This window comes from Chryseobacterium pennae, assembly GCF_003385515.1.
GTDB lineage: Bacteria > Bacteroidota > Bacteroidia > Flavobacteriales > Weeksellaceae > Chryseobacterium > Chryseobacterium pennae.
The window spans coordinates 57,672-252,553 of record NZ_QNVT01000004.1 but is presented as its reverse complement, the minus strand read 5'-3'; the positions used below and the strand labels follow the sequence as shown (position 1 = coordinate 252,553).

Below are 194,882 nucleotides of genomic sequence, written 5' to 3'. Positions count from 1 at the left end.
TCAGTGGCGCTCCATATTTGCGAGTGCAAAAGTAAAACTTTATTTTGATTTGACCAAATGTTTTGAAAGAAAATTTTAAAGTTTTTTAACTAACCCTAAACTCTCTCCAAATCATCAATCTCCCTACTCCTGCGCTCCCGTTTTATTGGGACTGCAAAGATACAAACTTTATTTTAACCCGCAACTTTTTAAAGTAAAAAGTGAAAGTTTTTTTCCGTCTTTATCTTTCGGAGTATATAATGTTTCTGCTTATCTAAAAGCTCTTCTGCGCTTACTGAATCTCTCTCGTTTTTCAGTGGGGCAAAGATAGAAACTTCTCCATTACCACGCAAACTTATTTAACATAAAGTTTACATTAAAGTAATATATAACCCTTAAGGTTCTGATTAGTTGAGAGAAAAATTTTAAACAAATTTTAATTAATCCGCTATCTTAAATATAGGTAAAAGATACATTGATACTTTTAATGACAATTTTATGGAGTTTTTTCAGTATAAATAGCGCTTAAAAACTCCGCAAATGATTTTTCCAAACCAATAACATCTCCTGATTTCAGGTTTAAGCCTCCAACTCCAGAAGTGTCCGGCTTAATTTTTAAAGATGAGATCTGAAAATACAGATTGTCATCATTGGTTTTAGGCTGTACTTTCACCGTTGACCCTAAAAGTTTCCTGGTTGAGATGGTATAAACTTCTCCAGGAACAATTTTAAATTTTAAAAATGACCTTGGTGTTATGGTATAGTCCTTCTTATTAACATTGATCTTCTGATCTTTTTCAGAGGAAGCAAATATATAGAGAGAACCATCCAGAATTTTCAATTTTTCTTTCGGGGTATAATATAATGCTATCTTATAATTGGAAGGATTGAAAGCCTGAGGTGATCCGTCAATATTTTCAAAAGGTTTTATAACAAAAGTATTGGCACCAATTTCTTTTGCTTTTTTATATACTAATGAAAAAACTGTTGCATCATCTTTTGAGAACCCCTGTACTTCTGCTTCTCCTAAATAAATTGCTTCATTTTCTGCATTATCTTTTTTATAGAGAAACTTATCTGCATTATCACTGGTTTTCTCAACCTTACTCAGATAAACATTTTGTGCATTCCAAAGCTGAATACACAATACGGAAAAGATGATGGCTATATTTTTCATAAAATTATTGTTGTATAAGTAAGTCAACACATTCTTCAAGGCTATATTCCCAGTGTTTTGGCTCAATTTTATAAACCTCCTCTATTTTATCCAGAGACATTGTACTTCTTACAGGTCTTTTGGCTGGAGTCGGATATTGCTCGGTGGTTAATGGGTTCAACTGTACTGAAGATTTTGAAAACTCTGCAATTTTCTTTGCGAACTCAAACCAAGTAGTTTCCGGATAGTTTGAAAAGTGGAAAATTCCAAAGGTTTTATGAGGAGCTTCAATAATTTCCATGATGGCTGCTGCAAGGTCATTAGCATTTGTAGGCTGTCCAAACTGATTTGCTACGATTCCCAATTCGGTTTTCTGGGAAAAGAGATTCAACATTGTTTTCACAAAGTTCTTATTAAACTCAGAATACAACCATGAAGTTCTCAGAATAATTGTTTCAGGGTTAATTTCCAATGCAAGTTCTTCTCCTTGTCTCTTTGATTCCCCATACACTCCTATCGGATTGGTAAAATCATCTTCTGAGTAAGGCAGGTTTGTATCTCCATCAAAAACATAGTCTGTAGACACATGGATCAGAATGGTTTTATGCTCAATACATGCCTGAGCAAGGTTGGCTACACCATCTGCGTTTACAGCAAATGCTCTTTCTTTTTCTTTTTCCGCCAAATCTACAGCTGTATATGCGGAAGCATTGATACAGTAATCCGGTTTATTATCATAGAAAAAGTCATTAACCTGTTCTTCACTGGTCACATCTAAGGTTGCAGAATCTGTAAAAAGAAATTCATATTGATTTTCAAAATCGGGAGCTATTTTTCTGATACAGTTTCCTAATTGGCCATTACTACCTATTACTGCTATTTTTTTCATATATTATTAATTTAAACAATTAAAAAATTCTCAATAGAAATGCGACTAAGAATTTTTTGCATTCTGGGATCTTAAAAACTTAACTCTTGCCTGGAAATCTTTTTGTGGAAGGTCTACATAAAACTTATGGAAAGTTTCTTTTATATCTTCCGGATGAATTTCTGACTTTCTCGTTTTTATGTTGAAATAAATAACGGTTACCCAAAGAACGGCATGAACTGTCTTTTCGTCTAAGCTTTTCATCAGAATTTCAACTTTGGCTGTTCTATCCTGTATGTCGATGGTTTTGCTACTGATGACTACCTGGGTATTGTATCTTACTTCCTTCAGGTAAGCTATTTCGTTTTGAATGGCAATCCAGGTACAGCCTGTCTGTTTGGTATATTCTTCATAAGTAAATCCGTAAAATGTCTCTACATGATCTTCTCTGGCATTGAACATATAATCAAGATATTTTACATTATTCAAATGACCAATCGGGTCGCAATCACTAAACCTTACTTTTACGATAGTTGATACTTCTTTTTCCATTTCGCAAAAATAAACAAACCGCCTCTTTTGGAGGCGGTTTGTTTTATAAATCTTTGTTAATTTGCTTAAATTATTGAATTCCTAATTCTTTCTTTACAGCAGCCGTAGCATCAGCTCCAGCTTTATAAAGGAATGCAGGTGAATTTCCATCCATTACATACTCATAACCGTTAGCTTTAGATACTTTTTCTACAGCGTCGTTCAATTTTTTCTCAATTGGTCCGAAAGCTACTTCTTGCTTAGCCTGAAGATCTTTTTGAGCTTTATCCTGCATTTGAGCTATTTCTTCCTGAATTTTTTGTAATTCACCTTCTCTAGCTTTGTTTTCGTCTGCAGATTTCTTAGGAGCTTCTTCGCTATATTGCTTCAATTTAGCTTGCCCAGCATCGTATTTTTTCTTGATCTCAGCTTGTTTAGTATCGTAGAATGTTTTAAGGTCAGCATCTGCTTTTTTCTTTTCAGGCATTGCATTAAGAACTCCCAATACATCTAAAGTAGCCATTTTTTGAGCTTTTGCCATACCTACAGAAACAACCATCATTACTGCTGCAAATAATACACTTAATTTTTTCATAATTGGTAAATAAATAATTTAATTTGTTTTTAGATTTCAAATTTACGTAAAAGTTAATTTAAAATTTTACTTTTTACTTTTACTTGTAGTTTTCTCTTTTTTATCTGATCCTTTCAGTAAAATAGTTAATACTTTTTCTGTATAATCATATTTTCCCTGAAGAAAAATAACACTAATGTTATTGCTTTTATCAAGAACTATGCCCAACCCATTTTTTTCGGACATTGTTTTGATGGCTCCCCAGATCTGATCCTGGAATGGTAAAACGAGGTTTGTTCTCAGTTTTGTTATTTCCCCATTGGATCCGAAACGTAAACTTGTAGTGGTTTTGATATTTTTATCAAGATCTACAACTTCTTTTTCTCTAAGCTTTAGCTGGTCACCTATCAATAACACTTTTTCACTTTCAAAAGCCGCTTTTTTTCTTTCATACTCTGACTGCATATTCTGAAGTTCAGACTGCCAGGTATCGATCTGAGAATTCAATCTCGCTTCGGCTTCTTTATACTGAGGTAATTTATTTAAAATCTCATTAGTATCTACTACTCCTATTTTCTGGGCATTTCCTAACCCGAAAAGTAAGAGCAATACAAAAGTGATGGTTATTTTAAAGTTCTTCATATTTATAATTATAATGATTGGTTCATCAAGAAGTGCTGTTGCCATCCTGATGGGTTTCCTGACATTGTCTTATCAAATCCATAAGCAAAATCAAACCCGATCAATCCGAAGGCACCCATATACACTCTAACTCCGACCCCTACTGATCTCTTCAGCTGGAATGGGTTATAGTTACTCCATGAATTCCAAACGTTACCTCCTTCAGCAAATGTCAATGCATAAATTTTAGCTGTTTGATTCAATGAGATTGGATATCTTAATTCCAGTGTAAATCTGTTATAGATTGTTCCTCCTCCTCTTTGTGTAATATCATTCGGTTCACCACCGTTATTACTCTGTGTATCATATCCTCTTAAAGGAATCAGTTCTCGACCGTCATATCTACCTCCGAATAATCCTGTACCTCCTACATAGAATCTTTCAAATGGTGGAGCTCCAAGAGTTTTGTTATATCCATCCATGAATCCCATTTCAGCAGAAGATCTTAAAACCAGTTTACCAGCAACTTCATTATAGACGTCCGCTTTAAACTTGATTTTATAGAATTCCATCCAATTATATTTATCAGCAGCTTTCATTGTAGAGTAATCTTTATTACTGAATAATGAATATGGTGGTGTCAGTTTTGCAGAAAGTTCAATATTGGAACCCATTGTCGGGAAGATAGGATCTACCCCGGCAGAGTTTCTGCTTAAACCTAAGTTAATACTAAAGTTATTAGCTGATCCGTTGCTTTCTATTTCATTACCAAACAGGAATTGATAGTTATTAAAGTCATATCTCTGGAACTGTAATCCTGTATACAGAGAGAAATAGTCATCCGGCCAGTTCAGAAGTCTGTTCAGACCTACTGATGCCGAGAAGATATTAAGCTTCTGAGCAGCTCCGTATTGATCGCTATATTTTACTCTTGAGCTATTCAAACTCACAGAAAGTGCAGTAGGTCTTGTTCCGAACAACCAAGGCTCCACGAATGACACTCCATAGTTCTGGAAATACTGTCCTGCCTGTACCTGGATGGAGAAAGTCTGACCATCTCCCTGTGGCACCGGTTTAAAGTCTTTGAACTTAAGGAAGTTTCTTAAGGAGAAGTTATTAAACGTCAATCCAAGAGTACCAATAAAGCTATTTCCTCCATAACCTGCCTGTAGCTGAACCTGAGAAGATCCTTTTTCTACAAGTTTCCAGTTTACATCTACAGTATTATCTGCCTGGTTAGGCTGAATATCCTGTCCGATCTGTTGTGGATCAAAGAATGACATTCCTGCCAAGTCAAAATAGGTTCTTTTGATCTCAGTCTTTTTAAATAATTCTCCCGGTTTTGTTCTTAATGCTCTAAGAATTACGTGGTCATGGGTTGTAACATTTCCTTGCCATGTTACTTTATTCCATGTAGCCTGTTCTCCTTCATTAACCCTGATCTCAAGGTTCACGGCATCGCCATTCACCGATTTTTCAACAGGGGTTACATTTGAGAAAAGGTATCCGTTATTCATATAAACGGATTTAATATCTGAATCATCTTCTTTACCTCCGTCTTCTCCAACTTTTTTGTTGAATCCTACAGCATCGTAGATATCTCCTTTTTTATATCCTAATAATCTTTGTAAATATTCTGTAGAATAAACCGTATTCCCGGTGAAAGTAATGTCACCGATATAATACTTTTTACCTTCATTAAGCTTTACATTGATCTCATAGTTGTTTTTCTTATTTCTCCATACTGAATCAGAAACGATTTTAGCATCTCTATATCCTAAGGAGTTATAATAATTGACAAGGTTCTGTTTATCTTCCTGATATTTATCTTCAATGAATTTAGAAGACTTCAAAATTCCCCCAATACTGAAACGTTTCTGTTTTGTTTCTTTAAAGGCTTTATTTCTAAGTTTTCTGTCGGTCACACTTTGGTTTCCTTCAAATTCAATATGGTCGATTTTAATTTTTTTACCCTTATCTACGGTAATCGTCCAGTCTACCAAAGCAGGATCTCCAGCATTTACTCTATCCTCAATACTGATTTTAGCATCGGCAAAACCTTTTTTGATATAGTCTTTCGGGATGTTTGTCTTAAGACCTGACACCAGGTTTTGAGTAATCTTTGTACCTGGCTTCAGGTTGTTATCTTTAGCCAGTTTTTCACTTTTTGATTTCCCAATTCCTTTGCCCTTGAATTTCACTTCTCCAAGTTCTTTCAGATCCTGAAGATAGAATTTAAGAACTACAGTTTGTCCTTCAATACTTTGAACGTATACTTCCACTTCAGAAAAAGATTGGGTATCCCAAAGCTTTTTAACAGCATTACTGATTTTCTGTCCTGGAATATCTACGCTTTCTCCTTTGGATAAGCCTGTAAACCTCAGGATCTGAGCTGGCGTATATTTTTTTACCCCATCTACAACAATGTCTTTAAGTGTATAAGTACCTACCTCATTGTCTGCATGCACAGCATTGTTTACTTTTGTGCTGTCTTGTGGAGTTACTTGTCCATAAAAATGTGCAGAAGCAGCAAACATAATGATGGGTAATAGTCTAAACTTCATTTTATCGAGTCTTTCTTTTCTTTAAAATTATTGGCCTTGTATCTGCTCTCCGGTTAATCCGTATCTTCTTTCTTTGTTTTGATAATCAACAATACATTGAAAGAAAATATCTTTAGAGAAATCTGGCCACAGAACATTTAAAAACTGTAGTTCAGCATAAGCAATCTGCCAAAGAAGGAAGTTGCTTATTCTTATTTCACCGCTGGTTCTTATCAGCAGATCTACAGGAGGAAAATCTTTGGTATAGAGATAATTTTCGAATAATTTTTCATCTATATTCTCTACGTCTACTTTTCCTTCTTTTACGTCTGAACTGATATTTTTTACGGCATTCAGTATTTCATTTTGTGAGCCATAGCTAATAGCCAGTACAAGGTTACCTTTTGTGTTTTCTTTTGTAAGTTCTACCACACGTTCCAGTTGTTCTCTTACTAAGGCAGGCAGTTTTCCAAGATTCCCTATAACATGCATTCTCAATCCTTTGCTAAAGATCTCTTCTGCTTCCAGCAGTAAAGTTTCTACAAGCAAGTTCATGAGTGTATTTACTTCTTCACTGGGACGATTCCAGTTTTCTGAAGAAAATGTGTACAGTGTTAAATAGGGGATATTGATCTCATTACATGCATTAATGGCATTTCTTACTGCATTAATGGCATTTTTGTGACCGAAGGATCTTTCTTCGCCACGAGATTTCGCCCATCTTCCATTACCATCCATAATGATGGCTACGTGTTTTGGTAAATTCTCAGAATTTATTTTATCTTTAATCAACGACATATTAATTAATCACAATAACATGGAGGTCTTCCAAACGAAAACGTTAATCCTAAACTGAATGTATTGATCCAGTCATTAGATCTACTATCTCCAATATTTCTCTTTTTAATAAACTCTTCTTCTCTTTCTTTGGCAACAGCATAATAGTTACCAGACTGTAATAAAGAACCTCCTGTAACCGGATCAAGGATATCGGCATTAAAGGAACTTTTCACATCTTCAGAAAGAATTTTACTATGATCAAGCTGATCAGTTAAAGTATATCTAAAGGTTGCTTCTGCAAATATAGCCCAAGTATGGTTAAATTTGTATTTTAAACCTACTCCAAAAGGGATATGCATGGTAACTTTTTTTCCTAACGTATATTCGGTAGTAGTTTTAAAGTCCGTTTCATTGATAGGAGCTAATGCCACACCGTCAGGATCTCTTCTGAAATCATGTGAAAGATCAGCTTTAGGGGCATCAAACATCAGCGCACCCAGACCTCCAAAAATATATGGACTCACCATACTTATCTGTTCATTATTTACAGGGAAAAAATTATATTCAAACATTAAGCTTGCTTCATATACGTTATTTTTCCCGTATGCATTTCTATTTCTTCTATATTCTTCTTTCGCAGCTTTATCGCTAAACTGAATCTGGTTATACCCTAAATCCAATCTAACAGTCTGATGCGGGTTAAAATTAAATCTGTATAAAATTCCTCCATAAAACGGGATCCCCCAATCCGACATTCTATTTAAATCCAACGGCTTTTGTAAAATATAACTTGTGCTCCCTACATCACCCACTAGGCTACTCATACCTAGACGAACCCCCAATTCGTTTCTTTGTGCTTTAACACTTACCACTCCAAGGAAGGCAAGGAAGCTAAACAATAATTTTTTATTCATAAAAGAATATGGATTTATGGTTATTTTAAAATTTAATTTTTGCAAATATAAAACATTTTTATATTAATGATAATCTTAATGTTTAGTTAAAAATAAACAAAAAAACATAATTTGTTATAAAGTAAACGGCAAACTGGCAAAAATATTCTTTTTTTCATAGAATGAAAATTCACAAAGTATGAAAAAACCCCCATCAAATGAGGGTTTAGGGCTCTATTTTTTATTAAACATTGCCTGTACTTTGTTCCGTATTCTAATCAATAACGGTTCTTTATAATTTTTATCTTCATCAAAATAACCATAGCCATAGCCATATCCGTAGCCATAACCATATCCATAACCCTGTTTGGTATTATAGTCATTGTAAACAAGTCCTAAATGTTCAATTTCATTATTCTGATATTTCTCTGTAATAAGTTTCATCATATACTTCTCTGTATATTCATGACGTACTACATAGATATTGGCATCAGAATATTTCATCAGTTCATAGGAATCTGCTACAAGACCTACCGGTGGTGAATCTATAATAATGTAGTCATATTTTTCTTTCAGTTCCTCTATAAATTTCACATTCTTCTGGCTCATCAGTAATTCTGAAGGATTCGGAGGGATAGGTCCTGAAGTGGCAACGTCCAGATTAGGAATTTTTGTGGTATTAATAATCTGATCAATATTTACTTCTCCTGTAAGGTAATTTGAAATACCATATTTGTTATCAATCTTAAAGTCTCCGAATATTTTAGGTTTTCTAAGGTCCATTCCCAAAAGGATTGTTTTCTTATCACTTAATCCTAATACAGAGGCCAGATTAATGGAAACATAAGTCTTTCCTTCTCCACCTACGGAGGAGGTCACCAGGATTACTTTACCATTTTCCTGTTCATTATGCATCAGGAACCTCATATTGGCTCTAATACCCCTAAACGCCTCTGAAACAGATGATTTCGGCTGATCCAAAACAGTAAGCATATTTTCACTATTGTTATTCCCGATCACTCCAAGAAGCGGAATCTTCGTAGCACCAAGTAATTCTTTGATGTTTCTGATTTTATTATCCAGCAGTTCACCGATCAGGATAAATAGTATGGGAAGCAATAACATTCCTCCAATTATTCCTGCTTTTGCCATTTTAATATTTGGACTTACAGGTCCCTGCCCGATGTTCTTAGCTGGGTCGATCACACTGATATCAGACTGATTGGTTGCTACGTTCAGTCTCGCTTCATTCTGTCTGTTTAAAAGGCTACTGTAGGTAGCTTCAATCATATTATACCCTCTTTCAGCATCCAGATATTTTCTTTCTTTTTCAGGATAAGACTGTAAATCAGAATTAGCATCTGCAACCTGACGGTCAATTTTATTGATCTCATCATAATATTTGGTATAATAATTCTTAAGACTGTTAAAGGAACCTGTTTTAGCTTCACTAATCAACCTATTGACCTCTTTCATTGGTTCAGAAGTAGGTTTATAGATCAAAGCGAGTTCTGATCTTTTTGTATACAGCGCTTTAAGCTCAGTCACAGAAGCAGAGAAAAACCCGTCTTCAAATCCTGCTGCATTGGTAGCAATCATTTTATCAAAATTTTGTGACTGAAGGGTATTTCTAATATTATTCAGAGAAGTGATCTTGCTTACGATATCAGCTTTTTTGGCTTCAAGCTCTTTAATTTCTTCAAGGGACTTTTCATCTCTATTTTTAATGTTATAGAGTTTTTCCGATGTTTTCAGGTAGTTCAGAACTGTGGCGGCTGAATCCAGTTTTTTGCGCATTCCATCAAGGCTCCCCTGCAGATAAACCGTTGTATTTTTGTTGACGATATTTTTATCTTCAAGTCTTTTTTTCTGGAGTTCAGCTACGGATTTATTCAGGAAGCTAACTGTACTGTTAAGATTATAGCCTTTTTTACTGATAATCATAATCGTACTAATCTCTTTATCAAAGCCAACACCAATGGTAGATACAATATCATTAACGCCCTGGTTTATCGTCATTAAGTTGACGATAATATTATCAAGTTTGATATTAGGAGTAACCGGATTCTGAACCAACTTAAATCTCAGATTTGGAGAAGTATACCACTCATTGATTCTGATAATCTTATTGGCAGGTCTGTTATAGGTATTAATATTATGATAGCTTTCTGATTCATAACTATATAAACTGGTAGATTGCCCTTCTTCCGGTAATACTACTTCATAAGTACCATTTCCTTTGGGTAATAATGTAATAGCGTAGTTAATCTGCTGAAGATGCTTTTTATCAATTTCAATAAAAACCGGGGAGTCATACTTGTCCAGATAAGTAGATTTTACAAATCCTTTGGTAGAGTAATTTAAAAAAAGGCTTAATTCTTTAACTAAATACTCGTTATGAGATCTTGAAAAGAGCATTTTCTTTAAATAAACTCCATCCTGATTTCCGCTCTGTCCCCAAATGAAGTTAATAGACTGATTAGGACTAAAATAACTTGAAGTACTATTCGATATACTCAAAGACAGGTCTGAAGAATATACATTCTGTGCATAATATTTACTATATACCCAAGATATGGCATAGCCAATAAGGAACATAAAAGCAAACCAATACCAGTTTTTAAGTAATCTTCTTAAAAAATGTTCAAAATTAAACAACGCAAAAGTCCCATACTTCTCTTTTGGAGCTTCGCTTTTTCCTACTGCTGTATCTTTTCCTGGAATCATGGGATTAAAGTCTTTGTAGGATTGTATATAGGGTTAACGCTGTTGTAATTGCTGTAACACCGGTAAGCAGGGTCTGAATAGGATCTTTACCGAATCCGTTCAAGCTTTTTCTTCTGGTGTTAAGATAAATTTCATCTCCGTTCTGTAGATAGTAATAAGGAGAGTTCATCAGATCTTCACGGGTAAGATCAATTTTAGCAATTTTAATTCCTTCCGGGAGTTTTCTATGGATAACAATTTCTTTTTTATCAATTGTTCTGTTCAGTCCACCATTAATAGCCAGCGCTTCAGTAATGGTAAGGGTATTCTTATGGGCAACTTTTTCACCTGACATTCCTGTAGTTTCCACGTCACCAAGAATATAATAAGTAATTCCGTCTGTATTCAGTCTCACCTCGGATTTCCCTTCCTGGAAGTTTTCATTTACTTTGCCCTGAATTTCTTTTGCTACATCGTCAAGTGTTCTTCCTTCTGCTTTAATGTAGCCTATTCCGAAAATATTAATATCTCCGTTGTTATCCACTTTCAATCCATTAAAATAGAAATTGACATTTCCTCCGATCGTTGAACCTACTCCACCTGCTCTTCCACCACTTGCCGCTGAACTGTTTATAGCTCCGCCCCCCGTTCCGCCTGAAACGTTATAAGCAGAGTAAAACTGTGCTGCATCTCCTTTGGGAGTGGTCAAAATATTAAGGTTAAGCATATCATTTTTGGTAATCCTGTAGATAGGGATATTGTAGGGAACAAGACCTTCTTCATTAACTACAAGGCTCTCACTAGGCTGTAAGTATCTTACATCTTTTGTTGTGATACACGAGGTAACTAAAAAAGGCAATAATATTAAAAATAAATACTTAAAGTTCTTCATCATGTTTGAATATTGTTTACAAAAGTAATATTTAATTGTTAATTTTTCTTATTTCTTAATTTATATATCAGATCCGGCAAATATGCACCTATGAAACCTAATGATATAATAACCAACAGCAAGAGATTCACGTTGAAATGTCTCAGATAATAAGCAACTGCTACGATCATTAAATAGTATAGAATAATATAGAATGTGGATCTTCTATGAGTAAGATCTAGCTTCAGAAGTTTGTGATGTATATGATTCTTATCAGCGTCAAAAGGTGACTTTTTGTTATAAAGTCTTACAAAGATCACATTCAGGGTATCTACAATCGGAAGGATCAGAATGGCTACAGCCACTACCGGAGCAGACTGAAGATGATATTTTGGTACATCAACAAGCTTTTTATCAATAAAAATATCAATAAAACAAATGGACGTGAATGCCAGGAGAAAGCCCAACAGCATGGAACCTGTATCTCCCATGAATACTTTATTCGTTCTATAATTCGATAAATTATAGTATAAAAAGGCCAAAACAGTACCTATAATCACTACTGACAGAACAACCAGTGGATAGTTGTATTCTCCTAATCTATAATAGCTTATTCCGAACAATGCACTGCAGATCACAGAATATCCGCCTGCCAGTCCGTCAATCCCGTCAATCAGATTAAAGGCATTGATAAGAATAATAAAAGTTACAATACTGAATAGCACACTCACAAAATAACCCAGTTCATATACTCCGAATATTCCGAATAAGCTTCGGATTCTGATATCTGAACCAATGACAATTAATGAGGACACCAAGATCTGTGCAACGAGTTTTTTGTATGCTCTCATCACCACAATATCATCCATTACACCAATGTACAGTAGGATAATAAGTGAAGCAAAAAGGAATTTATACAGATCAAACAGCTCATAAGCAAAAATGGAAGCACATATCCCAATGGAATAAAAGATAGCAATCCCTCCAAGATTTGGAATTTTTCTAAGATGTGAACTCCTTATACCCGGTTCATCCATCAGGTTCTTCCTTCTGGAGATCTTCACAATGGTAGGTATGGAGAAAAAAGTAATTAAAAAGGAGAATACGAAACCTAATCCTATTTTTACATAGAAAATAGGTATCCCCGATCCGCTTAAGAACAATTCAAAGTTTTTCATTCTTTTCTTATCCTGTACACATTGTTTCTTCAATTAAAAAATTAATGATGCTGATATGCTTCATTATATTCTACTATTCGAAACAATAGTACGTCATTTGTGTTTATATCAATTTTCTTATCAATTTTTTCTGTCCGGCAAAAAATAACAGATAAAAAATCTTTTTTTTCACCGGCAAAGATAAAAGATAATTTGTACCAAAACGACTATAGTTCAATATATCTTGAATTTTTATTTGTCTCTCTCTTATGAAAACAGACAGCTTATCAGACATGCTGTAAAACGCCTGTTCTTCTTTTACAAAAGCCAGATAGGCCAGAAAAGAATACACTCCTTCAAAAATCTGAAAGTTTTTCAGCTCTTTTCTCTTATGAGCGTATTTTGATTTTCCAAAAACATTTTCCACATCCTGTACTGCCTTCAGTATATCAAGTCCTCTTTCCGTATGAGTCTTTGTAATAGAATCTGTACGTTCAAGGTATTGATAATGAAAGTTCTGAGTCTGGGCAATCGTTTCACTTTCCAGAAGCAGCTGCGGAATAAGCTGAATATCTTCAAAATGAACTCCTTTTTTAAATCTTTTCTGATTAAAAAGTTCTTTTTTAAACAATTTATTGCAGGCAAAATAGCTGATATCCGAAAAAACAGAAAAATGATCTTCCAGTTTTATTTTTTCCGGCATATGGGGAATCTGTGTCAGCTTTTGGGTTACCTGTCCGTTTTCATCTACTTTCTGAATATTGCAGATCACAATTTCCGACTGATGCTTTTCAGCCAGCAGGATCATTTCTTCAAACATTGTTTCTGCAACATAATCATCACTGTCCACAAAGCCGATATAATCTCCGGTCACCCTGTCCAAACCAAAATTTCTGGCATCACTTAATCCGCCGTTTTCCTTGGTAAAAGCTCTTATTTTGTTGGGATATTTTTCAGCATATTCTTTAATGATCTTCCCGGAATTGTCTTTACTTCCATCATCTATCACAAGAATTTCAATATTCTGATGACTCTGATTCACCAGGGAATTGAGACATTTTGTCAAATAACTTTCGACATTATAAACAGGTACAATGATGGAAATTCTTGAGGGAACGTTTGTCATACATTAAAATTTCGTCAGTCTTGCATTCAGCCAGCCTTTTTTAGCATCATCAAAATCCTTTCTTGAGCAGGGAATGCAGTTTTCTATATTTTCATCGTCACCAAAATACCACAAATTACTGAAAGTATCACGCTTAAATGCAAATTGCCTGTCATCTATCAGAACATAGAACATTTCATATTGCCTTTCTTTGGGATGTGAGTGCTGGATATTGATTCCTTCGATCAGATACCACAGCATCTGTGCCAGTAGCTGATGGTTCAGCTGATTTTCTGAATAAATATTATAATTAAAGATCCCTACCGTCTTCAGGTCTTCACTCAGACCGATTTCTTTCATATAGGCACAAATCTCTCTTCTGTTCAATCCATTTACTTGTGGATTCATAGAAAAAGGCTCACTAAAGCTTTCAATAGCATCACAATTTACTGTAACCAGATCTGCTTTTCTGAAGAAAGGTTCTGTTTTCTCTGTAGAATTCATCATTTCGGCTAAGCGGATGATATCAAACTCCACTTCTTTGATGAGTCGTACAGAATCCATTTCGTTCAAATGCTTCTGATACCCTAAATGATGATAATTTTTAATGGAAAAATTCTTAGCACCTAAAATTTTCCCTAAAAATGTATATTCATTGATCTCTTCTCCCTGTTTAAGGGAAATAATATTACTAATCTGGGTATAATTGATGCTTTTCTGGTGGAAATTCAAGGCTGAAAACAGTGAAAATGCAAAATCATTGGAACCTCCGATAATTACCGGAAGTGCTCTTTTATAATGACAGGCAGACAAAACTTCCTGTAAAATATAATGGGTATCCTGAACAGATTTTCCTGAAACCAGATCGCCAAGATCCACTATCGGAATTTCAAAATCCAATTGTGAAAGTTTATAAAATTCTTTTCTGACCGCCGTAAAATCCTGTACCTCTGCATCGCCGCCTGCTCCTCTATAATCTGAGACAAACAAAAGAACAATACTGTCTTCTCTTATATCTTTTGTGATCCTATTCCCGATCTGCCAGCTTTCTGTTTTAAAATTTCTTGGTGAAATGATAAAGTCTTCAAAATCCATATTTTAACCTGAAAATATAATAGTTTAATAATTGCTTGATCTAACAAACATACAAAAAAACACCGCAACTGAGAATCCTGCGGAGACTTTTATTCATAAAAAAAGCCGCTAACACTATTTGTTAACGGCTTTGTATTATATGATTAATATTACTTATTCTTAGCAGATATAATGCTTAGTTCATTCAATAAACCATTATCTTATTTTTTTGTTTTCTATTTTAAAATCCCTGTTGTTCTATATAATTTAAATTTCAAATAAAATATAATATTTTATCACACATTGGTGATAAAATATTATATTTACCAAATTAAAAAAACATCTATGAGAGGAAAAATTATTCTTCGGTTGGCCCTGTTATCAGTGCTGACGCTTTCTATCTATTCCTGCCGGACGGAAGATGAAGTACTTCCCCAAGAAGAGCAGGCTCAATTCAGGGCTCCTATTGAAATGTTCCTGAAATTTGAAGAGAAAGCTCAGGCTGATCCTGAATTCAGATCTCAGAACAGGCAGCAGGCATCCGGTCAAACTAACCAAAAGAATGCCTCTTACAATACCTCTCCAGTAAATATTCCTATTTCTCAGGTGAGCTATAAACTACCATTCAGAGAAACCATAGAATCATTTTTCCAAAACAATCCTGCCTTAGGGCTGGAGTTCTATAAAGATTTTGGAAATCCTTTTTATAATGTATCTACCTATACTTATGGAGATAGTTCCAAGGCTATTGCCTTTCCCATTCTCCAGGGAGATCGGGTAACGGCTTTTATTCATGGTATTATTACCCCCAACAGAGATTATGTACAGTTTACCATTGTCCAGAATAATGATCCTGTAACGCTGAGAGTATTAGCCATTCTTCAGGATGCGGTAGATAATCTATATCCCAAAAATCCTACTCCAATGGGGAAATTCGCTAAAGAGCAAAATATTAGGATTAATGATATCGAGGAAATCACCATCATTAAGTTCAATGTTTTTTCTGGTGGCGGAGGCGGTTTCGGATATATGTTCCCTGGAAGAGAGTGGTGGAAGGATACTCCATGGAAGGAAGCTAATGGAGCACATCTGGGCAGTGGAGGAGGAAAAGCAATGTCCGGAGATGGTTCTAAACATAAGTTTCCGGATTATCTGGATCCTGAGGATGATCCATGCGTCAAGTTAAAAAAACAAAATATAGATCCTAATTTCAAAGCCAAAACAGATTTCCTAAAGAAAAAAACAGGGGAAACCTCAGAAAGTGGATTCCGAGTAGGAAACCCTGTTTCGGGATCTGGCCAAACAGGTGCCCAATATCAGGAATTGAGCAACAAACCTGGAACAACTGATCTTGATTTTAAAATCTTTAATACAACTTACGGAATTATGCATTCTCATTATGATGGACTAATTCCAATTTTCTCACCAGGTGATATTAATCTATTTATACAATTACTTAAGAACGCTAAAGCTAATAATATCTCCTCAGGTGAGGTTTTTTTATCTGTAGTTACTAGTAACGGAGTATACCAATTACGAGGTGATGGTATTAATGCTGATAATCTAAATATGTATACTGATGCTCAATTTGGAACTTTAAATAAGGAATACTTAAAATTGATAGGTGATTCAAATATTTCTACAACAGATATTCAAAAAGGATTTTTAAATTTCATGAACAAAAATATGAAGATTGATGGGGCAAAACTTTATGAGGTAAACAATGACGGAAGCAGCACCCAACTACAACTCAACGGAAACAATTTAAAAACTTTAAATTGTCCTTAATTTTTTTAAAAAAAAATGAAAAAAATACTGATTACATTATTGATAGTAAGTATAAACTTAATATCTGCACAACAAATATTTCCATTAAATGCAAATAAGATGGATTATAAAAATGGAGATTATTTCAAAGATCTTGATGGAGAGCTTGATCCTTATACGGGAACATGGAAAGGAGTATGGGAAGGGAAAACTTTATATCTTGAATTAAGAAAAATAAGAGATAGATCAACTTCAAATGATGGAACATATTATGAATCTGATCAAATAATAGGTGAACGAAAAATAATCTCTTCAAATGGAACCGTTGAAATAGATCGGATAACTAATTTTGATGAAAGCTCCTCTGAGTTTTATGGCATTTTCGGACAATACAAGAATTTTTCTCAAAAATACTTATTATTTCAACCAAAAAATATGTGTAACAAAACAGCCAATATAAATATTACTTTTGTTAACAGTCAAAAAACACAGATGAATTTACATTTCCAATACAATCCACTAGGAATTAACGAGTCCTGTCCATATTATAATCGAATTATGGTAGAAGGAAAAGACTGGCCATTTAATTTTCCAAAGGATATCTTACTCACCAAGCAATAAAATATAAAATGTCTTTCCATTTGAAACAGCATTTTATTTTATTTACAACATACTATGAAAAATCAAATCAAAATCAATAATCCATGTCCTGAAAACTGGGATAATATGCAAGATCTTTCTTCAGGAAAATTCTGTGAGAAATGTTCCAAATGTATAATAGACTTTACAAATAAAACAGATGAACAGATTCAGGATATTCTAACAGCTGCTAGCGGAAGAGAAATTTGCGGAAGGACATCAACAAGGTCTTTGGCTTTGGCTGCTGCAGGAATTATTTTAGTAACTAATCTGAGTTTCGCTCAAGCACAAAGTAAAAATAATTTCAGAGATACTACTGAACAACAAACAACGGATATTACAAAGGTATCTGGTAGATTAATATTCAAAGAAACGCAAAAAGCTATTCCAAATGCAGAAATTTTCTTTATAACCCAGAACATTTTTTTGAAATCTACAACTAATGAGAATGGCTATTTTCAGTTAGATGTTCCAAACAATCTTATAGAAGAAGAAAATGTTTTATACTTCAATTTTGATAAATTAAATGAAAAAAGGAAAGAAAAAAATATAAAAGATACTATAAGTGACATCAATTATGGAGATCAAACAATAGTCTTTTCAAGAAAAGAGAAAGTTGAAAATAAGAAATTTCAAATTGATTATAAAGGATTTGAAATTGGAACTGTGGTAGTTGTCGAAAACCCTCCGCCAAATTATTACTATTTCGATGGAAAAAAAATCAGCAAGGAAAAATTTGAAAAATTAAGAAAAGAAAATCCTCAATATCAATATTTTTCTTTTGAAGGAAAAGAAGCTGATATCATTTCTCAAGATAACTTTATAGATACTTTATATCTATTATATTCAAACTAAAAAAGAGGCCATCTCACAACTCGTGAAAATGGCCTCTTTTCTTTATTCTTAGATTATATGAGAGGACTTTCGTTAATTATTCTCAACCTATATCGTTTAATAATTGTAATACACTCTCTTTGCTATTATTTTTTCTTGGCAGCCGGTTTTTTTACAGCTGTGGTTTTCTTAGCAGTGGTTGCCTTTTTCGCAGCTGGTTTTTTCTTTTCTGCAAAGGCATTTTTATCCTGATCGGTGATCCATTTTTTAACCTCATCCAGAGAAATTTCTTTCAATTCTTCTGCATCGTATTTGGTATCATCGTTTTTCTTCGGGATCTTGAACATGGCTTTTCCAAACTTGATAAATGGTCCCCATCTTCCGTTTTCAAGAGATATTTTTTCTTTTTCCCATTGCTGGATATATCTGTTGGCTTCTTTTTCCAGCTTAGCATCAATCAGTTCGTTGATGTCGCTTTGAGAAAGATTATCAAAGTTGTATTTCTTCGGAACGTTTATGAAAATATCTTTGTACTTGATAAATGGGCCGAATCTTCCGCTTCCTTTAGTTACAGGCTCTCCTTTATAAGTTGCAATAGGAGCATCAGCCTTTTTCTTTTCATTGATGATCTGTTCTGCACGGTTTTGATCTACAGAAAGAGGATCTTCTCCTTTTGGAATACTGATGAATGTTTCACCCCATTTCACATAAGGTCCGAATCTTCCTACTCCTACAGAAACGGCATTTCCTTCAAATTCATTCAGTTCGAAAGGTAATTTGAACAGTTCCAATGCTTCTTCAAAAGTAATGGTCGCAATATTCTGTCCGGTCATTAATGATGCAAAGATTGGTTTTTCTTCATCATCTGTCTCCCCGATCTGGATCATTGCTCCAAATCTACCAATTCTTGCATGGACATTTTTACCGGTCTTTGGATCCACTCCCAGAAGCCTGTCTCCTGTTGCACGGTCTGCATTTTCTTCTACATCTTCAATTCTCGGGTGAAATTTCGAGTAGAAATTCGTCATCATTTCCTTCCATTTCTGATCTCCACTGGCAATTTCGTCGAAACTTTCTTCTACTCTTGCAGTAAAGCCATAATCAAGGATTTCCTTGAAATTATCTGTTAAGAAGTCATTCACAACTTCTCCTATATCTGTAGGTAAGAATTTATTTTTATCACCACCGAATTTTTCATCCAGCACCACTTTTTTGATCTTATCTTTTACTAAAGACATTTTGATCACTTCACGGGTCTGTGGTTCGATTTCTCTTTTATCCACATATTCCCTGTTCTGAATGGTCTGAATGGTTGGAGCATAAGTAGATGGTCTACCAATCCCTAATTCTTCAAGTTTTCTCACCAATCCGGCTTCCGTATATCTTGCACTTGGTCTTGTGAATTTTTCTGTAGCTGTGATGGATTTATAGCTTAATACTTCACCAATTTTTACTTTTGGCAATAGTTTGTCATTGTTTTCATCATCATCATCTTCCGTTTTTACAATACCATAAGCTTTCAGGAAACCATCAAAGATGATCACTTCTCCCTGCGCTTCAAAATGATGTGGCAATGATGCATTTCCGATCTCGATAACAGTTTTTTCAATTTTAGCATTCGCCATCTGGGATGCTAATGTTCTTCTGTAAATCAATTGGTACAACTTACTCAACTGTGCATCTCCAATGCTTTTCACTCCGAAATCCGTAGGACGGATAGCTTCGTGAGCTTCCTGTGCAGAAGATGATTTTGTGGTATAATTTCTTGGAGAAGAATATTCTGCTCCATATTCTGAAATAATCTGTTTTTTTGCTCCTTCAATCGCTTCCTGAGATAGATTCACGGAGTCTGTTCTCATATAGGTAATGAATCCTTCTTCATATAACCTCTGAGCAAGACGCATGGTATTGGTCACATTGTATCCTAACCTTGATGAAGCTTCCTGCTGTAATGTAGAAGTAGTAAAGGGAGCGGATGCGGAACGTGTTCCCGGCTTTGTTTCAACATTCAGAACTTTAAATTCTGTAGTTTTTGCCTGCTCAAGGAATTTTTCGGCTTCGGCTTCTTTTTCGAAGTCTTTTTTGAGTTTGGCAGCGATTTCCTGCTCAGTATTGTTTAAGAAAATTCCGTCAAGTTTAAAGCTTGCTTTTGGTACGAATTCACGGATTTCTTTTTCTCTCTCAACAATCAGTCTTACGGCTACCGACTGTACTCTTCCCGCAGATAGTCCTGGTTTTACTTTCTTCCATAAAACCGGAGACATTTCGAAACCTACAATTCTGTCCAGCACTCTTCTTGCCTGCTGGGCATTCACCAGGTTCTGATCAATATCTCTTGGATTTTCAATTGCTTTTAGAATGGCATTTTTAGTAATCTCGTGGAAAACAATTCTTTTCCTGTTTTCGGGCTTCAGTTTCAATTCATCTGCTAAGTGCCATGCAATAGCTTCTCCCTCGCGGTCTTCATCGGAAGCAAGCCAAACCATATCAGCTTTCTTTACTGCAGCCTTTAATTCTGTCACCAATTTCTTCTTGTCTGCTGAAACTTCGTAATCAGGACTAAAGGTGGCAAGATCTATTCCCATCCCTTTTTTAGGCAGATCCCGGATATGCCCGAAACTGGATTTCACTTCAAAATCCTTACCTAAATATTTCTGAATAGTTTTTGCCTTTGCCGGGGACTCTACGATTACTAAATTTTTCGACATTCTAAAAAAAATTTTTTGCAAAAGTAAACCTTTTTTATTATATACTTTTTGAAATCACATTTTATTTAATAATTCAAGGGGAACAACAAAGAGTCTGTAGAGTATTCCCTCGAAAGTGAAACCTTTTCCGGACATTTCCACCCTGTACAGCAGAGACAGCAGGATAATAGCCATTATAATATAGAATTTCCTGTCGATAACGATTGGTTCATAGACATCAATTGAGTTCCCTTTTTTGAGCATCATCGCAAAAAGGATAATCATCAGCATCATATGAATATACATCCATCTCCCCCAGTCTATGGCCAGATAAAACAATGGAAGAGAGAAGATAAAGGTTCCAATCAATAAAATACATAAAATCTTTCGCCCATTTAGATATTTTAAATAATATCCGATATGAAATATACTTATTCCTAAACTGATAAAGTAGAGCAGATATTCATTAAGGTGTTCTTTAATGTATTGTCTTTCATCAATATTCCAGTAAAAAATCCCATAGGTAGGATGCACTCCTCTTCTGCTCAGAATTTCCAGTGACATTCCTTCATTTACATTTTTCCCGAATAACATAATGACAACAGCAGGAATAATCACAGCAAGGAAGAATTTAATATATCTTCCGATTTCCAGTTTTCCGTTTTTCACATATAAGGCAATCGCAAAATAAGGGATATAAAAGAGTGTAACTTCATGTAAAAGAGTGCTTATAAAAAGCAGAAAACAGAAAATATATTCTTTCTGTTTTGAAAGCTTATCATGATCTAAAAGGTATACGAAATAAGTAAACAGGAGAAATACAATAAATTCTTTCTTTCCTACATAAGTCACCGTATTCAAAAGCCCTACAAACCCTATAGATGACAATAGAAGAGACAAGTAAAGCAGATCTGTTATTTTATATCTGATAAGCTTTGTATAGCACCAGAAGAACAGTGAAATAATTATAAACTGAAAGAAGTAAACAATATAATTCAGGCTAAGCCCTGTTACATCCTGAATAATAAAAAAGAAACTTCCGGACAACCCTCTTCTTTTGAACCCTCCGTCTTCATAGTTAATGAGCCAGTCTGCAAGAATATAACCATCATCTTTAAGATTAAATGCGAGGGTAAATGCGAGGGTATAAATTGCCGTAACGGCGATAAGAAAATAAATAAAGATCTTAATATTAAAATGTTGTACAAATTTCTCTAACCTCATAGTGTATTTTTAAAATCTGTAAAAAAGAAAAGAGCAAACGGTACTAAGCTTTTCTCAATTTTTTACAAGTGCTAAAATTATGAATTTAGACTTATCCATAGGCATATATTTCTTTTTTTTAATATGATTAAGAGGTAACCCTTATTTTAAAGCTGGAAAACAAACAATAAAGCCGGCTCTGTAGTAAACCGGCTATCTTTAAGATTCAAACTATAAAGTTTACTTTTTACCTCAGCAGGCTATTTATTAACAGTGATCAGGTCTTTAGGGATTTCTTTTTCTATTGTGGGTAAAGCTGTAACCTGTTCTTTAGGAATGGGACCTGATTCATTTCCGTTAACATCAAACTTCATTTTTACACACCTGCAGTTCATTCCGAAATAAGGATCATTATTATCATGAAAGGCAATCATACGGTTGGCTGTAGAAGCAGCATCCCAAAGAATATTCACAGGTCTTCCTATATAGTTGGAAAGCAAGGCCCCCGTCCAGATTCCCGGATATTGAAAATTGATCATATTATAACTCCCCGCTGCACTTTGATTGGTTATAACACTTCGAAAGCCCCTTGAACCTGAGTTCGGATAAATTCCGACATGGTATGACTGATCATTAAAAGCATATCCGATGGTGGATGTTGTGCTTGGGTTTCTAACTCTTGCTCCCAAATAATCTACAATCACACTAAATACTGTTGCTACGTTTTTGTCTTTTTTATACCAGGGAGAAATCCCGAAATCAAGATTTGTCGTGATGGAAGTTCCTGTAAGATCTGGAATCCGCCATCCTTCCGGACATGGATCAAAAGGTGATTTTTTTGTTCCCCTTCCCCATCTGTCTGGTGCTAAATTGGGTTCATCAGCCAGCCAGTCTGTTCCGTTTGTAAAGTTAGGTGTAGCACTATTGTATGGTGCAAAAGTACTTGGAACCATATACACTAATGGATTTCTTACAGAATAGGTTAAAACTTTTGAAATTTTATCTGCTATTTTATCTGTGGGAGATATGTTCGCATTGGCTGCATTTATATAGGTATTGAAAGGTACAATATAATTTCCGGCCAGATTATTATAAGCAGCTACAGTCAAAGGAGTATAAGCCACTGTCCCGTCCGTTCCCACAGCTCCTAAAAACACGCTAAAGGAAGCTCTATTATCAGCGTATTGAAAAGTTGGGATCGGGTCTTTCCTTCCCCATTGATAATGCATACCTGTTGATGCCCTGATTTTTGCCAATTCCGCAGTAGTAGGTGTCAAAGGATTTGCAACCACAGGAAAAGCATCTGTAGCGCCCAAATTTCTATCCATAAATTCTGTCTGCAGTGGGGTTGATCCCTTATCAATATAATTTACATAATTTATTACAGCTGAATTGGGTAATTCTGTTGTATAGGAAGTGGAAGCAATGGGAGTATCTGTTACCCAGACATGCCAACTCCAGTATACAGGATTGGTAATACTTCCGTTATGTAAAGTAATCACTGCATTTCCGCTTTGGTTTGGATTAATCGTAACGGCAATTTTAGTATTTGAAATCCCTTCCAGGGAATTTGGTGACCCATTAGGAATGGTTACCTTGCTTATAAGGCCTGTATTTGTACTCCAGAGTACATTAGCTTTTAAATTATTGAAACCTGACGTGGAAAGAATGTCTTTATTATTCAACATTGTACTTTGAACAGAAAATGCTTTACTTACAGGAATTTCAAGGGTAGTTAATGTTGTACTTTTTACAGTCTGATAAGTGTTTGGATTATCAATTCCTTCTTTAAATTCAACAACAACAGGTAAATATTCTGTAGGGAATTCATATCTGTCTACTATATACAAAGGGTCTTTTATACATCTGCATGCATTCGCTCCCGAAGTTTCCCCAGCTGCCAGTGGCATATACCAATACCTTCCTTTGACACCAGGAAAAGAGGCATCCGGAATATCCGGCTGACCTTTATCAGGAACCATAAACAATGCCCGGGCCCCTACAACAGGAGTATTATCAAAATGTTTAGCCATAGTTGCCGTCCATAAAGCTGTATGATGCTGGTCTGTATATTGTCCTAAGTGAACTGTAAGCGCCAATTGTCCCGTTCCTGGAAAAATCCCCATATTAAAACCATTCACATTGGATAAGTCAAATCCTGTATTTGCATATAATTTAAACCCTTTCATATAGTCTGGAGTATTGATATCCGTTGGTTTTATCACATGGTATTTATTGCCTTCGAAAGTATTTTTACCCATATTCGTTCTTACTCCAAAGGGGGAAAAGTCTACCCTCACATCGTCTATATAAGTCTGAGAGGCTAAATTTGCAACCAACACAGAAGGAATTCGCCATCCATTCGGACAAGGGTCATAGGAAGATTTATCATGATAAGGTTTTGCACTGCTGTCATCATTGTAATTCGCACTCACTTTTCCCTGAGAATTGTCTGACCATAAATTTAATTCGGAAAGCTGTGCATCCGGAATGGAAGTGGATTTCCCGAACCAGTTTACCATTAAAGCAGCGTTGTTGTTGTAGTAAGCCGGTCCTGAATTATCATCCTTATTAACGTAGATAAGACTTAATGGATTTTTGACGGAAAGCTTAATATTGTTACTTACTTCAGCATTGGAAAGGAGAACGAATTTTCTAAGATCATCAATTTTCACTGCTCCCGTAAAGTTCTTGGCTCCTCTGTGCCTTACCCGCCCTATTGACCCTGAAACTTCATAAAAATCATCTCCTTTTAGCACCAATGGCGGAATAGGGTCTTTTCTTCCCCACTGATACAGCAGGCCACCGTTTTTATTCCATTCTGTTGCGGTGATTGAATTTCCAACTGCTCCCAGGTTTCTGTCCATCCATCTCCATTCTGAATCGGAGATCAGCTCTACAGTTCCATCGTTTTTCTGTCTTGAGACTCCTTTAAAACTTTTATAGGTAGAGCCATTTTCAGGAGTATCAGTCACCCAGATATGCCATGACCAGAAAATTTCACCATTAACCTTTAAAGCAACAACAGCATTTCCTTCTTTTGTTTTATTGATGGGAACTTTTATTTTAGCATTTTCACCTGATCCTACCATTTCAAGGAGATATCCTGCTCCTGATTTTATCAATCCAGGATTGTCTTCCCAAAGAACATCTGCCGTTATCTGCCCTGCAGGAATTCCTGAAGTACCCAAAATTTTATCCTGCTGCCACATCGCATAGGCCTTTTTTACAGGAACATATAAACCTTCATTATTCTGGCTTGGGTCAAATAGATAGCTATTTGGAGCCTTGGTCCAGTCTCTTACATCCTCATTATTGGCTTTCTTATCTGTATTTCGATTTTTGCCATTAGTTTTCTTTACTCCTCCTGAGGACTCAATAATAGTATCCTGATTACTTTTTTGAAATTTTTCTATCTGAACGATCCGCTTTTTTAGCATTACACCATTCATAGAACAGATACATATCAACACCAGGCAAATGATTGCCGTTATTTTTTTTAATACTGATTTTTCCATGTCACTGATTTTATATAAACATAAGTACACCCCTATACTTTTGATATAAAAAAGTCATATGATACATAAACAACAATCTAATAAATCAATTATTAAACAAATAATTCAACATAATTATTTTATTAATATAAAATAATCAATACAAAATCAGAGAATCAAAAAATACACCAAAAGTATAAAAAATGGTATGAACAATACTTTAATATTTTAGCAACAATTCCATAAAACAAACGTCATATCCTGCATTCAAAAAGAAACAGAGGCATAAAAAAACCGGGAGAAAAAATCTCCCGGCTGATATTTATGGAATAATTAAATTATTCCTTGATAATCTTAACGATACTGTCGGAATTATTAATCCTTATCAGGTATGCACCTGAAATTATACCAGAAAGATCCGTCTGTTCATTTTCAAATTTGCCTGATTTGATTAACTGTCCGGACATATTATAGATCTGATAATAATATTCTTTTACTTTATCATTTCCTTTGATATATAATATACTCTTTACCGGATTAGGGAATACTTCAAGTTTATTCTGAACAATCTTTTCTTCAACAGCTTTTTTCGCCAAAACATTTGTCGCTCTGGCTGCTGAAACTGTGGTTACCTGTAATCTTGGTATTGGTCCGGCTTCATTTGTTCCATCTGTTTTGACTTTTACACAACGACAACTTGCACCAAAGTAAGGGTCGTTATTATCATGAAATGCCTGAATAAAGTTCTGAGTAACATTGCTGTCATATTTTTTGAGAAGCAGGTTGATTGGTCTGCCATTGAAATTGGAGCTTAAACCCGATGTCCAGAAACCTGTATAAAGACTTCCATTGACATCTCCTTCAGAAGACGCAAAATTAGGAACTGTATTAGTGGTTACACTTCTGTACCCTCTCATTCCTGTAAATATTGCATAGTTACCAATGGTGTAATCACTATTTGGGAACATAAATCCTGCAGTTCTTCTCTTTCCAACTCTCACCTGAGTTCCAAAATTATCTGTTATAATCCTATAGGCACTTGCAGCTCTGTATGATTTTCTATACCACGGACTAAGACCGAAATCTTCCTGTGCTACAGGATTTGAAGGAACTGAGATAACGGATACCGTAGTTACGTCAGGGATTCTCCATCCTTCCGGGCAAGGATCAAAAGGGGATTTTTTATCACCTCTCCCCCAGCGATCAGCACCTAAATTAGGCTCTGAAGCCAACCAGTCTGAACCTTTTCCGGTAGCATCCAAAGTACTCGGCACCATAAAGGCCAATGGATTTTTCACCGAATACGACAATACTTTTGCTATTTTTTCAGAAGGTTTGTCTGTAGCAACAACATTGGCATTGGCAGAATTACTATAGGTTGCATACGGTCTGATATAATTAGTATTATAATTCGATTCAACTAAAGGTGCATAGGTAATTATTCCGTTTGCTGCAGTAGTTCCTGTCCAGTACTTTACAGCATCTGTTTTATAGCGATACTGGCCATAATCAATATCTGATGCCGTTCTATAGGTTGGAATTGGATCTTTCCTTCCCCATTGATAATGAAGACCACCAGAAAGCATAATCTGCTCCGGAGAGCCGGGTAATGCTGTTTCGGGGTTTAGGTTATCTCCATAAATGGTGGGGAATACTTCTACAGCTCCTAAATTCCTATCCATGATTTCAGTATCCAAAACTTCACTTCTTTTTGCAAAGTTTATATAGTTCACAGCATTGGCATCCGGCTGATCTGTTATATGACGATTGGATCCGATAGCCGTATTGGTTACCCAAATATGCCAACTCCAGTAAACCGGATTTGTGATACTTCCATTATGCAATGTAACAACTGCGTTACCACTTTTATTTGGATTGATGATAACTTTTATTTTTGAATTACTGATTGCTGATAAAGAACCCGGCTGATCTACAGAAACCTGTTTAATCAAACCTGTATCTGTTGTCCACAGAACATTTGTTTTTAAATTATCAAAACCTGAAGCATTTAATACATCAGGATTATTTAATAATTGACTCTGGGCAGAAAAAGCTTTACTGATTGGAATTTCAATGGTAGATTCTGCAGTAGATTTTACCATTGTATAGGTGTTTGGATTATCCAGTCCATCCATATACTGTCCTTCTGCAAAGTAATCTGTAGGAAAATCATAATCGTTAACCACATATAAAGGATCTTTGATACATCTGCAACCATTGGCCCCAGAAGTTTCCCCCATAGATAACGGCTGATAGAAATACCTTCCGTTAATATTCGGATAGTTTGGATCCGGAATATCAGGTTGTTCTTTATCAGGAACCAGAAACAGAGCTCTGGCTACGATGGATGGAGAGGCATCAAAATGTCTGGTCATCGTTGCAGTCCATAAAGCTGTGTGATGCTGGTCCGTATACTGCCCTTCATGTCTGTTAATAAGCAACTGTCCGGTACCCGGAAATTTACCCATATTAAATCCACCTATACTGGAAAGGTCATATCCTACATTCGTATACAGTTTAAATCCTTTCATAAAGTTAGGCGCCCCTGCATCTGTAGGCTTGATAATCTGATAAGAGTTTGCTTCAAAGGCATTCTTACCCATATTGGTTTTCACCCCAAGAGGAGAGAAATCAATTCTAATATCATCAATATAAGTCTTTGATCCTCCATTAGCTACTAAAACAGAAGGAACCCTCCAGCCATTAGGACACGGATCATAAGACGATTTATTTTTATAGGGCTGTGCATCATCATCTCCCAAGTAATTGTCTCTATATTTTCCTTCGGAATTATCAGACCATAAATTAAGCTCGGAAAGGCGATTGCTACCAAGATCAGGTGATTTTCCAAACCAATTTAACATAAGCGTCTTAGCACTGTCATAATATGCGATATCTGCACTATTATTCCCCACATAGATTAGGCTTAAAGGATTTTTAACGGCAAGTGACAGGTTATTTTTCACATTCGCACTGGCCAATGGAACAAATTTTCTAAGTGCGTCAATTTTAACTGAGTTTGCCGTATATTGGGCATTTCTATGTCTTATTCGTCCTATTGAACCTGACACTTCATAAGAATCATTTCCCTTAGCTGTTAAAGGAGGAATCGGATCTTTTCTACCCCACTGATAGAGCAATCCACCATTTTTATTCCAGTTTCCTGAAGTTAAAGAATTACTCATTGCCCCTAAGTTTCTATCCATCCATCCCCAATCTGAATCCGGAATCAACTCTACAGTTCCATCTTTCTTTTGTCTTTTTAGCCCTGCGAAACTCTTATAAGCAGAACCATTAGTAGGATCATCTGTAACCCAGATATGCCACGACCAATAAACCTCACCACCAACTTTTAATGCAATAACAGCATTTCCTTTTTTAGCCTTATTAACAGGAACTTTTATCATAGCATCCTCTCCAGAGCCAATCATTTCAAGGCTATAATTAATGCCTGATTTGATCAAACCATGGGCGTCCTCCCATAAAACATCGGCCGTAACCTGTCCTGCAGGAATATCAGACCCACCAATGTATTTATCCTTCTGCCACATAGCAAATGCCTTTTTAACCGGAATATAAAGACCGTCTGCACTATTTCCTGTCTTATCTTTTCCAGTAAAAATATAACTGTTAGGAGCTTTAGTCCAGTCTGCAACACTATAATCTGAAACAGCTCCTGTATTTACCGTAAAACAACCCAGTGAGCACTCCGAAGTATCATCATAAGCCGTAGTAGAGCCAAAAACACCAGTATATTTAATGAATTTGAATACTTCTTTTTCAACATCCTGCATAGTCCTTTTAGGCTGATATGATGTAGTAACATCATTTCTTAACGCTCCCACACCGTATAAAGTCATCTCTGAAGTATTAGAAATGATAAGGTTTTCAGATCCAGGGCCTCTTCTTGCCACATTGTTTGTATATCCGAAATAAGGAGCTCCATAATTGCTTGTACTGTTGGGAGTAAGATCTATATAAGTCCCATCATTTTTATAAATTCTTAATCCGGTTGTAATACTCGAAACAATCACAACAGGTTCCTGATCTGGAATAAATTCAGCCAAATTCTTCCACGTCCTGTTGTACATGTTAAAATACCTGCTTTCTATAAAGGTTGGACTTTTCCAGTTAAAATATCCCGGACCATTAGGTTCTCCTGGCCATTGGCTAAATTTCACAAAGAGTCCGTTAGCTGAGAATTTACCGGCAAACATATACACAGGATCATCATAACTATACAGATAAGGTATAGGATGCCCTGCAGCTTCATTGTATATAAATTCAGGAGTAGCCCCTAATGTATCACTAACCGCTCCTGTATTGACCAATTTTACAGCTTTACTGCCATTTGCATCTGCAATCAGATCTGATGGATGAGTGGGTGCAAATACAACATCGTTTTTTTTATTATCCATCAGGACATTACTCAGTTTATTCCAGGAATAAGCAGATGTTACCCTGTCTTTCACTCCAATCACTTTTCCACTGCTGTTTGTAATCAGTGACCCATCCTTCTTAGGCGTTAAAAGCATTGTATATTCATTTTCATCCAGATCACAGTTAGAAGCAACATAATCACTAAGCTTATAATGGCTTATACTTTTGTCCCATACAACACTATTGAAATTGCTAAGATTAGTATCCGAACTCAGTTCCACTTTTACCTTATAAGAACTTTGAGCAGAAGCAGGAAGTTCAAAACGCACAGTGAGAATTTCATTGTACTGGTTATAGGAATACAAAGTCTTACACCATCCGGTAACCCAATTGCCCTGTGCATCCTGATATCGGATCGACAGTTTTATATGATCACCGGTAAAGGGTTTTGTAAGCTTTCCGCTCATCACAACCAACCCTTTCTGATTGATATTCTGATTGATAACGATCAGCGGATCCAGATCATAAGTAAAAGGAGTAACAGGGGGGTAAAGCCTGGAATTTAAAGATTTCCCATACGTTTCCGGAGGCGAAAATTCCCGCGAAAAAGCATGAGTTGACACCACGCAGAATGCTGTTGCCAAAATTTTGGAAATAAATTTTGCTTTCATAACGTTGTTGTTTGAATAAATGTGTTAAAACTTGATTATTTTTTTCCGAAAAGATAGTATCGGATACAATAGGAAAAGTAAGTGTGAATAAATTCACTTGAATGGGTGTTCATCATGGTTTATTTGTGTTTTTAGTTTAAAAAATCTGTTCAGCTAGGGAAAGAATTTTCACAAATATATGAAAAAACAGATTCAGGTGACATAAATCGACAATAATCTATTAAACAACCGTTTAACATCCAAATAAGAATATTTTATCTGAGAAATAATCCAATAGTAAAACAAACCTTTCAGGAATATAAAATTTACTCTTTTTAAATCCAGAAGAAATAAAAAAAACGGTAATGATACCGTTTCTTATTTAATATTTTTAAGCATTGATTTTAATTTTTTCTGAATCGGAGGCTCAAGATATTCTGCAACCACATATGCTACAGGAATTACAAGTGAAAATGAAATAATAGGTAAAAGCCAGTAAGGGACCGTAATAAATCTATCTATTTTCAGCATCCATGAAATCATCATATTTTCATGCAATAAATAAACAGGATAACTCACAAACCCCACAAAAGTAAACAGCCTCATAGAAAAGTAACGCTCCATTCGCTTCCAGAATAACGCTCCTACAAAAACAAGAACCAAAATAATAAGATACACGTTTCTCGTCATATCCTGAAGCCTGTACATATAAAACATGGCACATATTGTGGCAATTACAAAAGCATACAGATATCTTTTATCTCTTTCTTTATAGTAAATATACATGAGTGCACCAGATACAAACCATCCGAAATAGACGAAGTTTCCAATATAGGCTTTACATTTCAACAATTCCGGAGGCAGCAAGTGATGGAATTCCAGGATCTGATATGACACAGCCACCAAATAAATGATAAAGATCCCTAACAATGCCAGGTTCCTTTTAAACATATAATAAAGCGCACCGAAAATCACATAAAACTTTACTTCAATATACAAGGACCAGAATGATGATTCCAGAACAGGAAAATCGGTTTTAAAAATACGCTCCAGCAATCCCTCATCTACGAATAGAATTCCGGGAAGCAAAGATTTAAGCTCAGGAATCCCCAAAGGTCTTTCATAAAAGAATCCAGCCGTAATATAGATAATTAAGGAGCATATCAGCATGCTGGGGAAAAGCCTCACCCATCTGTTTTTGATAAACTGAATAAAGCCTGTTGTTTTTTCCATAGACATCAGAATGACAAACCCGGATATCAGAAAGAACAACTGCACGCCCAGATCTCCATATTTTACCAGCAGATTGTCTTTGAACAAATCCCCGAAAGGATAATTTTTGCTCCAAATATAATATCCATGAAAAAGAAAAACCAACAAAATTGCAAGTCCTCTTAAACCGTCTAAAACTAATATTCTATTTTTCTGTTCAGCCATAAATCATAAAATATAAAACCTCTTACGGGAGAATATGGTTGTGATAGAGATCTATTGTAAATCTACCTGCTGTAATATTTTTAAAGCTGGAGAATACCACAAAGTTAAAAATGACCAAAGCTACAATGAAGCTGTGTATAGCGGCTCTCATCCCCTTAGAAACCACAAACATCGTATTGGGAATTAAAATATAGGAAAATGCAAGGAAAGTCCCCGTTAATCTGGACGAGAAAATCGGGTTATTTCTAAAAATAAAATAGAAACAGATTCCTATTACGGTATAATTCCGATGATACTCGTAGTAAGGATATTTTTCTTTCATTTTTGTATCAAAAATAAACAGGAAGGCGGTACAGATAGCCAGCATCGCCTCCGGAATTCCGAAACCTCCGTTCAGTCGCTCTACAGATTCATCCACATAACCATTGAACCCTTCCACCAGGGTACTTTCAGAGGCAAAATTCCCTAGTATATCCCCAAAGTACCGGTATACTTCAAACGGAGAAAGAAATACTGATATCAGAATAAAAAGAAGCATCCAGAACTTATTCAACGGAACTCTGGCGATCCAATACATTGGAAGCATCAGATAACAAACATTGTGAATACCTGCTGCAAGATAGATCCATAAAAGATACATCCATAAATTCCGTTCTTTAATATACCGTATTGCCCAATATGCCATGAAACACCCTAAGTTTTGTCTGATCTGTCCACTCTCTCCAATAAAGAAGCCCGGAATAAAGACAAAAACCAAAAAGGTAAAGGGATAATGGGTATTTTCTTCAACAAATTTTGTTTTAAAAAAAGTTACCAATGCTGCTATTACAAAGGTCAGCATGTAGAAAGGAGCATCAAAAATATTGATCAGAATCTTATTGATCAACACATAGAGCCACTCCTGCTCCATCACCTGTGGCCCCTTTATTGAAAGAGCTGCAAGAAAAATACTCAGATAATCTTTCGTATCAGAATATACATAGATTCCCACATAACTTCCATAATCCGGCCCCACATCATCACGAAATCCTGCAATAATGACAAGAAATACCGCCAAAATATAAAGCGCCTTTTTATTCGTTTTCCCGGAATACACTTCCTGAAAACTGAAAATCAGCATATAAATGACTGCAATGATATAATAAGGGTGTAATAAATTCATTAGGCGGTTATGGTGTTTTTAAATTGATACGAAGTAAATATAAACCCCGTGAGAATTAAAGGAATAAATAACCTTACTTCCCAGAAGAGTCCCACCATCGCAATCATTATCAGATAAGGCAGGGAAAAGAAAAGGTACTTTCTGATCAGTATTTTTCCTTCGTTATTACACAATATATAACTGAAATATACACTTATCATCCCAAATAAAAGCCCGCTTATATTAAAAGGACTGCTGAAGTTATCCAGAAAATAAATTCCTTCCACAAAAGATGCGTCCTGATGGATCATCATTCTAAGCCCGGCATAAGGAATGATAAAGGCAATCACCAAAAACACAAGTTCTCTGATGAATGTAAAATCCCGATTTTTAAGTTTTTTAAAATCAATGCAGACTGCAGCAAAAAAAGAAATATTCAGGCATGAAGTCTCTCTTGCCAATGTTGAAATACATACAACTGCACATAAAAGGATAAAGTCCGAAATATTCCTGTTCTGCAAATATTTCAGGGAAAGCAATGCTCCCCAGAGATAAAAGAAAATGGCAATAGAATCACAATTGGTAGGCACATACTGCACGATAACGATAAAGAATATGGCCAGCAAATGGATCAGTCTCCTGATATTCAAAGACAAAAGAGCTCCTACAGATTTTAGTTTAAAAATCATATGTAAAATGATCGAAGACAGCACAAAAAAGAAACTGTTGATCAGAAAAATGCTATGATAAAAGAGTGTTCCCTGCTTTAAAAGAAAACTCTTAAGAAAGGGAAGATAATTGTTTACAAAGAATGTTACTGCTTCTGTAACATATACACTCAGATAATTGGGTATTACTCTGTAAGCATATACCGAAGCAAACATAAAGTCTGGAGCCTTATCCATAGTCTTCAATCTTACATAGGAAGATTCAAAGCCATAGTAAGACATCGCAAACAGCAGAAACGGGAGTACTGCAACAAATAGGAATCCGTTTATTTTTTCATCATTTTTTGTCAACATATCAAAAACAGATTCTTATTTTTTGAATAATAATTGTGGTTTAAAATACATTTCATCAAAAGGGAACTTTTGCAAAAGTAGAATAATTTTTCATTCTGCCTAGAATATTTTATTGATTTTCAGACAAAACTTATCCCTAACTATTTTGATGTAACTCTTAAAAATTTAAATTTGCAGACTTGATCCAAATGCAATGCATCGCTTTTTTATATTTTTATATTATCTGATTTCCAGAAATAAAATCCTTTCTGTATTTACAGCCTTAGGAATTGCCGCTTTATGTCTTTTTTTTGCTTCAAAGATTAATTTTGAAGAGGACATCAATCAGATCATCCCTAAAAATGAAAAATCGGATCTTACAGCAAAAGTGCTTAAGCAGCTTAACTTTTCGGATAAGATCATCGTTATCATAGAAAATAAATCCAGCGAAGACAGCTTCCAGCTTTCTGAAACCGCTGATACTTTTTTACGGAAAATAGAGCCTTTACAAAGATACATAGGTACTGTTCAGGGGAAAGTAAATGATAATGAAATTTCAGAAACCTTTGACTTCGTCAGTCAGAATCTGCCTTTATTTCTCAATGAAAACGACTACAAAGAGATTCAGGAAAAGCTTGGGAAGGATAGTATTGCCAGGCGAATAGAAGATAATTATATTTCATTGGCTTCACCTACCAGCCTTGTCACTAAGGAATTTATCAAAAAAGACCCTCTTGGGCTGACCTTTTTAGGAATCAAAAAATTAAATGCCTTAAACATCAGCAAGGATTTTAAACTGGAAGACAGCTATATTGTAACCAAGGATGGAAAAAACCTTTTGCTGTTTATAGATCCTAAAAACAAAAGCAATGATACCAAGGCTAATGAAACCTTCGTTGATGAACTTGATACGATAAAAGATAATCTTAATAAACAGTTCAAAGGAAAAACAGAGATCAGCTATTTCGGATCTCCGGTGATTGCTGTAGCCAATGCCAAACAGATCAAAAAAGACATTCAGAATACAGTTGTCATTTCAATGACAGTACTTTTGGTCCTGCTGATTTATTATTTCAGGAACTTCTTTACCCCTATCATTGTATTCCTTCCGACAGTCTTCTCAGTTCTGCTGGCTTTAATGGTATTGTATTTTATTAAGGATAAAATCTCGGCCATTTCATTAAGTGTGGGAGCTATTCTTATCGGAATTACCATAGATTATGCCCTGCACATTCTTACCCATTACAAGCACAATAACAATATTGAAGAACTCTATAAGGAAATTACCCAACCCATAATATTGAGTAGTGCGACAACTGCGGTTTCTTTTTTGTGTCTGGTATTTGTACGGTCAGAAGCATTAAAGGATCTGGGACTTTTTGCAGCCATTACAGTTATTTTATCTTCTGTTACCGCATTAATTATTGTTCCCCAGCTTTATCAGCCTAAACATACTGAAGAAAATCATAACACCAATTTCATTGATAAGATCGGATCTTATCCGTACGAAAAAAATAAACCTTTGATTATAGGATGTTCTATAGTCATCTTAGCATGTTTATTTGGATTCAGGCATGTTGGGTTTAATGAAGATATTGGTGACCTGAATTATATTCCGAAAGAAATGAAGATCAGTGAGGCAAAACTGCAAAAGCTTTCGGATATTACTTCAAAATCTATCTATACGATCTCTTACGGAAATTCTGAAGAGCAGGCTTTAGCAAGAAATTCCCAGTTAAATACATTCCTTGAGCAAGAGAAAAAAGAAGGTAAAATATTAAGTTACAATTCAATTGGAGGTATTGTTCTGTCTGAAAAAGATCAGCAAAAGAAAATTACTGAATGGAAAAACTTCTGGAATGACAGCAAAAAGAGCCAGACAGTCTCTGAATTAGTCAGTAACGGAAATAAATTCGGGTTCAACAGTTCGGCTTTTGACAATTTCAATGAAATTTTAAATAAAAATTACTCTACGTTAACCATCAGGGACTATGAAAAGGTGAAGGCACTCCAGATTTCAGAGTTTATGAGCCATGAAAAAGATTTTTATACGGTTTCGAATGTGGTAAAGGTTGACGAGAATAAAAGAGATGCCTTTATCAAGGATATTGAAAAGAAGCATAATGCCCTGGCAATTGACCGTCAGCAGATGAATGAAAACTTTTTAGGTTTATTAAAAAGAGATTTCAATACACTGATCAATTATTCTCTTCTGGCTATTATTTTAACAATTATCGTTTTCTTCAGAAATTTTGAACTAACGGTTCTTACCATGTTCCCTATTGTTCTAACCGGGGTAGTGACAGCCGGGCTTCTATATTTTATGGGACTGGAACTGAATATCTTCAGTACCGTAGTATGTACATTGGTCTTTGGAGTTGGAGATGACTTCAGTATTTTCCTTACCCAGGCTATGCAAAAAGAGCATACAACAGGAAAAAATGAACTTCCAACGTATAGAACATCTATTATTCTGGCAGTATTTACAACCATTTTGTCCATCGGATCTCTGATTTTTGCCAAACACCCGGCTTTACATTCATTAGCTTTGGTAGCATTGATTGGAATGTTCTCTGTGATTATCATTACTTCTACTCTATATCCGTTCTGGTTCAGATTATTGATTACTAACAGGGCAAAAAAAGGACTTTCTCCAATTACATTCAGATTATTGATCGTGTCAGTCATCAGCTTTTTATATTATGGGCTTGGAGGAATGCTATTTTCTGCTGTGGGAAGTTTCTTTGTGAAAAACTCAAAAGGGAAAACTCTGGATATCATTAAACTTATTTTAGCTAAGTTTTTAACTTCCGTGCTATATTCGAATCCATTTGTAAAGAAGAAGGTCATTAAAAATCCCAATGAAGATTTTAGTAAACCAGCTGTTATTATTGCTAACCATACTTCTTTTTTAGATACACTGGCGATTGCAATGGCCACTCATAAAATCATTTATTTAGTGAATGACTGGGTGTACAAATCTCCGGTGTTTGGTAAACTGGTTAGGGCATTAGGCTTTTATCCGGTTTCTCAGGGCATTGAAAATGGGATGGATAAACTGAAGGAAAAAATTGCACAGGGCTATTCTCTTGTTGTTTTCCCTGAAGCGGAACGTTCCTACACCAATGATGTTAAAAGATTTCATAAAGGAGCCTTCTATCTTGCAGAACAGTTTGAATTGGATGTTCTTCCTTTATATATCCACGGAAATTCTGAAGTTCTCCCAAAAGGGGATTTCATTATCTACGATGGAAGCATCACTGTAAAAGTGGGCGACAGAATCAGTAAAGATGATGTAGCTTTTGGTAAAAACTATTCTGAAAGAACAAAAAAGATCAATGCTTATTACAGAGATGAATTTGCTAAACTGAGAGAAGAGATTGAGGATGAAAATTATTTTAAAAAGCAGTTGTTCCTAAGCAATTTATATAAGGATAATGAAGTGGTAACAGAAGTAAAGAAAGATTTTAAGACTAATAAATCGGTTTACTTTGAACTGAATAAACATATTGCCACAGATGCCAATATCCTGCATATTTCAGATGATTTTGGTCAAAAAGATGTATTACTTACTCTTTACCAGGCAAGCAGACGAGTTTTTTCCTGGATCAGGAATGATGAAAAAAGAGCAACAGCAGCCCATAATTATCTTGTAAAAAGAAGAAAGATACATTATATAAAAGATTTGTCTGAAGTGAATAAAAGCATTGATATCCTTCTGATTTCAGATGATAGTTTTGATCTTAATGAAATTCAGGTTCTTCCTGAAACCATCATTTTTATCAACAGCAAAAACTCGGGGATAGAAAGTGAAAATTATACATTAGAATTTAGTTCTGAATCATTAAAAGTATTTAAAACTAAATAATAAATATGAAAAACATATTTTTGTAAACGCTAAAAAGATTCCATGAAAAAAAATATACTTGTCATATATTATTCCCAAACCGGCCAGCTGGAAGATATCGTGAGAAATATAGCCAAGCCTTTTGAAGTTCAAAAGGAAGAATATGATATTACCTATTATAATATTCAGCTAAAGGAAGATTTTCCTTTTCCCTGGCCAGGTGATGTTTTTTTCAACACCTTTCCGGAATCTTATTTACAAATCCCTAAAGAAATTGTACCGCCTTCAGAAGAAGTACTGAACAAAAAGTATGACCTCATCCTGTTCGGATATCAGGTATGGTATCTCACACCCTCTATTCCGATCATTTCATTTTTGAAGAGTGGCTATGCAGAACGCATCCTTAAAGACACTCCTATAGTTACCATTTCCGGAACCCGGAATATGTGGATGCTTTCTCAGGAAAAACTAAAAGTATACCTCAGAGACCTGAAAGCCAAACTTGTAGGAAACATCGCATTGGTAGACAGACATGATAACTACACCAGTGTACTTACTATTCTCCGCTGGCTGACTACAGGACAAAAGGAAAAATCAGGAATGCTTCCGGCAGCAGGAGTTTCAGATGAAGAAATTACAGGATCAGTAAAATACGGAACGATCATTGAAAGACATTTCAAAAACAATGATTTCGAAAATCTACAACCTGATCTTGTAAAAAACGGAGCCATTGAAATCCGCCCGTTTTTAGTACGTGTAGAAAAGGTAGGAAACAAGATTTTCACGGTGTGGTCTAATCTGATTATCAAGAAAAAAGAGAAACGCCCATTGCTGATAAAATTCTTTAAGGTATATTTGATGGCTGCGATATGGATCATCTCACCTGTCGTTTTGGTGTTACACCTGCTTACAACCCCTATATTTTGGTTTAAAAGACAAAAACAAAAAAGATATTTACAAGGAATTAATTTAAAATAGAATGTACGACGTATTTATAACAAAAGCTTCAAAATATTTACCCAATGAACCGGTATCAAATGAGGAAATGGAAACATATCTTGGGCTTATCAATGACGCACCTTCTAAAGCCAGATCACTTATTTTAAGAAATAATAAAATTACTACAAGATATTACGCTTTAGATACAGAAGGAAACCCTACGCATTCCAATGCACAGCTTACCGCAAAAGCAATCGAAGGACTTTTTGATGAAAATTTCAAAAAAGAAGATATGAAGCTCTTATCCGTAGGAACTACGTCTCCGGATCAGATCCAGCCTTCACATGCTTCTATGGTTCATGGCGAGCTGAACATCGGAAAATCTATTGAGATCAACACAGCTACCGGACTTTGCAACTCAGGGATGAATGCCCTTAACTACGGATTCCTTTCGGTAAGAGCCGGAGTACAGGAAAGCGCAGTATGTGCAGGTTCTGAAAGAATGTCTGCATGGATGACGGCAGATAAATTCAATCATGAAGCTGAAAATTTAATATTATTAGAAGAAAGACCTATTATTGCTTTCAAAAGAGAATTCCTTAGATGGATGCTTTCTGACGGAGCAGGTGCTTTCTTACTGGAAAATAAACCCAGAGAAAACGGAATTTCTTTAAGAGTGGAATTTATCGATTTCTATTCTTACGCTCATGAGATTGAAGCATGTATGTATGCAGGATGTGACAAACAGGAAGACGGAAGCTTAAAATCATGGGCAGATTATCCATCTGACGAATGGCTGAAGCAATCTATTTTCGCTATCAAACAGGATACAAAGATTCTGGATAAATACATTCTTGTAAAAGGTGCTGAAAGCTTAAGGGCTTCTTTCGATAAACATAATCTGGATCCTGAAAAAATTGACCACGTATTGGCTCATATCTCTTCGGGGTATTTCAAAGACGGGTTAAAAGAAGAATTTGCTAAAAAAGGAATGGATTTCCCTGCTGAAAAATGGTTCTACAACCTTTCTGAAGTAGGAAATATCGGAGCCGGATCTATCTTTATCGCCTTAGAGCAACTGATGAACTCCGGAACATTGAAAAAAGGAGAAAAAATTCTTCTTTGCGTTCCTGAAAGCGGAAGATTTGCCTATTCTTGCTCTTTATTAACCGTTTGCTAATGGAAAACAGACTGCCAACATCCGATAAAAATTTTGTAGAAAGCCTTATTCCACAACGTGCCCCATTTGTCATGGTCCATGAGCTGTCGGAATATTCTGAAAACCATCTTATTTCCGGATTTGAAATTAAAGACGGTAATCTATTTGTTCAGGACGGATTTTTTCAGGCTTCCGGGCTGATTGAGCATCAGGCACAGAGTGTAGCACTTCATACAGGGTACAAGTATTATCTGCTTGGAAAAGACGCTCCTACAGGATACATTGGAGCCATCAAATCTTTTGAAGCTGAAATATTGCCTAAAGTTGGGGATCATCTGAAATCGGAGGTAACCATCCTCAATGAAGTAATGGGAGTAACTCTGGTAGACATCGTTACGAAATTAAATGGTGAAGTAATTGCAAAATCTCAAATGAAAACTGCTGTAAAATAACTTTTAATGGAAATCAGGGAAGAAAATATCATCAATATTCACAACTTTTTACCGCATCGTGAACCGATGCTTATGGCAGACTATATTCTGGAACTGACCAAGGAAAAAGTAGTGACTTCCTTTGAAATAAAAGAAAACAATATATTTGTTCATAATAATGAATTTGTAGAAGCAGGTTTAATTGAGAACCTGGCACAGACCTGTTCATCCATCCTTGGACAAAGCTTCTTTGAAAATCCTGAAGCCAATACCAAGGTGATAGGTTTTATCACTAATATCAAAAAGATTGAGGTTTTCGGGCTCCCCAAAGTAAATGACAAGATCATTTCAAAAGCATCACTGATTTCCCAGTTTGAAAATATCTGCCATATCTTCTGCGAAACGTTCAACAATGATGAATTGTTGATAAGAGCAGAGATTAACCTGTTTATTCAGGAGGTAAAATCATAAAAAGAAAGAAAAAGACTTTAAAAGCTGTACGTTTCGTGCAGCTTTTTGTTTTACAATGATTGATATTTTTTCTTTATGTTTTAACGCTACGGTCGCAAAGAAAGTGCTTATTTCTATTTTTTTAAGTTCGCAAGGGCGTTTCACCCAGCTAAGATTCCTGACTATTTTTGAGAGAGAGGGTATTGTGTCCCCAATAAATAGGTTTTGGTTAAAGCCAAAGTAATTTTATTTTTTATTTAGGAAAGCTTTTAGCCCTCCTCTATTGAATTAAAACCCAACAAACTGATCAAAGATATTTCTTTCTTCCCTTGCTAAGTGAAACGCCTTTGCGATCGAAAATATCGACAATGGATAATCCTTTTGCAAACTATTGGGTTAAAAACAATAACCCAACACCTTATAAATGATTGCACCTATTTGTGGAATTATTCGTAACATTTATGCTTAAACAGCATTATATTTCACGTGAAACATTCTACAATTCTGTGGAACATTCACTATCAGACAAATACCATATTCAAACAAAAAAGTGGAGCATTTCTGCTCCACTTCACCTATTATTAAAACTAAAATATTAGTATCCGAAAATCTCTTCAAGAGACAATTCCTGGAACTCTCCCATCTTGTTGATGGATTCCATATTCAGGTTTTCTTTTTTACCAATGATCGCCGTATTGTATTGTACAGGTTTCACCTCAGTGTTGTAGAATCCTGTAAGCTGAGGCAATGTCAGCCCCTGAATTTCAGCGTATGTATCTTTTCTGATATCATAATCAACACCTAGCTTTTTAAGTGTCAACTGACTAAAGAAAATATTCGTTCTGTTGATTCTGTTGGATGCAATCTGTTTCAATGCTGACCCTTTTGCATTTTCAAACTGTGTTGGAATCTGCGGTAATTCAGCCATTAGCTCACTCATTGCATTTACAGCTAAAGGAAGTTTATTGGACTGTGTTCCAATATAGTTGGTAATATAGTTAGCATGCCCTTTTTCTGAAGCGTTAGCATAAGAAACATAAGCAGAATAAGCTAAAGATTTACTTTCTCTGATCTCCTGGAAAACAATAGAAGATAAGCCTCTTCCGAAGTATTCATTGAACACATTTGCTTTTCCGAAATTGTTTAGGTTTACAGGGCTTGCTTTTGCTACTTTAGCCATTTCCATCTGTACCATATCATAGTTTGTGAAGTATACTTTTCCTGTTGTAGCAGGTTCTGCATATTCCTTAGCTTTTGCAGGCTGCAAACTTGTATTGGTGATATAAGGTTTTACAGCATTTTCCATACCTGCCTGATCTTTTCCGTAAAGCAGTATCTGGTAAGGATATTGGTTTAGCGTTTTTACCTTTTTCATTAATTCTGTAGCATCAATGCTCTCAAGGCGTGCTTTGGAGATAACATCTATCATTCTGGACTCCTTTCCATATTTTGCATAGTTGGAAAGTGCTCCCATAATTCTCACCTTATCTTTCTTACCTGCTTCTCTCGCCTCAAGAATTGTTTTTACCGTCTGGCTGTAAACAGCTTTATCTGCCTTTACATTTGATAACCAATGATTCATTAATTCTACGCCTTTCTTCATATTGCTTTCAAGCCCGGATAAAGTAATAGTCGTTTGGTCATTCGATGTTATGAATCTATAAGAAACCCCCAGCTTATAGAACTCTTCCTTCAGTTGCTCCGGAGTATATTTATCCGTTCCAAGGTATTCGAAAACAGTACCTGCCAGCGAAAGTTCTTTATCATTATCTGTTCCGAAAGGGAAAACATAACTTATCTGAGCAATTTCATTGTATTTATTCTTTACAAAATTTACCGTTTTGTCTTTTATATTTGAAGTCTGAATTGCAGTTTTATAATCGATGAATTCAGGCTTAATTTCAGTAACTTTAGTATTTAAAATATCTTTAAGGAAAGGCGATTGAGCTTCCCTGTTCAGTTTAATAGGTGTAATTCCCGGATTTTCTACACGAACAAGCTTATCATTCACACCCTTTTCTTTGTAAACAACCACATAGTTATCCTTAAAGAAATCATTGGCAAACTTTACAACATCAGCCTTAGTAATCTTTTCGTACTGATTGATCTCATCCAGCTCCTGCTCCCAGGTTCTCCCCTTAATATAAGAGTCGTAAAGCTCAGTAGCCAGGCCGTCAGCTGTTTCAAAACCTTTCATACGCTGAACTTTCTTATCATTTACAATAGCTTTAAGAAGCCAATCCGGGAATTGTCCTTTTTTAACCAGATCAAGCTGGTCCAATAACAATTTTTTAGCTTCATCAAAACTTTGCCCGTCCTTAGGTGTAACAGATAATGCAAACATTCCATACATTTTGAATGGAGATTCATAAGCACCTGCCCCTAAAGTTTTTTGCTTTTGATTGATATTAAGGTCGATCAACCCTGCATCTCCTCTGTTGCTTAGAATTTCAGCGACTACATCTGCAAGTCTAGCCTCCTGCGTTCCATAAGAATCCGTTCTCCATGCCATTGTCATTCTTGGAGTAGAGGGGCTTTTTACTGTTCTGGAAACAACCTGATTCATTGGAGCTTCCGTCACCATCTTTTTCATCGGAATATCCTTGTATTTGAAAGATCCGAAATATTGGTCAACTAACTTTATAGTTTTATCGAAATCTATATCTCCAACCAATACTACCGCCATATTATTAGGCACATAGTAGGTATCAAAATACTTGTGTATAGCAATCATTGAAGGGCTTTTCAGGTGTTCAGAAGTACCGATAGTGGTTTGCTGTCCGTTGGGATGCTTTGGAAAAAGGGCTTCCATCAAAGCATAGTTTACCAAACGTCCGTCATTATCCTGAGCTCTGTTGTACTCCTCGTACACGGCTTCCAATTCTGTATGGAAAAGACGAAGTACCAGTTCTGAAAAACGTTCCTTTTCAACCTTTAACCATTTTTCCAGCTCATTGGATGGAATATTGTTTTTGTAAACAGTTTCATCCAGCCAGGTATGTGCATTGGTTCCTGTGGCACCTAATGAAGAAATAGCTTTATCATATTCATTCGCAATGGCAAATTTTGAAGCTTCCTGAGATACCTCATCTATCTTTTTATAGAGCTCTTTTTTCTTTGCCGGATCCTTCTCTGCTTTATGCTGTTCATAAAGATCGGAAATCTGCTGTAATAAGGCTTTTTCTTTTGCCCAATCCTGGGTTCCAAGATGCGAAGTTCCTTTGAAGACCATATGCTCTAGGTAGTGAGCAAGTCCCGTATTATCACTTGGGTCATTATTAGATCCCGTTCTTACCGGAATATAAGTCTGGATTCTTGGAGCATCTTCATTTTTTGCCAGATAAACCTTCAATCCGTTTTTCAGAGTGTAGACTCTTACTCCTGCCTGGTCATTCTTTACTGTTTCATAAGTATAACCCTGAGCATCAGTTAATTTCTGAGTATCGAATTTCTGAGCCATAGCACTAAGCATGCAGAAAAGCGAAACAGAAATAAAAATTTTTTTCATAGTTAGTATTTAATCGTTATTTTTTTATCCAAATTTCAAATCCATTAGTCTTATAATATGGAGTACTTGTTACAGCTTCCATTATAAGTATTAACAGTATTTCTTAAGATTTCATTACATCCCGATAGTTAAACATCCTTGTTTTAAAAACTGAGAAAAACAGTTTTTTTTATACTATCTGAGCCTGAAGGATGAAGATAAAATTAATTCATGCCTTATATAAACGGGAAAATAAATTCATAAGTACTGAAGTGTAAGCCCTGACCAAAACACTGATATCACCTCTATTTCATAACAATATCATGATCAGGTTTGGCATAATTTTCATATTATGTATTTTCACTATTTTAGCCACCTGATTAAAAGAATCAAAACAGGTGAATCTCATTTCATCTGGAATCTAAAAAATTAAACATTCAGATGAAAAAACAAGACCTGCCTCAAGACGAAAGTAATCTGAAATCCGCTAACATGACAGAAGTTCTGTATGTAACGGATGAAAATGATAATTATACAACAGCCAACAGTACGGGCTGGGATGCCAAAAAAGCAGCTTTGGACGAGTCCATGGAATTGATACATGAGAGAATTGAAGAAGCCAAACAGAACGTTGCCAATAATATCGTAAGCCCTATCGTTTATTTTATGGAACATAATAAAATGGATCTGGGAGTATTGGCCTCTTATGTAGGAATGTGGCAATGGAGGGTAAAAAGACACTTCAAACCCAAAGTATTTAAAACACTTAGCGAAACTGCACTGAAAAAATATGCCGATGCATTTGGGATTTCAGTGAATGAACTAAAAAACTTCGACGGGAAATAAATAAGGTCATACACACCATTTTATTCACCTATGAAAAAGATATAAACTGCAAATGAAATTAAACTTTGAACACCATCAGACTGCGCATTGCGAAAACGGTGTTGCTTCTAATCTACTGCTTAACAGAGGACTGAAACTAAGCGAACCTATGATCTTCGGAATCGGTTCTGGACTGTTTTTTGTCTATCTTCCTTTTTTAAAAGTGAATTTTGCTCCGGGCTTCAGCTATCGTCCGATGCCGGGTGCTATTTTCAGTAAAGCAGCAAAAAGATTAGGAATTAAAATCAAAAGAGAAAAATTCTCGAATCCCCAGGATGCTCAAAAAGCACTGGAGAGAAACTTAGCACAAAATATCCCTACAGGACTTCAGGTAGGAGTTTTCAACCTTACCTATTTCCCTGAAGAATATAAATTCCACTTCAATGCCCACAACCTGGTTGTATATGGTAAAGAAGATGGAAAATTTCTTATCAGTGATCCGGTGATGGATTATACCACAACTCTTACCGAAGCAGAACTTGAAAAAGTAAGATATGCCAAAGGAGCACTTCCTCCAAAAGGACATATGTACTACCCTATTTATATTCCTGAAGATGTTCATTTGGAAGAAGCTATTAAAAAAGGGATTAAGGATACCTGTAAAAATATGCTGGCTCCGGTACCACTTATCGGAATAAAAGCTATGAGATGGGTTGCTAAAAGTATCCCGAAATGGGCAGAGAAGAAAGGAACAAAAGTAACCAACCATTACCTCGGCCAATTGATCAGAATGCAGGAAGAAATTGGAACCGGAGGCGGAGGTTTCAGGTTTATTTATGGAGCATTTCTTCAGGAAGCGGCTGTTATCCTTAAAAATGATGAACTAAAAGAACTTTCAAAAGAAATTACCTCTATCGGGGATCTTTGGAGAGATTTTGCAGTAGATATTGCCAGAGTGTACAAAAACAGAAATGCTAAGAGCGACATCTACAACACTTTATCAAAAACCATGCTTCATATTGCAGATTTAGAAGAAGCTTTCTATAAAAAACTGAGAAAAGCGATCTGATATGGCAGAAAATATGATTGAGATTAAAAATCTATATAAAAAATACAAAAATTCCGACGAGTTTTCTGTCAATGATATCTCCTTGAATATCGACAAAAATGATATCTACGGAATTCTTGGGCCCAACGGAGCAGGGAAAACTACTTTGATTTCTATGCTTTCAGGGTTAATAAAACCTACTTCAGGACAATTTACCATCAATGGAATGTCTCCACAAAAAGACAATTTCAAGATCAGACAGATTATGGGAATTGTTCCACAGGAATATGCACTCTATCCTACCCTTACCGCAAAAGAAAACCTGATGTTCTTTGGCAGCTTATACGGATTAAAGCATAAACAACTTACCAGAGCCATTGATGATTCCCTGGAAATCATGGGGCTTTCAAAATTTGCCAATAAGCAGGTAGGACAATTCTCAGGAGGAATGAAGCGTCGCTGCAACCTCATCGCCGGAACCCTTCACAATCCGAAAGTATTGTTTTTGGATGAACCTACAGTAGGAGTAGATGTACAATCTAAAAAAGTTATCATAGATTTCCTTTTAGAACTGAATAAAAGCGGAACGTGCATCATTTATACTTCCCACCATCTTTCTGAGGCCGAAGAATTCTGTACCAAGATTGCTATTATTGATAAAGGAAGAATTCACGCAGTAGGAACTCCCGAAGAGCTTGTTTCTCAGATTGCCCATGCAGAAAACCTTGAAGATGTTTTCATTTCATTAACCGGAAAAGAATTAAGAGATGTTGTTGTATAAACTGTGGAGAAGCTTTATTAAGGAAATTCTTCTGCTAAAAAGAGATATCGGAGGAATCGTCATTATTTTTGTAATGCCATTACTTTTGATTGTAACGATTACCCTGATCCAGGATTCTACCTTTAAAAATCTTGAAGGTTCAAAAATCCCGATCATTTTTATTGATAACGACAAATCTGAGGTTTCCAAAAATATAAAAGGGGAGCTGGAAAACAGTAAAACATTCCAGTTACTGACTAATTATAACGAAAAATCGGCTCAGGATGCTGTATTTGCAGGAGATTATCAGATGGCTATTGTCATTCCTGAAGATCTTACGAAGGATTTAAATTCTAATATCGACTCCAAAGTTCAGGCTATTGTAAGCTCATTTGGTTTAGAAGGTGATTCTGCAAAAACAAAAATAGAAGCTCCGAAAGCTAAAGAGATTCATTTATATTTTGATCCTGCCACTAATGCCGGATTCAAAAATTCGGTGATGAACTCAGTGAACAAAATGGTTTTTGAGATCGAAAATAAAAAGATCTATAAAGCATTCCAGGATCAGCTGGGAACAACTGAAAACCTTGAAGAGAATAAGAACCTCATCAGCTTCAAGGAAATCACCCCGAAAAAAGGAGAAATGGATATTATGCCGAATTCTGTTCAGCATAACGTTCCTGCCTGGACTCTTTTTGCAATCTTTTTCATCGTAGTTCCTCTATCCATCAACCTGGTAAAGGAAAAAAGCCAGGGTACAAGTGTAAGAGCAAGAATAAGCCCTACCCCTTATTTCGTTCATATTTTAGGAAAGACATTTACATATCTTATTATCTGTATCATTCAGTTTTTATTGATGGTAGCTGTAGGTATTTATCTTTTTCCCTATATGGATCTTCCGGCATTTGATGTATCCGGAAAAATGTTCCAGCTTATTACGGTAACTCTATTCTCCGGCCTTGCCGCCATTGGGTTTGGAGTATTATTGGGAACGATTGCTGATACACAGGAACAATCTGCACCTTTTGGAGCAACATCTGTAGTAGTATTGGCAGCAATCGGTGGAATCTGGGTTCCGGTATTCTTAATGCCTGAATTCATGCAGACGGTAGCCAAATTTTCACCTATGAACTGGGGATTGAATGCTTATTATGATATTATTCTAAGAAACAGCGGAATCGGAGGTATTGCCAAGGAACTGGTATTCCTGTTTTTATTTTATCTTGCCACCGTATCCATTTCTATTTTTTACGAAAGAAAGCTTCATAATATTTAATCGATTTTATTATTAATATTGTCTGGAATTTCCTGACAACTAAAAAACAACATGCAGTCTAACGAAAATATATTAACCTGTACCGAAGAAGTAAGAGTACGATTCAATGAAACAGACCCGCTGGGAATTGTCTGGCATGGGCATTACATTGTGTATTTTGAAGACGGAAGAGAAGCTTTTGGACGTCAGCATGGTCTTACCTATCTTGACATTCAGAACGCGGGCTATGTAACGCCTATTGTAAAGAGCACCTGTGAACATTTTCTTCCTTTAAAATATGGAGAAACATTCAGGATTGTAACGACTTTTATCAATTCTGTTTCCGCCAAGCTTATTTATAAGTATGAAATTTTCAACCAGGAAAATAAACTAGTATGCAGTGGAGAAACTATTCAGGTATTCCTGGACAGCAATGGAAGTTTATGTCTGTACAACCCAGAGTTTTTTCAAACCTGGAAAGATAAAATGGGATTATCATGAAGAAGGAAATTTATATCACAGACTACAACTGCGTAACTCCCCTTGGCTTCGATGTGGATTCTAATTGGGAAGCTCTTTTAGCAGGGCAATCAGGAGTTGCTTTACATCAGATTATAGAAAATCAGGACGCTTTTTATGCTTCCTGTATCAATTCTGAAAAACTGGATGAAGAGTTCGACAGAAACTTCACCGGAAATACTGCTCAAAACTTCACAAGACTGGAAAAAATGCTGCTTTTAAGCATGAAACCTCTTGTTGAAAAACATAACATTTCTGAAGAGACAGCTTTCATTCTATCTACAACAAAAGGGAATATCAGTCTATTAAAAAATCAGACTGAACTGCCTGAAGGCGTCTATTTATCGCAATTAGCCCAGAAAATTGCTGATTTTTTCGGATTTAAAACCAAGCCTATTGTAGTATCTAATGCCTGTGTTTCCGGGGTAATGGCTATTGCTGTTGCCAGGAATATGATTCAGGCAGGAAAATACAGAGATGCCTTTGTGATTGCAGGAGATGAAATTTCTGAATTTGTAATTTCCGGATTCAATTCATTTCAGGCTATTGGTTCAGAGCCTTGCAAACCGTATGATAAAAACAGAAATGGGATCAATATTGGTGAGGCAGCGGCCGCCGTTTATATCACAGTTGACCCTTCTGAAAATGAAAATTTCAGATTTAAAGTATTGGGAGATTCAGCCATCAATGATGCCAATCATATTTCCGGCCCTTCCAGAACAGGAGACGGCTTATACGGAAGCATCAGAAATGCTATGATGGAAGCTAATGTTTCCGCAGAACAGATCGATTTTATTTCTGCCCACGGAACGGCAACAGTATACAACGATGAGATGGAAAGCATGGCATTCAGCAGAATGAATCTTCAAAACGTCCCGCTTAACAGCATGAAAGGATTCTATGGCCATTGTTTAGGGGCTTCGGGATTATTGGAAAGCATCATTTCTATGGAAAGTGCTCTTCAAAACACTTTACTTCCTTCTAAGAATTTTGAAGAAATGGGGGTTTCCCAGCCGTTGAATATTATCAGAGAAAACCAGTCAGCAACAGTAAAGTATATTCTGAAAACGGCTTCTGGTTTTGGAGGCTGTAATGCGGCGATTGTGTTGGAAAAATGTTAATTCTATCTATCATATAAATGATAAAAACCACCCAATTCTGGTGGTTTTTATTATTGTTTAGTAAGTATCAAATCTTTTTTCCCGATAAAAGCTAACTTCTTTTTTGACAATATTGAGCTTAGCAATTCCACTCCGCATACCAATAAAAATATGTTCTTCATCGAATACAGCTACGGAATTTGGATATAGGCCTCTCCAAAACTGATTCCTAAAAATAAGTATTGCTTCTTGATTCACTACTTTATAAAAACTATGATGAGAAACAATATAAATAATATTATTAAATACAGTTAATGCTTCTAGGGCGTCTCCAAATGATTCTATTTTTTTATATGTAAAAACTGAATCTTTGTTTAATTCATACAAACTTCCCCAAATACCTGAACCTTCAGTGAAATAAATTTTGTTCTGAAATTTGAAGATATCAACAATATTTCCAAATTTTATTTTCACATTTTTTTCTTTGTCTTTTTTAGGCTCAAAATATAATTCCCCTCCCCATTCTCCTTTATTTTCTCCAATCAATTTTCCATCTTCGATTTCTAATTCAGAATTCTTTTTATAATAATTGGTCTTTTCTACTACCAATCTATTATTCTCTTTTTTTACAGCATAACAATCCTTAGAATTAATGAGATCATACCATTCTCTTTAGACTCTACTTTAGGAATTGGATACTCACTAAAATTATCTGGAATTTTTATTTCTTGTCCTGCACAATAAAAACAGAAATAGAGTATAAATAATATAAACGATTTTTTCTCCATTGTTAAATATATCGACCTTTTGAATTATTGAATTACTGTTTAGTGAAAATCAGATTTTTTGTTTCTGGCAGATAAGTTATATCAGGATTTCCTGGGCAATTTTTGGCTGTTAACACTGTATCATTAGGAAGATAAGTCCATGAAACCTCCGTATTACTTATTTTTTTAAGGTTTATACTACCCCAACCTGCGCCACAATTAGTTCTGGTATAATAAAAATTTACAATACCATTATTAACAAACATACTCGTTATTGCTTTCCTATCATACTCATACTGAACATTACTGTTATTTTGCACTTCCACTCCACTTGAGTTCTTTACAATATTGATATTCAATGCATCTTGATAATAAAAATCTGTTGTTTTAGGCATTTTAAATGTTTTATGCTCTTGTCTGGTAATCAAGAAAGTAATTGTTTTTCCACCAAAATTAGCAACCAAAGTTCCTAGTATTTTAAATATATCATTCATTATTGCTTGGTAAGTATTATATTTTGTGGCAAAGGATCAGGACGTTGGGATTGTGGCAACCCATGATAAAAACAATCATTATCTGTCCAATCACTATTTTGATAATACTTCCATTCCAATTTTGTTTTGACTGTATCTATAAAATTAATAGCAATATTTCCTGTTATATGACATAATTCTGGATCATTATAAATCAAAGAGTATTTATTGCCATATCTTCTAAAATTAATTCCCTGAATTTTAGCTTGATCATCTGAAGATTTAATATTATCAAATAAAGTATGCTCATTAGAATCTTTTACAATAAACCGCCCGACTAAATAATCTCTATAGCGTTTAACATCATTATCATATTTGTTAGTGATTTTTTTTAAAGTAATAATAAATATTTTATTGTTCCATTCTCCCCTCCAAATACCTTCATATGCTTGTAATTCATTATTAGTATCTTTTTCATAAGAATTATTCAAAAGGTTTATTTCGGTAGGTCTTAATGAATATATTGTTTGTGCTTCACAAAAACACACAACGAATATCCCCAATATTGTAAGTAAGTTATTCACTATTGCTTAGAAGTTATTTTATTTTGAAAAATTGACTCCCAAGTACCTAATTCATTATCTAGATCTTTAAAATATGAGTTTGTTGGTGAACTGTAATCAGAGGCATTTAATGGCAATACCTGTTGTGCCTTGCAAGAAAACACGACCAAAAAACCAAATATGATCCATCCATTTCTCATTACTGCTTTGTAAAGATCAGATTCTCTGTCTCTGGAAGATAAATTGTGTAGTCTTTATCAGGAGGACAAGTAATGTCATTTCTTGTTGTGGTTCCAGGATAATAGTTCCATGAAAATTGAGTAGAACTTAGTTTCTTGAAAATAATATCTCCAATTCCTACACTACAATTTCCACCAGCATATAGTAAATCAATTTGTCCATCAGCTTTTGTACCTAAACTTAATATTAGATTTTTAATGGCTGCATTAGGATGATATGTATTATTTAAAGTAGTTTGTAAAATATTCCCATTTGAATCTTTTATTTCATATTTTACAATAAGAACATCTGAAAAAAAACTTTTCCCCCACTCAGAATAAGGTCTTTTTATTTCTTTTGTAATATTTAGTATAATTGTTTTATTTTGAAAAATTGATTTCCAAGTACCAATGTATGGGCTCAATTCATTATCTAGGTCTTTAAAATATGAGTTTGTTGGTGAACTGTAATCAGAGGTATTTAATGGTAATACCTGCTGTGCCTTACAACTAATTAAACCTAAGCACAAAACTAGAAAAATATACACTTGCTTTTTTAAAAAAAATTTTAACTCCATAATCTATACTATATTATTTTTGGTTTGGACAAACAGTTGAACTTGTACTTCCATCTGAATTTAATTTAATTGTTGAAACATTATTAGTAATGTAGTCTATTTTTTGAAGATTTATTTTATTTTCTAATCCCATACTTTTTAATGTTGAGAAAAAAATTTGCTCCAACCCTCTACTATTCAATTCTTTATTCCCATTAACAACACTTATAAAACTCTCTACTTTCAATAATTTAAAGGATTGAATTTTTTGATTAACATTCCATGTATCTCTTTGTAATTCAGAATAAGAATTCGGGATGGGTAAATCCCCATGACTTCCATCAAAATACATTACATAATGTATGCCACCGGGAGCTACCACTCCCATATAGGCATCACCTGTATTTCCTATACTCTGGTATCTTGCAATTTCTATTAAAGTAGAAATATCATCTGAAGAAAATATATGTACTCCTGTTTCTGTATGATTATGATAACCTCCATTTATGGTAGAGGGATCTCCAAAATTTACACTATGCTCTCCATTTTCGGTGGTTTCTGTAGGTGCACTTCCATCTTTATTAAACTTCCAGCCTTTTTCTCCCTTCGCTCCCTTCTCTACATGCTCTTTCAAATCCTTTACTTTAAGCTGAACAGCAATATCATCCAAAAGCTTCTTTGTTTTCTCACAAGGATCATCCTCAGGATCCAGATAATCCGGAAACTTATGTTTAGAACCATCACCGGACATTGCTTTTCCTCCTCCACTGCCCAGATGTGCTCCATTAGCTTCCTTCCATGGAGAATCCTTCCACCACTCTCTTCCAGGGAACATATATCCGAAACCGCCACCGCCACCAGAAAAAACATTGAATTTAATGATGGTGATTTCCTCGATATCGTTAACCCTAATATTTTGCTCTTTAGCAAATTTCCCCATTGGAGTAGGATTTTTGGGATATAAGTTATCTACCGCATCCTGAAGAATGGCTAATACTCTCAGCGTTACAGGATCATTATTCTGGACAATAGTAAACTGTACATAATCTCTGTTGGGAGTAACAATACCATGAATAAAAGCCGTTACCCGATCTCCCTGAAGAATAGGAAAGGCAATAGCCTTGGAACTATCTCCATAAGTATAGGTAGATACATTATAAAAAGGATTTCCAAAATCTTTATAAAATTCCAGCCCTAAAGCAGGATTGTTTTGGAAAAATGATTCTATGGTTTCTCTGAATGGCAGTTTATAGCTCACCTGAGAGATAGGAATATTTACTGGGGAGGTATTGTAAGAGGCATTCTTTTGGTTAGTTTGACCGGATGCCTGCTGCCTGTTCTGAGATCTGAATTCCGGATCAGCCTGAGCCTTCTCTTCAAATTTCAGGAACATTTCAATAGGAGCCCTGAATTGGGCCTGCTCTTCTTTGGGAAGTACTTCATCTTCCGTCCGGCAGGAATAGATAAAAAGTGTCAGCACTGATAACAGGGCCAACCGAAGAATAATTTTTCCTCTCATAGATGTTTTTTAGTTTTCGAATATACTATTTTTTTCACCAATAAGGGATAAAAAAAATAAATATTTAAAAATTTGAATGCACCCCATAACAACTCGCTGTCATTTCAAATTATTTTATATTTGTAAAAAATGGAAATACCATTAATGAAGAAAACAAAAACCTGTACTATAGAACATTCAAAGATAACCGTTGACGGAAATCTTATTTTTGAATCCAAAAGCAATATATTCCCGGAGTTTGCTAAAGAAGCCTATAAAAATGCAGAGCTGAACTATCCAAAGTTTCATAAAATGGATAACCTGAGCAAACTGGCTTTTCTCTCTGCCGAAATGATCTTAAAAGAAGATGAAGATCACAGCAGAACCGCATTGGTTTTTGCCAACCGGTCATCCAGTCTGGATACCGATTTCAAATACCAGGAAAGCATCAATTCTCAGGAAAATTACTTTCCGAGCCCTGCAGTCTTTGTTTATACTTTACCCAACATCTGTGTAGGTGAAATCAGCATTAAGCACAAAATGCAGACAGAGAATGCTTTCTTCGTTCTCGATGATTTTGATGAAAATTTTTTAAATGATTATGCAGAACAGATTCTTCAATCAGAAAAAGCAGATAAAGTATTGTGCGGCTGGGTTGAATTATTTCAGGAAAATTATAAAGCTTTTGTATATTTGCTAACCTTATAAAAATGTAACCATCCGGCAATCTGAAAATGCAACAATGACAAATCATTAACGCATTGATAAACTGTTATATCGGTACATTATTAAATTAAAACTTTTTATGGAAAACTTAAAAACTGAATTGAAGCACAAAATTATTGAAGTCCTTAACCTTGAAGACGTTTCTGTAGAGGAAATCAAAGATACTGATCCATTATTCGGAGGTGGATTAGGATTAGACTCTATTGATGCTTTAGAATTAATCGTTCTTCTTGATAAAGACTATGGAATAAAATTAGCTGATCCTAAAAAAGGAAAGGAAATTTTCCAATCTATCGATACCATGGCTCAATTCATCGAAAATAACAGAACAAAATAATTTTTTTCAAACGCTAGGTTCGCTGAGCTTTTTAAACATCGGAAATATTTTCGGTCGTAAAGGCGCTTCACTTAGCAATGAATTGTATTTTCTTGGCTAAGTGAAACGCCCTTGCGAGCTTAAAAACAGTTTGAAAAATAAAGCTTTGCGCTCATTGCGTTTAAATAATTCATAGAAAACTAATTAATGAGTCAAAAAATTGCCATCACAGGAATGGGCATCATTTCCTCCATCGGAAACAATGTGGAAGAAAATTTTATTTCATTGCAATCCGGAAAGCATGGTATTTCAGATATTCAGATGTTTGAAACCCGTCATGCCGGAACCATTAAAACAGGTGAAATAAAATTATCCAACGAGGAACTTGTACAAAAACTTCAACTTAACGCAGACAACAATGTCACAAGAACATCCTTATTAGGTATGGTTGCTGCCAAAGAAGCTGTAGAAAGTGCCGGAATATCAGATATCAACGGGTACAGAACCGGAATGATCTCCTCCACCAGTGTTGGCGGAATGGATATTACTGAAAAGTACTTCTATTCCTATGAAAACTTTCCTGAAAAGCAAAAATATATTGATGCTCATGATGCCGGAAATTCCTCATTGGCGATAGCCGGTCATTTGGGATTAAAAGGCATGGTTTCCACTATCAGCACTGCTTGTTCATCTGCAGCCAATGCCATCATGATGGGGGCAAAACTGATTAAAAACGGAATTTTGGACCGTGTGATCGTTGGAGGAACAGATTCTCTTTCAAAGTTTACCCTGAATGGTTTCAATACTCTGATGATCCTTACCGATTCTTACAATACTCCTTTTGATAATGACAGAAAAGGCCTGAACCTTGGAGAAGCTGCTGCTTTCATAGTTCTTGAGTCTGAAGAAATTGTAAAAAAGGAAAACAAAAAGGTGCTGGCCTATCTTTCCGGTTACGGAAATGCCAACGATGCACATCACCAAACTGCGTCTTCTGAAAACGGCCAGGGAGCCTTTTTAGCCATGCAGCAAGCACTGAAAACTTCAGGATTAAAAAAAGAAGAGATCGACTATATCAATGTTCATGGAACAGCAACTCCCAATAATGATTTATCAGAAGGAATTGCTATGATCAGGATATTTGGAGAAAATAACGTTCCTGAATTCAGCTCCACAAAAGCATTTACAGGACATACACTGGCTGCCGCTGCCGGCATTGAAGCTGTATTTTCAATTTTAGCGATGCAGCATAACCTTATCTTTCCGAACCTGAATTTTAAAACAAAAATGGAAGAGTTTGATTTAACTCCGGTTACTGAGCTGAAGGAGAAGAATATCAATCATGTTCTTTCCAATTCATTTGGGTTTGGAGGAAACTGTTCAACCTTAATTTTCTCAAAGTCATGAGTACAGTATACATCAACAGTGCATCCTGTATCTCCGTTCAGGGCACTTTAAGCGAAAATATTCTTCAGAATCTTAAGCCGGAAAACTCGGTAAAGATTATTAAAGCCATAGAACCTAATTACAAGGAATTCATTCCACCTGCCATGATCAGGAGAATGTCCAAAACGGTAAAAATGAGTTCTGTAGCTTCACACTATGCTTTAAAAGAAGCTGGAATAGAACAGCCGGATGCTATTATTGTAGGAACCGGAATGGGATGTTCACAGGATTCTGAAAAGTTTCTGAAAAATGTGATTGATAACCATGAGGAATTTCTAACTCCTACATTTTTCATTCAGTCTACCCATAATACTGTTGCAGGTCAGATTGCACTGGGATTACAGTGCCATGGCTACAACTTCACCTATGTAAATACGTCTTCATCGCTGGAATTTTCATTCCTGGATGCACTGCTTCAGATCAAAGATGGTGAAGCTGAAAATGTTCTGGTAGGTTCTACCGATGAGCAAACTGACAGAACAATGGAACTCTACTGTCTGAATAATACCGTTAAAAAGGAGGCAGACCTTCCCGCAGATTATTTGAATTCCACAACCAATGGAGTTATTTGGGGCGAAGGTGCCAGCTTTTTTGTTTTGGGGAAAGATAAAACAGAAAATGCCTATGCAAAACTTACAGATATTAAAATCAGCAATGGATTAGATCTGGAAGAAACTTCAGATTTTATACAGAAATTTTTGACGAAGAACAACCTTTCAGCAAAAGATATTGATGCTGTCATTTTAGGTTATAGTGGTGATGCAAACTCTGATGTCTATTATACTAAAGCTATGGATCTTTTTCAGGACTCTGCTTTATTGTATTACAAACATTTGAGTGGGGAATTCAATACTGCAAGTGGTTTTTCTACATTTATAGCATGTCATATTCTTAAGGATCAGCAGATCCCGGAAGTAATGATGATTAATACAGAGAGAAAAGAAAAAGTGAAGAATATTCTTCTTTACAATCATTTGGCAGGTAGCGATCATAGCTTGGTATTACTGGAAAAAGCTTAATTGACCGAAAGACAAAAGGACTGGTTTATAAAATAAAGCAGTATTGTCATTCTGACGAAGGAAGAATCACTATTTTATACAATTTCAGATTCGTTAGTTTGCTCTGCGGCTCTCAAAACGACAACTTAGATTCACAAACTTTAAAGACGATGAGACATTATTCATTTATCCTATTTTATCTTTTCTGTAACGTTTTTATTTATGCGTTTCAGGGAAGCCTTTGGGTATATGTTGCCTGTTTTCTTGCTTTTTCTGCTGTGATGGTTTGGGGATCATTTGCTATTGAGCTGGGATATTTTGTCAAAAGTATTACCCATAAGAGGACAAAAATCAAGGAAGTAGCCCTTACTTTTGATGATGGCCCTACTGAATTTACACCGAAGTTTTTGGATCTGCTTAAAGAACATGAAATAAAAGCTACCTTTTTCTGCATCGGAAAACAGATTGAGAAATATCCTGAAACTTTTCAAAGAATCATTGCTGAAGGACACTCCATCGGAAATCATACCCTATCCCATTCCAATTCAACAGGTTTTTTATCTGCTTCAAAAATGACCGCAGAGATCGAAAACTGTGACAAGGTTATAAAGAAGGTTGGGAATATACAAACAGACTTATACAGACCTCCTTTCGGAGTTACCAATCCTAGTATTGCCAAAGCGATACTACGGACTCATAAAACAAGCGTTGGCTGGAACGTCCGCTCTCTGGACACGATCATTGATGATGAAAAGAAAATCTATCAAAGAGTAACTAAAGGCCTGAAAAAAGGGAGCATTATCCTTCTTCACGACACTTCAGAAAAAACGTATCGTGTGCTGGCGGATTTATTAGTATTTTTGGCAGATAAAAAGTACTCAACCTTTACAGTTGATTCTATTATAAATTCAAGAAAAAAAATGATTAAAAATATTGCTTTCGGAGCATTTTTACTGGTTTCCGGTTTCTTTTTTGCCCAAAATACGGCAATGTCAGGAGCGGAGGCTAAGGCATTCGTATCTAAGGTTTCGGCGGACACCAAAGAAATCAAGACCCTGCAAAGTGATTTTACCCAAACCAAGAAACTGGACTTTCTGGATAAAAGTATTGTTACCTACGGAAAAATGTCATTGCAGACCCCTAATATGCTGAGCTGGAAATATACCAAACCTTATCAGTACAGCATTGTTTTCAAAAGCAATAAAATATACATCAACGATCAGGGAAAAAAATCTTCCGTAGATGCCAAAAGCAAAACTTTTGAAAAGATCAATAAACTGATTGTCGGAAGCTCCAACGGAACGATGTTCAACGACCCTGAGTTTACGGTGACCTATTTCAAAAACGGGAATTACAATGTGGCGAAATTTGTACCGAAGACGTCCCAGCTTTTAAAATACATCAAACAGATTGAACTTTATTTCCCTAAAAATCAATCTACCGTTTCCCAGGTAAATATGACGGAAGCTTCCGGAGATACTACGAATATTGTTTTTAAAAATACAAAGATCAATGCTTCGATTCCTGCGTCAGAATTTACTTTATAGCCTGATCCTGTTATCGGCTGTTTCCTGCAAAACCTATCAGCTTACAGACGTAAAACCGGTTCCGATAAATGAAAAGACAGTAGAAAATCTTTATTTTTCGTCTGCCGAAGATTATGTCTATAAATGCCAGATGGATATTTATAAAAATCATGTAAGCGGTATTCTCATCATCAAGAAACTGAATGATAAGACACATCGGGTCGCATTAACGTCTGATTTTGGCAATAAACTGATTGATTTTGAGATTTCGGAGAATAACTTCAAACTCAATTATGTACTTCCTGATCTGGATAAAAAAATTGTCATCAATTTTCTGAAGAATGACTTTCAGCAACTTCTAAAAAGACAATATCCGGTGAGCGAAAGCTTTGAAAATGAAAATGCTAACATCTATCTCTCCAAAATTGACAATAAAAGCTATTATTTGTTCTTTAACAAAGAAAATAATCTACTGAAACAGATTATTTATACTAAAAATAACAGAGAAAAGATCGATTTTACTTTTGATGCGAAAAAACATATCTTCGCGGACAGCTTACACTTAGATCATAAGGATTTTAAGATCAATATAAAACTATTTCAAATAACCGAAACTGAATAACTTATACATGAAGAAAATATATTTTCTGCTTTTTGCTCTCATCTCCGGACTGTCTTTTGCACAGGTAACTTTCAGCCTTGGAGTAAGAGGAGGGGCCAATTTTTCACATTTCACACAAGGCAATGGGGTTGAAAAATACTTAATTTATGATGAAAACACTCATTCCTACGATGAAATAAAAGGATCTTATAAATTTAAGAACCGTACAGATTTTTATATTGGTTTTTTTGGAAATATAAGACTTACTAAATTTTATGCTTTGCAACCTGAATTTAATTATTCAAGACAAGGTGCAAAAGTAGAAAGTATTGGAAGAAATGACAGAGATGAATATAAAATTTCTTATTTTGGAACTCAGTTAGTCAATAAGTTTTATTTTAAAAATTTCAATGTGCTTATAGGCCCTACCATTGATGTAGTTGTGGAAAAAGACTTTGATCCATCCTATAATTTCGATTTAGGAATTACTGCAGGGGCGGGTTATGACATTACCAAGAACTTTGGAGTGGAAGCCAGAATAAAACACGGCTTTTTACATACCATAAATAACTACCAGGGAAAACATGCCAATGTAGTTTTCCAGGCTGGAGTATATTATACATTTAATCTTAAAAAATAAGATCATGCAAACCATTCTTACAGATTTTTATAGTTTAACATCATACGAAAAGACAGAAAACGGAAGCTTTATTGCTAATATCCATTTGAATAAAGATCACGATATTTTCAAGGGCCACTTCCCAGGAAATCCTGTGACGCCAGGAGTTTGTATGATGCAGATCATAAAAGAACTTACAGAAGAATTTACAGGGTCAAAATTATTTTTAAAAACAGCTTCGAATGTAAAATTTATGGCTATTATCAATCCTTTTGAGACTCCTGACCTGAAACTTCAACTGGACATTACTGAAAACGAGGAAGATGTTAAAGTAAAAAATGTAACTTCCTTTGGCGAGACTATTGCATTAAAATTGTCTGTAAGCTATAAAAAATAACATCATGAAACTTATTTTATCCTTCGTAGCGGCATTTTTATTCTTCTTTCAGTCTGACCTTGAAACACTGAGAAACAGCTATGCCAAGGCTAATGACTCCAGCACTAATACAACAAACTTTATTGAAGCTGCAGAAAAACAATCCGGTTCTGATCCTGTAACTTTAGGATATAAAGCAGCGGCCAAAATCATGGAAGCCAAAGTATCCAAAGGAAACAGAAAAGCGCTTGTAAAAACAGGTGCCACCAACCTTGAGGGCATTATCAAAAGTAATCCTAATAATGCAGAACTTCGTCTGATCAGATTAAGTGTTCAGGAAAACATTCCTAAAATTGTGGGATACAGAGGAAGCTTAAAAGATGATAAAGCATTCCTCCTGAATAATTACAGTAAACAGAATGCTGCTTTGAAAAACTATATCAAAAGGTTTGCAGGGCAGTCTAAAACCATTACCGAGGCAGAAAGAGCCACTTTAAAATAGAACAATGTCCCTTGCTGAAATACAAAATGCAATTTCTGAAAGGAAGATCTGCGTTTTAATACCTACCTACAATAATGAAAAGACTCTGAAAAGGGTAATTGACGGTGTTTTAAATTACACCGAAAGTATTATTGTGGTCAATGATGGTTCCACAGACTCCACCCTTCAGATTCTGAACCGATATCCTCAGATCACAGTCATTTCCTTACCACAGAATAAAGGAAAAGGAAACGGACTTAAAACAGGCTTCAGAAAGGCAAAGGAACTGGGATATAATCACGCTATAACCATTGATTCCGATGGACAACATTACCCGGATGATATCCCGGTATTTGTAGAAGCTCTTCTTCAGGAGGATAAAGATGTTCTTCTGATTGGAAACAGGAATATGTCTCAGGACGGAATTCCAAAAAAGAGCAGCTTCGGAAACCGGTTTTCTAATTTTTGGTTCTGGTTTGAAACCGGAATCAGGCTGGAAGATACTCAGTCCGGTTACAGACTTTACCCTTTACATAAAATTCCAAAGAAATATTTTACCCCTAAGTTTGAATTTGAAATTGAGATCATTGTAAGAACTGCCTGGAGGCATGTTCCTGTAAAAAATATTCCGATAAAAGTATTGTATGATCCTGCAGAACGCGTTTCTCATTTCAGACCATTCAAGGATTTCACCAGAATCAGTATTCTGAACACAATTTTGGTGACCATTACCCTTTTCTACATTATTCCGAGAAACTTTGTGAATAATTTTAAAAAAAAAAGCTTTAAAAGATTCATAAAGGAAGATGTACTGGAAAGTGACGGAAGCAACCGGACAAAAGCATTTTCCATTGCACTTGGAGTCTTTATCGGTCTTTCTCCTTTTTGGGGATTCCAGACCCTGCTTGTCATCAGCTTATCCGTTCTTTTTAAGCTGAATAAAGTGCTTGCCTTTGTGGCATCCAATGTGAGTTTACCTCCTTTTATTCCTTTCATCATTGCAGCCTCCTTATTTCTGGGTGCTCCATTTGTACATGGAGACAGTAATTTCCTTAGCCAGGATCTTAATTTTGAGCTGATCAAGAATAATCTGCTTCAATATGTGATCGGAAGCTTTATCCTGAGTACCACATTATCTGCTATTACGGGAATAAGCACCTTTCTTTTTCTGAATAAGCTTAACCCTGAAAATAATTAAACCCGCTCTGATATTATAACTAAAAAGAAAAGCTCCGGAAAAAATCCCGAAGCTTTTACACTTATTTATTTTAATGTTTCTATTTGGAAACAATGATCTTTTGGCTATAGTCGATTGAAGAATTGTTCTTAATCTTTACAATATAGGTCCCGTTGATCAGATTACTTGCATTAACTGTCGTTTGCCTGTTAAGATTGATACTTTCCTGAGAAATTAACTTTCCGGTAAAATCATAGATGGATACGGTGGTAATTCCTGATAAGTTCATTCCTGAAGGTGTCTTAATCGTAAACTCATTTTTCACAGGGTTCGGATAGATAGAAATTCCTTTTGTATTTTCTGCAGCTTCACTTACGGCCAATGTAGCACATTCAGCCGGAACTGTAAAGTCTTCTACCTGGTCACTCATTCCTGGTAAAGGCTGATTTGACCCAAAGGCCAAACCATTAAGCTGTCCTGCTGCTGCATTCACCCCTAATCCTCTTTTAGCGAATGTCTTCCAGATCATACACTTATTTTCTCCATTAGTAGAAGCTTGATCAGCGGCAAGAATAGCATCTCTTCCCTGTGCAAATGTAGGATTACACGGCTGTAATTTAAGAGCATCCATTACCAGCTGTAAAATTTTTGCACTCCCGCTGTTAGGATTATCCAAAACATTACTGCTATAACCGTATTTTTCTACATACTTCCAGTTAAGATCCCAAAGCATTGAAGCCCAGATAAAACCAATACTGTGAACATCAGGTACAGTAACTGCAATTCCTGATATAGATGCATTTACTTTCATTCCATTGGTTCTACCATAAGTAAAATTATTTACGCCAAAATCAGGTGAATATTTTGCTGGTCTAATTCCTGCTCCTGTTGCGGCTTCTCCTGAAGCAAAAGTTCCTATTCCTCTGGCAATAGAGGCATTATCTCCCGGTCTGGTAGTCAGCATTAAAGCAAAGAAATCAGACCAACCTTCTCCCATTTGCTCATTAGATGTGATGTAGGATAAACAAGAGCTTCCTGTTCCGGTAAGACGATTAGAAATCCCGTGCCCATACTCATGGCTTATAATACCATTATCTAAGCTGGCATCTCTATAAACAGCCTCAGTTTTTAATGTAGCATTTGCAACAACACCATTGGTTAATTCACTTACAAGGAACTCTCCTTCTGATTTACCAACCATAATTGTAGGAATGGTAATCGTAGTATCTGTTCCTCCAAGTCCTACTGGGATATCACTATTCGGATGATACTGTATAACTCCTACAGCTCCGGCATTTTGAAGATTCTTGGTTTTAAGAGCAAAACCACATCCTGTAGGCCCTGCTGCATTTAATACCGCTATTTTCCCGGTAAGACTTCCGGCAGCAACAGCAGTACATGCATCAGCTGGTGTTGGAAGAGCCAGATCTCCTGTGACAGGAGTTCCTCCAATAAGTTGTGGACCGAAATTAGCAGTTCCTGCTTTTGGAGCTCTTGCTACATAATTTGACGGAGCATTATAATAAAGATATCTTGCATCGTTAGGTACAAAAAGGAACATTTGCATTCTTCCGCTTGTTCCATCAGCACCAGGATTAAAATTAGCATTATTAAGACCACTTCCATCTCTTGATTCAGCAAGAACAGGGTCATTCTCTACGCCGCCTTTTCCAAAATTATTTTTTTGATAGTTCCTCGCAGATTCTGTAAATCCGAATTTATAAAACACATCATGCATTTTATTCGTTGTATAGAATAAATTGGTTACAGCTGCCGAGGTATAGGCTTGCTGCATTTGTGTCACATCCAAAGGAAAATCAAAAACTCTGTTTGCACCACCATCGGGAGAGAATTGTGCAACATTGGTATTAGCCTCATCAGTATATGCAAAGGCATTATTTCCTCTTGTTATGGTATAGCTTGTAGTACCGTCAGAATGCCAGCCTTCAGGTGAAGCTGTCAGATCCCAAGGATTGGTAAGCAGTGTTCTGCTTCCAAATGATGGGGCCTCTACAGGAAATGCAAAAACATTATAAGAAGCGTTATCCGGAGATAGAACAAAATTTGTATTCTTATGTAAGTCTGCCACTTCTAAATTATTAGGAAGAGCAGAAGGCTCAATATTCAGGCCTGTTAACAATTCTCCAGCAGATCTTTCGTAAGTTCCAGGGTGAAAATCACAGGAAAGTGTTGTATTTTCCTGATATAGAATAGAACCATCCTCGGTGCTTACAATAGTATTCCATACATTGCTGGTTCCTTTTTCTTCAATATTAAACTGATAACCAAGGATGAAATCTCCTCCCTTTGCAAAATAAACGGTGTTCGTTTTTATCGGTTCATCATGACCATCAATATTCTTAGATGTGGATAAACCGTTCAATCTTTTAACAGTTTGAGCAACCAATGCATCTTTTCTGCCACTTTCCTTCCCTTTAATGGTATTAGGATAGGTTTTAATAAATGTATCAGCAAAACTCAATACTTTTCCATCTCTGATCAAAACATTGGCAGAGCTACCAAATACCGGAATACCATCAATGGTTTGCTGTATTCCTACCACATCTCCCTTTAAACTTGTTGAAGGGTCTATGTTGATAATTTTAAAACCTTTTAACTCAGAATTAGATCTTTGAAAAGATCCTGCAGAGTTCACATAATCTCTAATGACTTGTTCATACTTTTGAGCAGAGACAATCCCTGCACTGAAAAGAGAACAAAATAACAATAGCTTAACACTAAGTCGAATTTTCTTCATAAGTTTTCTTTTAACAAAAATTAATATCCAATTCGGTTAGTAGGGAAATAAACAAAAATGTTACATATTTTATTATAAAAATTAAAAAAAAGTGAATATTTATTCACAAAACACCATAAAAACAAAACGATTATTGAAAAAAAAATGCTCTGGAAGCTATTCCAGAGCATTACACTTATTTATTTAAAAATTTCTATTTAGAAACAATGATCTTTTGGCTATAGTCGATTGAAGAATTATTTTTAATCTTCACAATATACACTCCGTTGATCAGATGATTAGCATTAACTGTTGTCTGCCTGTTAAGATTAATATTTTCCTGGGAAATAAGCTTCCCTGTCAAATCATAGATAGACACGGTGGTAATTCCTGATAAATTAATTCCTGAAGGAGTTTTTATCGTAAACTCATTTTTCACAGGGTTCGGATAGATAGAAATTCCTTTTGTATTTTCTGCGGCTTCACTTACTGCTAATGTAGCACATTCAGCTGGAACTGTAAAGTCTTCTACCTGGTCACTTAAATCCGGTGTTGCCTGATCATGTCCCAACCATCTTCCTTTCAACCCACCCGGAGCTGCATTGACCCCCAATCCTCTTTTTGCAAATGTTTTCCAGATCATACATTTATCTGCTCCTTCTGTCTTTGCCTGCTCGGCAGCTAAGATTGCATTTCTGCCTGTTACAAAAGTAGGAAGACATGGTTGCAATTTCAAAGCATCTACAACAAGCTGCAATACCCTTGCACTTCCACTGTTAGGATTATCCAAAACATTGCTGCTATACCCATATTTTTCAACATAATTCCTATGAAGATCCCAAAGCATAGTAGCCCATACAAACCCCACACTATGAGAATTAACCCGGGTAATCTGAGTTCCATCGGTTTCAGTATCGTTATATTTCATTCCGTTGGTTTTACCATATGTATAATCATTGATTGTGAAGTCCGGAGAATATCTCTTAGGTCTTATTCCAACAGCATCTGTAGGATCTCCTTCAGCAAAAGTTCCCATACCTCTTGGTACAGAAGCGTTATCACCAGGTCTGTTAGTTAACATTAAAGCAAAGAAATCTGACCATCCCTCGCCCATTTGTTCATTATCATTTGTATAATTTAAACACCCGACACTTGTCCCGGTAAGACGCGAAGAAATACCATGTCCATATTCGTGGATAACAATACCGTTGTCTAAACTTCCGTCCTTATAGATATAATTGAGTTTATCATACTTCAATGTTGCGTTGACTGCTGTAGATGTAAGTTGATTGATAATGGTAGTCCCCTCAGCATTTTCTATGTTAACCGATGGAATCGTAATTGTAGCATCTGTTCCTCCCATTTGACCAGTAAGAATTGCAGAAGTTGGCGCATTATAAACAATCGCTCCTACAGCTCCTTTTAACTGAGCATTTTTAACTTTTAGGGCAAAACCACAATTATTAGCCCCACCTCGTTGTATCAAAGCTATTTTCCCAGTAAGATCTTCCGAAATGGCAGTACATCCATCAATAGGTGTAGTAACAGCAATATCAGCGGTAACTCCTGTTGATGTTAATGCCGGGCCAAATACGGCTGTTCTAGTAGTAGGAGTCCTTGATACAAATGCGGCAGGTGAATTATAAAAAAGGTTCTGCATATTTTTAGGTTCATACAAATACATTTGCATTCTTGGTGCAAAACCATCGTTAGGCGTTGCAAAATTAGCATTATTATATCCTTTGCCATCTCTCGCCTCAGCTAATACAGCATCATTTCCAGAACCTCCGTTTCCAAAGTTATTGGTTTGAAAATTTTTAGCAGATTCTGTAAATCCAAACTTATAAAATACATCATGAATCTTATTATTCAGATAAAATAAGTTAGTGACTGATGCAGATGTATAATTTTGTGGTGGCAATGTTATATCCAATGGAAAATCAAAAGCTCTGGCAGCTCCACCATCAGGGGAAAACTGGGGAATATTGGTAGCATTTTCATCTGTATAGGCATACACATTATTTCCTCTTGTGTTTGTATAGTGAGTGGTTCCATCAGAATGCCACCCTTCCGGTGAGGCTACCAAATCCCATGGATTCGTAATCAATGATCTGCTTCCAAAAGTGGGAGCTTCCACAGGTAAAGGAAATACATTATAGGAAGCATTATCCGGAGCTAAAACAAAGTTGGTACCCTGCGGCATTGTATGCTGTAATTGTGGAAATAGGTTTTGCGTTGAATGTTCTGCATGAGAATGCTCATAAGCTTCTGAATGGAAATTACAGGAAATGGTAAGGTTTTCCTTGTATAAGACAGAACCATCTTCAGCACTGATAATCACCATCAAGGTATTATTGGATTCTTTTTCTTCAATATAAAATTCATATCCAAGAATCAGAGTCCCATTTTTTGCAAAATAAACAGTAGTTGACTTAATAGTATCTTCTTTTCCATTTTTGTTTTTAGCAGCTGTATTTCCATTGAGCTTTTCAATAGCACCTGCAATCAGAGATTCCTTATTCGGTGTTTCTTTACCTTTAACCGAAGCTGGTGAAATTTTTATAAAGGTATCTGAAAAGCTTAATACTTTGTCTTCCCTTATCAGAACATTGGCAGAGCTACCGAATACAGGGATTCCATTGATCGTTTGCTGTATTCCTACAACATCTCCTTTTAAGCTTTCTGAATGATCGATATTGACAATTTTAAAAGATTTCAGGTCAGAGTTCATTCTTTGAAACTGTCCTTTTGAAGAACTCATATAGTCTTTTATAACCTGCTCCTGATTTTGAGCGAAAACCATCCCTGCACTGAAAAAGGAAGAAAGAAGCAGGAATTTAACAGAGAATTTAATTTTTATCATATTACACGTTTTTATTGCAACGAACTTATAAATTCACAACAAAAAACGCAACACAATGTTAATGTATTCAAAAAAACAATCAAATAATAGAGTCAGTAAACAAAGTATAGTTTAATTTTTTCGTTAAAACACATGACAAATTAGTTTTTTATACACTTTTGCCACTAAACAAAAAATGATTAAATAAATAAAAATCAATCAATTGTTTAAACAATTTCTAATACTTTTTGAATTTTTTATCCGTTTTATTAAGATATTTTTCAACTGATTTCTGATCAGGAACGGTGGTTATTTCTTTGGTAAGAGTCTTTTCAAACTGAATTTTTGCTTTTAAATATTCTCTTTTGTGATAATAATATTTACCAACTAAGAAATATCCTTTCCAAAAATCAGGATTTAAAGATGTATAATGAGCAAAAAAACCGTCTGTAAGTTCTTCTTTTTGATGAATAGCATTACTGATCTTTAAACTTAAATGTCTGTATTCTTCATAATTCTTAAACTCCTGTGAGTCAGCAAAAGGATCTCTGCCAATATTCAGCTGTGATTTTGAAAAATCATTACGTTGTAAACCCTTTCCGGAAAATATTTCATTGAGATCATAGCATACAAATTCTCCCAGTTGATAAGGATTGGAAGATACCCAGGCCAGCTTCTTTTCGGGTGAGAAAATAACAGCATGATGAGCCAGGAGCTGGTTTAATGCCTTTTCGTTTCCATTGCCGATGCTTTTATCCTTTATCCCTGAACGGTTTCTTAAGATGGAAGCCATTTTCTCAGGATTTAATTTTTTCTCTTCCTGCAAAAGTTCCTGAAGCTTTTCATAGCGATAGGCGGAATGACTTTCTTCAATCTGTTTCTGATTTCTTACATCATCTTTATACACATCAGACTGAAAATGATTTGTACAAAATACTTTACTTGTATTCTGAATCCTGTACACTCCGAAATTTTTCGGTGAAACTTCAATGATTACTGCATTTTTGTCATGAGCACTTCCCACTAAGATTGATTCTGAGACAAAAACATTCCTTTTCCTGGCAATAGCGATGGCTTCTTCAATATTTTTAGCGTATTGTAATATTTCTCTTGTGACCAGCGAAATTGGTGTCTTTGCAGTCAAAGGAATTCTGGATTTTCCGGCATTGATCGTTACTGTAACTCCTTCTTTGTTCATCCCGGAAACTACTCCAATCATTCCCGGCCAGCTTACAGACATATAAGGAATTCCGTCTTCCGACTCTACGAACTCTACCAATTTATTTCTGGCAAAGTCATCTCCTACATAGAAATCAAAGTTTCTTCCAATCAGCATGTCACCATCTTCCGTATTTTCGTTCCAAACAGCCAAAGAAGTACAGCCAACCATCGCCAGATCCTGCATCGCATGTCCTATATCATGAGCTCCGTGCAGATAAAGATTTCTCAAATACTTTGGTGCTATAAAATCATACTTATCTGATGAATATTGTGACAATCCCAATAATTCTGCCTGATAATCTTCTCTTACATTGAGATACATTTTACGGTTATACCACTTTAAGAAAGCATTTAAAAGTTTCTGTTTAAACTTTGAGGGAACAAAGCCCTCTACTTTGGAAAAGAAAATACCTTCCTGTTTCTGCATCAGATCCTGGGTTAATGCACCATTATTATAGCCTAGCTGCAAAGGGTTTCCTTTAATATAAAGTTCCCAAAGCTGCTGTTTATTTTTGGTGAGGAAATTTTGATTATAGCTAAAGGTACTATCATTAATCCTATGAACCTTAGGAATTTCCAGAGCATATTGTTTTACATCAGGAATATGATTTACAGATTTTGATACTCCACATGAAATAAGGAGAAAAGAAAAAAGGAAGTAAATAAGGACCCTTTTATATGACAGATATTGGATATTAGCTTTTTTCACTGTTGGTTTTTATTAAGTCATTGAATCCAAGCGGCTGTCAATAGTTTCTTTCCCAAGAATTTCGGCACAGGTATTAAATGCGCCTATAGTTACCCCCAGAACTCCATGCATATTTACAGATTGACCTGTCAGAAACAGATTGTCAATTTTTGTACGGGGAGAGACCATTGTTTTAAGTGGATTATCAGAGTTTTTCATGTAACCGTACATATTTCCTTCAAAGCTTCCGATATAGTCGCGATATGATAAAGGTGAAGAGGTATATATCCGTTTAATGGCATGTCTCAGATTAGGAATCTTCTTTTCGAGGGCATTAAGCATTTTCTCAATCTTTACCAGCTTGAACTTTTCATACTGCTCTCCTCTTTCATGCTCATCTGTTACTGTATTTACTGTACTTTCCCATTGTTTAACCTCATCAAAATCCATATAAGAAATCGCAGTCAGACTTTCTGCAAACTCAGGATGATGCTTTGAAGGGGTGGATGACAGCATATAGGTTTCCGGCCAGCTTTCTTTATTATAGCGGTAGGCATTCCAGACCTGTTCTTCTGTTGAATAATGATAAATATTATAATTAAAATTCGGTAAACACTGAGGATGTAAAACAAGGTAAACGCTGAAGCAGGATGAAACCGGCTGCCAACTTAAAACCCTGTTCAGGAAAGATTTTTTCAGTCTTTCATCTCCAATTAATTTAATAGTAGAATGTATTTCAATATTTGATATAAACTGCTTGGCAGTATATTCTTTTCCCGTCTTTGTTTTTACAGATGTCAGTATATTATTTTCATTAAAAATAAACCCGGAAACTTCTGAATGCTTGTGAACTTCAGCGCCATATTGCCGAAGCTTCCTGATCAATAGCTTAGAGATCTGACTTCCTCCTTTCACACATTTATAAGCGCTTTGCATATAGGAATTTACCGTTAAAGCATGAATGTAAAACGGAATGTTTTCAGAATCCCCTGCATACAGAAAATTAGAACCTAATAAAACGGATTGAAGGGTCTTATTCTGTGTTACGGATTCTATAAACCTCTTGGTATTTAAATGCAGGATTTCTTCATTGTAATTTTCCTTTCCCACCACATGATATCTCGGAAACTGACTGCATACATACTGGATCTCTTCACAATAGTTTTCAAGATTTTCTTTTTCATCGGGAAAATAAGCGGATAATTGCTCTACAAAATTCTGATACCCCTGGGCATGTGGATATTCAACCGTACCATCTCCAAAGGAAATTCTATCATATCCATCTTCATCCATCTTCTGCAGCTCCAGTTCATCCATAATCTCCAGATAAGAGAAAAAACGGTTTAGATTCTGCCCTTCTGAAAGACCTCCCAAATAATGGACACCAGTATCAAAAATAAGTTTATCCCTTGAAAAAGTCTGCAGATTTCCGCCATACTGGTTATTTTTCTCCAGCACGCAAACTTTCAGGCCTTCTTTCGCCAAAATAAGAGCCGAAACAAGACCTCCCAATCCACTGCCGATAACAAGTATGTCATATTCTTTTTTCAAAGGAGAATGTGCTTTTTAAATTAGAGATTGGAAAATTAAGAAATTCAGATATTATTTTGTCATTTCTAAACAGGAAAGTCCTATTTGAACAATATCCTTTTAAAAATTCAGGTTCTTAATAGATTTTAATAGGTTCCGGTTTTTTTATTAGTTTTTGAAGGAATAAAAATAGAAAAATTAATCAATATCATCCCAAAAGTCAAAATAATTAAACCATTGGAGCGGATATTTTTTCACCATCGTTTCAAGATTCTGAACATAAGATTGCAGAAGTCCCTGAGAATCCCGGTTTTTAATATTCTTTGCTACTCTTGCATACAGATGGTAATGAAGATTGTTTTCCTTCATCACATAGACATATACCACAGGTACTCCCAATCGGGATGCAATAAGAAACGGGCCTGCCGGAAACTTGGCGCTTTTCCCCAGTAAATCGGCTTCCAGAAATTTTGAACCTTCAAAATAACGGTCACCTGTAAAGCAGATCAGCTCATTATTGGACAAAGCCTGATTGATCTCAAAGATATGCGACATATCTTCTTTTACATAAATAAACTTGATATTACTCTTTTTAACAGAAACACTTTCCAGGTATTCCTTGATCACGGTTACTTCCTGATCTGTTGTCACCAGATTGATCTGACAGTCAAAATCGATGTCTGCAAAGAAATGCTCTGCTACCTCAAAGTTGCCAATATGGGCACTGATCAGAACTCCTCCTTTTTTGGCTGCCAAAAGATCTCTCAGATTTTCAATCCCATCAAATTCATAGGTATACTTTTCTCTCAACCCTGCGGAAATAGCCGTTTTATCGATCAGAACCTGCCCAAAAGTGAAATAGCTTTTGAAAATTGAACGTTTAGCTTTCCAGTAACTGTAATTCAGCCTTTTCTGAAAATAGTTTAGAATGTATTGGTTGCTTTTTTTTTGGAATAGAACATAATAAGCAGCCACAAAGTATAGTACCCAATATGAACTTCTGATTCCGATATTTCTAATACACCAGACGAATATCCTGTAACCGAGAACCGTCCCTTTAGATTTACCTTTCCATTTGTTCATAACAATTTACCAATATAAGAGTGTACCAATGTAATAATATCTCTGAGTATCCTCTTCTATTATTACATTGGTACATTGTAAGGAATATAGATTACTTAATAACTATGCGTTTTTTTCAGCGATCTTATTTTCAATCGTTGTGTAGAAATCATCAAATGTCACCATTTTCTTGAAGTCTGCTTCTCCTAATTTCACTCCGAAATTGGATTCGATTACTACGACCATGTCAATATAGTCTAAACTGTCTAGCCCCAGTGTATTTTTAAGGTTGGCATCATTACTGATTTCATCTCCGTCAACTTCAAATTCGTTAACCAGAAAATCATTAACAATAGCAACAATTTTTTCCCTTTCCATGTTTTTAATCAAATTTTTTAACTATTAGTGCAGAATTGGTTCCCCCGAACCCAAAAGAATTCGACAAAAATACATCAATTTTTTGATTTTTTGTTTTAGAGACTAAATTTATCTTTTGTGCCTCACTATCAGGATTTTCAAGATTAATATTCGGTGCTACAAAATCATTCTGCATCATCAGAATTGAGTAAATAACTTCACTTGCGCCAGCCATCCAGCACTCGTGTCCGGTCATGGATTTGGTAGAACTCACCGGAACCTCACTTCCAAAGATCTCATGAATCGCTTTTGCTTCATTGGCATCTCCAATGGGAGTAGAAGTGGCGTGAGCATTGATATAATCGATATCTGAAGCTTTCAAACCTGACTGTTTCAAAGCTCGGTCCATTGCCAAAGCCGGTCCATCCACATTCGGGGTTGAAATATGGCCTCCGTTGGATGAGAAGCCATAACCTATGATTTCAGCAATAATAGGAACTCCTCTTCTTTGGGCAGATTCAAGGCTTTCAACGATTAAAGAAGCTGCGCCTCCACTTGGAATCAGTCCATCCCGTTCTGAGTCAAAAGGTCTTGATGCTTTGGTAGGTTCATCTTCTCTTGCAGAGAAAACACCCAATCCATCAAAACTCGCCATGGAATACTTATTGGTTTCCTGAGCCCCACCACAGATAATCATCTCCTGAAAACCGTTTTTGATCATCATATAAGCAAGCCCTAAGGAATGTGAGCCACTTGCACAGGCTGCACTAATTGTAAGATTAATACCTTTCAGCTTAAATATGGTAGAAAGGTTCATGGTAACCGTTGAATTCATTGATTTAAAGATCGCTCCCGACCCCATCAATGTAGTATCTTTCTTTTCTCTTGCAATATCGATAGATTCTACGACTGCCTGAGAAACACTGTCATTTCCGTATAGGATCCCAACTTCATGAGTATCTAAAAAGGCTTCATCAAGATCAGCCTGCTTCAGAGCATCAAGGGTAGCAAGATAAGCATATTCACTTTCTTCACCCATGCTTACACGCTGGCGTCTGTTCAAAAGATTCTTTAAATCAGGTTTTGGAACTGTTCCTGTAAGACCTGATCTGAAACCGAATTCTTTCCTGTCCTGATCTAAAACAATACCGGATTTTCCTTGATATAGGGATTCCCTGACCTCTTCTAAAGATGTCCCGATGCAGGAATAAATTCCCATTCCGGTAATTACAACCCTATTTTCCATTTATATATATTGAATTTAACAATGTAACAGTCTAACTTTTATTACAGCATTGGTACATTGATATATTGTTACATTATTTACGAGTAAATTCCGCCGTTAATATTAATCACCTCTCCAGTAATGTATGAAGATTTTTTAGAAGCTAAGAACGCTACAAGATCTGCTACTTCTTCTGCTTCTCCAAACCTGTTGGCAGGAATCATTGCCTTCAGTTCATCCTCATTGAATTCCTGGGTCATATCTGTTCTGATAAAACCAGGAGCTACTGCATTCACTGTAACATTTCTCTTGGCAACTTCCTGAGCAAGGGCTTTTGTAGCACCTACAAGCGCTCCTTTAGCTGCTGAATAATTGGTCTGACCTGCTGTTCCTTTTACTCCGGATACAGAAACCATATTGATGATTCTACCATATTTGTTACGAAGCAGCTTTTGAATAAAGAAATTAGTAACATTGAAGAAACCGTCTAAACTGGTATTGATTACACTGTTCCAGTCTTCTTTCTGCATCCACATAAACAATCCGTCTCTTGTAATTCCGGCGTTATTAACAATAACCTCAACCACAGCTTCAGGATTGTTTTCCTGCCATGCAGTTAATACTTCCTGTACTTCTTCGGCATTTCCTACATCAAATTTAAGTATTTCTCCTGTAGCGCCCAATTCTTCTACTTTCGCCAAAGTTTCCTTTGCGGCAGCTTCATTGGAAGTGTAATTGATCAGTATATGATAGTTCTTCTCTTCAGCCAGTTTTATACAGATTGCCCTCCCGATTCCTCTGGAGCCTCCTGTTATAATTGCACATTTCATGCGTTAGTGTTTATTTTGTTTTAGTTTTTTTTAAGTTACCTTGTTTTTTTAAGACAATTTATATGAGCATATAATTACATTGTCTTTAAATATTTCTTTACTTCCTCCAGATACGGATACATTACCATATCATCTGAGAAGGCAGGAATTATTTTTCTGATCTCATCATACAGTTCTTTTGTAGATGATGAAATTTCATTCTGAAAACCAAGATATTCAATAGCCTGAATGATGGTAATGGCTTCAATCGCTAATACTTCAAAAGCATTTTCAATCACTTTTCTGCAGATTACCGCAGCGTTGGTTCCCATGCTTACAATATCCTGATTGTCATTATTATTAGGAATACTGTGAACGTACATAGGGTTCGACAACATCTGGCTTTCCGCTGTAGTGGAAGTTGCTGTAAACTGTACTCCCTGCATCCCGAAATTGAAACCTAATTTACCTAAATTTACAAAAGGAGGCAAAATTTCATTGATTTTAGCATTTAAAAGATAGTTCAGCTGTCTTTCTGCAAGCATAGTAAGCTTTGTCACTACAATCTTTAGCTTGTCCATTTCCAGAGAGATATAGTCGCCATGGAAATTTCCGCCATGGTAAACATGCTGATCTTCAACATTGATGATCGGGTTATCATTAGCAGAATTGATCTCATTTTCAAGAACCTTCTCTGTATACTCCAATGTATCCAATACCGGACCTAAAATCTGAGGAACACATCGTAAAGAATAATATTCCTGAACTTTTTCTTTGAATACTTTTTCCTGCTCTTCAAAGTGGGTATAAAGGTGGTCTGCTCTTTTTCTGATCAGCTTACTGTCTGCAAGATGCACACGCATCCTTTCTGCCACTTTCTGTTGACCATAGTGTCTTTTTGTTCCATTTAAGGTTTCTGAGAAATGATCGTCATAAGCCTGAACAATTTCGTTGATAGCACAGGAAAGCTTAATGGAAATATCTGTTAACTGATTCGCTTTATAAGCATTTACAATACCAATTCCTGACATTACAGAAGTACCGTTCATTAAGGCAAGCCCTTCACGGATCTCAACCTGTATTGGCTGTAATCCTTCGATTTCAAAAACGTCTTTGGTAGACTTTCTTTCTCCTTTATAGAAAACTTCTCCTTCTCCAATCAGGACTAAAGCAAGGTGAGCCAACTGAACAAGGTCTCCGCTTGCTCCTACTCCTCCATGTTCAAAGATCAATGGGATAATATCTCTGTTGATCAGTTCCTGAAGAAGGTAAATAACGGACTCATGCACTCCGGAATTCCCTAGCGACAAGGTATTCATTCTTGCCAGCATGCAAGCTTTCACTTCCTGAGCAGGCAAAGGGTTTCCGATTCCGGAAGAGTGGCTTCTGATCAGGTTATACTGAAGCTGGTGTGTATCTTCATCACTGATTTTAAATTGCGCCATAGGCCCAAAACCAGTATTTACACCATATATTACTTTATTTTTTGAAAATTCCTTTAAAAACTGAAAACTTGTATTCACTCTTGATAAAAGTGATTCATCCAGTTCTATTTTTTCATTTTCAATGATAATTTTTTGAAAGTCTTTCAGTTCTAAAAAGTTATTTATTTTCATCAATTAAAAGTAATAGTTGATAATTTTGTAAAATATTAATTATTTGTCACTAATTTTGCGGCAAAGATAAAAGTTATTATTAAAATAAAAAATCAAAGATGAGCAAAGAATTTGTTGACGTTCTTGTAATCGGAGCCGGGCCTTCCGGATGCGTGTCTTCTTCCTACTTAAAGAAGAATAATGTCAGCGTAAAAGTTGTCGAAAAGACAAAATTCCCAAGACTGGTAGTCGGTGAAAGCTTAATCCCAAGGGTAATGGACCACTTTGATGAAGCCGGACTTTTCCCTGCACTGGATAAAATGGGCTTTGAAAAAAAACTGGGTGCCCGTTTCCTTCGTGGTGACGAAGTCTGCATCTTTGATTTCAGCAACAAATTCGGAGAAGGCTGGAACTGGACCTGGCAGGTTCCGAGAGCTGATTTTGATAATACCTTGGCTCAGGAAGTGATTAACAAAGGAGTAGATCTTGAATTTGAAACGGAAGTAATTGATATTAAATTCGACGGAACAGACTCTATCACAACAGTAAAAACGAAAGATGGAGAAACTAAAGAAATCCATGCAAAGTTCGTAATTGATTCAAGTGGCTATGGAAGAGTATTACCTCGTCTTTTAGATCTTGAAAAACCTTCAAAATTAGCTCCGCACTCTGCCATTTTTTCTCATGTAAATGATATTAACAGAGAGCCCGGAGAAGAAGGAACTTTGATTTCTTTTGACATTATTGAAACTGAAGTATGGCTTTGGGTAATTCCTTTTTCCAACGGAAATACAAGCTTAGGAATTGTAGGCCCTACTGAATATATTGAAAAACTATCTGAAAACGGAGATACTGCTGAAGCTCTAAGAAAAGCAATTTCCCTTTCTGATTATTACGTAAAACGTTTTGGTGATGTGGAGTTTCTTTTCGAGCCAAGACATCTGAAAGACTATTCATGTTCTGTAAAGAAACTATTCGGGGACGGATTTGCCTTAACCGGTAATGCTTCTGAATTCCTGGACCCTGTATTTTCATCAGGAATGGCTTTCGCTACAGAATCAGGAATGCTTGCTGCCAAACTGGCATTAAGACAGCTGAATGGCGAAAAAATTGACTGGCAAACAGAATACACAGATTATATCTTATATGGTGTAGACGTTTTCACCACTTATGTAAAGGAATGGTACACCGGAAACCTTCAGGAATTATTCTTCCACCAACCGGAAAACCCGGATGTAAAGAAAAAGATATGTGCTGTATTGGCTGGATATGTCTGGAATAAAGACAATCCTTTTGTGAGAAAGCATGATACTGTAATTAAGAATCTGGCCAACCTCATCAAGCTGGAAAAAGAACAAACTCAAGAATAAAAAAACGGTCTGAAAATTCAGACCGTTTTTTGTTATTTTATTTTAAATTTCTTTTGATTTGTCTTGATAAAACCTTCCCTATAGATTCATATGCTGCAGCAAGCCTTCCATATTCCATGACAGTTACATCCATACCGGAAAACCTGTCGTATTTGTTAAGTTCCACTGTAGCCAAAACCACTGAAGGATTGTTTGTTTCTACCAATTGTATATTTCCGCTCATTTCCGTAGGCATTGCAATCAATCCGGCATGCCAACCCGGGAATACCCATTTCGTATTCAGGATTAATGTATACTTTGCGGAGCTATCTTTTTTGAATATTTCCTTTTTACCGGATGCATTCAGCCCTTTCAGAAGACGCTCTACATAATTTTCTTTTTTATACTTTTCCCATTCTCCAATCCACTCATTCCAGGCAGATTCTCCCCTTTTAGGATTATCCATTACCTGCTTCTTTCTGTTTTCAAGATATTGAGCTTCCGTAATATTTTCCTTCATGAATAACACATCCTCAAACTTGACCTCCACATTCACATCCGCCTGCTCCCTCAATACTTCGAAATCTCCCGAAACAAGTTTCATCTTTTCCTGTCCGAAAACTGTTGTCATCATCACCATGAAGACCAACAATAATAATTTTCTCATAATTTATTAGTTTTTTTTAGGTGCACAAAGATATTATAAAAAGGGATTTTTATTCATTTTTGCTTATAACTTTATCTTAAATCGATAAAGGTAATTGGCTTTCTGCTGTTTGGATTAAAAACAGTTTTAGACAAGATGTCAAAATCGATGATTTCAATTTTCGGACTTACTCTTAGTTTTGCACGGAAATGGTCTCTTACTTCATTCACGAAGCTTTCATGTTCCTGATCTGTACTTAATTTGATGATGATCTCATCCAGTCCGATTTCGTTGGCCTGAATCACGATCTGATAACAGAGGATATTATTAAAATCGTTCAGAATATCATTCATTGCTGGCGGATACAATGTTGTCCCTTTATATTTGATCATCTGCTGCTTTCTTCCGATCACCGGTCCAAGCCGCATCGTATTTCTTCCACATTGACAAGCCTCGTAATGTGCTTTTACAATATCTCCGGTTTTAAACCTCAGCAAAGGAATGGCTTCTACTCCTAACGTAGTAATGGTAAGTTCTCCACTTTCACCTTCTTTTACTATATTTCCTTCATCATCCAGAATTTCGGTAATGATCAGCTCAGGGTGATGATGCCCTCCGATCTGGAACTCGCATTCTGTAAAAGCGGTGCTCATTTCTGTAGAGGCATAAGTAGAAAAAAGTTTGATATCCCATTTCTCTTTGATCTTCTGGGAAAGAATATTATCTGTAAAATCCTGATTTTTGATACTCTCCCCGATACATACCGCTCCATAAACACTTGAATTTTTATAATCCAGGCCATGTTTTTCAGCATAATCAATCATCTTCAGTAAAAATGACGGAACTGTAATGAGGTATTTGGGTTTGTATCTGAAAATGGAATCCCACTGCAATTCAGGAATTCCAGGACCCATTCTGACAACACTTGCACCCATTTTTCTTAATCCTAAAAAATAAGCAAGCCCTGCCATGAAGCGTTTATCAATGGTAGTAATCATCTGCACTACATCTCCTTTCTGAATTCCGGCACAGGCAAAAGATATCGCTTCATTATAGGCAAGTCTTTCAAGATCTCCATCAGACAAGCCAAAGGTTACTGGATCTCCCAATGTTCCGGAAGTTGTGCTGTAGTCTACAATCTTATCGGGTGGAATACAGAAAAAATCATGATTATGCTGCTGCAGATCATTCTTGGTTGTGACAGGAATTTTTTGCAGATCTTCCAATGTACGGAGCTCTCCAACATTAATCTTTTTTTCCTTAAACATCCTCTGATAAAAAGGTGAATTTCCTTCAAGATAAGCCAGAAGCTGTTGAAGTTTTTCTTCCTGAAATGCCTTTATTTCCTGTGTGCTCGATTTTTCGATGAACGGGTGAAATTCCAATGATTTTAATTTTTAAAGGACAAATTTATTTAAAATTAAAGGATTGAAACAGTAAAAGCCCAAAAGATTATACCTTCCCAATCATTTATCTTTGAAATGTAAAGGTCTGTACATTGGTATTTCCCGCACTATTAATCGTAGTCACTTTTAAAGTATGCGAACCTGAACCTTTTGGACACTTTTCATCAAAAATATATACAAAATCATTTTTCACACGAGCAAATCGCAGCCATTTTCCATCCAGTTCTGCGCGGAAAGAAACAATATCGCCAACTTTTGTACTGCCTTTTAAGCGTAAAGCACTACTGTTTACAACCGCTCCTTCTTTCCAACCTGAAGAAACTGATGGTAAACTGTTATCCAGTATAAGTTCTGCAGTCCCCAGTCTATTAAACTGTGCTTCTGCCTGATCGCCGTTCCATTTTGCTTTTACAGCATCCTTATCACTTCCATAATTAAACGAAACCACTACTTTATCTTTCTCGTCTTTGCTAAGTTTTCTGTTGGGTTTTACTTTCAAAGTATAACTATCTTGAACCGGAAGGTATGGATTCTGTAAAACAATGGTATTGGAAACGGCATTTCCATCACTGTTGTTTTTTTCGTACAGACTAAAGTTCACTGCATCATATACAGCATTTTTACTGAAGTTGATCTCTGCACTTTCAGTGGTTAACGTTTTCCCTTCACTAGGCAAAATCACTTTTCCAGAAGGAGAAATTCCATTACCTGTACTAGCTAACTGAACTCTTGTGGTTAACCTGCTGGTATTTCCTTTTACATCTTTTAAAACAATTTCAATATTGTGAACACCTTCATCCTGAAGATTGATCATTCCGGAAAGATTGGGAGTACTGTAATTCGCCAACTTCATTCCCGGCAATACAGACAGATGTTGAATTCCTACTTTATCTCTGATGAATTTGGTGTAATCTATACAACCATTCAGATAGCGGGTATCATCATAGCTCACTTTGTCAATGCTAAAACCATAGATCAGTTTTCCATCCATCAGTAATTCTGCTTTATAAATTCCAAGATTAAATCCCTGGTTGGCTTTATCTACTGCTTTAATTCCAAAGCTTATCATTGGAGAATTGACTCTTACAACATCTGTGGTATAGGTATTCCCTACTTTTCTGACAGCAATCCCATTGGCCCCGGGCTCATAGGTACTGAACCTACGGTCATACCAATACAATCCACTGATGATAGGTGACACAGAATCTGGAATATTAAAACCAAACAATAAGGGATTAAGACATTCTTCTGTTTTGGTATCTCTTATCTCAAAATGGAGGTGTGGCCCAGCTGATCCTCCGGTATTACCGCTCAAAGCAATGAGCTGCCCCTTTGTAACCGGAAATTGTCCCGGCTGGAAAGTAATATCCTGTTCCCATTTTTCGTCTTTGTACTGCTGCTGCTTTACATATTCTTCAAGTTTATCAAAATACTTATTCAAATGGGCATACACTGTTGTAAAGCCATTCGGATGGGTGATGTATACAGCATTTCCGAAACCATAACGCTCCACTTTTATTCTGCTTACATAGCCATCTGCAGCAGCCAATACAGATAAATTCTCCTGACTGTTTGTCCTCAGATCAAGTCCCATGTGAAAATGATTGGTTCTTACTGCCCCAAAATTAGCGGCCAACTGCATGGGAATATTCAGTGGGTTACGGAAATAGTTTTGAGGATAGTTATTTTGAGCCTGTGTGATGATGATATTGATAAAACAAATAACAACCATCAGTTTGGAGAAGATTTTCATACAGCATTTGGGTTTAGTTCTACTTAAATATACGGGATTTCAAGCAATGATCGTGCTATTTTGCTTCTCCCAGTTGAAAGATCTTTTTGTTTAACCACAAATGGCACGGATTTTCACAGATGATTGCTCTAACATCTGTTAAATCTGTCTGATCTTCGAGAGGTTATATTAAGTTTTGACTAAAACCATTGGAATGTTTTTTCATTTTTAAAGCGGGCTAAAGCCCGCTTCTATTAAATTTTTCATTGAAAACACTCAGCAAAGTTGAAGATAACATTAGGTAAAATACTCGCTTATTTAAGGTTCATTATTCCCTTTTTAGCTGTTTCTCTATTTATATTTCTGAGATTGAAGTTTTTAATAGAAATTACCTACATAAAACATATATTATAAACCGACAAATTTTAGTAAATTTGCAGACTTAATTAATCAACGAATATTGAGATATTACAATGAGCCAATTTAAAGAATACAAAAACCTCAACCTTATTGACGTAGCAGAGAATGTAGCGGAATTTTGGAAACAAAATAAAACTTTCAATAAGAGTGTTGAGATTCGTCAGGGAAATCCTGAGTTTGTTTTTTATGAAGGTCCACCTTCAGCAAACGGTATGCCCGGAATTCACCACGTAATGGCAAGAGCATTGAAGGATATTTTCTGCCGTTACCAGACTCAAAATGGAAAACAGGTTTTCCGTAAAGCAGGCTGGGATACGCATGGTCTTCCTGTGGAGCTGGGTGTAGAAAAAGAATTAGGAATTACAAAAGAAGATATTGGCAAAAAAATCTCTATTGAAGATTATAATAAAGCTTGTCGTGAAGCGGTAATGCGTTATACTGATGTATGGAATAACCTTACTGAGAAAATCGGATATTGGGTAGACCTTGATGATCCGTACATTACGTACAAGTCAAAATATATGGAAACTGTTTGGTGGTTGTTGAAGCAATTATATGACAAAAGCTTGTTGTATAAGGGATATACGATCCAGCCTTACTCTCCAAAAGCAGGAACAGGACTTTCTTCTCATGAGTTGAACCAGCCTGGAACGTATCGTGATGTTTCAGATACTACGGTTGTAGCTCAGTTTAAAGTGAAAAAAGATTCATCTGCTTTGTTCAATGATGTTGATGGAGATGTACATATCCTTGCATGGACGACAACTCCCTGGACGTTGCCTTCCAACACTGCACTGACAGTAGGTAGAGATATTGAATATATTGTAGTTAAAACATTCAACCAATATACATTTGAACCGGTAACCGTTGTATTATCCAGCGCTCTTTTACCTAAAGTATTCGGTAAGAAATATGCTGAAGGTACAGATGAGGATTTTGCCAACTATACTCCGGAAACCAAAGTAATTCCATTCAGAATTTTAAAAGAATTTACTGGAGAAAAACTTGTTGATACAAGATATGAGCAATTAGTTCCTTGGTTTACGCCAAACGATAATTCTGAAAATGCATTCAGAGTGATCTTAGGTGATTTCGTAACCACTGAGGATGGTACAGGTATCGTACATACAGCGCCTACTTTTGGTGCCGATGATGCGAGAGTGTCTAAAATGGCTCAACCTGAGATCCCTCCGATGTTGGTAAAGGATGACAATGATAACCTTGTTCCATTGGTAGATTTACAGGGTAAATTCATCCAGGGAGAAAATGTTCCGGAAGTATTCTCAGGAAAGTATATTAAAAACGAATATTATGATGAAGGAACTGCGCCTGAGAAATCTTGGGATGTAGAGCTTGCGATCTTGTTGAAAACAGAGAACAAAGCCTTCAAAGTAGAGAAATATGTCCACTCTTATCCACACTGCTGGAGAACTGACAAGCCGGTATTATATTATCCGTTGGATTCATGGTTTGTGAAGATGACTGCTGTAAAAGACAGATTGGTTAATCTGAACAAAGAAATCAACTGGAAACCTAAAGCTACCGGAGAAGGACGTTTTGCCAACTGGTTGGAAAATGTAAACGACTGGAACTTATCCCGCTCAAGATACTGGGGCATCCCATTGCCAATCTGGAGAACAGAGGATACGAAAGAAGAAAAGATCATCGGTTCTGTAGAAGAGCTTTACAATGAAATTGAAAAATCAATTGCTGCCGGAGTGATGACAGAAAATCCATTCAAAGATTTTGTGATTGGAAATATGTCTGAATCTAACTATGAACTGGTTGATCTTCATAAAAATGTGGTAGACAAAGTGGTATTGGTTTCTGATTCCGGAAAAGCAATGAAGCGTGAAAGTGATTTGATCGACGTTTGGTTCGATTCAGGTTCTATGCCATATGCACAATTACATTATCCTTTTGAGAATAAGGAAATGATTGACAGTAACAAAGCATTCCCTGCTGATTTCATCGCAGAAGGTGTTGACCAGACTCGTGGATGGTTCTATACACTTCATGCGATCGGAACTGCTGTTTTTGACTCTGTTGCTTATAAAAATGTAATGAGTAACGGTCTTGTTTTGGATAAAAACGGACAGAAGATGTCAAAACGTTTAGGAAATGCTGTAGATCCGTTCGAAACACTTTCTGTATACGGACCGGATGCTACCCGTTGGTACATGATCTCCAATGCCAATCCTTGGGAAAACCTGAAGTTTGATATTGAAGGAATTGATGAGGTAAGAAGAAAATTCTTCGGAACCCTTTACAATACGTATTCATTCTTCTCTTTATATGCGAATGTTGATGGATTCAATTATTCAGAAAAAGAAGTTGAAAACCGTCCTGAAATCGACAGATGGATTCTTTCTGAACTGAACTTATTAATCAAGGATGTAAAAGCATTCTATGAAGATTACGAACCGACAAGAGTAGCAAGAGCGATCAGTACATTTGTGAATGATAACCTGAGCAACTGGTATGTAAGATTGTGCAGAAGACGTTTCTGGAAAGGAGATTATTCTGATGATAAGATCTCTGCCTACCAGACTTTGTATACTTGTCTTGAAGTAGTAGCAAAATTATCTGCTCCTATTGCTCCGTTCTTTATGGACCAGCTATATCAGGATCTGAATAAAGTAACAGGTAAAGAAAACTGTGAATCTGTACACTTAACAGATTTCCCGGTTGCTGATGAAAGCTTAATCGATCAGGATCTGGTTGAAAAAACTCATCTGGCACAGAACATTACGAGTATGGTTTTCTCTTTAAGAAAAAAAGAAAACGTGAAAGTTCGTCAGCCATTACAAAAAGTATTGGTTCCTGTATTGGATGCTAAAACAGAAGAACAGATTCTTGCTGTTGCAGATCTTATCAAGCAGGAAGTCAACGTGAAAGAATTACAGTTAATTAATGCTGAAGAAGCCTCTCACTTAATTGTAAAACAAATAAAACCAAACTTCAAAGCGCTAGGTCCTAAATTAGGAAAATACATGAAGGTAGTAGGTGCAGAGATTACAAATCTTACCACAGAACAGATTGCTGCTCTTGAAAAAGAAGGAAAACTGGATGTTCAGGGCTATGAGATCACGCTTGACGACGTGGAAATCTCTACTAAAGATATCCCGGGATGGACCGTAACTTCCGATGGTAAAACAACTGTGGCATTAGATTTGACGTTAACCGATGAATTAAAATCTGAAGGTATTGCAAGAGAATTCATTAACAGAATTCAAAACCTGCGAAAAGAGAAAGATTTCGAACTTACAGACAGAATTAATATCTCCATTGAAGAGAACTCACCATTCCTTGAAGATATTAAGAAAAATGAGGAATATATTTCTTCTGAGGTCTTGTCAAATAAAATAGAAATTGTATCTTCACTTTCAAATTTTAACGAAATCGAAATAGATGAAGTTAATTTTAAGATAAATGTCGAAAAAAATTAACATGTAGTTATAGTATTTCAAATTCCATTTCATAATTTTATTAAAAAGAGAAAGAATATGTCAGACGAAAGAGTTAGATACAGCGATGCTGATTTACAGGAATTTAGAGCGATCATAAAAGAAAAAATAGAAAAGGCGGAGAAAGATCTTCAGCTTATCAGAGAAAGTTTCATCAATGACCAGAATAATGGAACTGATGATACTTCACCTACCTTTAAAGCATTTGAGGAAGGTGCAGAGACTTTGAGCAAAGAGCAGAACTCTATTCTTGCAGGAAGACAGGAAAAATTCGTCCGTGATCTTAAGAATGCTTTAATCAGAATCGAAAACAAGACTTACGGTGTTTGTAGAGTAACAGGGAAGCTTATTCCTAAGGAAAGACTTTTAGCCGTTCCTCATGCTACATTAAGCATTGAAGCGAAAAATATGCAGAAATAGCCGTAAGGTTTGTAAAATAATATTGGGTTTATATAGTATTTCCGGATACTTTATAAACCTAATTTTTAATGTATACCCATGAGCGAAGTATTGATTTTGGTAATCATTGTGGCAGCAGTGCTGGCTCTTTTCAACAGAGAATGGATAAGAAACAGATTCTCTCCAAAAAAGCATACCTACTACACCATTGATGACCAGTTTAATTCTGATAAACGTGACAGGGAGAAAGAAATAGACAGACTGTTGAGTAAGATGGGCAAAAACGGAATCAACGATCTATCTGAAAAAGATAGAAAAAGGCTTGATGAATTGTCCAAAATGTAAAAAATAAATATTAAGAAATGGAATCTATCATAGTACATCCTAAAAACTCTATGGAATTGAACGCTCTAAAAGGTGTTTTAAAAGAAATGAACATTAAGTTTGAGAAAGCTCATGTGAAAAGTTCATATAACGGACAGAAAGTGGTTAAGAAAGCAAGTGATAATAAAAATGTAAGACCTGCTTCAAAACCTTCAAAACCTAAAGGAGAGTAATGAAAAAGATCTTAGCTATCACCTTTTTGGTATTATTGATAGACCAGGCTTCAAAAATTTATATTAAAACCCATTTTAATCTGGATGACAGCATTACCATTTTACCAGGTTTTAAACTGACTTTTGTAGAAAATCCGGGAATGGCATACGGGTTTCATTTCGGAGGAATTATCGGAAAGTATTTACTTGTGATATTAAGAATTTTCCTGATTGGAGGAATGGTCTATATGTTTAAGAAATGGCTGAAGGAAGGAGCTTCTAACTATCTGCTAATCCCAATGGCTATTATCTTTGCCGGAGCAATTGGAAATCTTATTGACGGAATGTTCTACGGAATGCTCTTCGATAGCGGAACTGTTTATGATTCACGCATCGACCGATGGATTGGCTACGGTGGGATTTCCAAGTTTACCCCATTTGGTCAGGGATATTCTACCTTCATGAAAGGATGTGTAGTAGATATGCTTCATTTCCCGTTAGTAGACTGGTATGTTCCGGACAGTTGGCCTATCATTGGCGGAAAACATATTGAATTCTTTAAATATATTTTCAATGTTGCCGATTCAGCGATTACCGTAGGAGCTGCTTTCCTGTTAATTTTCAGAAAAAAAGCATTTCCAAACGGACTTGAATTCTAAAAGATGTATCTCAGATGAGAAAAACAATCAAAAATATTTTTAAATTTTTCCTGCTTCTTTTGGTCGCAGGAATTATTTTTATTGCCTGGGCAAATTACAGCATCAAAAAAGAAAGTGCAGCTTCTCTATCTTACAATATTGCTGAAGTACCGACAGCAAAAACCGCTTTATTGCTGGGAACCGGAAAAACCTTAAACAATGGTATGCCCAATGCTTATTTCTACAATAGAATCAAAGCCGCCACGAATCTTTATAAAAGCGGAAAAATACAGTACATCATTGTAAGTGGTGACAACAGCAGCAAAGACTACAATGAGCCGGAAGATATGCAGTTGGCATTGGTACAACAGGGTATTCCCCAGAATAAAATCATTCTGGATCACGCAGGATTCCGGACATTGGATTCTGTAGTAAGAGCCAAAGATATCTTTGGACAAACGAAACTGATCATCATTTCTCAAAAGTTCCACAACGAAAGAGCTGTCTTCCTTGCGCAGAAAAATGGAATTCAAGCCTTTGGCTACAATGCAGAAGATGTGAATAAGTATGCCGGTTTAAAGACCAATCTGCGGGAGTATCTGGCCAAAGCTAAGGTATATTGGGATCTTATCCTTGGTGTACAGCCAAAATTTGGTGGAGAAAAGATTTTGATTCCTCAGTATTAAAAAAATACAATCATAAAAAATGAGTGTCTTCACGTATCACTTAGTAAAAACAGATTACCTTTCTGCACTCAGAATTCTTTTTTCTTCACCGAAGTCAAGAAATATCTCAGGGTTAATTCACGCAGAAATTATGACGGTGATGACTTTAGGCTCTCCTATTTTTTCACCCTCCCGAATGCTGATAAGACAAATTGCTGTATTCGCACAATGGGAAAATGAAAGTGATATCGATAATTTTTTAGCTAAAGACAGTTTAGGAAAAATTTTATCTGAAGGTTGGCACACCAGATTAACTTTTATGAGAAAATGGGGGGAATTCAACAAGTTTGAAATTCCTGATGAAACCACAGAATTTGAAAATACGGATTCACCAGTAGTTGCAATAACCATTGCCAGAATGAAATTTTTGCAAATCCCCAGATTTATTCATTGGGGAAGACCGGTTGAAAAATTGGTTCGGGATCATCCGGCAACGACTTTGTCTTTAGCCTCCATCAAATTCCCTAACACCATTTCCACTTTTTCAATTTGGAAAAATCAAAAAGAAATGACTGATATGGTTCATGGACATAGCAAAGTTCCAAAACCAGAAAGGCACGCTGACGCAATGAAAGAAAGAGATCGAAAGGATTTTCATTTCGAATTTACAACTTTGCGCTTTAAACCTATTTCAGAATTTGGGGAATGGAATGGGCAACGCGACATTATTCCATATCTCAAAAACAACTAAAATGAGATTTGCTTATCCAATACAGAAATTCCAGGATTGGTTTACTCAACAATTGATAATTCTGCGTGGAAGAAAAATTAAGACTGAAGATTCTCTCTGGTTGATGGGACCTTTTGGTAATTTGAATCCAATGAGTGAGGATTTTATTCATCAATTTGCAGAAAAAGAAAATTTAGTTGTGGAAAAAGGCTCAAAAGTAAAAGGTATTATTCCGTCAATGCTAAAGCTTAACTTATCTGAAACTGAGTTCTCAAATTTATCCAAAAATGTGGTTGGCTTCTATGAAAACACCTCAAATTATACCTTAAATTTTTCTATACAATGGAATCCATATTTCAAATTATTTGGAATTTTAATTAACAAATTATTCAGTAATAGAATTAACCAACTGAATATTCCTACAAAAAGCATTGACGGTTCAGAATCTATAAAAAGCGAAATCATCAACCTTACCGACCCAAAGACCGATGAAATAAAACACACGTTTTGGTTTCGTTCTATTGAATCAACCGGGCAAGTTATCTATTCCGGGGTTTACGGTATCAGCAATTTACCGTCAGGGAAAACTTGCGTAAAGGCTGTATTTCCTTTACCCAATGGGAATGCAACCGTGTTGATGACTCCTAGCGTCGGAAAAAATGGAGAACTGATTTTAGATTCTTCAGGAAAACAATTTGGTGATGCTGGTTTTTATTTTTTACTTAAAGATTCTAAAGGTGAATATTGGTCACAATTTATACGTTCTTTCCGTGATTGTCTCATTATTGGTTCTGAAAATGATATTATATCAGCAGAACAAACTTTAACACTGTGGCATTTCAAGGTTCTTACTTTTATTTATAAAATTGAATTAAAGAAATAGGTTTATTGATGCAGAATTATTCATTAAATAAAATTTATATAAACCGGCATAAGTTTTTGAAAGGGATAAGTTCTAAATTTTCACTATTTTTGCAGAAATAATTTTAAACAAATGTCAAGAATTCTTACCGGCATTCAAGCCACCGGAACCCCCCATCTTGGAAATTTATTAGGGGCTATTATTCCTGCGATCGAACTTTCTAAGCAGGAAGGAAACGAATCATTTTTATTTATTGCGAATCTTCATACGCTTACCCAGATTAAAGATGCGCAGACTTTAAGACAGAATACCTACGAGATTGCTGCGGCTTGGCTTGCTTGTGGATTAGATACCGAAAAAACATTTTTCTACAGACAGAGTGATATCGCTGAAACCTGTGAATTATCTTGGCATTTATCATGTTTTTTTCCTTATCAAAGATTAACATTAGCACATTCATTTAAGGATAAGGCTGATCGTCTTCAGGACATCAATGCCGGTTTGTTTACCTATCCTATTCTGATGGCTGCAGATATTTTATTATACGATGCGGAGATTGTTCCAGTAGGAAAAGACCAGCTTCAGCATTTGGAAATTGCAAGAGATGTTGCTTCAAGATTCAACAATCAGATGGGCGAAGTTTTTGTATTGCCACAATCTGAGCTTCAGGAAGACACAAAATATGTTCCTGGAACGGATGGACGTAAAATGTCTAAATCTATGGGGAATATCATCAATATCTTCTTACCTGAAAAAGAACTGAAGAAACAAGTGATGAGCATTGAATCTGACTCTAAGTCTTTGGAAGAGCCTAAAGATCCTGCCACAGATAAAACATTCCAGATTTATGAATTGATTGCTACTCCTGAACAGACCGAGGAACTAAGAACGAAATACCTTGCTGGTAACTTCGGATATGGGCATGCTAAAAAAGAGCTTTTGGATCTGATTCTTGTTCGTTTTGAAAAAGAAAGAGAAACGTTCAATTATTATATGAACAACCTTGATGAATTGGAAGCAAAACTTCAGCAGGGAGCAGAAAAGACAAAACCTATCGCAATGGAAACTCTAAAAAGAGTAAGAACAAGCTTAGGATTTTAATTCTAAGTTTTATACATACGAAAGCCCTTCAGTTGAAGGGCTTTTTCTATTTGAGTCTATCTCATATTTTTTATAAGAATAAAGTAGTGCATACTGTCTTCAAATTTGTAAAGGATATCCCAGCCAGGATATTGTTTGATAATGGTCCTGATAATAGATAATCCTAAACCTGTGGAGCCATGATCCGAACCTTGTTTATAGAAACGGTTAAAAATTCTGGATTCATCCAATGAAGCAGGTGTTCCACTGTTTTGAAAAGTGATCCTATCATTTTCAATGATAATATTTAAAGTCCCTTCCTGATTATTATATTTAACTGCATTTTTAAGAAGATTAGACAGTAATATATCGGCAAGATCCTGATTAAAATCTGCCTGAAAATGCCCTTTCTCAATAATATTGACCTCTACTTTTTTAAATGCTATAAAATCTTCATAATTCTGAACCAGTATATCAATCATCTTATTGAAGTCAACATGTGATGTTGTATTAAACTGACTGTTTTCAATATTGGAAAGCATCAACAGAGATTTATTCAGTCCTACCATCCTTCTCAGATCATTTTTAACTTCCGTGAGAAAGGTCAGACTCTTTTTATCAGGATTCTCATTCTGAATAAGAAGATCTATTTTATTAATAACAATTGCAAGTGGCGTCTGAAGCTCATGAGATGCATTTTCAATAAACTGTTTCTGCTGATAGAAAACAAGTTCATTACGGTCTATCATCTCGTTAATTTCCACGTTCAGCTCTTCAAATTCCTTGATGGAATAGTTTTGGTCTTCCTGGGAAAAAGGAATGCCGAACTGATATTTTTTCAATTTATCCAGAATCAGATAGAACGGACGCATTGCTTTATTCAGCAAATAGCCGTTCACTGCAACGATGCTTATTACCAAAAGAATATAAAGAACAATCAATGCCGTTGTAAGGTCATAGATAAGCTCATCCTCCTCTACTGTTGAAGTTCTGATGACAAGCCTTTGCCGATTTTTATACTGGTCGATAAAATCTGCTTCAAGAACCCTGTAAGGCTGGTCTTTATCATCATACTCCATATAATACATCTTATTATAGAGTCTGCTCCTGTTTTTGTATTCTCCGGCAGTAATCGGCATGATCTTAAATTCGTTAAATCCAAAATCGTTATTCTTCAGGAGTTCCGGATTCAGATATACCGCCTTGATGATCTGTATTTTTCTATCTTTCAGTCCGTCATCTACGTTATCGTGTACCTCATCCAGAATATAGGCATAAAACAGCCCGGCCCAGACTGCAATAATCACCAGCAGGATCATAATAAGGTACTTTATTGTATAATATTTTAAGGAAACCTTCATCAGACAAATTTATATCCTATTCCGTATACTGCCTGAAAATCTGCTTCTGCATTAAGTGTTTTCAGCTTTTTACGAAGATTTTTAATTTGTGAATAAATAAAATCAAGACTGTCTGCCTGATCGATATAATCTCCCCAGATGGCCTCTGCAAGAGTCGTTTTCTGCAATGTTTTTTCAGGGTGAATAACAAAGTAATACAAAAGATCATATTCCTTTCGGTTAAGAACCAGCTCTTCATTTCCTACTTTAACAGATCTGTTTTCCGGGTCAATGCTAATATTTTTATACCTGATGATATTCTCACCATCCTGGTTTTTTCTTCTTATTACAGACCGGATTCTAGCCATTAGCTCCGCCAGGTGAAAAGGTTTAGCCAGATAATCGTCAGCTCCTATTTCCAACCCGGTTACCTTATCATCCACTGAATCTTTGGCAGACAAAATAATAACCGGATCTTTTTTATGCATTTTTTTGATTTCCCGTAAGAGATCTATTCCATTACCGTCAGGAAGCATTATATCCAGCAGGATGCAGTCGTATTCATAGGAAATAATCTTTTCGAGTCCGGAACTGTAGTTTTCTGCATATTCTACAATAAAATGCTCTGCTTCCAGAAATTTCTGTACAGTATCCTTTAGGTCCGGTTCATCTTCTACTATTAAAATCTTCATAGGCTCTGCTGCTTGGATAGGTTATATCAAATATAAGAAATTATAAGGCGGGAAGTTGGAAGAGGGAGGCTGAAAGTTGCTATTCTATCATCTACAACTGTTTACTTTTTAAGAAACAGACCATTTCAATGGCGTCCTATACAACTTCCTTCTTCCAATTCCCAGCTCCCTTATCTCAAAAATCAGTTCGTTTTTATGTAGCGTCCATCTGCATCAAAGATCAGACATAGACCATTCATCAGATGAATCTTGTAGGCATCATATTTTTTTTCAATAGACTGAACAACACTGCACGGATGATGTTTGGTCATAAAAGACACAATATTCTTTCTAATCTTACTGGAAGATGATTTTCTTCCATCACTGTTTATTAAGCTCCAGTTTACCATAATACTAAAATTTTATTGTTATTCTTCAATGCGTTAGTCATCAATTTTTTTGAAATTTCCATTTCGGTCAAACTCCAGTTCCAATCCATTGGAAAGCTCTGCTTTATAAGACCATCTTTTCTTTTCTATCTTAACGATATAGGTATTGGGGAAATTTCTGCTGCTGTAATTTTTAATAGAAGCAGGAATAAAACCGTAAGGAATCTTCTGGTGGTTCCCATCTACTTCTTTCCAATTTCCATTACTATCAAATTCTATTTTCATTCCATTGTTCAGATATACCTTATATTCATCTACCCCATAGATTTCTCTGTCTTCAATAGCAGATGATACCGGAACTCCTTTAAAGTGCCCTGCAAGAAAGGTTTTAGCAGCCCTAGGCAATTGATTGGAGCTAATAGCTCTGTCCTGTGCTGAGATCAGGCCACCGATCAATAAGAAGATCAAAACAAATACTCCTGTGATTTTCTTTACATTTTTCATAATATTAAATTTTTCTGTCATTATTATGGAGCAAAGGTCCAAATCAATTTGGGAAAGAATTGGGAATAATTATTTGAGCAAAGAAATAAGCAGATTTAAAATGATGTTTACATTTTTGTTGATATGATCTTTTTAAAACAGAAAAGCCATTAAGATAAACTTAACGGCTTTCATATGTGACTTAACTGTCTAAATTTTATAAGTACTCTTTAATCTGCTGAAGATGAGTAATGGCCTTTAATCCGGCTTCTTTTTTATCTTCCTTATACACATCAAAGAAAATCGTATCCATCCCGAAATCTCTTCCCCCCAGTGCATCAGCGATCCAATCATCACCAATCATAATGCTTTCTTCTTTCTTTGCATTAGAAAGCCCAAGGGAATATTCAAAAATCTTCGGATTAGGTTTCCTTACCCCTACAGCATCTGCACTGGTAATGGTTTCAAAATAAGGGGCAATTCCCGACAAGGTACATTTTCTCTCCGTTACATCCTGAAAGCCGTTAGAAATAATATGAAGTGTATAATTCTTCGACTTCAGATACTCAAGGACATCTTCTGCCCCTTCTACCAATTCATTATGACTTACAATATTATCCAGAAAGTTCTCTTCAAAATAAAGGGAAAGTTCTTTATTGTCTACTCCAAAGTGCATGAAGGAATCATAAAAACGGTGTTCTCTCAAATACTCTTTGCCTATAATTCCATCTCTGATCTTTTCCCATAAATCTTCATTGATATCATGGTAAACAGCGTGAAACTCTTCAAAGTCTATATTATACTTCGAAGTAATTTCCTGCTTTTCGAAAAGTTCTTTGATGGCCAGATAGGCATTTCTGCGATGATCCCAGAGCGTATTGTCCAGGTCAAAAAAAACATGCTGCATTTTCATACAGCACAAAGTTAGTAATTTTAATTTTTTGTAATAGGATAATTCTTGCTCTTGCTTTTCACAATTTCAAGGCTTTTAGAAAAATTGAGCAGAAAATCGATGGTTTGTTTTTTAGGTTTCAAAGTTTTCACTTTTAAGGAGTCATTTTTTTTCATAAGCGAAGTATGTTTTCCTTAAAACGTGAAATTTTACAAAATATTATCTATCTGGTTAATATTATGTTATTTTCATCCATGATTTTTCTCAGGTTTATAAGCGCATATCTTACTCTACCTAATGTAGTATTAATACTCATATCGGTATGATCGGCAATTTCCTTAAAACTCAATCCGTCAAAAAACCTCAATTTGATTACTTCCTGCTGATTGAGGGGAAGAAATTGCAGCATTCTGAGCAGATCTTCCTGAATCTGATTAGTTACCAGCTGATCTTCAATATTTTCAGATGGTTCTCTGATCAGGTCAAAAATAGAATATTCATCCGTTTCAAATGTAGTCTCTGAAACTTTGATATTTTTGGATTTTGATCGGAAATGATCAATAATAAGGTTGTGTGAGATTCTTTTCGCCCAAAGGATAAATTTACCCTCTTCGTTGTAACGTCCTTCTTTTAGCATCACAATAATTTTCATGAAAGTATCCTGAAAAACATCATTGGCTAAATCTTCATCATTAATTTTATAAAAAATGAATGTAAAAAGTTCTCTCTGGTGACGATGAATAAGGGTTGACAAAGCCTCTTCATCACCTTTCTGGTAAAGTGAAATTAATAAACTATCCGATTTTGATTTCATAACTCTTCTCAATATAATATTTGCAGCCCAGCTATCGCCCAGATACATTATCTGGTTTTTGCTGTATATACAAAACAGTTCTTCAGAGTAGAGTCTCTTCGATAGGCGGTACAATTATATTATGGCGTAAATATAATAAATTTTTAATAACTGTTAAGCAATTATTAAATTTTCGCTATAAAAATTTAAAAAAAATCATTTAAACATGTCATGAATGAATACAGTAGGGATATTTAATGTAAAATTAATATTCAGACCTTTCATTTCTTTTCCGTTTAATCGGGCATCTCCAATAGGGAAAGCATAGCCCCCGGTAAGGTCTAACATCCCAAATAAGGTAACTCCAATTTTAGGTGCAATATATTTATTGGTTCCTTCCGCTCCCATTAAAAAGTAATAAGAATGGTAAAAATCTACATTCTTCTCAAAATTAAGCAGAACATCCGCCTGAAGCTTCGGCATGATAGCAAATTTTGAATCTGCCACTCCCATCAGGGCAGAACCACCCAATCTGTAAATTACATCATCATTTTTAAGAAAAAGCAACTTTCCTCCCACTTCTCCAAAGCTTTGATTCTGGTAGGTATATCCTACGCTGATCATTTTATGCATAGTATATTGTGCTTTTACCAAATTACTCAGTAAAAACAGGGATAGAATGGCAATTGCAGTTCGAAAATTCATCATCTCTCAATTAATTAAGGTGTAAAATTAAAAAAAACTGCCTTATCAGAAGATAAAGCAGTTCATAATATTTAGTTTATAGAAAAAATTAAATTCCGAAAGCGGCTTTAATTTCGTCAACTTTGTCTAGTTTTTCCCAAGTAAAGAACTCAAGACCTTCCAATGTAAGCTCATTCTTATGCCCTTTGTTGAAGGTTTTATCAGCCACATAATGTTCCTTCCCCATGTGTCCGTAAGAAGCCGTTTCCTGATAGATAGGATTTCTTAGTTTTAAGTTCTGCTCAATAGCATAAGGTCTTAAATCGAAAATGGTAGATACTTTTTTAGCAATATCTCCATCGTGAAGATCAACTTTAGCTGTTCCATAGGTATTGATGTACAGACCACAAGGTTCAGCCACTCCAATCGCATAAGAAACCTGTACTAGGACCTCGTCAGCAATACCAGCTGCTACAAGGTTTTTAGCAATGTGTCTTGTTGCATATGCAGCACTTCTGTCTACTTTTGAAGGATCTTTTCCAGAGAAAGCACCGCCACCGTGAGCCCCTTTACCACCATAAGTATCTACGATGATCTTTCTACCTGTAAGACCAGTATCTCCGTGAGGACCACCGATTACAAATTTACCTGTAGGGTTGATGTGATATTTGATCTGATCGTTGAAAAGAGCTTTGATTTCTTCAGTCTGCTGAGCAACAACTCTGGGAACAAGGATATTCTTGATATCTTCACGGATCTTGTTCAGCATCTCTTCTTCTGCTCCGAAGTCATCATGCTGAGTAGAAACTACGATAGAATCAATTCTGATTGGCTTATGGTCATCAGAGTATTCAATCGTAACCTGGCTTTTCGCATCAGGACGTAAGTAAGCAATCTCTTTATTTTCTCTTCTGATCGCAGAAAGTTCTTTAAGGATCGTGTGTGCTAAGTCCAAAGCAAGAGGCATATAATTAGCCGTCTCGTTCGTAGCATATCCAAACATCATTCCCTGGTCACCAGCTCCCTGAGCGTTTGCTTTAGCTTCAAAAGACTCATCATTTACCGCTCTGTCAACCCCTTGGTTGATATCAGGGGACTGTTCATGAATTGCAGAGATTACTCCACATGAATCTCCATTGAACATATACTCACCTTTTGTATACCCAATTCCGTTAATTACTTCTCTGGCAATCGTCTGAACATCAAGGTAAGCATCAGATTTCACTTCTCCTGCCAATACCACCTGTCCGGTAGTTACAAGAGTTTCACATGCTACTTTTGATGTTTTATCGTATGCTAAAAAATGGTCGATTAATGCATCGGAGATTTGGTCGGCAATTTTATCCGGATGTCCTTCTGAAACTGATTCAGATGTAAATAAATAAGACATATTATTCTTTGTTTTTTAGATTAAAAAATAGTGTTGAAGAAAAATAAGAATAAAAATTGCCCAAAAAGAATACTGTTTTAGCATTTTTTTATAGAGGTTGCAATCAGGTCAAATTTTTCCTCGTTAATAAACGTCAGCAAATTTAAGCACTATTTTTGTAATACTCAAAATTTTTGTTTATTAATTATAATTTTCTTTAAATTAATGATTTATATCATTGTAAAGCCTGTTGGTTACTGAGGCTTTATGCTTACAAATTCTTTCGGACTTACGTGGTAATTCAGCTTCAGTTCTAAAGAATTTTTGATAGAGTGTGCCAATTCATCAATAATCTTCTGCTTAAAGGTTGGCTTATAGTAAATAATACTGATTTCTCTGTAAGGGAAAGGCTTCTTGAATCTGAAAACATTCTTTTTCTGCTCTTCAGAAAGCTGGCTTAAGGCAAGCTCCGGAAGGATACTGATCCCCCCAACTTTGTCTACCATATGTACCAAAGTCTGGATATTGGAAGCTAAGAAATCTAAATTTTTAGGCTTCAGGGTATTTTCTTTAAGGTGACAGATATTTTCAAACTGATTTCTCAGACAGTTTCCTTCTTCAAGCAGCCATACTTTTTCTACATTCAGCTCTTCAGGAATGATGTAAGCATTCTTTTTATTGGCTTCAGTATTGGAACTGTAGATCATCAGCTCTTCATTGAAAAGGAAATCCTGATAGAACTCATCTGCCGTATCGTAAGGAGTAGAGATAATCCCCGCATCCAGCTCTCCGGCTTTCAAAGCTTTAATAATATTATCCGTTGTCATTTCCTTTACATTCATCTGGATCTTAGGGTTTGTTTCTAAGAATTTAAAGATTTCAGTAGGCAAAATAAATGAAGAAACAGTAGGGATAATTCCAAGGTTGATGGTTCCCCCTAAAATGTTATTCAGCAGGTTGGCTTTGTTTTTCAGCTCATTGACAGATTCTATAATAACCTTGGCCTGATCGATGATCTGAAGACCTACATCTGTAGTACGGATTGGATGGGTAGTTCTGTCGAAAACCTTCACATCCAATTCATCCTCAAATTTCTGTATCATGGCACTTAAGGTAGGTTGGGTAATGAAGCACGCCTGAGCCGCTTTTCCAAAATGTTTATACTTATCAACAGCGATAAGATACTCCAGTTGCTGAATGTTCATTTGATTAATATTATCTATTACAAAGATATAACGTTTTTGTTATTAGCAATTAAAAATTCAAGTAAATTTGATAATTAGTACCTTTACACTTCGATTTAGAAAATACGAGAACAATTATTCAAATCATCAATATATGGATTCTAAAAAATTAACGTTAAGCAACGGCGCACCTTATTTTGAGCATCAGGATTCCCAGACGGTAGGACCAAGAGGCCCGGTATTGCTGCAAGACTTTATTCTTCAGGAAAATCTTGCGCATTTCGTTAGGGAAAGAATTCCTGAAAGAATTGTACATGCTAAGGGAAGCGGAGCCTATGGAACCTTCACTGTAACGCATGATATCAGCCAATACACTAAGGCAAAATTATTTTCGAGAGTAGGAAATTCATGCAGAATGTTTGCCCGTTTTTCTACAGTTGGCGGTGAAAAAGGAAGCGCAGATACGGCAAGAGATCCGAGAGGATTTGCCTTAAAATTTTATACGGAAGACGGAAACTGGGACCTTGTAGGAAACAACACTCCGGTATTCTTTATTAAGGATGCTAAAAAATTCCCGGATTTTATTCATACCCAAAAGCGACTTCCAAGAACGAATCTAAAAAGTGCCACTATGATGTGGGATTTCTGGAGCTTAAACCCTGAATCACTTCATCAGGTCCTTATACTAATGTCAGACAGGGGAACCCCTTATGGCTATCGACATATGCACGGCTTTGGATCTCATACTTTCTCCATGATTAATGATAAAAATGAAAGAGTATGGGTAAAATTTCACTTTAAAACAAAGCAGGGAGTAAAAAACTTCACAGATGAAGAAGCGGGAAAAATGGCTGGAAAAAATCCGGACTTTGCTCAGGAAGACCTTTGTAACGCTATTGAAAATGGAGATTTCCCAAAATGGACCATGTACATTCAGGTAATGACAGAGGAACAGGCAAAAGATTTCAGATGGAATCCTTTTGACGTTACAAAAGTATGGTTTCATGATGACTACCCGTTGATCGAGGTAGGAGAAATGGAACTGAATGAAGTTCCTGTCAATTATTTTGCACATGTTGAACAATCTACATTCTCACCAAGCAGCTTAATTAACGGTATCAGCTTCTCCCCGGACAAGATGCTTCAGGGAAGATTGTTCTCTTATCCGGATGCACACCGATACAGAGTGGGCGTAAACGCTCATCAGCTGGAAGTGAACAGATGTCCTTTTGCAGTCAATAATTATCAGAGAGATGGCTATATGGCAGATTCCAGCCAATATCAGGATAAACCGAATTACCATCCTAATAGTTTTGATGATATCACACCTGATGTTTCTTACAAAAACTATGAGTATGAATTAGATAGCGCTCATGTTGCCAATTATAACAGAAATGATAACGACAGCGATCATTATACTCAGCCGGGACTTCTTTATTCAAAAGCGATGAACGCGGAAGACAGGAACAATCTGATCCAAAACATTGTAGAAAGCATGAAGGGAATTAACGGACCTAAAAGAGAGGAGATCATCAACAGACAATTATGTCACTTTTTCCGCGCCAATATTGAGCTTGGCATGAAAGTAGCTTCACAACTAAACATCAATATCGATGCAAATATGATGAATCATTCAAAATAATCATATTGAACAATAAATTAAAAAAAAGGAAAAAAAAAAATAATATTTTTTCCTTTTTTTTGTAAAAAATTCATAATTTGCAGGGGATGATATTTTAAAGTGGAAAAATGAGTTACGAAAATATATTATTAAATAAGGAAGATAAATTATCTATCATTACAATAAACAGACCTGAAAGTTTAAATGCATTGAATGCAAAGACTATTCAGGAGATCAGTACAGCATTGGATGAGCTTAATTCTGACACTTCCTGCAGGGTAATTATCCTTACAGGCAGTGGAGAAAAATCATTTGTAGCTGGAGCTGACATCAAGGAATTCAGTGACTTCGGACAGGAAAAAGCTGAGGAACTTGCAAGAAACGGACAAAATACATTGTTCAACAAAATTGAAAATCTATCTAAACCTGTCATTGCTGCCGTAAATGGTTTTGCATTAGGGGGAGGTTTAGAGCTTGCTATGGCATGCCACATCAGATATGCATCGGAGAATGCCAGACTGGGGCTTCCTGAAGTAACCTTAGGACTTATTCCTGGGTACGGAGGAACTCAAAGGCTTCCCAAACTTGTCGGAAAAGGTATTGCCAACGAAATGATCTTCTCTGCCAAAATGATTCCTGCTCAAAAAGCAAAAGAAATTGGATTGGTAAATGAAGTATACCCTATTGAAGAATTATTAACCAAAACGAAAGAATTAGCGAACGCTATTGCCTATAATTCACCAATGGCAATATCGAAGGCGATTAACGCCGTGAATTTATCGGACACGGATAAAGGTTTCGAGACTGAAATCAAGTATTTCGGAGAACTTTTTGAAATGGAAGATAAGAAAGAAGGAGTAACAGCTTTCCTAGAGAAAAGAAAGCCAAACTTCTAATCTTTCAAAAAGATTTTAATCCAAATTATTTCGAAAAAACTAATGCTGCGGTATGAATAAGTTTGATAAAGCTTATCTAAAAATGGCCCAAGAATGGGCACAACTCTCCTACTGTAAGAGAAAACAGGTAGGGGCTCTTATCGTAAAAGATAGGATGATTATTTCAGATGGCTACAACGGAACTCCTATGGGATTCGAGAACTGCTGTGAAGATGGAGAGGGAAAAACGCACTGGTATGTACTGCATGCGGAAGCCAACGCTATTTTGAAGCTGGCAGCATCTACACAATCTGCAAAAGGCGCAACGTTATATTTAACATTGTCCCCTTGTAAGGAATGCAGTAAGCTGATCCTTCAGGCAGGTATTACAAGACTGGTGTATATTAATGAGTATTCAGATGACGATGGGATATCGTTCCTGAGAGGCCATAACATTGAAATAGAACAAATATCGGACTGTGAACTAAAAAAATAAGCACAAATGACTTGGGATGAAAAGATCAAAGATTTTGAAATATTTCTTCGTTTCGAAAGAAATTTTTCAGACAACACGCTCGACGCTTACGTTCGGGACATTAAGAAACTAAAAGATTACGCAGAAGAAGATCTGGCAAACGTCGGTCCAGATTCTATCGGTTACGAAAACCTGCAGGAATACATTTTCAATCTTTCTAAACAGAAATTCAGTGAGCGATCACAGGCTAGGTGGATATCATCCATCAAAGCCTTCTTCAAATTTCTGCTGGAAGATGAATATCGTGAAGACAACCCAGCAGCGTTACTTGAAGGCCCTAAACTGGGACTGTATCTGCCGGATACTTTAAGCCTGCCGGATATTAATAAAATTATTGCCGCCATTGAGGTCAATACAGATCTCGGAAAAAGAAACCAGTGTATCATTGAGGTACTCTATGGTTGCGGACTCCGTGTGTCTGAGCTGATCGACCTGAAGATTTCGAATATCAACTTCAGGGAGCAATATATTAAAGTACACGGAAAAGGGAACAAAACTCGTTTTGTGCCTTTGGCTGATTACACAGCTGAACTGCTGGAAAGCTATATCAAAGAGGTACGCTCTAAAGGGAAAATCAATAAGAAATATGAAGACACTCTGTTTTTGAACAGCCGTGGCACTTCCATGTCAAGAGTAATCGTATTTCTTATTATTAAGGAACTTACAGATAAGGCAGGAGTTAATAAGAAAATTTCTCCACATACCTTCAGACATTCTTTTGCAACGCATTTGCTGCAGAACGGTGCAGATCTTCGTTATATTCAGGAAATGCTGGGACATTCCAGCATTACTACAACGGAAATTTACACTCACCTGAAGACAGAAGAGCTGAGGGATGTTATCTTAACTTATCACCCGAGAAATATTAATATTGCTCAGTGAACCTGAAGATCCACCTTAGAAAATAATTATTGAGGAATGAAAGTATTGAAATATTGTCCAAGTTGTGGCAAAGAGTCTTTACATTGGGATGGTGAAAAGAAATGGAGCTGCCCTGACTGTGGTTTTACCCTGTACAACAATGTAGCAGGCGCTGTAGCGGTTGTTATCAGATGTGGTGATGAAATTTATCTTACAAGAAGAAACAGAGATCCTAAAAAAGGAAAACTGGATCTTGCCGGAGGGTTTGTTGATCCCAAAGAAAGTGCAGAGGAAACCTGTAAAAGAGAACTTTTTGAAGAACTTCAGCTTGACATTGATATTTCCAGCCTGAAATACCTGACGAGTCTTCCCAACATTTATCAGTATAAAGAGATTGATTACAATACGATCGACCTGTTTTATGAGTATACTGTTTCGGAGAAGTTTGAGGTCAGCCTTGAGATTTCAGAAATTTCAGAAGCGGTGTGGATTCCTGTACAGGAACTTGACCTTAATGAGATCGCTTTTGATTCTCAGAAGAAATTTTTTGAAGGTTATTTAAAGAAATAATTTTTGTATTATATTCTCCCGCAGATTTTGCAGATACAGCATATGCTTGGGTTTTACCAACTGCTTATTTTGTAAAATCTGCGGGAGTTTTTTATTAATAAAAACAATTTTCCCACAGATTTCACGATTTACACAGATACATTTAATATAAGTTCTGGGATGACCTGTGAAATCTGTGGGAATTGTATTTTAAATCAGTATGTTTTTGATTTCAGCATTTCATCAAAATACTGAATAATCAAGGTTCTTTCTGCCTCAGACAGGTTAGCCTCCTTGTGATAAACAACATAACCAGGTAATGGCATTGTCTTGTGTTTAAGAGCCTCCATAGACCTATCAAGCATATTCTCTTTTAATTCCTTATTATAGGTTCCCCAAACAGAAAAATTAAGATGCTGACGCCCGTCATTCACATGGCTTTTTACCGACCATGAAATAGGTGCTATGTAAGCATACTTTGGATACACTGTTTCGTTCGAATGACAGTCATAGCAAGCATTTTTAAGAAGTGTACTTACCTTTTCCGGAGCATTTTTCATCTGAATAAAATTCAGTTTAGAATCAACCGGTTTATTTACTGTATCAATCGGGAAAAACTGTATAAGAGCAAACGCTACCAATGTCCAGAAGATTATTTTCTTTGCCGTCTTCATAAATTTTATTTAACCGGAGTTATGACTGCATCAGCAGATTTTACTTCTTTTTTAATTTCCTGTACTACTGTTTTTTCTTTTTCTTCCAAAGCAGGAGGAGTCGCAGCCGTTGCAGATGTATTGATCCCTTTTGGATTATCAAGTGTTCTGGTATCTGTAAGATCCCATTCTTCTCTTGTTTCCCATAATGCTTTTACCAAAGCTTTTTTGTAGAAAACATAAGCATCTTCCGCAAAGGTTTCAGTTGCGAAGTCTGCTTCATCCCAATATTTATCATTATTATTATCTACCAATATCCGGACAATGTATTCATTAGGTTTCAGAATATCAAATTTTACACGATCGCCTTTAGTATACTTTTGATACACTACTTTATCAGAAGAATCTAATAACTGGATCCAGTAATTAGATGCAGGTGCATTGGAGAGCGTAAACTCCAGACTTCCAAACTGCTCTACTTTATCAACAGTGAAATCAAAACGTTTGGATTGGGTATTTTTTGCATAGAAAGAGGAAACGGTTTCCTTAGGAATCGTCAGTTGATACTCTTTTCCATTAACAAAATCAGACTGTACCAGAATCTGATAAGGATTTACCTCTGAAATCTTAGCTGTAAATGGTAAAGTAGACAAAGAATCTCCCTTGGTAGCCAGTCTCCATTTTGATGGATCAATTTTATCAATAAAATAATTGGAAGAGATTTTAAAATCAGATTTTGGATCCAATGAACTTCCCCCGTTGTCGCTGAAGATGTCCATTGTATTTTTTTTATTGTACTTATAGAACAATGAAACTGAATACACAGTATCTTTTTTGGGTCCGATATTGTGGCTGAACATCAATTTCTCAGTTGTCTCCTGCCCAATATTATTCTTCACGGCATCAAACCAGATTCTAACTGAATCAGATTTTGGAGTGTGAGTTATTTTTATATCTTTAAGCTTATCATTGAGAGATTCTACTTTTACAACATCCGGATGGCCCTCAAAAGTCATAAGAACTCCTCCGGGCGCTTCCTTCATCTCTGAATACTTCAATGCTTTCTTTGATGGATAAACACTTAAATTCAGTCCTGAAATGGATTTCTCAACATCAACGGTTTCTTTTTTAAATCCTATTTTTTCTTTTCCGGGATCATAAACGGAATTTCCGTTTTCATCTTCGAAAGCTATAATTCTATATTTACCGGGAGAAAGGTAATTCAGTTCATAGTATCCGTCATCATCTACCTTGGTAATGTAATAGGGCTTTTGCTTATAGTTCATAGTATCTTTTACCTGATACAGTCCTACTACCATTTTATTTTCATTGGTTCCGGTTTTCTTCTTAATCTGCATGGCATCTTTTATGTCACCACTTATATACAGATCATCCAACTTTTCTCCTGTAGAAAAAGCAAAATTAAAATACCGAAGAATATTAGACTCATTATTATCTGCAATTGAATTTCCAAAGTTGAAATTATAAGTGGTATTGGCCTGAAGGGTATCAGCCCACTGGATAAGAACAAATTTATTGGCAATATTCGATGGAAGAATTCGCTTGATATTTTTAATTGGCGGAGAAATGATAAGGTTTTTATTAATATCCTTTAGGGTCACATATTCATCAAAATCCAGTCGAAGTTCGTGGATATCTCTTTTTACATTAATCCTTGTGGTATCAATATTTGAACTTAAAAATTTGGGCGCCAATGTATCTTTAGGTCCTCCCACAGGAGATCCTACTCTTGCACAAGAGTGTACAAGAAAACAGATAACGAATAATAAAAGAAACCTTTTCATGAAAATGTTTAAGCAAAAATAAACATTATTCTCCAAAAACTTCGTGTCCACTATTCAAACTATCTTTACTGTCATTCATTACAGTCTGAAGTTTCTCCTGCTGCAAAGGGAAATTTTCAAATAATCCTGATAATGCAAGTGCTGTATAAACTTTACCTGAATATTTATTTCCGATTGCCACGATGGTTACTTTAGATTTTAAAAGGTGAGCAAATACGGAATTGGATCCATGCCACCATCCGTTGTGGTAGGTTAGCTTTTCACCATTATCAAATATTTTCATTCTAAAACCTAATCCATAATTGTTCATTCCTGCCTTTTCATTGCTGTAAGGAGTAAATACCAGCTGCATCAGCTCCGGCTTTAAGAAGTCCTTAGAGAACATTGCTTTGGAAAAATTGTATAAATCTCTGGGTGTAGTGTACACATTTTTATCTCCATAGATAAGATCAAGACGATCTAAAGGATATAATCTATTGGCACCATAATAGAAAGACTGTGAAGCTGTTGGAACATCTTTTTCCTGGAAAATATAAGTGTGATCCATCTTCAATGGTATGAAAACCATTTCTTTCATCGCCTGCGGAAAAGGTGTCTTGGTTACTTTTTCAATCAGCAGAGCCAATAAGGCAAAATTTGTATTACAGTACATAAATCCGGTATCTGTATCTCTTGCCAGATCCGGTTTATATTTGATAATCATATTCAGTACATCCTGATTGGTAATAAACGGCTTGGAAAGTTCTGCCGGGGCAGGCTTTATCTGAGTAATAAAGTATTCGTATTTAGGTAATCCGCTTCTTTGATCCAGCAAGGTCTGAACAGTTACATTCGGATACGGAAATCCCGGAAAGAATTGGGTAAGATGATCAGTAAGCTTTATTTTACCGGCTTCTATCAACTTCATCATGGCCATAGCCGTCAATGTTTTTGACACTGAAGCTACGTGTAATGGTGTATTCTTATCGATCGGCATCTGATTACCTTCTCTACCGAAGCCTCTATAGTTTTCGTATAAAATCTCATCTCCTTTGGCCACTAAAATACCGCCACTAAGGTCACCTCCTTCCCATATTTTTTTATAGTATTGATCTATATAGCCTGTCAATGACTCTTTATTGGAAAGCTGCCCATCAGCTTTTGTAAAAACATTTCCCAGATCCACATTTCCATAGTTCGGAAGGTTGGTCATATTTTCAACTGAAGCCTCTTTGGATTCAGATTTATTTTTGCAGGAAAAAAGGGATAAAACAACAGCTGTAGCAAGTACTAAATTACGCATCTTCATAAGATTCAAAAATGAGCGGCAATTTAATAAAAGTCAAAATTAAATTGTAAATATGAAAGGAACATTATGAATAATTTAACATAAAATCAGAAAAAAGGATAAAATCAAAGAAGGCTGAGGAAGCAGATATTAGGAAGGAAAATCCTTTCATTATACCAGCTTCCTCAGCCTTATCAGTATTCTTTATTCATAACGAATCAGCAATAAGAGGCTATAATCTTATCTACAATAAACTGGGCCAATTTCTCTTTACTCTGATGCGTCCAGCCGGCAATATGTGGAGTTACCATTGCTTTTTCGGATTCCAACAGATATTTTAAGTCTTCATTTTCTGTTTCAAGATGTTCAAAAGAGGACTTTTCGTATTCCAATACATCTAAACAAGCTCCTTTTACCTTACCTGCTTTCAATGCTTCTACTAAACTTTTAGTTTTTACATTTTTTCCTCTTGCAGTATTCACAAAATAGAAGTCATTTTTCATCTCTGAAATGAACTTTTCATCAATAAGATAGTGAGTTTCTGAAGTCAGAGGAATATGCAGGCTCAATACTTCTGCAGATTGCTTTAATTCATCTAAGGTAACCTGAGTGGCAAATTCATCGGAAAGACCCGGAAGAATATCATAGAAAATCACTTTACACCCAAAGCTTGAGAGTCTTTTAGCTGTAGCTTTACCCATATTTCCGTATCCTATTAATCCTACCGTTTTTCCCAGTAATTCATCTCCTCTGTTTTCTTCACGTTTCCAAATCCCATTCTTCACTTCCTGAGAAGCAATAAAAAGCCTGTTCATAATGACTAACAACATTCCTACAACATGTTCTGCAACAGAGTCTCTATTCCCTTCCGGAGAGTTGATCAATTGAATTCCCAGTTTTTCGGCAACAGGAATATCAATGTTTTCCATCCCCGCTCCTACTCTTGCAATAAACTTCAGATTCTGAGCCTGTTCAAGAAAGTTTTTATCTAAAGGAATACGGCTTCTAATGATAATACCGTCATAGTTTTTGATCTTATGGCAAACCTCATCATAAGTGGAAGTAAAGTCTTCTTCCAACATAAAGTTTTTAGCTAAAAGCTGTTCGGTGATGAGCGGATGATTTTTATCTAAAAGGAGAATTTTCATAATTTAAACACAAATGACACAAATTAGTTTCACAAATAACATATTCTCCATTTTCAAAGAAAAGTGTTTGTAATTTACAATATAGCTATAAAAACAAAATGCTTTTAATCTGGATATTCCGTATTAAAAGCATTTTAAAGTCTTATTTTTTATCCTTTTTGGAAGATTGTGGTTCTTCCGGCTCCTGGAATAATTTCTTAAGTTCTACAGATTCCAGAGGCTTCATTCTTCCGGAAAGAATTAAAGAAAGTTCTTTTCTACGGAAGGCTGCAGCATATCTTTCTTTCTCATCTTCTGTTTCCGGAACCATATCCGGAATTGGAATTGGGCGGTTGAATTCATCTACTGCAACGAAGGTATAGATCCCTGAATTGGTATGAATTTTTTTCTGATTAATAGGATCGTCTGACCACACATCCACATAAACCTCCATAGAAGTAGAGAATGCTCTGGAAACTTTAGATTCCAAGACCACAACGCCGCCTTCAGGAATCGGATGATTGAATGAAACGTGATTTACAGATGCTGTTACGACTCTTCTTTCACAGTGTCTTGCTGCAGAAATAGAAGCACATCTGTCCATTTTTGCTAAAAGTTCGCCACCAAAAAGGTTTCTTAGAGAGTTTGTTTCGTTCGGAAGAACGATATTGGTCATAATCGTCAGGGATTCTGACGCGGTTTTTATTTTTGCCATTTATTCTTAGTGTTTTTGGGAGCAGCCGGAACTGTTTTTAGAGCTTTTCCGGCAGGTTTTACCAATGAATCTTTCTTAAGGGAGTCTGAAACAGGAGTTTCCGGACCATGTACCACTACCTTCACCGTATCTTTTACAATTCTGTGGGTAGAAGTCTGTACAGATACTTTATTAAAGGATTTCTTCCCAAAGAGAAGTTCCTTTTGGGTAAATGCAAAGTATGCAATACCAAGAACCGGAATAATCAACAGGAAGAACCAAAGAATAGTCTTCTTGAATTTATAATCCTTTTCACGGTTTACTGAGGGGTTTACATTTTCACCATTATTGATGTCAGAAAATCTGATTTCTTCTAATCCGAAAAAATCCGGACGTCCCGCTTCCACTCTTTTTCCTTTGAAATGTGTATGTCCTTCTTCAATAAAGATGGTTCCCAGGTTTTGAATTTCAAGAACCTGTTCTGCCTGAAGTTTTTTCTTCCAAAAATCAGTCTGTATCTTCAGATCACTTCTGGAGGCTTCTACAGACATCTGTTTTTCCTTGGCAATAAAAATGGTAAGGTCCTCTGCCTGTACTTCATAGTCAATTGTAAATTCAATCTGACTTGCAGGAGGCAGGATACTTCCGTTTTCGGAATTGATAATTGCCTTAGAATTTTTCAGGGAAAACACACCAAAGCCTGGAACCGTGACAGTTCCGTATTGTTTTAAATATTCTAAAATGTATGCTGAAATATTCATTTGGCAGCAAATTTATAACTTTTTCATGACTTTTTGAAGATATTTAACGCATATAAAAAAAGACTGCCAAAGCAGCCTTTTGAGTATTTCATATGAAAACAGGTTGACTATTCATGATCTCGAATCCCTTTCGGAATAAATTTGCAATCCCCTTATTTACAGTCATTCCTTTCTTTCAATCTATTGAATTTTCCAACTGATACCAAACATAAAATTTGTTCCTGCCTGCGAGAAGTAATAAGGGGCACCACTATATACAGCTCCATTATTGACATATTTTTTATTGAACAGGTTATTGACCAATAATTTCAAAGCGACATCGTTGTTAGCAATTTTAAACTGATACTGTGCATTAAAATCAGTCAGGATATAATCTTTTAGCTGTACATTCTTATCCTCTGTATTATCAAGGTATTGTTTCCCTACATACTGATTCATTAAAGCAAACTGGAAACTTTTAGATGGCTTAAATGTCAATCCTAAATTAGCAACTACATCCGGAGAGAATGAAATTTGGGTATTGCCCAGATTCTTAACCACTTTTTTGTTTTTCATATTGAAATCCAGATTTCTGTTCTGGCTCAAACTTATATTTCCGGAAACCTCCCACTGCTTTGAAAGTTTTGCCAACAAACCAATTTCGATTCCTCTTCTGTAGCTTTTCCCTGAATTGGTTCTGATAAAAGCTCCTACATTATTCAGTTCTCCGTTTAATACCAATTGATTCACATAGTACATATAGTACAGATTTGCGGTCACGGATAAAAATCCAAACTGCTTTTCCAGTCCCGCTTCAAAATCATGAAGTTTTTCAGCTTTAACACTATTATCAGCAATCAGATCATCTCTGTTGGGTTCACGGTGAGCATGAGCATAAGACAAATACACTTTCCCGTTTCCAATTCTATAATTCACCCCTGCCTTAGGATTGAAAAACAGCCATTTTTCTTTGATATTTCCTCCTTCGCCATCACCATCCAGCAGTATTTTAGTATCATAATTGATATTTCTCAGCTGAAGATCTCCAAAAAATTCAAAATCATTTACCCTTACAAGTGCTTTTGCAAACCCTGCCACTTCATTCTTCACAGAGCGTCCTCTATAATATTCATAGTTATCAATTTGTGGAAAGTACACTCCGGTTACTGTACCGTAATGCTTCCCATAATACTGGTTGGCTACTATTCCGAAATTAAGATCTACATTTTCAAATTTCCCGTAAAGGGTAGAAACCAATCCATAAAAATGATTATCCAGCCATTTTTTTCTAATGAAGTCTGTAGTTTCTACAGGAAGTCCATTTACGATTGGAACAACTAAATTATAATTAGAATAATGCACTGCCTCATTATCATTCTCATCCACTCTGGTATAATTCTCATAATATCCCTTTCCTCTTGTATAATGCAGAGTAGTTTCCAAATTCCAGGTATCATTGAACTTTTGTTCCCATAGAAACTGATAATGATTCTGGCGATAGTTGTCTGTTTCACCATCATAAAACTTCTTTTCACCGGTAAAAAGATCTATATATTCTCCGGAAGGATTATACTTCGGATCGGTTTCCCAGGTTTTTCTGCTGATTCCGTTCCATGCCTGATACGTTCTTTCTTTTCCTCCGAATGCCATTAAACGTAATCTCGTTTTCCCTTCTTCAAATAAAGCTGTAAAGTTGTAAGAATCCAGATTGGATGATGCTCTGTCAATATAACCATCAGAATGAATATGGGAATACCTTCCCATCACAGAAAGCCTGTTTTTCCAGAACTTACCAGTGCCTACTTCTGCTGAATATTTATAGGTATTGAATGACCCATAACTGTCATCTGTTTTGAAATAAAACTTCTCTTCAGGATCTTTTGAAATGACATTAATGCTGGCTCCAAATGATGAAGCACCGTTATTTGAAGTTCCAACCCCTCTCTGAATAACAATCTGGGAGGCTGAGCTCGTTAAATCCGGGACATTCACAAAAAAAGCACCCTGACTTTCTGAGTCATTAAAAGGAACGCCGTTCATCATTACATTAATTCCTCTTCCCGCAACTCCACGAATTCTGATTCCAGTGTAGCCCACCCCATTTCCGGCATCCGAAGTGGAAATAACCGAAGTTTGGTTTTTCAACAGGATAGGAAGATCCTGCCCCATATTTTTTCCGTCTAAATCTTTCTGAACATTAATAATCTCCTTAGCAACAGGAAGTCTTTTGGTAAAGTTAACCGCTTCTATTTCCCTGATTTTCAGAGAATCCTTGTTTTGAGCCTGAATAAAGGCCACAGAGCCTATGGTAAGCCCTAAAAAAAATAATCCTTTCATTCTATAAATCTTTAACATTTAATGAATAAAAGGGGATCGATAAGATATTATACAGGTTCAACCCTCAGTAGAGTTGATGTCCCTAAACAGCATTACCTGTTCCAGGTTCGGTGGGTATAATCTCAGCCTGTTAAAGCACCCCTTTATTTCAGCCGCGAAATTACAAAAAATATATGAGATGAACGGAATTCGGGATTGCGTGGTACAGGATTACAGGAAAGGTGATTATAAAAAGATTTGTTGTATGAAGAAATTAAAGTTATAAAAAATCTTCATCGGTAATGAATGACCATCATTCATCACTCATTTTCTAATACGTTTTGTTATTGGCATCAATGTAATAATAGTTCTTTCCATCTTTTGTCACTTCAAACATTTTTCCCAGCTTCCAGCTGAAGTTTCTTTTAATATTTGAATATTCGAAAGGAATAATGATTTTATTATTAACATCAATAACCCCGAATTTATCATTATTTGAAGCAACAATCATCGGATCAGCCACATCATCTCCTTCCATGATGTAGAGGTACTGATATTGCGGATAAATCTGATACTGACGGTAGTCGGCTGCATTAACGAATTTTGATTTTTCAATAATTCCATAGAACCCATTAAGAACATACGCCTGAAAAAGCTGCTGCTTGTACTCTCCAAACTTGCATTTTCCAAGATCAGAATCCTTAAACTGATAGACTCTTTTTCCTGAATGATTTACACGGTAAGAAATCATATCCTTTTCTACAGTTGCATACTCTCCGGTTCCAAATTTTCTGACTTTCTCATTAGGAGAATTCAAAAGATTACAGTCTTCATAAAAAAATACGGCAATATGATATTCCGGCTGAATGATATATTTCCCATTTTGATTAACGTACCCGAAGCTGTCTCCCTTCTTTTTAGGGATCAACAATGGAAGATCTTTGTTAATAACTACCAGATCAGGATTGTGCTTGGCTACAGCATTTTTCTCTTTTTTCATGGTAGTTTTCGTAACGTTTTTCACTGTTGGTTTCTTCACAAATTTAGTCTGTGAAAAAACAAAAATCGAAATAAAAACGCACAAAATATTCAGGATATTTTTCATATTCACCTTTTGTCTGCAAAATTACGGCCAAAAATAGAAATTATCAAATTCATATTTATAAAGAATCTAAATAATTTCATTCTTATAAAATCGTAAAATTTCGTAATTTTGGGGAACATTTTGAATTGTTTAATAATTTAAAAAACTTTTAAAAAAATGTAGATTATGCTGACCTTCCTTGGTTAATGTTGCATCACATGCGAGATCTCAAAATGTCATTAATTGTATTTTATACAGACCAGTAAAGAAGCAGCGAAATACTCTACCTTTAATATTGAAAGACCTTCTATTATGAATATTTATAAGGATTACATCAAAGAGATTGAAGAAAGAAAAGACCAGGGGCTTCATCCAAAGCCAATTGATGGTGCTGAATTACTAAGCGAAATCATCGCACAAATCAAGGATTTGGGTAATGCAGATCGAACGGATTCTCTTAAATTTTTCATCTATAACACCCTGCCGGGAACAACAAGTGCAGCAGGTGTAAAAGCTAAATTTTTAAAGGAGATTATTCTGGGTGAATCCATAGTAGAAGAAATCTCTCAGGCTTTTGCTTTCGAATTATTATCTCACATGAAAGGAGGTAAATCCATCGAAGTATTATTAGACTTAGCTTTAGGTAACGATACTGCCATTGCTCAACAAGCTGCAGACGTTCTTAAAACTCAGGTTTTCCTTTATGAAGCGGACACAACGCGTTTAAAGGAAGCTTACAACAGCGGAAATGCTATCGCTAAAGAAATTTTAGAAAGCTACGCACAGGCTGAATTCTTCACTAAACTTCCTGAAGTGGCTGAAGAAATTAAAGTGATTACTTATATTGCCGGTGAGGGAGATATCTCTACCGATTTACTTTCTCCGGGTAACCAGGCGCACTCAAGATCAGATCGTGAACTTCACGGTAAATGTATGATCACTCCTGCAGCTCAGGAAGAAATCAAAGCTTTACAGGCACAACATCCTGATGCAAGCGTTATGCTTATTGCTGAAAAAGGGACAATGGGTGTAGGTTCATCCAGAATGTCAGGGGTAAACAACGTAGCTTTATGGACTGGTAAACAGGCTAGCCCTTATGTACCATTCGTAAATATTGCTCCGATTGTTGGAGGTACAAACGGTATTTCTCCAATTTTCCTTACTACAGTAGACGTTACCGGAGGTATTGGTGTTGACCTTAAGAACTGGGTGAAGAAAGTAGATGAAAATGGAAATCCTGTTCGTAACGAAAATGGTGATATCGTTCTTGAAGAAGCTTATTCAGTAGCTACAGGAACTGTTTTGACTATTAATACAAAAGAAAAGAAATTATATAACGGAGATCAGGAACTGATTGACCTTACAAAGTCTTTCACACCACAAAAGATGGAGTTCATCAAAGCTGGTGGATCTTACGCAATTGTATTCGGTAAGAAGCTACAGACATTTGCTGCTCAGGTTTTAGGTGTTGAGGCTCCTGTTGTTTTTGCTCCATCAAAAGAAATCTCTCACGAAGGGCAAGGTCTTACGGCTGTTGAAAAAATCTTCAACAGAAATGCTGTAGGAACTACACCAGGTAAAGTATTACATGCAGGTTCTGATGTACGTGTACAGGTAAATATCGTTGGCTCACAGGATACGACAGGTCTGATGACTTCTCAGGAGCTTGAATCAATGGCTGCAACTGTAATTTCTCCGGTTGTTGACGGTGCTTACCAATCAGGTTGTCACACTGCTTCAGTTTGGGATAAAAAAGCTCAGGCTAACATTCCTAAGCTAATGAAATTCATGAACGATTTCGGTTTGATCACAGCTCGTGACCCGAAAGGTGAATACCACTCAATGACTGACGTTATTCACAAAGTTCTTAACGATATCACTGTAGACGAGTGGGCTATCATCATTGGTGGTGACTCTCACACAAGAATGTCTAAAGGAGTTGCTTTCGGAGCAGACTCTGGAACGGTTGCTCTTGCATTAGCTACGGGTGAGGCTTCTATGCCAATTCCTGAATCTGTAAAAGTAACATTCAAAGGTGAAATGAAACCTCACATGGATTTCCGTGATGTGGTTCATGCTACTCAGGCTCAGATGTTGAAGCAATTCGGAGGAGAGAATGTATTCCAGGGAAGAATCATTGAGGTTCACATCGGAACACTTCCTGCTGACCAGGCCTTCACATTTACAGACTGGACTGCTGAAATGAAAGCAAAAGCGTCTATCAACATTTCTGAAGACAACACCCTAATCGAATCATTGGAAATTGCTAAAGGCAGAGTCCAGATCATGATCGACAAAGGGATGGATAACCACAACAAAGTTCTTCAGGGATTAATTGACAAAGCAAATAAGAGAATTGAAGAGATCAGATCAGGTGAAAAACCAGCGTTGACCCCAGATTCCAATGCTAAATATTATGCTGAAGTTGTTGTAGATCTTGATGTAATTGTAGAACCTATGATTGCTGACCCGGATGTAAACAATGACGATGTTTCTAAGAGATATACTCACGATACGATCAGAGATCTTTCTTACTATGGTGGTGAGAAAAAAGTAGATCTTGGTTTCGTTGGATCTTGTATGGTTCACAAGGGAGACCTTAAAATTGTTTCTCAGATGTTGAAAAACCTTGAAAAGAAAAATGGTAAAGTAGAATTTAGCGCTCCTCTGGTAGTGGCAGCTCCTACTTACAATATTATTGACGAGTTAAAAGCTGAAGGTGACTGGGAATTACTAGAGAAATATTCAGGATTTGAATTTAATGATAACGCGCCTAAAGGTGAAGCTCGTACAGAATACGAAAATGTAATGTACCTTGAGCGTCCTGGATGTAACCTTTGTATGGGTAACCAGGAAAAAGCAGCGAAAGGAGATACTGTTTTAGCTACTTCAACACGTCTTTTCCAGGGAAGAGTAGTAGAAGATTCTGAACGTAAAAAAGGTGAATCTCTATTGGCTTCAACTCCGGTTGTTGTTCTTTCTGCTATCATCGGAAGAATCCCAAGCATTGAGGAATACAAAGCAGCAGTTGAAGGTATTGACCTGACTACTTTTGTACCTTCCATTAAGGAATTAACAAGTACAAGCGCTCACTAATTGATCTTTAGTCGCAAGACTAGTCAAATCATATAAAATGAAAGATTTTAGTCCTTTTTGGATTTAAAATCTTTCATTTTTTTGTTTAGAATCGTTCTATTTTAACTTAAATACGATTTTTTTACGAGAAAATCGGGAAAATAGAATCTATTTTTTCTTAAATTGAAAGTGATAAAATCTCTTGGTTTTACATTCATAATCAGCCCTATTCATAGATTATAGGAACGTTTTTTGATGTATTAAAAAATGATTTTTCTTTTTCAAAACAGAAGAAAAGGAAACATTAATGGAAAAAGAACAAAACTAAATACGATATGACTTTTGATATTGATATGATCAAAAAGGTGTACGAGCGTTACCCTGAAAGAATTGCTGCGGCAAGACAAATTGTGGGAAAACCTCTTACCCTTTCAGAAAAAATTCTTTACACCCACCTTTGGGAAGGAAATGCTACACATGCATATGAAAGAGGCAACTCTTATGTAGATTTTGCACCGGACAGAGTAGCGATGCAGGATGCCACAGCACAAATGGCGCTTTTACAGTTTATGCAGGCTGGAAAAACCAAAGTAGCTGTTCCTTCAACAGCTCACGCGGATCACTTGATCCAGGCGAAAGTAGGTGCTGATAAAGATTTACAGGAAGGTATTAACAAAAACTCTGAAGTATTCAACTTCTTAAGTTCTGTATGTGATAAATACGGAATCGGATTCTGGAAGCCGGGAGCAGGGATTATTCACCAGGTTGTACTGGAAAACTATGCTTTCCCTGGAGGGATGATGATTGGGACCGACTCTCACACAGTAAACGCTGGCGGACTAGGAATGGTTGCTATTGGCGTAGGTGGTGCTGATGCGGTAGACGTAATGGCAGGAATGGCTTGGGAGCTTAAAATGCCTAAACTTATCGGGGTTAAATTAACCGGTAAAATGAACGGCTGGACTTCTGCTAAAGATGTAATCCTGAAAGTAGCAGGAATTCTTACCGTAAAAGGAGGTACAGGATGTATTGTAGAATATTTCGGTGAAGGGGCAGAATCTCTTTCTGCAACAGGTAAAGGTACCATCTGTAACATGGGTGCTGAAATCGGAGCTACCACTTCTACTTTTGGATATGATGATTCCATGAGAAGATATCTTGCAGCTACCGGAAGACAGGATGTAGTGGATGCTGCTGATAAAATTGCTGAACATTTAACGGGTGATGCTGAAGTATACGCTAACCCAGAACAATATTTCGATCAATTAATTGAAATTAACCTTTCTGAACTGACTCCACACTTAAACGGACCTTTCACTCCGGACTTAGCCACTCCAGTTGCTGAATTCAGAGCAAAAGCTGAAGCGAATGGATGGCCACTAGAAGTAGAATGGGCACTGATTGGTTCTTGTACAAACTCTTCTTATGAAGATTTGTCAAGAGCGGCTTCTATTGTAGAAGACGCAGTATCCAAAGGAGTAAAACCTAAAGCTATTTTAGGAATTAACCCAGGTTCTGAGCAGGTGAAATTCACAGCGGAAAGAGACGGTTTCTTAGATTCTTTCAGAAAATTTGAAAATGCAAGAATCTTTACCAATGCTTGTGGACCATGTATCGGACAATGGGATAGAGAAGGTGCTGAAAAAGGAGAGAAAAACTCTATTATTCACTCTTTCAACAGAAACTTTGCAAAAAGAGCTGACGGTAACCCAAATACCCATGCATTTGTAGCTTCTCCAGAAATGGTAGCTGCTGTTGCCATCTCCGGCAGACTGGATTTCAACCCGATTACTGATACTTTAACAAACCAGGCAGGTGAACAGGTAAAACTTAACGAGCCTAAAGGTTTCGAACTTCCTGAAAAAGGATTTGCTGTGGATGACAATGGATATCAGGCACCATCTGCAGACGGATCGAGTGTTGCGGTTAATGTAAGTCCTACTTCAGACAGACTTCAGTTATTAGAGGAATTCCCTGCATGGGATGGTAAAAATATTACCGGAGCTAAAGTATTAATCAAAGCTTTTGGAAAATGTACTACCGACCACATTTCTATGGCTGGACCATGGTTGAAATACAGAGGGCATCTTGACAATATTTCCAATAACATGTTGATTGGTGCTGTTAATGCTTACAATATGGAAACCAACCATGTTAAAAACGAATTAACAGGTGAATATGGTGAAGTTCCTGCTGTACAAAGAGCTTACAAAGCTGCAGGTGTTCCTACCATTGTTGTAGGAGACCAAAACTACGGTGAAGGATCTTCAAGAGAGCATGCAGCTATGGAACCCAGACACCTCGGGGTAAAAGCGGTATTGGTAAAATCATTTGCGAGAATCCATGAAACGAACCTTAAAAAACAAGGAATGTTGGGAATCACTTTCGCTAATGAGGCTGATTATGATAAAATCCTGGAAGATGATACAGTTAACTTCTTAGATCTTGACCAGTTTGCTCCAGGAAAACAATTGACTTTAGAATTTGTTCACAAAGACGGAACGAAAGACATTGTTATCGCAAACCACACTTACAATGATCAACAGATTGATTGGTTCAAAGCAGGTTCTGCCCTTAACTTGATTAAACAACAAGAGAAATAAGAATTAATTGTTAGATCGATTAATGATAAAAATACGGCTTCAGTAGAAGCCGTATTTTTTGTTTTTATTACTATTATATTCAATAGGAGCGGACTTTTAGTCAACTCTTAAAACCAATAACAATTCCAATGTCTTTAGGCAAAACTTAAAAAGCTGCTTAATCTCCGAAATCTGCATAAGAATAATTTGTTTAAGATTTTTCGCAGATCTTGCGGATTACGCAGATTGGTAATGGAAAAGCAAATCTAAACCTTATAGGTTTGGGAACTCTGCACCATACTATTTTAAGAACAATATATTCTCTGATACGGCTATATTCATAAAGTCTTTAATACTGATCCACAATACTGAAACTTTGATAATTTAATGAGGTATTGAAAAAAGATTTAATAAAAAAATGAACATGCAAAAATGGAAACCAGAAATTAGTATTTTTACACTAAGTAATCAATTTACAAACAAATGACTTTCGGACAACAGTTATTATTCTTCTTTAGTGCAATAGGAGCTTTCAATGGGCTACTGTTAGGAATTTATTTATTGTTTGTGAAAAAACAGAAAGATCTGTCTCATTTGTTTTTAGGTGTGCTTTTGCTTATGTTGAGTATTAGAATCGGAAAATCGGTTTTTATATATTTTGATCGTGATCTTCCGAAAATCTACCTGCAAATAGGTTTGTCAGCATGTCTTCTGATAGGTCCGGCCTTATATTATTATATCCGCTCATTGGAAAGTCGAGACAAATCTGATCTACAGAGTTGGAAATATGTATTCGGAATCCTTACAGGAATAATCATTATAGGCGGGTATTTTATTTCTTATGCTGAGTATCCCTATTTATGGAACCATTATATAGTACAGCTCATCTATATTGAGTGGGCATTATTCATTATATGGGCAGGATATGAGTATGTAAAATATATTAAAAATAAACAATGGGCATCTCAAACACATGTCTCTTCTATATATTTCAGTAATGTAATTATTTTTCTTGCCTATTTATTTTTTTTAATAGGCTGGGTAAAAGGTGCATATATTGCAGGAAGTATTACTTTTTCATTTTTATTGTATCTCAATTTTTTATTCTTTTTCAACAGGAAGAATGAAGTTATATCGAAAAATGGAAAAGTAAATAAATATGCTAATAAAAAAATTCCAGAAGCTCAGGCAGACAGTTCTGTTTCAAAACTGGAGAATTTAATGAAAACCGAAGAGCTTTATAAGAATCCTGATCTAAAACTGAGTGATCTGGCGGTTAAAATGAATATCTCATCCCACCAACTTTCACAGCTGCTAAACGATAACCTGGGGAAGAACTTTTCTATATATATTAACGAGTATAGGATCAATGAAGCTTGTGAAAGAATATTAAATGGCACTCATCTTAAAATAGAAGAGATAGGGTATGAAGTTGGGTTCAATTCCAAATCTACTTTTTTCACTACTTTCAAAAAAATAAAAAATACAACCCCTCTCCTTTACCGTGAGGCTTTTCAGGACAATGAGGAGATTCGTTGTAAACTATCATAATGCTATATTCCGGTTTCCAATAAGTTTTATTTTATAATTCTGTACTTCTTAATTTCAATTTCAGAACCTTTTTTCTATAATTCTCTTATACTTTTGGCTTCATAAAATTTAAGCTTATGAGGGTAGTAAGCCTGTCCAAAATTTAAATTTTCATCAATCATTTAAACTCTTCTCTAAAGCCTAATATCTGGATATTTCTTTGGGAAGAAAGTATAATTTCATACCCAATTCAGAATTTCAAGATCATTAAAAGAAGCTGAAAATGATATATGTGACAATATTTGAATAGAATTTAAACAAACTATAAAAATGAAAAAACAAAACCTGATTTTCGTATTAACTCTTTTTTGTTTTATGAATGTTTATTCACAAAACGATTCTCAAGCCCTCATCAAAGAAACGATAGAAATGTACTTTGACGGCTGGAAGAAAGGAGACACCCTGAAGGTGGGAAAAGCAATGCACAGCACATGCAAACTTAAAAATGTAAAAGAAGATAAAGTAGTTGTCTTTGACAGAAAAACCTACTTAAGTGGATTTAAGCCTAAAGCCACTGTCGAAAACATAGAGTCTAAAATATTGAACCTTGATGTCACCGGAAATATAGCTGCTGCAAAATGTGAGATAAAAACAGCAAAATATATTTTCATAGATTACTTTAATCTCATGTATACAGAAGGCAGATGGTACATTGTTGACAAAATTTCGACCAGAAAAGAAATATCAAAAGAAAAGTAGAAACTATAGACTTATTCCAAGATATTAAACCTTATAGGCTTCAAAACCCTATAAGGTTTGAATTCTCCAGATTTATTTCAGCCTATCCAACAAATTAGCCCTATAGCTCTCCCCGATTGGAATCTCCATTTCAGGCAGGATTACTTTTTTAGCTCCAATACTTTTGACCTTGTCCAGATTAACGATAAAGGATTTATGAATTCTTACAAAGCTTTCAGAAAGCTGATTTTCCATAGATTTAAGCGTATCCAGCACAATATATTCTTCTCCGGCGGTTCGAATATTCACATAGTCTTTGATGCTTTCAATATAAAGGATTTCATTAAAGTTGATGCGATGCTGCTGCCCTGATGATTTAACGAAGAAATGAGCATCTTCTTCCTGGAAAGAAAACCGTTCCTGAGCCTTCATTGCACTTTTCAGAAATCGTTCAAAGGAGACAGGTTTCAGAAGATAATCAACAATATTATGCTCATATCCTTCCAGTGCATATTCTGAATAGGCCGTTGTTAAGATATATTTTTGTTTGGCACCTACAATTTTCATGAAATTGATTCCTGTAAGCTCCGGCATCTGAATGTCCAGAAAGATAAGATCTGAATCATTATTCTGAATATATTCTAGCGCTTCAATAGGGTTTTCTGTAGAGAAGACCAACTCAAGAAAAGGAATTTTCTGTACATACTGTTCAAGAAGTGAAATAGCCAGAGGTTCGTCATCAACGATGATACATTTTATTTTATTCATCCCGCAAATCAATTTTTAAATCTACAACAAATTCTGTTTCCGAATCTTTGATGCTTAGCTCATGTTTTGGATATAATATTTCCAGTCTTTTTTTCACATTCTGAATCCCAATCCCAGAACCGGAGTCTTTCATTTTATCTTTTTTAAAGTTCAAAAGGTAAAAATGCAGTACTTTATTCTGATCGGAGATATTCAGTTCAAATCCTTTACCACGAAGATCACCATGTTTAAAGGCATTTTCAACGAATGGTACCAGCAACATGGGTGAAATATTCAAATGAGAATACTGAAGATCTTTTTCTACAAGAATAAGCTCCGGATTCCTGAGTCTCAGCTTTTCCAGTTCAATCAAACTGTCTATATATCCAATTTCCTTATCCAGAGAAATGAAATCTTCTTCAAGGTCTTTTGTACTGTATCTCAATAGCTGTCCGAGCTCTTCTATAGCAGGCAATGCCTTTTCTGATTTCTGATATACCAATGAATAAATATTATTTAATGTATTGAAGATAAAATGAGGATTAATCTGGGTTTTTAAGGCTTTCAGTTCTGCATTTTTCTTTTCTTCTACCAGCTGAAGCCTTTCTGCATCGAGAGAAGAGTATATTTTAAATAAACAGAAAACCGTACTGATGAAAATAGAGGTCACACTATTATAAATATTATCGAAAAAATAATAGCCAAACTCTGTTCCTTCAGGATAGTTCCGGATCCCGAAAAAGAGGGGAAGAAAGACCTCTTCTGTAAAATAGCGAATCACAACAAAGCAGGTTACACTAATAGAAAAACCAACAATAGCCTTATACAATTTCTTGATATCAAAAAACCTAGGAACAATAAAAAAGTAATTGAAATAGAAACACACAAAACTGGTCAGAAGATAAGTTAGTTTAAATGCAATATATCCTTTCTTATACACAAAAGCAGGAACAATGATTGTTCCTACTAAAAACATAGCCCAATAAAAGACATGCAGAAAAAGCAATTGTTTTTTTTTCATAGCACAAAAATAATTGATCCACCCAATCAAAAGCTCAATTTTCGATAAACCGGGTCATTTTATCGATGAAAATAAGTTCACAGGTTAAATTTTCTCCTTTATCTAAAGGCCATTTCAAGGAAAAAGCATTGCTAATACCTTTGCTTCAGAAAAATAACAAAAACAAAACCTGATCCTCAAATGAAACAGCATATTCTTCTTATCACCGCTTTATTAAGTACGTTTGCTGCAGGGCAAACGAAAGATTCTGCCAACCAGGTAAAAACGATTGAAACGGTAACCGTAAACGGCAAAAAAGCTTTAGTTGAACGTAAGGTAGACCGTCTTGTTTATAATATTCAAAATTCTATGCTATCAAACGGAAGCAGCGGAATTGAAGCACTGGCAAGTACCCCCCTGCTTAAAATAGATGAAGACAAAGGGATTATTTCAATTGTCGGAAAAAATGGTGTTTCAGTGATGGTAAATGACAGAATGCTTAATCTTTCAGGAACAGAACTTACTAATTATCTGAAGAATCTCCGTTCTGAAAATATCCTGAAGATTGAGGTAATCACTACTCCACCGGCAAAATATGATGCTCAGGGAAATAGCGGAATCATCAACATTGTATTAAAAAAGAATGTAGATCTTGGCTGGAGCGGCTATTTAAATACTTATTATACCCAAAGAACGTATGGCAGCTTTGGAGGGGCAACAGGAATCAATTATCAGAATAAAAAAGTAAAAGCCATTCTAAAGTTTCAGGGATTTGATACGGCAAAACGTTCTGTAGAAAACTTTCAGATCGTGGGGAAAGAATCAGTATTCAGTAGAGACGAAAGAAGAGATATGTATAAAGGACTTGGACTTAATGCCAATGTTGATTATTCTCTTTCTGATAAATCTACAATAGGATTCATCTATGATATTACCAAAGGTGATATTGATATGGATATCTATTCAACACAAAATTATTTCAGCGGAAATACTCCAACGTTATTTACAGAAACGGATTCTAAACACCGTTCTGCTTTTACCACACAAATGTTGAATACTTATTTCGATCATAAATTTGGCGATCATAAATTGAGCCTTGGGTATAATTATTATGGAAATGTGCCCGATACTCAGGTCAACTTTATCACCACAGATCTTTCTGATCTGTCTAAAGAAACGGTTCGAAATATGTCTGCTGTGGATTATAAAATTTCATCTGCACAGGCAGATCTTACCTTAAATTTCAAAAAAACACAGGTGGAAACCGGAGCAAAATACAGCCAATTTTCCAACAATTCAGACATTCAATATTTTGATCTTAAAAATGATCATTATGAAATTGATCCGGGTAAAACCAATCAGTTTGAATATGATGAAAAAAATTATGCTGCCTATATAAGTACCAGTAAAGATTTTGGGGAAAAATGGTCAGCTAAGGCAGGCCTCCGCTATGAATATGTTCAGACCAGGAGCATCTCTCCTACTGCACAATCCCAGACTGAAAACAACTATGGAAAGTTCTTTCCTTCTGCATATCTGTCTTATAAAGCCAATAGCAGCAATCAGTTCAGTATTAACTACTCCAGAAGGATTAACCGTCCGAATTTCCATTCCTTAAATCCTTTCAGATGGTATTCCAATCCGCGCAGCTATTCTACGGGAAACCCCGAGTTACAGCCTTCTTTCAATGACAATATTGAGCTTAATTATATTTTTAAAAATAAGTTTTCTGCCAACGTATATTATCAAAGAACAACCAATAATTTTGGACAGATTTTGTTTCTGGATCAGGAAGCTGTAACCAGCAGCTATTATAATTATTACAATCAGGATACTTATGGTATTAACTTCAACTATACTGATACGTTTTTTAAATTCTGGGAAAGCAATATCTCTACTTCTTTCAGTTATAATGAAACGCAGATTACAAAGTTCAACCTTATCCCAAAGAGCGGACAATCATTTTATTACTCTTTGAAAAATACTTTTCAGCTTAATAAGGCTAAAACATTCTTCTTATTCGTCAATTATTGGGAAACATTACCATCCAGAGAGGGAAATACCTATCAAAAAAACATGGGTAGCCTGGATGCCGGAGTGAAAATGAGCTTTATGGAAAAAGCTTTACAGGTTAATCTTTCTGTAACTGATATCTTTAAACAAGGCAGATTCATAGGAGATGCTTATTATGCTGATAACACCCAGTCATTTAATAATTATTGGGATGCCAGAAGACTGAATGTAAGTGTGACTTATAATTTTGGAAATCAGAAAGTAAAATCCAATACCAGAGCTGTTAATTTTGAAGAGAAACAAAGAGCCCAGTAATCAAAAAATAATACCGGATATAATAAAAGCCTCACAAAGATTGTGAGGCTTTTATTCTTGAAATATTAGACTTAAAATTCAATAGGAGCAGACTTTGGTCCGCTTTCATAATCAATAACAATCCCAATGGCTTTTTTAGATATCTCTCGTCTAAATCTTATAGGTTTTAAAAACCTATGAGATTAACTTGATAAAAAGATTATTTAATATCTACTTTTTGTTCCGGTTTATTCTTTTCCGGATTTTTAGGCAACGTTACCGTTAAAATACCATTTTCATAAAGTGCCAAAACCTGATCATCAAAAACTTTATCTGTTAATTGGAAGCGACGCTCAAAAGAACTTTCATAAAATTCCTGATAAATTAATTTAGAGTCTGGATCTTTTTCTTCATGGGTATAGGATATTGTAAGAACCTGATTCTTAATGGCTATTTTAAAAGATTCTTTATGTAAACCGGCTGCATAAAGCTGTACTGTAAAATTATTTTCATTTTCAGTAATATTTACAGGTTTATAGTTATTGATCTTTTTATCGAACATTTCTTTAAAAGGGTCATTCCCTCCCATAAAATGTTCTTTAAATTTCTTTCCAAAGCCGCTTCTTTCAAATGCATTGCATTGACCTTGTTTTCCAAATGGATTGTGTGTATGGTTGTGTTGTGTATACATAATTTTAATTATTTGATTAGGTGTTGTTATGATTAATTATTGAATTGGGATAATAGCTAAATCCTCTTTTCTCATATGTGAATAGGCTGTTTTTTGCTGTTTTTGAAAGGTATTTGAATAAGGAAGAAACTCCATTGTCTCTTTTCCATATGCGATTTGTTTTTCATGTCTTTTTCCCATCATTTTTGCTACAAACATTCCGATTCCTGTTAATACCAATCCCGCAAGCAATAGTTTAAAAACTATGGATAAGATTAACACTGCTACACCTACTACTATTGTAATTCCTAGTAATCTCGGCAGGATAAATTTTATTTTATTGTTCATTTTTGTTACTTATTAAATGTTAATTTCTTCTGATGTAAGATGAAGTAAATCCGAATTTACTTTTTCATTTTCAATTGTTTAAGCGCTAAAACCTCTTACATGGTACAAGACGATAATCAATTTAATTTTACTTTATTCTTTTTTATTTTTTTTAATAACAAAATATTTTTTCAATCATTAATAGTCGATGGGCAGACTCTTTTTTAAATAAAATATCAACTATAAATTAGACCTATTGTAACAAAATTCTTTTTTGGGCGTCTAACCAGATAGTAGTAAAAAACATTATGAAAAAAACTCTATTCGCCATATCGCTGGTAAGTTCTATACTTACTTTTGCCCAGGAAAAAGGCAATAATAGCAACAAAGAAAAACAAATTGACGGCATTGTTATCACTAAAACTAAAAAAGCCGTTGAACAAAAAGCAGACCGTACTGTTTTTGATTTTTCTGAACAACCTCAGCTAAATAACGGGAATGTTCTTGAAGGAATTAAAAAGCTTCCGGGGCTTGTTGCTACAGATATTGCAGGAATGATGTATCAAGGAAAAATGCTGGAAGTATATCTTAACGGAAGGCCTCTCAACATCACGTCCAATGAATTGAATTCTTTTCTTGAAAGCATGCCGGCCAATTCTGTAGAGAGAATTGAAGTTGTTACGCAGCCCGGAGCAGAGTTTCCTGCTACATCAGGAGGGGCTGTAATGAATATTATTACGAATAAAAACGCCAATAAATACTTAAGCGCCACGTATTCCGGAAATTACACCTTCACCAATTACGATAAATACAGAAGCAGAACCACAAACTCTGTGAATTTAAATGCAAGAAATAAATATTTCGGATGGCAGCTTAATGTGGGACAGAATTATCGTGAAAGTATGATGAATACAAAGCAGGATGACTTATTGAACGGTAATACGGATCGATTTGCCCGTACTTATTTTGCCAAGGCAGGAGTAACTTTTGACCTTGGACAGGACAGATTATTACTGAACTACGATATTTATCACAATAACAATGATAATTATACTTTAAGTGATGGTATAGGTGACAGAACCCGGGATGAGAACTCACCTAATAAGGTTTATATAAGGGACTATACTTTCGGATCTTCAGATGTAGCCAGAACCAATACGGTAAGACAGGAAGCTGTAGTAACCTATCAGAAACGCTTTTCTGATAAATCTCAGAAATTAGATTTCCAATTTGGTTATACAAAGGCCTACACTAAATTTGGACAGGATAATATATTCTTTAACAAGACTTATGAAAATCCTATAGAACCTCTTCCAACAACGAACCTGGGAAATGTGTTAAGTAATAATTCTGATATGAGAATTGCTAACTTTAAGGTTGATTATTCTCAACCCATCAAGCTTCTTGATGGAGGAAAAGTAAGCGCCGGAGGATTATATGAAAAACAAAATTATGACACAGAAAGCCTTGGGCTTACCAATCTAGAATACCAGAGACAGACAGCCTCTACCTACCTGGAGTTTCAGGCAAAATTGAAAAAGTTTGATTTCACTTTGGGATCACGTTTTGAAAACTATGACATTTCAGGAATCACCAGATATTTTGATAAAGATGGAAAACTTGTTCAGGATGATTTGCTTCCATTTAATAAGTTTAAATTCTTTCCGAATGCCAGCATACAGTATAGCCTGATGAACCAAGTATATGTGGCTGCGAATTACAACAAAAAGATCAGCTTACCAAGTATTTCTGCCCTAAACCCCAATAATACCACATTTGGAGGCCCGAATACTCAAATTACAGGTAATGCCAATCTTCAGCCGACCATTTTTGACAACTATGAGTTGAAAATTTCTGCTTTTGATTATGCCTTCATTGGATATAGCGTAAGCTCAGCCAGCAACCAGGTGGCACAGATCATTAAAAAAGAAGGAAAAAACCTTTACAATCAGCAGGTTAATATCTCTAATATGAAAATTCATAATTTCAATATTGGTCTTCCTGTGCCGTTTCAGATTTTTACCAAGTCCATAGGTGAGATTATGAAGTCGAACTTCAATCCTGACAAAATGAATTTCATGTACATTTATGCAGGATATCAGAAGCATGAGATTGATAACCTCAACAATAAAGGATTCTGGATTTTTAACCTGATGACCCAGCTGATCCTTCCAAAAGATATTAAGCTTACAGCAAATTACAGCTATCTGACGCCAAAAGCAGGGTATTTTTACTTCACTGCGGAAAAACCATTTAGCAATAACTTAGATATTACCCTGACGAAAAAGTTTATGAACAATCGTCTCACAGTGTCGGTTTTTGCGAATGATATTTTCAATGGCCAGATCATGCAGGTACGTTCCAATCCACCATTAGGAGAAAGTGTAATGCTTAGAACGAAATATGATTCAAGAAACTTTGGAATTTCCATTAATTATAAGATTCCAACAAGAAATAAACTGGCAAAAGAGGATCCAAATATCCTGAACCAAACCAAGAAAGACGATAACGGTGGAGTTATGCAGCAGGGACAGCAATAGATTTAAATGATATAATAACCGAAAATGAGGCCGTAATAGTATTACTGCCTCATTTTTTATTTATATTGATTTATATATATCACGCAGGTTTAGCTGATACCGCAGATTCTTTCTTTTAAAGAATAAAGCTGCTGCATAAGATCTGCGAAATCTGTGTGATCCGCGAGAAATAAAAACCATCCGCTTAGCAGGTTAAAAATCTAAAGTCTGAAACCTCCAGTTCAGTGTATCAATTAATGTTAACTGATTCAGATTTACAGGAAGATCTGTGATGAGTTTCAAAGTCTGAAGCGCCATTATGCTGCCTACAATTCCCGGTAGAGCGCCTAAAACACCTAGGCTGTCGCAATCCGGCATCTCTTCATCAAAAGGAGGTTCAGGAAAGATATCCCGTAAGTTTTTACTTCCCTGATGATTAAATACGGCTACCTGACCAGTAAAGCTTAAAATACTTCCATACACCAATGTTTTCCCTAATGTTACACAGGTATCATTCACCAGATATCTTGTTGAGAAATTGTCTGAACCATCTACCATAATATCGTATTGGGAAAGGATTTCTAAAGCATTAGATGCAGTAATCTTTTCTTCTATAGGAACTACTTTTACCTGATAATTAAGATGGGTTACAAATTTTTCAGCACTTTTCACCTTCAACTCCCCTACTCTGTCTTCATTATGAATAACCTGACGGTTCAGATTATGAAGTTCCACATGATCGAAATCGGCGATGCCCAGAGTTCCTATACCTGCTGCTGCCAGATATTGAATCACAGGGCTTCCCAATCCTCCGGCACCTATGACAAGAACTTTTGAAGCCATGATTTTCTTTTGTCCTTCCAGTCCTATTTCTTCAATAAAGATCTGACGGCTGTATCTTTTAAAAATATCTTCGCTTTGCATAGTAAACATTTATTCTTGAAACTTAAACACCACTATAAACAGAATCCCAATCTTTCATCACCGGATCATACCCTGATTTTTTAATCATATTTTTAATTTCTTCCATACTTCTTTCGTCGCTGGTTTCAAATTGCTCCAAAGATTCCTGATCTACTGCATATCCCCCAGGATTTGTTTTTGAACCTGCACTCATAGTTGTTGCCCCCAGTGAAACAATATGATTTCTAAAGGTTTCGTTTTCTCTCGTAGATACAGATATTTCAAGATCTTCATTCCATATTCTGTAGGCACAGATCAGCTGCAGCAAGTCTTTATCTTCCATTATAAAGTTAGGTTCAATAATTCCTTCTGCTGGTCTAAGCCTTGGAAATGATACTGAAAACTTACTTTTCCAGTATTGTTTCTGCAGGTAATCAATGTGAAGAGCATTGAAAAAACTGTCTACACGCCAATCTTCCAGTCCAAGTAAAACACCGAGTCCCATTTTATGAATTCCAGCCCTTCCAATTCTGTCAGGAGTATCTAAGCGAAAATGGAAATTGGATTTTTTACCTTTCGGGTGATATTCTTTATAGACTTCCTGATGATAAGTTTCCTGATATACCAACACCGAATGAACTCCCTCTTCATGAAGAAGTTTATACTCTTCCTCTTCTAAGGGCTGTACTTCAATGGAAATATTGGAAAAATGAGGTCTCAGTAAACGAACTGCATTCTGAAAATAAGGGACTCCCACTATTTTATTAGCTTCTCCGCTTACCAAAAGAACATGATTAACCCCCATAGACTTCAGCACTGAAGTTTCTATTATCAATTCTGTATCGGAAAGTGTTTTTCGCCTCAAATTATTATCCAGGCTGAATCCACAGTAAGTACAGATATTCTGGCATTCATTGCTGAGATATAATGGCGCGTATAATTGAATGGTCTTTCCGAAACGTTTCTGGGTAAGCGTTCTCGTCATATTAGCCATGAGTTCAAGCTCCTGTGAAGCTACCGGCGAAAGCAGATTCAAAAAATCATCCAGTGTCCTGTTTCTTTTCTGAAGACTATTTCGGACCTCGGAAATGGTTACTTTTTCAAGTCTGGTTTTTACCTCATCCCATTGGTGTAGTTCGAAAACCTCCTTAAAACTATTCATGATTCTGATTTTTATTCAAACAAAAATGAAGTCAATGGACTTGATGCTTCAGCATGATTCGCTATAGCTCCCAATCCTGATTCAAAGGCTCTTCTTCCGGCAATGACTCCTTCTTTAAAGGCCACAGCCATATTTAAAGGGTTTCGTGCTACTGCAATGGCTGTATTCACCAAAACAGCATCTGCTCCCATCTCCATTGCTTTTGCCGCATCAGACGGTGCTCCAATTCCTGCATCTACAACAACAGGAACATTGCTTTGGCTGATGATAATTTCTAAGAAATCCAATGTTCTCAATCCTTTATTCGTTCCAATAGGTGCTCCTAAAGGCATTACAACTGCTGTTCCTGCATCTTCAAGACGTTTGCATAAAACCGGATCAGCATGGATGTAAGGCATCACGACAAATCCTAATTTTGCCAGTTCTTCTGTTGCATATAGTGTTTCAATGGGGTCTGGCAATAAATATTTCGGATCAGGATGAATTTCAAGCTTTATCCAGTTAGTTTCTAAAGCTTCTCTGGCTAACTGTGCTGCTAAAACCGCTTCTTTTGCTGTTCTGGCTCCTGAAGTATTGGGCAAAAGATGAACATTTGTGCTTTTTAAGGAATCTAATAGGTCATCTTCTGTCGACTGTGCATCAATTCTCTTTAAAGCCATCGTTACCATATTGGATTCTGAAGCTACCACAGAGGCTGCCATATCTTCAAGGCTTCCGAACTTTCCTGTTCCTAAAAACAATCTGGATTCAAAGGTTCTGCCTGCAATTATTAATTTTTGATTATGCATAGGTAATTATTTATTTTTTTTCGAAGTTACTGCCTGAGCCTTGTCAAGGTTTAAAACCTTGACAAGACTTTTTAACTCATTAATAATAGACGGCTGGTTGGTAATCCACCCAGAAACCGCTGCTCCGTAAATTCCGATCTGCTGTAAAGACTGAATATCTTCAGGACCAACTCCTCCAATCGCAAATATTTTTGGAATAGCAACTGACTTTTCATTAAGCTGATTTACAATTTCCTGATAGCCTTCAAATCCAAGAACAGGACTGAGTTTTTCTTTTGTAAAAGTGAATCTTAATGGTCCCAAACCAATATAATCACACGATTCCTTCATTCTTTGAAGAACATCTGAAATCGTATTGGCTGTTCCACCGATGATCTTATTTTCACCTAAAATACTTCTTGCTTCTTCAATGGAACCATCACTTAATCCTAAGTGAACTCCATCAGCATCTATTGTTTTTGCCAATTGAACATGATCATTAATAATACACATTGACTGATATTCTGAGCAAAGCTGTTTTGAAATTTCACAAAGATTTATTAATTCATTTTCAGGAGCATTTTTCCAACGGATCTGCACCCATTTTATCCCATTATCCAAGGCTTTACGGATATTCAGCTCTTGTTCATATTTTGTATTTCCTTGTGAGATGTATTGTAATTTTTCCATATTGACTAGGAATGTATTCCCAATAGAAAGAGGGATTACTTTTAAAAAAATTTCTATATCTAATTTCTCATTTCTACAGACTGTTTCTTTTTGTAAATTCTCTTTATAAAATCACAAAAGAATGTTCTTTCTGCATTTTTTAAAAACATGTAAAGGTTCATTACTCTCCCAAATAGCTCCTAACAAAGCCACACCATCTACTCCAAGATCAAAAACTTCCTGAATATGACTGGAATCAATTCCACCTAAGGCAATCAGTTTTACATGTGGATTATTCCTTTGAATCAAACTTTCAATTACTGTTGAATCAACTCCATACCCTTTTTTGGAAATACTTGGAAAGAATGGGCTTATGAAGGCATATTCCCATTCTTTTTCTAAAGCATTATAAGTGGTAATCTCATGAACAGAGGTTGAAATTGTATTGCCATTCATCAAAGATTTATACTTCCCTTCCTTTCGAACTTCTTCTCTAAAGTGAAGTCTGGAAATCCCGTAATCTTTTCCAAGGTCATAATGACTGTGGAGTACCAGCCTAGGATAGAATGAAGTATCAATACTATTGATAAATTCAGTCATTTTTCCCCGGCTGATCCATGGTTTTCTGATATGAAGGAAATCCAGTCCATCATGAAACATCTGATTGATGATTTCTGACTCGTTAGGAACTATGATTTCAGGAGTGATGACGAGAATCATATATAAATTTCCTTTCCGTTTTCAATAAACTCCTGCGATTTGTCAAACATTCCTTTCTCTGCAGACTCACGGATTTCCTGAGTAATTTTCATAGAGCAGAATTTCGGCCCGCACATAGAACAGAAATGGGCAATTTTGGCTCCATCAGCAGGAAGTGTTTCGTCATGGTAAGCTCTGGCGGTATCCGGATCTAATGAAAGATTGAACTGGTCTTCCCATCTGAATTCAAATCTCGCTTTACTTAATGCATTATCCCTGTATTGTGCTCCGGGATGCCCTTTTGCCAGGTCTGCTGCGTGGGCTGCCAGTTTGTACGTTATGACTCCTACTTTTACATCATCTTTATTCGGAAGACCTAAATGTTCCTTCGGTGTTACATAACAAAGCATTGCACATCCGAACCATCCGATCATTGCGGCCCCAATTCCTGAAGTAATATGGTCATAACCCGGTGCAATATCTGTAGTTAAGGGCCCTAAGGTATAGAAAGGTGCTTCTTCACATACTTCCAATTGCTTTTCCATATTTTCTTTGATCATATGCATCGGAACGTGACCCGGTCCTTCAATCATCACCTGTACATTGTGCCTCCAAGCAATTTTAGTCAGTTCACCTAAGGTTTCCAGTTCTGCAAACTGAGCCGCATCATTGGCATCAGCAATAGAACCCGGACGTAAACCATCTCCTAAAGAGAAAGCCACATCATACTTCTTCATGATCTCGCAAATCTCATCAAAATGAGTATATAAAAAGTTTTCTTTATGATGATAAAGACACCATTTAGCCATAATAGACCCTCCTCTGGAAACAATTCCTGTTACTCTGTTTGCTGTAAGGTGAATATATCTCAATAAAACGCCAGCATGAATGGTAAAGTAAGAGACTCCTTGTTCGGCCTGCTCAATCAAGCTATCTTTAAAAACTTCCCATGTTAAATCTTCCGGTACTCCTTTTACCTTTTCAAGCGCTTGATAAATCGGAACGGTACCAATAGGAACCGGGCTATTTCTGATGATCCATTCTCTGGTTTCATGAATATTTTTTCCCGTAGAAAGATCCATAATGGTATCTGCACCCCATCGACAAGCCCAAACAGCTTTCTCCACTTCTTCATCAATACTTGATGAAACTGCACTGTTTCCTATATTGGCATTGATTTTTACCAAAAAGTTTCGCCCTATAATCATGGGCTCACTTTCCGGGTGATTGATATTATTCGGGATAATCGCTCTCCCGGCAGCAATTTCATCTCTTACAAACTCCGGGGTAATTTTGCTTTTGGGAGTATTGGCACCAAAACTGTTTCCAATATGCTGGCAAGCCATTTCTTTAGGGACCGTTTCAAGCTGTTCTATCCTTTGATTTTCTCTGATCGCCACATATTCCATTTCAGGAGTAATGATTCCCTGTTTTGCATAATAAAGCTGGGTAAGTTCCTTTCCTTCCTGTGCTACTTTAGGTTTGTGATCGTAGGAAAAACGCAATTCATCAAGTTTAGGATCTGCCAGACGGGCTTTCCCATATTCTGACGTAATTCCTTCCAGAACATTGACATCTTCTCTATCCAGAATCCATTGCTCTCTGATTCTTGGAAGTCCTTTCTGAATATCAATGGATGCATTTTCATCCGTGTAAGGACCGGAAGTATCATAAATGGTTACCGGAGCATTTTCTTCAAAATTTCCGTTGTTAAGCTTTGTAGGGCTAAGCTGTATTTCACGCATTGCTACGCTGATAGGATGAATTTTTCCTTCAACATACATTTTCTTTGAGTTCGGAAATGGCGAACATGTAATGGAGTGAGCCATAAATATTGGTATTAAATATGAGAATTATCCGCCCTGAGTGGCAGTAATGATTAAAATTGAATCCAGATTGTTAAGGAGAGTTTCCGCCCAGGCAGACAGCGGAATAATACGGTTGTTGAGTGCTACGGCAATACCTTTCTTTTTTCCGGGTAATTCCATAGCCAGTAATGCTTCCAGATTTTCGGGAAGTACATTAAATGTTTTTCGGGTGTGGTTGATTATAAGTTCCATTCCTAATTATTTAAATATACTTTAGGAATGGCCATTATTGTACAATAGAATGTACAGCAAAAGTCACCTACTTTTCCCTACGCTGGTATGATCCAGATCAGGTTCAAAGGGTAAAGTCTCAGTCTGTAAAAACAGACACCCCTAAAGTATGGGACGAAGTTAGTTATTTTTTAAGAATAGGCAAAATCAAATTTTACAGGAACAAAAAAGGCTGGAACCCTTAAGGTTTCCAGCCATGGATATTTGAAATGAAAAATAAATAATTTACTGTTTTATGACTTTAGTCTGCTTTTGCATTCCATCTTTCATATTCAGATTAAGAATGTATACCCCTGATTTCAGATCTCCTAAGTGGATTTCTTTAGTTAAGTTATCCATTGTTTTTATGATTCTTCCTGACACATCCAGCACCTGAAGCGATTTTGCCTTCTCGATATCGGAAATGATAATGGTCTCTTTAAAAGGATTCGGATAAACCTTCATCTGATCTCTTAGCTCCACTTCCGATGTTCCCAGGCAATTTACCGTTGCAGTAACCATAGTTCTTTCACTTTCACATTTATTGCTTACCTCCCAATCATAAAAATAATAATAGGATGAACTTGTTGAATTTCCCGTAAGATTTCCTCCCGTAATAGAAACTATACCAGGAACTGTAAATGGATACGTTCCCCAGGTTGAACCCGATTCTCTTACCAAACCTGTAACCTCCCCTGATCTGGTTAGCATCATCAGCTTATAATTACTCCCCGGCCCTACTACAAAGTTTAGTGGAACGTAGGTCTTTACAAATGGTGCAGAAGTCCCCGTAAGGTTAACGGTAATGGTCTGCAATGTTACAGCAGGAGAAACACTTCCGTCCTGTAAAGCGATTTCGACGGTTCCACTTCCTGTTCCCATCGGATACACATATACTCCTTTGATGGTCATCGTAGAATAAACATCAAAAAACAAACCGGCAATTAAAGTATATCCTGAGGCAGATGTGGCATCAGAAAATCCCGTTACCGCTGTTTCTCCTGTTGAAGAGGTCGCATAATAAGACGTTGTATTACTAAGTACAGGAGTTGTAAAAGTATTTCCTGTACCTACAACATTTCCTCCTGTAGCTGCATCATACCAGGTAATAACAGCCCCCGAATCTGTGGTAGCAGATAATGTAGCTGTAGTATTGGGACAAAGTGTTGCCCCGGTAGTAAGAATTGCTAGCGGTAAACATAAAGTCGCAGCCCGTACAGGCTGAAAAGACCATACACTGGTATTTCCACTGCCACAATTTGATCTGATCCATATATAATAAACAGTACCAGGAGACAATGATGACAATATAGTGGAAGTTCCTGAAAAATTAGAAATAGTTGGAGGAGTAGAAGCCGTTGGAGCAGTATTGGAATTACTATAATAGATATCATATCCTGCAGGAGATGATGGAGAAGCCATCCATGATAGTGCTACACTATTATGAGTAGCGGCTCCTGCGGCAAACCCTGATGGAATATAACATATTGGAGGAGTCCAGGTATAGGTTAACCCGGCAGCCGGCATTCCCGGAACAGAATTATTAACATTAAAGGCCTGTGAACTGTTGTTTGCTGTTCCCGCTGTAGAATTTACAAACTCCAATGTTGTTGCGTTCAGGCGGTTATTAAAATCAATAATTGAAGCTCCTCTTAGTCCTATCTGAGCTGTTCCTGTAACATTTGTACTTCCAGCCAGGTAAGACCCGCTATTGTATACCATCTGAACTACATTAGAAGTTTCTTTTAAACGAGCCTGAAATCCAAAAGTATAAGCTGCAGTAGCAGAAATAGAACTATTAGGCCTGAAATCCTTCCATTGGATAACTACTTCTCTGTTGGGAGCTGATCCTGTTGTTGTCCAGCTGATATCTCCGGTAACCCCATTAACATCAAACACACTGCTCAGGTCTCTTCCAAAAACAGAAATCACCCCATCATAGGCTGCTGCTGTAGACAAAGGTGAAGTATTAGTTGCAGAAGGAGCTGTGGTCCCAAATGTAATAAAACCATTCGTTGACACATTCAGAGAACTATATGAAGTTCCGTTAAATATAAAGTTAAATGGTAATGTTACAGGATATACATTACTGTTAAGGTTAGTTGTAGAAGTATTATCTGTAGCTGCCTCCAGGATGGTTCCTGTTATCGGGGTATAAGTACCCGTCTCCTGTGCAAAACTATAGGCACTTACCTGTGCAAAAGCGGAAGAAGAGCCTACCAGCAGAGCAAGACTGAAAGCAGCTTTCAAATACTTTTTGTAAATTTTGTAAAAATACATCATAGCTAGTTAATTTTGTTTCCTAGCTAAGATAATGTTTTTTGATAATAATATGTTAAAATTTAAAAAAAACAACACAGAATACCTACAATAAACAATTAAAAATAGCAAATTAACCACCAATTAATCAAAAACAACGAAAGAAATAAAAAACCACCTTTTAAGAGGTGGTCCTAATAATTTTAAGAAAATTTAATGCTAGAAAAAAAGTTTTATATTCCCTCCCGCATCATATTGGTAGGTCCCTTCAAACTCATGAAAATATTCATTTGTTCCAACAAATTCTCTAGTAGTACTTTTTTGATAATTATTTTTTGATAATGAAAGATAGAAATATTCATTAAATATCCTCAGTTTTTTAAAAGGATTCTGAGTCGTATCAAAATTGCTAAATGTCATTTCTTTTTTTATTGAAAAATCGATATTATTTCTCCTTTCCATAGTTATAGCCTTCTGTAAATTTCCATTAACATCATAGGAAAAAGTCTCTAAATAACTAAAAATATAATCCTCTGGATCTGCAGGGTTATAGGGCATGTTAGGGAATTCTGTCAAAATCTCTACAAGTTTTCCGGAATTATCATAGCTGTATCTCAAATGTTTTTCCATCACAACATTACTTTCCGGAATAATTGATTTAATAATTCTACCATTGGTATCAAATTCAAATTTCCTCTTATCTGCCAGTACAGTCAATATTGGGTCAGAACTATATGTACCTACAACGGCAGTATTTTGATTATAAGATACTTTAGTATAAATAAATTTTACAATCTGATCTGGAAATATAATTGATGACGACGGGTATAATTTGCCTCCAATCTTTTTTGTAACTCTTCCCAATATGTCGTATTCAAAATAATAATTAGGATCATATTCGTTGTTTGATTTTAACAACTCAGGAAAAGCCCAAGATATTTTGGTGATAGCCTGCTTAGAATTCTGTTCTGTTTCCGTTTGGATTTCGTCATTATTATTTGAACAGGAGGTAATCGCCAGTATTCCTACCAGACATATTAATTTAAATTTCATTGATTATTGTTTTTTATTCTTCACAAGCCCTCCAAATAGCATCATTCTGCGGAACAGGAGCTATAATTTCAATGTTTTCTTTGGTGACAGGGTGAATAAACTCAAGTTTTCTGGCATGAAGGTTAATTCCACCATCCGGATTGGAGCGTGGGGCACCATATTTTAGGTCTCCTTTAATCGGAACTCCTGTTTTCGATAGCTGTGCTCTGATCTGATGATGCCTTCCCGTTTCAAGATCTATTTCAAGAAGAAGATAATTATCCAATGTCTTAATAACATGATAAGTCAAAATAGCTTCCTTGGCTCCTTCCGTAACCTTTGGAAAAACAATTGCCTTGTTATTCTTTTCGTTCTTTTTTAAATAATGAACCAGCCGCTGGCTTTGTGGGATCATTTCTTTGGCTACTACTGCCCAATACGTCTTTTTAACCTCACGATTCTTTACCATCTGAGTAAGACGGGAAAGTGCTTTCGAGGTTTTAGCATAAATGACCAAACCAGAAGTAGGACGGTCTATACGATGAACCAAGCCGAGAAAAACATTTCCCGGCTTAGTATCTCTTACTTTGATAAAATTCTTTATAGATTCTAATAGTGACTCATCACCAGTCTTATCACCCTGTACAAGCTGACCGACTTTTTTATTGATCACCAGAAGATGGTTATCTTCATATACAATCTGTTCCTTCATTCAGCCTATCTGTTTCTGTTTCTATTTGTCATTGAAAGAACAATTCCTGCCAAAAGACCAATCGTTTTAAGCATTGCCAGGTTTGAACTGTCTGGTAAAAACGCTCCAATTACACAAACTCCCGCCGCCGCATACATGGCATACATAAAGTTTTTATTGGTAAGTAAAGGTGCCTGAATAAAGAAACTGGCTCCTATCAGAACATAAAACACCTTTCTGGAAAGCAAATGATTGATCTCAGGAGAAAATAAGTTAAACCAGCCAATAGCCAGGCATACCAATGCTGCAATAGATAAAATTCCCTGAATAGATTGTTGTTGATTTTGCATGAATTAATTTTAATAACTTTCGTTTTGGTTGGGGAAATCTACACTTTTTACATCTTTTACATATTGAGATACTGCTCCTGTAATTTCTGTGTAAAGATCAAGATATCTTCTTAAGAACTTCGGACTGAAACCTTTATTCATTCCCACCATATCATGATACACTAAGACCTGACCGTCACAGTCTGCTCCAGCACCAATTCCAATTGTAGGGATAGAAATACTTTCAGTTACTCTTTTAGCAAGTTCTGCAGGAATTTTTTCCAATACAACAGAAAAACATCCTAATTCCTCTAAAAGCTGGGCATCAGCAATCAGTTTCTCAGCTTCAGCCTCTTCTTTTGCTCTTACTTTATAAGTTCCGAATTTGTAAATAGACTGTGGAGTCAACCCCAAGTGCCCCATTACCGGAATTCCGGCGTTGATAATTTTTTTAATAGATTTTGAGATCTCTTTCCCTCCTTCAATTTTTACGGCATGAGCACCTCCTTCTTTCATCATTCTTACTGCTGACTCCAATGCTTTCTCAGGATTACTCTGATAAGTTCCGAATGGCAAATCTGCTACTACCAAAGCCCTGTCCGTACCTCTCACTACACTTTGAGCGTGGTAAATCATTTGGTCTAATGTAATAGGTAATGTAGTTTCAAAACCTGCCATTACATTGGCTGCAGAGTCTCCAATCAAAATAGCGTCTACACCACCTGCATCAACCATTTTTGCTGTGGTGAAATCATAAGCAGTAAGCATTGTTATTTTTTCCTTGTCGAATTTCATTTTACGCAAGGTTTCAGTCGTAACTTTTTTAATTTCAGAGTGAACAGACATAATTTATCTATTTTTTAAAAGTTAAAAAGTCGGCCATTGAGCCGACTTAAGTTTTTATGATTTTTATAAAACTACGTGACCGAGTTTCATGAGTTTGTCGTGATTTAGAATCCTGATGTTTCGTCCATCCACTTCTATCAGGCTATCCTGTTTGAATTCTGAGATCAGACGGATGGCACTTTCTGTGGCAGTACCAATAATGTTGGCAATTTCTTCTCTTGTTAATGAGATTTTGATAAACCCTTCTGGATCTACTCCTAATTTCTGCTCCAAAAGCAGTAATATTTCCGCCAGTCTTTCTCTTACCGTTTTCTGGGCAAGGAAGGTAATGGTATTGGAAGATTCTCCTAATTCGTAAGAAATTTTCTGAAGCATTACGAAAGACAATTGCGGATCTACCTCCAAAAGATACATAAAGATATCTGCTGGTAAGAAAACACATTCAATGTCTGTCATGGCTTCTGCTTTGGCCTGGAAATTTTCCCCGCAAAGCAAAGAACGATAGCCGATGATATCCCCCTCTTTGATAAATCTTAAAATCTGATCTTTCCCGAACGCTCCGGATTTTGAAAGTTTAGCGGCTCCTTTTTCTAGGACAAACACTCCTCTCGGAGTTTCTCCATCTTCGAAAATAGTATCGTGTTTCTGAAAACTCAATCTTTTTTTACCGTTAATATATTTTTCAAAATCTGCGCTAGAAAGTCTTTCCTTAAAAGATTTATCATTAAAAACTCTGGCGAACCTCTCTTCAATTGCTATCTGTTGTTCCTGCGGCATTTTATATGATATTTATCACAAAAATAGAACTTTTTAACTCGATAAACAAAAAAAATTGTTATAATTTTGTAGTTCAATATTTTAGGGAGGTGAGCGAGAACTGTTTTCATTGTGGTCAAGGTATAGAAAAAGAGAGAATTTTGTTTGATGAAAAGATTTTCTGCTGCAATGGCTGTAAGTCTGTTTATGAAATTCTGAATACGAATAATTTAAGTAATTTCTATGAACTTAATAAAGGGGCAGGAATTCGTCCAAATGATGAAAATTCTACCCAGTTCGACTATTTAGACACTCCTGAAATTTTCGAGAAAGTGACCGATTTTTCTGAAGGAAACACCAGTCTTGTCACTTTCAAAATCCCTGTAATACATTGTTCTTCTTGCATCTGGTTACTGGAAAGCCTTCATACCCTGAATCCTTATATCAAATATTCCCAGGTTAACTTCACAAGAAAGACCCTACAGATTTCATTCAACCACAAAGATCTGAAATTAAGCGAACTAGCTAATTTCTTAACCAATTTAGGATATAAACCTGTTATCAGCCTTGAAACTGCTGAAAAAAACGTTGATCATCTTGACAAATCGCTTCTTGTAAAATTCGCCATTGCAGGTTTTGCTTTTGGAAACGGGATGTTTTTAGCATTCCCCGAATATGTAGGAGGTGAAGACTATTGGATGGAACATTATAAAGGACTTTTCAGAGTTCTGATGTTCTTACTGGCCTGTCCGGTTGTGTTTTATTCCGCTTCAGACTATTACAAATCCGCATGGTACGGATTAAAAAATAAAATCGTCAACATTGACGTCCCTATTGTCTTAGGAATATTGGTTCTTTTCGGAAGAAGCATCTACGAAGTGGCAACAGATTATGGTCCCGGGTACTTCGACACCCTTTGCGGGCTTCTGTTTTTCATGCTGATGGGTAAACTTTTCCAGAAGAGAACCTATAGTGCTCTTTCATATGACAGAGACTACAAATCATTCTATCCTATCGCCGTAACAAAAGTAGACTTCGAAGGAAAACAGGACAACATTCTTCTTTCTGAAGTAAAAGTAGGTGACAGAATTTTAGTTAGAAACCAGGAAATCATTCCGGTAGATGCTATTCTTATCAACGGAGAAGGAAATATTGACAACAGCTTCATTACCGGAGAAAGCGAAAGCATCAGCAAACAGCCAGGTGATAAAATTTTCGCAGGTGGTAAACAAATAGGATCCTCTTTAGAACTGGAGGTTATTAAGAATGTAGATCAAAGTTACCTTACCCAACTTTGGAATAAAGAAGCTTTCAAGAAACACGAAACAGGTCTTGACACTCTGACCAACAACATCAGTAAATATTTCACATTCATTATTTTAGGCATCGCTCTTGTTTCCGGAATTTACTGGTCGTTCATTGATTTAGAGAAGATGTTCCAGGTTATTTCAGCCATTCTGATTATTGCATGCCCTTGTGCACTTGCATTATCCGCACCATTTACTTTCGGACACATTATGAGAATTTTAGGCCGAAATAAGTTTTACGTAAAAGATACTTTAACGATTGAAAAAATCGCAAAATTAGATACGATTGTTTTTGATAAAACAGGAACTATTACTCACCGGAAAAAATCAAACATCAGATACGAAGGAACCGAAATCAATGAATTCGATCAACTGAATATCAAAACCTTATTAAAGAACTCAAACCACCCGCTGTCTAAATCTCTTTATGAATACATTGAGTTTAATGACAATTATTTCCCGGTTGAAAACTTCCAGGAAATTTCAGGAAAAGGATATGTTGCCAACATTAGAGGAAACGCTTATAAGATCGGCTCTGCACGTTATAACAACCAAGAGCCCAAGAATCTTGAAACCGCTGTTTATATCAGCAAAAACGACGAATTTTTAGGAAAATTTATCTTTAAGAATGAATACAGACCAAGACTTAAAGACTTATTTAACAAACTCACCCACTACAAAATATTTATCCTAAGTGGAGATAACTCCTCAGAGGAAACCCAGCTTAAAGAGCTTATTCCAAACTACAAAGGAATGGCCTTTAACCAAAGCCCCGAAGACAAACTGAATTACATCAAAAACCTTCAGGATCAGCACATGAAAGTAGCCATGCTTGGTGATGGACTGAATGATGCCGGAGCATTAAAACAAAGTAATGTAGGAATTGCTATTGCTGATGATACCAACAGCTTTACACCATCTTCCGATGTGATCATGAACGGTGAAAAAGTAGTTACTTTAGACAACTACCTGAACGTTTGTAAGGGTTCTATTACGATTGTGAAAATGACATTTATAATCAGTTTTCTTTACAACATCGTTGGGTTAAGTTACGCAGTTACAGGACACATGCATCCGCTTTTTGCAGCTATCATCATGCCTGTAAGTTCTATTACGGTAGTTACATTTACAACAGTTTCAACATGGATACTGGGTCGCAAATACTTCAAAAAACAGGCTTAAACGCCCTTATTTAGACTGATTTTAAATTAGCTGAAATCGGCATTTCGTGATGAATGTCATTATTTTTCACTAAATTTGAACCCCGAAAATAGGTTAATTTTGTTGTCCAATGGATATTCTATATTTAATGATCGTCTGCAGTGTTTCTTTAGCTGCGATCTTCCTGGTCGTATTTATAGTGTATGCCAGAAAAGGACAGTTCGAAGATGATGAATCTCCGGCTGTTAGAATTCTTTTCGATGATGAAGTCAAAGAAAAAAATGAAACTGGCAACAAGGATAAAGACGAAAAGAAATAGGAGAAAATAATAAAAATTGAGAAAAATAGTGAATAGTTGATATGGAAACACAAAAGTTTAGTTATGACAATAGTATTGTCCGTGCGTTCCTCTATGCGACCATTATCTTTGGTTTCATAGGATTTACGTTCGGGCTTACGGCGGCATTAATGCTTTTCTACCCAGAATTACCTGAATTCTTATTCGGTACAGATGATACAACCATTAATAGTTTGGCATCGGGTAATATTCAAGGGTTAATAAACACTCATGGAGCGTTTGGTTTTGGTAGAATCAGAATGTTGCACACCAACACCGTGATCTTTGCGTTCGTGTGTAATATTGTTTATGTAGGGGTATACTACTCTACGCAAAGATTATTGAAGACAAGAATGTACAGTGATACATTATCTTGGATTCACTTCTGGACATGGCAATTTATGATTGTTGCTACGTTCATTACATTCTTTATGGGTATTAATACATCTAAAGAATATGCTGAACATGAGTGGCCGATCGATATTCTGATTGCATTCTCATGGATCATTTTCGGAGCAAACATGATTCTCACTATTTCAAAGAGAAGAGTAAGACACCTTTATGTTGCTATTTGGTTCTATCTTGGAACCTGGGTAGCAGTAGCAATGCTTCACATCTTCAACAACCTTGAAGTTCCATTATCTTTCTCTGGCTGGAAATCTTATTCTGCATATGCGGGAGCAAAAGATGCCATCGTACAATGGTGGTATGGTCACAATGCAGTGGCATTCGTATTGACAACTCCGGTTCTAGGTTTAATGTATTACTTCTTACCAAAAGCTGCAGACAGACCTGTATTCTCATACAAACTGTCTATTATTCACTTTTGGTCACTAATCTTCGTATATATCTGGGCTGGTCCTCACCACCTTCAGTATACCGCTCTTCCGGCATGGGCACAGGCAGTAGGAACTGGTTTCTCGATCATGCTTATCGCACCATCATGGGGAGGAATGTTAAATGGTCTTCTTACCTTAAGAGGAGCTTGGGATAAAGTAAGAGAAAATCCTATCCTTAAGTTCTTCGTAGTAGCTGTTACCTGTTATGGTATGGCAACGTTTGAAGGTCCGCTTTTAGCAACTAAAAACATTAACAAAATTGGTCACTTTACAGACTGGGTTATCGGTCACGTACACTTAGGAGCTCTTGGATGGAATGGTTTCATGGCATTTGGGGTTATCTATTATTTGGTACCAATCATGTGGAGAACAAAAATCTGGTCTGTAAAATTAGCTAACTGGCATTTCTGGTTAGGGACATTAGGAATTATTTTCTATGCAGTACCAATGTATATTTCTGGATTCACACAAGGATTAATGTGGAAGCAATTCAACCCGGATGGAACATTATTATGGAAAAACTGGTTGGATACTGTAACGGCGATCATTCCTTACTTCAAAATGAGATTCTTAGGAGGTATATTCTATATTTCAGGAGCTATCCTAATGATTGTTAACGTTATTGCTACGGTAAGAAAAGGATCATTCCAGAAAGAAGTTCCTGCTGAAGCACCTGCATTAGCAAACATCGGAAACAAACGTAAAGAAGGAGAAGGATTCCACCTTTGGCTGGAAAGAATGCCGTTATTATTAACAGTATTATCATTATGTACAATTTCAATAGGAAGTATGGTAGAAATTATTCCTACTCTATCTCTTAAGAAAAGTGTACCTACCATTTCAGCTGTGAAGCCTTATTCTCCGCTTGAACTTGAAGGTAGAGATATCTATATCCGTGAAGGTTGTAACGCTTGTCACTCTCAGATGATCAGACCGTTCAGAGATGAGATTACAAGATTCAACGGTAAAAACGGACAGTACTCTAAAGCTGGGGAATTCGTATATGACAGACCATTCCTGTGGGGTTCTAAGAGAACCGGACCGGATTTACATAGAGAAGGAGGTAAAAACCCAAGTTCTTGGCACTACAAACACATGTATAACCCAAGATCTACTTCTGCAGGTTCTATCATGCCTCGTTATCCTTGGTTAATTGCTACTGATTTAGACAGATCTAAAATGGTAGACAAATTAAAGCTTATGAAGAATACGTTTGATGTACCTTATACAAAACCTCAAATTGATTCTGCAAATGCATGGGCAGACAACCAGGCTAAGAAAATTGTAAAAGATATCTTCTCTGAAGCAAATGACTTGAAAGAGGCTTATGCTAAGAGACCTCAGGGAGAATTAGAGAAAAAAGAAATTATTGCTCTTATTTCTTATCTTCAGAGATTAGGAACAGATATTAAAACAACTGAAATTAAAACAGCAAGTAATAACTAAAAACATTAAAAGATCAGTATGATTCCTCAGAATTTTAAAGATATATTATCCAATACAGAAAATGCTGGCTTCTACCAGACACTGGCTCTGATTTTCTTTATGCTGTTCTTCGTTGCTCTGGTAATTTATGTTTTTAGCAAACCTAAGAAATATTACAAAGAGGAAGAAGAAGCTCCCCTTGGAGAGGATGAAGACGATGATTTTAATTTAAAAAATTAAACTATTTTTTATGAAACAAAGAACACCTGTTGTTGTAAACATCTTGATAATAATTGGACTTTTAATAGTTTTTTATTATTTGTTTGTGCAGAGCTACGCGTTCCTAGCTTCGCCTTACTTCTGGGGAACTGTTGTGATAGCTGGTATCCTTGCCTTTATCCACAGTGCTATTGGAGATTTGATTGAAAATAACAAATTCAAAAAATTATCTCCGGAAGAGAAAGCGGCTTATTTAGCTGAAAAGAAAATCCCTTTCTTCAAAAGAATGTATGAAGCGGCCTTCAAAAAGCAGTCTGATACAGAAGAAAAAGATATCCTTATTGACCATGGTTTCGATGGAATTATGGAGCTGGATAACCAATTACCAAAATGGTGGGTAGGTTTATTCTATTTTGGGACTGCTTTTTGTATTGTATATATTGCAGCCTATTCATTTACAGATTTCGCTCACCCATTAAGCGAATATGAAAAAGAATATAAAGAGCAATTGGCGAGTATTGCAGCTTATGAAGCAACCCAACCTCCTGTAACGATTGAAACAGCTAAATATTCAGCTGATAATATTGCAGAAGGTAAAGAATTATTCAAAACAAACTGTGCATCTTGTCACAAAGAAGACGGTAGTGGAGGTATTGGTCCGAACTTAACGGATAACCACTGGATCAACATGCCTGAGAAGACGTTATTCAAAAACGTATTCCATATGGACTGGAATGGTTCTCCTACTAACCCTGCGATGAGAGCATTTGGTAAAAACGGAGAAGTTTCTGGAGCTGAAATTGAAAAAATTGCAGCCTATGTATATCACATCAACCAGGAATTACCACCAGTAACTCAGGCTCAGGGAGGAGCTGCTCCTCAAGGAACTGAAGCGCACTGGGAAAAAGAATAATTTAGAAAATTAGAAACATATGAAAAAAACATAATTTGTTATTACCTTAAAAATAGTAACGAATTATGTTTTTTCTTTTTTAAACACATTACAATATGTCAGACATAGAAGAAATAGAAGTACGCGGCGGACAGGGACAGGTTCTGGACCCTGAGACTTACAGAGATTCTATCGGGACAATGGAGCAATCCGGTAAAAGAAGATGGGTATTTCCAAGAAAACCAAAAGGAAAATATACCAACTATAGAAACATTGTAAGCTATCTTTTATTAATTATTTATTTTTCATTACCATTCATTAAAATCAATGGTAATCCATTACTATTATTCAATGTAATAGACAGAGAGTTTTTCATTTTTGGACAGCCTTTCTATCCACAGGACTTTTTTATCCTTACTTTGGGTGCCATCGCATCTTTAATATTTATTATCGTTTTTACGATTGCATTCGGAAGAATTTTCTGCGGGTGGATTTGCCCTCAGACAATTTTTATGGAATCCATCTTCCGTAAAATCGAATATCTGATTGAAGGTGACCGAAACAGGCAAATGAAGCTGGACAGACAGGAGTGGAACAGCGAGAAGATCTGGAAAAGAACTTTAAAGTGGTCTGTTTATATTATTATTTCACTCATCATCACCCACTTTATGTTTATGTATATTGTGGGGTATGAGCAAGTATTCAGAATTGTTTCTGAAGGCCCGTTTACCCATCCTACCAATTTCATTGTAATGATTCTCCTTACTGCTGCATTTTATTTTGTATTTGCGTGGTTCAGAGAACAGGTATGTACATTGGTTTGTCCATACGGCAGACTTCAGGGAGTTTTAATTGATAAAGATACGATCAACGTTTTCTATGACTTCAAAAGAGGGGAAAACAGATCAAAATGGAGAAAAGGAGAAGACAGAAAAGCAGCAGGTAAAGGAGACTGTATTGACTGTCATCAGTGTGTGGTGGTATGCCCTACCGGAATTGACATCAGAGACGGACAGCAGCTGGAATGCATCAACTGTACCGCATGTATTGATGCCTGTGACGAGGTTATGGAAAAGGTAGGTCTTCCAAAAGGCCTGGTAAGATATGCTTCTGAAAATGAAATTGAGAAAGAAACTCAATTCAAGTTTACCGGAAGAATGAAAGGATTCAGTATATTCTTATTCCTTCTGGTAGGATTTTTAGGATACCTGTTGTACAGCCGTGGTGAAATGGAAGCTAAATTCATTAAACCGGCAGGTAGTACATTCTTTGTAAAAGAAGGAAAGATTATCAATACTTATAATTATACATTCCTGAATAAAACCAATGATAAGAAAATCGTTACCATCAAAGTAATGAATCCTGCACATGGTGAAATCACTTACAGTGCATCAAGTAAAATTCAGGTAGACAGAGATAAAATTACCAAAGGAACTATCAATATAAGCTTCCCTGAAGATGAAATGAAGCTTTCTAAGCAGAATATTACAATCGGGGTTTATGATATGAAAGGTAAACTCGTAGATTCTTATCAGACTTATTTTGAAGGACCATTCAAATTACAATTTTAATTAGACAAAATGAAGAACTTTAGTTGGGGACACGGTGTTGTAATTGCATTATTTGCATTCATAGTTTTTATATTATCCATGATGTTTCTTTTCCCGAACGGGCAGAAAAACTCAGAAATGGTAACCGATAATTATTATGAAGAAGAGCTACAATATCAGGATGTAATTGATTCTAAAAAAAGAGCGGATGAGCTCCAGGAAAAACCTGTATACTCACAGGATACCAATGGAATTAAAATCACATTCCCACAAAATTATAATAACTCTGACACTACGGTTAAATTTGTTTTAAACAGAACCGACGACCAGAATTTAGATATCAAAAAATCTGTAGAACTTGATGCCAACCACACTTTCATTATCCCTGCACAGGTACTGAAAATGGGTAATTATACTTTAAGACTAAGTTGGACGAAGGACAAAACAGACTATAGAATGGATTATGATGTAATATGGAAATAGGACTTGTGGTATCGGCTATTGCCTTAGGCTTTGCTTCCGGTTTTCATTGCATCGGAATGTGCGGTCCTATTGCTTTATCGATGGGATTAACCAAAAAACAGGCTGCCAATTTTTATCTTCAGAACCTTACCTATCAGTTCGGAAGGATCTTTACCTATTCATTATTAGGCGCACTTCTTGGAATTATAGGACAGGGATTTGAGATGGCAGGATTCCAGAAATATCTGACTATCATAGCTGGTGTCCTGTTAATTGTTATGGCTTTATTTTCATTTGGTGGAAAGGATTTTGCTTCAAAAATACCATTCCTGTCCAAATTTTTATATTCGGTAAAATCAAATTTAGGAAAGATACTCCAAAAGGCGGATTACCGTTCAAGATTTACTACAGGTATTCTCAACGGGTTTTTACCATGCGGGATGGTTTATATGGCTCTTACAGCAAGTCTTGCAGGAGGAGGAATATGGCAGGGAGCCTTATATATGGCTTTATTTGGTCTGGGAACCCTTCCGTTCATGTTTGCTGTCGTTCTGGCCGGAAATCTCATGAATCAGGCTTTTAGAGCAAAAATTTTAAAAGCAGTTCCTGTTATCATGATTATTTTGGGCGGGCTTTTCATTCTCAGAGGCTTGGAACTAGGTATTCCTTATGTTTCTCCGAAAGCAGAATCAATGACTATTTCCAAAGATCCTAATGAAGCCGTTAACTGCCACTAATTAGAATTTATACTATACCATGAAGAAAACGATCGTCTTATTTTTAATAAGTCTGTTTACATTACAATCCTGCAGCATCAATACTGAAGTACTCTATCATAAAGACTCAGCTACATCTATGATTACTGATGTGGATACCAGAGAATTTATGGCAGAAATGCAAGCTATGACTCCTGATTCATTGAAACAGGAAAAATTTAAGGATATAGATCGATTTCCAACAGTCTGGACAAGTATGTATGATCTTATAAAGAAAGAAGGAAAACTGAAAACTGAAAATCAGGATACTATCAGAATACTGAAAAAAGTCTTTTTAAAATCCACAAAAGATGATAAAAATGCTATCCCTGCAGGATTTTCCTTTAAAATGGATCATTTCACTCCCAATGATTATGAAATAATTAAAAACTTCAATAAAGGCGAAAAGCTACCCTTTGATCAAAATGTACTCAATATCTGGGATGGCAAAACGCTGACCATTAACACAGATTTTTTTAATCTTAAAAATATTGAAGAGGTACTTAAATCTAAAGGTTCAGATGAACAAACAGAAAAAATGGAGGGGATGATGATGATGTTTTTCAAAAATATCGGAACGACTTTAAAGTTTGAAAATAAAATAAAATCGATCACCGGAAAACATGACTGGCTGAAACAGATTGACGACTATTCGGTAAGGATAGTATATGACTTGAAAGCGATGAATGATAAGGATGCAAAATTGAAAAATACAGATAAAAAGATCGTTATCGTCACTGAATAAAATAACTTATCCCACCGAATTACGGTGGGATATTTATTAAAGCACAGCCCGAAAAATGATCTGAAGTATTAGTTTCAAGACATTGATAATCCAATCATATTAATTAATAGGATCAACATAACCATCCCATAAAGAACGATTAATATCAAAAAAAACAGTGTTAATTTCTCTGTTAAACCATTTATAATCCGGATCTTTAGAATAGTCAGGGTTATTGACAGATATAAATCTTACAACTCCCCCCTGTATCGTTTTGTAGAAATCATAAACTTGAAATTTCCCAAAATTATATCGGGAAAAAAGTTGCGTTTCATCTTCTCTATGTTGGACTGCCGTATATAATTTTTTAACGTCCTCAATGCTCATATCTTTATAAAAAAAGCCTAAAATATTTGAAAATGTAGGTTGGTTAGTATACATGAATAGAAATTGCTCTCCATTCATTTGAGGAAGCTTATCATGCAGCAGCTTATGCATTTCAGGATTTTTAAAAAAGATATACTGCTTATCTATTTTTTTAAACTGATAATCTCCATAAGTATAGAATGGTATATGCTGATTTCCATTATCAAAGGTCAAAACAAATTTACTATACTTGTCCGGATGATCAGTCTCCACATTTTCCTGTCCTTTGAAATAATAATAATTTTTACAGCTTATCAGTGAAAGCAGAGATAATACGGCTATAATTTTAAGTAAACCATTCATTAGTATAGAGATTACAGTTACAAAGTATATTTTCTTTTATCATAATATTCGCAAATAAAATGGTCAGTATATGCCTATTTCTGTTCACATTTTCTGCAAGACTTATCACGAATATATAAAAAATAAAGAAACTCTCAACAAATAAAAATCCCCTTTCAGTACTGAAAGGGGATCTGTTTATATGTAAAATATTCTAGTTGATGATATCAAATCTTGCATACTCAGCAATCTTTTTAGGAAGTTTAATTCCTTCTGCAGTCTGATTGTTCTCCAATAAAGCGGCCATTATTCTTGGCAATGCCATTGCAGATCCGTTCAGTGTGTGTACCAATTGAGATTTATCATCTGCTTTGTAACGGCATTTTAATCTGTTAGCCTGGAAAGTTTCAAAGTTTGAAACAGAACTTACTTCCAGCCACATTTCCTGCGCAGCACTCCATACTTCAAAGTCATATGTCATCGCAGCAGCAAAACCTGTATCACCACCACAAAGTCTTAATACTCTGAATGGAAGTTCAAGATCTGTAAGAATTTCCTTGATATGCTCAACCATTTCTTCTAAAACAGCATAAGAGTTTTCTGGTTTTTCAATTCTTACGATTTCTACTTTTTCAAACTGGTGAAGACGGTTCAGACCTCTTACGTGAGCTCCATAACTACCAGCTTCTCTTCTGTAGCACTGAGAGAAGGCTGTATGTTTAATCGGAAGATCTTTTTCATCCAGTAATACATCGCGGTAAAGATTCGTTACCGGAACTTCCGCTGTAGGAATCAGGTATAATTTATCTTCATTGATATAGTACATTTGTCCCTCTTTGTCAGGTAACTGTCCGGTCCCAAAACCTGAAGCTTCATTCACTACGTGAGGTGGGTTTACTTCTGTATATCCTTTCTCAACGTTTTTATCCAGGAAATACTGAACCAAGGCTCTTTGTAACCTTGCTCCTTTTCCTAAATAAACAGGAAATCCTGCTCCAGCGATTTTTACACCCAATTCAAAATCAATCAGGTTGTATTTTTTAGCCAGTTCCCAGTGAGGAATAGCTCCTTCACCTAGACCTTCTACAGTATGAGACTGGAAAATATTCTCATTATCCTCAGCAGAAGAACCACTTTTCACCAATTCATTCGGAATGTTGGGAAGTTGGTAAAGAATGTTCAATAATTCAGTTTCTTTTACTTCCAACTGAGATTTCAATTCTGAACTCGACTCTTTGTACTGTGCTGTTTTAGATTTTGCTGATTCCGCTTCTTCTTTCTTTCCTTCCTTCATTAAAAGTCCAATTTCCTTGGAGATTTTATTGATCTCGGAAAGCTGGGAATCTAATTCAAATTGGATTCTTTTTCTTTCTTCGTCAGTAGCAATAGCATTGTCTACCAACTCAAGATTCTTGAATTGTCTTTTTTTAAGACCTTCTAAAACGCGTTCTTTGTTGTCGCGTAAAAAATTGACTTGTAACATTTTATTTAGATGTTAGATATTAAATTTAGCCTAATATAGGCTAACAATTTTACAAATTTAAAACTATTTTGTGATAGTTACGTTATTTATCGAAGTAGGAGCATCAGCTTCTTTGGAAAATTCTGATTTCCCATTGTATAAAACCTCTGAAACCTGAAATAATGTTGGACTCTTACGATAATGAATTTCCAACTGGTCAACGGTTCTTTCCACAGTATTATTTACTGTTTTCGTAAAAGTAATTGCCATTTTAGAAACATAGGCATTTCCACTTCCCGGATTGGCAGGTCCTGTAGAATCCAGTTTTCTTCTTTTCGCTCCTCCAATATACTCCATATAAAATACAGAATCTGTTCTCATTCTCAAAGAAATGGTTACCGGAGAAATATCCTTGCTTCCAAACACATCATTTACTGAATATCCAGTATAGGAACCCGCTTTCTTACCGTTCAAAAGGTCCTGTTGGTTAGTATCTTTTACATAGATATTAAGAACCTGATCAATCCTTTGTAAAGATTCCTCATCACTTCCACAACTGACAACCGTAAAGCTTATCAATAAGATATAAAGAAAGATATTTTTCATTCTAACAAAGATAAAAAAGATTTTATCATTAAGGCAATTTCCTTAAATAGGAAAAGAAAAAAAACAGATAGCCTAGCCCTGAAATAAGCAGTGTGGCAGTCATTGCAATTCCCATCCCGATCACACCATAAACGGGAACCAGTATATAGGCGAGCACAGCCAGAAATAGTAAAGAACCTATACTGAGCCACGTATTAATTTCAATTTTTCCTACTGCCGGTAAAAGATTGCCATAGAGGTTTCTGGTAAGCATTCCCAACGTAAAACCTATTGATAAGATCATTAATAATGTTGTATTCTCCACATAAGTTTCCCCGAAGAACAGAATAATAATATACTTTTTGAATACATAAAAGAAAACAAGTATTCCCAGACAAATCGGGAAAAAGAACTTATTAAAATTAACAACATAGGATTTAAGGAACTTTTTATCCTTAAAATTCTTGGAAAGCACTGGAAAATCACTTTGCAGAAAACTGGTGGCCAGGAAAATAATGTTAGAAGGGATAAGAATCGCGATCCTGTAATTAGCTACTGCATTTTCATTCAGCATAAAGCCTAGTAGTAAAATATCCAGTGAATACAGAGCATCGGAAGTAAGGGAAGTCATTGCTGTAAATATCCCATATCTCCACATCTCTTTATAATTTCCGGATATAACATCCCGATGGGAATATATATCTTTCTTTAGCCATAATAACGATAAATACGGCGTAATACTGATGGCTATCAGATAACCGTAAAATTTAAAAAAATAAGTCAGAAACAAAACCAACAGCAACCCACCAATATTAACGACATTATTGATTTTTGCAAATGTCTGATTTCGACCTGTAATCCGATAAAAAACCTGAATATGATTCAGAAAATAAAATCCACCAAGTCTTACAGCACAAAACAGGAAGATCATAAAGATATCTTCATATTTATTAAAATAGAAAACAGAAACAGATAAAAACAGGATAATAAGGATCAGCTCAAACAGGATCCCTTTGAAAAAAAAGTAAGATGAGATTTTCAGTTTCTCATCTTTATCCAATGATATGGATCCAAACCTCATTAAACTCTGACTGCTTCCAAATCCTGTAAACGGTGTAAAAATCGTAACAACGGAGAGAACAATACTTAAAACCCCAAATTCACTCTCAGGCAACAGCTTGATAATCAACAACGATCCCAGAAAACTACAGACCTTCGCAATAAGGAAGGAAAAGAAAACATGATGCCCACTATTGCTGAAAAAATTCCTTAAAAAATCCTGCAGGCTTTTCACGATAATTTGTTTTTAGAAAGAACTTCATTATAAACTTCTGTAAACTGCTCAGCAATAGCCTTTCGGGAATATCTGTCTACAGAAAAGCCTCTGATCTCAGATTCACTTTTAAAAGCATATCCCTTTCTGCATATTTTCTCCAAGACCTGATAAAGCTGATCTGTATTATCTTTTTCAACTCCTACCCCCAAGCCTTCTATAATAAATTCGGCAGCTCCTCCAACCAGGGTTGAAATTACAGGCTTTCCACACGCATACGATTCCAGAATAACACATCCCTGGGTTTCATTTTCACTGAATAAGATAAAGTAATCAGAATTTTGCATTTTCTCAGCAACTTCAGCATAGCTTATGGCATCAAAAACATTGATATATTTTTCAGCCTCTAAATTTTTAACCAAAGCATCCAAAGATTCAGAATCGCCATCACCTCCTATTTCCAAACTTACCGGAAAGCCATTTTGGTGTAATAAATGAACAGCCCTGATAATATCCTGAGGCCTTTTCCGGGGAATTAAACTTGATACATGGAGAAATTTCACATGATCAGCTATTCCTGTTTTAGGTTTAATGGTAAAAACATCAGTATCCACAACATTTGAAATCACTTTCATTGAAGTAGTAATTCCTAACTGTTTCAAGCTGTCTTTCAAATTATAGCTTACCGGTAAAATATATTCTGCATTTTTTGCAATATACTTGGCGATCCTTTTAATACTATCAGATGTTTTGGATAGATTCTGTTTTTGCAAAGCCGTCCAGTGTTCCGTAACAACGAATGGAATTTTATATTTCTTTTTCAGATAAACTGCAAAAAGCATATTGTTGTGCAGAACATTGGCATGAACCAAATCAGGTCTGCTCACTTTTGCAAAGCCTTTTAAGTAGGCTCTCATTCGTCTTACAAAATTCTGAACCGGGTTTTTTGAATTTTTATAATAAATAATTAAGGTTCTGATATTATTAATGACCCGGTCATCATAAACATACTGCTCTTCCTGCTCAAAATTACCGATTGCATGCAATATTTCAACATCACATGATAATGAAACAGCTTCCGCGTGTCTTTGCACAAAATTGCCGTTGGTAGGCTCTATTTTATTAGGAAACCATGATGAGATGAAGAGTATTCTTTTTCTTTCCAAAATTTTATTTAGTTGTATCTTTGTTTGATCATTAAATGTAATCTACATCCCCGCAAACAAATGGCTAAAGTTAATAAATTTCTGTCTTTTATCCGAACTATTCTTGAAACCCCAAGCTTAATCAACCTTGTTCTGGATAGCTCATTTGAATCAGAAAAAAAGTTTAAAAAGAAATATACAGAAATTTCTTCTTTACCACAGATAGATTTAAAACTTCTTGGGAAAGAAATTGCCGGAGATATTGACACCTTCATTCTGGACGGAGGTTCTTTAATCACTGATTTACAACTTCTTAAAACGCTTTCTATGAGAGATGATATCAATTCTTATATTGAGATTGGTACATGGCGTGGAGAAAGTGTCTATAATGTGGCTAAACATGTGGAAGACTGTACCACTATCAATTTGTCTAAAGAAGAGATGAAAGAAATGGGGCTCAATGTAAAATACGCTGATCAACATGGTATTCTTTCACAAAAGAATCCCCAAATAATCCACCTTGAAGCCAATACAAAATTTTTTGATTTCAGTGCTTTAAACAAAAAATACGACCTGGTTTTTATTGATGGAGATCATAGCTATGAGATGGTTTTAAATGACACGAAAAAAGTTTTTGAAAACCTTTTGCATGAAAACTCTATCGTTGTCTGGCATGACTACGCCTACAGTCCGCGAAAAATCCGTTATGAGGTTTTCCAGGCTATTCTGGATGGGGTGGGAAAGGAAAATCACGGATATCTTTACCATCCTCAGAATACTATGTGTGCTATTTTTATCAAAGGAAAATTTCCTACAACTCCTTTTGATGATATGGCCATCCCTTCAAAAGTTTTCAACGTAAAAATTCATTCGGAAGAATTCTCTTCTTAGCAGGGAATACATCATCATCTATCTTTTCGAAATAATAAAAAAGGATGGCAAAAGCCATCCTTAATAATCTGATAAAATATTTAGCTGATATAACTTCCAGCCCAGCTTTTCTCCAATGGAAGAAGAAAATGGCTTAAAAAGTCCAGATAAGTATTTTTAGAAAAGTCAAAAACCTGAATGTCTTTTGACAATTCACCATTTTTTAATTTGTTCTTAAAATCGAGAAGTTTCAAGGTTTTCACTTCTCCATTTTCCACAAAACTGGCTTTCATTCTATCGAATAATCCCAGTTGATACTCTTCATCAAGTTCTCTCATGATCTTACCTAAAGCATCAATGCTGCATCCTGAAGCCATTTCTTTCTCTTCATCTACACATATAATAATAAATTGATTTTTTTCAATTTTAAAGGATGATGAAAGTGGCTTTCCATGGGCTGCCCAGGTAGCCAGAAAATCAAATAGTTTTTCTGTGATAGCCTTTGCCTCTTTAGTTTCAAATGGCCTTGATGCCGGGTATATAATGACTCTATAGTCGTTCGTTTCTACAACGGTTGATTCTTCAATTTTCATTGCTGCTCAATTTAAAGTATAAAATTAAGAAATATTCCTGAGTTTATAAAGCATAAAACCCAGGCCAAAGCCTGAGTTTCCATTTATATTTTAAATGTAAGCTTATAAATCCTCTGCCTCTGCAAGAAGTTCCACAATATCTTTTACGGCAACTTCTGTATTTTTATTGAAATGCTTCACACCATCCGTCATCATTGTATTACAGAATGGACATCCTGTAGCAATTACTTTAGGCTCAAAAGACAAAGCTTCTTCTGTTCTTTCAATATTGATATCTTTATTTCCTTTTTCCGGCTCCTTAAACATCTGTGCTCCACCTGCTCCACAACAAAGACCGTTTGTTTTGCAACGCTTCATTTCTACAAGCTCAGCATCCAGTTTCTCAAGAAGCATTCTTGGCGCTTCATATTCATCATTGGCACGTCCAAGGTAACAAGGATCATGGAATGTGATTTTCTTTCCTTTGAATGCTCCGCCTTCAATCTTCAGCCTTCCTTCTTCCATTAAAGTTTTAAGGAACTGAGTGTGGTGAACTACATCAAAATGCCCTCCAAGACTAGGATATTCATTTTTAAGGGTATTAAAGCAATGTGGACATGCTGTTACGATCTTTTTTACCTCGTAAGCATTCAATACTTCAATATTGGTAAGCGCCATCATCTGAAAAACGAATTCGTTTCCGGCTCTTTTTGCAGGATCTCCGGTGCAGCTTTCTTCCTGTCCTAAAACAGCAAACTCAACACCTATTTTATTTAATATCTTGCAAAATGCTTTTGTAATTTTTTTGGCACGGTCATCAAAACTTCCGGCACATCCAACCCAAAATAAAACTTCCGGGGATTTTCCTTCGGCAGCATATTCTGCCATTGTTTTTATATTGAAATCCATTTCTTCCAATTTGAAAATGTGAGAATCTGGAAATTTGAAAATGAGTTAGCTTTAACCAATTTTCAAATTTTCAAATTGATTAGTTTTTAATTTTCTGAAGCCCAGTTCAGACGGTCTGCCTGATTATACTGCCAAGGTGCAGCATTATTTTCAACGTTCGTCATCATCAGATTCAGTTCCTGTGGAGCAGCAGACTGTTCCATTACCAGGAACCTCCTCATTTCAAAAATGATGGAAAGCGGATCCAATAATACCGGACAGGCTTCTGTACATGCATTACATGTGGTACAGGCCCAAAGTTCCTCTTTAGTGATATAGTCATTCAACAGCTTTTTGCCGTCGTCTACAAATTTTCCGTTTTTATCGATATTTTTTCCTACTTCTTCCAATCTGTCTCTGGTCTTCATCAGGATCAGTCTCGGAGACAGTTTTTTACCTGTAACATTAGCAGGACAAACCGAAGTACAGCGTCCGCATTCTGTACAGGAATAGGCGTTCAGTAACTGTACCTGGTTAAGGTCAAAAATATCTTCAGCTCCAAATTTAGAAGGAACATCAGCTTCAGCTCCTTCTGCCGGGGCAGCATAAGGGTCAGCATTAGGATCCATCATCAATTTGATTTCCTTTGTTACTGAATCAAGGTTATTGAATTTTCCTTTTTTATCAAGATTAGCATACCAAGTACTTGGGAAAGCTAAAATAATGTGTAAATGTTTTGAATAATACAGATAATTCATGAAGAAAAGAATCCCTACAAAGTGGAACCACCAGGCCCCTTTTTCTGTAAAATGTAAAAATCCGTCACCGAAATTACTGAAAACAGGTCCCAGAAGCGTTGAGCTGATCGGGAAGCTTCCAAGCTCTTCCAATACACCTCTCTGTTGTAGTACCCAGTCAGCGGCATTCATTTTAAAGAAGGCCATCATTAAGGCAAACTCAATGATAAGAATCCAGTTGGCATCCTGCTTTGGCCATCCGAAAAGTTCTTTCATGGTTAATCTCTTCACACCATAAAAGTTTCTTCTGATGAAAAACACGACTACCCCAATTACAACAAGAAGTGCCAGAATTTCTAATGTCGCCGTAAAGAAACTATAGAATCCATTCCCGAAAACTGAAGCTAGGAAACGGTGCGTTCCAAACAGTCCATCAACAATAATCTCAATAAGTTCTATATTGATAATAACAAAACCAACATACACGAAAAGGTGTAGAATCCCCGCTACAGGGCGTTTTACCATCTTACTCTGTCCCATAGCTACTCTAGCCATGGTACTCCAGCGTTCAGATTTTCTATCGTTTCTATTGATTTCGTGACCAAGTCTGATATTTCTATAGATCTTCAGCAGGCTTTTGGCAAACAATCCAAATCCGGCCACTAATAAAATCAGGAAAATAATGTTATCGATGTACTGCATAAGGCGTATTAGTCTTTATTGTTTTTACCGAAAACTGAGAAATTGATATATCTCTTAGGATTCGCTTTCATATCTTCAATCAAAGAATTCAAATTAGAAGATGCTGAATTCAGATTATTGTATAGCTGTTCATCCTTCATCAGCTTACCTAAGCTACCCTCTCCTTTATCTATTCCGCCAATCACCTGATTCAGTTTTCCTACAGTAGCATCCAGGTTGGCAATCGTTGTGTTCAATTGCTTCGTGTCAATGCTTTGTGCAAGATTTCCGTATTTATCCAGAGTAACCTTTCCACTTTGCATAGTAAGGCTGGCATCATCCAATACTTTCTGTAATTTTGGATCGTTATGACCTACAAGATTATTTACATTTCCTGCAGTTGTTTGTAATGCGCCTACTGTTTTGTTAAGGTTGGATAATAGAGCTTTTACTTCAGCTCTGTTTTGTGCATCAACAAGCAGATTGGCATTCGCCATTAGAGAATCTACTCTGTGGAGAACCACCTGCAATTGATCTTTCACCGGACCTACCTGAGAAGAAAGACTTCCCAGCGTTCCCAGCTTGAAAGCTCCTTTCAGAGTATCTCCATCTTTTGCTGTAACTCCGCCATACATTAGGTTTACTCTCATTTCTTTACCGGACATTAATCCCGGTTCAAAAATTTCCAGTGTTGAGTTTTTTGAAAATTCAAATTTATTATCAACCGTAATCTTTACAACAAAACTGATCTTACCGTCTTTCGCTGTCTGAGGTATAATCTTATCAACCTGTCCTACTTTAAGACCGTTAATAGACACTGCCGAAGACTGTGCAAGACCTTCTACATTGTCATATTTTGCATAAAATATATTGTCGGTAGTAAAAAGGCTTTTCCCTTTCATAAATTGAAACAACACCACAAAGCCTACGATAGCTAGAAGTGCAATCACACCAGCTTTTAATTCTTTACTGAACTTCACTTGCTAATTTTTTTCTAATAAGCAAATATAGTACATTTTAAATAAATCTTTTCCTTTATTATTCTGCGTTAAATACAAAAAAAAGCGACAAAAAAATTGTCGCTTTTATATTGATAGATGTGAATCTCTTATTGTTGCTGATTTCCCAGCTTACCCCAGATCTCAATTCTGTAGTCCTGGATATCTGCGTTATCCTGAAGACTCTTCAACCAAGCCTGTCCGAACATTCCTGCATTTCTCTGAGAAATAGACTCAGTGAACTGCTTAACATCACCAGGTTGTTTGTTTACTGTTTCTGATTTTTTAATCAGTACATAAACTCCTGTTCCTCCTTCAACTGGTTTAGAAAGCTTACCTTTTGCAACACCAAATGCAGCACCGGCAACTTTAGGTTCCATAGCTCCAGCTACTGAAGGATTCAGCATATTTACCTGAGCCGATTGTTTTGTTGCAGCAAACATAGTAGCAATCTGATCTAAACCTGATGCTTTTGCTGCCGCAATTTTATCAGAAATTTGTTTTGCAGCCAGTTTATTTTTAACAATTACTTCAATCTGGTCTCTTACAGATTCAGGATCGGCAAGACCCGCTTCCTGTTTTCCGTTCAGGAATACTACGATTTTGTCTCCTGTTCCGTCTACATTGAACAATTCTGTATCTCCTTTAGATCTTTTCTTATCAAAAGCCCAAGTAAGAATATCACCGTCTTTTTCAGTACCTAAGCCCTGAAGCTGTCCTTCGAATCTCTTCGCAGCCTTAGGATTAGTAAACTGGAAGTTTCCTTTCTTAGCAATGTTCACAAAATCATTGAAAGATTTCCCTTGTACCTGCTGAATGAATTTTCTAGAGTTTTTATCTGTTTCAGCTTCTGTAGCATCTGAAGGTTTGATCTCTTTTACAAGATTTGCCACCTTATATCCCATTGATCCGGACTTTTTATCTTCAATATTGATGATATGGTACCCAAACTGAGTTTCCACAACACCTGTTGCTCCTTTAGGATTGTTTGCAAGATATGTAAGGAATTCTGGAACAAAAGGCGTTTCCGGAGTTGTCCAACCAAGGCTACCTCCCTGTGCAGCAGAGCTTGGATCATTAGAAAGCTTAAGGAACTCTGTAAATTTAGCTGGTGTTGCTTTTACGATCGCTCCAATAGAGTCTGCCAATTTCTTAGCCTGCTCTTTAGATCTTGTTACTCCTTCTCCTGCAGGGCTTCCTTTGAAAGCGATCAGAATATGTCTTGACAATGTAGAATCTGAGGTTTTCTTCCCTACAAGTTTAGAAACTACATAGAAATTTTGTTCTTTATATGGTCCGAAAGTCTGTCCTACCGCAGCTGTTGCAATCTGACCTTGTATCGTAGCAGGCAATTGTGTAGGTTTTACATACTGAGGATTGAAAGGTGAATCTGAGTTTGCCATTACAAACATAGAGTCATTCTTTGTATTCTGGAAGTTTTCTGTACCTCCACTAGCATCTGTACCTCCTGAGTATAGTTTTGTAATTTCCTTTAAAGCGGCTGCATCATCTGCTGCACTTGGTTTGGAAGGGAAAAACACAACACCTAAGTTTCTGCTAGGCTCAGCTTTGAACAATACCGGGTGCTGCTTGATGTAGTTAGCAAGATCTTCAGTAGTAACATTGATCTTTGTTTTCTGAAGGTAAGCTGCATAGTCTACCTTTACAAAGTCGATGTCAGCAAGCTGATCTCTCTCTTTCATCAATTCTTCAGCTTCTTTCTTACCGGTAGTAATACCCGCTGAAACATTGGTAAACACCTGTCTTGCCATCAGTCTGTACTCAATTGATTTTCTGGTTTTCAACCATTGAGCATATCCCTGAGGGTCAGTGTTCTGTATTGTTTCAACTTGTTTTTGAAGGTCTTTAGTTTTAAAGTTCCCTTTCTCATCAAAGAACTGTTGATTTTGAGCGAACATTTGATCATACTGGATTTGATTCCAGAAATAATCATCAGTCATTTCAAAGCCCAATTTCTCAAACTGCTGCTTGATAAGTTTAGATTGAACAAGTAACTGCCAAGCCTGTTCTTCAAGACCGTTCTTTGGACGACCCTGTTGTTCAGCCTGTTGCTGCAACACGAAAAGCTGATCATTGAACTCTTCGCGGGTGATTTTCTCACCATTTACTTTTCCTAAAATGTCAGGATTCTTACCAAAAACCTTATCGATACTGTCTGGGTTCACCAAGAACGCCAAAAGCGCTAAGGCTATTACTCCCATTAAAAGCCAAGGCTTACTCCTAATCTGTCCTAAAATTGCCATTTTATAAATTATAGTTTTTTATCAGTTTGCGAAAATACACATTTTTAAGAAATTAGAGAAGCAGAAGTTCTTTATTTTAATTTTAAATCCAAAAGATTATCTAAAAAAGGAAATTTTGACCATATTTTTTAGCAAAAAACAAATGGCATAAGTATTGTGCATTCTAGTACATTATAATATACCACACGTTTTCAGCGCATATTATAAAAAATCCATTTAACGATTAAAAACGAAAATGACAATTTGTCATTCGATCCATTATGACAGAATTTGAAGATATAAGTTTAGAAGAAATGATCAGCGACGGTTTCGATATTGTTACTGAAGAAATCAATCTTTCCGACTTTGGGGAGACTGAAAAGAATTCCGAACAGAAAATATTCCCGATACTTCCTGTAAGAAATATGGTAATGTTTCCTAATGTGGTAATTCCTATTACTGCTGGGAGAAAAACATCGATACAACTTCTTGAGGAGGCACAGAAAAACGGAGATTTCATTGGAATTGTAAGCCAGAGGAATTCAGATCTGGAACAGCCCACAGAAAAGGATATTTATACAACCGGTACATTAGCGAAGATTATTAAAATTATAAAACTTCCTGAAGGCAACATTACGGCAATTACGAAAGGGTTCCACAGATTTAAAATCAAGAAAATCATTGATAATCAACCTTATTTTAAAGCTGAAATAACAAAATTAAAGGACAACAAGCCTAAAAATCAGGAGGAATATGAAGCATTATTAGAAAACGTTAAAGAACTGGCTTTAAAGATTATTGAGCTGGATCCGAATATTCCCAATGCTGCTAATTTTGCAATCAAAAACATCAATAATAATGATGACCTGCTGAATTTCATCTGCACCAACGCAAGTTTCCCATCCCTGGAAAAGCAAAAGCTACTTGAGGAGAAAAGCCTGATGGAAAGAGCTAACAAGTGCTATGAAATGATGCACGAGGATTTCAGAAAACTGGAATTGAGAAATCAGATCCATCAGAAAACTTCAAAAGATCTTGACAAGCAACAAAGAGAATATTTTCTGAACCAACAGATCAGAACGATACAGGAAGAGCTGGGAGGCGGACCTGAAAGTGACATAGCAGATCTTATTGCTAAGGCAAGAACAAAAAAGTGGAACCAGGAAGTGGAAGATCATTTCCAGAAAGAAATAGGCAGATTACAACGTCAGAACCCTAATTCTCCGGACTATAATGTACAGAGAAATTATCTTGATTTCTTTACAGATCTTCCGTGGGAAACTTATACCAAAGATGTTTTTGATATTGCTAAGGCCGAAAAAGTATTGGATAAAGCACATTTCGGGCTTGAAGATATTAAGAAAAGAATTCTGGAGCATATGGCTGTTTTAAAGCTGAAAAACAACATGAAGTCTCCTATCCTTTTATTGGTAGGCCCTCCGGGAGTAGGTAAAACATCTTTAGGTAAATCGATTGCTGATGCTTTAGGAAGAAAATATGTAAGGTTATCTTTAGGTGGTCTTCATGATGAAAGTGAAATACGTGGACACAGAAAGACCTATATCGGAGCCATGGCTGGGAGAATTCTTCAGTCTATCAAAAAGTCCGGAACCTCTAATCCGGTGATTGTTCTGGATGAGATTGATAAAATCGCACAGGGACTTCACGGAGACCCAAGCTCTGCATTGTTAGAAGTCCTTGATCCTGAACAGAATAAATCTTTCTATGACAACTTCCTTGAAATGGGGTATGACCTGTCTAAAGTAATGTTTATCGCAACAGCAAACTCACTTTCAACGATTCAGACACCACTTCTGGACAGAACAGAAATCATTCAGATTGCAGGATATACACTGGAAGAAAAGATTGAGATCGCTAAAAGACACCTAATTAAGAAACAGCAGGAAGAAAACGGTCTGGATACCAAATCATTCAAACTTGGAAATCCGGAACTGAAACATATTATTGAGGCACATACTTCTGAAAGCGGTGTAAGAACTTTAGAAAAAAGAATTGCTTCTGTTGCCAGATGGGTAGCATTGCAGACCGCTCTGGTAAAAGAGTATGATCCAAAGATTTCACTGGAAAAAGTAGATGAGATTTTAGGTGTACCGAGACCGAAAAGCTTATCTGAAATTACCGGGGTTCCTGGTGTAGTAACAGGATTGGCCTGGACGAGTGTAGGAGGTGACATTTTATATATTGAAAGTATTCTGAGCAACGGAAAGGGAGCTTTAACAATGACCGGAAATCTGGGAACTGTAATGAAAGAGTCTGCAACGATTGCTTTGGAATATATTAAGGCTAAACATGATGAATTGGGAATTGCCCAGGAAGATCTGGATAAGAAAAACATCCACGTTCACGTTCCTGAAGGAGCTACTCCTAAGGATGGCCCTTCCGCCGGTATTGCGATGCTGACATCAATGGTTTCTTCTTTTAAAAACAAAAAGATAAAACCTCACTTGGCTATGACAGGAGAGATTACTTTACGAGGAAAAGTACTTCCTGTAGGCGGAATTAAGGAAAAGCTTCTTGCTGCAACCAGAGCCGGGGTAAAAGATGTTATTCTTTGCGAAGCGAACAGAAAAGATGTAGAAGAAATCAAGAAAGATTATTTAAAGAATCTGAAAGTACACTATGTCAACAGAATGGAAGAAGTTATTGACATCGCCATTGAAGATTAAACAGTAATATATCAACTTCTCAATAAGGAACACGTTCTGGTAATCAGAGCGTGTTCCTGCTTTTACAGAAAGATTTTGGGAATGAAATTTGATACGCAGAAAGAAAAATCCACACTGTTTGAATAAAAAGTTCTTTAGTTCGGTGGGTTTTTCTTATTTTTATTCCACACTGCAGATTTTAGATTATGAACTTTCTTAGACTTCCTTTCCTTGTCAAGCTTACCCTTGTTGTGATTTCCATCATTGGCCTTGGTTATCTTTTAGCATTGGGACAAACTATTTTAGCACCTTTTTTTCTGGCATTTCTGATGGCTATGCTATTTTTACCGGCGGCTACTTTCATGGAAAGAAAACTAAGGCTACCAAGATCTATATCAACCATGACATCAGTTTTCATTATGCTGATGATTTTGGCTGGAATCATCTATTTCTTCACCAATCAATTGTCTGATTTCAGCAAGGATCTTCCGCATCTAAGAGAACAATTTACCACCGTTTTTAATAATTTACAGCATTGGATCTCAAAAACATTCAACGTAAAAGTGGATGAACAGGTAGATTATTTCAATCAGGGACTGAATAAGCTTTTATCTTCTTCGGGAGCGATCCTAGGTTTTACTTTTGGAATCTTTTCAACGGGATTTGGATTTATTATATTCTTTACCCTGTTTTTTATCTTTATTTTAAATTACAGAAGGCTTTTAAATAATTTTATTGTTACCGTTTTCAGTGAAAGACATAAAGCAAGTGTTCAGGAAGCGGTAAATGAGATCCGGGTAATGACCAAAAAGTATATTTTCGGGCTTTTTCTTCAGGTTATCATTGTATCTGTCCTTACCTCTATTGTTCTTACCGTTTTAGGAGTAAAATATGCAATCCTTTTAGCTGTTCTGACCGGTTTGTTAAATGTTATCCCTTATTTGGGAATTTTCATTTCCCTTTTAATTTCCTGCTTTATAGCATTTGCCACTTCTACTCCGTCTACCTGCATTTACGTAGCCATGGGATATATTGCAGTGCATGCAGTGGACGGAAATATTGTTTTACCGTTTGTAGTAGGTTCAAAAGTAAAGATCAATGCTTTATTTTCTTTTATAGGGATTCTTTTAGGGGAACATCTTTGGGGAATTGCCGGAATGTTTCTGTGTATCCCGGCTATTGCAATTATTAAAATCATCTGCGAAAGAGTGGATGACCTAAAACCATGGGGAAGGTTACTCGGAGAGGAGGAAAAACCGAACAAAAAGAAGAAAAGCTACAAGATTTCAAAGAATATTACTTTGAAGGAGATGGATTAGATATTGGTGATAAGTAATGAGTAATAGAAAATCAAATACTTAATAAAACTAAGGCTGCTTTAAAAAGCAGCCTTGTTTATTTTTGTTTCCTTTACATAATAAGAGCGCAAAGTGGCCTCATTCCACTTGGACAGGATTCTTCACATGGAATATAAGACTGATTATCCGGACAGTATCCTAAACTAGGATTAACCGGACCTCCTCCGGAGCCTCCTCCTAAACACGGATCACCAGGAGGAATTTTACATGGACAACCTATTGGTCCTATATCACATTTTTCAATACCAATCCCACCCTGAATTTTTTTTAAATCTGTGCGGTTTAATTTTTTAAGATTTTTCAACATAATAATTATGAGTTTGGATTATACTCAAATATAAATAATAAAATGATGCAAAATCCCACATTAACCTACCATTAACACAAACAATATTATTTTTAATTCTTAAAATCATAATAGAATTATATTTTTATTCTACATTTGATATAAAATATTTATTATGAAAATCATTAAACTCATCATCTGTATTTTATTTGGGATCATGTTTATCAATGCAGGATTAGACAAGTTCTTTCATTACAACCCAGTTCCTCAACTCACTGAAACACAAATGAAGCTGTATGCAGCATTCGGAGAAATTGGCTGGCTATTACCTTTGGTAGGAGTTGTAGAAATAATAGGGGGACTATTATTTATTTTTCCAAAAACAAGAGCTCTGGGTGCCATCATTATTCTGCCTGTACTGACGGGGATTTTGATTCATAATGTATACAGAGATCCTTCGACTACAGGCATTTGCATTTCCGGAATACTATTCCTGATTAATATCTGGATATTGATTGACAACAGAGAGAAATATAAAAACCTTGTCGGATAGTAAATGAAAACCCACGGATAACAGCGGTTGATATTAGCCATTGCCTTTTATCCGTCACTTTATATAAAAGCACTGAATCCCGTAATCGATCGTCCCACGATGAGCGAGTTGATTTCCTTTGTCCCTTCATAAGAGTAAATAGCTTCGGCATCTGCTACAAAACGGGCAACGTCATATTCCAGGAGAATACCGTTTCCACCCATCACTTCTCTTGCTCTGGAAACAATATCCCGCGTTCTTAAGGTACAGAAAACTTTAGCTAATGAAGCATGTTCATCTTTTAAAATTCCTTCATCCTGCATCTCAGACAGCCTGAAGACCATGGTCTGCATGGCGGTAAGATTGGATAACATTTCCACCAGATGCCCCTGAATCATCTGAAATGAAGCGATAGGTTTCCCAAACTGCTCTCTTGTCCGGGTATATGCTAAGGCACTTTCATAAGCTCCTCTTGCACATCCGGTTGCCATCCAGGCTACTCCAGCCCTTGTCATCCGAAGTACTTTTCCGGTATCTTTGAAAGAATTGGCGTTCTGTAAACGGTTTTCCTCAGTAACAATACAGTCTTTCAGGGTAATCAAACCATTCTGAACAATACGTAATGCCATCTTTCCCTTGATTTTCTCTACAGAATATCCCGGATTATCTTTCTCTACAATAAATCCTTTTACTTCTCCACTATCCAAATCTCTTGCCCAAATAATGATAAGATCTGCAAACGTTGCATTTCCGATCCATTTTTTCTGACCATTTAAAACCCAACCTTCATCTGTTTTCTTACAAGTTACGGTAAGGCCGCCTGCAGCTCCGGAGCCCACTTCAGGTTCGGTCAGTCCAAAGGCACCAATTTTTTCAAACTTCTGCATCTGCGGAAGCCATTTTTGTTTTTGTTCTTCTGAGCCACATATATAAATAGAACCCATTGCCAACCCTGATTGCACCCCAAAAAATGTTGCAATAGAAGCATCAATCCTTGCCATTTCCATGGCAATAACCCCTTCCATCAGAAAAGGCATTCCCGGACAGCCATATCCTTCATAGGTTACTCCGCATATATCCAGCTTTTGAAATTTCGGAATCAGTTCGAAAGGAAACTCATCCCTAAGCCAGTAGTGATTGACCAAAGGCTTAACTTCTTTTTCCATAAAAGCTCTTACTTTCAGCTGAATTTCCCTCTGTTCAGGAGTTAAAGTATGGTAGATATCGTAAAAATCTCCATCAATGGGAGGAAGTTCTTTCTTTTTCTTATCCGGATCAAGCATTTTCATGAGCCCGGAAAGCTGTTTATCATCCAGTTTCGAAAAATTGTGCATCAACTTCGGTAGATCTACTTTTTGGGAAATAGCACTTAGCTGATCAAAATCTATAGACGTGAACAGTCCTATTGCATTCCTGATTTTAGAAAAGGTATTTGACATAATGATATATTGTGATTTTGGTTTGTAAAAAGATAAGCAAAAATTACTCCGAAAGCAAACCCCATCCCTTCATGTTGTTTTACAAAGTATTAATATTCAGTAATTTAAAACAGAATATTCTCTTTACAAGTTTTTTACTTTCGATTTTCAAGCATTACAAAGGATCCTTGCAGAACTTTGACTCAAGCAAAACCTCAAAAATATTACGCTATGAAAACGACTTACATTAGATTATCATTATCAGCGGTTCTTTTACTTGGAATTTATTCATGTAAAAAAGGAGAAGCAACCAGCAGCAGTGAACTTAAAAGCTATGAAGCAACAACAGATTCTGCGGCTGTTTCGGAAGACAGTGTTTCGTCTGTTGCGAGCATGGAAGTAAAGGACAAAAAATTCATCAAAACAGCAGATGTCAATATGGAAGTAAAAGATGTGTATAATGCTACTATCGCTATTGAAAAGTCTGTCCAGGACCTTGGAGGTTTTGTTACAAAAAGCAATCTTCAGAGCAATGTGGTTTCTGAAGATACTTATAATACGTCTGATACTGAAGCTATGCTTATCAAAAAATATAAGACCGAAAATACGATTCAGGTAAGAGTACCCACTGAAAAACTGGGAGAGCTTTTAACATTCATTAATACGAATAAGCTTTTTCTTAACTCAAGAACCATCAATGCGGAAGACGTAACAGCTAACATCAAATATTCTGAGCTGGAGACAAAAAGAAACCAGAAAACTTCTGAAAATATTGAAAAAATAAAGACCAATAAGGATAAAGTTACTCTTGATGATGAAAATATGTCTGAAGGAAACCTTCAGAAGCTAACCAATATGAACATTGCCGATAACCTGAAATACAGCACCGTTGATATTTTCATCAAAGAACCCAAATTACGCATCGCAGAAATCGCTGTTACCAATATAAACAGCATTGATAATAAGTATAGATATAACTTTATATATGATGCAAAAGACGGATTTGTCTATGGATTTTATTTGATTCAGAGAATTATTGTAGGGCTTATCAACATCTGGCCGATTGTATTGATTGCAGGTGGAGTAATCTATTTTCTAAGAAAAAGAAAAATGGCAAAGCCTGTGCTTCCTAAAAACCAGGAATAAAAATTCCTAACCAAATGGTTATCATCATAATTTTAGATTTTACAGCCTCCTGTTTTCAGGAGGTTTTTATTTTTTTGAAAAAAAACTGTAACGATTGTAACGGTACCCTTACCTACTGTTTAAAAGAACAGAAAATCAAAAAAATCAATACTATGAAAATTGTAATAAAACTTGGATTCGCTGCACTATTATCAATGCATTTCATGACTGCTACGGCACAGAACAAAAACACAGACAATGACAACAGCCTGCTATGGGAGGTATCTGGAAATGGACTCTCTAAGCCATCTTATATTACCGGAACATTTCATATCTTATGCAACAAGGATTTTGATATAAAGCCTAAGATTTGGAACGCCCTCAATGCATCAGAGAATTTTGTTATGGAAATCAACTATACAGATCAGAATGAAATGATGGCCATGCAAAAAATGATGGCTGCTGATAAAAAAATTTCTGAACAGTTAACTCCTGCAGAAGCCACAGAATTAAACAAAACACTTGCTGACTATGGTACGAATCTAAAAAATGTAGACGGTCAAAGCCCACAAGCTTTATATGCTCTTGTTGCTACCAAAGCCATTCCTTGCCCTGCAAATGAAGTGAAAATGTATGAAATTGAACTTCTTAAAACCGCTCTAAAAAACAAGAAAAGTGTAAACGGCCTAGAAAAAGTGGATGATCAGATCTACGCAATTGGCAAAGCATATAATCTGAAAGAAGTAATCAGCCAGCTTAAATTAGGTAATGAATATGCTATTGCAGCGCAAAAAATGACTGAGGCCTTTAAAAATGAAAATCTGAAAAATCTGGATATACTCATTAAAGATCCAAAGTTCATGAACAAGAGCCAGGAGAAATTGGTTTTGACTGACAGAAATAAAAAATGGGCAGAAAAAATGCCGGAAATGATGAAAAATCAAAGTTCTTTCTTTGCTGTTGGAAGTGGCCATCTTTGGGGAGAAAATGGATTAATTAATCTCCTGAAGGCAAAAGGATACACTGTAAAACCCGTATCAAACTTATAACAATAACCCAACCATGAAACTATTGTGAGTACTCCAACTGAAGCAGCCTTTTTAAAGCTTGTTAATCAGCACAAAGGCATTTTATACAAAGCTTCCCGGATCTATGCCGATTCTATAGAAGACCGGGAAGACCTCCAACAGCAAATCCTTATCCAGCTGTGGAAATCTTATCAGAACTTCAAGGGAAACAGCGAGTTTTCTACATGGATGTACCGTGTCGCTATCAATACAGCAATCACTTATTTAAAAAAGGAAAAGCAACGATCTAAAAATCATACAGACACACCGCACCATTTTGAAGTACATCAAGAAGACTACAATCCTAACAAAGACCAGCAACTTGAAATTTTTTACACTGCCGTTCAGGAATTAAATGCTCTTGAAAAAGCTGTTATATTCTATTTCATGGAAGGAATGTCACATAAGGAAATCGGAAACAATCTAGGGCTTAGTGAAGGAAATGCCCGTGTAAAACTCAACAGAACTAAAGAAAAAATACAGCAAATCATAAAAAAATCAGGTTATGAATTTTGATCAATTAAAAGAACAGTGGAATAATGAAGACAGTAATGTCCATATTCCTGACAGCATAAAACAATTAAAAGAAAGCAAGCATCCTATCGAAAAAATTCAGAAAAGTATGAAAAAAGAATTCCCAATGCAGGTCATTGCTATTATTCTTATAGCATTCTTTCCTCAAATACTGAAATTTCCCATTTCACAATATGTTATTTATTATACCTCTTATACCATGCTTGTCGTTATATCTTCTTATTATTTATTTGGCTTTTACAAATTTTACAAGCAGACTGAACTTTATACTGGCAATACTAAAAACAGTCTCTGGAAAATATACCACGAATTAAAACTTAATATGGAAAGATATCAGTCTTTCAGCTTCCTGCTCCTCCCCCACTTCATGATCACATTAGGACTCGAATTCTATAAGGTATTAGCGAAAAAAGGGATGACCTTTGAAAGTGTAACCAACTCTTATCAGCAGACTCTTATTATTTCTGTTCTTATTGGAACCATCGCAATTATAGTTAATATTGTTTTATGGACAAAGTATATTTACGGACGCCATGCTAAGCAATTGGAAAATATTCTGAATGAAATAGATGAATAAAATTCAAAAAAGTATCTTTAACCTTATAAAAAGTAAACCTCAGATCATTTCTGGGGTTTTGTTTTTTAAAAAATCGTTATTTATCATCTTCAAATTTATTTGAGGTTTTATTTTTCCTTAAATTTGCAGATCAGAAATAAATCGTTATGGATTTCTAAAGTTTTTTATCCGCAACATTATTCTGTGAACTATAAATTCTCGACAACATGCTATCAAAAATAAATCCTCTACAAACCAACAGCTGGAAAGCCCTTGATGAACATTTCGCATCGAATGATCTTGAACTAAGAAGTCTTTTCCAGTACAATCCGAACCGTTTTGAAGAGTTTTCTCTGAAAAAGGACAATTACCTTTTTGATTATTCTAAAAACCTGATCGATGCAAAGACAAAAACTCTTTTATTACAGCTGGCAGAAGAATGTCAGTTAAAAGACGCTATTACCAAAATGTTCTCAGGAGATAAGATCAATGAGACAGAGGGAAGAGCAGTATTACATACGGCTTTGAGAGATTTCTCTGATCGTGAAATTCTTGTTGATGGCGAAAATATTAAGCCACAGATTAAAAGAGTACTGAATCATATGAAAGCTTTTTCTGAAAAAATCATTTCAGGAGAACATAAAGGTTTCAGTGGAAAAGAAATTACAGATGTTGTAAACATAGGAATCGGAGGTTCAGACTTAGGACCCGTAATGGTTTGTTCGGCTTTAAAGCATTTTAAAACAAGACTCAATGTTCACTTTGTTTCCAATGTGGACGGAAATCATATTGCAGAGGTTGTTAAAGATCTAAACCCGGAAACTACTTTATTCATCATTGCTTCCAAGACATTTACGACGCAGGAAACAATGACCAATGCAAACTCAGCAAAAGACTGGTTCCTTAAAGCAGGAAAACAGGAAGATGTTGCAAAGCATTTTGTTGCTTTATCCACTAATGTTGAAGCTGTTAAGCAATTTGGAATTGCAGAAGAAAACATCTTTGAATTCTGGGATTGGGTAGGCGGAAGATACTCTCTATGGAGTGCTATCGGATTAAGTATTGTTTTGGCTGTAGGATATGAAAACTTTGAGCAGCTTCTAAAAGGAGCCTTTGACACAGACCAACGATTCCAGACAGAGGACTTCTCTGAAAACACCCCTGTATTAATGGGACTTCTGGGAATATGGTACCGTAATTTCTATGCAGCAACAAGCTATGCAATTCTTCCATACTCACAATATCTGGACAGATTTGCAGCATATCTTCAACAGGGAGATATGGAAAGCAACGGGAAATGTGTAGACAGAAACGGAGAATTTGTAGAATATGAAACAGGACCCATCATTTGGGGAGAACCAGGAACTAATGGTCAACACGCATTTTACCAATTGATTCACCAAGGTACAGAATTGATTCCTGCAGACTTTATTGCTTATGCTAAAAGCTGTAATGAAGTCTCTGACCACCAGGATAAATTATTAGCCAACTTCTTTGCCCAGACTGAAGCTCTTGCTTTCGGGAAAACAGAAGAAGAAGTTGAAGAAGAACTTAAAAATGCCGGAAAATCTGACGAAGAAATAGACCAATTATTAAATTACAAGGTCTTCCACGGAAACACTCCTACTAACTCAATACTATTCAAAGAACTAACCCCTTTTTCATTAGGTCAGTTAATTGCAATGTATGAGCATAAAATCTTTGTTCAGGGGGTAATCTGGAACATTTTCAGCTTCGATCAGTTTGGAGTAGAATTAGGTAAAGTTCTCGCTAACAAAATCTTACCAGAGCTTGAAAGCAACGAAACTGTAACTTCGCATGACAGTTCTACCAACGGATTAATTAATTATTATAAAGGAAATAAATAGCAGATGTCTGCATTACGATCATATTATTATAAACTGCCTCCCGGCTTCAGGCTCTTAGGAAGAAAACTATATTATTTTCCGATAGATTTCTATGAAGGCATTACCGGAAAAAGGGCCAAAAACGAGCCCAAAAAGGGAGATATCTATGTAGGAAGCAGCGATTTTATTCCTCACGGGATCCGTCAGATGAATGCGCTGAAAAAACATATTGCACTTAAAAATACAGACCATGTGCTGGATATAGGATGTGGAATCGGCAGAACAGCTGTTGCCCTATCCGGATTCATAGACAAGGGAGCTTATGATGGTTTCGATGCCGTAGAAAAAGGAATTAAGTGGTGTGATAAACACATTCACAGAAAATATCCGAACTTCAACTTTAAGTTTACACCGATTTATAATGATCTGTATAATACTTTCAGTCAGAAAGCGGAGAACTTCACCTTCCCTTACGATAAAGCTCAGTTTGATAAAGCATTTTTGTTTTCTGTTTTCACCCACATGCAGATCCCTGAGATCAAACAATATCTGAATGAAATCAGCAGGGTTCTGAAAAGTGGCGGACAATGTCTTGCAACATTCTTTCTGTATGATGATTCTAAAGCGGAAAGTGGAAGCATGCATTTCCCACATCAGTATGAAGGATACCGGCTGATGGATGATAAAGTAACGGCTGCCAATATTGCCGTAAGTATTCCATTACTGAATCAAATGGCTCATGAAGCAGGTCTGAAAGTAAAAACCATACAGGGAGGATTCTGGAGAAATGATATAGAAAAGGAAGGTGCTGATGAATTTCAGGATATTGTAGTATTCGAAAAAATCTAAATCTAAATAAAAGTAAAAAAGTAAAAATGGCAGAAATTCTTGACGGACTTAAAGTATCCAAGGAAATCAAAGCAGAGATCAAAGTTGAAGTGGAAAAAATCCTTGCAAGCAAAAGAAGAGCACCTCATTTGGTAGCAATTCTTGTGGGAAACAACGGAGCAAGCAAGGCTTATGTAAATGCTAAAGTAAAAGACTGTGAAGAAGTAGGGTTCCAATCCAGCTTAATCAAATTCCCAAGCACTGTTTCGGAATCTGAATTATTGGAGACTATTGACGAACTGAATAAATCTAAAGCAGTAGACGGGTTTATCGTTCAGCTACCTCTACCTGATCAGGTTGATCAGGAGAAAATTATCAACGCTATTGATCCAAGAAAAGATGTGGATGGGTTTCACCCTGAAAACTTCGGGAAAATGGCTCTTGAAATGGACACCTTCTTACCGGCAACACCTTTTGGGATCTTAACATTACTGGAAAGATACAATATCGAAACTAAAGGAAAAGACTGTGTTATCATTGGAAGAAGTAAAATTGTAGGAAGACCAATGAGCATCTTAATGGGAAGAAAAGATTTCCCTGGAAACTCAACTGTTACTCTTACCCACTCATACACAAAAGATATTGAAGAATATACTAAAAAGGCAGACATCGTTATTACAGCCTTGGGAGATCCTCATTTCTTAAAAGGAGAAATGATTAAGGAGGGTGCGGTAATCGTTGACGTGGGTATCACGAGAGTAGACGATGATTCTCCAAAAGGATACTACCTTGCCGGTGATGTGGATTTTGACAGCTGTGCAGCAAAAGCAAGCTGGATTACTCCGGTACCTGGAGGAGTAGGCCCAATGACAAGAGCAATGTTGATGAAAAACACCATCATTGCCTATAAAACTTCGGTCTATAACGACTAATTTTAAAATGAATAAAGAACAAGATATTTTATTAAAAGAAGGTAAAATGCTCCCTGTAATGGAGCATTTTTACACTTTACAGGGAGAAGGAGCACACACAGGAAAAGCCGCTTACTTTATCAGGCTGGGAGGCTGCGATGTAGGATGCCACTGGTGTGATGTAAAGGAAAGCTGGGATCCCAAGCTTCATCCGTTAATGGATGCCGTAGAAATTGCCGAAACTGCAGCTAAACACTGTAAAACCATAGTTCTTACAGGAGGAGAACCTTTGACATGGAACCTGGAAATCCTGACGTCAAAATTAAAGGAACTTGGATGTACCATTCATATCGAAACTTCAGGAGCTTATCCTATGAGCGGACAACTGGACTGGATTACCCTTTCTCCAAAGAAAACAGGATTACCGAAAGAAGAGATCTATCAAAAAGCACACGAGCTTAAAGTGATCGTTTTCAACCATCATGACTTTACATTTGCACAGGAGCAGGCTGCAAAAGTTTCTGAAAACTGTAAGCTCTATCTTCAGAGTGAATGGAGCAAGAGAGATGATATCTATCCAAAGATTACAGATTTTATTCTGGAACATCCGGAGTGGCAGGCATCAGTTCAGACCCATAAATATCTTAATATACCTTAAAAAATACGTACATTAGCTGACCGTAGCTGTTATAATACCGATAGATGCAGAGAATTCGATACTCCAGATACCTGAAATCGATCATTATTTTGCTTGACCTTATGGTTATTGCAGCTATCTTCATATTCTTTTTTATAAGCAGAAACGAAGGCCTGAAATATCATAGGGAAACCTGGTATCAGAACGCTTTTTCACTGATTTTGCTGTTTCTGTTCTGGGTACTTCTCAGCGGTAGAACAAAAATATATAATATCCCGAGGAACCTTACCTATACCCTGTTTCTGGAACGGCTTCTGATCCATTTTATATCGTTCATACTTGGTGTTCTGCTTCTTGGGAAAGTCAGTAAAAATGTATTTTTCAATTCAGACATTTACTGGCTGTCATTTTATCTGTTGATATTTATCTTTCTGGCAAAATCACTCATTTATTTTGCGATTAAGTACTTCCGTTCACTGGGGATCAACTATAGGAATATCATGTTCTTAGGAGATAATGATTCTACTGAGATTCTTAAAAACATATTTAAGGACCGTAAAGATTACGGATACAGAATATTTGAATATGAAAATTCAGCGAATACCACTGATAACCTGGTTGATTTCTGGAAAAAAAACGGGATTCACACACTGTTTTTCTCTACTGAAAATTCCTACAATGAAGGTACAGAAACTGAAATTTTTAAGCTGGCAGAGGAAAACAAGGTTCATATTTCCCTCATTCCGAGTATTACCCAGAATGATTTTTTCCTGTACGATCTCGCTTATATCCAGACACAGCCTGTTTTAAATCAGGCAAGATACCCGTTAGATTATTATTCCAATTTCCTGATGAAGAGAACATTTGATATCTTCTTTTCCATCTTTGTATTGGCTTTCATCTGCTCATGGTTATTTCCGATCATCGCAATTTTAATCAGAGCCAGTTCCAAAGGGCCTGTTTTTTTCTTTCAGAAAAGATATGGGTTCCATGAGGAGGTATTCAGCTGTATAAAATTCAGGACCATGGTGGTAAATGATGAGTCTACCACAAGCACTACCCGGGAAAATGATACAAGAATTACCAAAGTGGGTAAATTTTTAAGAAAAACCAGCCTTGACGAGCTTCCACAGTTTATGAATGTACTGAAAGGAGAAATGTCTATAGTAGGTCCACGGCCTCATATGCTGGCTGTTGACAATTATTACAAACCCAAAATCGGAAGATACAGTTTAAGAAGCGTGGTAAACCCAGGAATTACGGGTCTTGCACAGGTAAGCGGATTGCGTGGGGATTCCGGAGATGTAGAAGTAGAAATGAAAAAAAGAGTTCTTGCAGATGCATTTTATGTAAAGAACTGGAGTTTTGTTCTGGATCTGGTTATTATATTAAAAACCATTTTGCTGGTTATTGGCGGGGATAAAAATGCAAAATAAAGCTATGCTAAGGTTAGGATAATTTTAACATTATCGGGGCATCAGTCTTCATTTCAACCTTAGCCTAATTCAATAAAAAAGTCTAATTTAGCAGTATGTTAAAAAAGTTTTTCACAGCAGTAGGGGAATATATTATCCTTCTAGGAAAATCCCTGCAAAAACCCCAGAAAATGAGGGTTTTTTGGAAACTGCTCATGAGGGAAATTAATGATTTGGGAGTAAATTCTTTCGGACTTGTGGTCTTCACATCAATCTTTGTGGGGGCTGTAGTAGCTATTCAGATGTTCAATAACTTTGATGCATCGTCATTTCCCATTCCTCCTTCATTTGTAGGATATGCAACAAAAGCAGTCCTTGTTTTGGAATTTGCACCTACCATCATCAGTTTAATTTTAGCAGGTAAAGTAGGATCATATATTGCCTCCAGTATTGGAACAATGAGGGTTTCTGAGCAGATTGATGCCTTAGATATCATGGGGGTTAACTCACCCAACTTTTTGATATTTCCAAAAATTATCGCCTGTATGATTTTTAATCCTCTTCTTATTGCTATCAGTATTGTATTTGGTATTGGCGGAGGTTATATTGCAGGGATTTTAACAGGAAACTGGACAGAAAACGACTATATTATCGGAATCCAGATGTATATGCCTAATCTGTTTATCTATTATGCATTTTCCAAAACCATAGTTTTTGCATTCATCATTGCAACAGTACCTTCTTATTTCGGATATTTTGTGAAAGGAGGATCTTTGGAAGTAGGTAGAGCAAGTACACAAGCTGTAGTATGGACAATGGTATTCATTATCATTTCCGAATTAATTTTAACCCAATTAATATTAAGCTGATGATTGAGGTAAAAGATCTTAAGAAAAGTTTTGGAGATGTTGAAGTACTTAAGGGAATTTCAACATCATTTGATAAAGGAAAAGTAAATCTTATCATCGGACAGAGTGGCTCGGGAAAAACCGTTTTTCTTAAAAGTTTACTGAATGTCTATATGCCATCATCCGGAGAAATTTTATTTGATGGCCGGAATGTCAATACGATGAACCGTGATGAAAAGCAACATCTTCGTTCAGAAATCGGAACGGTATTCCAGGGAGGTGCTTTATTTGACTCTTTAACAGTAGAGGAGAATATTATGTTTCCACTGGATATGTTTACCAACCTTACTTTTAGAGAAAAGAAGAAAAGAGTTTTTGAAGTAATAGGAAGAGTGCATCTTGATAAGGCAGGAAGAAAATATCCTTCTGAAATTTCCGGAGGAATGCAGAAAAGGGTTGCCATTGCAAGAGCAATTGTGAACAATCCAAAATATTTATTCTGTGATGAACCCAACTCAGGGCTTGATCCGTATACTTCAAAGGTCATCGATGATCTCCTTTACGAGATTACCAAGGAATACAACACGACAACGATTATCAATACCCACGATATGAACTCTGTAATGACGATTGGCGAGAAAATTGTATACCTGAGATTAGGAATCAAAGAATGGGAAGGAAATAAGGACATCCTGATTACAGCAGGCAATAAAAATCTGATTGACTTCGTTTACTCTTCAGAACTGTTTAAAGAGCTGAGAGAATATTTACTTGAGAATAATAAAACAATTGAGAATACAAAATTAGACGATAATGAAAAAGGTACTTAGTATAGCGTTAATAGGGTTTTCAATGTGGGCTTCTGCACAGATCTCACTGGCAGGTAAGGCCAATATCATATTTCCTACAGGCTCACCTTCATGGTCCAATATCAAAGGAACAGTGAATGATGCCATTGAAGGAACAGGAAAAAACAATGTAGGTTTCAACGTGGGACTTTCATTAAAGGTGGGATTACCTACGTCATTATTCTTAATGCCTGAGGTATATTACACTCATTTTAAGAATGAATTTACGACGGAGAATACTACTTTCGATGTTAAAAGCAACCGTATTGATGTTCCGGTTCTTTTAGGATATAACGTTTTAGGGAATATGCTGGGTGTTTTTGTAGGTCCGGTTGGAAGCTTTAACCTAAGCAAAGACAATACCTATAACGATTTTAAAGAAAATGCTAAAAATAACTTTACAGTAGGCTACCAGTTCGGAGCACAGCTTGAAATTAAAAAGCTTATTGTAAATGCAAAATATGAAGGTGCTTTCAGTAAAGATGAAAGAAACTTTATCAACAAAGTTTCCGGTTCGGAGATCAGATATGATAACAGACCTAACTTGTTTATGGTTGGTTTGGGATATAAATTTTAATCAACAATCGAAAATAACAACTTTTAAATCCTCAAATTTTAGATTTGAGGATTTTTATTTTGATTTTCAAGCTCGGCCTGGCGTTTTGCAATATCAGCAGCCTGTTTTTCAAGCTCTTCTTTCTCTTTCTGTAGCTGCTTAAATTCTTTTTTCTTCTGTTCAGCCTTTATAGCGCTTCCTTTGCTCAGATATCCTACCATTCCGCCAATGATAAGCCCTATCCCTACCCCAGCCATCACTCCCATAATATGAGAAATCTTGATCTGCTCTACAGCAAAATCAGTAGTAAGATAAAAAAGTAAAGCTGAAACGGCTAATAGGATAAGTCCGGTAATTGATAAACTCTTCATAATATTGTGTTTAAGTAATTATGTTATAAAAATTATACCAAATTTACTAAAATTTAATAAGTCTTTATACAGGAATACTATTTAAATAGTCTTTCCCCATGATCAATACAGCTATAATTATTCCAAATCGGGTGAAAAGAAAAATATTACCCAATAAAAAACGGACTCATTTTAAAAATCAGTCCGCCTTTTTTTATAATAAACTAACAGGTTATATTTTTCCTCCTGCAGCCTTATAGTATTCCAAAGCTTTCGGCAGATCTTTGTTGATATCTGAAATTCTGGTTTCAGGGTTAGGGTGAGTAGATAAAAACTCCGGCTGTCTTGCTCCTGAAGAAGCTGCCTCCATTCTGTTCCAGAAAGGAATCGCTGCTCTTGGATCATATCCTGCCATAGACATCAGGTAAAGTCCCATTTCATCCGCTTCTGATTCCTGCCCTCTACCATACTTTAATAATGCTACCTGTGAGCCGATTGGATATGCTTTCTGGAAAACACTTGCCCATTGAGCATTGGAAATGGCACCTCCAAGAATAGCACCTCCATATTGAGCCATCATTGCCTGAGATATTCTTTCATTTCCATGACCTGCTAATGCATGGGAAACCTCATGTCCCATTACTACTGCAAGTCCGTTATCATCTTTGGTTACCGGTAAAATCCCTGTATAAACAGCTACTTTACCACCCGGCATACACCATGCATTTAATTCACTACTCTGCAGAAGATTAAATTCCCAATTGTAACTGGAAAGATCTGCTGATCTTCCTATACTTTGATAATACCTTTCTGCTGCGTTTTTAATTCTGTTTCCTACATTTACCACTCTCTTTGCATCTGCTGTTCCGGTAATTACCTTACCTTTAGACAATGTCGTCTTATATTCCTGAGCAGACATTGTTAAAATTTCTGAATTATTGGCCAGCTGTAAAGATGATCTTCCTGTAATTGGATTTGTAGTACAGGCAGCGACCGACAGAGCGAATGCTCCAATTCCTAATAGATGTGTAACTTTCATAGTTTGAGTGTTAATAATTCAACCTTAACAATTTTTATTCCAAAATAGTAAAGAAGGGATATATTTGCATACATTTTGCTGTTTAAATTTAATAATTATTTCAATCATGAAAAAGTATATTTCCCTTCTGATGATCTTTGGCTTTCTCTTCAGCTTTCAGAGCTGTGCCTCACAGGGTTCATCAGATCCAGCAGTAGTGAATGCCTTAGTGGATTCCCAGGAATTTACCTTCTATGCACAGAGGGCCAATCCTACAAATTATGATGTCATCAACGTTATGAATTCTATGCCCAATTCTACAGCATCCAGAATTTTGAATCTAAACGGAGATTATACTATTGTGGTAAATAAAAATAGTGTAGATGTAGAGCTGCCATATTTTGGAAGAGTATTCAATCCGAGTTATGGAAATACGGATAAGAACGGCTATACATTTACTTCAAAAGATTTTATCATCAATAAATCACAGAACAAAAAAGGAAACTGGACTCTAAAGATCAAACCAAAGGACGTAAATACAGTAGATGAGATCAATATTGAGATCTTTAAAAACGGTAAGGCTTTCGTTTCAATGAGAAGTAATGACCGACAACCGATCACCTACGACGGATATGTCTCTAAAAGTGAAGTAAAGCAGGAAAAAGAAAAACTTTAAATTCTCTTTTCACCCGATAAAAATTTTTCAACAAATAATTTTGCTTCAGTACTTGGATTGGAAACCATCTCTGAAGCATTTTTTTTGTGCGTCTGATAGGCTTCCTCTACCTCATTGCTCTTTTTCATAAGAGATAAAATATACTCCTGAACCCAATATTCAAAGCGCTTTTCTGCCTGTTGGGTGCGGATTTCTTCAAAACGTCCGGCTTTCTTTTTCAAATCTATAAATTCCGAGATCTTATCATAAATATCCTGCAGTCCTTCATTATGTAAAGCAGAACCTAATAATACCGGGATTTTCCATCCTTTTTCTTTTGGTGGAATAAAATCCAGGGCTCTTTTCAGCTCAAGTCTTGTATTTTTAGCCTTCTGAAGATTATCTTGATCTACTTTATTAATGAAAATAACATCTACCATTTCCATGATTCCTCGTTTTATCCCCTGAAGCTCATCTCCGCCACCAATAATCTTAAGAAATAAGAAAACATCGGTAATATCTGCTACCAAAACCTCTGATTGCCCTACTCCAACTGTTTCTATAAGGATATAGTCATACCCTGCTGCTTCACAGATCATCATTGTTTCAAAAGTGGTATTGGCTACCCCACCTAAAAATCCGGAACTTGGGGATGGCCGTATGAATGCGTTTTCTTCTTTTGCCAATTCTTCCATCCTGGTTTTATCCCCCAGAATGCTTCCTTTATTGATAGAAGAACTTGGATCAATAGCAAGTACAGCTACTTTTTTACCCTGAGCAATGGCTAACCTGCCGAAACTTTCGATAAAAGTAGATTTTCCTGCACCAGGTACGCCGGTAACTCCTACTCTGACGGAGTTTCCTGTAAAGGGCATAATTCTTTTCAGAAGGTCTTCTGCCTGTACTCTATGTTCAGCTTTTTTACTTTCAACTAAAGTAATAGCCTTTGCAATCAGACGTTTGTTTCCCGACTGTATTCCCTCAATAAGTTCTTCTGTAGAAAATTTCATTGATTCAAAATTAATAATTAAAAAGTGAATGGTCAATAGTTTTGTCAAAGGCAAAATAAAAGACTGACAACTGAGGGTTTAAGATTACATTATTCGCAATATCTCGATTTTTATTTCTTCTAAATTAAAACTACAACACACTGTATCAAAGGGTTTAGGAATTTATTACATTTGTTATATATCAAAATAAGAAACATGAAAAAACTTATTGCTGCGGCATCATTCACTGCTATCCTATTAGTTTCCTGTACTCCTAAAGCTTCTACTTCTGCGGCTACTGCAGGAACCTCAACGTCTACTGCTGAAGAGATTGCTCAGGGAAAAACAATTTTTGAAAACTCCTGTGGAAAGTGCCATAAGCTACCTGATCCCACGTCACACAATTCTGTACAATGGGTAGGTATTATGAATGCAATGGCTCCGAAAGCAAAGCTGACAGATGACCAGCACAAATGGGTTTACGATTATATTGTTTCTGTGAAAAAGTAATTCACCAACAAAATAATATAGGTATGAAAAAATTAATCTTAAGTGGCATCGCAGCATCAGCATTTCTGGTATCCTGCGGACCTAAAAGTACGGCTGTAACAGGGCCAAAGTATACCTCATCCGAACAGTTGGCACAAGGAAAAACAGTTTTTGAAAATTCCTGTGCAAAATGCCATAAACTGCCGGAACCTACCAAGCATGACAACCAGGGCTGGATCAATACCTTAAGCAGAATGGCTCCGAAAGCAAAGCTGACGGATGATCAACATCAAATGGTCTATGATTATCTGATCTCTGTAAATAAAAAATAAGCTTTCTGTTGAAAGCTTATTTTTTTATATAATATCATATTCTTATCAGACGTTAAAACGATGGAATCAGCTTTTACCTAACCATACGGAATCTCTCTCCAAAGGGAAAGCCAATATCCGAAATGTAGAAGTATTTCCATGGTTACTGAAACGGGTAATTATATTTTCCAATTCGGAAACTTTTTTAGCTACCAGATGAACAATAAGGCAAAAATCGCCTGTAGATTTCATCACCTTTAGAATACCGTTTATATTCTCAATCTCTTTTAAAAATGGGGGAATATCACAATATGGAATATCGATTCCTATAATAACATTTTCATTAAATCCAAGCTGCTCATAGTCCAGATTTACAGTAAATGATTTTATTACCTGAGCTTCTTCCATTTTTCTAATTCTTTCAGCTACTGCTGGTGCAGTAAGTCCTATTATGCGTCCAATATCGGTATTGGACAGACGGGAATTTTTCTGCAATTCATTCAAAATAGCATAATGTAATGAGTCTAATAGCATAATTATTTAGAAATGAAAGTTTTTTGATTAAAATCTTTAGTTACAAAAGTAATTTGTTTTCAACAAATATAGAGATTTGTAACACAAAAAAACATATGATGAAATCGAATATCAATATACTTTTGGCTTTTTTAGCCGTCATGAGTCTTGCTACTGGCGGAATTTTTGTGAAGCTGAGCAGTCTGTCTCCTATCAACACTGCTTTGTACAGAATTCTGTTTTCCTTAATCTTTTTATTTCCTTTTGTATATAAAAAAATACAAGCTATTGACAGAAAATCCTGGATCATTATTTTGTTCAGTGGAGTGTTTCTTGCTATAGACCTTATTCTTTGGAACACCTCCTTTCAGCTCACCTCTGTAGCGAATGCCAACCTTTTTGTAAATTTGGTCCCTTTCACTACAGTTCCTTTATCTTATTTTCTCTTTAAAGAAAAGCCTGGGAAAAATTTTCTGATAGGTCTGAGTATATCTGTTATAGGGATCGTTGTGTTGATGTGGGGAAAATTTAGCCTTTCCAGTAGTAGCGGTTATAAAGGAGATCTGCTCGCTTTTCTGGCATCAGTTTTTTACGGATTGTTCTTATTAAGTGTTTACAAGGTAAGATTAAAAGTGGATGCGGCTTCCATTATGTTTATCAGCGGGCTTGGGTCAATTCCTATATTGTTCCTTACAGCAGGTGTATCTGAAGGAATTATGTATCCTCAGACCTTTAGAGAAGTAGGAATACTGCTTGGTCTTGCTTTATGTTCTCAAATATTAGGACAAGGATTACTAAGCTATTGTCTGGGAAAAATTAGTATTCTGCTTTCTTCTGTTATTATCCTGAGCCAGCCTGTCTTCGCTGCAATTTATGCATACTTCCTGTTTTCAGAAACATTAACTATTAAAGAAATATTGGGAATCATCATAATATTAGCTGGAGTATACCGAGCCAAACAAATACCCACCAAGCCTGTAGCTTCCTATGAATAACTGCATTTATTTTTAAAAAACACAATTTCATATATTCAAAACCATTAAAAAGAGAGACCTTCAAAGATCTCTCTTTTTTAAGTTACCTTAACTTTTTTAGTTTTTAAATATTTTTTACAATTATTTAACAATAAGCTTCTCGACCTGAGTTTTATCTCCCTGTTGGAGATGCACTATAGATCTTATTAGGCATGATTACTCCGTTTTTTTCCTTGACCTTGTTTTAGGCATTTTGTTCTGAACCAATTTCTCTCTATCCTCCAATATGTCAAGTGAACTTCTGCAAAAGCAGAATTTTTTCGCCTCTTTAAGTTGTTCTATAGCTTGTTTATATTCTCCTTTTCTTTCCAGTAAGAGAGATTTACCATTCAGAATTTCAGCTTTATCTATTCCTTTCATTTTGTAAGCAAATTCAATTAGTTTTTCTGCTTCTTCATAGTCTTCATTACTTAGGAGGCATTCAATATAATATTTAGGAGTGTTTACATTTCCAATATTGCTTTGCATGGCTTCTTCAAAATATCTTTTTCCTGTTTCATAGTCTTTCAAAACCTCTGAATATACTCTTCCCATCAGGCAGAGGCTGTCCGCATCTTCAGGTTCATAAGAAAGAGCATAGTTCAGGGCATCCAGACACTCGGCCATATTGTATGGAAAGTAGTCCAGGGCTTCAAAATAGTATTTATTTTTAGTTAAGGTCATTGCTGTAATTTTTTAATTTGTGTTTAAGGCTATTCCTTTGTTTTTTATAAGATTTATCCTGATAATTACTCTTAAAATCTGTTCCGGAAAATGTACGGACCGGATTTCCGCGTTCTACCTGAAGATGCTGATTCCAGGTTTCCTTCATTCTATTTTCCAATTGATCCCTATAACTTTCCATTACTTTTTCTTTTAATCTGATAATGGATAGCTTTTTATTATTCAACTGTGACCGTGTATCTTGTACAAATACGGATTCATTGGTTGGAATGTGGGTGGCACGGACAGCTGTACTCACCTTATTAACGTTCTGTCCTCCGCTCCCCTGGCTTCTGGTGGTCTGAAATCTGATATCCTTTTCATTGAAATTAACTGTTTCCAGATTTTCTATTTCGAAGATCCCGATAAACCATTTACTCCTCTTATGCAGCTTTCTGAATGTACTTTTCCCTTCCCAACATATGCTTCCAAGCCATATTTTCAAAAATTCTTTGATGTTCTTTCCTTTTAAAAGTACAGTTGCAGATTTTACAGTCATATTTACATCTCCGTTCTCGCGATGAATAATTTCGTAGTCTATATTATTTTCTTTTACTTCTTCTAAGAAGGTCTTTAATACTTTAGATACGACCCATTGGCATTCTAAAGGACCTCTTCCGGAAGTGATCTGTATTAATTTTTCCATTGTTATTTTGGCATTTTGCTTAATAAGGGATGTCCAACAGGATCTATTCCCTTTTGTAATAAATCTTTTGCAGCCATTACTGCCCAGCATTTATCACTGGAATGAATATTTCTGTAGAATGAAAGCAAAAGATCTGGCTTCACTACTGTAAAACCACTAACTTCAACGGTTTTAAGATCATTTCTTTCAAAAAAATCGATCGTAATCCTGTGATACTTTTCATTTTCCAATTCTACTGTTTTTTCATATCGTCTGAAGTTTTCTTCACTAGGAAGATGATCGTAGCGGGTCCAAACTTTTTGAAACCCTTCCTGCTGAAGAATGATCACTACTTCAGCAACGTTTTCTTTCCGTACAAAGACATCAATATCTTTGTGATCATGAGCATGTTTATATTCTGTATGTCCATTTTCAGACATAAAGTGCCATGCCCATCCACCGGATATGATGATTTTATTTTTTAGTTTTTCCAATATTTCAAGGCCCAAGCGGATTCTGAATTCCGGCCAGACTTCTCCATATCTTTTTATATTATGAGGTGCTCCCATTGTATTGTTATTTGTAGTTTTTCTTTGTCATTCTGACGAAGGAAGAATCTCTGTTATTTTGTAAGATTCTTCACTTCGTTTATCAACTGTTCTCAGTCTGTATCAGAATGACGGAACTTTATTACTAGCCCCGATTGCAGCAATTGTCTGAGCTCATTTTTCTTTTGTAAAAGAAAAATAGCGAGTGCGGAAAGCGGGATTAAGCTCCTGAATATTTAACTGATTATCTATCCATTCTCACAATTCTCGGTTGGAATGTTCCCAGAATGTCTACCAATTCACTTTGTGCATTCATTACTTCATGAATGTTTTTATAAGCCATGGGTGCTTCTTCTGTATTTCCGCCCATCAGCGTAACATCTTTAAGCTTTAACTCTTTTTTGATGTCATTCTGGGTGAAAAGATTTCTGCATTCTCCTCTTGAATGAGCTCTGCCTGCACCATGTGAAGCTGAATTCAATGAATCAGGATTTCCTTTTCCGCGGACGATAAATCCTTTAGCAGTCATGGATCCCGGTATCATTCCCAGTTCGTTTTCATTGGCCGGAGTAGCTCCTTTTCTGTGAACGATTACTTCTTTTCCGTTATGGATTTCCTTCCATGCGAAATTGTGATGGTTTTCAATTCGGGCTTTCACTCTTCCGCCTACCGCTTTTACCAGTCTTCTGTGAATATCATCGTGACAGGCTGAAGCGTAATCTCCTGCAAGGTTCATTGCAGTCCAGTATTCCAGACCAAGGTGTGTGCTTAAATCGAGCCATGCAAATTGCTGTGCTTCTTTAGGCAACGGACATTGTTCTACTGCTACTCTTGAATAATATTGAGCAATTTCAGCTCCCATTCCTCTTGAGCCACTATGCGAAAGGATTCCAAGGTATTTTCCTTTTGGCAACCCGATTTGTTCATCTTCTTCAGTGATTTCCACTTCTCCGAATTCTACAAAGTGGTTCCCACCTCCTGAAGATCCCATCTGTTTGATGGCTTTTCCTTTTAACCTTCTTAAAACAGGAATCAGATCAAATGTATCTCTATCGAAGATTTCGTGATCTGTATGAGATTTATGAGTCTCATACATTCCGAATTTTGTATGTTCTGCAAGGGCTTTTTCATATTTATCCCTTGCTCCGTTCAGATATGAAACGGGTGTATCCAAAATACTGAGGCTCATTCTGCAACCGATGTCCATTCCTACTCCGTAAGGAATTACAGCATTTTCTACGGCTAAAACTCCACCGATCGGAAGGCCATAACCGCTATGAGCATCAGGCATTAGTGCACCCTGAACAGAAACCGGCAGCTTCAATGCGGTGTACAACTGATTTTTTGCTTCTTCTGAAATATTATTCCCGAAGATCTCAAAGGCTGCACGTTGTGAATTCAACATCCTTTTTTCTGTTTTTTTAGATGATAGCAGGGTTTCTGCAATCTGTCCGAAGGTTAAATCTTTTTCAAAATTCTCCGGATGGATCAGGATTTCCTTTAAAAGAGATTTTACATAATGGATATTTTTAGTTGCAAAATTTCTCTTCATTACTTCCAGGGCTACGTTTACGCTTTGATTGTTTGGATAGCCCAGTTTTAATATATCTTTTCCTTTTAGTTTTAAATTTCCCATTGTTTTTGTTTTAAATAATTGTGGACACATCGTCCAGAAAGCTTTCTGCAATCTCTGTTGCAGACATTGTACAGGTAATATATTTCCTGTTTTTAATAAGATCAGTATCTTCTGTTTTCGTATCCCATGAAAACACCCTACCATAAATTGTTTTGTTAACAATTCCAGTAATTTTATGCTGTCCCAAATAAGACTTCAGCTCTGCTATTTCCTTTTCCAGTTGAAAGTCTACAGGCTTATAGTGGGTAATCATATTGGGTCTTGTACGTAAGGTAAATCTCCAGGGTTCCTTGAATTCGTAGTAAGGCACATAAGTCTTCCGGAAAGGACAGTATTCTTCCTGCTTCAGGAAATACTCTCTTTCTCTTGAAGTGAGCCCCAACTTTGGATCAGTCCATGAACAGGAAGAGATATTCTTGAGCTTCTGTGCTCTTTCAACATATATTCTCCGTCCGGATTTTTTCTTTTTCTTCAGAAACTGGCGGCTTTCGGAATACATATAGGTATTGATCTTCTTCAAAATTCCTTCAAAGAAATCCCCATCTTTGGATCTCATTACATCTTCCCTAACGGCAAAGAATCTTACAAATCCTCTCTGATAAGGTTCGTCTAAAGGAATCCATGGGATATTTCTTTTGATATCACAAAGTTTATTACTACGTTGATACTTTCTTCTTATCTGCTTTTCTACATCTTTTTTTATTGTTCTTTTTCTGCTTCTCAGGCTTCTCAGCCGGTAAGACAGAAGGTTATCATTTTCCATGTAAGACACAAGATATCAGATACAAAATCCAAAATATTGAACCTGCTCTTAATCTATTTTCTTAATCAACTAAAACACTAGTTGAATGAATTAATAATGATGAACAGCTATCATTTGAGGGTAAAACCTCATCCTATTCTGTTCTTAATAACACTTAAAAAGATTTCGGGGAAACTGAATGTGAGTTTTGAAATATTGCGCAATAAAAAACCCGAAATCTCTACGACTTCGGGTTTTGATATTGTATTGTACTATTATTCTAAGAATGTACCAAACCGCGAAGCCTTACCACCATAAGGGGTAATCCAACTGTAGAATTCTGATTAGTTCTGAACATTGCTTCGTTGTTTTTAATTGGTTAAACTTGATTTTCAGATGCAAATATAGAATTATTTTTTTAATCATCAATTATTTAAATCTTATTTTTGTGAAAAAAGAGTTTTATGCATAGATTTTTATTGGCCTTACTTCCATTACTTTTCATAGGTTGTAAGAAAGAGGAAGCTGTAAAAAAAGAAGAGGTAAAAGTAGTGGAGAAAGGTTGTTTTTCTCCTCATTTCATGGAAAAAATTCTGGATTTGGAAGAGATGAAAGATCAGGCGAAGTTTCTAGAATCAGAGACTAAAGGAAAAGGTCATATCGGCTTTCTTGTAGACAGTACAAAAGTTAAGAATGGCTGGGATTATTCTATTTCTGCAGGGTATAATGGACCGGATCGCTTTGAAACATATCATATTTTTCAGGCTTCAAGTACTCAATGTAACATTTTAACTATTTTAGAACCCGTATCCGGAGAATATATTTCTATTGAGCAATGGAGAAAAAGCAAAAATGAGCCTGCCGCAATGGAATCTTTGTTGAAGCAAGGTCTTTATAGCTTACCTATTGAAAGTCTTCCTCAGGTAGATGTAAAGTTTATCGAAACAGATTTTGCGGTGGAAGGTTCAGAGAGGTACAGCTGTGGGGAGCCAGCATTCCGATATTTTCCTTTAGCTCGATACAAGGATGTTGAACTGATTCTTGTTCCGATGGATTGCGGAGATTTTGATTACCGATATTATCTTCTTACTGTGGTGAATAACAGCATCGTTGGTGAGGCCTATGTGGAAGGTATTTGGTTTGACCCCGGAAAAGATGATAAGAAGGAGGAGTTCAGCAGCTATGAAATCAATAAAGCAGGAGAAATCACTGTGACAACAGATCATAAGATTGATGGAAATAGTCAAAAGATAACTAAAACTCATTATCAGATTATGGACGATGGTAAAATCGTTCAGAAAAAATAAAATAAAGGCTGTTTCTGAAGTTGAAACAGCCTTTATTTTTTCACTTGAGGTGAATAATGCTTAGAAAAATAGCATCAATAACTTTTGTCATCCTTTGGATATCCAACGTTTCCAAAGTGTCTGTAGATTTGTGATAATTTTTGTTTCTAAAGAAGGAAGTATCAGTAATCATAAGGGCAGGAAAATCAAATTCCCAATAGTTTAAATGATCTGAAAAGTCGACTCCGTGTACAAATCCCGGTGCTGGAAATGTTTCTGTTTTTATCTGATTGGTGTCTTTAAATTGATCTATAAAGTTTCCAACAAATGGTCCTGCTCCGCTGAACTTTTTCACCAAAGTAATAAAATCTCCTTTATCACCATAAATCCAGGAAAGGATACCTACAGGAAAACTCTGAGATCCTTTTTCATCTTTAAAATAGCCGATCATTTCTACACTTGCCATTCCATAGACATCGATATGATTATCTTTTAAATATTTTGCATGGATGTAGCTACCCATATTTTCTGTTCTGAAATAAGGCGGTTCTTCTAAGGTATAAGCAACCAGATCTATCCGATAATTAAGCTTTTGTCCTTTAAGCATTCTTGCCAATTCCAAAAGAGCAGTCACTCCTGTGGCATTATCATCTGCTCCCTGCTGATCTCCGCAAACGTCATAATGGGCTCCTATAATAATTCTTTTACTGTTTTCAGTTCCAAATGAACCGATTACATTTTTATACGACTGTCCGTCTACTTTATATTCCTGAAATCCTGTGCTGTCACTGTATGTTTTGAAGGTTTTATGAATATAGTCCGCAATGGCATTCAGCTGATCTACATTTTTATGATTCCGGAACTGTGGAGTCTGGGTAAGTGCCACCAAATGTTTCTTAACCTGCGTGCTATCTGCAGGAACAGGAGAAGTTTGTACAGTTCGATCTTTTTTTTCTCCTGAGACGAATAATACAATAGCTATAAAGAGAAAGCCTACAAAGAAAATCAGTTTTTTCTTCGTAGGCTTCAGTATATTTTTAAAACCCATAGATGTGCTTTTAATTTCCTGATGAAAATTAAAGCTTTTTAGGATTAGTTTTCTAAAAATCTCTCTAAAATTTCTACAGCGCATTTTGGAAGATTAGTTCCTGGGCCGAAAATGAAATCTGCTCCGTTAGCATAAAGGAATTCATAATCCTGTTGTGGGATAACTCCGCCTACTACGATGGTAATATCATCTGCCCCCAGCTTTTTTAATTCTCCTACTACCTGAGGCACTAATGTTTTGTGCCCTGCAGCTAATGAAGATACTCCAAGAATGTGAATATCGTTTTCTACTGCCTGTTTGGCTACTTCTTCCGGTGTTTGGAATAATGGGGCTACATCGACATCAAATCCCATATCAGCAAATGCTGTTGCTACTACTTTTGCGCCTCTGTCGTGCCCATCCTGACCCATTTTAGCCACCATGATTCTTGGACGACGTCCTTCTTCCTCTTCAAACTTTTGAGTCAGATTAAGGGCTTTTTCAAAGTATTCGTTTTTACCGGCATTCATCGCGTATACTCCAGAAATTGTTTTAATGTTTGCTTTATATCTTCCAAAGGTTTCTTCCATGGCATCGCTCATTTCACCAAGCGTTACTCTTCTTCTTGCCGCTTCTATACAAAGTGCCAGAAGGTTTCCTTTTCCGGTTTTTGCACTTTCACGGATCTCATTCAGGATTTCTGTAACCGCTTCAGAACTTCTTTCTGCTTTAATGCTGTTTAATCGTTCAATTTGTTTTCTGCGAACTTCAGTATTATCAATATCAAGAATTTCTATTGCGTCTTGTTTTAATGATGACTTGAATGAGTTGACTCCAATGATAAATTCTTCACCACTGTCAATCTTAGCCTGCTTTTTAGCGGCAGCTTCTTCAATTCTCATTTTTGGAATTCCTGCTTCAATGGCTTTGGTCATTCCCCCTTCCTGTTCTACCTCATCAATATACCTCATCGCTTCTTCAATCATCTGCTGGGTAAGACTTTCTACAAGATTGCTTCCTCCCATTGGATCTACCACATCACAAATTCCGCTTTCCTGCTGCAGAATGATCTGTGTATTTCTTGCAATTTTAGCTGAATAGTCGGTAGGAAGGGCAATAGCTTCATCCAATGCATTGGTGTGCAGCGATTGTGTTCCTCCTAATGCTGAAGACAATGCTTCAATGGCGGTTCTGGTGATATTATTGAAAGGTTCCTGCTCTGTTAATGACCATCCTGAAGTCTGGGAATGGGTTCTTAATGCTAAAGATTTTGGATTCTGAGGATTAAACTGTTGTAAAAGATTAGCCCAGATATATCTTGCGGCACGCATTTTAGCAATTTCCATGAAGTGATTCATCCCGATTGCCCAGAAGAATGATAAACGGGGGGCAAAATCATCTACTTTCATTCCTGCTTTTATTCCTGTCCTTACATATTCCAGACCGTCTGCCAGTGTATAAGCCATTTCCAATACCGGAGTGGCTCCTGCTTCCTGCATATGATATCCGGAAATTGAAATTGAATTGAATTTCGGAATATTTTGAGAAGTGTATTCAAAAATGTCTGCAATGATCTTCATTGAAGGAGCGGGTGGATAAATGTAAGTATTTCTTACCATGAACTCTTTCAAAATATCATTCTGAATGGTTCCTGAAAGTAAATTCTGAGAAACGCCCTGCTCTTCTGCTGCGACAATATAGAAAGACAGAATTGGAAGTACGGCCCCATTCATTGTCATGGAAACCGAGATTTCATCTAACGGAATTTCATTAAACAGGATCTTCATATCTTCCACAGAGTCAATCGCAACTCCTGCTTTTCCAACATCCCCGACAACTCTTGAATGATCTGAATCATAGCCTCTGTGTGTAGCAAGGTCAAAAGCTACAGATAGCCCTTTTTGTCCTGCTGCAAGATTTCTTCTGTAAAAAGCATTGGATTCTTCAGCTGTGGAGAACCCTGCATACTGACGGATTGTCCAAGGTTTCTGAACATACATTGTAGAATATGGTCCTCTTAAATAAGGGGCAATTCCCGGAGAGGTTTCCGTTAAAGATTCATTTTTAATATCTTCTTTTGTATAGGAAGATTTCAACTGTAACCCATCTTTTTCAAAAGGATAGATTTCAGTTATTTTTTCAGTTATATTAAATTGAGGAGTTTTATTTTGAACTTCTCTTCTCATACTTACGGATTTATTAGATGCTAAATTTAAGCATTTTTAGAATAATAAATAAGTATTGATAATCTTATGATTACGTGAGTTTTAAATTACAATCTTCCTGCATTAATTTCTGTTTAAAAACTTTATCAAAAGATGAGTAATGAATCTCTAAATCATATTTTCAATATAATAATCAATTCCATATTAATAAATAAAACCCCGGATGAAATTCATCCGGGGTTTTTACATTATAGTTATTTAATACTACTATTTTTTAATAAGCTTAGTATTGTAAGTGTTTTGATCATTTTTGATTGTAACAACATACATTCCTTTGATTAATGATGCAACATTAATTCTTTGTCCGTCAATCTGACCTTCCTGAACTAATCTTCCATCCGCAGAGTAGATTTTGTAATCTGCTTTACCTTTAAGGTTTTTCACTTCTACGAAAGTATCTGCAGGATTAGGATAGATAGAAATTTCTGATGAAGCTTTTGTTCCTCTTACTTCGTCTGTAGCAAGACTTCCTGCACTAATCTTAACAGGAAGATCCATAACACCTCCAGCTCCTGTAGGGATTTCAACACACGGGTTCGACAGGTCTGTATTACCATACTTCCCAACAACTCTCATTCTTAATGTTTTATCACCTGAATAAGCTGTAGCTGGTACTGTAAAGTTTATAGCTCCTCCAACTGCTGCATTTACTTGAGCATTATTTGATCCTAATCCAAAAATTCTTTCCGTATCTTCAAACAATCCATTTCTATTATAATCTATCCAGGCATTAATTCTTAATTGTCTTCCTGCCATTTGAGAATAAGCACTGGAGACTACTGCTCTAGCATCTAAACTATAAGTAGTTCCCTTCACTAGGTTAATTGTCTTAGCAGGGTTATCACTCACATCTTTATAGGCTCTGTATGAACCATCCGTATGAATTGCTGTACCATTCAAGGACACCTGATACACCATACCAAAATCAGGAATTCCTGAATTTAATATACAATAATCAACCCCTGTTGTAAGTCCCTTAGTTTTAAATGCATAATTATTAGAGAATGCACCAGGAACAGTGTTTACAACAGCTGCAACCTGTACTTCGTAATTTGTTTCATCCTCTAAACCTGTCAATACAACATTATTTGTCTGACTTAACATGTTTGACCAGTTTGTAGTAGCACCTTTTCTATAATTGATTGAATAAGTAGCACCAGGTACACTATTCCAAGATACTCTAGCTGTAGTTTTAAATACTTCTGTATCTATTACTGAAACACCCGTTGGAGCAACAGTTGTAGAAGCAGGAGCATCGGCCACAGTAATAGCAGGAGATACTGCATAGAATACATTTCCAATAGCTGATACTCTCAACTTAATTGGAGTTGTAATTGTACTTGGCATCTGCACAGTATAGCTTCCGTTATTCGGAGTAGAGGCAACAAGTTCAGTCCATGTTGCTCCATTCACAAGATCTGTTGTATATTCAATTTTTACATTCGGTGAGTTATAAGGAGCTATATTTGTATTAGCAACCTCCCACTGAATAACATTATTAGCATTTTTATACAATATCGAAGACGCAGTAAGACCATTAAATTTGAATGGGCCGTCATTTCCGATTACAGTTGCAATTTCCTTAGAAGACACCATA

172 protein-coding genes and 1 riboswitch (1 of these 173 only partly in view) are annotated in these 194,882 nt (G+C 36.1%); of the genes, 76 read left to right on the top strand and 96 right to left on the bottom strand.

What is annotated here, in order from left to right; genetic code table 11:
- Positions 1–475: 475 nt before the first annotated feature.
- The 13 genes from DRF65_RS06860 to DRF65_RS06800 form a co-directional block, all read right to left on the bottom strand.
- Positions 476–1,156, bottom strand: a complete 681-nt coding sequence (locus tag DRF65_RS06860; RefSeq protein ID WP_115970031.1) for a hypothetical protein — start codon at positions 1,154–1,156, stop codon at positions 476–478.
- A gap of 4 nt (positions 1,157–1,160) precedes the next feature.
- Positions 1,161–2,024, bottom strand: coding sequence for a dTDP-4-dehydrorhamnose reductase (rfbD, locus tag DRF65_RS06855; RefSeq protein WP_115970019.1), 864 nt, complete (start codon positions 2,022–2,024; stop codon positions 1,161–1,163).
- A 45-nt stretch (positions 2,025–2,069) separates the two neighbouring features.
- Positions 2,070–2,555, bottom strand: a complete 486-nt coding sequence (locus tag DRF65_RS06850; RefSeq protein ID WP_115970018.1) for an acyl-CoA thioesterase — start codon at positions 2,553–2,555, stop codon at positions 2,070–2,072.
- Positions 2,556–2,625: 70 nt separating this feature from the next.
- Complete coding sequence (locus tag DRF65_RS06845; protein WP_115970017.1) at positions 2,626–3,129, bottom strand: OmpH family outer membrane protein; 504 nt, start codon at positions 3,127–3,129, stop codon at positions 2,626–2,628.
- A gap of 66 nt (positions 3,130–3,195) precedes the next feature.
- On the bottom strand, positions 3,196–3,750 hold the full coding sequence (locus DRF65_RS06840) for an OmpH family outer membrane protein (RefSeq protein ID WP_115970030.1): 555 nt from the start codon (positions 3,748–3,750) through the stop codon (positions 3,196–3,198).
- An 8-nt stretch (positions 3,751–3,758) separates the two neighbouring features.
- Positions 3,759–6,293 (bottom strand): outer membrane protein assembly factor BamA, encoded by a 2,535-nt coding sequence (gene bamA, locus DRF65_RS06835; RefSeq protein WP_115970016.1) that lies wholly within the window; start codon positions 6,291–6,293, stop codon positions 3,759–3,761.
- A gap of 27 nt (positions 6,294–6,320) precedes the next feature.
- Positions 6,321–7,070 carry an isoprenyl transferase gene (locus tag DRF65_RS06830; RefSeq protein ID WP_115970015.1) on the bottom strand — a complete coding sequence of 250 codons (750 nt, stop codon included), beginning with the start codon at positions 7,068–7,070 and terminating at the stop codon, positions 6,321–6,323.
- A 5-nt stretch (positions 7,071–7,075) separates the two neighbouring features.
- Positions 7,076–7,966 carry a type IX secretion system protein PorG gene (gene porG / locus DRF65_RS06825; RefSeq protein ID WP_115970014.1) on the bottom strand — a complete coding sequence of 297 codons (891 nt, stop codon included), beginning with the start codon at positions 7,964–7,966 and terminating at the stop codon, positions 7,076–7,078.
- A 213-nt stretch (positions 7,967–8,179) separates the two neighbouring features.
- Positions 8,180–10,672, bottom strand: coding sequence for an exopolysaccharide transport family protein (locus DRF65_RS06820; RefSeq protein WP_115970013.1), 2,493 nt, complete (start codon positions 10,670–10,672; stop codon positions 8,180–8,182).
- 4 nt (positions 10,673–10,676) lie between these two features.
- On the bottom strand, positions 10,677–11,546 hold the full coding sequence (locus tag DRF65_RS06815; RefSeq protein WP_115970012.1) for a polysaccharide biosynthesis/export family protein: 870 nt from the start codon (positions 11,544–11,546) through the stop codon (positions 10,677–10,679).
- A gap of 35 nt (positions 11,547–11,581) precedes the next feature.
- Positions 11,582–12,700 carry a glycosyltransferase family 4 protein gene (locus DRF65_RS06810; protein WP_115970011.1) on the bottom strand — a complete coding sequence of 373 codons (1,119 nt, stop codon included), beginning with the start codon at positions 12,698–12,700 and terminating at the stop codon, positions 11,582–11,584.
- A gap of 103 nt (positions 12,701–12,803) precedes the next feature.
- Positions 12,804–13,805, bottom strand: coding sequence for a glycosyltransferase family 2 protein (locus tag DRF65_RS06805; protein ID WP_115970010.1), 1,002 nt, complete (start codon positions 13,803–13,805; stop codon positions 12,804–12,806).
- 3 nt (positions 13,806–13,808) lie between these two features.
- A complete protein-coding gene (locus DRF65_RS06800; RefSeq protein WP_115970009.1) occupies positions 13,809–14,879 on the bottom strand; it encodes a formimidoylglutamase in 1,071 nt (356 codons plus the stop codon).
- 324 nt (positions 14,880–15,203) lie between these two features.
- Here DRF65_RS06800 and DRF65_RS06795 point away from each other — a divergent pair, with 324 nt between their 5' ends.
- From DRF65_RS06795 to DRF65_RS06785, 3 genes are read left to right on the top strand one after another with little or no spacing between them, the layout of a single operon-like run.
- Positions 15,204–16,646 (top strand): hypothetical protein, encoded by a 1,443-nt coding sequence (locus tag DRF65_RS06795; protein WP_115970008.1) that lies wholly within the window; start codon positions 15,204–15,206, stop codon positions 16,644–16,646.
- 15 nt (positions 16,647–16,661) lie between these two features.
- A complete protein-coding gene (locus tag DRF65_RS06790) occupies positions 16,662–17,246 on the top strand; it encodes a DUF6705 family protein (protein ID WP_115970007.1) in 585 nt (194 codons plus the stop codon).
- 54 nt (positions 17,247–17,300) lie between these two features.
- On the top strand, positions 17,301–18,119 hold the full coding sequence (locus DRF65_RS06785) for a hypothetical protein (RefSeq protein ID WP_115970006.1): 819 nt from the start codon (positions 17,301–17,303) through the stop codon (positions 18,117–18,119).
- A 125-nt stretch (positions 18,120–18,244) separates the two neighbouring features.
- On the opposite strand, the gene topA is transcribed toward DRF65_RS06785, so the two are convergent.
- The 7 genes from topA to DRF65_RS06750 form a co-directional block, all read right to left on the bottom strand.
- Positions 18,245–20,806, bottom strand: coding sequence for a type I DNA topoisomerase (topA, locus tag DRF65_RS06780; RefSeq protein WP_115970005.1), 2,562 nt, complete (start codon positions 20,804–20,806; stop codon positions 18,245–18,247).
- Between the two features lie 54 nt (positions 20,807–20,860).
- Positions 20,861–22,009, bottom strand: a complete 1,149-nt coding sequence (locus DRF65_RS06775; protein ID WP_115970004.1) for a hypothetical protein — start codon at positions 22,007–22,009, stop codon at positions 20,861–20,863.
- Between the two features lie 239 nt (positions 22,010–22,248).
- Complete coding sequence (locus DRF65_RS06770) at positions 22,249–25,506, bottom strand: hypothetical protein (RefSeq protein WP_123947290.1); 3,258 nt, start codon at positions 25,504–25,506, stop codon at positions 22,249–22,251.
- Between the two features lie 317 nt (positions 25,507–25,823).
- Positions 25,824–30,536 carry a T9SS type A sorting domain-containing protein gene (locus DRF65_RS06765; protein ID WP_115970002.1) on the bottom strand — a complete coding sequence of 1,571 codons (4,713 nt, stop codon included), beginning with the start codon at positions 30,534–30,536 and terminating at the stop codon, positions 25,824–25,826.
- A gap of 357 nt (positions 30,537–30,893) precedes the next feature.
- A complete protein-coding gene (locus DRF65_RS06760; RefSeq protein ID WP_115970001.1) occupies positions 30,894–31,952 on the bottom strand; it encodes an acyltransferase family protein in 1,059 nt (352 codons plus the stop codon).
- Positions 31,953–31,974: 22 nt separating this feature from the next.
- Positions 31,975–33,114 (bottom strand): EpsG family protein, encoded by a 1,140-nt coding sequence (locus DRF65_RS06755; protein ID WP_115970000.1) that lies wholly within the window; start codon positions 33,112–33,114, stop codon positions 31,975–31,977.
- Complete coding sequence (locus tag DRF65_RS06750; protein WP_115969999.1) at positions 33,114–34,115, bottom strand: hypothetical protein; 1,002 nt, start codon at positions 34,113–34,115, stop codon at positions 33,114–33,116. Before DRF65_RS06750 ends, DRF65_RS06755 begins: the two co-directional genes overlap by 1 nt.
- A gap of 193 nt (positions 34,116–34,308) precedes the next feature.
- Here DRF65_RS06750 and DRF65_RS06745 point away from each other — a divergent pair, with 193 nt between their 5' ends.
- Genes DRF65_RS06745 through DRF65_RS06725 form a run of 5 tightly spaced genes read left to right on the top strand, consistent with a single transcriptional unit; the run spans position 34,309 to position 40,941 of the window.
- Positions 34,309–37,962 carry an MMPL family transporter gene (locus DRF65_RS06745; protein WP_115969998.1) on the top strand — a complete coding sequence of 1,218 codons (3,654 nt, stop codon included), beginning with the start codon at positions 34,309–34,311 and terminating at the stop codon, positions 37,960–37,962.
- A gap of 42 nt (positions 37,963–38,004) precedes the next feature.
- Positions 38,005–38,919, top strand: coding sequence for a hypothetical protein (locus DRF65_RS06740; protein WP_115969997.1), 915 nt, complete (start codon positions 38,005–38,007; stop codon positions 38,917–38,919).
- Between the two features lies 1 nt (position 38,920).
- The gene (locus DRF65_RS06735) at positions 38,921–40,060 is read left to right on the top strand and encodes a beta-ketoacyl-ACP synthase III (RefSeq protein ID WP_115969996.1); all 1,140 of its coding nucleotides are present in this window, start codon (positions 38,921–38,923) and stop codon (positions 40,058–40,060) included.
- Positions 40,060–40,491: a hypothetical protein gene (locus DRF65_RS06730; protein WP_115969995.1), complete on the top strand. Its 432-nt coding sequence runs from the start codon at positions 40,060–40,062 to the stop codon at positions 40,489–40,491. Before DRF65_RS06735 ends, DRF65_RS06730 begins: the two co-directional genes overlap by 1 nt.
- A gap of 6 nt (positions 40,492–40,497) precedes the next feature.
- Positions 40,498–40,941, top strand: coding sequence for an ABC transporter permease (locus DRF65_RS06725; RefSeq protein ID WP_115969994.1), 444 nt, complete (start codon positions 40,498–40,500; stop codon positions 40,939–40,941).
- A gap of 574 nt (positions 40,942–41,515) precedes the next feature.
- On the opposite strand, the gene DRF65_RS06720 is transcribed toward DRF65_RS06725, so the two are convergent.
- On the bottom strand, positions 41,516–44,428 hold the full coding sequence (locus tag DRF65_RS06720; RefSeq protein WP_115969993.1) for an insulinase family protein: 2,913 nt from the start codon (positions 44,426–44,428) through the stop codon (positions 41,516–41,518).
- Positions 44,429–44,848: 420 nt separating this feature from the next.
- On the opposite strand from DRF65_RS06720, the gene DRF65_RS06715 reads away from it, so the two are divergent.
- Genes DRF65_RS06715 through DRF65_RS06690 form a run of 6 tightly spaced genes read left to right on the top strand, consistent with a single transcriptional unit; the run spans position 44,849 to position 49,935 of the window.
- Positions 44,849–45,253, top strand: coding sequence for a hypothetical protein (locus tag DRF65_RS06715; RefSeq protein WP_115969992.1), 405 nt, complete (start codon positions 44,849–44,851; stop codon positions 45,251–45,253).
- A gap of 52 nt (positions 45,254–45,305) precedes the next feature.
- The gene (locus DRF65_RS06710; protein WP_115969991.1) at positions 45,306–46,301 is read left to right on the top strand and encodes a BtrH N-terminal domain-containing protein; all 996 of its coding nucleotides are present in this window, start codon (positions 45,306–45,308) and stop codon (positions 46,299–46,301) included.
- Position 46,302: 1 nt separating this feature from the next.
- Entirely contained in the window at positions 46,303–47,061 is a 759-nt protein-coding gene (locus tag DRF65_RS06705) for an ABC transporter ATP-binding protein (protein WP_115969990.1), read from the top strand.
- Positions 47,048–48,316 carry an ABC transporter permease gene (locus DRF65_RS06700; protein ID WP_115969989.1) on the top strand — a complete coding sequence of 423 codons (1,269 nt, stop codon included), beginning with the start codon at positions 47,048–47,050 and terminating at the stop codon, positions 48,314–48,316. Before DRF65_RS06705 ends, DRF65_RS06700 begins: the two co-directional genes overlap by 14 nt.
- Before the next feature lie 51 nt (positions 48,317–48,367).
- Positions 48,368–48,796, top strand: coding sequence for an acyl-CoA thioesterase (locus tag DRF65_RS06695; RefSeq protein WP_115969988.1), 429 nt, complete (start codon positions 48,368–48,370; stop codon positions 48,794–48,796).
- The gene (locus DRF65_RS06690) at positions 48,793–49,935 is read left to right on the top strand and encodes a beta-ketoacyl synthase N-terminal-like domain-containing protein (RefSeq protein WP_115969986.1); all 1,143 of its coding nucleotides are present in this window, start codon (positions 48,793–48,795) and stop codon (positions 49,933–49,935) included. Before DRF65_RS06695 ends, DRF65_RS06690 begins: the two co-directional genes overlap by 4 nt.
- Positions 49,936–49,992: 57 nt before the next feature.
- Here the strand turns inward: DRF65_RS06690 and DRF65_RS06685 are convergent, their stop codons facing one another.
- The 5 genes from DRF65_RS06685 to DRF65_RS06660 all read right to left on the bottom strand — a co-directional run bounded on the left by DRF65_RS06685 (position 49,993) and on the right by DRF65_RS06660 (position 54,011).
- The gene (locus tag DRF65_RS06685) at positions 49,993–50,523 is read right to left on the bottom strand and encodes a hypothetical protein (protein WP_115969984.1); all 531 of its coding nucleotides are present in this window, start codon (positions 50,521–50,523) and stop codon (positions 49,993–49,995) included.
- A 211-nt stretch (positions 50,524–50,734) separates the two neighbouring features.
- Positions 50,735–51,175, bottom strand: a complete 441-nt coding sequence (locus DRF65_RS06680) for a hypothetical protein (RefSeq protein ID WP_115969982.1) — start codon at positions 51,173–51,175, stop codon at positions 50,735–50,737.
- A complete protein-coding gene (locus DRF65_RS06675) occupies positions 51,175–51,738 on the bottom strand; it encodes a DUF6705 family protein (protein WP_115969980.1) in 564 nt (187 codons plus the stop codon). Before DRF65_RS06675 ends, DRF65_RS06680 begins: the two co-directional genes overlap by 1 nt.
- Positions 51,739–51,916: 178 nt before the next feature.
- Complete coding sequence (locus DRF65_RS06665; RefSeq protein ID WP_115969977.1) at positions 51,917–52,513, bottom strand: DUF6705 family protein; 597 nt, start codon at positions 52,511–52,513, stop codon at positions 51,917–51,919.
- Between the two features lie 13 nt (positions 52,514–52,526).
- The gene (locus DRF65_RS06660; RefSeq protein WP_115969975.1) at positions 52,527–54,011 is read right to left on the bottom strand and encodes a hypothetical protein; all 1,485 of its coding nucleotides are present in this window, start codon (positions 54,009–54,011) and stop codon (positions 52,527–52,529) included.
- 129 nt (positions 54,012–54,140) lie between these two features.
- Between DRF65_RS06660 and DRF65_RS06655 the strand changes: the two genes are divergently transcribed.
- From DRF65_RS06655 to DRF65_RS06605, 10 genes are all read left to right on the top strand, one after another.
- Positions 54,141–54,698, top strand: coding sequence for a 3-oxoacyl-ACP synthase (locus tag DRF65_RS06655; RefSeq protein WP_228438558.1), 558 nt, complete (start codon positions 54,141–54,143; stop codon positions 54,696–54,698).
- Positions 54,699–54,795: 97 nt separating this feature from the next.
- A complete protein-coding gene (locus DRF65_RS06650; protein ID WP_089695129.1) occupies positions 54,796–55,053 on the top strand; it encodes a phosphopantetheine-binding protein in 258 nt (85 codons plus the stop codon).
- Between the two features lie 186 nt (positions 55,054–55,239).
- Positions 55,240–56,439: a beta-ketoacyl-[acyl-carrier-protein] synthase family protein gene (locus tag DRF65_RS06645; RefSeq protein ID WP_115969971.1), complete on the top strand. Its 1,200-nt coding sequence runs from the start codon at positions 55,240–55,242 to the stop codon at positions 56,437–56,439.
- The gene (locus DRF65_RS06640) at positions 56,436–57,497 is read left to right on the top strand and encodes a beta-ketoacyl synthase N-terminal-like domain-containing protein (RefSeq protein ID WP_115969969.1); all 1,062 of its coding nucleotides are present in this window, start codon (positions 56,436–56,438) and stop codon (positions 57,495–57,497) included. Before DRF65_RS06645 ends, DRF65_RS06640 begins: the two co-directional genes overlap by 4 nt.
- 149 nt (positions 57,498–57,646) lie before the next feature.
- Positions 57,647–59,023, top strand: a complete 1,377-nt coding sequence (locus tag DRF65_RS28805) for a polysaccharide deacetylase family protein (RefSeq protein ID WP_228438556.1) — start codon at positions 57,647–57,649, stop codon at positions 59,021–59,023.
- Entirely contained in the window at positions 58,989–59,624 is a 636-nt protein-coding gene (locus DRF65_RS06625) for a hypothetical protein (protein ID WP_115969967.1), read from the top strand. Before DRF65_RS28805 ends, DRF65_RS06625 begins: the two co-directional genes overlap by 35 nt.
- Before the next feature lie 7 nt (positions 59,625–59,631).
- Positions 59,632–60,243, top strand: a complete 612-nt coding sequence (locus DRF65_RS06620; protein WP_115969965.1) for an outer membrane beta-barrel protein — start codon at positions 59,632–59,634, stop codon at positions 60,241–60,243.
- Between the two features lie 4 nt (positions 60,244–60,247).
- Positions 60,248–60,619, top strand: coding sequence for a 3-hydroxyacyl-ACP dehydratase (locus DRF65_RS06615; protein WP_115969963.1), 372 nt, complete (start codon positions 60,248–60,250; stop codon positions 60,617–60,619).
- A gap of 4 nt (positions 60,620–60,623) precedes the next feature.
- A complete protein-coding gene (locus DRF65_RS06610) occupies positions 60,624–61,100 on the top strand; it encodes a hypothetical protein (protein ID WP_115969961.1) in 477 nt (158 codons plus the stop codon).
- A 4-nt stretch (positions 61,101–61,104) separates the two neighbouring features.
- Positions 61,105–62,277: a DUF2062 domain-containing protein gene (locus tag DRF65_RS06605; protein WP_115969959.1), complete on the top strand. Its 1,173-nt coding sequence runs from the start codon at positions 61,105–61,107 to the stop codon at positions 62,275–62,277.
- Between the two features lie 79 nt (positions 62,278–62,356).
- On the opposite strand, the gene DRF65_RS06600 is transcribed toward DRF65_RS06605, so the two are convergent.
- The 9 genes from DRF65_RS06600 to DRF65_RS06560 form a co-directional block, all read right to left on the bottom strand.
- Entirely contained in the window at positions 62,357–65,014 is a 2,658-nt protein-coding gene (locus tag DRF65_RS06600) for a T9SS-dependent M36 family metallopeptidase (RefSeq protein ID WP_115969957.1), read from the bottom strand.
- Positions 65,015–65,207: 193 nt separating this feature from the next.
- Positions 65,208–67,856: a T9SS-dependent M36 family metallopeptidase gene (locus tag DRF65_RS06595; protein ID WP_115969955.1), complete on the bottom strand. Its 2,649-nt coding sequence runs from the start codon at positions 67,854–67,856 to the stop codon at positions 65,208–65,210.
- 217 nt (positions 67,857–68,073) lie between these two features.
- Positions 68,074–69,765, bottom strand: coding sequence for a C45 family autoproteolytic acyltransferase/hydolase (locus DRF65_RS06590; RefSeq protein ID WP_228438554.1), 1,692 nt, complete (start codon positions 69,763–69,765; stop codon positions 68,074–68,076).
- Between the two features lie 12 nt (positions 69,766–69,777).
- Positions 69,778–71,295: a phytoene desaturase family protein gene (locus DRF65_RS06585; RefSeq protein ID WP_115969954.1), complete on the bottom strand. Its 1,518-nt coding sequence runs from the start codon at positions 71,293–71,295 to the stop codon at positions 69,778–69,780.
- 177 nt (positions 71,296–71,472) lie between these two features.
- The gene (locus DRF65_RS06580) at positions 71,473–72,357 is read right to left on the bottom strand and encodes an LpxL/LpxP family acyltransferase (RefSeq protein WP_115969952.1); all 885 of its coding nucleotides are present in this window, start codon (positions 72,355–72,357) and stop codon (positions 71,473–71,475) included.
- A gap of 102 nt (positions 72,358–72,459) precedes the next feature.
- On the bottom strand, positions 72,460–72,714 hold the full coding sequence (locus DRF65_RS06575; protein ID WP_047377388.1) for an acyl carrier protein: 255 nt from the start codon (positions 72,712–72,714) through the stop codon (positions 72,460–72,462).
- A gap of 4 nt (positions 72,715–72,718) precedes the next feature.
- Entirely contained in the window at positions 72,719–73,939 is a 1,221-nt protein-coding gene (locus tag DRF65_RS06570; protein ID WP_115969950.1) for a beta-ketoacyl-[acyl-carrier-protein] synthase family protein, read from the bottom strand.
- A 77-nt stretch (positions 73,940–74,016) separates the two neighbouring features.
- A complete protein-coding gene (gene fabG / locus DRF65_RS06565; protein ID WP_115969948.1) occupies positions 74,017–74,748 on the bottom strand; it encodes a 3-oxoacyl-ACP reductase FabG in 732 nt (243 codons plus the stop codon).
- Positions 74,749–74,822: 74 nt separating this feature from the next.
- Positions 74,823–76,343 (bottom strand): HAL/PAL/TAL family ammonia-lyase, encoded by a 1,521-nt coding sequence (locus DRF65_RS06560; RefSeq protein WP_185148455.1) that lies wholly within the window; start codon positions 76,341–76,343, stop codon positions 74,823–74,825.
- Between the two features lie 98 nt (positions 76,344–76,441).
- Between DRF65_RS06560 and DRF65_RS06555 the strand changes: the two genes are divergently transcribed.
- Positions 76,442–77,692, top strand: coding sequence for an NAD(P)/FAD-dependent oxidoreductase (locus tag DRF65_RS06555; RefSeq protein WP_115969944.1), 1,251 nt, complete (start codon positions 76,442–76,444; stop codon positions 77,690–77,692).
- A gap of 37 nt (positions 77,693–77,729) precedes the next feature.
- Here DRF65_RS06555 and DRF65_RS06550 read toward each other — a convergent pair whose 3' ends face one another.
- The 3 genes from DRF65_RS06550 to DRF65_RS29140 form a co-directional block, all read right to left on the bottom strand.
- Entirely contained in the window at positions 77,730–78,338 is a 609-nt protein-coding gene (locus DRF65_RS06550; RefSeq protein WP_115969942.1) for a hypothetical protein, read from the bottom strand.
- Between the two features lie 71 nt (positions 78,339–78,409).
- Positions 78,410–79,702, bottom strand: a complete 1,293-nt coding sequence (locus tag DRF65_RS06545) for a phenylacetate--CoA ligase family protein (protein WP_115969940.1) — start codon at positions 79,700–79,702, stop codon at positions 78,410–78,412.
- An 85-nt stretch (positions 79,703–79,787) separates the two neighbouring features.
- Entirely contained in the window at positions 79,788–81,476 is a 1,689-nt protein-coding gene (locus DRF65_RS29140) for a M23 family metallopeptidase (RefSeq protein ID WP_115969938.1), read from the bottom strand.
- A gap of 452 nt (positions 81,477–81,928) precedes the next feature.
- On the opposite strand from DRF65_RS29140, the gene ileS reads away from it, so the two are divergent.
- The 9 genes from ileS (at position 81,929) to trpS (ending at position 90,273) form a co-directional block, all read left to right on the top strand.
- Complete coding sequence (gene ileS / locus DRF65_RS06535; protein WP_115969936.1) at positions 81,929–85,324, top strand: isoleucine--tRNA ligase; 3,396 nt, start codon at positions 81,929–81,931, stop codon at positions 85,322–85,324.
- A 57-nt stretch (positions 85,325–85,381) separates the two neighbouring features.
- Entirely contained in the window at positions 85,382–85,762 is a 381-nt protein-coding gene (locus tag DRF65_RS06530) for a TraR/DksA family transcriptional regulator (RefSeq protein ID WP_045501318.1), read from the top strand.
- A gap of 78 nt (positions 85,763–85,840) precedes the next feature.
- The gene (locus DRF65_RS06525; RefSeq protein ID WP_115969934.1) at positions 85,841–86,086 is read left to right on the top strand and encodes a DUF6576 domain-containing protein; all 246 of its coding nucleotides are present in this window, start codon (positions 85,841–85,843) and stop codon (positions 86,084–86,086) included.
- A 17-nt stretch (positions 86,087–86,103) separates the two neighbouring features.
- Positions 86,104–86,298 (top strand): DUF2683 family protein, encoded by a 195-nt coding sequence (locus DRF65_RS06520; protein WP_115969932.1) that lies wholly within the window; start codon positions 86,104–86,106, stop codon positions 86,296–86,298.
- Positions 86,298–86,936, top strand: coding sequence for a lipoprotein signal peptidase (locus DRF65_RS06515; protein WP_115969930.1), 639 nt, complete (start codon positions 86,298–86,300; stop codon positions 86,934–86,936). Before DRF65_RS06520 ends, DRF65_RS06515 begins: the two co-directional genes overlap by 1 nt.
- 14 nt (positions 86,937–86,950) lie before the next feature.
- A complete protein-coding gene (locus DRF65_RS06510; RefSeq protein WP_115969928.1) occupies positions 86,951–87,601 on the top strand; it encodes a SanA/YdcF family protein in 651 nt (216 codons plus the stop codon).
- A gap of 19 nt (positions 87,602–87,620) precedes the next feature.
- Entirely contained in the window at positions 87,621–88,331 is a 711-nt protein-coding gene (locus DRF65_RS06505; protein ID WP_115969926.1) for a hypothetical protein, read from the top strand.
- Between the two features lies 1 nt (position 88,332).
- Positions 88,333–89,193 (top strand): hypothetical protein, encoded by an 861-nt coding sequence (locus DRF65_RS06500; protein ID WP_115969924.1) that lies wholly within the window; start codon positions 88,333–88,335, stop codon positions 89,191–89,193.
- A 111-nt stretch (positions 89,194–89,304) separates the two neighbouring features.
- Entirely contained in the window at positions 89,305–90,273 is a 969-nt protein-coding gene (gene trpS, locus DRF65_RS06495) for a tryptophan--tRNA ligase (protein ID WP_115969922.1), read from the top strand.
- A gap of 56 nt (positions 90,274–90,329) precedes the next feature.
- Here trpS and DRF65_RS06490 read toward each other — a convergent pair whose 3' ends face one another.
- The 9 genes from DRF65_RS06490 to DRF65_RS06450 form a co-directional block, all read right to left on the bottom strand.
- Complete coding sequence (locus DRF65_RS06490) at positions 90,330–91,613, bottom strand: sensor histidine kinase (RefSeq protein ID WP_115969920.1); 1,284 nt, start codon at positions 91,611–91,613, stop codon at positions 90,330–90,332.
- The gene (locus DRF65_RS06485) at positions 91,613–92,284 is read right to left on the bottom strand and encodes a response regulator transcription factor (RefSeq protein WP_115969918.1); all 672 of its coding nucleotides are present in this window, start codon (positions 92,282–92,284) and stop codon (positions 91,613–91,615) included. Before DRF65_RS06485 ends, DRF65_RS06490 begins: the two co-directional genes overlap by 1 nt.
- A 182-nt stretch (positions 92,285–92,466) precedes the next feature.
- Positions 92,467–92,673 (bottom strand): hypothetical protein, encoded by a 207-nt coding sequence (locus tag DRF65_RS06480; RefSeq protein ID WP_115969916.1) that lies wholly within the window; start codon positions 92,671–92,673, stop codon positions 92,467–92,469.
- 33 nt (positions 92,674–92,706) lie between these two features.
- A complete protein-coding gene (locus DRF65_RS06475; RefSeq protein ID WP_115970027.1) occupies positions 92,707–93,156 on the bottom strand; it encodes a PepSY-like domain-containing protein in 450 nt (149 codons plus the stop codon).
- Between the two features lie 196 nt (positions 93,157–93,352).
- The gene (locus DRF65_RS06470) at positions 93,353–94,048 is read right to left on the bottom strand and encodes a YjjG family noncanonical pyrimidine nucleotidase (RefSeq protein WP_115969915.1); all 696 of its coding nucleotides are present in this window, start codon (positions 94,046–94,048) and stop codon (positions 93,353–93,355) included.
- A gap of 202 nt (positions 94,049–94,250) precedes the next feature.
- A complete protein-coding gene (locus DRF65_RS06465; protein ID WP_115970026.1) occupies positions 94,251–94,841 on the bottom strand; it encodes an RNA polymerase sigma factor in 591 nt (196 codons plus the stop codon).
- A gap of 195 nt (positions 94,842–95,036) precedes the next feature.
- The gene (locus DRF65_RS06460; protein ID WP_115969913.1) at positions 95,037–95,528 is read right to left on the bottom strand and encodes a hypothetical protein; all 492 of its coding nucleotides are present in this window, start codon (positions 95,526–95,528) and stop codon (positions 95,037–95,039) included.
- A gap of 85 nt (positions 95,529–95,613) precedes the next feature.
- Positions 95,614–96,894 (bottom strand): methionine adenosyltransferase, encoded by a 1,281-nt coding sequence (metK, locus tag DRF65_RS06455; protein ID WP_115969911.1) that lies wholly within the window; start codon positions 96,892–96,894, stop codon positions 95,614–95,616.
- Positions 96,895–97,127: 233 nt separating this feature from the next.
- Positions 97,128–98,078: a LysR substrate-binding domain-containing protein gene (locus DRF65_RS06450; RefSeq protein ID WP_115969909.1), complete on the bottom strand. Its 951-nt coding sequence runs from the start codon at positions 98,076–98,078 to the stop codon at positions 97,128–97,130.
- A gap of 133 nt (positions 98,079–98,211) precedes the next feature.
- Here DRF65_RS06450 and DRF65_RS06445 point away from each other — a divergent pair, with 133 nt between their 5' ends.
- The 5 genes from DRF65_RS06445 (at position 98,212) to DRF65_RS06425 (ending at position 102,519) form a co-directional block, all read left to right on the top strand.
- Positions 98,212–99,699 carry a catalase gene (locus DRF65_RS06445; RefSeq protein WP_115969907.1) on the top strand — a complete coding sequence of 496 codons (1,488 nt, stop codon included), beginning with the start codon at positions 98,212–98,214 and terminating at the stop codon, positions 99,697–99,699.
- A gap of 107 nt (positions 99,700–99,806) precedes the next feature.
- A complete protein-coding gene (locus DRF65_RS06440; RefSeq protein WP_115969905.1) occupies positions 99,807–100,574 on the top strand; it encodes an enoyl-CoA hydratase/isomerase family protein in 768 nt (255 codons plus the stop codon).
- A 52-nt stretch (positions 100,575–100,626) separates the two neighbouring features.
- Entirely contained in the window at positions 100,627–101,049 is a 423-nt protein-coding gene (locus DRF65_RS06435) for a deoxycytidylate deaminase (protein ID WP_115969903.1), read from the top strand.
- A gap of 6 nt (positions 101,050–101,055) precedes the next feature.
- Positions 101,056–101,970: a site-specific tyrosine recombinase XerD gene (gene xerD, locus DRF65_RS06430; RefSeq protein WP_115969901.1), complete on the top strand. Its 915-nt coding sequence runs from the start codon at positions 101,056–101,058 to the stop codon at positions 101,968–101,970.
- Between the two features lie 36 nt (positions 101,971–102,006).
- Positions 102,007–102,519: an NUDIX hydrolase gene (locus DRF65_RS06425; protein ID WP_115969899.1), complete on the top strand. Its 513-nt coding sequence runs from the start codon at positions 102,007–102,009 to the stop codon at positions 102,517–102,519.
- Between the two features lie 194 nt (positions 102,520–102,713).
- Here the strand turns inward: DRF65_RS06425 and DRF65_RS06420 are convergent, their stop codons facing one another.
- The 8 genes from DRF65_RS06420 to DRF65_RS06385 form a co-directional block, all read right to left on the bottom strand.
- Entirely contained in the window at positions 102,714–103,172 is a 459-nt protein-coding gene (locus tag DRF65_RS06420) for a heme-binding domain-containing protein (RefSeq protein WP_115969897.1), read from the bottom strand.
- A 5-nt stretch (positions 103,173–103,177) separates the two neighbouring features.
- Positions 103,178–104,956 carry an Ig-like domain-containing domain gene (locus DRF65_RS06415; RefSeq protein WP_115969895.1) on the bottom strand — a complete coding sequence of 593 codons (1,779 nt, stop codon included), beginning with the start codon at positions 104,954–104,956 and terminating at the stop codon, positions 103,178–103,180.
- Between the two features lie 25 nt (positions 104,957–104,981).
- A complete protein-coding gene (locus DRF65_RS06410; RefSeq protein WP_115969893.1) occupies positions 104,982–106,244 on the bottom strand; it encodes a serine hydrolase domain-containing protein in 1,263 nt (420 codons plus the stop codon).
- A gap of 197 nt (positions 106,245–106,441) precedes the next feature.
- The gene (locus tag DRF65_RS06405; RefSeq protein WP_115969891.1) at positions 106,442–107,371 is read right to left on the bottom strand and encodes a 2-hydroxyacid dehydrogenase; all 930 of its coding nucleotides are present in this window, start codon (positions 107,369–107,371) and stop codon (positions 106,442–106,444) included.
- A 142-nt stretch (positions 107,372–107,513) separates the two neighbouring features.
- The gene (locus tag DRF65_RS06400) at positions 107,514–108,065 is read right to left on the bottom strand and encodes an acyl-CoA thioesterase (RefSeq protein ID WP_115969889.1); all 552 of its coding nucleotides are present in this window, start codon (positions 108,063–108,065) and stop codon (positions 107,514–107,516) included.
- Entirely contained in the window at positions 108,053–108,805 is a 753-nt protein-coding gene (locus DRF65_RS06395; protein WP_115969887.1) for an HU domain-containing protein, read from the bottom strand. Before DRF65_RS06395 ends, DRF65_RS06400 begins: the two co-directional genes overlap by 13 nt.
- 180 nt (positions 108,806–108,985) lie before the next feature.
- Positions 108,986–111,121: a TonB-dependent receptor gene (locus DRF65_RS06390; RefSeq protein ID WP_115969885.1), complete on the bottom strand. Its 2,136-nt coding sequence runs from the start codon at positions 111,119–111,121 to the stop codon at positions 108,986–108,988.
- Positions 111,122–111,431: 310 nt separating this feature from the next.
- Positions 111,432–112,139 (bottom strand): WG repeat-containing protein, encoded by a 708-nt coding sequence (locus DRF65_RS06385; RefSeq protein WP_228438552.1) that lies wholly within the window; start codon positions 112,137–112,139, stop codon positions 111,432–111,434.
- Between the two features lie 357 nt (positions 112,140–112,496).
- Between DRF65_RS06385 and DRF65_RS06380 the strand changes: the two genes are divergently transcribed.
- The 4 genes from DRF65_RS06380 to DRF65_RS06365 all read left to right on the top strand — a co-directional run bounded on the left by DRF65_RS06380 (position 112,497) and on the right by DRF65_RS06365 (position 120,130).
- A complete protein-coding gene (locus DRF65_RS06380) occupies positions 112,497–115,280 on the top strand; it encodes a bifunctional aconitate hydratase 2/2-methylisocitrate dehydratase (protein ID WP_115970025.1) in 2,784 nt (927 codons plus the stop codon).
- Between the two features lie 314 nt (positions 115,281–115,594).
- Positions 115,595–117,862 (top strand): aconitate hydratase, encoded by a 2,268-nt coding sequence (locus DRF65_RS06375; protein WP_115969881.1) that lies wholly within the window; start codon positions 115,595–115,597, stop codon positions 117,860–117,862.
- Positions 117,863–118,324: 462 nt separating this feature from the next.
- Positions 118,325–119,392 (top strand): helix-turn-helix domain-containing protein, encoded by a 1,068-nt coding sequence (locus DRF65_RS06370; RefSeq protein WP_115969879.1) that lies wholly within the window; start codon positions 118,325–118,327, stop codon positions 119,390–119,392.
- 309 nt (positions 119,393–119,701) lie between these two features.
- The gene (locus DRF65_RS06365) at positions 119,702–120,130 is read left to right on the top strand and encodes a nuclear transport factor 2 family protein (RefSeq protein ID WP_115969877.1); all 429 of its coding nucleotides are present in this window, start codon (positions 119,702–119,704) and stop codon (positions 120,128–120,130) included.
- Between the two features lie 72 nt (positions 120,131–120,202).
- On the opposite strand, the gene DRF65_RS06360 is transcribed toward DRF65_RS06365, so the two are convergent.
- The gene (locus DRF65_RS06360) at positions 120,203–120,877 is read right to left on the bottom strand and encodes a LytR/AlgR family response regulator transcription factor (protein WP_115969875.1); all 675 of its coding nucleotides are present in this window, start codon (positions 120,875–120,877) and stop codon (positions 120,203–120,205) included.
- Positions 120,870–121,877 (bottom strand): sensor histidine kinase, encoded by a 1,008-nt coding sequence (locus DRF65_RS06355; RefSeq protein ID WP_115969873.1) that lies wholly within the window; start codon positions 121,875–121,877, stop codon positions 120,870–120,872. The genes DRF65_RS06360 and DRF65_RS06355 overlap by 8 nt, the downstream gene beginning before the upstream one ends.
- Before the next feature lie 180 nt (positions 121,878–122,057).
- On the opposite strand from DRF65_RS06355, the gene DRF65_RS06350 reads away from it, so the two are divergent.
- Positions 122,058–124,184: an outer membrane beta-barrel family protein gene (locus DRF65_RS06350; RefSeq protein WP_115969871.1), complete on the top strand. Its 2,127-nt coding sequence runs from the start codon at positions 122,058–122,060 to the stop codon at positions 124,182–124,184.
- A gap of 199 nt (positions 124,185–124,383) precedes the next feature.
- Here DRF65_RS06350 and DRF65_RS06345 read toward each other — a convergent pair whose 3' ends face one another.
- Together DRF65_RS06345 and DRF65_RS06340 are read right to left on the bottom strand one after the other, a co-directional pair.
- Positions 124,384–124,854, bottom strand: coding sequence for an Hsp20/alpha crystallin family protein (locus tag DRF65_RS06345; RefSeq protein WP_115969869.1), 471 nt, complete (start codon positions 124,852–124,854; stop codon positions 124,384–124,386).
- Positions 124,855–124,890: 36 nt separating this feature from the next.
- Positions 124,891–125,181: a hypothetical protein gene (locus tag DRF65_RS06340; protein ID WP_115969867.1), complete on the bottom strand. Its 291-nt coding sequence runs from the start codon at positions 125,179–125,181 to the stop codon at positions 124,891–124,893.
- Between the two features lie 287 nt (positions 125,182–125,468).
- On the opposite strand from DRF65_RS06340, the gene DRF65_RS06335 reads away from it, so the two are divergent.
- On the top strand, positions 125,469–127,700 hold the full coding sequence (locus tag DRF65_RS06335) for an outer membrane beta-barrel protein (protein WP_115969865.1): 2,232 nt from the start codon (positions 125,469–125,471) through the stop codon (positions 127,698–127,700).
- A gap of 192 nt (positions 127,701–127,892) precedes the next feature.
- On the opposite strand, the gene DRF65_RS06330 is transcribed toward DRF65_RS06335, so the two are convergent.
- The 13 genes from DRF65_RS06330 to DRF65_RS06270 form a co-directional block, all read right to left on the bottom strand.
- Complete coding sequence (locus tag DRF65_RS06330) at positions 127,893–128,603, bottom strand: HesA/MoeB/ThiF family protein (protein WP_115970024.1); 711 nt, start codon at positions 128,601–128,603, stop codon at positions 127,893–127,895.
- 22 nt (positions 128,604–128,625) lie between these two features.
- Positions 128,626–129,744 (bottom strand): 2-iminoacetate synthase ThiH, encoded by a 1,119-nt coding sequence (thiH, locus tag DRF65_RS06325; protein WP_115969863.1) that lies wholly within the window; start codon positions 129,742–129,744, stop codon positions 128,626–128,628.
- Between the two features lie 11 nt (positions 129,745–129,755).
- Positions 129,756–130,532, bottom strand: coding sequence for a thiazole synthase (locus tag DRF65_RS06320; RefSeq protein WP_115969861.1), 777 nt, complete (start codon positions 130,530–130,532; stop codon positions 129,756–129,758).
- 6 nt (positions 130,533–130,538) lie between these two features.
- Positions 130,539–131,201, bottom strand: coding sequence for a thiamine phosphate synthase (locus DRF65_RS06315; protein WP_115969859.1), 663 nt, complete (start codon positions 131,199–131,201; stop codon positions 130,539–130,541).
- A gap of 111 nt (positions 131,202–131,312) precedes the next feature.
- Complete coding sequence (locus DRF65_RS06310) at positions 131,313–131,900, bottom strand: thiamine phosphate synthase (protein WP_115969857.1); 588 nt, start codon at positions 131,898–131,900, stop codon at positions 131,313–131,315.
- Complete coding sequence (gene thiC, locus DRF65_RS06305; RefSeq protein ID WP_115969855.1) at positions 131,897–133,708, bottom strand: phosphomethylpyrimidine synthase ThiC; 1,812 nt, start codon at positions 133,706–133,708, stop codon at positions 131,897–131,899. The genes DRF65_RS06310 and thiC overlap by 4 nt, the downstream gene beginning before the upstream one ends.
- 24 nt (positions 133,709–133,732) lie before the next feature.
- Complete coding sequence (gene thiS, locus DRF65_RS06300; RefSeq protein ID WP_115969853.1) at positions 133,733–133,939, bottom strand: sulfur carrier protein ThiS; 207 nt, start codon at positions 133,937–133,939, stop codon at positions 133,733–133,735.
- Between the two features lie 57 nt (positions 133,940–133,996).
- Positions 133,997–134,092, bottom strand: a riboswitch (TPP riboswitch).
- A 111-nt stretch (positions 134,093–134,203) separates the two neighbouring features.
- The gene (locus DRF65_RS06295) at positions 134,204–136,240 is read right to left on the bottom strand and encodes an Ig-like domain-containing protein (protein ID WP_115969851.1); all 2,037 of its coding nucleotides are present in this window, start codon (positions 136,238–136,240) and stop codon (positions 134,204–134,206) included.
- A 195-nt stretch (positions 136,241–136,435) separates the two neighbouring features.
- Entirely contained in the window at positions 136,436–137,269 is an 834-nt protein-coding gene (locus DRF65_RS06290) for a hypothetical protein (RefSeq protein ID WP_115969849.1), read from the bottom strand.
- A 13-nt stretch (positions 137,270–137,282) separates the two neighbouring features.
- Positions 137,283–137,960 carry an RluA family pseudouridine synthase gene (locus tag DRF65_RS06285; protein ID WP_115969847.1) on the bottom strand — a complete coding sequence of 226 codons (678 nt, stop codon included), beginning with the start codon at positions 137,958–137,960 and terminating at the stop codon, positions 137,283–137,285.
- Between the two features lie 5 nt (positions 137,961–137,965).
- Positions 137,966–138,289 (bottom strand): hypothetical protein, encoded by a 324-nt coding sequence (locus DRF65_RS06280; protein WP_115969845.1) that lies wholly within the window; start codon positions 138,287–138,289, stop codon positions 137,966–137,968.
- Positions 138,290–138,298: 9 nt separating this feature from the next.
- Positions 138,299–139,114 (bottom strand): 3-methyl-2-oxobutanoate hydroxymethyltransferase, encoded by an 816-nt coding sequence (panB, locus tag DRF65_RS06275; RefSeq protein WP_115969843.1) that lies wholly within the window; start codon positions 139,112–139,114, stop codon positions 138,299–138,301.
- Between the two features lie 63 nt (positions 139,115–139,177).
- Positions 139,178–139,891, bottom strand: a complete 714-nt coding sequence (locus DRF65_RS06270; protein ID WP_115969841.1) for a Crp/Fnr family transcriptional regulator — start codon at positions 139,889–139,891, stop codon at positions 139,178–139,180.
- Positions 139,892–139,980: 89 nt separating this feature from the next.
- Here DRF65_RS06270 and DRF65_RS06265 point away from each other — a divergent pair, with 89 nt between their 5' ends.
- From DRF65_RS06265 to DRF65_RS06225, 9 genes are all read left to right on the top strand, one after another.
- A complete protein-coding gene (locus DRF65_RS06265; protein ID WP_115969839.1) occupies positions 139,981–142,359 on the top strand; it encodes a heavy metal translocating P-type ATPase in 2,379 nt (792 codons plus the stop codon).
- Between the two features lie 109 nt (positions 142,360–142,468).
- Entirely contained in the window at positions 142,469–142,657 is a 189-nt protein-coding gene (ccoS, locus tag DRF65_RS06260) for a cbb3-type cytochrome oxidase assembly protein CcoS (protein WP_115969837.1), read from the top strand.
- Positions 142,658–142,698: 41 nt separating this feature from the next.
- Positions 142,699–144,960, top strand: a complete 2,262-nt coding sequence (gene ccoN / locus DRF65_RS06255) for a cytochrome-c oxidase, cbb3-type subunit I (protein ID WP_115969836.1) — start codon at positions 142,699–142,701, stop codon at positions 144,958–144,960.
- Positions 144,961–144,978: 18 nt separating this feature from the next.
- Entirely contained in the window at positions 144,979–145,179 is a 201-nt protein-coding gene (locus DRF65_RS06250; RefSeq protein ID WP_045501410.1) for a cbb3-type cytochrome oxidase subunit 3, read from the top strand.
- Positions 145,180–145,189: 10 nt separating this feature from the next.
- Complete coding sequence (locus DRF65_RS06245; protein WP_115969834.1) at positions 145,190–146,071, top strand: cbb3-type cytochrome c oxidase N-terminal domain-containing protein; 882 nt, start codon at positions 145,190–145,192, stop codon at positions 146,069–146,071.
- A gap of 95 nt (positions 146,072–146,166) precedes the next feature.
- Positions 146,167–147,621 (top strand): cytochrome c oxidase accessory protein CcoG, encoded by a 1,455-nt coding sequence (gene ccoG / locus DRF65_RS06240; RefSeq protein WP_115969832.1) that lies wholly within the window; start codon positions 146,167–146,169, stop codon positions 147,619–147,621.
- 9 nt (positions 147,622–147,630) lie between these two features.
- Entirely contained in the window at positions 147,631–148,083 is a 453-nt protein-coding gene (locus DRF65_RS06235; RefSeq protein ID WP_115969830.1) for a FixH family protein, read from the top strand.
- A complete protein-coding gene (locus tag DRF65_RS06230; RefSeq protein WP_115969828.1) occupies positions 148,074–148,799 on the top strand; it encodes a sulfite exporter TauE/SafE family protein in 726 nt (241 codons plus the stop codon). The genes DRF65_RS06235 and DRF65_RS06230 overlap by 10 nt, the downstream gene beginning before the upstream one ends.
- Positions 148,800–148,818: 19 nt before the next feature.
- The gene (locus DRF65_RS06225) at positions 148,819–149,562 is read left to right on the top strand and encodes a hypothetical protein (protein WP_115969826.1); all 744 of its coding nucleotides are present in this window, start codon (positions 148,819–148,821) and stop codon (positions 149,560–149,562) included.
- Positions 149,563–149,661: 99 nt separating this feature from the next.
- On the opposite strand, the gene DRF65_RS06220 is transcribed toward DRF65_RS06225, so the two are convergent.
- The 5 genes from DRF65_RS06220 to DRF65_RS06200 all read right to left on the bottom strand — a co-directional run bounded on the left by DRF65_RS06220 (position 149,662) and on the right by DRF65_RS06200 (position 154,735).
- On the bottom strand, positions 149,662–150,270 hold the full coding sequence (locus tag DRF65_RS06220; protein ID WP_115969824.1) for a hypothetical protein: 609 nt from the start codon (positions 150,268–150,270) through the stop codon (positions 149,662–149,664).
- 193 nt (positions 150,271–150,463) lie between these two features.
- Positions 150,464–151,732, bottom strand: coding sequence for a serine--tRNA ligase (gene serS, locus DRF65_RS06215; RefSeq protein WP_115969822.1), 1,269 nt, complete (start codon positions 151,730–151,732; stop codon positions 150,464–150,466).
- A 63-nt stretch (positions 151,733–151,795) separates the two neighbouring features.
- On the bottom strand, positions 151,796–152,317 hold the full coding sequence (locus tag DRF65_RS06210; RefSeq protein WP_115969820.1) for a hypothetical protein: 522 nt from the start codon (positions 152,315–152,317) through the stop codon (positions 151,796–151,798).
- A gap of 28 nt (positions 152,318–152,345) precedes the next feature.
- Positions 152,346–153,590, bottom strand: a complete 1,245-nt coding sequence (locus DRF65_RS06205) for an oligosaccharide flippase family protein (RefSeq protein WP_165852182.1) — start codon at positions 153,588–153,590, stop codon at positions 152,346–152,348.
- Entirely contained in the window at positions 153,587–154,735 is a 1,149-nt protein-coding gene (locus DRF65_RS06200; RefSeq protein WP_115969816.1) for a glycosyltransferase, read from the bottom strand. The genes DRF65_RS06205 and DRF65_RS06200 overlap by 4 nt, the downstream gene beginning before the upstream one ends.
- 60 nt (positions 154,736–154,795) lie before the next feature.
- Here DRF65_RS06200 and DRF65_RS06195 point away from each other — a divergent pair, with 60 nt between their 5' ends.
- Entirely contained in the window at positions 154,796–155,605 is an 810-nt protein-coding gene (locus DRF65_RS06195; RefSeq protein WP_115969814.1) for a class I SAM-dependent methyltransferase, read from the top strand.
- Between the two features lie 80 nt (positions 155,606–155,685).
- On the opposite strand, the gene DRF65_RS06190 is transcribed toward DRF65_RS06195, so the two are convergent.
- From DRF65_RS06190 to DRF65_RS06170, 5 genes are all read right to left on the bottom strand, one after another.
- Positions 155,686–156,177 (bottom strand): hypothetical protein, encoded by a 492-nt coding sequence (locus DRF65_RS06190; RefSeq protein ID WP_115969812.1) that lies wholly within the window; start codon positions 156,175–156,177, stop codon positions 155,686–155,688.
- A 102-nt stretch (positions 156,178–156,279) separates the two neighbouring features.
- On the bottom strand, positions 156,280–157,065 hold the full coding sequence (locus DRF65_RS06185; RefSeq protein WP_115970023.1) for a (Fe-S)-binding protein: 786 nt from the start codon (positions 157,063–157,065) through the stop codon (positions 156,280–156,282).
- A gap of 86 nt (positions 157,066–157,151) precedes the next feature.
- On the bottom strand, positions 157,152–158,483 hold the full coding sequence (locus tag DRF65_RS06180) for a (Fe-S)-binding protein (protein WP_115969810.1): 1,332 nt from the start codon (positions 158,481–158,483) through the stop codon (positions 157,152–157,154).
- Between the two features lie 8 nt (positions 158,484–158,491).
- Entirely contained in the window at positions 158,492–159,442 is a 951-nt protein-coding gene (locus DRF65_RS06175; RefSeq protein WP_115969808.1) for an MlaD family protein, read from the bottom strand.
- A 128-nt stretch (positions 159,443–159,570) separates the two neighbouring features.
- Positions 159,571–161,724 (bottom strand): peptidylprolyl isomerase, encoded by a 2,154-nt coding sequence (locus tag DRF65_RS06170; RefSeq protein WP_115969806.1) that lies wholly within the window; start codon positions 161,722–161,724, stop codon positions 159,571–159,573.
- Positions 161,725–161,984: 260 nt separating this feature from the next.
- On the opposite strand from DRF65_RS06170, the gene lon reads away from it, so the two are divergent.
- A complete protein-coding gene (gene lon, locus DRF65_RS06165) occupies positions 161,985–164,390 on the top strand; it encodes an endopeptidase La (protein ID WP_115969804.1) in 2,406 nt (801 codons plus the stop codon).
- A 185-nt stretch (positions 164,391–164,575) separates the two neighbouring features.
- Positions 164,576–165,688, top strand: coding sequence for an AI-2E family transporter (locus DRF65_RS06160; RefSeq protein ID WP_115969801.1), 1,113 nt, complete (start codon positions 164,576–164,578; stop codon positions 165,686–165,688).
- 91 nt (positions 165,689–165,779) lie between these two features.
- Here DRF65_RS06160 and DRF65_RS06155 read toward each other — a convergent pair whose 3' ends face one another.
- A complete protein-coding gene (locus tag DRF65_RS06155) occupies positions 165,780–166,034 on the bottom strand; it encodes a bacteriocin-like protein (RefSeq protein WP_115969799.1) in 255 nt (84 codons plus the stop codon).
- Positions 166,035–166,188: 154 nt separating this feature from the next.
- On the opposite strand from DRF65_RS06155, the gene DRF65_RS06150 reads away from it, so the two are divergent.
- Positions 166,189–166,566, top strand: a complete 378-nt coding sequence (locus DRF65_RS06150; protein WP_115969797.1) for a MauE/DoxX family redox-associated membrane protein — start codon at positions 166,189–166,191, stop codon at positions 166,564–166,566.
- 59 nt (positions 166,567–166,625) lie between these two features.
- Here the strand turns inward: DRF65_RS06150 and DRF65_RS06145 are convergent, their stop codons facing one another.
- Positions 166,626–167,984 (bottom strand): acyl-CoA dehydrogenase family protein, encoded by a 1,359-nt coding sequence (locus DRF65_RS06145; RefSeq protein WP_115969795.1) that lies wholly within the window; start codon positions 167,982–167,984, stop codon positions 166,626–166,628.
- Between the two features lie 210 nt (positions 167,985–168,194).
- On the opposite strand from DRF65_RS06145, the gene DRF65_RS06140 reads away from it, so the two are divergent.
- The 12 genes from DRF65_RS06140 (at position 168,195) to DRF65_RS06085 (ending at position 179,156) form a co-directional block, all read left to right on the top strand.
- Positions 168,195–169,109: a DUF4349 domain-containing protein gene (locus tag DRF65_RS06140; protein WP_115969793.1), complete on the top strand. Its 915-nt coding sequence runs from the start codon at positions 168,195–168,197 to the stop codon at positions 169,107–169,109.
- Positions 169,110–169,261: 152 nt separating this feature from the next.
- Complete coding sequence (locus DRF65_RS06135) at positions 169,262–170,137, top strand: TraB/GumN family protein (protein WP_165852181.1); 876 nt, start codon at positions 169,262–169,264, stop codon at positions 170,135–170,137.
- A 24-nt stretch (positions 170,138–170,161) separates the two neighbouring features.
- On the top strand, positions 170,162–170,671 hold the full coding sequence (locus DRF65_RS06130; RefSeq protein WP_115969789.1) for an RNA polymerase sigma factor: 510 nt from the start codon (positions 170,162–170,164) through the stop codon (positions 170,669–170,671).
- A complete protein-coding gene (locus DRF65_RS06125; protein WP_115969787.1) occupies positions 170,661–171,266 on the top strand; it encodes a hypothetical protein in 606 nt (201 codons plus the stop codon). The genes DRF65_RS06130 and DRF65_RS06125 overlap by 11 nt, the downstream gene beginning before the upstream one ends.
- 206 nt (positions 171,267–171,472) lie before the next feature.
- Positions 171,473–173,113 (top strand): glucose-6-phosphate isomerase, encoded by a 1,641-nt coding sequence (gene pgi / locus DRF65_RS06120; RefSeq protein WP_115969785.1) that lies wholly within the window; start codon positions 171,473–171,475, stop codon positions 173,111–173,113.
- Positions 173,114–173,116: 3 nt separating this feature from the next.
- Positions 173,117–173,941, top strand: coding sequence for a class I SAM-dependent methyltransferase (locus DRF65_RS06115; protein ID WP_115969783.1), 825 nt, complete (start codon positions 173,117–173,119; stop codon positions 173,939–173,941).
- A gap of 26 nt (positions 173,942–173,967) precedes the next feature.
- On the top strand, positions 173,968–174,852 hold the full coding sequence (locus DRF65_RS06110) for a bifunctional 5,10-methylenetetrahydrofolate dehydrogenase/5,10-methenyltetrahydrofolate cyclohydrolase (protein ID WP_115969780.1): 885 nt from the start codon (positions 173,968–173,970) through the stop codon (positions 174,850–174,852).
- A 7-nt stretch (positions 174,853–174,859) separates the two neighbouring features.
- Entirely contained in the window at positions 174,860–175,489 is a 630-nt protein-coding gene (locus DRF65_RS06105; protein WP_115969778.1) for a 7-carboxy-7-deazaguanine synthase QueE, read from the top strand.
- Between the two features lie 44 nt (positions 175,490–175,533).
- Positions 175,534–176,904 (top strand): exopolysaccharide biosynthesis polyprenyl glycosylphosphotransferase, encoded by a 1,371-nt coding sequence (locus tag DRF65_RS06100; RefSeq protein ID WP_115969777.1) that lies wholly within the window; start codon positions 175,534–175,536, stop codon positions 176,902–176,904.
- A 95-nt stretch (positions 176,905–176,999) separates the two neighbouring features.
- Positions 177,000–177,752: an MlaE family ABC transporter permease gene (locus DRF65_RS06095; RefSeq protein WP_115969775.1), complete on the top strand. Its 753-nt coding sequence runs from the start codon at positions 177,000–177,002 to the stop codon at positions 177,750–177,752.
- Entirely contained in the window at positions 177,752–178,561 is an 810-nt protein-coding gene (locus DRF65_RS06090; RefSeq protein WP_115969773.1) for an ABC transporter ATP-binding protein, read from the top strand. Before DRF65_RS06095 ends, DRF65_RS06090 begins: the two co-directional genes overlap by 1 nt.
- Entirely contained in the window at positions 178,545–179,156 is a 612-nt protein-coding gene (locus DRF65_RS06085; protein WP_115969771.1) for an outer membrane beta-barrel protein, read from the top strand. The genes DRF65_RS06090 and DRF65_RS06085 overlap by 17 nt, the downstream gene beginning before the upstream one ends.
- A gap of 38 nt (positions 179,157–179,194) precedes the next feature.
- Here the strand turns inward: DRF65_RS06085 and DRF65_RS06080 are convergent, their stop codons facing one another.
- Both DRF65_RS06080 and DRF65_RS06075 read right to left on the bottom strand, forming a co-directional pair.
- Positions 179,195–179,506: a hypothetical protein gene (locus DRF65_RS06080; protein ID WP_115969769.1), complete on the bottom strand. Its 312-nt coding sequence runs from the start codon at positions 179,504–179,506 to the stop codon at positions 179,195–179,197.
- Between the two features lie 211 nt (positions 179,507–179,717).
- Complete coding sequence (locus DRF65_RS06075; RefSeq protein WP_115969767.1) at positions 179,718–180,524, bottom strand: M48 family metallopeptidase; 807 nt, start codon at positions 180,522–180,524, stop codon at positions 179,718–179,720.
- Positions 180,525–180,630: 106 nt separating this feature from the next.
- Here DRF65_RS06075 and DRF65_RS06070 point away from each other — a divergent pair, with 106 nt between their 5' ends.
- On the top strand, positions 180,631–181,179 hold the full coding sequence (locus tag DRF65_RS06070; protein ID WP_115969765.1) for a DUF4251 domain-containing protein: 549 nt from the start codon (positions 180,631–180,633) through the stop codon (positions 181,177–181,179).
- Here DRF65_RS06070 and meaB read toward each other — a convergent pair.
- Positions 181,176–182,168, bottom strand: coding sequence for a methylmalonyl Co-A mutase-associated GTPase MeaB (gene meaB / locus DRF65_RS06065; RefSeq protein WP_115969763.1), 993 nt, complete (start codon positions 182,166–182,168; stop codon positions 181,176–181,178). The genes DRF65_RS06070 and meaB overlap by 4 nt on opposite strands.
- Before the next feature lie 195 nt (positions 182,169–182,363).
- Here meaB and DRF65_RS06060 point away from each other — a divergent pair, with 195 nt between their 5' ends.
- Positions 182,364–182,657, top strand: a complete 294-nt coding sequence (locus tag DRF65_RS06060) for a c-type cytochrome (RefSeq protein ID WP_115969761.1) — start codon at positions 182,364–182,366, stop codon at positions 182,655–182,657.
- Positions 182,658–182,680: 23 nt separating this feature from the next.
- The gene (locus DRF65_RS06055; protein WP_115969759.1) at positions 182,681–182,968 is read left to right on the top strand and encodes a c-type cytochrome; all 288 of its coding nucleotides are present in this window, start codon (positions 182,681–182,683) and stop codon (positions 182,966–182,968) included.
- 66 nt (positions 182,969–183,034) lie between these two features.
- On the opposite strand, the gene DRF65_RS06050 is transcribed toward DRF65_RS06055, so the two are convergent.
- Entirely contained in the window at positions 183,035–183,481 is a 447-nt protein-coding gene (locus DRF65_RS06050) for an Lrp/AsnC family transcriptional regulator (protein WP_115969757.1), read from the bottom strand.
- A 95-nt stretch (positions 183,482–183,576) separates the two neighbouring features.
- On the opposite strand from DRF65_RS06050, the gene DRF65_RS06045 reads away from it, so the two are divergent.
- Positions 183,577–184,455: a DMT family transporter gene (locus DRF65_RS06045; RefSeq protein ID WP_115969755.1), complete on the top strand. Its 879-nt coding sequence runs from the start codon at positions 183,577–183,579 to the stop codon at positions 184,453–184,455.
- Between the two features lie 195 nt (positions 184,456–184,650).
- Here the strand turns inward: DRF65_RS06045 and DRF65_RS06040 are convergent, their stop codons facing one another.
- The 5 genes from DRF65_RS06040 to DRF65_RS06020 form a co-directional block, all read right to left on the bottom strand.
- Positions 184,651–185,157 carry a tetratricopeptide repeat protein gene (locus tag DRF65_RS06040; protein WP_115969753.1) on the bottom strand — a complete coding sequence of 169 codons (507 nt, stop codon included), beginning with the start codon at positions 185,155–185,157 and terminating at the stop codon, positions 184,651–184,653.
- On the bottom strand, positions 185,144–185,842 hold the full coding sequence (prfH, locus tag DRF65_RS06035) for a peptide chain release factor H (protein WP_115969751.1): 699 nt from the start codon (positions 185,840–185,842) through the stop codon (positions 185,144–185,146). The genes DRF65_RS06040 and prfH overlap by 14 nt, the downstream gene beginning before the upstream one ends.
- A 2-nt stretch (positions 185,843–185,844) precedes the next feature.
- The gene (locus tag DRF65_RS06030) at positions 185,845–186,390 is read right to left on the bottom strand and encodes a nucleotidyltransferase domain-containing protein (protein WP_115969749.1); all 546 of its coding nucleotides are present in this window, start codon (positions 186,388–186,390) and stop codon (positions 185,845–185,847) included.
- A gap of 223 nt (positions 186,391–186,613) precedes the next feature.
- Positions 186,614–188,005, bottom strand: coding sequence for an RtcB family protein (locus DRF65_RS06025; protein ID WP_115970022.1), 1,392 nt, complete (start codon positions 188,003–188,005; stop codon positions 186,614–186,616).
- A gap of 10 nt (positions 188,006–188,015) precedes the next feature.
- The gene (locus DRF65_RS06020; protein WP_115969747.1) at positions 188,016–188,768 is read right to left on the bottom strand and encodes a hypothetical protein; all 753 of its coding nucleotides are present in this window, start codon (positions 188,766–188,768) and stop codon (positions 188,016–188,018) included.
- An 81-nt stretch (positions 188,769–188,849) separates the two neighbouring features.
- On the opposite strand from DRF65_RS06020, the gene DRF65_RS28255 reads away from it, so the two are divergent.
- Together DRF65_RS28255 and DRF65_RS06015 are read left to right on the top strand one after the other, a co-directional pair.
- Complete coding sequence (locus DRF65_RS28255) at positions 188,850–189,065, top strand: hypothetical protein (RefSeq protein ID WP_123947288.1); 216 nt, start codon at positions 188,850–188,852, stop codon at positions 189,063–189,065.
- 146 nt (positions 189,066–189,211) lie between these two features.
- On the top strand, positions 189,212–190,054 hold the full coding sequence (locus DRF65_RS06015; RefSeq protein ID WP_115969745.1) for a hypothetical protein: 843 nt from the start codon (positions 189,212–189,214) through the stop codon (positions 190,052–190,054).
- A 40-nt stretch (positions 190,055–190,094) separates the two neighbouring features.
- Here DRF65_RS06015 and DRF65_RS06010 read toward each other — a convergent pair whose 3' ends face one another.
- From DRF65_RS06010 to DRF65_RS06000, 3 genes are all read right to left on the bottom strand, one after another.
- On the bottom strand, positions 190,095–191,081 hold the full coding sequence (locus DRF65_RS06010) for a M28 family peptidase (protein WP_115970021.1): 987 nt from the start codon (positions 191,079–191,081) through the stop codon (positions 190,095–190,097).
- A 44-nt stretch (positions 191,082–191,125) separates the two neighbouring features.
- On the bottom strand, positions 191,126–193,246 hold the full coding sequence (gene scpA, locus DRF65_RS06005) for a methylmalonyl-CoA mutase (protein WP_115969743.1): 2,121 nt from the start codon (positions 193,244–193,246) through the stop codon (positions 191,126–191,128).
- Positions 193,247–193,492: 246 nt separating this feature from the next.
- Positions 193,493–194,882 carry the 3' portion of a reprolysin-like metallopeptidase gene (locus tag DRF65_RS06000; RefSeq protein ID WP_115969741.1) on the bottom strand. Its footprint extends 1,607 nt past the window's final position, so only the last 1,390 of its 2,997 coding nucleotides appear in the window; its start codon lies beyond the right edge, outside the window; it ends in the stop codon at positions 193,493–193,495.

Excerpts from the sequence above, each read along its gene's own strand:
- DRF65_RS06860 (WP_115970031.1), bottom strand. The coding sequence starts at position 1,156 with ATGAAAAATATAGCCATCATCTTTTCCGTATTGTGTATTCAGCTTTGG.
- rfbD (WP_115970019.1), bottom strand. The coding sequence starts at position 2,024 with ATGAAAAAAATAGCAGTAATAGGTAGTAATGGCCAATTAGGAAACTGT.
- DRF65_RS06850 (WP_115970018.1), bottom strand. The coding sequence starts at position 2,555 with ATGGAAAAAGAAGTATCAACTATCGTAAAAGTAAGGTTTAGTGATTGC.
- DRF65_RS06845 (WP_115970017.1), bottom strand. The coding sequence starts at position 3,129 with ATGAAAAAATTAAGTGTATTATTTGCAGCAGTAATGATGGTTGTTTCT.
- DRF65_RS06840 (WP_115970030.1), bottom strand. The coding sequence starts at position 3,750 with ATGAAGAACTTTAAAATAACCATCACTTTTGTATTGCTCTTACTTTTC.
- bamA (WP_115970016.1), bottom strand. The coding sequence starts at position 6,293 with ATGAAGTTTAGACTATTACCCATCATTATGTTTGCTGCTTCTGCACAT.
- DRF65_RS06830 (WP_115970015.1), bottom strand. The coding sequence starts at position 7,070 with ATGTCGTTGATTAAAGATAAAATAAATTCTGAGAATTTACCAAAACAC.
- porG (WP_115970014.1), bottom strand. The coding sequence starts at position 7,966 with ATGAATAAAAAATTATTGTTTAGCTTCCTTGCCTTCCTTGGAGTGGTA.
- DRF65_RS06820 (WP_115970013.1), bottom strand. The coding sequence starts at position 10,672 with ATGATTCCAGGAAAAGATACAGCAGTAGGAAAAAGCGAAGCTCCAAAA.
- DRF65_RS06815 (WP_115970012.1), bottom strand. The coding sequence starts at position 11,546 with ATGATGAAGAACTTTAAGTATTTATTTTTAATATTATTGCCTTTTTTA.
- DRF65_RS06810 (WP_115970011.1), bottom strand. The coding sequence starts at position 12,700 with ATGAAAAACTTTGAATTGTTCTTAAGCGGATCGGGGATACCTATTTTC.
- DRF65_RS06805 (WP_115970010.1), bottom strand. The coding sequence starts at position 13,805 with ATGACAAACGTTCCCTCAAGAATTTCCATCATTGTACCTGTTTATAAT.
- DRF65_RS06800 (WP_115970009.1), bottom strand. The coding sequence starts at position 14,879 with ATGGATTTTGAAGACTTTATCATTTCACCAAGAAATTTTAAAACAGAA.
- DRF65_RS06795 (WP_115970008.1), top strand. The coding sequence starts at position 15,204 with ATGAGAGGAAAAATTATTCTTCGGTTGGCCCTGTTATCAGTGCTGACG.
- DRF65_RS06790 (WP_115970007.1), top strand. The coding sequence starts at position 16,662 with ATGAAAAAAATACTGATTACATTATTGATAGTAAGTATAAACTTAATA.
- DRF65_RS06785 (WP_115970006.1), top strand. The coding sequence starts at position 17,301 with ATGAAAAATCAAATCAAAATCAATAATCCATGTCCTGAAAACTGGGAT.
- topA (WP_115970005.1), bottom strand. The coding sequence starts at position 20,806 with ATGTCGAAAAATTTAGTAATCGTAGAGTCCCCGGCAAAGGCAAAAACT.
- DRF65_RS06775 (WP_115970004.1), bottom strand. The coding sequence starts at position 22,009 with ATGAGGTTAGAGAAATTTGTACAACATTTTAATATTAAGATCTTTATT.
- DRF65_RS06770 (WP_123947290.1), bottom strand. The coding sequence starts at position 25,506 with ATGGAAAAATCAGTATTAAAAAAAATAACGGCAATCATTTGCCTGGTG.
- DRF65_RS06765 (WP_115970002.1), bottom strand. The coding sequence starts at position 30,536 with ATGAAAGCAAAATTTATTTCCAAAATTTTGGCAACAGCATTCTGCGTG.
- DRF65_RS06760 (WP_115970001.1), bottom strand. The coding sequence starts at position 31,952 with ATGGCTGAACAGAAAAATAGAATATTAGTTTTAGACGGTTTAAGAGGA.
- DRF65_RS06755 (WP_115970000.1), bottom strand. The coding sequence starts at position 33,114 with ATGAATTTATTACACCCTTATTATATCATTGCAGTCATTTATATGCTG.
- DRF65_RS06750 (WP_115969999.1), bottom strand. The coding sequence starts at position 34,115 with ATGTTGACAAAAAATGATGAAAAAATAAACGGATTCCTATTTGTTGCA.
- DRF65_RS06745 (WP_115969998.1), top strand. The coding sequence starts at position 34,309 with ATGCATCGCTTTTTTATATTTTTATATTATCTGATTTCCAGAAATAAA.
- DRF65_RS06740 (WP_115969997.1), top strand. The coding sequence starts at position 38,005 with ATGAAAAAAAATATACTTGTCATATATTATTCCCAAACCGGCCAGCTG.
- DRF65_RS06735 (WP_115969996.1), top strand. The coding sequence starts at position 38,921 with ATGTACGACGTATTTATAACAAAAGCTTCAAAATATTTACCCAATGAA.
- DRF65_RS06730 (WP_115969995.1), top strand. The coding sequence starts at position 40,060 with ATGGAAAACAGACTGCCAACATCCGATAAAAATTTTGTAGAAAGCCTT.
- DRF65_RS06725 (WP_115969994.1), top strand. The coding sequence starts at position 40,498 with ATGGAAATCAGGGAAGAAAATATCATCAATATTCACAACTTTTTACCG.
- DRF65_RS06720 (WP_115969993.1), bottom strand. The coding sequence starts at position 44,428 with ATGAAAAAAATTTTTATTTCTGTTTCGCTTTTCTGCATGCTTAGTGCT.
- DRF65_RS06715 (WP_115969992.1), top strand. The coding sequence starts at position 44,849 with ATGAAAAAACAAGACCTGCCTCAAGACGAAAGTAATCTGAAATCCGCT.
- DRF65_RS06710 (WP_115969991.1), top strand. The coding sequence starts at position 45,306 with ATGAAATTAAACTTTGAACACCATCAGACTGCGCATTGCGAAAACGGT.
- DRF65_RS06705 (WP_115969990.1), top strand. The coding sequence starts at position 46,303 with ATGGCAGAAAATATGATTGAGATTAAAAATCTATATAAAAAATACAAA.
- DRF65_RS06700 (WP_115969989.1), top strand. The coding sequence starts at position 47,048 with ATGTTGTTGTATAAACTGTGGAGAAGCTTTATTAAGGAAATTCTTCTG.
- DRF65_RS06695 (WP_115969988.1), top strand. The coding sequence starts at position 48,368 with ATGCAGTCTAACGAAAATATATTAACCTGTACCGAAGAAGTAAGAGTA.
- DRF65_RS06690 (WP_115969986.1), top strand. The coding sequence starts at position 48,793 with ATGAAGAAGGAAATTTATATCACAGACTACAACTGCGTAACTCCCCTT.
- DRF65_RS06680 (WP_115969982.1), bottom strand. The coding sequence starts at position 51,175 with ATGAATGATATATTTAAAATACTAGGAACTTTGGTTGCTAATTTTGGT.
- DRF65_RS06665 (WP_115969977.1), bottom strand. The coding sequence starts at position 52,513 with ATGGAGTTAAAATTTTTTTTAAAAAAGCAAGTGTATATTTTTCTAGTT.
- DRF65_RS06660 (WP_115969975.1), bottom strand. The coding sequence starts at position 54,011 with ATGAGAGGAAAAATTATTCTTCGGTTGGCCCTGTTATCAGTGCTGACA.
- DRF65_RS06655 (WP_228438558.1), top strand. The coding sequence starts at position 54,141 with ATGGAAATACCATTAATGAAGAAAACAAAAACCTGTACTATAGAACAT.
- DRF65_RS06650 (WP_089695129.1), top strand. The coding sequence starts at position 54,796 with ATGGAAAACTTAAAAACTGAATTGAAGCACAAAATTATTGAAGTCCTT.
- DRF65_RS06645 (WP_115969971.1), top strand. The coding sequence starts at position 55,240 with ATGAGTCAAAAAATTGCCATCACAGGAATGGGCATCATTTCCTCCATC.
- DRF65_RS06640 (WP_115969969.1), top strand. The coding sequence starts at position 56,436 with ATGAGTACAGTATACATCAACAGTGCATCCTGTATCTCCGTTCAGGGC.
- DRF65_RS28805 (WP_228438556.1), top strand. The coding sequence starts at position 57,647 with ATGAGACATTATTCATTTATCCTATTTTATCTTTTCTGTAACGTTTTT.
- DRF65_RS06625 (WP_115969967.1), top strand. The coding sequence starts at position 58,989 with ATGCTTCGATTCCTGCGTCAGAATTTACTTTATAGCCTGATCCTGTTA.
- DRF65_RS06620 (WP_115969965.1), top strand. The coding sequence starts at position 59,632 with ATGAAGAAAATATATTTTCTGCTTTTTGCTCTCATCTCCGGACTGTCT.
- DRF65_RS06615 (WP_115969963.1), top strand. The coding sequence starts at position 60,248 with ATGCAAACCATTCTTACAGATTTTTATAGTTTAACATCATACGAAAAG.
- DRF65_RS06610 (WP_115969961.1), top strand. The coding sequence starts at position 60,624 with ATGAAACTTATTTTATCCTTCGTAGCGGCATTTTTATTCTTCTTTCAG.
- DRF65_RS06605 (WP_115969959.1), top strand. The coding sequence starts at position 61,105 with ATGTCCCTTGCTGAAATACAAAATGCAATTTCTGAAAGGAAGATCTGC.
- DRF65_RS06600 (WP_115969957.1), bottom strand. The coding sequence starts at position 65,014 with ATGAAGAAAATTCGACTTAGTGTTAAGCTATTGTTATTTTGTTCTCTT.
- DRF65_RS06595 (WP_115969955.1), bottom strand. The coding sequence starts at position 67,856 with ATGATAAAAATTAAATTCTCTGTTAAATTCCTGCTTCTTTCTTCCTTT.
- DRF65_RS06580 (WP_115969952.1), bottom strand. The coding sequence starts at position 72,357 with ATGAACAAATGGAAAGGTAAATCTAAAGGGACGGTTCTCGGTTACAGG.
- DRF65_RS06575 (WP_047377388.1), bottom strand. The coding sequence starts at position 72,714 with ATGGAAAGGGAAAAAATTGTTGCTATTGTTAATGATTTTCTGGTTAAC.
- DRF65_RS06570 (WP_115969950.1), bottom strand. The coding sequence starts at position 73,939 with ATGGAAAATAGGGTTGTAATTACCGGAATGGGAATTTATTCCTGCATC.
- fabG (WP_115969948.1), bottom strand. The coding sequence starts at position 74,748 with ATGAAATGTGCAATTATAACAGGAGGCTCCAGAGGAATCGGGAGGGCA.
- DRF65_RS06560 (WP_185148455.1), bottom strand. The coding sequence starts at position 76,343 with ATGAAAATAAATAACTTTTTAGAACTGAAAGACTTTCAAAAAATTATC.
- DRF65_RS06555 (WP_115969944.1), top strand. The coding sequence starts at position 76,442 with ATGAGCAAAGAATTTGTTGACGTTCTTGTAATCGGAGCCGGGCCTTCC.
- DRF65_RS06550 (WP_115969942.1), bottom strand. The coding sequence starts at position 78,338 with ATGAGAAAATTATTATTGTTGGTCTTCATGGTGATGATGACAACAGTT.
- DRF65_RS29140 (WP_115969938.1), bottom strand. The coding sequence starts at position 81,476 with ATGAAAATCTTCTCCAAACTGATGGTTGTTATTTGTTTTATCAATATC.
- ileS (WP_115969936.1), top strand. The coding sequence starts at position 81,929 with ATGAGCCAATTTAAAGAATACAAAAACCTCAACCTTATTGACGTAGCA.
- DRF65_RS06530 (WP_045501318.1), top strand. The coding sequence starts at position 85,382 with ATGTCAGACGAAAGAGTTAGATACAGCGATGCTGATTTACAGGAATTT.
- DRF65_RS06525 (WP_115969934.1), top strand. The coding sequence starts at position 85,841 with ATGAGCGAAGTATTGATTTTGGTAATCATTGTGGCAGCAGTGCTGGCT.
- DRF65_RS06520 (WP_115969932.1), top strand. The coding sequence starts at position 86,104 with ATGGAATCTATCATAGTACATCCTAAAAACTCTATGGAATTGAACGCT.
- DRF65_RS06515 (WP_115969930.1), top strand. The coding sequence starts at position 86,298 with ATGAAAAAGATCTTAGCTATCACCTTTTTGGTATTATTGATAGACCAG.
- DRF65_RS06510 (WP_115969928.1), top strand. The coding sequence starts at position 86,951 with ATGAGAAAAACAATCAAAAATATTTTTAAATTTTTCCTGCTTCTTTTG.
- DRF65_RS06505 (WP_115969926.1), top strand. The coding sequence starts at position 87,621 with ATGAGTGTCTTCACGTATCACTTAGTAAAAACAGATTACCTTTCTGCA.
- DRF65_RS06500 (WP_115969924.1), top strand. The coding sequence starts at position 88,333 with ATGAGATTTGCTTATCCAATACAGAAATTCCAGGATTGGTTTACTCAA.
- trpS (WP_115969922.1), top strand. The coding sequence starts at position 89,305 with ATGTCAAGAATTCTTACCGGCATTCAAGCCACCGGAACCCCCCATCTT.
- DRF65_RS06490 (WP_115969920.1), bottom strand. The coding sequence starts at position 91,613 with ATGAAGGTTTCCTTAAAATATTATACAATAAAGTACCTTATTATGATC.
- DRF65_RS06485 (WP_115969918.1), bottom strand. The coding sequence starts at position 92,284 with ATGAAGATTTTAATAGTAGAAGATGAACCGGACCTAAAGGATACTGTA.
- DRF65_RS06480 (WP_115969916.1), bottom strand. The coding sequence starts at position 92,673 with ATGGTAAACTGGAGCTTAATAAACAGTGATGGAAGAAAATCATCTTCC.
- DRF65_RS06475 (WP_115970027.1), bottom strand. The coding sequence starts at position 93,156 with ATGAAAAATGTAAAGAAAATCACAGGAGTATTTGTTTTGATCTTCTTA.
- DRF65_RS06470 (WP_115969915.1), bottom strand. The coding sequence starts at position 94,048 with ATGAAAATGCAGCATGTTTTTTTTGACCTGGACAATACGCTCTGGGAT.
- DRF65_RS06465 (WP_115970026.1), bottom strand. The coding sequence starts at position 94,841 with ATGAAATCAAAATCGGATAGTTTATTAATTTCACTTTACCAGAAAGGT.
- DRF65_RS06460 (WP_115969913.1), bottom strand. The coding sequence starts at position 95,528 with ATGATGAATTTTCGAACTGCAATTGCCATTCTATCCCTGTTTTTACTG.
- metK (WP_115969911.1), bottom strand. The coding sequence starts at position 96,894 with ATGTCTTATTTATTTACATCTGAATCAGTTTCAGAAGGACATCCGGAT.
- DRF65_RS06450 (WP_115969909.1), bottom strand. The coding sequence starts at position 98,078 with ATGAACATTCAGCAACTGGAGTATCTTATCGCTGTTGATAAGTATAAA.
- DRF65_RS06445 (WP_115969907.1), top strand. The coding sequence starts at position 98,212 with ATGGATTCTAAAAAATTAACGTTAAGCAACGGCGCACCTTATTTTGAG.
- DRF65_RS06440 (WP_115969905.1), top strand. The coding sequence starts at position 99,807 with ATGAGTTACGAAAATATATTATTAAATAAGGAAGATAAATTATCTATC.
- DRF65_RS06435 (WP_115969903.1), top strand. The coding sequence starts at position 100,627 with ATGAATAAGTTTGATAAAGCTTATCTAAAAATGGCCCAAGAATGGGCA.
- xerD (WP_115969901.1), top strand. The coding sequence starts at position 101,056 with ATGACTTGGGATGAAAAGATCAAAGATTTTGAAATATTTCTTCGTTTC.
- DRF65_RS06425 (WP_115969899.1), top strand. The coding sequence starts at position 102,007 with ATGAAAGTATTGAAATATTGTCCAAGTTGTGGCAAAGAGTCTTTACAT.
- DRF65_RS06420 (WP_115969897.1), bottom strand. The coding sequence starts at position 103,172 with ATGAAGACGGCAAAGAAAATAATCTTCTGGACATTGGTAGCGTTTGCT.
- DRF65_RS06415 (WP_115969895.1), bottom strand. The coding sequence starts at position 104,956 with ATGAAAAGGTTTCTTTTATTATTCGTTATCTGTTTTCTTGTACACTCT.
- DRF65_RS06410 (WP_115969893.1), bottom strand. The coding sequence starts at position 106,244 with ATGAAGATGCGTAATTTAGTACTTGCTACAGCTGTTGTTTTATCCCTT.
- DRF65_RS06405 (WP_115969891.1), bottom strand. The coding sequence starts at position 107,371 with ATGAAAATTCTCCTTTTAGATAAAAATCATCCGCTCATCACCGAACAG.
- DRF65_RS06400 (WP_115969889.1), bottom strand. The coding sequence starts at position 108,065 with ATGGCAAAAATAAAAACCGCGTCAGAATCCCTGACGATTATGACCAAT.
- DRF65_RS06395 (WP_115969887.1), bottom strand. The coding sequence starts at position 108,805 with ATGAATATTTCAGCATACATTTTAGAATATTTAAAACAATACGGAACT.
- DRF65_RS06390 (WP_115969885.1), bottom strand. The coding sequence starts at position 111,121 with ATGAAAGGATTATTTTTTTTAGGGCTTACCATAGGCTCTGTGGCCTTT.
- DRF65_RS06380 (WP_115970025.1), top strand. The coding sequence starts at position 112,497 with ATGAATATTTATAAGGATTACATCAAAGAGATTGAAGAAAGAAAAGAC.
- DRF65_RS06375 (WP_115969881.1), top strand. The coding sequence starts at position 115,595 with ATGACTTTTGATATTGATATGATCAAAAAGGTGTACGAGCGTTACCCT.
- DRF65_RS06370 (WP_115969879.1), top strand. The coding sequence starts at position 118,325 with ATGACTTTCGGACAACAGTTATTATTCTTCTTTAGTGCAATAGGAGCT.
- DRF65_RS06365 (WP_115969877.1), top strand. The coding sequence starts at position 119,702 with ATGAAAAAACAAAACCTGATTTTCGTATTAACTCTTTTTTGTTTTATG.
- DRF65_RS06360 (WP_115969875.1), bottom strand. The coding sequence starts at position 120,877 with ATGAATAAAATAAAATGTATCATCGTTGATGACGAACCTCTGGCTATT.
- DRF65_RS06355 (WP_115969873.1), bottom strand. The coding sequence starts at position 121,877 with ATGAAAAAAAAACAATTGCTTTTTCTGCATGTCTTTTATTGGGCTATG.
- DRF65_RS06350 (WP_115969871.1), top strand. The coding sequence starts at position 122,058 with ATGAAACAGCATATTCTTCTTATCACCGCTTTATTAAGTACGTTTGCT.
- DRF65_RS06345 (WP_115969869.1), bottom strand. The coding sequence starts at position 124,854 with ATGTATACACAACACAACCATACACACAATCCATTTGGAAAACAAGGT.
- DRF65_RS06340 (WP_115969867.1), bottom strand. The coding sequence starts at position 125,181 with ATGAACAATAAAATAAAATTTATCCTGCCGAGATTACTAGGAATTACA.
- DRF65_RS06335 (WP_115969865.1), top strand. The coding sequence starts at position 125,469 with ATGAAAAAAACTCTATTCGCCATATCGCTGGTAAGTTCTATACTTACT.
- DRF65_RS06330 (WP_115970024.1), bottom strand. The coding sequence starts at position 128,603 with ATGCAAAGCGAAGATATTTTTAAAAGATACAGCCGTCAGATCTTTATT.
- thiH (WP_115969863.1), bottom strand. The coding sequence starts at position 129,744 with ATGAATAGTTTTAAGGAGGTTTTCGAACTACACCAATGGGATGAGGTA.
- DRF65_RS06320 (WP_115969861.1), bottom strand. The coding sequence starts at position 130,532 with ATGCATAATCAAAAATTAATAATTGCAGGCAGAACCTTTGAATCCAGA.
- DRF65_RS06315 (WP_115969859.1), bottom strand. The coding sequence starts at position 131,201 with ATGGAAAAATTACAATACATCTCACAAGGAAATACAAAATATGAACAA.
- DRF65_RS06310 (WP_115969857.1), bottom strand. The coding sequence starts at position 131,900 with ATGATTCTCGTCATCACTCCTGAAATCATAGTTCCTAACGAGTCAGAA.
- thiC (WP_115969855.1), bottom strand. The coding sequence starts at position 133,708 with ATGGCTCACTCCATTACATGTTCGCCATTTCCGAACTCAAAGAAAATG.
- thiS (WP_115969853.1), bottom strand. The coding sequence starts at position 133,939 with ATGGAACTTATAATCAACCACACCCGAAAAACATTTAATGTACTTCCC.
- DRF65_RS06295 (WP_115969851.1), bottom strand. The coding sequence starts at position 136,240 with ATGATGTATTTTTACAAAATTTACAAAAAGTATTTGAAAGCTGCTTTC.
- DRF65_RS06290 (WP_115969849.1), bottom strand. The coding sequence starts at position 137,269 with ATGAAATTTAAATTAATATGTCTGGTAGGAATACTGGCGATTACCTCC.
- DRF65_RS06285 (WP_115969847.1), bottom strand. The coding sequence starts at position 137,960 with ATGAAGGAACAGATTGTATATGAAGATAACCATCTTCTGGTGATCAAT.
- DRF65_RS06280 (WP_115969845.1), bottom strand. The coding sequence starts at position 138,289 with ATGCAAAATCAACAACAATCTATTCAGGGAATTTTATCTATTGCAGCA.
- panB (WP_115969843.1), bottom strand. The coding sequence starts at position 139,114 with ATGTCTGTTCACTCTGAAATTAAAAAAGTTACGACTGAAACCTTGCGT.
- DRF65_RS06270 (WP_115969841.1), bottom strand. The coding sequence starts at position 139,891 with ATGCCGCAGGAACAACAGATAGCAATTGAAGAGAGGTTCGCCAGAGTT.
- ccoS (WP_115969837.1), top strand. The coding sequence starts at position 142,469 with ATGGATATTCTATATTTAATGATCGTCTGCAGTGTTTCTTTAGCTGCG.
- ccoN (WP_115969836.1), top strand. The coding sequence starts at position 142,699 with ATGGAAACACAAAAGTTTAGTTATGACAATAGTATTGTCCGTGCGTTC.
- DRF65_RS06250 (WP_045501410.1), top strand. The coding sequence starts at position 144,979 with ATGATTCCTCAGAATTTTAAAGATATATTATCCAATACAGAAAATGCT.
- DRF65_RS06245 (WP_115969834.1), top strand. The coding sequence starts at position 145,190 with ATGAAACAAAGAACACCTGTTGTTGTAAACATCTTGATAATAATTGGA.
- ccoG (WP_115969832.1), top strand. The coding sequence starts at position 146,167 with ATGTCAGACATAGAAGAAATAGAAGTACGCGGCGGACAGGGACAGGTT.
- DRF65_RS06235 (WP_115969830.1), top strand. The coding sequence starts at position 147,631 with ATGAAGAACTTTAGTTGGGGACACGGTGTTGTAATTGCATTATTTGCA.
- DRF65_RS06230 (WP_115969828.1), top strand. The coding sequence starts at position 148,074 with ATGGAAATAGGACTTGTGGTATCGGCTATTGCCTTAGGCTTTGCTTCC.
- DRF65_RS06225 (WP_115969826.1), top strand. The coding sequence starts at position 148,819 with ATGAAGAAAACGATCGTCTTATTTTTAATAAGTCTGTTTACATTACAA.
- DRF65_RS06220 (WP_115969824.1), bottom strand. The coding sequence starts at position 150,270 with ATGAATGGTTTACTTAAAATTATAGCCGTATTATCTCTGCTTTCACTG.
- serS (WP_115969822.1), bottom strand. The coding sequence starts at position 151,732 with ATGTTACAAGTCAATTTTTTACGCGACAACAAAGAACGCGTTTTAGAA.
- DRF65_RS06210 (WP_115969820.1), bottom strand. The coding sequence starts at position 152,317 with ATGAAAAATATCTTTCTTTATATCTTATTGATAAGCTTTACGGTTGTC.
- DRF65_RS06195 (WP_115969814.1), top strand. The coding sequence starts at position 154,796 with ATGGCTAAAGTTAATAAATTTCTGTCTTTTATCCGAACTATTCTTGAA.
- DRF65_RS06190 (WP_115969812.1), bottom strand. The coding sequence starts at position 156,177 with ATGAAAATTGAAGAATCAACCGTTGTAGAAACGAACGACTATAGAGTC.
- DRF65_RS06185 (WP_115970023.1), bottom strand. The coding sequence starts at position 157,065 with ATGGATTTCAATATAAAAACAATGGCAGAATATGCTGCCGAAGGAAAA.
- DRF65_RS06180 (WP_115969810.1), bottom strand. The coding sequence starts at position 158,483 with ATGCAGTACATCGATAACATTATTTTCCTGATTTTATTAGTGGCCGGA.
- DRF65_RS06170 (WP_115969806.1), bottom strand. The coding sequence starts at position 161,724 with ATGGCAATTTTAGGACAGATTAGGAGTAAGCCTTGGCTTTTAATGGGA.
- lon (WP_115969804.1), top strand. The coding sequence starts at position 161,985 with ATGACAGAATTTGAAGATATAAGTTTAGAAGAAATGATCAGCGACGGT.
- DRF65_RS06160 (WP_115969801.1), top strand. The coding sequence starts at position 164,576 with ATGAACTTTCTTAGACTTCCTTTCCTTGTCAAGCTTACCCTTGTTGTG.
- DRF65_RS06155 (WP_115969799.1), bottom strand. The coding sequence starts at position 166,034 with ATGTTGAAAAATCTTAAAAAATTAAACCGCACAGATTTAAAAAAAATT.
- DRF65_RS06150 (WP_115969797.1), top strand. The coding sequence starts at position 166,189 with ATGAAAATCATTAAACTCATCATCTGTATTTTATTTGGGATCATGTTT.
- DRF65_RS06145 (WP_115969795.1), bottom strand. The coding sequence starts at position 167,984 with ATGTCAAATACCTTTTCTAAAATCAGGAATGCAATAGGACTGTTCACG.
- DRF65_RS06140 (WP_115969793.1), top strand. The coding sequence starts at position 168,195 with ATGAAAACGACTTACATTAGATTATCATTATCAGCGGTTCTTTTACTT.
- DRF65_RS06135 (WP_165852181.1), top strand. The coding sequence starts at position 169,262 with ATGAAAATTGTAATAAAACTTGGATTCGCTGCACTATTATCAATGCAT.
- DRF65_RS06125 (WP_115969787.1), top strand. The coding sequence starts at position 170,661 with ATGAATTTTGATCAATTAAAAGAACAGTGGAATAATGAAGACAGTAAT.
- pgi (WP_115969785.1), top strand. The coding sequence starts at position 171,473 with ATGCTATCAAAAATAAATCCTCTACAAACCAACAGCTGGAAAGCCCTT.
- DRF65_RS06115 (WP_115969783.1), top strand. The coding sequence starts at position 173,117 with ATGTCTGCATTACGATCATATTATTATAAACTGCCTCCCGGCTTCAGG.
- DRF65_RS06110 (WP_115969780.1), top strand. The coding sequence starts at position 173,968 with ATGGCAGAAATTCTTGACGGACTTAAAGTATCCAAGGAAATCAAAGCA.
- DRF65_RS06105 (WP_115969778.1), top strand. The coding sequence starts at position 174,860 with ATGAATAAAGAACAAGATATTTTATTAAAAGAAGGTAAAATGCTCCCT.
- DRF65_RS06100 (WP_115969777.1), top strand. The coding sequence starts at position 175,534 with ATGCAGAGAATTCGATACTCCAGATACCTGAAATCGATCATTATTTTG.
- DRF65_RS06095 (WP_115969775.1), top strand. The coding sequence starts at position 177,000 with ATGTTAAAAAAGTTTTTCACAGCAGTAGGGGAATATATTATCCTTCTA.
- DRF65_RS06090 (WP_115969773.1), top strand. The coding sequence starts at position 177,752 with ATGATTGAGGTAAAAGATCTTAAGAAAAGTTTTGGAGATGTTGAAGTA.
- DRF65_RS06085 (WP_115969771.1), top strand. The coding sequence starts at position 178,545 with ATGAAAAAGGTACTTAGTATAGCGTTAATAGGGTTTTCAATGTGGGCT.
- DRF65_RS06080 (WP_115969769.1), bottom strand. The coding sequence starts at position 179,506 with ATGAAGAGTTTATCAATTACCGGACTTATCCTATTAGCCGTTTCAGCT.
- DRF65_RS06075 (WP_115969767.1), bottom strand. The coding sequence starts at position 180,524 with ATGAAAGTTACACATCTATTAGGAATTGGAGCATTCGCTCTGTCGGTC.
- DRF65_RS06070 (WP_115969765.1), top strand. The coding sequence starts at position 180,631 with ATGAAAAAGTATATTTCCCTTCTGATGATCTTTGGCTTTCTCTTCAGC.
- meaB (WP_115969763.1), bottom strand. The coding sequence starts at position 182,168 with ATGAAATTTTCTACAGAAGAACTTATTGAGGGAATACAGTCGGGAAAC.
- DRF65_RS06060 (WP_115969761.1), top strand. The coding sequence starts at position 182,364 with ATGAAAAAACTTATTGCTGCGGCATCATTCACTGCTATCCTATTAGTT.
- DRF65_RS06055 (WP_115969759.1), top strand. The coding sequence starts at position 182,681 with ATGAAAAAATTAATCTTAAGTGGCATCGCAGCATCAGCATTTCTGGTA.
- DRF65_RS06050 (WP_115969757.1), bottom strand. The coding sequence starts at position 183,481 with ATGCTATTAGACTCATTACATTATGCTATTTTGAATGAATTGCAGAAA.
- DRF65_RS06045 (WP_115969755.1), top strand. The coding sequence starts at position 183,577 with ATGATGAAATCGAATATCAATATACTTTTGGCTTTTTTAGCCGTCATG.
- DRF65_RS06040 (WP_115969753.1), bottom strand. The coding sequence starts at position 185,157 with ATGACCTTAACTAAAAATAAATACTATTTTGAAGCCCTGGACTACTTT.
- prfH (WP_115969751.1), bottom strand. The coding sequence starts at position 185,842 with ATGGAAAAATTAATACAGATCACTTCCGGAAGAGGTCCTTTAGAATGC.
- DRF65_RS06030 (WP_115969749.1), bottom strand. The coding sequence starts at position 186,390 with ATGGGAGCACCTCATAATATAAAAAGATATGGAGAAGTCTGGCCGGAA.
- DRF65_RS06025 (WP_115970022.1), bottom strand. The coding sequence starts at position 188,005 with ATGGGAAATTTAAAACTAAAAGGAAAAGATATATTAAAACTGGGCTAT.
- DRF65_RS06020 (WP_115969747.1), bottom strand. The coding sequence starts at position 188,768 with ATGGAAAATGATAACCTTCTGTCTTACCGGCTGAGAAGCCTGAGAAGC.
- DRF65_RS06015 (WP_115969745.1), top strand. The coding sequence starts at position 189,212 with ATGCATAGATTTTTATTGGCCTTACTTCCATTACTTTTCATAGGTTGT.
- DRF65_RS06010 (WP_115970021.1), bottom strand. The coding sequence starts at position 191,081 with ATGGGTTTTAAAAATATACTGAAGCCTACGAAGAAAAAACTGATTTTC.
- scpA (WP_115969743.1), bottom strand. The coding sequence starts at position 193,246 with ATGAGAAGAGAAGTTCAAAATAAAACTCCTCAATTTAATATAACTGAA.